Source organism: Blautia wexlerae DSM 19850 (assembly GCF_025148125.1).
GTDB classification, from domain to species: Bacteria; Bacillota; Clostridia; order Lachnospirales; family Lachnospiraceae; genus Blautia_A; species Blautia_A wexlerae.
In genome coordinates this window covers 2,003,492-2,234,177 of sequence record NZ_CP102267.1, presented here as the reverse complement: position 1 = coordinate 2,234,177, position 230,686 = coordinate 2,003,492, and the positions used below count along the sequence as shown (strand labels likewise).

Below are 230,686 nucleotides of genomic sequence, written 5' to 3'. Positions count from 1 at the left end.
GATTGAGATTATTGATGACAATTTTAATCTGGTCCGCAGAGAGGTTGTGAATGTTCCCATCATAGGAACTGTGGCAGCCGGACAGCCACTTCTGGCAGTTGAGAATATTGAAGGCTATTTCCCTATCCCTGCAGAGTTTATGCCTAATTCACAGAGCTTTCTGTTGAAAGTAAAAGGGGAAAGTATGATAAACGCCGGAATTTTTGACGGAGATCAGGTTCTGGTTAAACAGCAGTCCACAGCAGAGGATGGAGATATTGTTGTTGCGCTGATCGATGACGGTGCTACAGTTAAGACTTTCCATAAAGAAAAAGGATACTATCGTCTCCAGCCGGAAAATGATACAATGGAGCCAATCCTTGTACATGAAGGTCTTCAGATTCTTGGCAAAGTATTTGGTGTGTTCCGTTTGTATGAATAATAATGCAACTGATATGCAAATCAGAAAAATAACAGAGGAAATCAGGTATCGCTTAATGATGATATCTGATTTCCTCTGTATTCTATTTTACAAATTTTCTAGTTATTTTTCAAGAAATTCATTAACGTCAAGAACCTTACCATCTCTCCAGATTCTTTCGAGGTCATAGAAAAGACGATTCTCTTCGTCAAATACGTGGACAATCATATCGCCGTAATCCATAAGAACCCAGCTGGAGTTTCTGGTTCCCTCAATCTGTTTTGCTTCAAATCCGGCTCTGCCAAGTGTTTCATCTACATTGTCAACCATAGCCTGAACCTGATTCTGGTTGGAAGCACTTGCAATTACAAAATAATCGGCAATTACAGATACTTCATGGATATCTATTACCTTAATATCTTTTCCTTTTTTCTCATCAAGTGCGCGGCAGGCAAGTTTTGCCATTTCAAGTTCTCTGTTCATGGAAACAACCTCTCTTTCTATCTGCTTTTGTAACTGTTCAATATCTTCATGATCAACAGACTATTGAATAGCTACATATATCTTCTCTAAATAAATATTTATATCCGTAATCTGTTCTCCCTGTTGTGCTGTCCCCTATATGTAAAACTCTGCCAGTCGAGACAATTTATACTCAGGACTGTCTTTTCATGTGTAAATCCCTGTAATACAAGAAAGCATCTTTCGTAGCATTATCAATATCTTTCGGATTTTCCTCCAGATAAGCCAGTGTATCACCCAAAATCTTATACATACATTCGTCAAGATCCTGAAAAGCCAGTTTACGTACAATTGCAAGATTAGGAGCTTTATCACGTTTTGGTTCAATATAATCGGCAATATAGACGATTTTTTCCAACAGTGTCATCTCCGGCTTTCCGGTAGTATGCCAGGTGATGGCAGAAAGAATATTTTCATCTGTAACATCATACTTAGCCTTAGCTACGTAAGCTCCAAGCTTGGCATGAAGTAAAAAAGGATGCTCCTGTTCGAATTCAGATACCGAAATATGATGCTGGCTGCACATTTTCAGCTTCTTTTTGTTCGGAATACATTTTGCACAGTCATGGAGCAGTCCGGCAGTCTGGGCTGTGATCAGATCACAGTCATGAACCATGGCAAGTGCTGCACATGTAAACATAACTCCCAACGTATGTTCATAACGATCCTCATCCAGATATTTTGCTAATTTTTTCTGCATTTTTATAAAATCATACTCTGCCATCGGAAGATCATCCTTTCTTTTCGGCCAGACTGTAAATCTGGTTTTCTCTGATATACTCAATCACCGGATCAGGAATATAGTAACGCACACTTTTATCTTCGCTGATCCAGTTTCTGAGCATTTCGCTGGATACATCAAGGTTTGTGGTATTCAGTGTCAGAAATGTGCCATTATATTTAAGCGAAAGACGGTTCATTTCTGCTTCGAGCTCTGCGATTGTGGAATGATTTCTTACAGCAGTTACCAGAATGCAGTTTCTGCAGATTCTTTCCGGTTCACGCCATGTATCAAAGTCATACAGGGAGTCTGCGCCGATTATAAAATAATAATCAGTATCCGGATTCTTCTCTTTTAACATTTCCAGTGTATGATAAGTGTAAGTATAACCATTTTCATGCATTTCAGTCAGCGACAGTTCAAAGTGAGGATTTCCGGTAATCGCCCTGCGGACCATTTCAACTCTTTCTTCATCTGTGGCACGTCCCTGACGGTTTCTCTTGTGAGGCGGATTTCCGGAAGGCATGAACAGTACCTTTTCCAGTCGGAACTGTTCGTATGCTTTCTCTCCCAGAATCAGATGCCCCATGTGGATGGGATCAAAAGTACCGCCCATAATACCAATTCTGTGTTTGATGTCAGCCATAAAAAACTCCGTATTATTTTCTGGGTAATTCAATTTTTTTCTTTTCGTTTTTGCCTTCACGGTATAAAACAATTTTCTTGCCGATAACCTGTACGATCTGGGAACGTGTACGTTCTGCCAGAACCTCAGCCATCTGGCGCGGATCCTCCAGGCAGTTCTGAAGAACACTGATCTTGATCAGTTCTCTGGCTGCAAGCGCCTCATCTACTGCGGCTGTGTTCTCAGGAGTAAGACCACCCTTTCCAAGCTGAAGGATTGGATCCATGGTCATTGCAAGACCTTTTAAATAAGCTCTCTGTTTACTTGTCATTTTTATTTTCCTCTGTTATTCTCTGCAAACGGACAAAATCATCCGTCTTACCACATCTGTTTCATTATTGAATCTATTTATACTATTTATAGTAATCAAAATCAAATCCGTACATACGCACAGTATCGCCTTCCTGAATGCCTGCCTTCTCAAGTTCTTCCAGGATGCCTCCCTCTTTCAGGAATTTCTGGAAGAATGCGAAACCTTTTTCAGAATCAAGATTTGTGTAGCCAAGCATCTTTTCAATCTTCGGTCCCTCGACAACAAAAATTGTCGGATCTTCAGGACTCTGCTCTACTGTATATGGAAGGTTTTCTCCGATCAACATATCTTCAGGGAAGAATTCCTGTTCAAATACTACAGGTTCCTGTGGGCAGCTGTCAAGAAGTTCTTTCACATGGAATAAAAGTTCTCTGACACCCTGACCGCTGACAGCGGAAATCGGATATACCTGGATTCCTTTTGGCTCAAATTCTGCCTTAAGTTTGTCAATCGGGCTCTCTTCGCCGTCTTCTGTATAGATACAGTCGATTTTATTTGCTGCGATTACCTGTGGTCTTGCAGCAATTTCCGGATTATAAGCTTCCAGTTCTTTATTAATCTTGTAAATATCATCGATTGGGTCACGTCCCTCTGTAGATGCTGCATCTACAATGTGGATAATGACTCTGGTACGTTCAATGTGGCGGAGGAACTCATGTCCAAGTCCCACACCTTCGGAAGCACCTTCGATCAGACCGGGAATATCAGCGATCACAAAACCACCGTTTTCAGTATCTACAACACCAAGATTTGGGCTCAGGGTTGTAAAGTGATAATTGGCAATTTTCGGCTGTGCGTTGGTAACACGGGAAAGGAATGTGGACTTTCCGACATTCGGGAATCCAACCAGACCTACGTCTGCGATTACTTTCAGCTCCAGAAGAACTTCCAGTTCCTGCGCAGGCTGTCCTGGCTGTGCATATTTCGGAACCTGCATGGTTGCAGTCGCATAATGCTGGTTTCCTTTGCCACCTCTTCCGCCTCTTAATACGATCTGGCGTTTATTTTCACCGGACATATCAGCAATTACTTTACCGGATTCTGCATCCATGATAACAGTTCCTTCCGGAACTTTTAATACAACATCTTTTCCATCGGCACCATGGCAGCGTTTTTTGCCGCCTTCCTGTCCGTCTTCTGCTTTATATTTTCTTCTGTGTCGGTAGTCGCCAAGGGTGTTCTGGCCTTCATCTACCTCAAATATCACGTCTCCTCCACGACCGCCGTCGCCGCCGTCAGGACCGCCATTCGGAACATATAATTCTCTGCGGAAACTTACATGGCCGTCGCCGCCTTTACCGGAGCGGATATAGATTTTCGCTCTGTCTGCAAACATATGACACACCTCTGTCCTTTACTAATGATTATTTCGTAATAGTAATCTTCTTAAATTAATGCATTTGAGACCGTTCAGCAGGATTTCGCGCTCTGATGAGTCGGATCAATATGCATTATTTACAAGGATTGCTATGGTTTCTTTTATATCATATAACTCTTTTAATCTATAGCAATTCTACTATAAAAGAAAGGCTCCAAACCCATATTAGATTTGAAGCCTTCGCTTAACCAGATTATTCTGCTTCTACTGGAACGATAGAAACCTGTTTCTTATCGCGTCCTTTTCTGGTAAATCTTACGACACCATCTTTAAGTGCGAATAAAGTATAATCTTTACCGCAGCCTACGTTCTCACCAGCATGGATCTTAGTTCCGCGCTGTCTGTAAAGAATATTTCCAGCTTTAACAAACTGTCCGTCTGCTCTCTTCGCACCTAATCTCTTGGATTCGGAATCACGACCGTTCTTTGTAGAACCAACTCCTTTTTTATGTGCGAATAACTGAAGGTTCATTTTCATCATGTTGTTACACCTCCTTGACTTTTACTGTCAAATATCGATTGTTATAACTATGTTCAATTTCTGTTAATCCGAGAATCAGCGAATCCATGAGAAGGGTTCCCCTCTCAGTAACCGGAGCCGTAAAATGAAAAGATACATAGCCGTCATCTTCCTGCACTTCGAACTGATCATCTGTAAATGTCTCAAGAGAATTTACAGTATTGATCACTAGTACAGAGACAGCAGCACAGACAATATCCTGTCCTTCCTCTGCATATCCGGCGTGACCTTTCGAAACAAATTCCAGATAATTTCCATTTCTCTTCTTAACTGTAATTGTAATCATAATGACACCAGATTAACCGTTAATCTTTTCGATTTTTACTTTAGTGTACTGCTGTCTGTGACCGTTTTTCTTGTGATATCCAGTTTTTCTCTTGTATTTGTAAACGATAACTTTTTTTGCTTTACCGTTCTCAACTACAGTAGCGGTAACACTGGCATCTTTCACATCTTCACCAGCTTTTAATCCGTCATTGCTTACTGCAATAACATTATCAAAAGTAACAGTTTCACCAGCTTCAACACCGAGTTTCTCAACTCTGATTACGTCGCCTTCAGCAACTTTGTACTGTTTACCACCTGTTGCAATAATTGCGTACATCTGTGGCACCTCCTATAATCTTTACTCGCCAGATATGGTGACCTTTCGGTGCTTGTACCTCTCTGTGCGGCATCTCATTTATAATAGCGGACAAAATTCGATTTGTCAATAAGTTTTTTTCAATTTCTTTGGGATTTTTTTGAATTTTATTTTACAGGTACAATTTCAATCCAGTATCCGTCAGGATCTGTGATAAAATACAAACTTCGGGGCAGTTATTCAGTTACGGATAAATATCGTAGAGAATTGCAAACGTCAATTTATAGCAATCCTCTTAAATGCATTATTTGCGAGGATTGCTATGATTTACATAATTATATTATGACAAACTATAATTCTCTGATTTCCTCAATCACCGGTTTTCGTACTTTCTTTCTGGTAAGTTCCAGGATGTGTAGTGGAGTGATGTCTACTGCTTTTGCCTTCACCGGATCTTTGCGCAGATATTTTTGCAGGACATGAAACAGTTCATCCTGATGATCCGGATTTTCCATGTTAATAAAATCAATCAGGATAATTCCGGACAGGTTTCTGAGACGCAGCTGTCTGGCAATTTCCTTTGCTGCCTCCAAATTGATTTTTCGGTAAGTTTCCTGCATTTTCTTTTTGCCTGTAAACTTTCCGCTGTTTACATCAATGGATACGAAGGCTTCTGTCTGCTGGATCACCAGAAATCCACCACTGTTCAGCCAGACTTTCTCATGCTGGATTTCTTCTAAGACAGTTTCCAGGCGATAAAGTTTGTAAAGAGGGAGAAGTTTATCATCATAAAACCGCAGCTTCTCTTTTTCCTCCGGGCTGTTACTGTTAAGATAGTCAGAAATCTGTCGGGATATCTCAGGGATATCTGTTATGATCTCTTCCAGGTTCCGGCTGTTGGCGTCGCGGACCGCAGAGATATAAAAAGGCTCTGTTCTATATACGCAGCTGAAACAGGTACGGGATCTTCCGTCTACAGCAGCCTTATGATACAGGCCCTTCAGGTATTCCAGTTCTTTCAGTATTTCTTCTTTTGATGCATCTGCTGCATTTGTACGAACGATGATACCAAACTCTTTATCCGGACGGTTAACTTCTGCTTCCATCCACTTACTGATACGGCTTCTGTCATCATTGGAAAGTTTGGAAGACAGACCAAATTTCTTATCGCCGGTTGTAAGAACCAGATATTTGCCTGTAAAATTCAGATTCGTGGTTACAGCCGGTAGTTTTCCCTTCATTGCTTCCCGGCTGATTTGCACAAGGATTTCATCTCCTGCCTTTAATGGGCGGTCACCTTTTTTTACAGAAGCATAAATCGCATTTGGAGCATCGGAAAGCTGCAGGTAGCATTTTTCCCCGGCAGAAATCTGTACGAATGCAGCACCGATATTGGCAGCTATATTCTCTATCTGTCCAACATAAATATTTCCAAGAGAAGATTTCTCCCCAACAGGTTCGAAGCGCAGTTCCATTACTTTACCGTCTTCTTCATACGCACATACATAGCATGGAATCTGGCGGATATTCATTTGGGTAATAATCAGTTTACTCAACTTCTTCACCCAGTGCTTCCAGAGTTACAAATTTATGTTCTTCCTCTGTTCCTTTATCTGCGTATACTTCCAGACGTTTGATGGAATAAGCAAATTCCGGAAGTTCTATGCCAAGCCATGAAAAGAATGTATCTGTTACCAGTTCCGGTTTTGTGTAATTGGCACTTGCGGAAGCAAGCATCATAAAGATCTTGTCTCCCTGAAGTTCCATCTTATAGATAAACGGACGAATATCAATTTCCTTTTCGCTTCGTTTGGTCTTTTTCATTACTGTGATCTCCGGCTGCGCCAGGAAATCACTGATTTTATCTTTCCAGGAAATTTCAGGCTCTTTTCCCGGACGAAATTCTACATAATAATCGGCTGCTGCCACCAGTGACATTGCCTTACCCGCCTTTCCGTCCTCAACCTGACGGGTACTGATTACATGTACCCCTTCTACCATCACTGCATCCAGACGTCTTGTGATCTCTGAAGTAGGAACTGTCTCTGCCAGCTCCAGATCGAAGTACTCTCCCAGACTTTCCGTACCAACTCCTAATGGTGCGGCAAAAGACATGATCATATGCGGACTGTATCCACCGGAAAAAGCAACCGGAAGATTGGCTCTGCGGATAGCCTTCTGAAAATAACGCATGGTATCCAGATGTCCCACAAATTTCACAGGACCCTCTTTGCTGAATTTAATTCTTACCTTCATAACATACACCTCCGCCATAACGCATAGCACCACAGCCGGAACATTTCTGACGGCAGTTTGGTGTTACGGTTTCTTTCTTTGCCTGTTCCCATTCGTGAATCAGGAACTTCTTGGTCACTCCTGCATCAATGAAATCCCATGGAAGGATCTCATCTGTGGAACGTTCTCTGAGAGTATAGAAATCAATATCTGTGTTGGTTTCCACAAAAGATTCTTTCCATATATTATAGTCAAAACTCTCTGACCATGCATCGTAGATCGCACCTTTTTCATATGCTCTGAGGATAACTTTTGAACAACGGCGGTCACCTCTTGCAAGGAAACCTTCAAGAATCGTTACATCCGGCTCATGCCAGCTGTAGCGGATACTTCTCTGGTTTAACTGTGCGCGGATCTCGCTTTTTACGACCTTTGCTTTCTCCACGAAATCTTCCTCTCTGTACATACCTGCCCACTGGAATGGGGTAAATGGTTTCGGTACAAAGAAAGAGGTACTTACATTGACCTGAACCTTGCCATTACGTTTTTCTTTCGGCACTTCTTCATAATAAGTTTCTGCAATTTTCTGAGCAAGATGAGCAATACCTTTCATATCATCTTCTGTTTCAGTTGGAAGTCCGAGCATGAAGTAAAGCTTTACCTGATTCCATCCACCTTTGAATGCTTCACCTGCACCATGAAGAATATTCTCTTCTGTCAGACCTTTGTTGATAACATTACGCAGACGCTGGGAGCCTGCTTCCGGTGCAAAAGTAAGGCTGCTCTTCTTTACATCCTGTACCTTGCTCATAACATCCAGGGCAAAAGCATCGATACGCAGGGATGGCAGAGATATATTGACAGCATTGCCATGAAATTCTTCGATCAGGAAGTTTACCAGTTCCTTCAGCTCAGAATAATCACTGGAGCTTAGAGAACTTAAGGAAATCTCCTCATGTCCTGTATTCTGAAGCATTTCTCTGGCACTTGCCTTTAAATCCTCCACATTGCGCTCTCTGGTAGGACGGTAGATCATACCTGCCTGACAGAAACGACATCCGCGGATACAGCCACGCTGGATTTCCAGAGTAACACGATCCTGAGTAGCTTTAATAAATGGAACTACAGGAGCTTTGATCACGCGGTAGTCTTTAGTGACATCGGTGATCAGCTGTTTACAGACTTTCTCAGGTACACCCTCTTTTGCAGGTGTAAAGGAAGCAATGGTGCCGTCTTCTTTGTAGGTTACATTGTATAAAGAGGGAACATAAATTCCGGGAATCTGGGAAGCTGCAAACAGGAAGTCTGCTCTGGAGCCGCCTGCTGCCTTGTTTGCCTTATATGCATCAAACAAAGCATCATAGACAGTCTCACCCTCGCCAATATAAAACATATCAAAAAATTCTGCGATCGGTTCCGGATTATATGCACATGCACCGCCGCCGATGACGATAGGGTCATCTTCCTTACGATCCTTTGCCAGAAGTGAAACATGGCTCAGGTCAAGTACCTGAAGCACATTGGTATAGCACATCTCATATCCAAGGGTAATACCAAGGAAATCAAACTCCTTTACAGGCTCCTGGGATTCCAGGGCAAAGAGAGGAATATGTTCCTCACGCATAATTTTATCCAGATCCATCCACGGAGAAAAGACACGCTCACACCAGACATCCTCACGTTCATTGAACATGTTGTAGAGGATCATCATGCCCAGATTGGACATACCGATTTCATAAACATCCGGGAAGCACATGGCAAAGCGGATATCTACGTCATTCTTATCTTTCATTACAGAGTTGACTTCACCACCGATGTAACGGGCAGCCTTGTCAACTTTCATTAAAATTTCATCGCTTAAAGCTAGAGTTCTCATAGTATTCCTTTCAGAGGTTATTGTATCAACATTGTGTTAAGCAGGGAAAATCCCCCACAATATTCCTATTATATACGGAATGGTGGGGGATTTCAAGGGAGAGTCGGATAGTTTGCAGTTTTTATCTGACAGTATCAGGCTGTAAAAGCGTGAGTAATGTTTCGTATACATATGTATTTTCTCTGACAATTATAGAAAGTTCCTCTTTGGCCTGATTCAGCTGGTGAAATAAATTACGGACATCAGACCTGCCTTCTTTGAAATGTTTTGAACGCAGATATCTGTTCTGATCATAGTAATATCGTTCGTCCAATATGATAACAAGACGTTTTATGTCTCTCACGGCAGTAATCTCATATTCATAACCCTGATGTATATAATCTTCCAGTAAGGCAGCAGTCTCCTCTTCATTATTTGCATATACAACAGAAACATGCGGATAGGGTTTGGAGGTTTTTCTGTCTGTAAGGTGTAGCATATTCTGGATAAATGAGGAAAGTTCCGCATTGGTACGGATGCGGTTGGTTAAGTGAAACATCTGGATTTCCGGCAGGTTTTCTATAAGTTTTAATGTATTTACCCCTAACTCTTCAGGACATATGGCATCTTCGGAATCACTGGAAAATATTACGGGAAACTCCCCCTCCGATTGCGTTAACAGAATCTGCAGTTTTTCTGAAGAAAGTAAATGTGCTTCGTCTACCAGAACTGCACTGTAATGTTTCAACTCTGTATTTTCGGTCAGCTGATTGTCCGAAAGAAAAGCAATACGCTGTAAACGTTTATGCAGTATTTTCCATTCTTTTCCGGCATTACCGCAGTGAATCATGCATATCTGCTGACGCCTGGACAGTTTCATGGCGATATCATAGAGAAGCAATGTTTTTCCCTATCCTGTCAAGTAATATCCAAAAAAAATTGTCGATTTTTGCAATTAAAGAAAATCATTCTTATCGCTTCTTCTGTACTGGAAAAGGATTTTTCCTCTCCAATTCCTGTCCTTGAATTTCCATCTTTTTTATAAAGATGTGTTGCTGACTGTCAGCTTCATATTGAATTGCTACACCAAGATCTTTCTTCATAAATGCGGCAACTCCCATATCTGCAATAACCTCCTGCCCTTCTCTCTCCTGAAAGCTGATTTTAGGGAAAGCCCCTGATAATTTTTCTGTAATATACAGTTCCATTTTTTCCAAACTCTCAAATGGCATAGCCTGTACTCTTTGTAATATCTCCTGCAAACGATCCTCCCTCATAACACATCTACAATGATCTACACCAAATACCATAGCAAGGCTGTGTCCGCAATCCCAGGATACATGAATCTGTCCGGCATCATCTACAAACTGTACAGTTCCTAAATCACCGGGACTCAGTTTTACATACGGATCAGCCTCCATATCTTCCAACTCTACCCGACACCCTGGTGGGTACATATTTCTTAACACAATTCTTTCCGCATTACTTATCACTGTTTTCTTCCTTTCTCCAATCCGGCTACCGCCCCAAAGACTTCTCTGGAACAGTCCCTTCCAACAAATGCTCTCTTTCCTTATTCCATTCCAGCACCTTTTCCATAGCAGCTTCCAACTGGTCTTCTGTCGGTTCTCTTGTATAGGTTCTATATTCCTGAAAATATTCTTCCAAAGTGTTCTGCTGTATCTCCAGTTCCTCTTTATCATAACAATCCGGCTCTTCCAGATCCTTCAACTCCTGCAAGATTTCCCAGCATTCCAAAACACTGTCTATCTCCCGCATTTCAAGCAGATAAGATAAAAATGTTTCCTCTGGCATAATACTGAAATAGCACCGGTCAAACCATTGCTCAATATACATGCGTTCATCAGAACCATTGGTATGTGTACCACAAATCAAATCTGCAACAAAGTTTTCAAACAGTTCACCGATTGACAGCCCAACTTTTCCAGACTTCCTACAGAGTTCTTCTACTTCGTCTTGATATAACCTGATAGAAATGGTCCGCTGCAGGCTTTTTTCATAGGGCTCTATATCCTCCCCTGCCTCACAAAAATGCAGATGGGTATCCATATAAATGTCTTCCATATCGCAAAATCTCCGGCTCATTGCTACATAGTCTTTATTTTTCAAATCCCACTCCAGCCGGTAATGATGTTCTCTTGCGTGTTCTTCTAAGTCTTTTCTTATGATGTTTCTGGTCGCTTCCGGCAGTTCTGCAATAAAAATGCTTGTATCCGGAACCGCCAATACTCTTTCTTTTACCACATTTGTCCTCCCTGTTTGTAAGCATTCCTTGCCACTGGCTGATTCCCCAGTACATCCATATAGAGGATAATTCCCTGCGGGTCCAGATGTACGGTAATAAATTTCTGTATTTCCTGTAACAGATCATGATCAGAAAACCCAGCCTGACAGCCTATAAAATTCCTGATTTTTTCTACAATATCCTGTTTCCGGAACTCTTGCAATACCAGAATCGGAATCGTGTGCTGACCTCCCATAGCATCATAGGGCAACGCTTTCCGTAATTCGTCTAAGAGATGTCGGTAATAATCAACTACCACCTGGTCTGTTTTCCACGCTTTTTCCTCACAGTCCCGGAGTAAAAAATCATACTCTTTTTTTGCCTGTTCCATTTCTTTCAGGATTTCTACTGCCTCCACAGAGCAATACCCTTTCTCTTCTATCAGCTCCATCAGTTCTTCCATAGAATATGTTTCAAGATACATGGCTCCTCCCCCATCTTCTTTGCCTAATTTTCTCCTAATACAAAGAAGAGGAATACACCGCAGCGTTTTCCTCCTCTTTTATGAAATCTTTTTCTCTACCGGAATCCAGGACAATAAGCTCTCCCGGTTCTTTCTTATCCTACTGCTTCCAGAAATTCGTCCCTGTATTTCCATACAATTTCAATATGTTCCGGATCATAAAAATTTATGACTTCAATCAGCTCATGCAGAACTCCATAAGATAGCTCTTCCAATCCCTTATATTTTACAAAAAGTTGCAGTCCCTCTGATTTCTCCTTTTGTTTTTCCTCCTCCCCCTTTAAAATTTTTGCTTCTATCTCCTGTATCTTTTGCTGATAAGCTGCTGTCTTCTCCATACAAGTTTGTTTTCGTGCCAAGTAATCCTTCAGGGAAATCTGTTCTTCTGCATATTGTTCATACAATTCCATTTTCTCCTGTTTACAAAGCGCCAACTTCTTTTCATATTGCTTTTTCCGATATCGGAGTTTCGGAATATTCAAAGTCTGATTGGCTTTCTTTAACTGCTTTATGGTATCCTCTGCAAGGGCTGCCTGCTGTCTTATCATAATTAGCACCAGTTCTTCCAACTCTTTCTGCTTATATTTCTTTGGATAACAGGAAGCATTGGGGGCTGTCGTAACACTTTTACAATAAATCGGCTTTTCTTTGTATTCTGTCCGTATCCGCATTTTCCGACCACAATGCCCGCAGCGGATCAAGCCTGCAAAAATATTCTCCGAAGACGGTGTAGACCCATGATATTTTTTGCCCTTCTGTACCATGTCCTGGACCTTCTGAAGCTCCTGCTCCGTTACAATCGCTTCGTGTCCTCCTTTTACGCAAATCCAATCCTCTCTTGAAATATATCGGTACTCTCTTTTTGACGGAACCCTGGTTTCTGTTTTTCCTCTTACCGTCAGTCCTGCATAAACCGGATTAAACAAAATCAGCTTTACTAAATTTCCGTCCCAGAATTTCACAGATTTCTTTGCTTCCGGCGCCCAGCCTTTCCTTTGAAGATATACGGTAGGTGTTTCAACTTCTTTTTTATTCAGGTCCCTGGCAATGTCTGCATAGGTCTTTCCTTCCAACCTTTGGTCGAAAATCCCCCTTACAACGGAAGCTGCCTCCGTATCCAGATGAAGTTTTGTATGAACACCGTCATGGAAGCAATATCCGTATGTTGGGATTGAACCATGATATTGTCCCATTTCAGCCTGTTTCCTCATAACTTTTTTGATATTGTCGGAACAAATCTGGGGATAAATCCCATTGATCAGGTTCTTAAATTTAATCTCCGTATCCTTTCTTTCGGAAGGTTTCTGGCTGCTGTCATAAAAATCATTGATTGAAATGAAACGCACCCCAAGGAACGGAAATATTTTTTCGATATAGTTTTGTGTTTCTATGGTATCCCTTCCCAGGCGGCTCAAATCTTTGACAATGATACAGATCCGTTTTCTCCTGGTAATCAGCCCCATCATGCGCTTAAATTCCGGGCGGTCAAACGTTGTACCGCTGTAACCGTCATCTACAAAGAAGAAAAGCTTTGCCCCTGCAAACTCCGGCTGGTTTTCTACAAAGTGCTGAATTAAAAGCCTTTGATTTTTAATGCTGTTGCTTTCCTCCATTTTTTCTTTATCATCTCTGGAAAGACGCAGATAAGCAAAAACAAAATCACACTGCATACGGAAGACCTCCTTCCATATTGTCCAGTTCTTTTTCCAGCTCCTTTTCAAATAAATCCCCAAACCAGAACACGATTTCCACATAGTCTTTGGAATATACCGTAATCTTTTCAATAAAGCGGTCCGCAATTCCTTTCTCTATCTTCTGAAATCTTTGGTACTTTAGAAGTTCCTCTGTCCAATCCATTCTTGCCTTCACCTGATCTAACAGGTGCTGTCCACGAAGCTGTATCTGCTTCATATTCTGCCTGGCTGCTTGCTGTTCTTCCTGATAGATTGATTTAATCTCCTGATATTCCTTGCAGTCCAACAGCCCGGTAGCATAATGCTCAAACAAGGTTTCCAGTTTTCTTCCATACTTCTCATACTTCTGTCTGGCATTTTTTATTTTTTCTGCTACCTCCTGCTCCAGCTTTTGATAAAACTCTGCACCATAGGTTTTCTTACTTTCTACAGCAAGCTGGATCTGGTAGCGAAGTGCTGCCTTGACTGCCTGATTGATGTAGATTTCATTCACCGTCCGGAAACATTCCGTATGATCTGTAAGGGAAAAAGAAGGACATTTATAAACCATATATTTATGTTTCTCATTGCCTCCGCTCCTGCTCCTTCCAAGGCGTTTTCCGCAATGTCCACAGAAAATCCTTCCCTTAAAAGGACCATCTGCCCCCTGTTTTTCTTTTGGGTTTGCAGCCCAGTTATCCAACGTATCTTTCCAGCGTTCCTTTGCAATTTCCTGTGCTTTCTCATAAATTGCCCGTTCCACAACTGCTTCCCAGGCATTTTCACACACTTCCCACTGCTCTTTTGGTATCATCTGAAGGGGAATATTCTGTGCAAGCATCTGTTTTGTTTTCCCATAAACAGCAGCACCTATATAAACGGGGTTCTGTAAAATCTTCCGGATACCGTCTGATCTCCATAACCGCCTTTTTTCCGGCTCCTTTCCCTGTTTCCTTTTCTGGTAGCTGTCTTCCGGTCCTAATACCTTTCTGCCATTCAGTTCCCTTGCTATATCATAGCTTGACATTTCTTCAAACACATACCAGTAAAAAATCTGCCGGATTATTTCTGCTTCCTCTGGTTCCGGCACCAGCTTCTTACTGTTTTCCTCTGCTCGTTGGTATCCATAAGGAGGTCTGGATCCCCAGAACTCTCCCCGTTCCCTGGACAGCCGGTGCGCCTGTACCAGTTTCTCTGAAACTTCCCTGGCATAATAATCATTCATAAAGTGTTTCAAAATATTGGTGGTCCGGTCTTCTACACAAGCCGGGTTTGCACTGTCATATTCGTCCATAACGGAAACAAACCGGATATTTAAGGTTGGGAAAATCACATCAATCAAATCTACAGCATCTAAGGCGTCCCGTCCAAACCGGGCAAAATCCTTTACAATGATGCAGTCAACCTTTTTATTTGCCACATCTTCCATCAACTCTTCAAATGCGTCCCTTTGGAACGTTGTACCTGTCACACCATTATCTGCATAGACTTTTACCACCAGCATTTCAGGGTGTTTCTTTGCGTAGTCTTCACAGATCTGTTTTTGGATATAAATGGAATCCCTTCTGCCATGCCCTCCGTCCCTTTCGGAAAGCCTTACATAAATATAGGTTCTCAGATACTTCATTTCCGGCTTGCTGCTTTGTCTTTTCTGTCCTCTTTTGCTTATCTTAGGCACTTGCTTCCGCCCCCTTTCCTTTCAGGAAGGCTTCCACTTTCCGGTCCGGCTTTGCTCTGTTTACAGTTTCCAGTAGTCCCAATACCTTTTCAAATTCATCTTCAAACCAAAAATGAATGATAATGCGCTTCTGCTCATATACCTCAATCCGTTTGACCAGATTTACCAGCATTAAGCGATCCACTTCCGTCCGGTCTCGGTATTCCAGAAAATATTCCAGCCACTCCTGCTGTTTTTCAAGGGTTTCCTGCAAATTTCGGATTTCCTTTTGCTGGCACTCCATTGCCTGCCGGATTTCCTCTAAAGACTGGTCATACTTTGCTTTGAAGGTTTCAAATTCTGTCCGGTCCAAGATTTCTTCTGCAAAACTGTCATACAGTTTTACTTTAATGTTTAAAATCCTCTGGCTCTCCTTTTCCAGCATCTCCAGTTTTTTGTCTTCTTCCAAAAGCCGCTGTCTTGGGATTGAGGCAGTTTTTACATACGCCAGTATCTCTTTCAGCTCCATCAGAACAGAAATATAATGCAGGATTGCCTCTGTCACAGCTCCTACCAGTTTTTTCTCACTGATACTATGGGAACTGCACTGCTTTTCATAAAGGGAAGTCGAACATACATAATAGTGGTGAACTTTATCTGGGCTTTTCAGTACCATGCTTTCTTTACAGTCCCCACATTTTACCAGGCCTGAAAGAAGCGCTAGCCCCTTTGCACCTCTCATGGTATCCATTTTCATCAGGTTACCTACCACTTCATATTGGTGTCTGTTGATAACCGGCTCAAAGGCATTTTCGTACCGTATCCACTCAGCTTCCTCTTTGTGGATCACAACCTTTACTTTATGGTTTGGCGTTGTTGTTTTTCCCTGTATCAGCACTCCGGTATAGCGTTCATCAAGAAGGATACGACGTACCATAGTTGGCATCCAGACCGGTTTTTCCGTCAAGCGGAACCCTGTCTTTAATTTCTGTTTTAAATACACCTGCTTATACCGAAGAGGTGTCAAGACCCCACGCCGGTTCAATTCTTCGGATATATCTGTCAGGCTGTAGCCCTGCATTTTCATGTGGTAAATATCCCGTACAACAGAAGCTGCCACTTCATCCATAACCAGCTTATGTTTATCCTCTTCGGATTTCAGATAACCATAAAAAGCAAAAGGCGCTACACACTGCCCGGCTGTCATTTTGACATACAAATGGGAACGCACACTTTTGGAAGTATCCGCAGGATAAAGGTCATTGATTAAACTTTTAAATCTCAGGGTAAGGAAATCACGATTTGGCGTGAGGCTGTCATAATTGTCATTGACAAGGATCAGGCGCACACCCATTTTCGGCAGGATACGTTCCACATACTGTAAAACACCGGAAAAGTCCCTTCCATAGCGAGAAAGGTCTTTGACAATAATACAGTCTGCTTCCCCCTCTTCCAGCATACGCAGCATTTCCTGAAAACCAGGGCGGTTAAAGTTTGTGCCGGTATATCCATCATCCACACATTCTTTTACCACCTGAATTTCAGGGTGGCTCTTCAGGAAGCTATGAATCAGTATCCTCTGGTTTGATATGCTGTCGCTTTCCCTGTTATCACCGTCTTCATCAGAAAGGCGCAGGTAAACAACCGCACGATAGATTTTTTTAAGTATTTGATTTTTCATTGTATTCGCTCCTATCATTTAGATTCGTCAGCCGATTCCCTAAATGATAGAGGCTACTGGGTCCTTGCCATCATCCTACCATAGTCCAGAAGGTTTGTCCACCCTGTAATCTGCCAACAATCCGCATTCTTCCCTATCCCTGTCGTGGCTTTACCATTTCATCTGCACAAGGCTTTCTATGGCTTCCTCTATGGTACGGTTGGTAGAAGCAAACCCAATCTTTATGGTGATCCCCTTATATTTCAGAAAATAAGGATTCTTTCCGGACTCCAGGATTTCCCGGATCTTCTCCGGTTTGCTCTTTTTTACATCAATATTCAGTTTCTCTACATCTTGTATCTCTTTCGGGTCAATGTCTTCAAACGTCATTTCCCGCATCTTCAGCAGTTCTGCCCGCGAGAGCATTATATCCTTTCCCTAGTACAGCAACTGCACAGATACGCATCTAACTCCTGCTCAAACTGTTCCTGTTTCTCCCAGGTGTGCATTAAATACTGTTTCAGTCTGGCATAGTCTAAAATTCCATAACCGATACAATCTATCTGTACCTGAAAAGACTGGAGCATTTCCATTGTCTGTAAAATTTCTTCCGGACAATAGGATAACCTACTGAGTCCGGATACCACAATCACATCAATCATGCCTTTTCGTGCAAGCACTGCCAGCCTCTGCCAGTTTTCTTTTTCTATGGAATAATCACACCCTACACCTTCCAACAAAGTAACCACCTGGTATGTCTGCTGTTCACAGTAATGCAGGCTTTTTTCTTTTTCATAATACAAAAGCCCGGCACAGGGAATGGGAATATCCAGATACACTGCCGCACGCTGGGGAATATTCCTATTTTCTATCTCTTCTTTTCCTTTGCAGATCCATGTAGGAAACAGCATTCCTCCCTGAAAGATCTCTTTATCTTCTGAAAACAGTTTCTGTAACCTCTCTCTCTTCATTGCTCTGCCTCCTCTTTCTTTTGCTCCTGTTTTCATTCCAGGGCTATGAGGAAACCTGTTGTTTCCCCATAGCCCTAAAATGAACCTGTTTCACACACCATACCGGCAGGGCTTTCCCTGCCAGCATGATTTTTTCATTTTCTCACCCCGGTGTGAACGGGAGCATGTAGGACCGGCCCGGCTGGCCGCCTGACACCCTGCAGCCCCCTTTCTCGCTGCAGCATGTCCCAGACGCTACCCTGGTTGCAGTGTTTTTATGCAAAGGTATCATTATCATTCGGCTTTCAGGCTGCCTGCCACCAACAGCCTATGTCTGGGCGCTGCTCACACTTTTCCTTCATCTTCTACGATTCCTTGTTTGATCCGCTTCTTTTCTGCCTTACTTGCTGCCACTGCGGACAAATGTATCTTCGCACAGCTCTTGACCCTGCATCATACAAAATAGAATGTGCCGAAATGTTTTGTGTCCTTTAAGATATTTCTATATTTTAGCGTCAGAAATGACACGTTTGTTTCAAAAAAATATCACCATACCGATATTCAGTTTTCAAGGTTCTCTCCGGCTGAAAACATCAGCCTGCCAAAAGACACCATAACCCTGATGTGTTTTGGCAGACTGTTTTCTGTCTGCATTTCTCTTTATTTCTTTAACCGGATAATCATATCTGCCCAGAATTCTGTGTATGCCTGCCGCATTAACTCCAGAAGCCGGGCTTCGGTAATTCCTGTAATTACGTTTTCTTCTTTCTTTTCCGGTTTTGGTTCCTGTACTTCCAGTGCTTCTTCCCGTATCTTCATTGTAAGCATGGATAAGGAAGGAGAATTGGCACAGTTAATAAAACCGATATAATGGTTCACCACATCATAATCACCTCTGCAGCTTCGGACAATATCAAACGCATGACGGATTGCCCGTTCTACCCTCTGTCCTGTCGTGCCATGTTGCTGGGCCACCTTAAAATACAGATATGTCGTTTTAATCTTGCTGTCTTCTTCCAGAAGCAAAACACTGTCTACAATATAGCCAAATCCTTTCACATTGGCCGGCATTCCCATTTTAAATAATACTGCTTCCACCTTTTCTTTTGATAACATTTCCCTTTTCCTCCCCGTCTGTATTCTCACTTCCTGCTGTCTTGCTGATATTCCTTTAACCCTTTTTTAATTCCTTCTATCGAATAAATCAAAAGGCTGGTTTCCCATTCATTACAATCCTGTACCAGATACCAGATCTTTTCCTTCAGCATCATATCTTTTTTCGCTGTACCCATGTGCATGAAGTGTTCTTTTATGGGAATATCCATAGCTTCCAACAGCCGGATATAAGTTTTCATGCCCATGGCCCTGGCATGTGTTTCGATTTTTGCCAGATGGGATACGGAAATATCTGCTTTTTCCGCAAGCTGCTCCTGGGTCAGCCCCCTGGCTTCCCGCAAGGCTTTTATTGCATCTGCTACAATACAAAGTTCATTCTGCATTCTTTTATCTCCTCGTTGATTACAGGCTCTATTATAATTACAAATCCTTTCCCTGGTAATGGACTATGGAGGCAAGATTTTTCTGTTTCATTACCATTTCTTTCCTTTTTTGGTTTTAGAGATTTATTATATCTGAACGAGTTGAAAACGATTTTTGCACCATTTACGAAAAAGCACTGCATTATCTCTTCATTTAGGCATAAAAAAGGAGAGAACGTCACATATCGACTCCTCTCCAATAGCTTCTATTCATCTAAGATATTTGCCAATACATAGGCTTATTTGTTTTTTCTTTCCAGGAACCTCCGTATATCTTCCACACTATCTAATATGGGAATGGACGGGGCAGACGGGCTACATACTGGTTCTTGACTGGACATTTCCAGTGCGTTAATAAATGCTTCTGCCTTTTTGGGGTCTTCAATCACAAGCTCTGTAAGGATACTTGATGTAGCCATATAGAAAGCACCTCTTTTCTCTCATATCTTAAAAATTCTTTCGCAAAAAGATCCTGCAGTATTTTCTATACGCCAAGACCTGTACGCTCCATTTTTATTTATGTAATAAAGTTTGATCCAGCATGTTCTTAATTTCATCTGGAAGACCGTCTATCGTTGCATTTTCATCTAAAAACAGTAAATTTGTATATTTTTTCGCATCATTCGGTGCTGAAAAAATATGAGTTACTGTATATGCTGTTCTACTTTTAGAGAAGCAATCTTCATCTCGCAGCGATTCTACTACAAAGCAATCGCCCTTTTGCTGCCCCTTATCATCATACTCTTTATTTAAGCATAGAGTAAAATTAAGATCTGTTGTGCCAAACTTATAATTTCTCGTATCTGTAACAATCTCTTCCAGCATAAATCCTTCTGAGCCAGCCAGCATTGCAATCTGTCCGATATGCTTAATCTTACGCTTACACAATGAAAAAGGGTGCTGCGGTGTAAAAAATATCTGCGAAGCCTGAAGCATCTTTTTTGCTGCATAACTATAAAACTTTTTTGCTGAAAGGTTCGTGGCCACACCTGTCAAGTGCCTAAAATTGGCAGCTTTATAAAGCACCTCAATATATCTGCCTTCAAATACATATAGAAATCTTTTACCTACTAAATGCTTCCTATACAGATCAGCAGCCACTTTAATCTCCTGTACAATTTTCTCTCTATCCTGTTGTTTTCCCATCTATCTTTTCCCAATCATCACTATAGTATAAAAAAACAGCACTGGACAACTTTTTTGTTATCCAGCGCCCATAATCTTAAAAAGCGGTTTTATGCTGGCTGTCAGCCGCGACATCCTTCCGAATGTCTAAAATGTCGCCGGTATCATTGAGTCCCCGGCGCGGACTCACCGTATCTCCCTGGTGTGGGCGTAATACCCTTCCGAGTATCAAATAGTCCCAGTAATTACCCTGCCCGGGCACAGTACAGCTTTTACGTGCCGCTACACGAAACCTTTTGGCTTAATTATATTATATGCGATACCCTAAGAAATATCAATAGTTTCCACAAAAAATTGATTGGTTGTATCTTATTATAACCCGTTACTTACCGTTTCAATAAACGCTCCCTAGAATCTGTATCCAATACTATTTTATGAAAATCCAGCATTGCGTGCTCTTGCATCAGTTTCTCTCCAAGTTTCACAAGAGGATTGGTTTCCCATTCCGAATCAATTCCTGTTTGATGATAGTATCTTGCATAAGCAAATCCTTCAGCTACCGCATCTGAATTTTCAAATACTCCCACTATTGCATCTGTAAACTGTACAATGATTGAGTTCCCAAAAATACCCTGCAATTCTTCCGCATTCGCATCATCATATTTCTCTAAATCAAAAGATAAAGAGAAATCATACGTATTATTTTCTCCGCCTTCTGTTTCATAAGAAATTGTTCCAAAAATATCTCCCTTGCCAGACGGAAGTTCGATTGACTCTGAAAGCTCTAATTCATATTCAATGTTATTGAACACTGTCGTTGCTTCAAACATTTGTGATATACAGGTACCTTCTTTTTCATAAATATCTTTCTGTAAAAAGGAAATAGGATTATACTCCATATTTTCCCATATCTGTTTTCCCTCCACTGTCCGTTTACACAAGGAATCTAAAAGCAACATCATTGTTTCCTGATCTATTTCTTCATATACGTTCATAGTCAGCCTCCTTTTCTTTGGATTATCCACAAAAGCTCTGTAAGGGTTTATCTCAATTTCTAGTTACAACGTGATATTTAGTCAAATGACGTATGTACGCACCTTCTTATAGTTGCCAATATTATATGGCGTATCTCCCAAAAATTCAATCAGAATATACAAACTTTTACTCACACTATCTCGCCTTTACATCTTTTTTAGTCTATATCCTACATTGATCAATGTTTCTATAATATCATACCCCATCTTTTTTCGTATCTTCCATACTACATGTTCCACTGTTTTGTACGGAATCTGATCATCATAATAATTACTCCCCCAGACCGAACAATAGATATTCTTCTTTGGAATAACCCAATTTGGCCTTTGGGCTAAAAGATACAGAACTTCAAATTCCCTGGGAGCTAAGCTGATTTCTTTTCCTTCATAAATAACAGTATATGACATGGGATCAAGTTGAAATTTACCATTTCCTAATACAATTTCAGATTTATATTCTGGAAAAACATTTCTCATTTTTCTTCCTCTATTACACTATTGTTTTCTATAATAACTTCAATTAACTTTCAACAAAGTTTTCATATCTCCCACAGCTTGAATATTTAGCACTTCTACGCCAGGGTCAATTTTTCTAATCAAATTTGTCAATGTTGATCCCGGACCTACTTCAATAAACAAATCTACCCCCTGTCTTATCATTTCTTTTATACTCTGTTGCCATTTCACAGAAGAAACAATTTGCTCAGAAAGTAATGATTTAATATCACAACTATAATTAATATATTTTGCATTAACATTTGATACATAGGGAATGATAAAATTATTAATTTGTACATCTTTCAAACTAATTTCAAGTTTCTTTTTAGCCGTTTCTAATAATGGCGAATGAAATGGTCCACTAACATTTAACGGTAAAACCATCTTTGCTCCTTTTTTTTGAAATATTTCATACGATGCTTCCACTACAGCCTTTTCCCCTGTTACGACTATTTGTCCGGGACAATTATAATTAGCAATATATATATTACCATTCATCTGATTACAAATTGCCACCACCTCTCTTTCAGAAAGGCCAATAACCGCAGCCATTGCACCGCCTGTCGGGAAAGCCTCTTGCATATATTTTCCTCTTTTTTTGACTAATAAAAATAAGTCTTTTATATCAATCACATTTGATGCTGCCAATGCAGTATACTCACCTAAGCTTAACCCAGCATTAACAGTTGAAGTGACACCCATTTCATGTACACATTCTAAAATTGCTAATGACGTAGTAAAAATTGCAATTTGTGTATATTTTGTTTCATGAATTCTACTGTCAGAACTATCAAAACAGATTTTTTTTACATCTATATTACAAATTTCAGATGCATAATCATAAATTTGTTTTGCTTTTTCATATTGATTATAAAAATCATTTCCCATACCAGAATATTGTGCACCTTGTCCCGGAAAAACAAATGCAATATTTTTTGCCATAACGAACCTCCTATACTCTTATGTATAAAAACTCTCGTATTGCTTCATCTACAATACAAGAGTTTTTATTATTCCATATTTACCAATACCTCTTATCAATAGTACTTATTGCAAAATATGTTCCAAATTAAAATAATCTGTGATCTTTTGTAAAATGGGATTTACTTTTTTTGAAATGTCAGAATAAATTTTTTCTACTTCATTTTGATAATTATCACATACGTCAAATTCTTCAATATATGTAAATTTTGTTCCCTGATTATCTTTTTCTAAAACATAGATAACAACTAAATATTTAAATGGTCCCATCGGTTCTTTACGCTGTGTAATAATTACATTTTTTTCTGGTATAAATACCCTTTCAGATTCCCAATACCCAATATTCTTTACTTCTATACCATATCTGATGATTCTTGGTTTTTTAAAAATAATTTTTGTACATACATTTGCAGACGAATTCATTTCTTGAATAAAGCTATACTCAGACATTCTTTTAAATATCTCTTTTGTTGTACCTTTTAAAATTATCTCCTTTTTTATTACAGGCACTCTCCATAACCTCTTTTCTATAACATGCCAATTTCTATACTATTCTTTAAATTCACGAAGGAGCATAGCACTATTAATTCCCCCTCTCCCCCTTGCAATTTGTAATACTGTATTGATATTTCTATGCAAAGCTTTATTAGGTGTATAATTCAAATCACAATTTGAATCCTGATCCTCATAATTTATTGTGGGAGGTACTGTGTTATTTTTGATTGCCAAACAATTAATAATTGCATCTAATGCTCCAGCAGCCCCAAAAGTGTTTCCAAACATTGATTTAGGACAGCTTAAAGATACTGTACCAATTTCTTTTCCCCAAATTTCCTTTAATACATTTGTTTCAATGACATCATCTTCCCATAGAGCAGCACCATCTAAATTAATATAATCAATTTCATCATACGATATATTTGCTTTTCTAATGCAAGATTCTATTACCTCTTTATATTTTTTTCCATTTTTATTTTTTTCTTTATGATGAACCCCATCACAATTATTACTAAAGGAAAGAATTTCACCGTATATTGGCGCATTGCGCTTTAATGCGTGTTCTAATTCCTCAATTACTAAGGTACCTGCCCCCTCCCCAAGAATCATTCCATTTCTTTTTAAATCATATGGACAATAACAAGCATCTCGTTTTTTTGATAAAACATCACTACTTGAAAACAGTGACATTCCGTATGGAAATACTCCAGCCTCTGTGCCGCAAACCAAACAAGTATCTAAACGATTCAACATAATCGATTGATATGCATACCCCAGTGCAACATCAGAACTTATTCTATCTGCTACAAAAGTTTTACTATAACCTTTTAATTTGTAAAAAATTGAGATTTGTCCTTGTGGTGCAGTATAGAACCATGAAATAGACTGATAGGGACTTACACACTGCCAACCTTCTCTATATAAATTATACAATTCTTTCTCACCAAACCCAACTCCTCCAAGACAATTGCCTGCAAAAACCCCCATTCTGGTTCTATCAACCATTTCAAGATTTATCATAGAATCGTCTAAAGCCATCTTTGTTGCAGCCATAGCATAATGTGTAAATTCATCTAATTGCCTAGTAAGCATAAATGGAAATCCGTATTTCTTAATGTCAAAATTTTTTACTTCCCCAGCAATTTTTACATCAAAATCGCTTGTATCAAATTTCGTAATTGGGCCTATACTTGATTTACCTTGTTTTAACGATTCCCAAAATGTTTCCACATCATTTCCTGATGGTGAAATCACTCCCAATCCTGTTATGACAACTCTTCGTCTATTCATCTGTATACTCCTTTTTATTCAATAACAACTATTATCAATTAGTCTATATATTTCTTTAGAATCATGGCTGCATGAAGTCCACCGAATCCACTGGCATTTGTTAAAACAACATTTAAATTTTTTTCTCTTCCACAATTGGGTATATAATCCAAATCACATAGTGCATCTTTCTTGTTATAATTAATTGTAGGTGGCATAAAATTATTTTCCAATGCCAGACAACAAACAATTGCTTCTACTGCACTAGCCGCACCAAGAGGGTGACCTGTCATTGATTTTGTACTACTCATCGGTATTTTATAGGCCAGCTCACCAAATACTTTTTTATAGGCGCCTGTTTCATTTATATCATTTTGTTTGGTTCCACTACCATGAGCATTGATATAATCAATCTCAAATGGTGTGATATTAGCTTCCTCTATTGCAATTTTTATTGCTCTTGATAAATCCTCACCATCTGGCTTCAAACCTGTCATATGCATGGCATTATTTACTGAACCATATCCCCCAATTTCTCCGTAGATATGTGCACCTCTATTTAAAGCATGTCCAAGTTCTTCTAAAACTAATATCCCTGCTGCTTCCGCTAAAACAAATCCATTTCTCGTATCATCAAAAGGTCTGGAGGCCTTTTCTGGCGGATTATTATTTGTAGAAAGTGTTCCTATTGCTTCAAAGGCAGCAATAGTTATAGGTGTTATTGGAGCCTCAGCCGCTCCGCATATCATTACGTCCAATTCCCCACACCGTATTTGATCATACGCAAATCCTATAGAATCAATTCCTGTTGTACATCCTGTTGCCATTGTACAACAGGTTCCATTAAAACCATAACGATATGATACTTCATTTGAAGTTGTATTAGGCATAGAGCGTGCATATGCATAAGGTGATATATCTTCCGGATTTACCACCTCTTTTCCATTATTGGTTAAAACTGAAAATTCTTCATCCATGAATTTTGTGCCTGCTACTGCATTTGCAATATTAACGCCTACTCTATTTTTGTCTATTTTAGATAAATCTATTTTTGAATCTTTAACAGCTTGATCTGTACATAAAACTCCAAATTGAGTAATCCTATCCATTCTTCTAATTTCACGTAATGTTAATCCTAATTGCTCTGGCTTAAAATTTTTCACATAACCGTAAGCCTTAGATTCAAAACCGAATTTTTCCAGTTCTGGCATATCGCATATACCACTTTTTCCGTCTTTATTATTTTTCCAGAATTCTTCTTTTCCTATGCCTATAGGCGTAATTAGTCCTATCCCCGTTACGACAACTCTTCTCATCTGAATCTCCTTATAATATATCTTTATTTACAGAATAATAAAATGGCATAAAAGATTTTCAAAAAATTCCAAGCACAATTCACAAATCTTTCCTTGCCATTTTATTGATATTTTATTATAATTCTGTCTTGCTGCTAACTATGCCACTCTCAATTTTTTCCTTAAAAATTTGAAGTTCTTTCTTACTACCTTTATTAATCATTTCTTCAACAGCCTCTTCAGTAAATCCTGAATTTTTATCCATACTAAAGTCCTGTATCCAGGTCATTTTTGTTCCTTCTTTTTCTACTGATAAAACAACATCAAGTATCCAATGTCTAAATGGGTACATAGGCTCTAGTCTTACCCCTCGTGCACACATATTAGTAACATCTATAATTCTCTGAGATGTCCAAATTTCAACCGGTTCCTCTTCTTTATTCCCCGTAACTTGAAAAACAATCTTTCTCCTTCCATCTAGCAATTTCTTTTTTTCAAGTATTTTTACATCTTGATAGTTATGTAATTCCGGCCAATTTCTAACATCATTAATAATCTCGAACAGTTCGTTTATCTCTTTTTTTATTATGATAGAATTAACTGTATATCCCATAAAAAACCTCCTTATGCATTGTTATCTTTACTAGTTGCAGCAAGTGTTGACAGAATAGATTTAACTGTCGTCCATTTTATTGCTTGATTATGAGTAACTTTAACGCCAGTTTCCTTTGATAAGACACTTGCTAACTCTACTAATGAAATAGACTCAAATCCCAATTGATTAACTAAATCTGTATCTGAGTTAATTGTGTCTTCAATACCAAACCTCTCTTTTAAAATTTCGTAAATTTTTTGTTCCATTTTTATACCTCCATTTTTATATATTTTAACTGAAGAATCAGTTAAATCTCACTATTCAATAATAGCTACCGCTCTAACCCATGCAGCTCCCATTTCTTTTAATTTAATAGGGAAACAACAAAACTTAAACCCATAATTCATTGGGATCTTATCTAAGTTTGTAAGCCTTTCAATATGGCAATATTCTTTTTCTCGTCCATAAAAATGAGCTGGCCATAAGCATTTTTTGTCATTCGTTCTATAATACTGCTTTACCATAGCCATAAATGGTTTATCTAATGAATAACAATCTATACCTATTATTTTCACACCACTTTCAACTAAAAATTTTGTTGCTTCTCTTGACATGCCAGGAGCTTCATAAAAATAATTTGGCTTACCCCACTTTTTATCCGTATCTGTTCTTATCAGAACAATATCGTTTTCTTGAAGGCAATATTCAATTCTTTCTAACTCCTTTTTTACATCTTCAACACTAATCTCTTCACATGGACCTTTATTGCAAAAATTCAATACAACTCCATTTCCATAACACCATTCCAATGGTATTTCATCTATTGTTTTAGGTCTTTTTCCTTCACATCTTGTTCCAAAATGTGAAGGAGCATCTAAATGTGTTCCTGTATGAACAGACAATGAAATCCTTTGTTCGTTGATAAACTCTTGATCAGGAAAGCTTTTTTTAGTTATACGTTCTTTCCCTGACATATAATGAATCACTGCCATTGCCTTATCTTTCAAACTACGTTTTCCCATAAATACTATTTTTCTTCCAAATTTAGAGCCCCCTGAATGTGGTCTTGTTTTTATTTTGATTGACATAGGTTCAGAAAGATTTGGCTCAACATTAAAACTAAGATCTATTATTTTCATACTGCTATTCCCCCTTATACAAAATACTAGAAATATATTCATATTTTTGTTTTTTAATCTCATTCAGATTGTTTGAAATATAAAAACTGAGATCTGTCAAATCTCTATGAATAAACCCTGTATATTGTCTGCGCAAAGATTTTAGTGCTAATGTTTCTTTCTCGAATTCTTTCAAATCATCAGACAAAATATAATATATTGCCCAATAAAATCGAAGTATAATTTCCATAACTTTAGGTTTATTAATGGAGTTTGCCTTTTCCAGATACCTTAAAGATTCTTCTATATCATTTGATATAAATGCTAATTCTGCTGCATTTATATAATAGTTATAATTATAAGGATTCTCGCAAAACAACTGCTCATAATAGGAATACGCTTTTTCTTTTCCTTTTAATTCTTTAAGAAAATATGCGTAACGTTTTGATAGCCAACTGTTATTTTTATCTTTGTTTAGCGCTATTTTATAATAATACTCTGACCGACTATATTCTTTTATTTTTTGAAGAAAAAATGCGTAATGACTTATATACCATGCATTATCTGGCTCTATATCAATAGCAATTTTATAATAAAAATCTGCCATTTCGTTTTTTCCCACTTGTCCTAACAAATATGCATAATAGCCAATCTGAATATTATAATTTTTATTTATTTTCAAGATTTTATTATAATACTCAAGCGCATCAGGATATTTTCCAATTTTTCCTAAGCAAATGCACATGTTTAAAAATATATCTATATCTACTCTTTTTTTATCCAAAATTTTTCTTGCTATTTCAATGCTCTCAAAATATCTCATATTCTTTTGCAGAGAAATTGCGTATTCTTTTAGCTCACTTATTGAAAGCTGCTCTCCTTTATGAAACAATATATCATATACTTTTAAACAATTTTTATAATCCTGTTCCCTGTAGTATTCATGCGCCATTGTAAGATCTTCTGAGGATTTTTGCATACGTAACACCTTACCTTATTTATTCTATACTATGTAAAATTTTAAATTTACTTATCTCCATTAATGCCTTTTTATATCCTCCTGCATCTTTAAAAGAAATAGAAATTTTTTCTACCGCTTCTCTATATTTTCTTTCCGTAATTACTCTTTTCATGGAGTCCGATAGTAATTGGGGCGATATATTATCTTTATTTAAACAAATAGTAGCTCCTAGCTCTGAAACTCTACTAGCAATATATCTTTGATCAGCGCCTATGGGAATTGTCACAAATGGTACATTATTATATATTAAATCACTTGTGCTATTCATTCCTCCATGAGTTATTGCCCCCTCCACATATTTAAGTATTTCTGACTGTGGCACATAATTTTGTACAATAAAGTTCTCTGGTATATGAAATTTTGATATATCCATTTTAAATGCACTCATTACGACTATCCCATCATAGTCAGAAAATGCTTTAAAAAACGTTTCATACAGTTTGGTGTCAATACTATTAAATACTGTTCCTAAAGAAATATATATTACTTTTCTACCGTTTATTTTTTCAAATGGAAATTCAATTTTCTCTTTTCTATTATAAACCGGTGGACCAATAAAAAGAAAACTATCATCATATTCTTCTTTTATGTTAGAAACAAATAATTCAGATGTATATGCAATATTTAATTCCCCTTTGTTAAAAAACAGATCTAACATGGGGGGCATCTGTATCCCATATAAAGTTTCTAATTTCATATAGAGTTTCTGGTATGTGTCCGTAGCTTTATGATTTTTTATAAACTCTTCATTTCCTTTTTCCATAAAAACTTTTGGTTTCGCAAATACGGCAAAAGAAGAGATAGCCGGGATGTTTAATATCTGAGATATTACATTTCCATATGGAAACATTGAGCCATAGATAATATAGTCAAATTTCATTCCTTGAATTTGTTTTAAAATATATTCGATAATATCAGCTCTATTCAGGACCTCATCTATTCTATTCAGCAAATCATCAAGAATTGATTTTCCTGGTTTCTTATTTTTAGGAACAAAAAAATCAGATTTCGAGCCATAGCTTATAAATGTTGCACCCATACTTTCTACTTTCTTTCTGAACTCTTCTGTCGTAAAATATAAAACCTCGTCTCCCTGTTTCACTAATCCTTCCACCAAACCTAATGTTGGGTTTATATGCCCATGTGAAGGAATATTCAAAAATAATACTTTAGACATTTTTTTACCTCTTCCCATATATTTCTCTGAATAGTTTTCTTTGAACAATACTATATGTCCACTAAAAAATATCACTATTTTTTTATATATAGGTAAAAATGTCCTAATCTGCAATATATTGTCCTTTTCATGAAAAAACTTATTGTGTCTATAAAACACTTTGCATTGTCACTCTTTTATTGAATATTTGATGACTCGAAATCATAGATCCGGAAATTTATAATCAAAATTCTAATACTCAAAAATTGCCTTTTTGTACTTAATCATTAATACATTTATATGAGATGAATATCCATGTCTTATCATATCTGCACTATATAGCAACCTTAAGCCATTTCTTCATGAAAATTTAGAACGCAAAAAATGATCCTCAAACATGATTTTTATATCACCAGACTGGTGTTGAAAAATCATTCAGGATACTCATTTATTCTCGTAGCAAAAATTAATGAAATTTTTTAAAGAGAAAGTATTTTACTCTATTTTGTATATGGCATATTTATTATTTGTACAAAAAATTAGCAGGATATAACTATGGAAAATTATATCCTGCTAATTTTTATTAATTCTCAATTTTTTAATAATAAGGCATAGTCTATCATTATTCTTTATTTTTAATATATGAAAGTCTTTCCTTTTCCAAACTTTTGTGTAAATTTATGGCCATAAACACTGTGATAATTGCAGAAATAAGATCTGCAATTGGCTGTGCATATAAGATACCACTTATTCCTACCAAACTCGGCAATAACAAGATAATTGGTACAAAACAAATCCCTTGTCTACAAGCTCCCAAAATAAATCCTTCTAAACCTTTACCTAAGGCAAGAAATAGAGAAGAATACACCGTATAAAATCCAAAAAGCATAATAGAAAATCCATTTGCTCTGAGTGAAGCCTGCCCTATTCTAACAAGTTCCATATCTCCTGCTGTAAATTTAGAAATAATTGTTGCAGGGAATAAAATTAATATCAATCCAAAAAGCGCACAAAACACTGTTGACCACAAAATAGATGTTTTAATTGATTCATTTAGACGTTTAAAATTTTTCGCTCCATAACTGTATCCTGCAATCGGTTGAAAACCTTTAATAAATCCAAATACCATTAAACTTCCCATAGAAACTATTCTTGTTACAGCTCCCATTCCGGCAATTACTGAATCTACATATTCTTTTGTATGTGTTACACTCAAAGCATTGGCCTGATTATTAATTAAAATTATTGATAAACTTGTCAATAACTGGAATACCAATGTTGGTACTCCTATCTTCAAAATTTCCTTCATATTTTCCTTAGAATAACAACAATCTTTAATCTTAAATGTAAAAATACTTTTTTTCATAAGAATATATGAAAGAAAAACAACTGTTGAAAGAGCCTGTCCAATAGCTGAAGCAATAGCAGCTCCTGTAACGCCCATATTTAATACGTTTATAAAAATAGGATCTAAAATCATATTTAATAATGCGCCTGACAACATTGCAAACATAGATATTTTAGCCGCACCTTCACTTGTTATAATATTATTCATCATCACATTGAAAATATTAAAAATAGATGCAGCAATAAAAATTCTTGCATATTTAATCGCATATGGCATGATACTTTCTGTTGTACCAAGAAACTTCAGAATTGGCTCAAGAAAAGCTAACGTGCCAATTATGAAAATAATTCCAAGTAAAAGACCACTGTATAAGGCTGTACTCGCAACTTTTTTAGCATCATCATTATTCCCACGTCCTAGCAGCCTAGAAATATATGAGCCTGCGCCATTACCAAACAATAGTCCTAACCCAACAATCACCTGACTTAAAGGATACGTTACTGAAATCGCACCCATTTGGCTCGTTCCCAAGCCTCCAACAAAATAGGCATCTACCAAATTGTAAATTGCGCTGATCATCATTCCTATCATAGTTGGAATTCCCATTGCCAATAACGCTTTTGGAATCGGTGCACTCCCTAATAATTCCATTTTTTTGTTATGTCCTTTCATTTTTTCACTCCTTTTCTAATACTATAAATTATAGCGACATCTATTATAATACTATAATTTATAGTAGTAGTCAAGAAATTTTCTAATTTCTTGAAGAGTTTTTTAGAGTTCTAGTTTTAAAATATTAGGAAATTTTTTAGAATTTTCATCTAAATACAGCACTGCATATCCAATTCCTGCCAATCCCATCATGAATCCTGGATTACCATTTTCTAAATTTGTCCACAGATTTTTTTCTATAAAATAATTTAATTTACTCAGAGTGCTTGTCCAAGGTACACACGGAATTTTTCCTGTTAATTGTTGTATAATCATAATATTTCCTAAAATCCCATGACATAAGCATAAACTATCCAGTTCTATATTAAAATTATTTTCTATCATGCTAATTTTTGTCTGATAATCTTCAAAAATATGCTGATATGAACCATCTTCAATATATTTTAATATTTCTTGCTGCGCCAATACTATTCCTGCTGCCCCATGACACCAATATATCTTTCTACTTCTTTGATTCTCTTTTTTATTTTTTATAATATCATACTTTAATAGCTCCAATGCAATGTTTAGATATTTCCTCTTCTTTGTCTTTCCAAATAATCTTGTAAAACAAATACTATATCCGCTACCTCCATGTGCAATCCCCCTATCCAGCCGAGAAATTTTATTACCTTCAATATTATTAAATATGCTATACGTTTCTTTCAAATTTTTCAAAATATAATTCGCCGCAATCTCAGCACGCAAAATATATTTTTTATCCATTGTTAATTCATACATATTTAAATATATTATGACAGCACCGGCATTACCATATAGCAAATCTCCCATCCTATCTTTTTCCAAACTAGCAAACAACTTATTTTCATGTATTTTTGCATATTTTATATATTTTTCTTCGTTGCTTATCTTATATAATACCAAATATGTATAAATAATAGATGCCTCACCACAAAATGCACCTGAATACGCCTTTGAAGAAGAATTATTCATTGTATATTCTAGCAACTTATTCAATAAAATATTCTGTACTTCAAAATATGCTCTTGTTGGTGCTACTTCATTTAATGCTGCAAAAAAAACTATCATGCCAGCAATTCCTTCATATAAAAACATATCTGATATATGTATGGTACCAGTCAAGGAAATAATCCAATTAATATCTGTTTTTAAACTATTCTTTATCCCTATTTTCATAAGATAATCAGCAATCTGTTTGCATATTTTAATAACGGAAAAATTTGTATCATGCATATAATCCATTCGATTTTCCAAATGAACTGTTGATCCTTTTATAGCGTTATTTAATAAATATTGTTGAATATATAAATCCTGGCTAGATAATGATTTAATCCGCATTTTAATATACTGCTCTGGTGTAATGGTAAAATATTCTTTGATCATTTGATGATTATCCATATACAATTCTTTTTTATTCGATAAAAAACTAAAGTAAGGAATATCTCCTTTAAGCATAGCATATAGCTCTGATTCAAATAAATCTTTTCCATTTTTTGGATTAATTTGTATATGGAAGAAGAAATTTTTTGAAAGGATTAGCTGTCTTTCTCCTCCATCTGTCATAAACATAGGGTGATATGATAATTGAATAAGTTTAGAATAGTTTTGAGTATGATTATACAACATTCTGGAACTAAAGTTTTGAAATCGTCCCTCAAAAATCTTATTATTTTTCCAGATATATTCATAGCTTTTCCTAAATCCCAGACAAATCTCATCTACAAATCCATTATATCTATATTCTTTATGATTTATCTGTGGACTATTATATCCTTTCTTCGTTTTTGCATCTTTGTATACAAATTTCATATCTGAAGTTTTGGAATTTATCAGGAGCAATCTTTTTCTCCCAGTTTTCATTCCGCCTTTTCCGCTTAAAGCACAAAATATATCCATCTCCTTATTTCCCCTTGGTAAAATCCCACTTCCTAATACTGAATTTTCTACAAATAATTTTGCTTTCTCGTTAGCGGTCAATGGAATATAATTTTTTGTGATATGTCCACAGAGCACTTCAATATCTATAAACACAGGATATTCCCCATGAGAAATCAAGTTTTCATAATGGAAATCCTGAATATCTAATATGTAACTCAGTGCAATATGACACCCCATTCTAATATAATAATTTTTTACTTCATCTTTATTTTTACATTTTTGATATTTTATTTCTTCTTCCCAACCATACTCTCCAAAATCTGCTATTCTATATTTAAAACATGACAATCCTACATATTCATATAATATATTTAAGCATTCATAATAAATTTTTGATATCCTCAAATTTCTTGGTTTATAAAATACAGCATTTCCGTTTTTCAAAAAAATTTTCACCGTATGCTTTCCATTTCTGTGATTATCCCCTACTTTCTTAATTTTTGTAATCTCGGTATTATCTATATTTATACATTTTTTTATTTCTATTACATTTTTTTCCCATCTACTGATCAATTGATGATAAAACTCTACGACACTACAAATTTTCTCTAAAATGCATCTTAATAACAGAGGGTAAAACTGAAAAAGCTCCTCTATATATTCATCATTACTTAAATACATTTTAACATATGTAGAATATTTTTCATTTGCGTTCTTTCCTACCAATTTGTTTTCAAGAAACTGTATTTCATTAACTAAAACCCTGGTTGCCACGCAAGCTAAGGCCAAATATAACTCCTCATAAATTCCTTTAGAAAAATATTTTTCTAAAATATCTCCATATTTTTTTCTTGAATAATATCGGGCTAGTTTAAAAAATGGTATATAAAATGTAAAAAACAATTTATCTTTCATTGTATTTTCTATAATGATTTCGCTTTTATAACTCCCTGCTAAATACATTTCTAAAATTTCCATATACTCAACATTTGAGGGAGCTTCCTGTTCATAATATTGAGTATTTTCAGAAAAAAAAGAAGAAATCTCTTTATACTCTTTGCAAAGTATCTTAACTGTATCTTCTCCTATTAATTTTTCCCATTTAGAAGGAATTTTTAACTCATTATCTTTTCTTATATATTTTCTTTCAAATAAATAGCGTTCTCTCATTTATATTCACCCAATAAATCATTTGTTATTTTCTATTTGTATTGACACCGTAAAATTATAGTAGTATAATTTATAACCAAATCAACAACTATACTACTATAATATATAGTATATGTCAAGGATAGGAGGTCAGCATGGCAACCATTGATTTAATTGTATTAGGTATGTTAAAGACATCAGCTTTAAGCGCTTATGATATTCAAAAACTTGTAGAATATCGTAATATATCCAAATGGGTAAAAATTAGTACCCCTTCTATATATAAAAAAGTTCTTCAATTAGAGGAAAAAGGCCTTATAAAAGGAACTACGATTAAAGAAGGAAAAATGCCAGAAAAGGCTATTTATACTTTAACAGATACAGGGGAGAAAGAATTTGAGAAGTTAATGCTTGATATTTCTTCTAAACCAATTCATATCTTTCTGGATTTTAATGCAGTAATAGTAAATATAAATAATCTTTCTCCTGATAAGCAAAAAAAATGCCTTTCTGATATAAAAAATAACATTGAAATACTGAAAGCATATTTAGAAGATAATATTAATTCCAAAGAGCAAAAACCTGAAATTCCAACTGCAGGTATGGCCGTTCTACAACAGCAACTTATATTAGTCCAAGCAATTGAAAATTGGATTGCCACTTTACCAAACGTCTTTTAAAAACAAATATTCCAGGAAGAAACCACAAACCTTCCCCCATTTGTCACTTACTTAATTTTAAGAATAATCCTCAACCTTACCATATGTTCTTACTGTCCCGGATCCATTTTATTGAATAACCTTCACAGAAACAAGATGGGCAATTTTTCGTATATCTTAAAACTTTTAAAATTCTATAGAAACAAAAGAAGAAGAGCTATCACTATGTGATAGGCTCTTCTTCTTTTTAATCAAAGGATTTGGTCTGATTTTCCGTCAAAGGCTTTAAGAGCGGCTTCCAACGGATCAATAATGGTCAATCCGACAGCCGGTAATCCCACCAGTATTGCACTCTTTACCTCATCACGACTTGCGCCTAACTTTTTAGCAGATTGTACATGATAAAGCAAACCACCCATAATTCCTGTAGCTGCAAGCACTGCAATATACGCTAATTCACGTGTTTTATTATCCAATGCACTTGCCTTTTCCTGCTGCAAAATCATGTCAATATATGCCTTACCTACTTCGCTACTTTCTTCCATAAAACAATTAAAACCGGTAAATTCATTTTCCATATTAATATCTCCTTTTATTTGAAAATATTTTAGCAGCAAACTATTGTAAGAAATGAAGATGTATCTGTAGTAAAAATAACATCTCCTGCTTCTACATTCTTTCCATCAAGTTCCTTTATTTCGTCTTCCAAACTTTCTGATAATTGTAAACTATTTATCCGCTGCTCATTTCTTTCTGAACATGTTTTCATTTTTTCTCCTCCTTTGATTATTAAAATAATACCATATTTTTAGATTTTGTCAGTATTATGTCTTAACTTACAATTTTTTGACCTTCAGAAAAGGGTTATGCTAACTTCAAATATATTTTGCTTATTATCATATTCTAACTGTCCTTCATATTTTTCAACAATTTTCTTCACACTCTTCATACCAATTCCATGAAAATGTTTATCTGTTTTTATAGTTAAAAGTTCTCCATTTTCGTATTTAGGCTCGATTTCGTAGCTGTTTTGTATACAAAGCATAAACATATTATTAATAAGCCTTAATGATAAATAAATCCATTTTTCTCTTGTGTAGATATTTTCACAAGCTTCTATAGCATTATCGAACAAGTTGTATAAAATAACAAATATATCACTTTCTTCAAAATGGTAGTTGCCAAAATCGATTGGCATAATATCATATTCTATTTTAATATTCTTTTCTTTTAGTTCTGATAATTTATAATTCATTACCAGATCAATAACTGCATTTCCTGTATAAATTTTCTTTTCCAATTCCGCAAGTGGTTTATTAATACTATTGAGATATAAACAGGCTTTATCTATTTGATTTTCTTCCAAATATTTTTGCAGCAAAGTAATATGGGCTCTATAATCATGAAATAAAGTTCGAGAATCATTATAATATACTTTAAGATCTTCATAATTACGTTCCAACATTCGATTTCTCAATTTAATAATTTTACTTTCTTCCAACGCACTTCGATAAATCGAATATATAGCAAAAAACATTATCGCTAAAATAATGATAACGAAATACATATAATATCCTTTTGCTAAATCAGGAATAGAATCGCCTGCATACACTGATTGAAAATATATAACTCCGATAATTTCCGATAACAAAATCAACACGAGTGATCCTATGCGGTTTTTATCTATAAGTTCTTTATACCTCACTATGGCTAAGGAAATTAGAAACATTAAAGCTCTTCCCAAAAACAATGCCAATATTCTGGATATACTGTTTTGTCTTCCTATAATAATCCCCAAATCCTCTTTATGTAACACTATTCCCATTGTGAATATGATAAATAGATCTAATAATTCTAAACTCAAACAATACAATGAGGTATGAAGCAATGTATATCGTAATTTGATTTTATAAATCAATGAGAACGTTATACTTATTACGATTATAACAACAGCAATTAATAAAATAGAATATAATCGAAAGCTACGATTAATAGCTTCTATTACTGCCAAACTTATACAAATCAATATTTCAAAACATTGTTTTATCTTTGTATTTTCCTTTTTATAAACTTTTCGGAGTATCTCAAAACACATATAAATCTCAAAATATCCTAGTAAATATTGGAGTACATTAAGTATGTATATCTCTTCCATTTGTTGTGTGTTCCTTCCAATAAGTGTGAATTCTCTTTTTTACCTCTTCAGTATATGTTCTACTAATTTTAAGATTTTTACTATTACGCAAGTAAATAGTATTTTTATATAAACTCATAATGTGTACGACATTAACAATGTATCCTCTATCTATAAAAATAAATTCTTTTTGTTCTAAATCTTTATAAATGTTCTTCAAGGTTTCTCGTATAGGTATATTTCCGTTTTGGGTAACAAAAATCGCATATTTTTCATCTTTATACACATAATAGATATCCTTATATAAAATTTTCTCATATCTATGATTAGTACATATTTGATAAAACTTTTCTCCTTCAATATCCAGCCTTTTTTGTAATGATTCTAATGTCGATATCAACTTCTTTTTCAAATTATTTTTAGGGATAAACTGATATGCAAAATAATCATATCCATTTATTAAAAATTTTAAATGTGACGTGATAAACACAATATATCCTGCATCATCCATAGAACGTATTTTTTCAGCTAAAGATAGTCCGTTTATCCCAGGCATTTCAATATCTAATAGATAAATATCAAAATACAATTTTTCTTCCATTTCGTATAGTAACAACTGTGCATTTGAAAAAGTATTCACAACGTATGGAATTCCATTTTTAAAATAAAACTTCTCTATTAAATTACAAATTTCTTCTAAATACTCTTCCTGATCATCTACAATTGCTATTCTTGGCATATTTATCACCTCTGCCTTATTTTTTTCTTTCTGTGAACATGATTTTAGCGATTCTACCAAATAGTTTACATATCTTATTAGTGCAATCCGATTAAATAATATATATTCCATGTGCTTTATTTCATACACTCTCTAAACATCTTAAAACTATCATTATTTAGTCTATATGCACATATAGGTTATTAAGAAATATTTTGATTGCACATACAATACACATATAATCATGGAGGTGCAATTATGAAAGATAACAATTTTGTAAACCTAGGTAAACGTATTCGTGAAAAACGCCTATCCCAGAATCTTACCCAAGAAGCTTTAGCAGAAAAAGCAGATGTTGGAACAACACACATTTCGCATATTGAAACAGGCTGTACCAAACTAAGTTTAACAACCTTTATTTCTATTGCAAATGCTCTTGATGTATCTGCCGATGAATTATTATGTGACTGCATTAATCAAGCATCAAATGTATATGAAACAGAAATTTCTCTACTTTTAAAAAACTGTTCAACTAAAGAAATATGCTTTATACATGACCTAGTAAAAAATACACTTATCTCTTTACATAATCGCAACTTAAAATAATCAATAAAGACTGAAGTTTTTTTCGCTTCAGTCTTTATCAACTCTATCTAAAAACTTCTAAATCTTGTTTCTCTTGAAGCCACTATTTCATCTTCATTTTTAAGGGACATATTATATATAAAATCAAGAATTTGAACTTGTAGAAAATCTGTAATTACTTTGAACTCTGATGCTCCATTCCCTTCTGGTAATATTTTCTCAATCACTCCTAAATCTAATAAATCTTTTGCCGTCATTTTCATAAGGTTTGCTGCCTCTTTTGCACGTTTTTCATTTTTCCATAAAATAGAAGCGAAACCTTCTGGAGAAAGTATTGAATATGTAGAATTTTCCATAGCCCAAACCTCATTTGCAACAGCTAAACCTAAAGCTCCTCCACTCCCACCTTCGCCTATAAGTATACTCAAAATCGGCACTTTTAAATTGAACATTTCATATATACATTTTGCTATTGCAGATGCTTCTCCTCTTTTTTCAGCCTCAACTCCACATGCTGCACCAGGTGTATCTATAAATGTTATAATTGGTCTTCTAAATTTCTCCGCTTCTTTCATAAGACGAATTGCTTTTCTATATCCTTCAGGGTGTGCCATTCCGAAATTTCTAATAATTCTTTCTTCTGTCGTTTTTCCCTTTTGATGTCCTATAACTGTAACTGGAATATTATCTAAAAAGGCTATACCTCCAATTATTGCTTGATCCTCTCCGGTTTCACCGTCTCCATGAAATTCTATAAATCTTTCAAATACATGGGTGATATAGTCTACTGTCGTCGGTCTATCTATTTTTCTTGATAATTGTACTTTTTTCCAACTGTCCTTATAATCACAAAAAGTGCACACAGAAATTGTTTTACGTTTTCTTTCTATAACCTTTGGCTTTTGGTGAGCTTTAAGAATTTCATAGATACGTTCCTTTAATTCTCTTCTTATAACAATCATATCAAGGAATCCATGTTCATATAAAAATTCTGAGGTTTGAAATCCTACAGGCAACTTCTGTTTTGTAGTTTGTTCAATTACTCGTGGACCCGCAAACCCAATTAATGAATTTGGTTCAGCCAATATCACATCACCTAACATAGCAAAACTAGCTGCCACCCCACCGGTTGTCGGATCTGTCAAAACTGATATATACAATAACCCCGCATCTGAATGTTGTTTTACCGAATCTACTGTCTTTGCCATTTGCATCAAGGATATGATGCCTTCTTGCATACGTGCGCCTCCTGAACAATTAATCATAATAACTGGTAGCTGGGCTTTGGTTGCATTTTCGAATAATTTTGTTATTTTCTCGCCTACAATATACCCCATACTTCCCATCAGATATCTTGTATCACATACACCAAGCATAACCTCTATATGCCCTATTGACGCTTTTCCTGTAATAACAGCTTCCTTTAAATTAGTTTCCTTTTTAATTATCTCTTTTTTTTCACTATATCCTGGAAAATCAATTGGATTTTTATCCAATACATCTGTAAACAGTTCAACAAATGATCCTTCATCTATAATATCCAAAATTCTATTTTCCGAAGGCATTCTAAAATATTTTCCACATTTCATACAAATAAATTTATTTTTTTCTAACTCTTTTCTATAAATCAATTTTCCACATTTCGTACACTTAATCCACATTCCAGGTGGTACTGCTGGTATATTTTCTTTATTTCTATCTGTTCGATTATCTTTGTCATTCATAATGTCATTCCTCTTATTTCTTTATTATCAGCTAAACTTATCTACAATAAAGTCCGTTGTAAAATTCCCTTCTTCAAAATCGCGGTGATTTAGAATAGCATTTTGAAATTCTAAATTAGTTATAATTCCGTCTATTTTTATTTTTTTTAAAACATTTTTCATTTTTCTAATAGCCTTTTTTCGTTCTGAATCATACACTATAATTTTTGCAAGCATAGAATCATAAAAAGGTGAAACACTACAACCATTAAATAATGCAGTATCAATGCGAACACCATTACCACTTGGAAAATAAACATTATTAATTTTTCCAGGACATGGGACAAAACCCATCTTCGGATTTTCCGCATTAATTCTACATTCGATAGCATGACCCTGCAATAAGATATTTTCTTGCTTAAACTCAAGCGAATAGCCTGCTGCAATTTTTATCTGTTCCTTAACAATGTCAACATTAGATATCATCTCTGTAATTCCATGTTCTACTTGAATACGTGTATTCATTTCAATAAAATAATACTTTCCGAACTTATCAAGCAAGAATTCTACTGTACCTGCACCTTCGTAGTTTACAATTTTTGCAACTTTGATCGCTATATTTCCCATTTCTTTTCTTAATTTTACCGATAGTTTTGGGCTAGGAGCTTCTTCAATAATTTTCTGATGATGCCTTTGAATAGAACAATCTCTTTCTCCCAACTGTATAACATTTCCATATTTATCTGCAAGTATTTGAAATTCTATATGATTTGGCGCTTCTATATACCTTTCTAAATACATCGTTCCATCTCTAAATGAACTATTAGCTTCCATCTGGGCTGTTACAAAGTTTTCATTAAAATCATCTTCTGTATTGGATATCCTCATACCTTTTCCGCCACCACCTGCTGCTGCCTTTATCATAATTGGAAATCCAAGCTCTAATGCCACTTTTTTTGCTTCACACACATCAAAAACGGGAGTCCTGCTTCCTGATATAATCGGAACTCCCGCATTTCTCATCATATTACGTGCTTCAACTTTATTTCCCATTTTACAAATCACTTCTGGTGTTGGACCAATGAATGTAATATTACATACTTTGCACTTTTCCGCAAAAAGACTATTTTCTGATAAAAATCCAAAACCTGGGTGAATTGCCTGAGCTCCTGTTCCTACAGCTGCACTAATAATATTTTCCATATTGAGATAACTATCTCCTGACGGTGCAGGTCCTATACATATCGCCTCATCTGCCATTTTTGTATGTAAAGCGTCTTTATCTGCCTCTGAATATATAGCTACAGACTTAATTCCCATCTCTTTACATACTTTTATAATTCGTACAGCTATTTCTCCTCTATTAGCAATAAGTATTTTTTCAAACATAAAAACTCCTTTCAAACTAAAACAAATAAGGGCTGTCCATACTCCACCAGTTCTTCATTTTTTACTAATATGCTTTTAATAGTTCCGCTATATTCACTCTTAATTTCATTCATTAATTTCATTGCTTCGATAATAGCAAGTGTTTGCCCCTCTTCTACTTTATCTCCCACTTTAACATAATTATCACTTCCGACAGCAGGGGCTGCATAAAAACGCCCCACCAAGGGTGATTTTATAATATTTTCTTCATCAATTCTATTTTTACTTTCACCCTCTATTCTTTCAGTTACAGTTTCCACAGTATCAACTGCCCTTTCATCAATGCCATTTTTGATGATAATCTTCTCATCTCCACTTTTTATACTAAGCTCTGATATATTATATTTGTATACATTTTCTAATAAGTGTACAACTTCTTCTGTTTTCATTCCTTGCCTCCATATTACATGATGTTATAAAAATAAGATTATTAGATAGAATATTCCCTTTTCTTACGCTATCTTTTATACTTTTTTTAACATAGCATATTTTATATTCTTATAGACGATTTTGGATTTACTTGCATATTTTTGTCTTTATTACACAGAAATATCCTTATAAGATGCTCATTTTGCATTATCCTTATAAGATGCTCATTTTGCATTTGAAATTTTTCTGTTCCTATGGTAAACTACTCATTATTATACTTAGGGAGGATTTACTCGTGCTAGTGCTGTATTTATCAACTATTTCACTCGAATGGAAAAATATAGATTCTGATTTAATGCAATTTGTTTCCAAAGAACGAAGAAAGAAAATAAACCAATATTTTCATGTACTTGACAAAAAACTTTCTCTTTATTCTGCTCTTATTACTCGTATCGGATTAAGCACTATATCTGGTTTGAAGCATACCGAATTATACTTTTCATATTCTCAAAATCACAAGCCGCTATTTTTATCTAAGCCTAAATATGACTTCAGTATTTCTCATTCAAATGGTTCTATAATCAGTTGTATATCAGCTAATTCTCCAGTTGGAGCCGATGTAGAAAAAATATCTTATCCACCATTTGATATTATGGATCTCATTTTCAGTCAACCGGAAATTCAATACATTAACAATGCCTCAGATGTTGAACGAATTTTTAGATTTTACAAAATATGGACGCAAAAAGAAGCCTATTATAAAATGCTTAGAATCGGTCTTACTGGTACTGCAACCCAATGCAACTCTTTAAATCCTGATTTATCTAAATTATTTTATACCTGGCAAGAAGACCATTATATGTATTGTATTTGTGGGAAAAATGTATCTGAACGCTCCTTAATAAAATTGTCAGAAACGGAAGTCCAAAATTATTTTATACCGATATAAAAACAGATTTACAGGATATGTAAAGATTCTATTTCCTGTAAATCTGTCTAACCTTTATTATGAACTTTTTTAAATTCTGTATCTTCAATTAGTCCCTATAGTAAAAGCAGCTATGTCCTCCTCATATCTGCTCTATTTTTCCTCTATGTGATACATCTCATCGCCAAACTCCAGTTCCCTTTTATTACACATACCTGTTCTATGGCATTGTGAAGATGCTGGGAAACGTGATACAATTTTTTAATCAATTTTATTTTCTCTTACAACCTTTTTACAATTTTAGAAGTTTTTACAAGTGCTTCTATTAAAGTTAAACCTGTCAAAATTACAGCAACCCCCATCATAAATAATGTCCATGCTTTGCCCTTATCAAATGTTACCAAAATAGCTATCATTGCTACAGGCATATTTATATACCCTAAACTTGTTGCCCATTGAATAAAAAAATTCGGCCAAAACTTTTTCTCTTCTTCCACTTCATTCACTGTTTTCACTTTTTTAGCGAAATAAAACATACAGACTATAGATACAGCTATCAGTATTATCTTCCATACGCAATTAGCTTTCGTTTCCTCTGGTGGAAAAAAGGTATCTATCATGATAACTGCTATTCCAATGATAAACGCTATTTCACTATACAATCCTGAATAAGCGGAATCTTTCATGTCATTTACTTTTTTCTTTAAAGCAGTAATCATAAATTGGTGGTACCGTTTCGCACTTTTCTTATTTTCATTCATATCATATATCCTCCATTCGTAATAACATACCGTTTCATCTCAATTATATCTCCAGGAAACTACAGCTTTTTCAACCGATACCCCACATTGACCAATGTTTCGATAATATCATGTCCCATCTTTTTTCTTATCTTCCATATCACATATTCTACTGTTCTATATGGTATCTGATCGTCATGATAATAAATCCCCCATACAGAATGATAAATATTTGTCTTTGGCATTACCCAGTTTGGCTTTAAAGCCAGTAGGTATAAAACTTCAAATTCCCTGGGTGTCAGGTCTATCTCCTTTCCTTCGTAGATAACCTGATAGGACATTGGATTTAACTGTAATTTCCCATTGCCCAACACTACATTCTCTTTATATTCTGGAAAAACATACTTCATGTGTATGCCTCCTCTTGATTTGTAAATTCAACTTTTCTCATTCCAGAAAGAAATACTGGACGAAAACTTCCCGCCCAGCACTTCTTCAATTATCAGTTATTTTAATGTACTCTCTATATCCTCCGCTGCCTTTTCTATAATTTGAAGATACTCCTGGAGCTTTTCAGATTGGATATTTCCCTTTTCTGCAAGTGAATTGATTAGAAAACAACTTGCTTTTATGCAGCTTAGCGGATTTCGGATATTGCTCTGCAATTGTGCCCGCATAGTGCGATAATCATTGTCTATATTCAGTGTCCTTGTCGCTGCCTTTTCGCAAAGGTCCAGTAATGGATTGATGTACTCTGCTAATTCCTGCACTAGACTATTCAAATATCCACAACTAACTCTCTGCTCCAAACACTGTTCTAAAAGAATACTGTTCAAGTCATTTAACAGCAGTCTACATTCTTTTTTACATTCCATTTCAACAGCTCCATTCATACACGATAATCAATAATAGAAAATTTCTTTTCTCAGGTCACTATTTGTATATAAAATCATAGGCACCATAATTTGCATCTAAATCTTCGCTTATGTACAGAGTAGATATTCCCAAACTTTTTACCGCATGATAGATAAGTGTAGTAAGCTAAAACAGTAAAGATATAGTTTTACATTTAAATCTGAAGAATCAAAATTAAACATCGTTCGTAAAAAATAGGGAGATCCTTAAAAGTTTCTCCCTAAAAAATCATCTCATAAAATTGTTGTTTTATATAATTCTCCCATCAACAATTTGTATGATCTCATCGGCATTCTGAGCCAGATTCATATCGTGTGTAATCATAATAATTGTTTTTCCATATTTTTTGTTCAAATTACGAAAATATTCCATAATTTCATACGAAGTATTTTGATCCAAATTTCCTGTAGGTTCATCGGCAAGTAATACCTCTGCTTTCGTAGCCAGTGCCCGCCCGATACTTACCCTTTGCTGCTGCCCGCCTGACAATTCTCCTGGCAAATGCTTTTCTCTCTGTCTCAGCCCAAGAAACTGTATCAATTCATCAATATATTCATCATCTACGGTTTCACCCCCAAGAGTAAGAGGCAGAACTATATTCTCTCTTACATTCAGCATAGGAAGCAAATTAAATTTTTGGAAAACAAAGCCAATTTTTTTTCGATGAAATTCTGACATTTCGTTTTCTGAAAACTTCATAATATCTAATCCATCTACTTTTATACTTCCTTCTGTAGCCATATCCAAACCACCAATCAAATGCAGCAAAGTGCTTTTACCGCTTCCGCTTGGCCCTACAATTGCAACAAATCTTCCTTTTTCTATATTTAAGTTCACATGCCTTAAAGCCATAACTTCAACATTCCTACTGTTTGAATATTTCTTACTTAAGTTCCTTATTTCGATAACGTTCATACTCTTTCACCTCCGAAAAAAATACTAATTAATAACTATATAATCACAAAAGTTATAATATTAATCTCCAATTATTCAATATAGTTCATGTCCTCAATGATATTTTTACTAGAGGATTTTTTTACTATCCAATAAGATATAAATGCACAAACTGCCAATGTAGACAGGCATACTAATAAGTAAATCGCTACATCAAATTTATACACATATCCAAAGTTTTTCAAATCAGATTGACTATACAAATATCTGCTGATAATTTGTGAAGCTCCATACCCCCCAATAAACGACACAAAACAGATGTTAGCAATTTCTAAGATAACAATTTCTTCAACCGCCTTGTATTTTAATCCGATTGCTCTTAAAATGGAGTTTTCACGCTTTCTAGTTTGCACCCGAAACTTCATATTATTTGCAATATTAGTTAATGCTAATATCAAAAATACCAGAGCAATTCCCACAATGTTAATAATCTCTTTTTGGTACAACATATCCGCCTTGTCTCTTTCAGTAATCAAGCTTCTTGTTGAAACCTGGGAGTTTTTTGTGCCTATATTGATCAGCTGATTTTCTAATTGTATTTTTTCTTCATCGCTCAAGTTCTCTTTTCCATTTATATACATACTTTGTATTTTTGAGTCCCCAATCAACCCTTCTATATAGGCATCCTTTGTAATGAAAATCGGATATTGAGAATATTTCACGTCAGAAATATATGGGAATGAAACAACAGCCACTATTTTGTATTTCTTAGTTGTGTAATCTGATACATTATCCAAAAATCTTTCATAATCCTGCGTACCTGTTTTCATGTCTTCCCTATATTTTATACTGATCTGCTCTCCGACTTTATATTGAAATAACGGTTCGCCATCTTTATACCACCCTACTTTTTGGATTCCGGTTTTGTCATCACTTTCTCGCATTTCACAAAGAATCACCTCATTTTCTTTGATTTCTTCGGGAATAAACTTCCCATCAATAACATATTTTTGCAATTTTGCAAGTGCATTATCATTATATCCATACAGTACCGACTTATAGACTTGATCTTCTCCATCAAATCCATCATCTGAATACCCATAAATTTCTTTTTTCTTCGCATTTGAAGCATTAAAATATTCATTATTTTTTTCCACATCCCCATTATCTACAACACGAATTGGAAGCCCTGTAGCTGTTTCTATCTCTTTGACCTTATCTAAAGAGAGAATTTCTTTAATTGACTCTCTTGAGATTCCATAATCTGCCGTTTGGAATGTCAATACGTTCATAGCATATTCTCCATTAAAAAAGTACATTTCTTTTGTTTCATAATGAATATCATGTGCTATTTGTGCTTTATAAAACAACCCATAAAATAAACTTACTCCCATACATATTGTCAACATCATAAAAATGCTAGTTTTGAAATCACGGAGTACATATTTTAAAGACAAAATCCAAAAAGTGCGAAGTTTGCTGCTGCTTTTATCAATACGAAGGAATTTACTACTTCTATGGACATTAGGATCAACTTCATTAGAAATCACTTCTATAATTGATTTTTTATAAATGCTGTGACAAGCAACCAAACCTACGCAGGAAATCGCTACAGCTAGCAGAAGCAATCCAATTATAATCTGTATAACTGGAACAATCACTCCAAAGCGTACCCTTTCTCCATACAAATAAATAATCTGTTTTTCGTCTCCAGATAGTTTCATCACGCCCCGAGCAATTCCATTGCCTATACCTACACCCAATGGTACTGCTACTACATATATAATTCCTAACTCTAATAAGATATTTTGCTTAAAAATATTTTTTTTAATCCCTATTGCTCTTAAAACACCATATTGCTCTTGTCTCGCAATCAGCTGTATACGGTAAATTCCCGAAAAAATAATACAGAAGAACAAAAGAATTGCAGTAATGACAACTATATCTATACATAATAATTCCTCCATGTTCTCTCTTCCCGGGCTAGTTTGTATATTTTTCACTGGAATATCTAGCTTTGCAGCGGTTTTCTCTTTTTGATGTTCAATGTTCCAATTATTCTTATAATTTATATAGCTGATGTAGGGACCATTATATTCTTTTTCCAAACAGGAATACATCGTCAATAATCCAACTTGTTTATTTCTCAATACATCCGATAATATTCCAACAATTGTAAATTCTTGAACGACCCCTGTGTTCTCATTTTCCAAAGTGATTTCCTGATTTATGTCCGGTTCTTTTCCAAGGTTCAGTAGCACCCACTTTTCCATAACCACTTCCGTTTCATTTTCTGGCATTCTTCCTTTTTCAAGTCTGCCTGTAAGCGTGATTCCTAAATCATCCCCACATTGAAAGTAAATCCTGTTCTCATCGCAAAGTACGTATTCTGGTTTCTCAAAGATAGCCATTTTAGAAATATCGCTGTCATTTCTTAATATTTCCACCTGATTTTCATTTAGGCTTGTAATTCTAACGTCTGCAGGAGTGTGTGTTAGCATATTCTGCAACGCTTCTACTCTATGGTTGGTATGCATTAAAATAAGAAGGCCGCTTATTAACACTACAGTTAACAGAAAGCATAGAAATACTGTTACAGTATTCTTTTTATATTCTTTCATATATCGTAAATATAATTTCATAACTATACACTCCTTTCTTCTACAAGCTGATAATAATATTGTTTTTTTTGCATTAATGATTCATGATTTCCAATCTCTACTATTTTTCCCTGATTCAAAACTACTATCTCGTCTGCTTTCCTTATTGTTGAAAGTCTATGCGCTATCATTATAACAATCCTATTTTCATAATACTGTCGAAGATTGTCTAAAATATATTCCTGCGTTATATTATCTAATGCAGAGGTTGCTTCATCAAAAATAAGAATATCCTTAGACTGTAAAATCATACGTGCGATTGCAATTCGCTGACGCTGTCCTCCAGAGAGTTTCACGCCATTTTCTCCCACCTGAGTCTGATATCCATCCGGTAATTTTGATATAAATTCATCAATACCAATCCGTTTACAAGTTTCAATATAGTCCTCCTTTTTTATTCTATTATTATTAAGCGTTAAATTATTTTCTATGGTATCATCAAACAAAAAAGTGTTCTGTGAAACAATCGCGATATTTTTCCTCAAAGAGTATAAATTATATTCTTTTATATTCTTATCGTTAATAGTAATTTCTCCTGATTCCACGTCCCAGAGTCTATACAGAAGATTTATGATTGTTGATTTTCCGCATCCTGTTGCCCCAACAAGAGCATAAACTTTACCTGGTCTAAATTTGTAATTTATATTTTTTAAAATCTTATTATTAGAATAACTAAAGTTCACATTCTTCATATTAATTTGTGTAACATGATCCGGAATTTTCAGTCCCTTATTGTTTTGAACAATCGTACTAGAGGATTCCAGAAATCCATAAATTCTATCCAAAGATACCCACACACGCTGAATACTTTCGTTTATTTTAAGCAAGCCCATACACGGACCGATGAACATTGCAGTGTACTGTTGAAACGCAATTAACTCACCAAATTGAATACTTCCATTAATAATTTCCATTCCGCCAATAATGTAAACTAAAATAGTAGTCAAACTAGATAAAAATGTAGCTGACTGGCTACTTGCAGAAAATAATACATCTAACCGAATTCCTTTCCTTGCAAACTCTCCTTCATTTTTAAGATAGTGAATCAAAAAATAACGCCGAGCTTTAAGAATGACAATTTCTAATATGTTGCTGATATACTGTTCGATGATGTTATATACTTTCCCTGATTGTTCTCGAACTTCAGCAGTTTTGTTTGCAAGCACTCTGCTAAACTTACTCTGTACTACAATGGTAATAATCTGAATACCAATAATGATGCATAAAATAGTACTTTGAATATGGACTAACATAGATAAAGCAAAAAGAGAGGTAATAACATTTCTTACAAAATCAAAAACAAGATCGATTCCATAATTTTCAACCATGTCGGTATCATTATCTATAATATTTAAAACTTCTCCCGACTTCTGCTCTGAATAATATGCACCGGAAAAAGTGCTCAATTTTTTTAGAAGAAGATATTTATACCGAATTGTCATTTTTGTCTTCAGATATGAAAGATTATACTGCTGAAGCATATTTAATATGGCAATAGCTATCATAACGGCCATATATACCCCACCGTATACAAATAAAGCACTGGCATTTTTACCTCCAATGGCTACATCTATAATCCGCTGTAGAATAATCGGCAAAAATACACTCAATAATGTAAGCACAAACATTATCAGACAGCAAATTATACTTTTTATCTTGCTTTGCCTAAACGACTCCCTTAGAAATTTTCCAATCAGTTTGTATCTTTTTTTCATATTTTCACCATACGCTTTCTTTCATTGTAACTCCCATCTTCAAAGTGACTTTATGTATTTCACTAAAGTTCCAACCGTAAGTAAATGATACCTATTTACTTTTAAATAGTCTATTTTTATATCCATAGTTTTCTTCACATATTCCAAAAACGGAATAACCATTTCCATTTTTAGTGGTCCGGTTCTGGTCAGCAGTTCAATATCGCAAATCTGCTTGTCAGAAAATCTTTTTTCAAAATATTGACCTATAACCTGATACATTTCATTTAATATAGAATCGTTATTTTCCACAAACCAATCATTCTTTTCTGGAACTCGAAATCTAGTGGAAAGCTCACTCTCTCCCCATTCATTTCGCAAAGCTTTATCATATAACCAGTCACATACCGTTTCATAACTGATTTTATTAGTTTTTTTCTCCCAAAACATTTTACTCACAATGCCAGTTAATCTAGCAGCCGCAATACTATTGCAGGATGGTATCATAATATACTTATTTGAGGGAACAGCAACAACAGGCGTCACACAGTCCATAATGCATTGTACCGATTCACTTTTAGAGAACCAAAACCCACATTCTTTTTCAAGTATGCCGGCCCGTACTCCAATTACATTATCATAAGCAGCTGGATAACTGACATTCCCTTCATTTGACATTGATGCAATGATAGTAACATTTTGTTCCGATAGCTTTTTCAGGATTCTATATAATTTCTGATCAACTAATATATTGAAAGCCAAACTCATATTAATTATAGATACATCACTATTTATAAGGGATTCCAATGCAAATTCCAATGCAGCGAGATTTGATTTTCCATTTCCATCCAGTATTCCAATACTCACAATATCTACATATGGGCATTCGCTAACAATCATGGAAGCACAAGCGGTGCCATGACCACTTGTGTCATAAATATCCTCATTCTTTTCCAAACAGCATCCCCTTTTTATAATCCTAGTTCCGCTGACATGGCTATTTTTAAATGCTTCGTGGTATAATTCGATTCCACTATCAATAACGGCTACTTTCACTTTCATATACTATTTTCGTTACATACTCTCCATACATATTCTGTACTTCATTCTTTCTACTCCGCAGGCTAATGGTGATGGTTTCAAATAATCATTGTTAGCAACTTTATTAATAATCCTACACCTTGTTTCACTACAGTATTTATACAAATCACACCCTTCGCATTCTGGAATAGTACAGTCTGAATAAGCAAGTATATGATCCCTCTTCTTCGTATCAATTCCGTGATATATATCTCCAATTAGAAATTCTGGATTACCAACTGCTAACATACATGGATATATATCCCCTTTGGGATCTATATGCATACTCGTAATCCCGCCAGAACAAATTCCAAGTTTATGTATCTTCCAATTATTCAATAAATCTTCGTTATTTTTATATGTCTCACATATTTTTCTAATCTCACAATTCAAGACTTTCAAATCCTCATCTGTAAAATTCCGATCGTAGAAATCATGCACAGGCACAATCAAATGGACACCTAAATCCACAAAATACTTTACATTTTCAAATAAGTTTTTAACTGTTTTATGGTTATATGTCATCCGTATTCTTACATCCGGCTTAATCTGTAAAACTTTCCTTATATTTTTATCGACAATTTCAAAAGATGGGGTCCCATCTACAAATGGTCTTGAATAATTTTGTGTACTCTCCTTTCCATCCATGCTTATTGTAAAGTCATCAATCTCTTCTGTTACAAATGAAATTATTTCATCATTTAATAGCGTTCCATTTGATGTCGTAGAAAAGCTGATAGAAATCCCACTCGCTGCTGCAAGAGCCTTTGCATTTGCTACAAGATATTGCATTTCACGGAAAGCCATAAAGGGTTCGCCTCCATGTAAAACAATCCATAAATACTTATCATTTATTGTATTCATATGTGTGATTACCAGCTTAAGAGCCTGATCAATTACCTGCTTATTCATTTTTTCTTTCTTCTTATTTTCACCTTCATAGCAGTAAACACATTTCATATTGCAAGAAGATGTCAGCCAAAATGATGCCTGCATATTTTATTCCTCCCATATAACATGAAACAAATTATCATGTACAGTATTGCAATGCTCTCTCATGCTTCCATTTTTGGTATATTCCATAATCTCTACCGGGCACTTCCAACAAAACGGCATTACCTTACACCGGCGACATTTATGATTGAATTTTAATAAATCTTCAATCATGAGCATTAAATTATTATTTGTAATTTTATCGAACTCTGAAATCTGATCAATATGACCTAAACTATATTTTCTGTCTTCAATTGTCTGGCAGGCATATACATATCCGTCATATCTTATATGATACTTTGAAACCAAATTCTGGCAATTCCCATATGTACACATACATTTTTCATCTTTTTTGATTTCTGCACCATGTTCATAAAGAACCCCACTAGAGGTAAGTTGTTTTTGATTTTCTAATGCCCTGCCAATCCATGAAATTCTTCTGAGAACAGGAAATGTGCCCAGTTTCCGATTCAAATCCAGAAATTGCTCTTCCAACTTCTCGTTATCCTCTGTTAATACCATTGACAACGAAATTGAATCAAATCCATTCAGTTTTAACAGCTCAACACTTTTTAAAACTTTTGCAAATACACCCCTTCCTCTAATTTTTCTGCTGCTTTCCTCATCGACTCCATCTACACTAATATCTATCCGATCAATATACTGAATAATATCAGATACATTTCCTTTGTGAATTAAGGTACCATTTGTTGCTAATATGATAATTCCCTCAAAAGCTTCCCGTAAAAACTTTAGATGTTCCAATAAATCATTACGCAACAGTGGTTCTCCACCTGTTATCGTTATTTTATCTGGTTGCCATTTGATAATCTTTTGTAAAATTTCTGTAACTCTTTGTGTTGTCATCTCTTCGCCCTGCTTACCAGCGCTAAAACAACAGTGCATGCAAGTTAGATTACAACGATTTGTAATCTCAAATGCAACACTTTTTTGGAAAAAAAATTCCGCATCTCCAAGAATACCGATTTCTTCCATTTTGTCTAGCAGTTTTCCTATATATATTTGATCTTCCTCTCTCATAAAAGAGCGAACAAAATCCTTTCTTTCATAATTTAATTCCAATGCTTTAATAAAGTAATTATAGATTTCTTTTGTAATTCTCAGCCACATTCCAGTTAGTTTATTTGCCAGAATCACCTTGTTTTTATATTCTATACATGCGACATTACTATTTAGTTTCATCATACCAACACATCCTCATCCCAAATTTTTTTATACAAAAACTTCTTTTGGAATTTACATATTTTTTCAAAATTATCTGTCTGATTTAAATCCGAATAAAGATACAATTCCCCTGGACACGGCCAACAAAAAATATTTACCGGACATGTGCTACATTTTTCATAATTCTGTGGAAAATAATTCCACACTGCAGCCATATTCATATTTATTTCAAAAGGGAAATCCTGATTTTCTAAAATATTTCCCATGCAAAATTCATCCTGTACGAAATACTGACACGGATAAATATTCCCCCTGTAATTAATAAGAAGTTTTTCTTCTCCCGCTTTACAGGAACATGCCTGAATGACAGGCTTATTTATTGCAGGAATTGGACTATAATATTGATCATGCTCCAAAAATCCTCCTGATTCTTTTCCTCTTCCCACAGGTGCAAATGAACGCACAATCGGAGTTGTTCCTAGTTCTTCATTCATTCGATAGAATTCTTCTTCCATTTTTCTATGAAATTTATCTGAAATCATTGACAGTGTTATTTCATAAAATCCTTTTTCATGAAGCAAATGAACTGTCTGAATAATCTGCTCAAATACGCCCCGACCTCTGATTCTGCTACATGTTGCTTCATCTACGCCATCTATGCTGATATCAATTTGATCTAAATATCGAATCAAAACACCCACATTTTCCTCATTAATCAGAGTACCATTTGTGGATAATGTCACTCTGCCATTAAATTTTTTGTTAAGGTATTTCAAAATATCAAATATGTCTTTTCTCACCAATGGTTCACCACCAGTAAGCGATATCTGTTTCGGTTTCCAGTTAATAATTCTATTTAAAGCCATTACAAGATTATCAAATGACATTTCGTAATCTGTTTCTCTTTCTGCGTTTACGCAACAATGCCGGCAATGCAAATTGCATCTCCTTGTGATTTCAAAAAGTACTGTACGATTACCTCTTACTTCGCCTTCTGTTTTTTCAACTATGCCAATTTCTATCATTTTATTATAAACGGACTTCATATATTCTCTATCTTCTTCATCATATAAAGATTCTAGCAACTGATTAAATGAAAGTCCTTCTTTTTCTACAAGAACAAAAAGATTATAAACCTTTTGAGAAACTCTAATCCATAACCCATTAGAAGTATTTAGTAATATTCTTTTTTCTTTATACCTTAGAATTCGTGTATCAACAGAAAACATACGCCTTCTACCTCCCTACCAAACTTCTTTTTCTTAAATATGGGAAGTGCCAAAAGTATATACTGGAAATGCGTATTTAAAATTTTCCGCATCTTTGTATAATACTTTTGGCACCATGTGGTCACATTACATTAATAGTATGCTGATGTTGCCGCATTTGCTGCCCATTTTCCACACTTTTTACACTTCTTTGTCGGTTTACAATCACTGTGGCATGGATCAATCTGTCCATAAGGATGTGCCTGTGTAGAACAATTGTTTGCAGAATAAATACTCGTTCCAGAGCCACACTGTGATAAAACTTCGACTTTTTCCTTTTCCTGGATTTTTTCAATTTTTAATTCAGCTGATGTTAGAATATAAATAGTACAAAATAAACATGACCATTTTCAATAAATATTATATGATAGTCATAGATCAAGAGAGGAGAATGGTTATGGCAAGAGGTACAAGGTATTCACAAGAGTTTAAGGAAGATGCAGTAAGATATCGGTTGGAGCATCCTGAGATTGCGCTTCGTAAGTGTGCTGAAAATCTTGGAATTAGTGAATCAGCACTAAAGACTTGGATGAAATCAGCAAAGGAACATGAAGGAACTGTTCCTACTCGTGGTTCAGGCAATTACGCAAGTGATGAAGCAAAAGAAATCGCACGTCTGCAACGAGAATTACGCGATACAAAGGATGCACTTGAAGTGTTAAAAAAAGCAATCGGTATTCTGGGAAAATGACAAAAACTCTTTACGCTGCTACATCTAAATATGTAGAAGAAATTAACAACCTGCCTGTGAAACGTCAAGTTTCTGTCAGCGGGATACTGAAAAAATTGGACGTTTCACGATCTGGTTATAATGCATGGAAGAAGCGGGTTCCTTCGGACACGTCTATTCGTCGAACTGTTTTAAAAGAAAAAATCCAAAAGATTTATGATGATTCACATCAAAACTATGGTGCTCCTAAAATTGCAGCTGAATTGCGGAAATCCGGAGAAACTATTACTGAAAAAACAGTGGGAAATTATATGCGTCAAATGGGAATAAAAGCGCAATGGATCAAACCGTATACTCAAACAACCATTGATTCTGATCTAAGCCAGAAACTAAAAAATATTTTGAACGAAAAATTTAATCCAGAACATCCAGATGCTGTATGGTGCTCAGATATCACTTATATTTGGACATATGAAGGATTTGTATATCTTACCAGTATTATGGATCTATATTCCAGAAAAATCATTTCCTGGGTACTAAGTGAGACGCTGGAGGCATCTCATGTAGTAAAATGTATTGAAAAGGCAAAACAGTCCAGACATATTGAAAATCCGCTTATTTTTCATTGTGACAGAGGATGTCAATATGTATCAGAAGCATTTCACAAGGCAACGGAAGGAATGATTCACAGCTATTCCAAGAAGGCTTATCCTTGGGACAATGCTTGCATAGAATCGTTCCATGCCCTTTTAAAACGAGAGTGGATTAATCGTTTCAAAATTTTCAATTATACTCATGCATATAAATTGATTTTTGAATATATCGAGACGTTCTACAACACCGTCCGTATTCATAGTCATTGTGGATATTTATCTCCAAATGAATATGAGGAACAATATCTAAAAAATCTGGAAACGACTGTAACAAGCTTAGCAAGTTAACAATTACATAAAAAGAGAAAATTGGTTGTATTTAATTTGTACTTTTTCTTGACATAAGACCAAGCCATTGTTTTCCTCCTCTAAGGTATTATTTATAAAAAGCTACTCGACGTCATAATAGCTTTTTACCATAAGAAACAATTAAATATTTTTTCTATAAAATCAGAAAAAATGTCCTTTGCTGATAAATAAACGTTTCTAGTAAAATATTTATAGGTCAGCAAATTAATTATGTATCTTTTCTAAAAACTACACGTGTATTTTGTTTGTCCCCTTTTATTTCATCCGGAATTTTAGGATCAAACATACCTGGAATCATACATTTTCCAACTGCATGTTTTCCTAAGTTAATTGCCAAGTTACCAATAGTACTTTTTACATTTTTCTTCATGTTATTGTCCCCTTTCATCTCAAATCTCTATTTGATATCTAAAGTATACCCTATGTTTTTAGCAAATTCATATTTTAGGAATAAAATGTATTTTCAATAGAAAAAGTGTGCTATATTCTCCAAAAACAAACGATTTTTCAGTAATAACTGTTGATTTCAAAAAATCCAAGTAATATAATAAAACTAATCAAAATAATCCAAATTGAAAGGTAATAATAAGATGCACGTAATTCAAATACTTCCATATATATTAAGTGTTTTTTCCTATTTAATTCCTATTTGTTGTTTTTTGCCATTCAAACTAAAATTCAAACAAAAGGCACTCCTTTTTTTTATTTTACTAATAAATATTCTCATGATTGGATTTGTTCTCGGCAATATTGGTGTAATTGTATTAATTTTAAGTACATGCATTTTTATTTACTGGATTGCTCCTGAGCCATTAATAAACGCCTGTATATTTATTGCGACCTATCTCTTTTGCGTTTTGTGGGATAATCTATATTCTTTACTATGGGATACCTATGTATATCCTATTACAGACCTACAATCCCACACAATCTACTATATTATTTATATAATTTCATATATTGGACTTTTAGCCTGTGTCTGCCCCATAATAAGCCATCTTTTTCATCTAGTTCTACGTAGAATACACGTGAAGCTTTCCAAACAACTTTTATTGTTGATTACGGCAAATCTGGCTACTTGTTTATTTATTTTTTTGTTCAATATAATAATCGGAGAATCAATTGGATACAACCGTAAAATCATAATGTTTAATTGTATATTATTTGCATGCTATTTCATCATCAGTACTATTTTAATCATAACTATTGTAAAAACTCATGTTGAAAAAATACACCTTAACATGAAACAGGATTCTTACAATAGACTTCAAGAATATACTAATCAAATAGAAAGCATGTATTCTTCATTACGCTCCTTTAAGCACGATTATTCAAATATTATGCTTTCTATGTCTGAATATTTTGAAGCAAATGATATGGAAGGATTACGTTCCTATTTTAATAAAGAAATTCTTCCACTGAGTAGGAAAATCACCAAAAATACTGCACATATTAATCAACTTATGAATATTAAAATCACTGAACTTAAAAGCATCCTATCATCTAAGTTGTTATATGCAATAGAATTAAACATTGATGTCAGTATAGAAGTTACTGATGAAGTAATTTCACTCCCTATGAATACATTAGATTTATGTCGCATCGCTGGGATTTTTCTTGATAACGCAATTGAAGCTACATTAGAAACAGCTTATCCTTCTATCCGCTTTGCATTAATAAATCTGGATGCTGAATACATTTTTATTATTTCCAATACTTTTTTGGACAAAGGAATTCCGTATGCTACATTAGCAAAACCAAATGTATCTACAAAAGGGCATAATCGCGGAATTGGACTCTATAATGCTCATGAAATCATTTCAAAATATAATCACGTATTTTTAGATACTGAAATACAAGATAAATATTTTGTGCAGCGCCTTCAAGTGTCTAAAAAAAATATATAAAAAGCAGGATCAAACAATCCTGCTTTTTATATGCAAAGGAAGAAGAGATAACGTTTCAAATACTACGGCAATAAATGGTATATATAATATAATATCCATGCTGACCGCTATGATAATAGTTCCTAACATATATATTAACACCAAAAATATAGTTCTTTTTTTCAATTTCTCATATAACAAAGGAGAAATCGGATTATTTTCAGTGCCTTGCGGTCCAATTATAGCTAAGACACCAAGACAAATCAGGTAAATAATAATAATACAAGATAATGGTGTATTTAACTGTTTTGATATAAACACACCACCTTCTACAAATATACCAGTTCCTATTAGGCAAAAAGAGCTTCGTTTAAAATGTATTCCACCAGCACACATTTTTAGTGTTCCATATAAAAACAGAAGGAACATTGCCTCCCATAATATTCCTGAGATATGAGCTATCAAAAGTATTGTTCCAATCATAATAATATTATGCATTAGTACTTGAATCCCTAGATTCATACGCATCCGATCAAGATCATCCCAGGAGGTTCGATCGTCATCTAAATATTTTATAATTTGGTTTGCTATTTTTTCCATTCTTATTATCCACCTTCCTCGCTTTATAAATTTAATTATAGTCTTATAATAAGAAACTATTATGTTTTTATAATAACCGTTCATATCAACAGAATAACTGTTAATTCACCTACGGTTTTTCTATAATAGATAACGCATAATCTTTTTCTTTAATAATGATAGCGTTTATTGTATAATTTAATAAAACACATAAAAAAGGAGTAAAATGGATATGATTGATATTTTCATCTGTGAAGATAATAAGAAACATTTAAATATTTTGCGGAGCTGCATATCTAATTTTATCCTCATGGAAGGATTTGATATGCAAATTATTCAAGCTACACCTGATCCGCACACGATATTAAAAGAACTTACGAACGCAGAAAACACAGGGCTTTTTTTTCTTGATATTGACTTAAAATCCGATATGAATGGCTTAATGCTCGCACAAAAAATCCGCCAAATCCAACCGCGTTGTTTCATTGTATTTATTACATCTCATTCCGAAATGAGTTTCCTGACTTTTCAATATAAAGCAGAAGCTCTTGATTTTATTATAAAAGACACTACAGAACATATAAAAGCTAAAATTCACGAATGTCTTTTAGATGTAAATAGCAAATATACATCATTAAACAATGATATAACCCGAACCTTTACAATTACTCAGAACGATAAACATATTGTGATTGACTATAGTGACATCATTTTTTTTGAAACATCTCCTAATATTCACAAAATTGTTCTTCATGCAAAAAAACGAGTCATTGAATTCACTGGCCAATTAAAAGACATTGAACAGCAATTAGATTATCGTTTCTATAGATGTCACACATCCTATATTATCAATAAAGACAATATTACAGACATAGATTTTAAGGAGCTAATTGTTCATATGAATAACGGTGAAACCTGTCCCGTTTCTGTAAGGAAAAAGAAAGGTCTAAAGAAGTTAATGGCATAATACTCCCTCTTTGACATAAAAGAAGAGTATTCTGTCATTGTTTCTGTCAAAGAGCAGCCGCTTTATATCTTATACTCATTAAGTGACTGTTCCATTGATGTTTTGTCTTGTAATAAACATTTCCGTCATTTTGCCCAAATATCTATTTCCTCAACAAGCTGTTTTTTCTTTTCAAAATACAAATAATCTCCTCTCTTAAGCAATACTACTTCCGAAATATCCAAATTCCTAAAAGGGCATTGAAAAAATGAGTGATTTGTCACCTATTTTCAATGCCCCTTCAGTTAAATATAAAACTTTTACTCTACAAATCCATTCACAAAAGAAACAATCCGTTCCTTCTGCTCAAAATGCAGATAATGTCCCCCTTTTAACATTACCAATTTCTTTTCCTGATTGTCTCCCATCACGCTTCTATGCAACTTTTCCCATTCTGGAAAAATTTCACAATTATCTTCCGAAACAAAATTCAGCACTGGTACTTCTTCTGGGAATTTCATATCCCGTACTATCTTCAGATTTTTTCTACCTGCTTTAATTCATTCATTACAGTCTTATTATAAGTGGTATCAAGGGAAAGTATCCGAAAAACTTCTAAGTCTTCCTGTAAATAAGAATAATTCTGATCAGCATAGATAGCTTTTTCCGGATTTCCAACTGAAAGCAGTCAGCTGATTCCCAACGCATTCTTTGCTTTGCTTAAATAAGCCATCAAGAAATTTAATTTTGTTGTATTAAAAGGTTCATTCTCATTTTGCTTTGGTACAGAAGAATCTATTCCTATAAAACCATGAATCTTCTCTGGATAAGTATTGGCATAATACAGGGAATACAATCCACTGATAGAATGTGCCATCAGATAATATTGGTGAACACCAATCTCTTCCAGACAGGTATATAATTCCTCTATGATATTCTCTATGCTTCTTTCTGTATCTACTTGGTCAGATAGTCCATAACCAAAAGGCTCCACGGTAATCACTTTATATCAACTATTTCTGCAATTTTTAAATTTACGGTCATTTCACTATTCATTTTAAATTATGTTTAATATGCTTTTGTAGGACTTCTTGTTTTCTCTAAAATCATTGATTTATGTCTTCACCTCCTGCGTTATTCCTAATCCATATGTATTAGATGTTTTGATGTATAGCACTCAATGCAGATAATAGTTACTTTTGTCCACCAACTACTGATTTAATGACCATAAAAAATGCCGCTACAGGTTTTTATCATCACCCGTAACGGCATTTTCTCTTATCTTATTCAGCCTTTTCTTCATTACCAGATTTTAAATACTTCATTACCTCTTCCACAGTTTTTCCGGAAGCAATCAATGCGCTAAATATCTCATCTTTCTGTTTATCTTCGATTTTCTTCCTGAGGTCTTTTGCTTTCAGACGCAGTTCTTTTAATTCTGCCTCTGTTGTTTTGATCTTCTGTTCTACAGTTACAAGCTGTTCCTCCAGAGATATATTCTCCATTTTTTTGCGTCTTGGCATATCTGCTCCTCCTAATATGATATTTTCTTTATTGTATCACTCTTTATCAGAAAACACCACATATTTTTCTGTACGTTTCTTACCTTCCGTTTCTTTGCTGCTGTTTCTGGCTTTTTGCATATTCCAGCTTTTTATTGTATTCGTCCATGATTGTACTTTCCAGCTCTGCCTTAAATTCTGCATTGACTGCATGGGCAATGTCCTCCCGCTCCCCTTTTGCAGAATTTTTCTGGGGCATACCTACAAAGGTTTTTCCGTTCCACGCCTGGATCACATGAAGCTGTTGGATTGCAAGCACATCCTGCAGACGAATGGCTACATCTGCCTTAAATGTATCACTTCCCTGTACCGGGTTTACACTCAGATTGTAATACAGCTCTTCCTCTCCCCAACTACCCTTACAGTCCATTTTGGTTTCTGTCATATTTTCATAGGCTTCCCTTACCGTATCCAGAACTTCCTTCTGAAATTCTTTATCGGTAAACCGGTAAAAAGGAACATACTCCCCTGTTTCATAATCCCTGTATCGGGGCATATCGAGATACAGATTTCCCTTAGAGGACTCTTTAATTGCAATGCTTTTTACACAAAAGGCATCGTCAAAGGTAATAGTAGCAAATCCTTTTAGGTTATTGATCTTCCCTTCTTCCTGTTTCAATTCCGGTTTATATACTCTGATATTATATTCCATATTGTGATCTTCCTTTCTCTATTCTACTTTTCGTTATCGGACCGCTTTCTGGCATGGAAGATTTGGGGTTTCCTCCTGTACTTCCACACACTCCTCCTGGTCCTTGATTTCCAATTCTGCATCTATCTCCATCTGCCTGGTAATATTTTCTTTTAAAAGTTCTTCATACGGGAAGGGCTTTTCGTATTCCTGCTTTGCATTTTTTATTTCATTTTCACAGATTTTAATTTTTCTTTGGACTTCTTCTATTGTTTTGTCGAGGGCATTCAACCGGTTTTCCAAGCGGACCATATTGCCAGAATCACTCTCTTTTAATTCTACCATATAGTCCGATTCTCCCCGGATATACAGAATCTGTTCCGTCATATTTTTTTCAACAAATAGTGGAAAGCCTTTGTAAGTGCCAACCTCATGTTCTGTAAAAGCGGTAACACTATCTACGATTGCACGCAGAATTTCCCCAGCTTCTTTATGCTTCTCATAAACATTTCCCTGTAGGGTGATTGCAAACCCTGGCTGTACTTCCATAGCCTGGTTCCTACATTCCAGATCCTTTTGAAGGGCTTGCAGCTCTTTCTTCAGGCTTTGTATCCTTTTTGGATACTGGAAAGTAACGGCATCTTGTAAGGCAAACCTTTTCCCTTCATGTGCTGTTTTCAGGATTCTCAGACGTGCCACTTCGTTATCTACTTGTATTTTTTCCATAATCAAAGGATTTTCAGAAGCTACCGCCTTAATCTCTGCAAAATTTAATACGGTTTCATCTATATCCTCACAGATCCTTGCCAGCTCCCGACTGGTAAATACCTGGCTGATAAATCGTTGTTTGGTTTCAACAATGCCCCATAAATATGCATCAAAAGAACCTTTTGTTACATAGCGGTAAATATTCACTTCTTCATTTTCATTCCCCTGTCGGATAATACGTCCTTCCCTTTGTAGGCTAAGTACCCAGCGCCTTGCCATATTGCTATGGTAGGTTTCCAAATACTCGCCCCCGAACCGTACTTACAACTCTCACTGTATACGGCTCTCCATTTATAAACTCAATTTAACTGTCCACAGTGTAATTTCTTATGACATTCTCTACACAAAGCTATTGTTTTGCGATTTCTCGCTATCATAAGAGCTTCCCAAAAAGTTTTACCTTGTAAATCTTTAAGCCGATGAACATGATGAATTTCTATGGGAGTATTAGTTTTTCCGCATAGCTCACATTCTCTGGCTTTTATTCTGTCGATTAGCTTTGTACTGCTGAAATATTTGATTGTATTTGGAACTAAGTCTGCATTAGATTGGAATGCTTTTTTCTGCCGTTTAAAACCCTCGTTATAAAACACTCGCATTTTCTCAACTCCTTTGGAATTACGGAACTTTACAGCAAAATCTTTTCCTGCTCTGAATTTTCCGATTACTTTTGAAATTGATGTTCTGTATTTTGTGCCGTAGGTTTTGTACATACTGTATTCCATAATATACTTGTAGCTGTTGATGATTGAGCTGTTATTGGCTATACAGTAATAATTGTAAAAACCTCGTATCATACTGTTGTAGTAGTCGAGTATTTCCAGATCATCACAGTTTTTCAATCTGTATATTGCCTTGGGTTTCCAAATTTCTTTTCCATTATGGTAGATTAACTTCATAGCACCTGTATCAATCAAGTGTTTCCTGATTGTATCACTTGAAACTTCCAGTACAATTCTGCCCGTGTAATTACGAACGAGCTTGCCTGTTTTATCTCTCTTGGTTAGATTGCTATGCCGTACTCTGATTTCATAACTGAGAAATTTCGCACTTTTTTGGGCATTGGTAATCAGCGTTTTCTCTTCTGATAGCTCCAACTGTAATTGTTCTTTGAGAAAATTCTTAAAATCTTCTTTTATTTTCTTACAATCCTCTTTCGAACCGATAACTCCGCACAGCCAATCATCAGCATATCTGACATAGACCAGCCTTGCATAATTGTTATCCATAGGGTCACTTGGGGGAATATTCACCCGTTCTTTTTCCAACTGCCTTATGCGTGCAATCGCATTTTCTCTTTCACAGTCGTCGTTTGCATTTTTCAATGCGATTCTGGCTTTGCTTAATTCGACTTCGTTCCTGCGGTACTCTTTTGTACGCATACGCTTTTTACCTTTTTTAAATTTTCGGACATACTCATTTACATACTTATCAAATTTATCCAAATAAATGTTTGCAAGAATAGGACTGATAATGCCACCCTGCGGTGTTCCCGAATAGGTGTTATGAAAAGTCCAATTCTCAATATAGCCTGCATTCAGAAATTTTCTTACCAGTCGAAGAAATCTCTCGTCATTGATACGTTCTCGTAAAATTCCAATCAACGTAGCATGGTTGATGTTATCAAAAAAACCTTTAATGTCTCCTTCGATAAACCATTTCACACCCGTGAAAGTTTTTTGAATTTCATTGAGTGCCGTATGACAGCTTCTATTAGGTCTGAACCCATGAGAAGTATTTTCAAAATGCCCCTCATAGATAGCTTCTAAAATCATTCTGATAACCTCTTGAAGCAATTTATCCTCAAAGGACGGTATTCCGAGTGGACGCATTTTTCCGTTCTTCTTTGGAATATAGGTTCTTCTTGCAGGTTTTGGCTGATAGCTTTCATCTTTGAGCGAAACTATGATTTTCCGTATTCTTTCGATACTCATACCGTCAACCGTTTGCTTGTCAGTACCTTTTGTCATACTTCCGTCATTGGAATAAATGTTTTGATAAGCGGTTAAGTACAGTTCCTCATTGTAGAGCAAACGGTATAAACGCTCGTACTTGTAATCTTTTTGGTTACTGTGTTTCGTTAAGCTGATTAACACATTTTCAGGATTTCTCATAATGTATCACACATTATCCTTTCTATATTGTTAATGTTATAAACTGCCTTCCTTCGCCATGTAAGTGCCATTAACACTCTCGGACTACTATGAAGGCTCCGTTACCATATCGAATATTCATAAGCCTACACTTAATAGCTTATTTTTAAGCGTTTCGACTTAGGTAATCCCCGTTTAGCATCATACTAACGATTTGGCTTGTTAGGTTGTCGGATACGACTTCCATCCTTTTATGCTTATTGCATATACGTCTCAGCCTATCTTTGCTTACGCTCCTGAACAGCGGAACATAAGTGCTGAGATATGGCGAATAATAATTACCTTACGCCATAGTCCCGACATTGACCGTTTGGACTATCGTTCAACCAGTATGGGCTTTATCCTCATACCTAACTTTTCATCTCCCCATTCAGTCGCAGCTTGGTAATTAGCTGACTTATGGCTTTACCGACGTGCTATTTTCCCTGATATTTAGTTTCCCTCACAGGTAAATCGGTTGATGATAGGACTGTAAGATACTATCCTAATACCTTGCCAAAGGTATATTTATTATGATGCCTTTACGGGCGCACGTTCAATATCAGAGGGTTTCCAGGGGCAGTCGATATGATGGGCCGCCACCATTCTTGTCTGGATATTGGTTCCTACCCCCAGTTTTTCGGTACTTCCTATAATGATACGCTTTCTGCCAGCCCTGACATCTGAAAACATGCGGTCTCTCTGTTCATCTGTTTTTGCATCATGGATAAAGCAGATTTCTTCCTCTGGAATACCTTTAGCAATCAGTTCGTGTTTCAGATAATCATAGACGGTAAACGGTTTTCCTGGTCCTGGTGTCCCGATATCCGAAAAAACAATCTGCGTTCCTTTCTGTTCCTGGGACTGTACATATTCCTGATAAATGTTTTCTACTGCTTTATTCAGTTTTGAATCCGTATCCACTGGCGCATGACTATCCAAAAGCCGGGGATCTGTGCCCAAAAGTCTTGCTTCCCCGGTAATGCGGAGCATATTGTCGTCTTTGGGGTCTACTGCACCTCTATGGATTGCTTCAGCCCTTTTCACCATTTCCTGCATACGTTCTTTCACATAATCAGAGGCTTCCGATACTACGATCTTATATTTTCCGTCCTTTAATTCTGGCCGCTTAATATCCAGCATGTCAGGCAGGATTATGTCTGCCACTTCTTTAAATAGATGAATCAGCTCCGGCAGGTTGATAAACTTATTAAACCTGGTCCGCATCCGGTAACCGGTACCTTCTGGTGCCAGTTCCAGGGAGCTGGTAACTTCCCCAAACACAGAAGCCCATGCGTCAAAGTGGTAAATCCCCTTTTCGTGAAGCCGCCTTTCCTGTAGATATAACTGCATCACATAGAGTTCCACCATAGAATTTGACAGAGGGGTTCCTGTTGCCATAATGACACCCCTTCCCTGATTTTTTTCGTTGATATACTGGATCTTCATACGCATATCCATAGCCCTCTGGGAACCGCTGGAACCCAGACCCGCAACATTGTTCATTTTTGTAAAAACTTCCAATAGTGATAGGTAAGGCTTTGAAGTTATCTCCACCTTTTCCCCCACCCCACACCGGGCGTGCAACTTTCATCGCACCCGGCGTACCATCAAACTAACTTACTACCCTCCATCGGGGTTCAACACTTTATGCCCTCACAGTACATATCGTGCTTACAAATTTCACTTTTGTTTATACTTTTGAATCTTCTTTAATACCTTTTCATCTATGTTTGGCGGTATCGGACCGTTGTTGACCATTCGATAACAGTCATTGCATAGCCATACAAGATTTTGCACTTTGTTTACTTTTCCTAACGGAAGTTCCCCTTTGACGTGATAACAATACTTTTTGTTATCTAAAAACAGCGGTTTCTTACAGCACTTACACTTGCCTTTATCTCTGTTGTACGCATATTCCCTGTTCATGAAGTATTCAAAATTATATACGGTCTTTGCATAGACCGAAAGCTGTATATCCCTTGCGGTATTCACTGACGGTCTATCACATGGAAGAGGCTTGCTTCTGCTACGGAAATAACTGTAAATTCGTCTGCCCTCCTCCGTATAAGGTGTCATGCGTTGGTCGAATGGCTTGCTTTCATACTTACTATGGGTAATAAACGCCATAGTAATTCCAAACCATTCTCCCTCAATCGGAACAGCAAATGTTTTACTTTTGTATCCCTCATGCCTATGCGGTAGGTTACAGAGCTTTTCCATTGGTATTTGATACTTATTGTAGTGTCTGGGAAATCTCTTTTTCCATACTGCCAATGCTGTGTTATTGATTCTTCTGTCTATGACATGAAGAGCATGAGAGCATATTGAGGGTTGTAAATACTGTGCCAGCCCCACTATCATGGAGTTCACACGCTGTATCTGTGCCGCCTGTACGTTCCTTTCTGTGGATTCTCCAATCACTCGGACTTCGTCAGCAATCTTCTGTATTTTATCTTTCAATCGCTCCATGTCTGGTAATGGTTTACCCACCAGATTTTCCGTCCACGTTTGGGGGTCAGGGGTTTTCCTCTTTTTCTCCGCTTTGACCACAAAACCGAGGAAATGGATTCCCTCCGTTCTAAGGTCTGTTACAAACGTCTTTTCCTGTGATAATTCCAGTTTCATTTTATTTCTAAAATATTTTGTCATCACACGTTTTAATCGGTATGCTTCCTGTTCTGTTGATGTTAAGATAACCCAATCATCTGCAAAACGAAAATTGTACTTTGGAGTTACTCCCAACCATTTCAATCGTCGTGTATCATTACACTTATGTTTGCATTTCCTGTGGGGTTCCATATACATTCTTCCTACATACCAGTCAAAATCATTCAGATATACATTTGACAGCAATGGAGATAAAATTCCGCCCTGCATTGTGCCGAGTTTTGTATCATTCCTAGCACCGCTTTCTAAATATCCAGCCTTTAACATCTGTTGTATGATTTTAATCACTCTTTTATCGTGGATTCCAATACGCCATATCTTCTGTAACAGGATTCTGTGGTCGATATTGTCAAAACACCCTTTAATATCTCCTTCAACCGCCCATACAGGCTGGTCTTTTGAATAAGTAGAAGCATTGATGACATTGATAATATCTCTGACAGCGTGTTTCTGTGCCCTGTAAGGTCGAAATCCATAACTGTGCGGATAAAATCTTGCTTCACATATAGGCTCAATAATAATTCTCACACATTCCTGTATAATTCTGTCCAAAACTGTTGGAATACCCAGTGGGCGTTTCTTTCCATTCTTTTTCGGGATATATACTCTTTTTGCTGGCTTCGGTCTGTAATTACTGAAATTATCTCTTATTAGTGCAATTAGTTCCTCTTTTGGCATTTGCAGATATTTGTCCATTTTCATCTGGTCTATGCCAGCCGTTTTACTGCCTTTATTAGACTTAATGTTATGAATTGCGGTAACAATAGTAACTTCATTTACCATTGCTTCAATAAGACCTGTGAAAGAGATTCCTTCTTTCGATTTTACATAAAGAAAATCTAAGGTCTGTTTTAATTCCGCTTCTGTTGAAAATCTGACGTTCAAATGCACAAGGCTATCACCTCGCAGTTCGTCACCCATATTTCAGGGAGTTTTTCTTTTCTTATTTTGTGAAATTTGTAAATTAGTTTGACTAGTCCCCTTCGCCATGAGTATTTCAACTCTTGTGACTGGCTTTCCCAATCTCAGACTACTATGGGACTGCTGACTTCTTGTGTTTTCATCACTCTGTACAGCTCCCACACAAGCTCTCAAACGTTCCTAAATCTCTATCCTTTTGTAGATTTAACTACTTGAAGACCTTAGGTTGCTACCTTACACCGTAGGGACAAATACACTTTGAAACATAGTTGTTGTGTACTCTGTATGATATTTCATTCATACAGGAATGTATTGAAAAACCAGCAATACACTCTTCCCTAATCTTTCGTCCTTTCGGACGCCTACTACTCTTACGATGCTGCATAGCTTCTTCTACGTGTAACCATAGTCTTCGGAAGACCGCACTATATATTCCATATCCCGCAGGACTTAGGACTTCAAGTTACGACTTCTTCACGCTTTATACGTGGGTGGATACAGCCACCTCGCATAGTGAAGTATTATCTCGCACACCACCTATAGCTTTGATATGCTATCATCAGTGTTGTTTCTGTGTGGCAAGGGTAATTCTCCCTTGATTTCGAGATTTAAGTTCTAACAGTTCATTCTTATTTCTAAGTGATTTCTGTCGGTCGATTTCGGTAAGTTTATCAGACTTACCTTGTGCGACAACGTTTCGCACAGTTTTTGAACAGGTGTGCTTCGTCTACAAATAAGGCATCTACGCCGGTTTCTTCAAAGTACATCACGTCATCTTTGATTTCTTCATTGTTCAGTTCTTCGATTTTCTGCAACAGTTTTTTCTTCCTGCTTTCCATCTGCTTTATAGACCAGTTCTTTCCATCTTCTTCCCTTGCCCGGCTAATAGCTTCTACCAGTTGCTCTGCCTGTTCTTCGATCATAGCTCTTTGCCGGTCAGGGGAAATGGCAATTCTCTGGAACTGGGTATGGCCGATAATAATACAGTCATAATCCCCAGTTGCCATTCTGGCAATCATGCGTCTGCGGTTTTCCTTCTGAAAATCTTCTTTTCTGGTAATCAGGATTTTCGCATCTGGATAAGCCCGCAAAAATTCCGCCCCCATCTGGAACGTCAGGTGGTTAGGAACGGTAAGAAGGGGTTTCGTTGCCAGCCCCAGTCTCCTCATTTCCATACAGATACAGATCATTTCCAGAGATTTACCGGCACCTACTGTATGGGCAAGCAGGGTATTTCCTCCACACAGCAATGCCCTTGCTACAGCATTTTTCTGATAAGGACGCAGCTTTAACAGGGGGTTCAGTCCCGGCAGTTTTAAATAAGAGCCATCATAGCTTCGTTGTCTGTCGCAGTTAAAGGTTTCATTATAAAAATCCACATATTTTTTTCTGCGCTTTGGTTCCTTAAAAATCCAGTCCCGGAAGGCTTCTTTTATCTGCTCCGCCTTATCCCTGGCAAGCATGGTTTCCTTCCGATTAATTACATAACGTACTTTTTCCCCTTCCTGCACCCGGTCCCTGATAGTCACAATCCGGCTGTTTAACAATTCCTCGATAATGCTGATCGCATCCATAAATCTTGTACCATAGGTTTCCCTGGTACGAATGGTTCCTCCAAAAAAGTTTCCCCTGTCAATATGGTACGACATATCTGCATCTAAGCGCTCAACCTTGAGGGCGTGGCCAATATGAGTGCAATAGTTTCTTTGATTATTCTCCGGTATTTCCAAAAGCTCATATATAAACTGTTCGTAATCCTCATTTTCAATCCAAGTTGTTCCCAGTTTTACACTGATCTCAGGCGCTGTCAGGTCTTTGGGCTGCACCTTTTCCAATGCTTCCACATTATCTGCAAACAAAGGATTGTTCTGTGCATAGATTCTGGCAATACGGAGCTTCTGCCGCACATTGCCACTTAAATACTCATCTGCGGTTTCCCACCCTGCATTTGGGTCGTCTTCCTTGGCCAGTACCGGGTTCTGGTAGATTAACCCCTTTAATTCCCGGATCAGTTCCTTCCTGTTTCCCGGATAAAGGGAGAGCATATAGGGAATATCCACCCGATTATATTCTGACAGACTGATATGCAGTGCTTCCTGAGCATTTTCCACTTTGTCTATCACATCTCTGGGGCGTATGGTCCTTTTATAAAAGATATCGGCTTTTGTTACATTTTTGTCCTCATCAACCACTTCCAGGGAAGAAAGCAGTGGATAATCGTTGTCCTGCCGGAAAGCCATTTTATTTGTCCGGTCACAGAAATATCCATGCGTTTTCACAAAGGCATCATATAAACGGTTTAACTGTTCCTGTGCCTTTTTCAATTCCTGATCGGAACAATTTTCCTGCTGTATCTGTAAAATTTCACGCACCAGAAGGCGGATTTTATGCATGGCACGTATCCGACGCTTCACACTTTCCTTTGCCTGGCTCCGGTATAAAGACTCCCCTTCCCTGTAATATACTTCGTCCTGTATCACTGTAAATGTATAATTGGGTATCTTAGGGGAAGCAGCTAAGACATCCTGTGCTTCTTCCTTTTTTTCTGCTATGCTTTCTTCATAACAGTTTTGGGGAAGTTCTCCAACTGCGTCCAAAATTCCTTTTTCCAGGTCAAAGTCTTCTGCATTATTGACCAAGGCTGTATATTTGGAATCTTTCCCGAAAAACTGTTCAAACCAGACCATTTTCCCAAGCATCATTTCCGGGTGTTCCAGATAATACTCATTCACCGGTACCATATCTTCCGTAAGCCCTGTATAAGTCCAGATTGGTTCCCCCATTAAAGGCTCTGCTTTTTTCTGAAAAAATAAAAGGTCACTTGTAACTGCTGTATTGGCACTCTTTCCAAAAGAATCTGCTGGAAGCCGGACTGCCCCTAAAAGATCTGCCTGTTCTGCCAGATTTTTTCTCACAGTGCTGTCATTTTTATCCAACGTCCCTTTTGAAGTTACCACTGCCAAAATACCTCCTGGCCGAAGGAGATCCATGCTTTTCCGGATAAAGTAATCATGGACTTTTAACTTCATCTTTTTATATCTGGGATCGTACAAACGGAAATCCCCAAAAGGCACGTTTCCTACAACCACATCAAAGCTGTTATCCTCAAATTCCGTTTTTTCAAATCCTTTGATCTGGATATTTGCTGAAGGGTGGAGCTTTTGTGCAATCCTTCCGCTTATGGAATCGATCTCTACGCCATAAAGCTGTGATTTCCGCATACTTTCCGGAAGACCATGAAAAAAGTTTCCAATCCCCATAGCCGGTTCCAGAATTTTTCCCTTCTGGAATCCAAACTGCTCCAGGGCTTTATAAACACCCCGCACCACTTCCGGCGGCGTATAAAAAGAACTGTTGACACTAGCCCTTGCCTGGGCATATTCTTCTGCGGTCAACAGTTCCTTTAATTCCTGATATTCTTTTTTCCATTCCGGGCGTTTGCTGTTAAACGCATTTGGCAGCCCACCCCACCCTACATATCCGGCAAGGATTTCCTGCTCTTCCTTTGTGGCATTTCTCTCTTCCTGCTCCAGGATTTTTAAAATACGAATAGACCGGATATTTTTCTGATACCGGCTTTTATCCCCTCCGGTAAACTGTAGCCACCCTTCCGGATAATAATAATCTCCTGCTTCTTCCCTGCTGTCCGTCTGGACAAGATTTTTTTCTTCCCAAAAGGAATCTTCCTTTTGGAGGATCGCAGTATATTCTTCCCATAACGCTGGAAACCAAGGAAGCAGGCGGTACATATTCTCCTGCTGCTCTAAGGTTTCTGCATCTTCTGTATAAGCAATCTGGTCGTCCTCTGCCAGATGTGCAGTAAGCCCGCCAAACTGATCCCAGGATAGTTCCTGTAGAAAATCCTGGCTTTCCGGCAGAGTAATCCTGATCCCGCTTTCTTGGATACAAAGCTCATAATTTCCATGTTCGGTTCGAACCAGATAATAAGGCTGGCCTTCCGGTACTTCCCGAAGCAAAAGCATCTTCAAAAAATGGTTTTTTTCTTCCGGTAGCTGATTGGTCGTATAGACCAGACAGAGCATTTTCTTTAAAATATCTGCCTGGATATTCTGTTTATAAAAGGCTATTCCAATCTCTTCTAATGGGAATGGTTTCTTTTCCTCAAACACTTCCTGCGTATTCTCTGGCTGTAAGGTTTCTTCTATATCTTCCCCGTTTTCTAAGGCTTGCTCCGATACGGATAACAGGGGAAGATACGTTCCTCTTTCAATCCGTTTCCCTATCTCAAAAGAAACCTCGTCCCAGTACCAGAACGCCTCCTTCATGGAAGTTTCCTTACTCCAAAGGATATAAAAACCGCTGGGACAGCTTTCGGCGGTCAGGATACCGTCTTTTGTATGGGCTTCTCTTTTTACATCTCCATACACTTCATAAAGATAGGCTTCCCGGTCTGTTTCTTCCGGATTATTCCGGTAAAACTCATAAATTTTATATGGTATCTCCCGCTCTGTCATCTCCAGAAGAATTTTCTCTTTCTGCCAGTTTTCCGGTTGTACAGGTTCTATCTCCCCAGACGGAAAAGGAACCGCCGAAGCAGTTCCTTTCTCTGTATCCTCTTCTGTTTTTTTCTGTTTTATCCGATCCTGGGGTGAATGATCTCCTCCATAACCTGTTTCTGTGCTTCCATATCCGCCTGTATCCGAAGACTGGTCATTTCCAACGTGTTGTAAGGGTCGGTCCTGTCCTCTCTGGTCCAGGTCTTCAGAAGACTTTCTGCCAGTTTCTCGTGGTATTCCTCCGCTTCTGTCTGGATTTTCATAAGTTTCTCCATCAATTTCCCGGACAGGAGCATCATTTCGTATTGGGCCTGGTCCGTTCTCTTCATTTCCTGTGCTGCGATCCTGCCGTAACGGTTCAGGGACGCCAGCATCTTCTCCTCGCTCATCACGCCCTCTAAAACTGGTATCTGTACGCCATTCATTTCCCTGTACTGGATTCCTGCGATTCCTTCCATAATACTGTCTCCTTTCAAGGTCTATGTTCTTCATGGTCCTTGCAATCTGTAACACAATCCGCCCAGATAAATGAGATACCAACCGTCCTGTTCGGTACAGAATCTCCTCATTCTCTGAAAAACCGCAGATAAAAGAAAAATCCAGGGTGTCATCTCGGATACCGCAGCGGCTTTCCACCGCATAACAGACACTGTTTACAAGAAACTCTGTAATCTGGTTTTCTTTTACCTCCTGTCCCTCTCCGGTAAGGACAGCCAACTTCTGCAAGGATTTTAAAATTTCATCTTCCTCTTCTATCATAAGCCAAACATTTGTTCTTGTAAAGGCGTCTAAAGAATTTTTAAACTTTTTTTCCTGTTCGTAGATTTCCGGGAACAGCTCCCTTGCCAGCAGCCTGCGGTTTGTCCCATTCACCTGCCAATTCCAGGGCCGGATTCCCTGTCCCTTTACATCTTGAATATCATAAACATGAGTCACTCCTTCCCCGAAAATTTTGGAAGGAAATACTGCAATTCCTTTACTCCCTCTGGCAACCGGCAAATCCATTTCATGCCAGGCATCATATCCTGCAAGAACAGAAGCATCTGGACGCTGGGCATATACCATACAGGTATTTAAGAAGTCCAACTGATACAAGCGCCCCATGCAGGAAAGGAAATTTTTCCAGGAATCCTCCGACTTTGAAATCCAGTGTATGGTTTCTTCATACAGTTCCCGTACTTTTGTGATATGCTTCATCTTCTGTTCCTTCTTTCTTTTACAGGTACCAGTTCTTTTGCAGAAATATCACGATAGGAAAAATCATCTGCTCCCAGCACGATTTTTTCTGCATAATAATCTGCTTCTGCTTTTGCAGTTGCCTCTAATTCATTCCCGCCCCGGTATCTTACTTTTTTCTCCAGGACTTCTGTTATGGTCACTTCATATTCTTTTTCGTCCATGCTTCTCCTTTCTTACTGCAAGCGGCTGGGTCTTCCATACAGCCCAATGTTCGACGGATTGAACGGGTCATTGACCACTCCACGTCTGCTGTTGGCTGCATGTACCATTCTGCCATTACCAACATAAATTGCCACATGGGAAATATTGCGGAACTGCCCATTCTGCTCATAAGAATAAAAAATCAGATCTCCCGGCTCCAGTTCGCCTTCTGTAACTTCCAGCCCATGTGTTACCATAAATTCTCCCTGGGTAGAGGCAATCGCCGGAAGGGAAATGCCTACCTCCTGATACAACCGCTGTACCAGGGAACTGCAATCATAATATCCTTCCTCATACCGGTGTTCCTGACTGTATTTACAGCCTACCTTCGTCAGTGCCAGATTTGCAACGTCACTTCCTACACCAAAGGAAGGGATCTCATTTCGGAATTCCTCACTCATGACTTCCCTTAAAAGTTCTTCTTCTTTTTCTGTCAGCTTTCCAAGTGCAATATAGTCCTCATAATTCAAGTTCTTGACATAATAGCCCTTCTTTGTTACCGTAATCTCATTTTCGTCCCCATCTGCCAGAAACGCTTCAAAAGTCTGATGTCCCCAGGCAGACGCAGATGCATGGTCCGCACAGAAAACATCAAATTGTACCCCATACCGGTCAAATGCCCCGGTATCTTCTACGGTATATTCAATCCCATTCATAATGATCCTGGTTCCCATAGGGACAAAGGGGTTCTGTGCATCTACTGCAAGGGTATGGTCCGGTTTTGGCATGACACCGGAAGCTGTCGGTCCTCCTGCCCACTGCCCACAACAGATACTACACTGGCAATAGCCGCTGGTAACAACATTTCCCAGACTTTCCCCTGCCTTTATGGTGGTGGTTATGGTCGTGTTTTCAAAACTGTTCATTTCATCAAAGATTTCCTTCAGCTTGTCCTTATGACGCTGATCCATATCCACACCTATATCCCCAGTTCCATACTTCACCATATAAACCATTAAAGTATCATAGTAATTACTCACATAATTCCCGTTTTTCTCATGGAGATAGGTGACAGCCCCATCTTCCCCATTTTGTCCAAGTTTTGTATTAAAGTCCATGTAGTAACCGCTTAAAACTTCTCGGACGGTAGGGTTCTCCTCAGACGGATTTGGCATGAACGCACCAAGGGGCGAACAGTATAAGAGGAAAAAGATAATCACTACAGGGATTGCCACCACAAGAAGAATACTGAACAGCGGAGCTAAAAGCGCCCCGGCAAACTGGATCACCTTCAGCATAAACACAGAGGCTTTCATCTTTACAATATCTTTTGCCACCTGTGCCAAACTATCCTGCTGCCCATTTCCGGTGAGCTTATTGATCATATACTGGATTTTTCTCTGCCGGACTGCCTGTTTTTTCTGTTTCTCCATCTGTTTCTTTTTCACTGCTTTTGTTTCTCTGTAAAACTGCTTATTGGTGATCTTCCCATCTGCCTGTTTTACCTTTAATTCCTGCTCTGCCTTTCTATAATTCCGATCCTTCCACAGCTTTTCTGCCGGTGTTGTTGCTGTCCCCATGACATAAAGAGAATCATTGACTTCCTCCCCGCCCTCTAACTGGGTCAATATAGCAGCCTCTCCCCGGCGTACCCCTTTTATGGCAGTCTGCTTCGCCAGGGAAGATTTTTTTGTTTCCGCCAGCTTTGCAGCCTGTTCTCTCCGGTACTGTTCCTTCGCCCGAAAACCAGCAGAGGGCTGGCTGTTTGGTGCTGTCCCCTGTTTCATCTGATCCATCTGTAAGGTTCCCGGTACAGATACCGTACTTTTGGTCTTTCCATTTTGTTTTCTATCTTCTGCTACTCCACGGATTACTGCCTCTTTCCCGGCTTGCTTTTTCTTTTCCTTTTGTTTTTCAAACAGCGCTTCTCTGCCTTGCTCCGGCTGTTTCCCTTTTTCTGCCCCTTCTTTTTTCTTTCTCTGCCCTAAAAGATCGGCCACCGGCTTAGAGGTAAAAGCAGCTTTCTTTTCCTTTGCAGATAAAATCGGATTTTTCTTATGCACCGTCACCTGGGCTTCTTTTTTTAATTTCAGCTCCGGCTCTTTTTCTTTTTTTACCTTAATCTCCAAAACAGTCCCCCTCTCCGGGGTTTAATTCTTCTGCCTGATACCAGAGCGCCTGAAACAGATACCCCTGTTCCTTTTCTCTGGGTGGTGGTCCGTACTCCTTTTCCAATTCCTGAAAGGCTTCCATAAGGTTTCCGGAAAATTCCTGGTAATCATCTTCTGTCAGGATATATTTTTCACTGAACAGTACCTGCTCCAATTCCCCCACTTCTACCAAATGGTCTATGTCTTCCGGGGAAAGCGGCGGTCCCAGTCTGTCATAAGTCTTTTCTTTCAGGTAGGAAAACTGATAAAGTTCCGTCTGCTGCGGTAAAATCTTCTCCTTACTGCCATCAAAGAGCAAAAAAATAGCTTCCGCTTTTAAGAAAACGGAAACCTCAGCCTGCTCACCATATTTTAGTGCCTGCTCCTTAGAAGGAAACTCCAGCCAGTCCGGAATACGGATTTCCAGCATCCAGGCTTCATACTGCAGTCCAAAAGATAATTGATATTTTGCGATAATTCCTCCTCCCTTCCACTACAAATAGTCATAATAAATCTCATGGTATCTTCATGAAAGGACAATTCATACTGTCCGGGGATACCAGGATCTTCCATCCACCAACGGAAAAAAGCATCTACATCTGACCATAAGCGGGAATTGCACTGCCTTCCTGCAGCTTTCCTTAACTCCAGCATTTTAGCAAAAGCCCGCCGGTATGCCCTCTCATAGGTCGGGAAGATGCGGAACTCCCGGTATCTTTGTTTTCCTGCCATAGGACAGCCTACACAGCCAACCCGGTGAAATCCCATTTCGTAAAGAGGGTTCATGGGTATTTTCTCTGCCTGGATATACTCCCAGACCTGCTGGTCACTCCAGTCAACAATGGGATTGCATACGTGTTTGCCCCTTGACAGGCATGATTCAAAGAGCCGCCTGGTATCATCATTATCATTATTTAAAATAATGGCACGTTTTTTTCCATTTGGGACAAAGTTTTCATAAATCCCCCTGTTTTTCCTCCGCTTTCGACTTTCTGCCCACCGGACACCTGTGGTGATAAAACGCCCAGCCCCACCATTTTCTTTTAGAACCTCACAACAATACCGGATAGTCCTGGTAGGAGGGATCATTTTCATGGGGATCAGGCTCCACATAGTTATCCGCTGCCCTTTATAGTAAGGTTTATTGATACTACAAGTTATACCGGCCTGTTCTGCCTTCTGAAACTGTTCCCTCACATAATAAATAGTCTGTGGGGCATCTGCAGTAGTCAGGTTGTGCATCAGTTCAAATGGCACGCCGGAACGCCGTACCAGTTCCCTGCATACGGCACTGTCTTTTCCTCCACTGTCCGTCACTACCAAAGGAAGCCCATAATGTTGCAGGGACATCTGGCTGGCAGTGCGGATACGTTCTATTGCTGTTTTTTCTAAATCCAATTTTTTTCAGGAGGGAAGATATCTTTTACATGGCCAAAACTCCGCCTCCTTTCCTACTTTTATCTGCCGCCCCTTTTTGGCGGCTCATATCCATTTGCTGCATACGCTTCTACGGTCATACCGTATGACTCTGCTTCCTGTCGTATTTCTTCCATAACCTGTTCTTTGTATGATTTATCCGGACAGGCAGTTGCAAAATCCCGGATATCCGGCATACGGGGCAACTCCTCCCCTGTATTTAGTGCAATCCTGCTTTCCCGGACATACGCAAGCATGGCTTCCTGGTATGCCTTTCGTGATGCGTCCCCCTGTGTCAGTAAAGGGACTTTCTTTTCTATTTCCTGTTCTTCCAAAACCGCTGTTTCCAGTTTTTCCAGGTTGCAGAAATACTGAAGGGCAGGAAGCATCTCCTCCAATACCCATTTCATTTCCCGCTGTTCATCTTCCCATTCTGCGTTTGTCTTTGCGGTCTGTTTCATAAGCTGCTGCCCTTCTTCTGTATGGAGATAATAATCTGCAAATGCTTTTACATGATCCAGCAGATTTCCTTCCCCGTCACCAAAGTCCTGCCGCCCAGTATAAGATATAATTTCACCTTCTGAGAGAAAACAGATTTCAAAGTGTGTTTTATAATAACCTGCCATCTCTTTCTCTTCCACAGCCTGCCGGTCCAACTTTCCGAACAATTCTACCGCTTTATTTAATGGCATGGCTTCCTCAGAAGGAATGTCCAGGTGTTCACTGATCCGTACATACACAAAAGGCTTCAAGTCCACAGGCGGAATGAGCTTTACCTGTCCCAATGTTGTCTTTAGTTTGTCTGCCTGTTCTTTCAGCTCTGGTTTCTGCTCAAATATCTTGCTTCCCAGCCACCTGCTGTATTCCTCTTTTCCATCTTGACATAAGGCTTTCCATATAATAGCTTCCTTATGTTCTGCTTCTTTCGGATAAAAGGTATGGTAAAAATCAGGGTCAAGATTTTTTTCCAGTTTTATCATTTCATCTGCAAAAACAGTAGCCTCCAAGGTTTTCTCTTTTAAAAGCCCTTTGGTATCAATGACTTTTGTTTCCGGAAGATAAGCACTCAGTTCCCTGGCAGCTATAAAAACCTCTGGGTATTGGTTTGGATCATAGATATCTCTCAAAAGATCCACATCCAACTCTCCGTTATAAACCAGGGAAAATTCCAATGGAATACCATCTTCTTCCTCCACATGAAGCCCAATTCCTTTTCCTGCATTCAACCTTTCAGAAGGAATACTCTGATAGATCTTTACTGCCTCTTCTGCACTGTGGATATCCTCCCTGTATTCTCCATAGCGGTTAAATTCCATACATTCTGCCACATAATACGTTGCCAAACGTCCGGTGGCATTCTCGCCCATCTCACCTTTTTCCACGTAGCAATACCTCCTTTTTATGCACAAAAAAAGCACTACCGTTTTTAGCGATAATGCTCTTCGTGTTACTTCCTATTTTCTTTTTTAATTGTTGTTTATCTGTAAGAAAGATACTCTGAAATGCAATAGTTTCCCATAATATCCCGTTCTATCACACCCATCTGCTCCAAGCAGTCAATGTATTTCTTTATTTCATCCTCAGTAAAACGGGTTGCTTTGTCATCTGACCACTGTTTAAATTCAGATACGATCTGGCTGGCATCTATTCTTGAAAAAGTCTGGACTAAATAAGTTACTGTTGCAAGTCCTTCCAGTTCATGGTCGCTCTCTATCCCATTTACATAAGCAACAGCCTTTTCAATTGCAGGAGAAAGGCGGTTCAATAGCTTTGTTGTTTTTTCACTGCATATCACCTGATAAGCTAACTGATACGTCGATTCTGTATCATTTAATCCATAAAAACTCTGATACTCTCCGATATTTCTGCCAACAATATCAATGGAATGGGCATATGGACCATATTTATACTTTTGAAAGGAAAAATAAGGTTCTTCCAGATATAAATTCATAAAATACGCCGCTTTTTGAAGACGAAGTTTTGTACAACGTTTCAGTCCCATTTTGAGTTTCATCAAGACTAAACTGGCTGCTGTAAGTTTAGGTGCAGTAGCTGCTTTCTGCACATAATTTCTCTGTGGCTCATAAATCAAAACCGTAAAATCATCAGCAATTGGTTTTAATTTCTTTTGTATCAGTTCTTTTACTGTCTGCCAATCCAAACCACCATTACCACATCCCAGCGGGGGAATCGCTACGGACTTTACATTCAGTTTCGGAAGCCTTTCTACCAGAACATCCAGTGCTGTTTCTATATAACTTATTTTAGAGTTTTCACGCCACTTATCTTTCGTCGGAAAGTTTACAATTGTAATGCCATTCTCTACAAAAGTATGGATTGTTCCGACATGAAGTGTTTTGTCTTTACATGCTTTTATATAGGCTTTATTGTTTTCCGGAAATTTCAGTTTAAATTGATACGCAATTCCCTTTCCCATATAGCCTTCACAGTTGACTGTATTAACTAAACACTCTGCACCAGACTGAAACATATCTCCAGTTGTGTATTTAATCAACACAACCACCTCCTCTCGTTATTCAAACCATTGGGACATCACCGTAATAAATGGCGGTGGAAAGATAACGCCTTTCTGTTTCAGTAAATTTGTTACTCTGTTTTTAGTTTCTTCAGATGAAACATAGATGCACTGGAATGCATCAACAGGAATAACCAATGGGCTCAGGCATTCCGCCATCTTTATATTTCTGGCTTCCACGTCATTTTGCCCCACACTGGTAAGAATATCCCAGTTGATCATTTCAAAACCTTCATCATAATCATATAACTGGCATCCTTCCAATGCCAATGGGTGCTTAGGTAAAATGCTGAAATTATTGCGCCTTGCCAAATTTCTGGTAATACAGATATAGATCATTTCCTCTCCCGCATGAGTTTTCTTTACAGCCACATCAAAAGCTGAATATGGATGAAAATGAAATGGAATGTATCCGTCCAATCCCAGACTTTCCCTCTTGCGTATAATTTCTGGATCTGCTACATCTCCAAATGTTACCGTATTCTCCCTTAGAATCTTTCTCGGCACAAGGCCAAAATCAATAATAGATTCCAGATTCTTTAATTCTGTTAAATGATATAGAAGTTTTCCTTCTTTCGCATCTTTTAATCCCATCGTTCTCCTCCTAGTATAACACACTTTAAACGCTAATCACAGAATTTTTACATTCTCCATCAACGTGTTTGTTTCTATAAACAAATTTTCCATTGTACTCATTATATGGTTCCCGTATTAATCCGTCAATCCCATTAACGTACCTTCTCTCTTTCACTCTTTGCATACGGAAAGGATTGCTCCGCAGCTATCCCATCCATCTGGAAATATTCCGGCAATAGCTTTTCCTCCCGGAAGCTAAAATACCGGTCATCTGATACAATCACATGATCCAGCACTTCAATCCCCAGAAGCCGCCCAGCTTCTGCCAATCTTTTTGTCATGTCCATGTCCTGCCTGCTAGGTTCCGGATTTCCCGAAGGATGGTTATGTGCCAGGATGATATTGCTGGCATTAGACAGGATTGCAGATTTAAACACTTCCCTCGGGTGTATCAATACACTGTTCAGAGTCCCGACACCCACTACATTGAGATTGATTACCTGTCCTTTTGTCCGAAGGTTTAAAATACAGAACATTTCCCGGTCACAATCTTTTAAAAAATCCTGAAAGAGTTCTGCCACATCACAGGGATTTTTTAATTCTTTGCTACTGTATAGAGGAGGTTCTTCCTCCAGGCGTATACTTACCACATCTATTTTATGTGTCTTCTCCATGTTCTTCCTTTCCAAAGCAAATCTCCAGCATAATTCCCTCCGGCAGATTTTTTAAAAGTCTTTCCAACTGCTCTAAATTCATTTCTATTTGATATGTTTCAGCCATTCTGCCACCTTTCCCATGATATACAAAAAGAGTGCCTGATAAAAGAACTGCACTCTTTTTGTCCTATCCTTTTTCTACTTTACCGACTTATAATTTTTGCTGTTGCCTAATTTTTTTCTCGTCTGTCATACCTTTTCCTTTACAGATAAAAGAAAAAGTTCCTTTCAGATTACATTACTCCTGCTTTGTCTGCAACGCCTTTTCGTGAAGGTTGGTATTGAAAAGCGCATACAGCGGATTGGCTTCTTTTTCCATACGGTTATCAAATGGAATACAGGTATTTCCATACTTAATGATCCCCGTACCGGAAGGAGAATTATCTACATATTTTAATTGTGCTTCTGGAATTCCTGCTGCAGTGGATAATTCCTGACTGTCTACATTGGACTGCTTTAACAGGGCAATAAACTCACTGTTTCCAAGCATGGTCATGGCTGTATAGTTTTGCAGCATATCAACCAAATTTTGGGTGATTCCTGTGCATAGTCCCCCTTGCTTCCTCACTTTTTTCCAGAGGCTGAACAAAAATTTCGCACTATACTCCCGGTCAAGAACAGTATGGAACTCATCTATATAAAGCCAGGTTGCCCTTCCTTTCTTTGCGTTTTCTGCAATCCTGGCACTGATATTTTCCAGCATGACCAGAGTGGAAATGGCTCCCAGCTCTTTCCCCAGGTCCCTGGTACCATAGACAATGAACCTTGCCTGTACATTCACATTGGTATGGTTATTGAAAATATTTAAAGAGCCATTTACAAACAGCTCCAACGATAAAGCAATGTCCTTTGCCTCTTCTTCTGGCTGCTCCAACAATAACTCATAAAATTCTGACATGGTAGGGATATGCTTTTCCCTTGCCTTTGCAATGTCGATATACAACTTTCGTACACAACGGTCTATAATGGATTTATGGCGACTGTTTAGATTATCCCCGTAACACTGTTCACACAGCCCCAGCATAAATTCCCCTTTATCCCGGATATATCCCTGAGAATCGTTTAAATCCAGCGCCCAAACGTCCATCTCCAAAGGATTGATGTAATTCTTTGTATAGGTAGACAGGTTAATGATTGCTGCCTGGTTTCCCAGGGCTTCTGCAATATCAAAATATTCCAGTGTCGGGTCGATACAGATAATATCATCATCTGTTCCTAAGAACACCTGCAGCATTTCCGACTTACTGAAATAGGATTTTCCGGAGCCGGGAACACCGAATACCATTCCATTTCCATTTGCCAGTTTTTTCCGGTTTCCAATGCAAAGGTTATGAGAAACCTGGTTAATGCCATAGCAGACGCCGGACTTTTCGTTTAATTCCTGTACATTAAAGGGAAGAAGGGCTGCAATATCCCTGGTGAGCATGGTCCGCATTGTGCTGATCTGCCGGTTTCCCACTGGAAGTATGGTATTCATAGCTTCCCTCTGCTGATAATAGTGGGTTTCAATCTGGCACATGCGTCCATTGCCGATATTTTTAATAGTTTCGGTTACACTGTCTAACTCCTTCTTGTCCTCTGCCATGATCAGGAAATTCACCCCTGTATAAAACAGGTTCTGGTCATTTTCCCGCACGTCGTCCATAAGATTTACAATCTTCTCCTTCTGGACTTTCTTGATATGAGAAATGTCACTGGAAAAGTCGTTATTTTTATTACGGACTCTCTGCTGCTTTAAAATATCATTTTCAATGCCCAGATATTTCTTCTGAAGAACCTTATTTGCCAGTTCTTTTGGTACTGGTACAATACAGATTGTAGTAATACTATGAACCGGAAGGCTGGTAATCTCATTTAAAAAGGTATCCGATAAAGAAGAAGGATATTTTTTAATGAATAATGCCCTGCATTTTTTCCGTTCCGTTTCAAAATAACCTGGGTAAAACTGCATATACCCTGGTGAAATATCATTTTTAGGATCACCGCCCTTTTTTAATGCCTGTCTGAAATCAAAGGAAAATTGTTCCTCTTCCCCTATACGGTAAAAATTGAAAAGTACCCGCAGCCGTTCTTCTGCATTTAATTCTTCAATGCAGGAGCCAAGTTCTCCAAAGTTCTGTTTTAAGGTCGCTTCAAAAGTGGCAAAAAATGCTTTTGCCTGTTCGTAGGATTTCCGTTCTACACATACAGTCAGCAGTTTTTCCTGTTCAATCCCCTGCCTTCCATCTACAATGCGCTTTTCAATAATCTGGTTATAACTTCCACGCAGCCAGTTAAAACCATCTCCTTTTTCCTGGAAAAGTACATGCTCCCGGAAATCCTGCATGTTTTTGTTCCGATTAAAAATGGTAATAAGAAAATATACATCAATGGCATTTACCGTCTTACAATACTGCTTTAAGATTCGCATCTGTTCTTCTGCACCTGCGGTTACATAATTAATGTCCAAAAAACGGTATGTCCTGGAATATACCCCCTTCCCTACTTCAAAAATGCCATTTTCTGCAATTCTCCCAATCCCCATGACTTCCTGAAGATATTTCGGGGATTTTACTGCTTTATCTGCTTTTTTTAACTGGTCAAACTTATCTGAAAAAATTGACAATCTCTAATTTCCTCCTTTCAGGCAGATGGGGCCACAAACACAGCAGCTTCCATCTGCCGCTACATGTCTGTGTATCCCTCTCCTGAAATGGAGAGCAGGCGCTATTTCACGCCTTGATTGAATATTCTGTTCAACGGTACATCTTATACCACACCGCTGCTGCCGCACCAAGTACAATCATCACTACCGTTACGATCCCCATACGGATTGCCTTCTTTTTCACCACGTTTACATCACCACCTTTCTTCTCTTTTTTCTGTTCCTTTTTCCTTTGCTGTACTTCCCGTTCTTCTTCCTGACAGGTTTCCATATAAATCTGTTTCAATTCCTGCACCGATTCCGTAGAGCCATACACCAAAGGGCGGTTAAAAAAGGAAAAATAAATCATCTTCCCTGCAAATTGCCAGAATGTCAGCCCATGATAGTTATAAAACCCAGTCAGTGCCAGAGGTACAACAAAAGGGGTTGCCACATAACAGCTCAAAGTAATCCCGATTTTTTCATACAAAAGCAGGACAATCCCAGTTCCTACGCCCAATGCCAACGCCGAAAACAAAAACTGTTTTGCTGTAAGCCCTAGAACCAGGGATTCTTTATAATGCTGCAGGTCCTCACTTAATTCAATCTCCATACATAACCTCCTGTCTCTGTTTTTTATCTACTCTGTCTTCGCTCTTCCTGCATGGTTTTCTGTAATCCATGCTGATTGCAAAAGGCGGCAACCCCAGCCTGGTCAAACTTACGCAGTTCCTCCAGATGAAATTTCACCACCGCATACTGCCCCATACCGGATTGTGCTTTCCAGGGAAGCAGTGTTCCCAATCCATGCTCCTGAATAAACTGGATATTTTCCTTACTAAAATCACCGCTGATACAGGCAGTTCCAGGCTCCAGGCAATATCCGGGAAGGTTTACGGTCAAATCTGAAAACGGTTCCCACATCCCATCTTCCCGGCTATACAGCTCCACATAAAGGTTTTGGTTCATTGCATAATAATCTACCCGCAATGCCAGTTCTTCGGTTCCATACGCCCATTGAAAATCCGCTGTTTTGATTTCCTTTTGAAATTCTGGATTCTTTACTTCTCCCCGTTCCTGGTATGCCTGCTCATAGGCTGCATATCCCTCCGGGTCCAATTTCTTTAAAGTTTCTTCCTGAAATTCAAACAGTGGATATTCCATACAGCCAGAACAGCAGATTTCTTCTTTTAACTGTCCAATCGCGTTTTTTTTGATAAATTCTACTATCTGCTCCAGATCATAGCCTGAGAGCAAAAAGGTCTGGTTCTTTTCCAGCGGAATTCCCATATCTGTGGTCAATTCAAAAAGTTTCCATATCTCTTCCTCTTTTTCCGTAAACACACAAACTTTGATGTTTTTATCAGCCGGATAAGTTGCAACTTCCAGCCAGACCTCATAGATCTCCCCATTGCCAAAATCCAGGCTGAGTTTTTCTTCCTGTTCCATTTACATATCCTCCTTTCCTACCGACTCCTGCTCTTTGCAGACAGAAGCCTTTCTTTTCCCTTTTCAAAATATTCTTCATTAATTTCAATGCAGATTGCATTCCGTTCACTGGAAAGTGCTGCTTCCCCCAGGGAAAACGAACCTGCAAACTGATCCAGTACCCACTCCTTTTCTTCTGTTACAAATCCAAGGATCTGCTGCAAAAGTTGCACTGGTTTTTCTGCCTGATGAATACGGGAGTTTTTCCCTGGCGGTTCAATGTCAAAGACCGTTGGAAGCATTCCCCTGGCGCCTGACATATAGTGGGATATTCCTGGCTCCGCCTTATCCTTTTTCGCATCTGGGCGTAAATTCCTGGCTTTTCCTTTCGTAAAAAATGCAATCTCTTCCGTATTTTTAGATTTTCTTCCCGTATTGGCAACGAAATCTCCTTTTTTCCAGGCGACTTTTGCATAATATTCAAGCCCTGCTTCTTTCGCCATTTTTTTCATCTGATAAAGGTATTCATAATTTTCCCCATTTTCTTCCGGCATGAACTCTACCAGAAAACACCCTTTTTTCAACACCCGGTATTTTTCATCAAAGTCTTCCTGCGTATATTGAAAACATTCATAGGCCGCAAAATCCCGATTTCCCCCTTTCAGGCTTTTTTTCAGGTCATAAGCATGATCTGTAATAATGGCATCTATACTGTTATCTTTTAAAAAGCTCAAATCCCTGCCATTTCCCTGAACCAGCATACAAGTTACCTCTTCTCCGTCCTGTTCTTTGGTAACCGTATAGACTCCTTTGGCTATCCTGGAAAAAAGCCCCTTTTCTATTCCCTCATAAATTCTTGCCCGGATACTGGGTTCTTTTACCTCTTTTACCTGTTCTACACAAGCCACTGCTTCTTTAAGGCTAAAGCATTCTGCGTCCTGAAAATATTCAAATAGTGTCATCTGTATCCCTTTTTCCTGCACAATCCTTTCCTCCTACAATCCCAGTGCCCTGGAAGTCAGGTTCTGCGCCCCTTTTACAGTGCCTACCGTCAGCGCAACCGTAAAGGTCATTTCCCCCAAATAAATCAGGGTTTTGGCCCAGTCCTCATAATCTCCGGTAAAGGTCGGAAGTCCGGAGGAAATAAACTGGTTACACAAAAGGATTGCCAGTGCCATTGTGACTGCCTCAAAAACGACACTGATAAAATATTTCATATAGGCTACAAAGGTATTACTAAGCCCCCGGTTTCCAGCCAGGGTACTGCTGGCAATCGCCCCAAAAGGTACAATTACCATGATTTTCAAAAAGCGGAAATAAACATTGTACAGCAGGAAGAACCCACAGATAATAACGATTAAAGATAGGAAAACAGCAAGTATCAGGAACACGATACTGGTTCCAAATCCTAAATCTTTGATCACTTCTGCCTGCGCCGGGTCAATGGATAACTCCACACTCTGGTTTTGTCCCAAATGCCCCACCAGGTTTCCACAGGAAGTAAACAGGGCTTTCATAATGGTAATGTTATAAGATACCAGCCACTGTGCAATGGCAACCCGGATAAACATACGGAGGATTGCTTCAAACCGGATTTCTTCCCGGATATCTACCGACTCTGCACAAAACCCAATGACGAAAAAAAGGACTACCAGGGCAGAGCCTATCCCAACAAAAAGGGGTTCAATCCCTTCAATGATCCCCCAGGGCCCGCCCCCTTTGAACCCGGTAGGGGACTGTCCTAAAAGTTCAAATACGAGGCTGACCTGATTATTCCAAAATCCAAACACGATTTCCAAAAGTGCAAGGATCGCCTCTCCTAAATTAAACATCACTTCACCTCTCTTCTTATCTGTTTATCTCAAAAAGAAGAACGGTTTTAGCTGATTCCCAGGAAAGTAAGAACGGAGGAAATAGCTGCCATAATAAGCCCTGCAACAATTCCTTTAATGGCACTGTTCATAGAAGAACTGTCCTGCTGCTGGTAAGCCTGTGCAAATTCCATCACGTTTTTTGCCAGGATAATCACACCCACCGCACCGATAATACTGATCACCAGTGTCTTTAAATTCATAAGCGGCTGTGTTACGTCACTTACCCCGGAAGCCATGACAGTCTGGGGGAACAGGGAAACAGTGGCAGCGCTTACTGCCAGGACTCCCAGTAGAGATTTTTTCAAGCGGTTCTGTTTCTTTCTGATAACCTCTTTGATTTTCATATCTTTTTACTCCTTTTCATGTGATTGATACCGCATTACGCAAAAAGACAGATTTTTAAAAACCTGCCCTGCGTAATGCAAAAACTACAGGTTTCCAAAAATCTGCCTTCTTTAATCCGAGGCTGTTTCTTTTGTAAATTTTTTACGGATTTCCTTCATCTTTTCAGCACTGTTTTTTGTATCTGCCATTTGAAGGATTTTATCATACGAAATTCCAGCACCAATGGCAAGCATGATTTCTCCCAACTGTTCCTCATTATAAACATGGCTTTCCAATAATTCAGAAAGTTTTTCTTCCTCTGTCTGTACCGGTTTTTCCGTTTTCTTCGGCGGCCTCACCTCCTCTACCGTTCTCTTCTTCTGGTTCTCTTTCAGCTCTTCCTCCGAAAAAATCTTCTTAGGAATAGGCTCATAAGAAAAAATTTCATCAAAAGACAGTTCCACAATCTGAACATCTTCTCCCTGTTCCTTTTTCTTCTTATAATAATCCAGGGATTCTTCACTTAAAATCTGTACCGCCTGTTTTTGGGCAGCCATTCTGTCATGGATATAAGGCGCACCCCCGCCATCTTCTGTTTCCGAAAATCTGGAGTGTGCAAAAGTATTGTATTTCTTATCAATAATAGGATCACAACCCCTGATTAACAAAATACACTCTGAGTTATCCAGCTTTCGGGTTTCGTCCGGTGTCAAAAGCTCACGCCCCAGCACATCATAATTCCGGGAACTGCTCCCTTGCCGGCCTTTGGTTTCCCCACTGCTTTTTTTATCAATGGTTCCTTTTCCCAGGGACTCACTGATATACTTATGCGTGGACTGTTCATTCCCACCAAGATATACCAGGGAATCACAATTACCCGGTATGGTTTCCCAGGTTTTCTCAAACAAAGCCTTGATCTGGGCAAGGTTTTGGATAAAAATGGTACAGGAAATATTTCTGGAACGCATGGTACTAAGTAGGCTGCAGTAGTCATCTGGCAATGGCACGTTGGCAAATTCGTCCAGCATAAAATTCACGTTAATGGGAAGTTTTCCATTGTAATGGAAGTCTGCCTGGTAATACAATTCCTGGAAAATCTGGGAATAAAGCATACCAATTAAAAAGGCATAACTCTTATCCGAATCCGGCGTCACACAAAAAAGTGCGGTCTTCCGGTTTCTGTCCCCATCAACACCAATCCCAATCTCCTCAATCTCCATTTCATCATGATCCAGAATCCGCAAAATTTGTGGGTTCTGTAACAATCCCAGCCTTGCATTTGCGGAAATGATGATACTCCTTACCGTATCTCCTGCACCCCGTACCACTTTATTATACTGGATTAAAGCAGGGTGGTTGCTTCCCTTTTTTCTCTCCAGTCTGCGGAAACGCCGGTCTAAATCAGAAGGGGAACCGTCTGCATGGACTTCCGCCTCATTCAAAAGCTGCAAAACCATACGGAAATTCCTTTTCTCCATTTCACACTCCTGCCACACATAAAGAAAAATAGCCTGCAAGTACAAAGACTCGGCTTTCTCCCAGAATGGATCACTGGGCTGTGCGTTTTTCGGTGTGGTATTATTGATCAAGTTAGTAACCAGTTTTACAATATCTGTTTCAGAGCGGATATAGCGGAATGGATTATATCCGTTAGACTGCTCCATTTCCACCAGGTTCAGCACCCGTATCCGGTATCCATGCGCTTTCAGCATACCTCCGCAGCATCTTAAAATCTCCCCTTTGGGATCTGTAATGATCTGGGAAGCCCTGCTTAACTGAAGGAGATTGGGTTTCACCATGAACAAGGTTTTTCCAGCGCCGCTTCCTCCGATTACCAGGACATTTAGGTTTCTCCTAGTCTTTCTGGTATTCATGGACAGCCTGACATTCTGGGATAAGATCAGGTTATTGTGTTCATCTTTATCCGCAAACTGCTTTGCCACCTTTTTCGGATCTGCAAAAACAGCGGTACCAAATTCCTGACCCGGCATATAGTTTTTCCGGCTGGTGACATACATGACCATACCGATCACATATACAAAAATCCCCAGAATGATTGCTTTTAAGGAAGTTTCGTTCCAATAATTGGCAAACGGGGCTGCCATCACCTGATCCAGACGGTTTAAAAAATAGTTGATATCCTTTCCAGGCTGATAACACACGTTCAAGAGATAACCTCCATAGCCGGAAGCTACGCCTCCAATGAAATACATACCCCAGGACTGTTTCTTCTTTTTCTGAATTGCTCCGGTTCTCTACCTCCTTTGCCCCTGTATGCTTCTTCTCCCTGCTTCCAGGTTCTGTTGTGTCTTCCTGTAATTATGTTCCCTTCTTCTGCGTATCTTTTCCTGCTCCTGTCTGGCACGTTCCCTGCGTACCGGATCATAGCTTTCCCTATATAAATCTTCCCCCGAAGTTTTTCTAAGAAAACGGTCCTCCAGGTCTAAAATTGCATACTCCTTCTTCTTTTCCAATCCTGCAAAAATAGTCTTATGGTCATTAATCCAGCTAATTTCCGATTTGTCCAGCCAGATAAATTCATTCTTACGGTACGGAATCCTGGTTTTGATATGATGCTCTGTTTCTTCATATACCAGCTTCTGGTCTATGGTAATGGCATTCACACCTGGATTGTTCCGCTTTTCCTTTTGGATACGCTGAATGACCTGCATCTTTTCTTCTGTTTCCTGGCTGTTTCCAGTGCTGCGTCTTTGGGCTTCCTCTTCCCCAAACAACTGTTTCCACTGCTGGGAATCTACCAATTCTTCGATCTGTTCCGGTGTCCTGGTCAGTGTCACCGTACCTTCCTTCCCTTTCTCCAAAATCCCCTGTTCTTCCATGTAGCAGATAATCGGCCAGATCTGAAGCCAGGTCATATTCAGACGGGAACGGACATCACTGATCTTCTCCACCTGGTTTTTCGCCAGTTCCCGCGCAACCAGTTCACACTCCTTCGGCTCCGGCAGGACAGGCTTTTTTACTTCTTCTACCAACTGCTCTACCTTATCCGGCTCTGCATTTTCATAGTATTCATCTAACGTCCCAATATTGGAATGTTCAATTTTTGCCATCATGGACTGAATACGGGGCGCTGCCTGGGAATGGAACAAAATTTCACTCATACCGTCCTTCTCATTCAAATCCGGCAAAATGGAATATAAAATCCCATACTTATTTGCCAGGGCTTTTACCCGTTCCAGGTCTTTTGTTTCAAAACGGAAAACCTGCAAATCGCCTCCCATTTTCAGGAGCTTTTGTACAGAAGTTTTCCCTGACAATTTTTCCTGGTCCAGAACTTTTTTAAATACCGCACAAATATCTTTTACAAACTGCCAGCCTGTATTTCCCATTTTCAGAATGATTTCTGCGCCTTCAAAGGAAACTTTAATGATTTGCGCCGCATCTTGTATTTCACTCATGCTCTCCCTCCTATCCCATTGCCCTGTCTTTTTTTGCTAAAACAGCCGCCTTTGTTTTTCCTTCTGCAAGCATGGCTTCCAGGTCATACTGGATATTTTCCTGTTTTAAGAGAGCCTCCAGCATGTGGTTTGCTTTTTCCTTTTCATAGGTCATATACTGAAGCTGAAAAATATAATTCTCAATCTGCAAAATATTTTCCGGAACCTGAGAAAACGGTTCAAGGTAATGATAAAGAATACGCTCTTTTTCTTCCTTTCCTGCATGAGGCGCCTGTAACTGCAAAATAATTTTTTCTACCTCTTCCATAGACTCCTTATGAAAAGCAATACGGTACAAATCCTGTTTCTGCTCCCTAGTAAGAAAGGGCTGTTCCTTTTCGGCAGCTTCCAAAAGGGAAAATATTTTTACCACATGTTCAAGTTCTGCCATTTACACACCCGCCTTCCGTTTCCGCATCAAAAGGATAATTTCCCGCATTTTTTTCATTCTCTCCGGTGAAGGACTGTTCTCCATCACCTGAAGAATTTCTGCATCTGCCAGCCCACTTTCTACACACTGGCGAATTTCTTCCAACTGTTCTGCGGACAAGTTATATTCCAGAATTTTCTCCACAACACTTTTGGGTACTTTTTTTCCAAGCATGGCAATCCCAAGCAGCCGGCGCTTACTTTTTTGCAGCCCTTCCGCTGTTTGTATGCTTTTTTCTTCCAATACCACTTTTGTTTCCCTGGAAGCAGCTTCTGTTTTTTCCCTGTATTTTTCTGCTTCTTTTTTCAGCTCCTGAATTTCCTGCTCTTTCTTTGCCAGCTTTTCTTTTAATTCCTGTATGTTTTTATCTTTATATTGCAGGTTCTCATACAGGTCTTTAATCTCCTGGTTTTTCTCTTCAACAACATGCTCCTTTACCAGAGAGGACAAGGCTGTAAAACGGTCATTGCTTTCCCGGAACTGCTGAATGGATTGTTCCATGATCCCCATAAGATTTTTCATATAAGAACGCATTTCTTCATCTTTCGGAACTTCTTTTTTTGCCTTTGACTCTTCCAGTTGTATCCGCATGGTCCGCATACGGCTGGCCGGCAGTTCATTTCCGGCATAGGTTTTCACCTCTTCCAGATCCAGCCCGTTTTTTAAGCCCTCTACGATTTCCCGTACCTGGAACTGGTTATAATTTCCTTCGCATAAAAAGTCGATTTCCCCAATCCCTTCCATAAGCCCTATGATGATTGCTTTCATCACCGGGGCTTCCTGGTTGCTCTTAACTACTTTCTGAATATCTGAAACAGGAAGACCAAAATCCAGCCCCATAGAAACTGCGTCCATCTGTTCTTCTTTTAAAACTTTCCGGCATTCTTCCAGATACCGTTGTCCTTCTACTGTCATTTACCCTCCTTTTCCTCTGCCCCTCGCAGACGGTTTCCTATTCTTTTCCTTCTGCTGTGCTTCCAACTTTTCTTTTTCTTCTGCTTTTTCACGCAGACGCTCTGCAATCCTTTTTTCTTTTAAGATTTTTTTCCGTTCGATCCGCAAACGCTCCTCTTTCTCAAAGAAATAAGCGTCTGTCTGTTCTGCATCAGACAAGGAATATCCCATTTCTTTTAACTGCCCAAGAAGGTTTTGGTATGTCTGGTGGTCTTGAAAAAATTCCTGATACCCTTCCTGATAAAGTTCTGCTTCCATCTGTTTTTCCTGCAGCTTATTGAGAAGCAGAAGCATTTCCTCATAAGGAACCATTTCTTTTCGTAGCTGCTTTCTTGCCCTGCTGTTTTCCCAAAGCTGTTCCTTTGTTGCATCAGAAATGGCTTTCAACTGCGCCTTATCCTGTATGCGATAAGCTGCCAGAAAATCAAATTCCTCCTGCAATTTTTTCAATTCATGGATTGCTGCCCTGTATTTCCAGGTTTTAGAGTTTGCCATTGGTTTCCCCTGCCGATACCTGCGAAGAAAACATTCCTTCTGGTATCTGGTCAAATGCCGCTCCCGGTATGGGATAAACACATACGTCCATTCTACCGGTATCTCCTCTCCGGTCATTTCCGGGATTGGAAGGCGTCCAAAACGCTGCCGAAGCTTTTCCTCTGTATATTCTTCCCCTAGCTGGTCAAGCCGCCTTGCCCTTCCTGCTCCGGGTTCCCGAACAGAAAGGCGCTTTCTTCCCCGCAACTCATATCCCATGCTGGAAAGATTTTCAAGAAATTCCTCATAAGAACCTGCGTCCTGTAATGCCTGGTCCACATCTCTTCTGATCCGCCTGTCCCGTTCAGAAAGAGATTTTTCTTCCTGTCCTTTTTGTTTGCGTTTTTCCTTGGCTTCTTCCAGATCCAGCACAGATAAACCATGCTCCCTGCATATCCGGTTGGTCAGAGGCTGGATAATGTTTTCCCAATCCCCATTTCTATAATCGTATTTATATCCCGTAGTACAGCGTACTGAATTAAAAATAATGTGCCCATGAATATGGTCCGTATCATTATGGACTGCATAAACCGCTTCAAAATCCTTCCCAAGAAATTCTGTCACAAACTCTCCTACCATTTGGAAGGCTTCTTCTTCCGAAACCTCATCTTCCTCAAATGAAAGAATGAAATGGTAGCCCTGCCTTTTATCCAGCTTTCCAAAATGACGTTTGGTATCTACCATCTGGGATAATGCCTGTTCAGGAATACAGTTATGTCCACAGACATAGCGGCCATGTTCTGTTTTCTCCGGGTTCATAATATAGCGAAGACCATTTGCCAGATGTTTTGCCGGATAACCCGTTTTTGCCTGTTTCATGTGCAGGCACTTTGTAATTGCCATAACCTACAGCCTTTCCTGCACCTGGCTTACCAGTGTTTTTATCTGCTTCAAAAACACATACAGACGGTGTTTATCTTCCCTGGAATAAAGGGCGCTGTTATTGTTATGGGTAATCTGGTTGATGTTTACACCAATCCGGTTGATTTCCTGGTTCATGCGTTCCAGTTCCTGACGGATTTCCGGGTAATCCCTGGGACGGTTGGTAATCAGCATACGAAGGTACTGGGAATCGGAAAGCCCCATCTTTTCTGCCTGTTTTTGTAACTCTTCCAACTCCCATGAGTACAGCCGGATTTCTTTTCTGCATTTCATTGTTTCTTTTTTCATGCTCCCCCTTTCCTTATCTTTATCACATATTTCATCTACCGATTTCTACTCCAACGCTATCTGCAGTCAACTCCTAAGACCTGCTATCGGTCACCGTATAACTTCCCGGCGTCCGGACTGGCTATGCCAGTCCTCTGCAAGATACGGATTTTACCGTACAAAATCCCATCTTGTTAGGGGGCACCCCCTAATACCCCGGATAACATAGATAGCAAAACGCAGATACTGATAGCAGACCTGCGTTCCATATAGGGAAAAACCGATAGCAGTTCCAAACATCTGCTATCGGTTTTTCCACTTCCTACTTCTATTTCTGCTAACAAAACCCCAGTTCTGTTAGCAAATCTGCCAGCCTCCTGTGTCTGATGTGGCAGCAGTTCTTCCATTCTGCTATCAACGCTTTTGCACAGACTCCCTGCTGGCTGCTTCTTCTTCCGCAATTTCTCTCTTTCCAACAAGTATGGGAAGACTCTCTATGGACCATTTGCCGCTTTGGGTTTCTCTTATGAAATTATTGGTTTACCTGTTCTTCCAAACGCTCCAATGCCTTTTCAAAAGCTCCAATCCCACTGAAAAAGGAAGAAAGCCGAATATCCTCAAACAGATATGGCATGGCTTTGTATAGTTCCAGAAAAATATAGTACAGCACATCAACAACAATGGAATTTCCTGCCTGTTTGTAAAGCTGGCTGTTGCTTATGCCTGCTTCTTTTGCTTTCCAAAAATCCGCATCGGAAAAGCCCATAAGCCGGAAGCATTCTAAAGGTGTCAGCCTCCGGATACGGATCAAAGACTCTAAACGGTGTATCCCATTTGATGTCGTAAGCGTAGGGCAGAGTTCCCCATGCTCCTGTACCCTTCCCCGTTTTTCCACAGACGGATAACTAAGATTTACAACACCATTTTCCAAACATTCCTCATAACCTTTCTGTGTCTTTTGACGTACCAGAATGATATTATCTTTTTGTACAGAAGTAAGGGTATGGCAGACTTCTTTTTCTCCCAGTTCCAAAGTCTGCACAATCCGGCCTTCCGGGTCATACCTGCCCCGGATTGCTCCTGGACATTTTTCTACAATCTTTGGCTGGTCATGCCCTGCTAAAACCGCACCGCTGCTTCCTAAAGGGGAATAAATAACCCCGCTTGAACCATAGCCGGTATGAATATCTCCCACTTGAAGAATTTTGGGCTGATGTCCGCCACCACCACAGGCAGTTACCGTAGGGCAGCACCCGTCTGGCAGATAAACCCGTCCAGTCTGTTCAAACACCCCTTTGATATTTCCGGCCCGTTTTACCCGGTTTTCCCGAAAAGCCTTCAGGCTTTTTTCGTCCGGCTCAAACAAAAGCGCTTTTCTCTCTTCCATATCTTCAATCAAGCGGCGTACTTTTTCCTGGGATAAGTAGTATCTTTCCTCTACCGTATCCTCCAGAATATCCATAAGGCACTGGAAGGACTCCAGCGGTTCTGGAAACTGGAATGTTCCATTATCCATTTCCTTCTGTATCAAAATCAGATATACCCGTTCCCTGTTCTGGGGTATTCCGTAATGCTTTGCATTAAGAACACTCCAATAGGTGTGGTATCCGTATTCATGCAGTTCTTCTTCAAACAACCGGAATGTGGTATCCCGGAATTTTTTTCCTACAATATTTTTTACATTTTCATAAATTCCCCATATTGGTTTGACACCCCGTATCATACGGAGCCACTCCACCAGAAGGGAAGAACGTGTTTTATCAATATCATGGGAACCACACATGCCGCAGGCGTCCCTTTTGGAATAATGTACCTGCAGAGGGTTATACTCATACCCGCAGCTTCGGCATTTCCAAACTGCGCCTGCCTGCTTGCCTGCCAGGGAAAAATCCTGACAGGGGCTTCCGCCACAAATCATGTTAAACGGTTCAATCTCCCTTTCGTCCACTTTTGTAATATCTCCCAGATTCAATGTTTCACTTGTACCATGAATCGCACAATAACTCTTTGCTGCATATTTATCAAACTCACAAAAATTCACCAAACTATATTTCATTCCTCATATTTCATGAGGTGTAGCTACACATTTTACCTAGGATTACTCACTTATTTCCTCCTGTCTCCTAAATTTTTTATAGTCTTCATGAGAAATCCACAGCTACAAACGAAATATCCATCTGGCATTACCTTACAATCATAGAATCACCCCTTCCCGTATCCAGAGTTTATCCTTCTGTCAAAAATTCTGTTGGTCTGCACCACCTCCTTTCCTAACACCCCCACTTTCGGATTGGTTATTTCTTTCTCACCGCTCTTCTTTCCTGATGTTTGCCAGCACCCTGGACACATACGCCTGCTTGGGTATCCCCATGCGGTATCCCTGCCGCTCATAGCTCTCTTCGATAAACGCAACCCGTACACGTCCATGCAGTTTCCTCTTTCCTATCCACTGCACTACTTTTTCCATCTCCGCTTCGCATTCGTCGATCTCCCATTTTTTGAAACATTCCTCATCATAGCTATTTTCCAAAAGAATACCCTCCTATCTTGCCTGTGCTATCTGGTATGGTACTATGTTCCTGTGTCCTACCATTTTTTCTATCTTTTGTATGTTTGTCCCTTTTGTTTCAGTAAGAAGCGGCCTTTCCTTTTCTACCAGGCTGGAAAGCTCTTGGTTTTCCTTTTTATACTGCAAAAAAGCATTATAGTCTTTTCCCATAGGTGGAAGACGTACAAAAACCTCATACTCCATAAGGGTATATTTTCTTGCCAATTTTTTTGCCGCTTGTCTTCCCGGCAGGTCATTATCCAAACAGAACTGTATCTTCCTGATATGAGGATAATCTTTTAAGAACTTTTCCAAAGGACCATCGGAAAGCATTCCAAGTACCAGGATATTGTTCTGATAGTCTTCCCGCAGTTCCATATCGGACATGGCATCAATGGCCGCCTCATATACATAGAGCGTATCACTGTTTTGGTCTACCAGATTAACCCCATAAGTTTTGTCATTCCCCGTAACATCTCCTTTAAAGGGTTTTCCATATTTATCCAGGGTTCCCCTCTGGCTGGCAAAACGTGGGATACCTTCCGTATCTTTTCCCACAAAAACCAGGTTATGGTACGTTCCGCTCTCATACAAAATCCCCTTTTTTACCCAAAAATCAATCATCTGCTTTGACAGCTTCCGCTGTTTTATCAGATAGCCATATAACCGGCGGCTGGTTTCTGATTTTGAAGGAAGTACAAAAGGTTCTTTCGGTATGTCTTTTCTCTGTTTTGTTTCTTCTATTTTTTCAGTCTGTCTTTCCGGTTGAAATTTTTGCATGGTTTCAGTACGGATATATCCGGCAAACTCCAGCAGATATTTGACTGCCTCCACAAAATCCATGTTTCTGAAATATTCCAGAAAGTCAATGGTGCTGCCACCTACCCCTTGGCTAAACCGGCACCAGGAAGACCGGTTGAAGATCATCACAGAGTCCATACCCACTGCCTGATAGAACCTGCCTTTCCTTTTCAATGGAATCCCTATCTGCTCCGCCAAATCCACTAAATCCACTGCCTTTGCAATCTGAATTTCTTCAGCCGTAAATTTTCCCATACTGCACCTCTTCATATTTCATATCCAGATAATGTGCCATTTCCGGGTGCAGAGCTTCAAAAGCAGTCAGGTAGCGGAAACAGGAACTATACTCTCCCTGTCCGGTACAAAATTCCCGTAGGCTCTTTTTCGAATACTGGGCCGGCTGGTTACACCAACGACTTAGGTTGATATACATTCCCTTATAAACCTCCGGTGCCTGTTCCCATGCTGCATAGCGCATCAGATAAGCCAGGCACTTATACCGCATCAAAATCTCAATCCGTATGAAAACGTCCCGAATATCCTTTGCCCAAAAATCTGCTTTCCAGGTCCCTTCCCAGTCATAACCGCACAGTACATACAGCTTAATTTTCTGGTAAGAAACTGGGATCACTTCCCGCAAAAGTTCCAATTTTCTTACAATAAGTTCCTGATCTTTGATATGGTCAAAGGCAAAAATCATACCATTATCCAATTTTCCAGATGCCAGAAGTTCCATCTGCCTTTTCTGCATAATCCTCAGATCCAGCCCCTGCCGGAATTGAAACCGCCTGCCTGTTTCCAGGACACTGGAAAAGATTTTTTCCCACCCTGCACAGGCAAAAAAGTTATCGTCCAAAAAGCATAACTTCTTTCTGGACGGGTCATAAAATTCTTCCAATGGGCTTGCTGGTGCTGCACCGGTGCTGTTTTTGTTTACACAGAAACTGCACTTCCGAAAACACCCCCTGGTGAGGAAACCAATGGAATACTCCGTATAAAATTGGAACTCTTTCTTCTTTTTCTCTCCTTCGCTATGTTCTTTTACCATCTGGTCATACAAATGATAGTCCGGTGTATGGTGTTCAATCGCTTCTGGAAGTACCGGTGCTTTATCGTAAAAAAATCCAGTCCCTCCATAAACGGTTGTTTCCCTCGTCAAAATATGTTCCGGCACAAAGGTATCCGTAAACACTTTTGATACATAGAGCCGGTCATATTCCCCTGCCTGGCTGTAATCCAAAAGAAGCTCTGTTTCAAATCCCTGCTCCTTCCAATAAGCGGAAAGTTTCATACATGCCAAGTTAGGAAACCGGTGTCTTTTCCGGTATAAAAGATCTGCATCTATAATCCCTATCCTCAACGCCTGCTCCTTTCCATACGGATAGTTCCGGTTTTCTTCTCCCCTTTGACTGCCTCTTTTCTTTCTTCCTTTTCCTTGCATTCTGCCGGGCAATATGATTTTCCATTTGCTTCCATGATTTCTGCAAATTCACAAATATGGAACACCCTTGCCCCTACCTGTGTGTGGTATTCATCAATATAGGTACAAACCCGTTCTTCCCTTTTTCCATCTGGATATACAATCTCTATGGAGTCCCCGTCTGCTATGCTGAACAGGGTATGATAATGGCTGTCAATAAACCGTATTCTTTTTTTCTCTTCCATGCTTCTCACCTCATATTGCCAAAGAAAGGACAGCCGCAGCCGCCCTTTCCCAAGTTTAAAAACTGATTTTTATTTTCTATGCCTTTTTATGTCTTTTTCTGTAATAAAGTAGGCCTGCTACCATACCTGCACTTACACCAAGAGCCAGCAAAGGCAGGAACCAGTTTGTATCATCACCCGTTTTTGGTCCTGGTTTTACGGTACCTGGTGTTTCTGGTATTTTTTTATTCTGGATCTCTTTTACCACTTCAATGACTGGTGTTTTATCATTCTGATAGGTAAATACGATTTCCCACTCTTCTTCCGTCTTCTCATATCCCTTTAAGGTGGCAGTTTCTTTCAGCACATAGGTGATCGGTTCTTTGAAAACACCATTTTCATAAGTTCCAATTGGAAGTAGTTCTGAAACTGCTTTTCCATCTTTTCCAGTCTTCAAACGTCCTACTTCTTTTCCGGTTTCCTTTTCCAGCAGAACAAATTCTACTCCTTCCAGAGCCGCTTTGCTGTCTGCATCCGTTTTTACGATAACCAGTTGTCCCATAGCACGCTCATCTTCCATCTTTACTTTCTGGATTTCTCCCGTTTCTTCTACTGTAAACTCCACGTCATTGGCCACAATATATCCGTCAACTGCCGCTTCTTCATGCAGAGTATAAGTACCTATCGGAAGGTACTCAATCAGGTGTTCCTCTCCTGTGGTCCAGGACTCTACCACTTCCCCGTCCTGATCCAGAATCTGCAGCTTCGCTCCCTCAATTTCTTTTCCATCTGTAATATCTGTTTTGGAAATTGAAACTTTGGTATGGTCGTCCTCCATTTTCACTTTTTGTATGTCCCCTGTTTCTTCCACAACAAATTTCACATCTTCTGCCCGGACATATCCCTGTTCCGTAGGCGCTTGCTCTTCATGCAGTACATATTCTCCTGGTTCCAGTGCATAGACTACATGGGGTTCTTTCTTAGATACCCACTCTTCTACCACCTTTCCGTCCTGATCTAAAATCTGCATTTTTGCACCTTCAATTTCCTGTCCACCGGTTAAATCTACTTTTGTAAATTCCGTAATGGTAGGCTGATTAGAAATTTCTTCTGAAAAAGCGAGCAGTTCAAGGGTCTGGTCTGTATAAGACGCATCAAAGGAATACACCTCATCATTTGGCAGGTATCCCGGCTTATGCTCTACTTCCTGAATATAGTATTTTCCATGAGGAAGATCTGCCTGAAATACCAGCTTGCCCTCTTCATCTGTTGTTCCCAGTTCAATCAGGGCATCTTTTTCTACAACTACTTCCCCGGCAGCATTTTTGATATCCTCCTGCGCATACAGCCCGAATACCACTCCTTCCAGCGGTTTTCCGGTTTCTGCGTCTTTCTTCAGAAGACTCAGGGAAACTTTCTGTCGCTGATTGGTAAGTTCCATTGTTACATAATCCACTGCTACTTCCTGTCCCTTATATGCAATTTCAAATTCTTTTGCTTCCGAGTCAAGCACGCAGTTCTGACCTGCTTTTTCTTCCACTACATAGTATTTTCCGATAGGAAGATTATTCAGGACTGCCTTTCCTTCTTTATCTGTCACCATACGAGCTACCAGGGCATCTTTTTCATATTTTACAATGCGGTTTCCTGCTTCGTCTTTCTGTCCGTCCGGGGTATAAATGGTTTCCTTTGCATGAATGGCAAATTCTGCACCTTCCATATTTCCCTCTTCATAGTCAAATTCATAACCTTTCTCTTTTTCCATGACCTCTTCCCCAGTGAAGAAACTGCTTACCTGATTTACGAAACCTGCTACACCGTTTTTCATCTTTGTCAGGAACTTTTCTTCTACTTTAGAAGCACCAGAAAGTTTTTCTCCTTTTTTATGGATTGTAAGACTTCCTACTGCTTCATCATTATACTGTTCAATGACAACAATAAATTTACCAGTTTCCTCCTCTACCTGGTGTACGGTATCAGAATCTACGGTAATGGTGATCGGCGCTTTCTTTGCCTCCTGGTAAGCTCCCCCGTCTGCAACTTCATTCAGCGGAACTTCCTTCCCGTCTTTTAAGAGGACATTTTCAAATCCTACCTGTACATAATTTTCCGGTGCTTCCACTTCTTCAATCCGGTAAGTGCCACATTTTAACTGCTCCGGTGTAATCAGGTATCCCTCTTCGTTGGTCCTGAACACAGATACCACTTCTTTTTTTGGATATCTTACGATCATTTCCACATATTTTTCTGCTTCCACATCATAAATCTTATAAGCTGCACTGTTATCCAGCACCGGCTTCTGCGTCTGGGCATCTTTTTTCACAATCTTGAAGTAATACTGCAAAGGACGGTCATCAAACACACGCCATACCTGGGGTTCCCGGCTGTCTTCCGAAATCTGTACAATAAATGGACGAATCCCTTTTAAATTTTCCGGAACCGTAGACTCAAACACCACATAGGTTCCATAAGGAAGTTCTGGACTCTTTAAATATCCTTTCTTATCCGTAAACAGCTCTGGTACCGTAATCTTTTTACCATTCTCCCAATAAGAAGCTGTTTCGTCTTTGCTGTAATCATAGGTGATAAAATCTTCCGGGGTATAATAAGAACCATTTCCCGGCTTCAAACTTCCGTCTTTTACACCAGACAGCTCACTGATGAGGAATACCTTAAATCCAGCTCCTTCTACCAGTTCTGTTTCTGTCTGCTCCCCGTCTTCTGAGATCTTGATAAGCTGAAAGGCCTGTTTCTTTACAGTTTCCTTTACAGTCACCTCCCGGTGTACAATCTGTACTTCCTGTCCCTCATACGAAACCTCTACGGGATACTCTGTTTCATCTAACAGATACCCTTCTGCCGGCTCTATTTCTTTTACGAAATAATTTCCAAGATACAGGTTTTTGAAATCTACGGTTCCTTCACTGGAAATCGTACCCTGCGCTACAAGTTCCCCTTTTTTATGGACAATCCCATCTTTCTTATTTGGGTGTTCAATATCTTGTGCAGCATATAATCCGTATTTTGCCCCTACTAAGGTTGCGTCACCCTGGGAAATAAATCCCTGGGAATCCTGGTCAATCTTACTTACATGAACTTCTCCCCGTACTTCCTCATTTTTAAAATCATGGGAAAAAGTATATGTGTAGGTGCTGTCGTCTTTATATTCATAGAAGAAACGATACACCTCATCTGTCATATAGTACTTATCCGGTGCCTGGATTTCCTTTACACTGTAATGGAAATTCAAAGGAATATCTGCATGGAACACAGCCATTCCTTCCCTGTCGGAAACAGCACGTTCCACCAGGCTTCCTTTTTCTACAAGGACCTTTCCGTCTGCTGCTGTCAGGTCTTCTTCTACATACAAGCCAAACGTCGCACCTTCCAGGGTAACATCATCATGTTTCGATTTTTTCACTACATTTACGGAAATCTCCGGTCTTGCATTGGTAAAAACGGTTTCCCCCTGGGATAGCTCTACATTCTGTCCTGCATAGGACAAGGTTACAAACTGGGTACGTTCCTGTTCTGTTTTCCCAATCACCAGATTTTCCGGTGCTTTCTGTTCTACAACCTTATATTTTCCAAGATACAATTCTTTGGAAACAGCGCTTCCATCTTCCCCTGTTGTCAGACTTTCTACCAAATCCCCTGCTTTATGCACCTTCGTCACTTTATCCTGGCTGTAAATATCCTCTGCCGCATAAATGTTATATTCTGCCCCTGCAAAGTCCGCATTTCCATATACAAAAGTCAGGTTTCCCTCTTCTCCGGTTACTCCGGTCAGAACCTCACCTTTTTTACGGATTGTGATTTTTCCTTTCTGTTCCTCATTCGTCACTGCAACAGAAGTTGTTTTTCCTGTTTCCAGCTTCACGTTAAAAGACTCTGTATTCAGCTTATATCCTTCTGGAACAGAAATTTCTTTTAAATATACCGTATCCTGGGTTTTCGGAAGTTCCACCTCAGAAGTACCATTGCTGTCTGTGGCCGGCATCTGTACAAGAAGGTTTTTACATGCACTGTCTGAATAAATACCAAAAACAGCGCCGGACAGATTTACTTTACTGTTCTTATCTTTTTTTGTTACCTTTACCCTTGCCAGGTCTAGCCACTTCACCGTAAATTCCACAGAAGCACTTTCTTCTTCAAAAAATGCCCCATACCCAATATCCTGAGAACCAGAACCCGTAGACAATACTAAGGTCTTCCACTGAGTTCCCATTTGTCCTTTCAGCTTACCACTGTTCCATGTACCAGTTACAGTTTTGGGAGCACTGAAATAGAATGTGGTATTTCCATTGATCTTTACGGTTCCTGTCTGTTTTGTACTTCCACTGTGATAAGTCACATTCTCTGGCATTTTTAAAGTAATATAGTTTCTATGGTCACCTTTTAAAGTAAATTCTCCGGTACGCTGTTCCTTTCCACTTTCATAACCCTTTGCTTCCTTTGGGGACAACGTGATTGCTGCTGTCGGAGGTGCTTCCAGGCTGTAAATATGCTGGATATATCCCCACACACCGCTTGCCTTAATATCTTCAAAGGTACAGCCATAAAAACCGTCCATGCCACAATAAGAATAAGCGGCAGCTAAATGCGTAAAAATATACTTTGTCTTCCAGTCAAAAGAGGGCATATACTCCCCAGTAATGTCCCCGGGACCGCCATATCCATAATAAAGGACTTTCTGTAATTCCGGGTTGCTTTCAAATTCATTGGCTACATAATCCGAGGTCGGCGGGGAAGCCTTCATAGACTCCAGACAATATGCCACATGGCCATTTACGGTGAAATAGGAAGTAGAATAGTTCCCCACGTTAGAAGGGTATGGGATTTTCTCTCCCTGTACCAGATGTACATTGCTTCCTTTTTGCTGCTCCATTGCTGCCGGAACAACCGATAAGAACATTCCCTTATCCTCTTTTGGTGTCAGATCAATCAACTCTGCCCCTGCATCTGGCATTTCCGGTTCTTCCGTCAGTACCTCCGGTATCTCCGGGTCAGGGTCCGCCTCACCGTCCTCACCGGAGCCATCTTCGGTATGCTGGCTTACTTCTCCCTGGGGTTCCTGTGTACTGTTTTCCCTTGCTTCTACCACAATTCTTCTCATAATCTGATAGGAAGGGTTTCCGCTTAACGGATCAACACGATAAAATGCCTGGTAAGAACCTGGGGTATTGAAATCAAAAGAATTGCCGGAGTCCCCTTCTGCTTTCAGAAACGTTACCTTTACTTTTTCATCATTTTTCTGAAAACCCCTGTAATCTGTTTCCAGGTCAAAGGACTCTCCTGCTTTTATGGTAAGATCCTCTGCATACACCAGTTCTTCTTCTGTTAGTTGCTCCTTTACCTCTTCCAACTCCGGTAATGTTTCTGAAGCAGCCTCCTCCTGTTTTACTTCCTGTATCTGTGCATGTTCCTCAGACTGTTCAGAAGCCAGTGCGGTGATCCCTGTATTGAGTAACGTAGAACAACTAAGAAGAAGTGCCAGCGTCCCAGCCAGCAGCCTTTTCTTTTTTCCTTTCATCATAGCTTTGCTCCTTTTCATTTTTTCGTCAAAAAAAGCAGGCCACACAAGCCTGCTTTCCATTTTCTATCTTCTTTTTTCTATCTTTTGTATACGGTCTGTCCCGTATCCAATGCACCCGTCAATCCCCTTTCTATTCCCTGCTTCCTGCATGGAACACTGCCAAAACAAGCTGCAGAACCAGCAGAAACAAACATATCACCAGTTTCCCTGTCAGATACAGCAGTTTCCCCACTGCAATGAAAATCCCTTTTACAACTTCCCATACACTTCTTCCTACTGCCATATCTTTTTCCTCCTTATTCTTCAAATGCCCCATAAAATTCCGCAAACCGTAAATCTTTTTCCATACAGGCTTCTTCCTTTTCCCTGTTCTCTGCTATCGTTCCACCGTCAGAAAGTTCTCCCTGAACGGTCTTTTCCAGCACACCCCGCTTCTCAAAGGCTTCTTCCTGTGCCTTTGAAACCGCTTCTTTTACGATTTTACAAAATTGTTCTTTCTGGTTCTCCAGAAGGGTATTTAATAGTTTCATCTGCTGTACATCTTCTTCCTGCTGCAGGTATTTTGCAAAATAAACGATTGCTTCTGCTATGAAATCGTCTTTCGTCTTGAAAATATCTTTGTTATACTCCTTCAGATATCGGTATGCCTGATGATGTACCGGCCTGTTTTTATACAGCCGCAGTGAAGTAGTATATACTTTTTCCGTATCCATAAGCATTCACTTCCTATCATGCCGTCCGCATTTTCCTCTGTTTTGCCCGGATAATACTTTTCACTGCTTCTTCACAGCCCCTTGCATTGGCATGTATATCCGTCACAAACTGTACATCTTTTCCCTCATTAGCTCCAAAATGCTCCACAATGGAAGAACCACCTCCCATGAATACCATTTTGGTCAGGTCCAGATTATAATGATTTGCCTGTATGATACCATAAATTTCCTCTGCATAGGATTTCAAACAGTTTATAATCACTTCCTGATACTGCTTCGGGCAGTCATAGCTTCCTGTCCTCATAAATGCTTCTGTAATGTATGCCGGTACCCCTGCCCCTGTTTTTGCAATGGCTTCCTCATTGACTTTTCCGATACAATACAAAGCTGCCTTATCCGAAATCGAATACTTCCCGTCCGGCATTCCGTCAACAAACTCTACCAGGTCGGTAGTCCCTCCACCAATATCTACTAAAAGGCAATAACCGGGAACCGCTTCTAAAAGCGTATGGATCACCACATGCCCCTGCATAAAAACAAACACATTTTCCAAAGACACATGATAATGTACTCCTTCATAGCGGAAATGCAGTTCCTTTGTCTTTAACAGATATTTCTTAAAATTTTCTTTCTGCTGCTGAAATCTTCTGGGTGGCAGGGCAGCTCCCATTTTTACGGAAGCGTCTGTCAGTCCCCGGCAGCGCATTTCCTGCGCCAGTGCTGCAAGGGTAAGAAGATAATAGTTTTCATTCTCTGTCTTATCTACGCATTCCTTTTCCGGTACTTTCCCACCCACATAATAAAACTGGTTCTGGTATTCCAGAATGTGTTCCAGGCTGTCCGGCCTTGCCTGCAAAGGCTGGATTGCTGCTGAAAATACAGTATTTGCAGTTTTCATGTTACGGTTTCCATGATCAATTCCAATAATCATTTTAGTTTCCACGTTCTTATCCTCCTGAAAGTTATAGTTTGTATTTTATCTTGTTCTCTTTGGTTCTTGACCTGCTTCTTTCTTTTCTTTGTTTATCACAGGAAGTTTGTCAAACAGTTCCCCCATCACCGCTTCCATTTCCTGAAACTTCATTTCATCTGGCATACACAGAAAAACAATCACTGCATCCGTCTGACGTTCCCCGTTCTCTCTCCGGTAAAGTTCTGTATAGGAACCCCAACAACCGTCCTCACCTGCACAAAACTTTTTTGTCTTCTCATTTACTTTTATGAGATATTCTTCGGTATCAACAAAGATTTTCCGAATGGATACTTTTTGTAAGTCGTATTTCATGCTGTCCATATAAACCGGCATGTGTTCCTCTGGGGCAAAATAGACATACATTGTGCAATAGGTCTCTCCTTCCGTCCCCATCTCCTGTAAAACAATCCCGGCTTCAAATATTTCCGGTGGAGCATAATCTACTACAAAATCCGAATCCTTTTCCTGTGAAGATTTTTCAAAATGCTCTGAATCTCCAACCAGAAAATGTTTGGGGCACTGAATACGAAACCTTTCTTCCCTCATTCTGTATATTCCTCCATAATCTCACTAATATCTTTTTGAAATAGCCGCTGAAGCAGGACAACTACATAGACATTTGGCTTTTGCTGTCCGTATTCAATCCTCTGATACGTCCGAAGACTGATACCCAAGACAGCCGCAAGTTCTCTCTGTGTATATCCATGAGCTGTCCTGAATTTTCTTAATTTTGTTACTTTCTATCACGCTCCTTACGTCTGAGGGATAGCTTCCTGATAAGCAAACAGATTGGATATATAGCTGTTTGCTGTCAATGTGGCATTGTATAAAGCGGTAAGCAGCACTGCCCGGATATTATTAGCTTTCCTTGTACACTGCTTAATTGAGTCTATCACATACTCTACGGTAAACTTATCCAGCTTTTTATACATTCCCTGTACAATGCCAAGAGGTCGTTCTTCCTGATTTACCCTTATGGTCTTTGCATTGGACGTCAAAACATCTACTGCAAGCCCTACAATCTCATTGAGCAGTTTTCTGTCAAAAGGTCTGTCTATCCATATCGCATCATAATCAATCTGATCTTTGAACTGTTCTTCTGCTGCCTGATAGGATAAGATAGGATTATCTCTATACCCATTCACTATTTCTGTTGTATTCTTTTGGGTACTTTCTGCTGTAGTCTTTGTAGTAATCTCTGTATTTGTATGCCCGCTATCAGTCTGAGGTCCCTCTTTGGGTATCCAGAGCTCTGTTTCCCTGTCAAGGTATGCTCCCTCTTTGAATGGTGATACCCTCTCCCTTTGGAAAGGGACAGCCCTCTCTTCTACAAAATGTATCTCTTCCTCTATGGCTGTATGGGAACTGATTTTCTCTGCTTTGGATTTCCCTTTGCCTTTTTCAAAAGAAACCGGATCTGCTCCTGTTTCTTCTGGATAAGTCAATTCTTTTAACCGGTCTACGATCAATTCCAGATACAGAACATTATTTACAACAATCCCATTCATGGAAATGGTTCTAAATACCCGTTTTACCACACCCAGCTTCTCTAAAAATACCACTGCATTTGTCGCTTCTTTTTTAGAAATCCCAAACTGTTCGCTGATCTGCTGGTAACTTCTCTGAAGAAGGTCTGACTTAAATTTCTTTCTTACCCCAATAACCTGTCCGGTTCCTTCATCTCTGATTTCTGTAGGCTTATACCAGTACACAATATCTGCCAGTATAATAATAGCTGTTAGATTTGGCTTTCCACTTTCTCTGATGATTGTCCGATACCACACCTGCGGAATGATATTTCCAGATATATTCAGTTTTGCATTTTCATCTACGATTTCATTTCCAGTGCTATAGATACCTCCATTCATTCGTTTATTCCTCACTTCCCTGCTTCTTTTCTTTTTCAAACAAAGCACTTATTTCTTCATCTGCTCTTTTGCCTGCCACCAGGCACGCATACCAGGAACTAAGGAAAATAGCTGTTACAACAATCATAATCACTTTTATCATCGCTCCGTCCTCCCAAGAAAAAAGGACCAAGCCAGCTAACAGAATCTTTTAACTAACCTAGTCCTTAACATATTTTTTTACAATGTATTGCAACCGAATGGTTTTTCACAAACTTGACCGCCTGTGAGAATGGATATAATTTTGACAGGACCAGTAGCAATAGGTTTCTATCTTTAAGAGCCCCTGCCTTCTCATTTCTACTATGAGAAATTCATTCCCGGTCTATGAATTTTCTACCCTTTATGGTATAATAGAAAAAAGACTAAATTGGCGTGAGCCCTTATTTTATAAGGAATCTGCTAACTTAGTCTTATTTTAACATGACCACCAGAACCCGAAGTTCCTACCACTGCTACAAATTCTCCCTGCTCAACAGAAAAATTTACACCATCTAAAGCACGAGTTATATTAGGTTCTGTGCCATAATATTTTTTTAAATCCTTTGTCTGTAAAATTGTCATAATCACTACTTCCTTTCTTTGTTTGATGAGTATATGGTAAAGGTCAAATGTTGCAGAAATGTCCTAAAATTCTTTTTTTCTAAAATATTTTTCAAAAAAGGCAGTCTGAGTAAACAGACCGCCGCTTCATTATCTTTGAGGAAGAAATATAGAGAAAGTTGAGCCTTTTCTCACCTCTGATTCAACTGTAATATAGCCACCTTGCATAGTGATAATCTCACGTGCAAGGTATAATCCTATTCCAATCCCATCCACATCATGTACAGCTTCTTCCCGATAAAATCGTTTGAAAATTGTTGCCTGGACACTTTCCGGAATGCCTCTTCCCGTATCCGTTACGGCAATTTCCAAATACATCTCCCAGTCCTGTACTGTTACGTGAATGTCACCGCCTTCCGGAGTATATTTTACTGCATTGTCTAAAAGATTAAACAATGCTTCTGAGGTCCAGCGGCTGTCATGTGCAACCGTTAAATTTTCAGGACAATTTACGGATAAATGAAGATGCTTTCTTTCCATAGGAGCAAGAACCCCATTTATCGCATCTACAAGTGTATCCGCAATGGCTGTTTCTTTCTTTTCCAAGGTAATCACACCAGTTTCCAATCGTGATGTTTTCACCATTCCCTGAATCAAAAAGTCCAATTTATCTAACTGACTGGCAGTAGCATGTAAAAATTCCTTACGTGTCTCATCAGTAATTCTTCTGGTCAACATCGTGTCATTGAGCATTTTTAGATTTGCTATCGGTGTTTTGGTCTGATGCGAAATATCAGATACCAAAGACTGTAATTCTGCTTTTTCTTCTTCTACTTTATGCCGGGTTTCCTGCATTACATGATACAATCTTTCCAGACGATGGCTGATGCGTGCTAACAGTGTTTCTGCTTCATAATTTATTTGCGGACGAACGGTACTGTCCATCATTTCATCTAATGTTCGGCATAGTCCATCTGTAAATACCGATAGTTTCTTCTGGAAATAATGCAAAAAGACTGCACCCCATAGAAACAGAAGGATCATCACGCTGAAACCACCAAGTATCATCCTTATATCTTTTGTGAAGGCATAAAGGATGAACAACAAAAGAATCGATGTCATCGAAGCACCTCCAACGATCAGCCGCAGAAAAGCTCTAGTGGATAAATTCTGTAATTTCATCGTGATTCACCGCCTATCCATTGATACCCCATTCCATAAGCAGTTTTAATATATTTTCGCTCATCTGTTTCAATCTTTTTGCGAATCCGGCTGATGATGGTAGTAAGCGTATGCTCATCTACAAAATCCCCATCAATATCCCACAGTTTCTCAATCAGTTGCCGCTTTGTTAATATAATGTGCGGATTTTTTACAAATAAAAATAAGGTACGGTATTCTTTTGGTGTAAAATCTATCACTTTTCCTTCCAAAACCGCACTCTGCTCGGAAAAGTCAATTTTCAAAACTTCATCCTCAAATACATCATGCTTTGGTGTCCGCAATTCCATATTTGCAAAAACAGCTGCTACCTTTTTGCAGAGAACCATCACCGAAAATGGTTTTGTAATATAATCTGTGCATCCGGCTTCATAGCCTTTCAGCATATCGCCTTCTTTATCATTTGCTGTGATAAACATAATATAGGTATGCTGCCCTCTTCCTCTGATTTCATCACATAAATGCAGACCGTTCCCATCCGGCAGATTAATATCCAACAGAGCGATATCAAATTCACTCTCTTTCAATCGTTCTACTGCATCCAGAAAACTGTATGCAGAAGTTACTTCATAACCATCCGCAGTAAGATTATAAGCCAGTGTTTTATTTAGTACTTTATCATCTTCTACAATTAAAATTTTCCTCAATCCAGATTCTTCCTTTCCCATCTTCTAAACTTATCGCTATTTTAAACCTCAAATGTTGCAGAAATGTCCTAAATACAGTTTTTCTGATAATATCATTTCAAAACATAGATTGATTATATCCTATTTTCTTTCAGGAAAAAATGTTTTCCATAAAAAAATGCTTTTGCCAAAATGTTCCACACTTTTCAGCAAAAGCATTTTTCTCTTATTCCATTGCCCGCATTTGTTCAATCAGGGATTGTTTTTTCTGCCTGCGGATTGTCCAAACAGACAAAATGAACTCTACTGTCACAAGTACTACTACATATACTCCCATCTGCAACCATGGAAATTCGTAAGGAAGGATTTGTCCAGCGTAAGCACTGATACTAAATTTTCTCCATACCAGAAGAGTAATTGGTAGCCCAATGGCAAGCATAAGCAAAATACTGCTAACTACATACCCCATTCCTTCCCATACAGCCATTTGTGTCAATTGTTTTGGAGCTAACCCAACCGAACGCAGCACGCTATTTTCTTGTCTCCGCGAATATTGATTGGAAAGTGTTGTATTGATAAGGTTAATCACACCAAACAAAAAGATGAACCATGAAATCACCTGCATTATGCCATATGCTACATTCATATACCCATAACTATCTACCTTATCCTCAAAGGTATCTAAACCAATATCGGTATGTGAAACAACAAGATTCTCCAAAGCCTTTCCCACTTTTTCCGATTTATCCGGATCACAGACAATATCCCAAGAGTAATCAAAATTAGTTACATCTGGTATTAACTCCTGAAACAGTTTTTCCGGCAAAAACATCATTGGTCCATCCACTCCGATTGGACCATGTCCACTGGCAAAGATAGTTTTTTTTCCATCAAAAAAACCTGATATGGTTACAGGAATCGTTTTCTCTCCCAATGAAAGTTCTATGGTTTCCCCCACTTTTTCTTTTCCATCAAAATCACGATAATTGTCTTTCAATAAAATACCATTGTCGCCAGGCATACTCCCTTCTAAAACAGTTTGTACCAGAAGTTCCCTATTTTCTCTAGTGATCATGTCGCAAGTACCATGAGCAGTAATTCCATGGAAAGTGGCTTCAAAACCTGCTGATTTCCTTGTGACCAGAATCTCTTCCACTCCATCAATATCCTGGATTTCCTGTTTCAATTCTTCATTCAATGGATTTCCCTGTTTGAGAAGATCAATATGTTCCTTATCCGAATCCATATAAATCTTATAATCCCCATTTTTAAAGTGCTGTCTTGCCAGTTTTTCCGGCGATTGCAGAATCAGCAAAGAACTAACAGCTAAAAGCAGAATCCCGCCCAAACTTAGAGAAAACACAATACTGACTGTTTTTTTCCAATCCCTACGAAAGTTCAGCATTCCGAGAGAACAAGGACTAATCTTTTTTCTCTTTGTTCGGTTCTTTATCTTCTTCTGAGGCGAAGTAAAACGAACTGCTTCAACCGGTGAAATATTTGCGGCTAATTTCACTGGCTTTCGGATAGACAGACAAATCATTGTCTAGCAGATCAATACTGTACATCCAATCACTAAAAGATAGCCTAAAAGAGAAAAACCTCTAGGAAACAACAAGAGTGTTACTCCTAAACCAAGCAAAATCCCGATAGACAACCCCTTCCACCCCAGAGAATGTCCTTCTTTTTTTACAATACGCATAATTTGCTTTTTGGTAGCACCAATAGTCCGAAGCTGTCCATAACTTTTTATTTTATCAATAATGGAGATGCGGAAAATACTTTGGATTACAACACATCCGCCTACCAAAACAATACCGGCAAAAGCCATAAGCAGCAAAACATTCTCCATGGAAATGTCTCCGTCAATATAACGGAAATAAGCATCCTGAAATCCGACTCCAGGTATCTGTAACTCCTCTTTGATCTTCTGAACATAAGATTTAATAAGTTCTCCGTCTAACTGATCTACATTTTTCAGATGTACATAGGCAAAGAATCCGTCAGGTTCATACTTCTTACACTGTTCCAGCATTTCTTTTGAGATAAGAAAAGAGTACATATTTTGTTTTTCTTGCCCTGTTGTATCTAAAATGCCTGAAATAGTATACTCCCCTGAAAAACTTTCCGTATCCAAGGTAACAGAATCACCTATATGGCAGTCTGGGGAGAATTTAGAAAGCCATTCTTTACTTACTACAATTTCATTTTTCTCTATCGGTAAATCTCCATCTGCCAATTTCATCTGGGAACGTGCCATATACAGGGTTTCTTTATCAGCATAAGCAAAGAAGCCATTAAATCCCTGTGTAGAAGATTCCTTCCCGTACATATAGTATTCTCCCACACGTGCAAAATTCGGTACCTGTTTTAACTCTTCTATATGTGCTTCATCAACCTGTACATAAGTGCCTCGTAAGTATCTATCACTTTCTTCTTTTCTGTTTGCATCAGTGAGACTCCAACCAAACCAGAAAGACTGATTAAAAAAGCGGCTAAAACTACTGATATGATTACCATGATATTTCTTCGTTTTTCGCTTTTTAAATTTCTCTTCGCCAGATTCTTGACAATTCCATTTGTATTATTTTCAAAAGGCCAAGTCATAGCCTGCCACCTCCTTACTCCACAATCTTTCCGTCCTCAATGCGGACAATCCGGTCTGCAAGCCGGGCGATCTCATTGTTATGTGTAATCATTACCACCGTCTGGTGAAACTCATAACTGGTCCGTTTGATCAATCCCATAACATCTGCACTGGTTTTCGAGTCGAGGTTCCCTGTAGGTTCATCGGCAAGCACGATTGCAGGTTTTGCAACTAATGCCCTTGCAATCGCAACTCTCTGCTGCTGTCCTCCTGAGAGGTTATTCGGCATATTCTTTAGTTTATCTTCCAGCGCCAGCATATGAACCACCTCATCCATAAATCCCTGATTTACCGTATCTCCATCCAGTTCTACCGGAAGGACAATATTCTCATAAACATTCAAAATCGGAACCAGATTATAATTTTGGAAAATGAAACCAATATTTCTTCTCCTGAAAATCGTCAGCTCCTCATCGTTTTTCTTTGCCAGTTCTTCTCCCCGTACAATAACTCTTCCGCTGGTAGGCGTGTCCAGACCTCCCATCATATGAAGCATCGTGGATTTTCCGGAACCCGAAGTGCCTACTACCGCTACAAATTCGCCTTCTTCCACTGAAAAATTCACACCATCCAGTGCCTTTGTAATATTCGGTTCCGTACCATAATATTTTCTTAAATCGATTGTCTGTAAAATACTCATATTCTATAAGCTCCTTTCTGCCTTTCTTTGTGATGACTCTATTATAAAATACAAATGTCACAGAAATGTCCGAGAAAAGAACAAAATTCAAGGAATTTCAGCCTGAATTGTTACAAATCTCGGACATTTCACTTTTGGCTATTTATTTTTTGCAAGAACTCTTCGATATAGGATTCCGGGAGTTACCAGACTGACTGCCAATAACAACAGCAACATTCCTGCCATTTCTTGCATAGGATAATAGAATACAAAATAAGAAATCTTTGTTTTCATGTACCATCCAATCCCACCTATCAACAGCGTTCCCGTTGTTACCAGAAGAACACTCAGCAACAGCCAGGTAAACATTCCTTCCGCAAGGAACATCCGCTGCAACTGCTTTCTGGTCATTCCCACACAATTCATAATGGCACATTCTTTTTTCCGAAGTAACATATCCGTTACCCTTACATTTAAAAAATTCATAATCCCAATAAAGATCAGGCATCCACTAATTACCAGAAGCAACAGCCTGCTGGTCTGAATATACTCCTGTTCTTTTAATAAAAGGTCTGACCGACTCTCCATCTGGAATAAATTTAATTGCTCCGCATATCCGTTTTCAGACTGAAATTCCATATTTTCTGTTTGGATCATTCCCTTTAACCTGTTTTTGCAGCCGGATTCCTGTTCCTTTTCTACCGAAAAGCTCATTTCAAAGGTCTGTGGGGTCAGATTCTCTGACAGGTTTTCAAAGGTTTCTTCTGTTACAAGAAGAAGATTGGTATTTCTGCCATCCCAGCACAACTCTAATTCCGGAAATCCTTCCTTTGTAATATCCAGATACCCGCAATTTACCAGTGTCTCTGGAAGCAGGTCGGACATATCCGTTCCCACCGGAACCAGGTCATACACTTCTATCGGGGTTCCAAGCTGCTCCAATACCTGCTCTTCTGCATATTCTGATACTCTGTGGTCATGGAGAAGAATTGTTCCGTTTTCGTGTGCAAATGTTTCCCACTCTGCTGTTATCTCCTGCTCTTTCAAAAATTCCTGCAGTTTTTCTTTTTCAGAAGAAGAAATTTTTTGGATCACTGTCGGAACAGTTTCCCCGTCATTTAATAACTTGATGCTATCCCGACCTTGTTTCCCGATAATAGGGTAAAATCCCTGGATCTTTGTTTCATCCTGCAGGCTGTTTCCGGCAGTCTGCTTTATGTTCTCCAAGAATTCTTTCGGGAAAAAGACCATATTTTCTGTATCCGGGGAGGTTTCCATCAGTGTTCTGCAGGCTTCCTGTGTGATGCGGATTTGAAAATCAGGTTCTTTTATAAACTGGTTTTGCAGATCTACTCCCTTTACAATCACCGAAGATCCAAGTGCTAATCCACATCCTATAGTCAGAGAAATCATAGTGATAAAAAAAGCCTTTTTATTGTAAAACAGATATCTCCTGGCCAGATAAACTTCCGGCTTGTTTCCAAAGCTTTGGAAAACCGCTTTCTTTTTCTTTGTTTGTTTCTTCTCTGCAACATTCCCAGTTCCATAGTTCATACACTCCAGAGGACTCAGAACTTTGATTTTTTGCTTTACCAGAAGTATCACAACACCCAAAGTCATTGCCACTGGCAGGATGGCTATCAGAAAGAACACAGGCTGATAGAAAGAAATCCCCTCCAGTTCTTCTGCCTGTCCAAGATACAGTTTTTCAATGACAGAGGGCAGGATTCCAAGTACCACCAGACTGCCTATGGCAACGCCTGCAAGACTTCCCTTTAAGACAACTTCCAGTATCTGCCGGAACATCACTTGTATAATCTGATGCTGTTGTACCCCAATCACTTCCATCAGACCATATTGCTGTAAATCTTTTCCTAATGATAAATTCAAAATATTATAGATGAACAAAAACATACACAGCAGAATCAGAAAAGAAAATAGAGCTGCAAATCCATAGCTTCCCAGCATTCCTTCCACTGCCCGGTATGCAGCCGAATCCATGCTGACGATCCGCTGTCCTTCTTTCAACCGGATATCTTCCTGCAACTGTTGTTCCATCTGTATGCCACTGACAGAATCCTTTTCCGGTTTCAGCAGTATCCTGCAGGGATTCCATCCAGCTCCGCTTTCTTTCAGTTTCTTCTCAGACAAAAATGCAATGGAAGAACTTGCCCCCTGATTCTGATATTCTGTAAAATATCCGGAAAGCTGAAACGTCTGCTGTCCGGTTCCTTTTGTTTGGAAAAGGTCATTCCAATAAAAATCCAGCTTTAATTCCATTCCCACCTTTGGTTCTGAAATTCCCAGATACGCCAAGGTTTTGGTGGAAAGCATGATTTCATTTTCCTGTTTGGGATACGTTCCCACGATCTGTGTATAGGCCGGACAGAGCATAGTTTCAAATGCTGTTTCATCTGCCACAACACAGTCACAATATTTTATCATTTGATCGAATAGTTTTCCGGCAAATTTTTCTTTTCCCGTTTCTGCTATGTAGGAAAGCGTATGCAGCTGTCCTGCCATTTCTTCTGTACCATTTTCAAGATACGTTGACACTGTCATTCCATCTGTCCGGATATGTTTCTGGATGTCCACCTGGATCTTCCCATAGGCAAAACTTATCATACAGAAAATCGCTCCAACGGTAAGTGCAACTGCCAGAAACAAAAGGCGGTTTTTGTTCCGGTTCTGCTTTCGATAAGAATCCAAAAGCACTTTTTCTGCCGGACGGTGATAATCATAGTCTTTCATCTTCCACCACCCTTCCGTCTTTCATGCGGATGATCCGATCTGCCATGGCAGCGATTTTTTCATCATGGGTAACCACAAGCATGGTCTGCTGATATTGCCTGCTGATCTTTTTTAACAGTTCCATAACAGAGACGCTGGTTCTGGAATCCAGATTTCCCGTCAACTCATCCCCCAACAGAATGGTAGGATGGGCGTAGACAGCTCTGGCAATGGCAGCTCTTTGTTGTTGTCCTCCCGATAACTCATCCGGCATCTGAAAGAGCTTCTCTTCGATCCCCAGAGTTTTTGCCAAATGGAAAACCTCTTTTTCATCTACTGTCCTCTCCAGTAATTTTGCCGGAAGCACGATATTCTCAAACACATTCATAGCAGGAATCAGATTATATTTTTGAAAAACAACACCAATGTGCCATCTACGAAAAGATATCTGTTCTTCTAAAGATAATTGCGTCAAATTTACATCATGCACATAAACACATCCATGGGTTGGCTTTTCCAATCCGCTGATCAAATTTATCAGGGTTGACTTTCCGCTTCCGGAAGCACCAATGACTGCAATAAACTCTCCCTCTTTTATGGAAAAGGATACATCATCAACGGCTCTTATATAATTTTCTCCATTTTGATATTCTTTTGTAAGTGAAACTAATTTTACAGCTGCCATAGTATCCTCCATATATTTCTTTATCTCGGCAGAAAAATAGAAAATGCTGACCCCTTTCCAACCTGTGATTCCACCGTAACGTAGCCGCCCTGCTGTGTCACAATTTCCCTGGTCAGATAAAGACCGATCCCAACACCCGGCTGATTATGAATCTCTTCTTCCCGGTAAAACCTCTTGAAAATAGATGCCTGATTGCTCTCTGAAATTCCTTTTCCGGTATCGGATACTTTTATCTCCACATACATTTCCCATTGCGCTACAGACACATGGATGCTTCCTCCTGTCGGGGTATATTTTACCGCATTGTCCAACAGATTAAAAATCGCTTCTTCTGTCCACTTACTGTCATGGGACACACTCACATCCTCCGGACATTCCACTGATACATGGATCTTTTTTTGTTCTGCAGAATATAAGATTCCACTCATAGCTTGCGCTAAAGTATCATATATGAAATGATCTTCTTTTTCTAATTGAATCACCCCGGTTTCCAAACGGGAGGTTTTGACTAATGCCTGTATTAAAAAATCCAGCTTATTGATCTGGCCTCTTACACTTTTAAGAAACTCATTCCGCTCCTGTTCTTCCAGGGATTTTGTCAAAAGTGTATCTACAATCATTTTCATGTTGCTTACCGGAGTCCTGACCTGATGGGAAATATCTGACACCAAGGACTGTAATTCCTGCCTTTCTGCTTCTACCTTCCGGTTACTTTCCTGCAGGATATTATACAGACGCACCAGACGATGATGGATACGGGCAAAAATCGTCTCCCTGTCTGATACATTTTCAGGCTCTTGACTACGGTTCATCATGTCGTCAAGGATCTGGCACAATTCAGAAGTAAAATTTGACAATCTCATCCCCAACAGTTGTACCATAAAAAGCATCCACAGTGTTGCACAGACTATTAATGCCAGACCAACCCATAACACTACGATATGTTTTGTCAGAAAGAATGAGACCAATATGATTGCTGTCATTGAAAGTGCCATTCCAGAAGTCAGCCAAAAAAACATCTTTTTTACAGAGATTTTCTTTCCTATCATGCTGGTTCACCTCCGGTCCATTTGTATCCCATGCCATACACCGTTTTGATATATACTGTTCCATTTGTTTCAATCTTTCCCCGGATGCGGCTTAACGTTGTCGTCAACGTATGCTCGTCCACATAATTCTCTGTGCAGTCCCATATTTTTTCCAACAACTGCTTTCTTGTTAATACACGATTGCGGTTCTGGCAGAACAGGTTCAGCATCCGAAATTCCAAGGTAGATAAGGTTAATGGTTTCCCGTTTAGCATAGCCGTCTGCTCTGCAAAATTTAAAAACAGCCTGCCATCATCAAAGACATCCTGTATAGATACATGATGCCGCATCATACGCAGTACATTTTCTACTTTTCTCTGTAGAAAATTGATTGAAAAAGGTTTTGTAATATAATCTACTGCTCCAAGTTCATATCCCCGGATCTCATCACTTTCCCTATCATTAGCAGTCAGAAAAATTACAATGGTATCACAATATTTTTCCCGGATTGTTTTTGCAATCGCATATCCATTTCCATCCGGAAGGTTAATATCCAATAGGACCAAATCAAACTGCTGGCTTTTTAGTACTTCCATGGCTTCTTTTACCGTTTCCACAGAAACAATCCCATAGGATTCTGACTGTAAGTTGTAAACTAACATTTTATTCAAAAGTTCATCATCTTCTACAATTAAAATTTGTTTCATTCTTTTCATCCTTTACGACAATTTTGCTATAGTTTTAATTCTTATTTTACAACAGAAATGTCCTAGAAATGTTACATATCGAAAAAATTATGATTTTCTTTTTGAAATCTTAAAATCTTTTGTAACGCAAAAAAGAAGATGCATGTCACCACACACCTTCTCATCACTTACTAAGATCACTTTATACCGCTTGCTTAAAATTTAGAACCAATTAATTTTTTCTTCTCTAAATTGAGGCATATCACTCCTTTGGTACGGATTATAGTTATGAAGATTACAACCAAATTCCTTCAAGGATTGGATTTTATTCTCTAACGTCCATTCAATTAAAGAGATTCCATCAAATTCTTCTATATCTCCATTATCCATCACATTTTTAAAATACCATTCTACTACTGTCTGATTTTCTTTGTGAAAAAACTGTTTAATATCCCATGCAATCACGCTTCCTCTCGTATTCCATTCCTGAAACCAATGTTTTACTATTTCACGATTGCGATAACATGGTCCCCAACTTTCTGTATAAATCACGTTTTCTGCAAAAATATCATCAATTCCCAAATCCTTCTTTTCCAGCCACATGGAAAACCATAATCGGATCATTTTTTCTCTCTCATCCATATATAGAATACCTCCAACGTCAAATTCATTACTGAACCTCTACATTCTTATCCGCCTGTTTCAATTTAACATCATTCACATCTATAAAAATTACTGAGAATCTTTCTTAATTCAACCGGATTATCTTTATTTATTTCATGACCGGCGTGAGGAATAATCTTTAATTCTGCATGATTGATCTGCTGTTTCAATTCTATGGTAGCAGACATATTTACCTTATCCTTTTCGCCACATAACACAAGTACCCTGCAATTTATTTTTTCTAAATCTTTTTGAAAATCTAAATCCATCATGGATTTGGATAGACTGATAAAATCTTTTTTTCCAAATCCCATTTTGCGAAAACTCCTGTTTGGCATAAGGTGAAATATCATATTCTGAAATTTCAATAACCGCTTCGGCATGATATATTGCGTACCAATTAATACCAGAGAGGCTACTTTCTCTGCATGTTCCAATGCATAATGTAAAGTAAGGATTCCCCCCAATGAAAGACCGCATAAATGCAGAGGTCCTTCTTGCTGTTCACAATAACTCTCCAGTGCATGATATAAATTCAAATAGCTAGCTTCTTTTCCTGAAAGCCAATCAGATAAATTAGGACAGTCAACATCCACCCCCAAATCTAATCTCTTAATTGTAGTTTCCCAATCTGAAGGCACTTGTCCAAGTCCATGCAAAAATATGTATTTCATTTAATTTTTCCTCTTTCAATTTTAATCTTGTAAGATTTAGAAAATGGACTGTCCATGCCGCAGCACTAAACATTCCCTTCTCATGGTTGCTTTTTCCGTTGTCTGCCAACCTCCCGCACCTACGTCTGGAAAATAACAGGTTTTTCCGTTGCCTGACAACCTCCGACACCTTCGTTCGGAAAACGTATCAGATTTTAGGTGGCACCCTACCGCTGATGCATAGCCTTTCTAATTACATTCTATGCAAAAAATGTGAGAAATGCAATAACCCTTTTATATGATGTTACGCTTCTACATTTTTTACATCATTCTGTCTACACTTCACCCATCGCATCACTTATACTATATTTTCCTGTCTATCAAATAAAATTAAGAATTACTATACATGGAAAATCGGATTTCAATAAGCAAAATATTTTCTTTGTAACAGACATTTTCAATTTTACCATTGATTTTTTTCAGTAATTCTTTTACAATATACAATCCCAAACCGGAACCACCTTTGGTGCGTGACTTATCAGCGGTATAAAACTTGCTGAATAATAAATTTATATCCATCTCATCAAGGGATTGCGTTGAATTTTTAATCATGAACACGCCTTCCTGGTTAATGGATACTTCAATATAGTTATCAGCATAACGGATTGCATTTGTAATTAAATTTTCGATAATACGTTTACAGACAAGATTATTGCCATATATCCACACCGGAGATTTTTCTGTTTGAATAATCGGCTGGATTTCCCCAAATTCATAATACTTTTCAATTAAGCAATCTGTAACAATTCTATTTATATCAACCTTCTCACATTCAACATCAAACTGCTCATTTTCTACCACAGATAAATCATAAAATTCTTGCACCAGATCTGTGAGATAATCTGTTTTTGCTTTAATGATTTCAATATATTGGTCTTGCTCCTGTTTATCTTCACATTCTTGTAAAAGTGTAAGATAACCCTGTATAGATGTTAATGGGGTTCTTAGATCATGGCTTATATTAGATATAGATTGCTTTAACTGTTCTTCTTCTTGCCTAATTTGAACTTGCAGTTTCTTATGCAGGGTATCTTTTTGATTGATCGCATAAGCTAACTCCTCAATATCTCTATTTGATAAAGATACTCTTATTTTTCGTTTTTCCTTTATCTGCTTATTTATATTGCGAATTGTTCTAGTAATAGAAAAAAGGGAACATGCTAATATGAATATAAAACAAATCAATAAAAAATAGAGCATATCCGCATTTCCCCTTTCTGTTGTATTTAGCGTATTTCTTGTTTTCTCAATATCAATGCTGACACCAGGAATGTAATAATTACAGTTCCTACAAAATAAAGTAAGATATTGATTTCTAAATGATTTATCATATTATAAGAACACGTATTCATCCAATAATACATCGGATTGATTTTTAAGTACGTTAGAACTCTCCACGATTGAGCAGACATATTATCCCATGTCATCATATAAATAAGAGGTCCGCTAAAAGTAAATAACGACATAGTTCCTACCACAATAGCTGTATGCTTAAATATCACACACAGCATGAGTGTAATACCGATAAAGGCTCCCATAACCATGCAATTTAGCCCTGCAATTTTCAACATTGGAAGTAATTGTATCGGAACATTGTATTTTGTACATTCAATTATAAAGGCAACCATAATAAATGAAAAATATAAAATGATGCTAGTAACCGTAATCACGATATACTTTGCAATAAAGAATTTTAGTCGGCTTTGTCCACTTGCAATCGCAATTTTAATCGTTGAATCTGTATATTCTCTGGAAAAGAAAACAACAGAAAATATAAGAACAATCAGCCAGAAAAATACCGTATAAGACGTGGCAGTCCTTATAATTTCTTCAATCATTGGATGTACCTGATCACTATATGCACGAGCAAGAAATCCTACGGTTTCTCCTATCTTCCATGTTTCATCTACGCTGGAACTAGATGCTACAAATTGTTGCTGACCTCCTATGGAAAAGATCCCAAAAACAGCTAAAATCAATGCAAATGTTAGATATAGCGCCTTTGTATGAAATAATTTATAAAATTCTGCCCGTATTTGATTATACATTTTTTCTACCCCCTATTAGATTTTCAAAGTATGTTTCCAAATCTTCTCCCTGAACAGAGATTTCATCAATGATGATTTCATTGTCGGTTAGTAATTTGGAAATCATTCTTACATTATCTAAACAATCATAAATCCGAATAGAATTGTCTGGATAAACGGAATAGTTTTTAATATTAGCTTTTTGCTCTAATATGAGAGTGGTTTTCTGTATATTATCTGTTTTCAAACAAATATGCCGTTTACATTCTTCATTCAATTTTTGAGCAGAAATTTGTTTCAAAAGCTCTCCCTTATGAAGAAAGCCATAACAAGTGGCGAGCTGATGCAATTCGCTTAATATATGGCTGGATATTAAAATGGTGGTTTCTCGTTCTTTCACTAATTTTTTAAGAAGTCCCCTTAATTCGATAATTCCCGTAGGATCAAGTCCGTTGACAGGTTCATCCAATATTAAAAATTCTGGCTCACCTAATAATGCAACGCCCAGTGCAAGCCGTTGTTTCATCCCTAATGAAAAATTCGCTACTCTTTTTTTACCTGCGTTCGATAAGCCAATCAATTCTAAAGTATCAGCAATGCAGTTTTTATTCGGAATACCTCTCTGTATTCTTTGCACTTCCAAATTTTGTGAAGCAGTCATATCTTTATATAGTGCCGGCATTTCAATCGTACACCCGATTTTTGATCGTTCATATTGAAGATTATCATTATGCCCAAATAGAATAATTTCTCCTTCACTTTTAAAATTAAGACCTGTCAATAATCTGATTAGCGTTGTTTTTCCTGCTCCATTTTCACCCACAAGTCCATATATTTCGCCTTTTGGAATAGTTAAGTTTACATTTTTTAAAGCATAGAAATCTTTATATTTTTTGCTCAGGTTTTTTGTTTCGCATATAAATTTTGTCATCCTAAACAACTCCTTTCCATGCCACTATATATGATAACTCTAAAGAAAATCTAAAGATTATTTCATTTTATATCCAATCCCCCAAATAGTTTGTATATAATCTTCATTTGTAATTGATTTAATTTTCTTACGAATATGACTAATATGGGTATTGATTGTATCGTCATCATAAGCATAAGGTTCATTCCAAATAGATTCATATAAATTTTGTTTTGAAAATATTTTCTGAGGATATTGCAGTAGCAATTTTAAAATGCTCAATTCTGTTGATGTAAATGGTACTAATACTCCGTTTATATAAACCAAAGAGTTATTGATCTTTATATCTTTGTATACCAAAGTATTATTATTTTGATAAGGATTATCGACAGTCCGTTTTAAATTTGCCTCAATACGTGCAAGAAGCTCATACAAATCGAACGGTTTTGTCATATAGTCATCTGCACCCATTTTTAATAATTCTATTTTTGTCTGAACCATTGTTTTTGCTGATACAACAATAACAGGAGCGTTTGTGAATTTTCGCAATTTCTGTAATACATCATCCCCATTCAGCCCTGGCAACATAATGTCAAGTATTATCAAGTCCGGAACAAAAGATTTGCATAAATGTATTCCTTCTATACCATTTAAAGCATATTGAACACTATATTTGTTATTTTCCAAGAATTTTTTAATCATATTGCAAATGGCTATATCATCTTCAATAATAATGATTTTATTCATACTGTTTCATCTCCTAATGAGCATTGTTGCTTGGATGAGGCACAAGAGTTCTGTATATCTAAGCTCTCCAAATACCCCTCTCCCCAACTGCACATTGCTTCCAATACAGGAATGATACTTTTTCCAAAAGATGTTAAAGAATAGATTGTTTTAGGCGGTTTTTCAGGAATAACTTCTCTTAATACCATCCCATCGTTTTCCAAATCACGAAGCTGCTGTGAAAGCATTTTAGCCGTTGCTTTTGGAATAAGTCGTTGCAATTCCATATAATGAAGCGGGGTATCCATTAAATGCCAAAGAATAAGCGGTTTATATTTCCCACCTATCAAAGATAATGTCGCTTCTACAGGACAATTAAATGGTTCTTGTGGCCGCTGCATAATAGTTCTCTCCTTTCAGATCCAGGCACTTTCCTTTTGGGAACTATCTTCCCGGAAAGTACATTCTTGTAGATTATACTGGTGGTGTTACAATATAGTCAATGGTTGATTTGATAATCTCCCAAATATATAAAGAAAGAGGAATTTAAAATTATGGAATTACTTGAAACTGCAAAGAAACGATTCTCTGTCCGTAGCTATACGGATCAGAAAGTAGAGCCGGAAAAATTAAATAAAATTCTGGAGGCTGCCCATGTTGCTCCGACAGCAGCCAACCTTCAACCGATTCATCTAATTGTAGCCCAAAGCGATGAAGCACTCGCAAAAATAAGCATGGCAGCAAATATCTATAATGCTCCGTTAGCAATCATTGTCTGTGCAGATCACAACAAAGCGTGGGTACGTCCTTTTGACCGGAAACAAACTGGAGATATTGATGCATCCATTTTAACAGACCATATGATGCTTCAGGCAACAGAGTTAGGGTTGGGAACCGTATGGGTATGCTTTTTTAAACCAGATGTAATCAAAAAAGAATTTCAACTGCCAGATAATTTGGAACCAGTCAATATATTAGTCATCGGGTATGGAAAAGAATCCCCGGCAGACTCAGAACGTCACGTTACTACCCGTATTTCTATGAAAGAATTGGTTTCCTACGACTATCTGTAAAAAACTTGCAATTTTAATTTTTCAGAAAGTGTATGTAAAGTATCGGGAAAATGATCATAAAAAACGCTAGGATAAAGACAACTTTTCAAGTCTTTGTCCTGGCTAAATAATTTTTGCATATACACTAATTTCGTGTAATGCTATAATTGAGTAAATTTGAATCGAGGTGTACTTATGCTTTATTATAGAACTCTGGAATTAAATCAAATTGATGATTTTTGGGAGTTATTGAACAATTTGGACGCTGAAACGGATTATATGATGTATGAACCAAATGAGAGAATGCAGATTACAAATGTTCAAGAATTAAAAAATGATATTGAAAATAATGTGATTTTGGGAAATGATTTTTTACAAGTGGCAATAGACAATCAAAAAATTGTTGGATATATTCGGGCAGAACGAGGAAAGTTTAATCGGATTCGTCATACAGCATATATTGTAGTAGGCATTTTGAAAGATTATAGAGGTAAAGGAATCGGCACATCTTTTTTTGAAAAGCTGAATTGTTGGGCAACGGAAAATGGGATTAAGAGACTGGAACTTACTGTTGAATGTCACAATGAAACAGCAAGACACTTGTATGAAAAAAGTGGCTTTAAGATTGAGGGAACAAGAAAGAAATCAATGTTCGTCAACGGCTCCTTTGTTAATGAATTTTATATGGCAAAAATTTTATAAAAAAGAAAAGCCGGACGCAGAGGCTTCCAAAGCTCCTACGCCCGGTTTTACTCAGCCTATTAGTTCCTCCACATAGGTAAGTAAAGGGTGCAGTTGTTTCAGACAAAACATTTCAAATAACTTATCTGGACTTACCCATTGAACATCTACAACTTCTGTTTCCTGTAAGTGCATTTCTTCAATCTTAATATCCTTATGAAATAGCCAAACATCGTAAAAATCCTGTACATTTTCTCGTCTGATCTGATAAATCAATTTTTCATTTCCGGGAGTAAGCGATATTCCTAACTCTTCTTTTACCTCCCGGACGGCTCCCTGTAAACTGTTTTCCCCGAAAAGTACAGAACCACCCGTACATTCCCAGCAAAGAGGATATTGCTTTTTCGGATGTCGCTGTGATAAAAGATACTGCCCCTGCTGATTGACAATCCATGCACTCACAGATAAATGATACAGCCCTTTGGGTATGGTTTCTCCACGACACACTACTATTCCTGCCTTTTCACGTTTTGCATTATATAAATCCCATTTTTCCATTTTCACACCTTTTTTTGCGGGATAGGTGCTTGCCGAAAATCAAATAAGTAAATATCAGCAATCTGTTCTATCTCTGAACGCTGATCTGCGGAATACTTATCATAAATTCCACCTGCTAACATATGAGCTTCCTTTGCACTTTTGATTGCCGGAAGTACATCATCAAACACAATGCAGTGTTCAGGTGAGACCCCTAATTTTTTTGCAGCCAATTCAAAGACATCCGAATATTCTTTTCCCCGCTGCACCTCATCTGTTGAACATAGGGCGTCAAATAATTCTAAAATCGAATTGTTCTTTAAGCATGGCATATAGAGCTTTTCCGGCAACCCCGTAGCAACTGCAAGTTTTATTCCATGTTCTTTTAAGCGCAGAAGATAATCAAGGGCATGGGGCAGCAGACCGACATGGTTGCTGTATTCCTCGACCGCCATATTATTCCATTCCTCAATAATTCCCTCTACCGTTTCCTGCAATCCAAAAAGATCAATGGTATATTGTGCGGCTTCCTCAAAACTCCTTGCACATATTTCAGTTACATAATTTTCCGGGACGGGAAGATTTCTCTTTTTCAAAAACTGAATATCTATATGCTCCCATACATCCATTGAATCCAGAATTGTTCCATCTAAATCAAAGATTGCCGCATTAAAATCCATTTTTCTTTTCCTTTCCGCAAAATAAATCTTTCAGTTCCGCAGCAGCAGCTTTTATATCAGACTGCGCTATGATGGCAGATACAACAGCCAGCCCGTCAATTCCCATGGGCTTGAAACGCCCTGCATTTCCCTTATTGATACCGCCAATAACAACTATCGGCAAAGAAACGGCTGCGCGGATTATCTGTAATTCTTCCATTGATACAGAATCAGCGTCGGTTTTAGTTCCAGTAGGGAACATTGCGCCAACTCCCAAATAATCTGCACCATCCTGTTGTGCCTGTATTGCTTCTGCAATGGAAGATGCGGATACTCCCAACAGCATATTTTCCCCAATTACTTTGCGGACGGCAGCCGAAGGTAAATCATGCTGTCCAATATGTACCCCCGTAGCCTGCACAGCCATTGCAATATCTATCCGGTCGTTTATGATAAGGGGAATATGGTATTTATCCGTAACCAGTTTCACGGCAACAGCCTGATTGTAAAATTCTAATGAGGACAATTCTTTTTCTCGGAGTTGTATCATTGTGCAGCCTCCTAAAATTGCCTGTTCCACCGCTTCTGTCAGGCTATCGCAGCTCATTAGTTGACGATCAGTAACAAGATAAAGTGTATAATCAAAGTTCATTTTGCACCTGCCTATTCTTTAGATAAACCATGCTGATACAATTCGTAGAAATGGTGCGTCGGGCCACAGCCTTTCCCAATCGCAAGAGAGTGTTCGATTGCCATTGTGACATAAGCCTTTGCCGATTCGACTGCAAGCGGAACACTTTTTCCCTTTGCAAGCTGGGAAGCGATTGCAGAAGAAAAGGTACAGCCTGTCCCATGAGTATTTTTCGTATCAATGCGGGATGTTTCAAAATGGTAGAAATTTTCTCCATCAAATAGGACATCAACAGCATTTCCTATATGATGTCCACCCTTGACAACAATCGCCTTACAACCCATGGCATATATTTTTCTTGCGGCAGCCTCCATATCTGAAACTGTGGAAATCTGCATATCCGCTATTTTCCCTGCCTCTGGAATATTCGGAGTAAGTACATCGGCAAGTGGAATTATTGTGTCTATCAAGGTGGAAACCGCCGTAGGATTCATCAATGGGCAGCCATTTTTGGCATACATAACCGGGTCGATTACAACATTTTGGGGCTTATATTGTAATAGTTTCTTTGCCACCGCTTTCATACATTCTGGTGTAGAAAGCATACCGATTTTTACTGCGTCCACTTCAATATCTTCAAATACGGCGTCAATCTGTTTTTCAATCATATCCGGGGTAATATCTTGGATGTCGATAACGCGGCTGGTGTTCTCTGCAACAACAGAAACAATAACACTCATTCCAAATACGCCGTGAGCAGAAAAAGTTTTCAAATCAGCCTGAATACCTGCACCTCCGCTGCAATCTGATCCGGCAATGGACAATACTTTTTTCATTTTGCATTTTCCTCCATTCTCTCGTTCCGATAGGCCATCTTCCAAAAAGCAAGCTCTAACAAACTTGCTTTTTCAAAAATATCAGCCAGATACTTTTTATTTGCTTCTGATAACCCAGCACATTTATGCTCTGCAAAAGCAGACCATTCTTTGCAACTTTCTGCATATTGTTCATCGGCATAATCTTTGATAAAGTCCCAATATCTTGATTCTCTGCTTATGGGGACAGACGCCAGTTTGCGGAATATATAGCTGTAACTCAACATACAGGGAAGAACCGCCATTAAAATTTCTTCATTCTTTCCATGTGACGCAATCTCAAACATGAAATCAATGTAATTTTGATTTTCAGGCAAAGGGGCGATCAGTTCAATATCATCATCTGTTATGCAAAATTGCTTTAGATAATCCAGCCGCACTTCCGATTCCGTATCATTTACAAAGTTCAGCATGGAGTAGTAAAGCTGAATTTCTCTTAATGTAGCAGCATGAAAAATTGCCTTTCCGTATATGCGGGCATAGTTTTTCAGATAGATACTATCCTGAATCATATATCTCTTGAATTTTTCAAGAGGTAGCTTTCCGGTTTGCACTTCCTGCACAAATGGGGTAGCTGCACATTCTTCCCAAATGGGGATGTTGTGGGTTAAGATGTCTTTCATAAATGCCATGTTTGTTCCTCCTAAAATAAAAAATAGAGCCTCTAAAACAATTAGAAGCTCTTTCAGACGCAATACGAGCGTAAGAAATTGCTTCCCTACGCCGGTATTAGCCGACAGGTCCAGAGGTCAGGTCTTACCTTTTTCAACTTGTTCAGTTCCCTCGCAAACACATATCATATCTTATTCAATTAAAAAGGACATTCCCAAAACAGAGAATGTCCAAAAAATACGAATCTGTATTCTTTAGCTCCCTGCGTTGGTATTAGCCAACAGGTTCAAAGGGTCAGGTTTTAACCTTCTCAACTACAAGGTAGTCCCCCTGCTAAAAAATATTCTACTAAAAGTTATTACAAAAGTCAACCATACAATCTACTTTGAATAGACTTTCAATTTGCTTTGTCGCAATGTATTCACATATACTTTTATAATATAGTCACAGAATTGTGACCAGCATGATTGCGGCTCTTTTGTTATCCGTTTACTTTCAAAACTGTAAGTGTAATTGAATCCTTCTCTTGTTATAATTTAAGTGTATTCCAAAACTAATACATGTGACAGGCAGAAAGGAGCGATTTCAATGGAACACATTTTAAATTTAGAACAGGTAAAAAAATACTATGGGAGTAATACCGGAAACATCACAAAAGCGGTAGACGGCATTTCTATGTATGTAGATAAAGGTGAATTTGTAGCGATCATGGGCGCAAGCGGATCTGGAAAAACAACTCTTCTAAACTGTATCTCAACAATTGATACCGTAACCAGCGGGCACATTACAGTTAATAATCAGGATATTACAAAAATCAAGAATAAGGATTTTGCTGATTTCAGGCGTGAAAATCTGGGATTTATTTTTCAGGATTTCAACCTTTTAGATACCTTGACGATTGAAGAAAACATATCTTTGTCATTGATTATTAACAAACAGGATCCTGCTGGTATTAGGAAAAGAGTTCATGCCATTGCGGACAAATTGGGGATTCGAGAGATTTTATCAAAATTCCCGTATGAAGTTTCCGGTGGGCAAAAACAGCGTTGTGCTTGTGCAAGGGCTTTGATCAATAAACCAAAACTAATTTTAGCCGATGAACCAACGGGAGCTCTGGATTCAAAATCTTCCAGATTGTTATTGGAAACTATGTCTGACATCAATAAGAAAATGCAGGCAACGATTTTAATGGTTACCCATGACCCGTTTAGTGCGTCTTTTTGTAATCGTATTTTGTTTTTGAAAGATGGCAAAATATTCAATGAGATTTTCAGAGGAGAAAAAAGCAGAAAAGATTTCTTCAATGAAATACTGGATATATTAACCTTGCTCGGAGGTGAAGTGGGAAATGTTAGGTAAATTAGCGGTTAGAAATACAAAAAGAAATGTGAAAGATTATTTTATTTATCTGATAACCATCACTATTTCATTCTCACTGATACTTGCATATAATTTGGTGGCAGGTTCTGACGAAGTTGTAAAGCTATCGTCCAGTATGGGCACTTTTAAAAACGTTTTGACGTTTGTGAACATTATCATTATATTTGTTGTATGCTTTTTAATCAACTATACGACAAAATTCATGTTTGAAAAGCGCAGCAAGGAGTTTGGAACATATATGCTCCTTGGAATCAAGAAGAAGAAAGTAGCCCGGTTGCTTGTAATAGAAAACATACTAATAGGTTTTGTGGCGCTTGCCCTATCTATCCCTATCGGCTTTTTGTTTAGTCAGTTTGTATCCTTGATAATTGTGAAACTGTTAGACATTCCAAAAGTGCTTTTTATCTCTTTGGATCCTGTTTCTATAGGGCTACTGGCAATTTACTTCTTAGTGATTTATCTTTTGGTTTTACTTAATCTTTTAAGAAAAATAAACAAAATGACAGTACACGATTTTCTTTATTTTGATAAGCAGAATGAAAAGAAAATGTTCCGTAGCAATAAAAAACGAAATATTATCTTTGTTTTAAGTGTTATTCTAGGTATTGCTTCTCTTCTTCTTTGGCACTCACGTTGTAATGTAGATACATTCGGTCAACAGGAAACGCTTACCTATTTAATAACTGCTGTTGCTATGCTTATCATCAGTATCTATGGGATTTCAGCAACTTTTGCAGACATCATGTTAGCCATTTTACTAAAAAGTAAAAAAGTAAAATATAAAAAAGATAATCTCTTTGTCATAAGAACCTTTGCATCTAAGGCAAGAACAATGAGTTTTACATTTGGAACGCTTTCGATGTTAATATTACTTTCTTTACTGTGTTTGAATTTTTCCAGTATCAATAAAGGCGTCTATCGATCAAGCATTGAAGAAAATGCTCCTTATGATGTAGACGTAGTTGATTTTGAACAACCTTTTGAAGATTTCAATGAATATATCCAAGTTGTTGATGAAGATTATACAATCAAGGAAACCATTGAATATCCTATCTATAAAGAACCTCAGCATCAGATACAGGATTATTATAATCCAGAATTCTATGAACATGATCCGGTAATGAAATTGAGTGATTACAATAAATTGCTGAAATTACGCAATATGGATACCATGGAATTAAAGGATGATGAATATTGTATTGTAACGCGCAATCAATTGGTTCATAAGATTGAAGGTAATGAGGCGATACAAACCATTCAATTTGCTGGAAAAGACTTACATTTAAAAGGATTCGAAACACAATCTTTCTGGTCTACAATGACTACAATGGGAAGATTCGTTGTAATCGTTCCCGATGAATATGTTCAAAATTTAGAGATATCTGAACAGCATTTAATCATTGACACGAAAGAAGAAACGACACCACAGTTAGAGAAAAAAATAGAAAAAAAATTAGCACATTTACTGGGAAATATAACGGAAGATGGTGAAGAAAATGTTGAATATTATAGAGTGAAAGTAAGAGGTACTGTAATAGAAGAGCAAAACGCTATGACTGCAATGATGGCTAGTATCTGCTTATATATTGCTTTTATTCTGGTATCCGCGGTTGGTACAATTCTTGCCATTCAATCATTGAGTGATGCTACAAAATATAAATATCGTTATCAAACGTTGCAGAAATTAGGTGTAAATGATACGTCATTATTTAAAACAATCAGAAAACAATTATTCGTATTATTTGGCATCCCGGTAGTTTTCTCTGTTATTTCCAGCTTCGTTATGTTAGCTTCAATGAATAATATCTTTCAAGCTCTTTTAGAAAGCAATTTCATGTATTTGTTCTATTTCGTAGCTAATTTAGCAGTTTTCTTCCTGATCTATGGAATTTACTGGATTGCAACTTATATAGGCTTCAAGAGAAATATTAGTGAGGAGAGTTAGATTTTTCTGGCTCTCCCAACGTATTTTCATTATAATAATAAGTCTAGGGGGTGTTAAAATGCGAATCGCAATTATTGAAGATGATGAAATCACTCGTCTGGAGCTTTCTAAATTATTGCACACACAAGGATATGAAACAGTCTTATTAACTGACTTTGAAAATCTGACTGAGGAATTAAAGCAGTATTCTGCCCAATTGGTTCTGCTTGATATTAACCTACCCTATGAAAATGGATATGAAGTATGCAAAAAGATCAAGCAGATTATGCCCATACCAATTATTTTTGTAACAAGCAGAGATACAAATGCTGACGAATTAAAAAGTATCCAGGCAGGTGGAATTGATTTTATCACAAAGCCGTATGATACACTAATTCTTCTGGAGAAGATCAAGCGAGCATTACAATTATCAAATCCAAATAATTTTCGTGAGCTTGTAAAAAAGGATTGTACCCTTGATTTACATTTATCCATCTTAAAATATCAAGAGAAAAGTATAGAACTGACAAGAAATGAATTTCGTATTTTATACTACTTCTTTATGAACGAAGATAAAATCATTAGTAAAGAGGAATTATTGGACAAACTGTGGAACGATAAATATTATTTGGATGAAAATATATTATTGGTTAATATGACACGTCTAAAAAAGAAAATGAAAGAAATCGGTATTGTTCACCTATTGGAAAATATCCGGGGAAAGGGTTGGAAACTGTGAACTTTTTTACATTTATATTCGAAGAAAAAATAACAGAGATATTGTTTCAGCTTTTCTTTCTTGCTTTTGTCGTGCTTCTTTTACTCTTCTATGATGTAGATATTAGATTTGTTGTGATGCTTGCAATTCTTTTCATCAGCATGCAAGGACTCTTTCAATGGTACTTGTACCGAAAGAACCGCAAGGCTTCACAACATATTATAAACTTAACTGACGGACTAGAAGAAACATATTATATTGCAGATGTTTTACCCAAACCAAAAGGATTTCAAAATAAAGCTTATTATTATGCACTGAAAAAAGCATGTAAATCCATGAATGATGAAATCAGTAAAATTACAGAAGAAAAACAAGAATATCAAGAATATGTAGAATGTTTCGCCCATGAAATCAAGATTCCTATAGGAGCTTTATCACTGACCTTTGACAACACGAAAAATTATACACTCAAAAAGGAAACTGACAAGATCTTTCAATTAGTGGAACAAATGCTCTATTATGCGCGAAGCGGAAATACAGAAAAAGATTTTTTTATCAAACAGCTGCATTTAGAAGACGTAATACATTATGTAATTTTGAAATTCCGTCGTTCCCTTATGGAAAATAAGGCGATCATCAGTATCCATGATATAGACCATATTATTTATACGGATGAAAAATGGCTGATGTTCATTCTGTCTCAAATCGTGCAAAATTCAATTAAGTATTTTGACAAGCAAGAAAACAGACTAACCATCTACAGTCAGGATAACGGTACAAATATACTGCTTGTGATTGAAGATAACGGCTGTGGAATAAAGGAATCTGACCTATCCAGAGTATTTGAAAAAGGCTTTACCGGTTCAAACAGAACCAAAACAAATGCAACGGGTATGGGACTCTATCTATCAAAAAAGCTATGTAACCGCTTAGGATTAAAACTAAATATTGCGTCAGAAGAAAAGGAATATACAAAACTAACACTTACTTTTCCAAAAGGAACAGTCCATAATTTTTCAAACTAATTTTTCAAATTACCCTCTTCTTCTAACGAATTAGAAAACTTTTGGGTGTTACATTTGAGAAGTATCCTCATCACTTCTCAGATGTAGCACCCTTGTTACTTTAACCGTATCACCAACATTGATCTTAGAAATGTTATCTTTATTCTCAACATCGGAAGAAACACTACACTTTTCACTCTTTTGATAGGGGTGCAGACGTGGACTGGTATGTTAAGGCAGAGGATATTGTGTTGAAGAATAAAGGCAACCAGAACGCAGGCAATCCACAGAACCCTACACCGCAGAGACAGGCGAAAAAATAGGTTTACTGACTAAATTTTCATTGTAGTGGATATATGGTAATGATATAATTCGAATACAAGGCACAAATATCTTCAAAAAAAGCTTTTGCAACCATTAGTTGACAAATTACCATGTGCAATATGTAGAATTGCAACTATACTGTTTGGTAGAATATAGCTAAATAAAAGAAAGGGGCAATTTACATGAATATATCAGAGAAAATACTATTACAAAGAAAAAAGAAAGGAATTTCTCAAGAAACTTTAGCTAATGCCTTAAATGTATCTCGTCAATCTGTTTCTAAATGGGAAAGTTCTCAGAGTGTTCCAGACATGGATAAGATAATTGCATTGAGTAATTACTTTAATGTTACAACAGATTATTTATTGAAAGATCAAATTGAAACGATAGATAATGTAGATAGTTATTCAAGTAAAAATATCGATATGCAAATGTTAAATAAAGAATTATCAGAGAATGGATTTCAAAATATACAATATGAAGCTGAAAAGAAAAAACATATTTCATATTGGTTGTTGATAATTGCTCCATTTATTATGATACTTGTTATATTCATATTTTATTATGGTTTCTATTGTTAGTATTTCTTTTTTAAAGTAGTTAGTCTTAGGATTGACTGCTTTTTTCATACCCAGAAAAGAGTGATTGATTTATGAGAATGATTTGGAACAAAGGACACCGTATTAGAGCCACTATCATTTGATAAACAGCACCCCTCTCTTCCGTATTTTTTATTAAATCTTTGCAAAAACACTTGCTTGTGACGTAGCGTAATAAGATATACTATAAAGCAGGAGGTGTTATATGAATAAACATAAAGCTATACCACAAGGTTATATGACTGTTGGCGAAGTCGCAAAAAAAATGAACACTACTGTACGAACATTACAACATTACGATAGAGAGGGCTTGCTTTCCCCATCTTCCGTAAGTGAAGGGGGACGTAGGTTATATACAGATAAAGACATAGTAAAGCTTCATCAGATTTTATCCCTCAAACATTTAGGATTTTCTTTGGGCGACATAAAAAACCGACTGATTCCACTTGATACGCCAGATGAAATTGCTGATGTCCTAATGGAACAAGCAGCTGCTGTCAAGCAAAAAATAGAAAGTCTGTCTGAATCGTTAAGGGAATTGGAATTGTTGCGGGAAGAAGTCCTTCAAATGCAATCAGTTGATTTCAAAAAATATGCGGATATTATTGTTAATTTGCAGATGAAAAATGATTTCTATTGGTTGATTAAACATTTTGACGACCAAACGCTTGACCATATTCGCAGCCGTTTTGATAAAGATAGCGGACTGGTTTTTATGAACACTTTCATGCAGCTTCAAGACGAAGCAATAAGGCTTCAAAATGCAGGTGTTCCCGCAGACAGTGATGAGGGACAAACTTTTGCAAAAGCCTATTGGGATATGATAACAGATTTTACGGGTGGAGATATGAGTATGCTTCCCAAACTTATTGAATTAGGGCAATTTCAAAATACAGACCATGAATGGAAAGAAAAGCAGGAATTTGCCAACATATATATTGGGCAGGCATTGGATTTCTATTTTTCACATTTAGGCGTTGACCCATTTCAGGAGGAAACAGAATGAATGAAGCTATAAAAATCAGCAATTTATCCAAGAGTTATGGAACTCACGTTGTGCTGAATGGTTTAGATTTCTGCGTACAACAAGGAGAAATTTTTGCTCTGCTCGGCGTAAATGGCGCAGGAAAAACCACATCGCTTGAATGTATTGAGGGTTTACGAAAATATGACAGCGGAAGCATTACAATAAATGGAATCATGGGTATTCAATTACAGTCAGCTTCTTTACCGGAACATATTAAACCACTGGAGGCTGTCAAGCTGTTTGCTAAATGGAATAAGACATCTCTTGATAAAGAAACACTTGAGGCTCTCGGTATTTATGAATTTGCAAAAAAACAATATTATCAATTATCAACAGGACAAAAACGGCGGCTTCATTTAGCACTTGCTTTAACACGAAATCCAGATATTCTGTTTCTTGATGAGCCAACCGCAGGACTTGATGTTGAAGGGCGCTTATCCTTACATGAGCAAATCCGCCAGTTAAAAGCAATCGGAAAAACAATTATATTAGCAAGCCACGACATGACGGAAGTGGAAAATTTATGTGACCGGATTGCTATTCTTTCTGGCGGCAAAATTGCCTTTATTGGGACTGTCGAACAGTTAGGTAAAACAATCGGAAAACATTATAATATCACCATCCAAACTGAAAACGGAATGAAAAAATATGAATCTGAAAATATCGGGGATTCTTTACTTGCATTGCTTATGCAGTATAAAGAAAAAGGAGAAACCATAGTAGATATTCAGATAGACCGCGGTTCACTGGAACAACACTTTATAAAAATTGCAAAGGGGGCGTAACAATGGGAACATTTCTATATGGAATTTCCTTACAATGGAAATTAGATATACGGAGCAAAACATTACTGATAACCTGCTATATCGTTCCGCTTCTATTCTTTGCAATCATGGGCGGCATATTTACGTCAGTTATGCCAGAAGCGAGATATACGCTTATTCAGTCAATGACTGTATTTGGTGTAACAATGGGATCATTGGTTGGTCTGCCCCCATCTCTTGTTGAAATTTATAGCAGTGATATAAAAAAGGTCTATAAAGCAAATGGTGTTCCATTATATCTCGGTCTTGCCCTAACCAACATTTCAGCGTATATTCATTTGTTCATTATGAGCATTATTTTATATATTGCTGCGCCACTGGTCTTCAATGCTGAAATACCAGAAAATCCGAGTATGTACTTCATCAGTCTTGCTATTTTTATTGCAGTATCACTTAGTATTGCCAGTATAATCGGTCTGGCAGTAAAAGACCAAGCAAAAACCTCTATGTTTTCTATTATTGTTTTTTTACCGTCAATCATGCTTTCTGGAATTATGTTTCCGATGGAACTGCTTCCGAAAGCGTTTGAAACAATAGGAAAACTATTTCCAGCTACATGGGGATATAAACTAATGACAGAAAATGTTTTTAAGTTTGAAAGCCTTTTGCCACTGCTCTTGATTTTTGTTTTAGCTACTGTTATGTGTAGTATTCTGTTACGAAGAATTGATAAATAGCAAACCCAGCCGAGCCAGTCAACGGTAAGCAAAGTATGTCCACCGTTGACTGGCTCTTTGGCTTTACTGGTGAATAATCAAGGAACGACAGTAAAAAAGTGATGTCCCCTTTCTGCAGACCTTGCCCTGATACTGTAACAGGCGTAAGGAAGAAAATTCTATTATGAAAATGAAAAGTATTTGCTCTTATTTGGGATTATAACATTTGAACATTGAAAGATATTCTCTTTAAACATAGCCTTATCTAAAAAGCTATTCCTATTTTATATTCGTTAAATGCTGTATCTTTGTTACTTTGCATCTTAAAATCAATCTCATATCTGAAGAAGAACTACAGGTAGACAATATGATTTCCTCTGGCCAGTCGCAAGACACATCGTCTTCCAAAGCATATATATCATCCCGCATGGACACTTTTTCACACGCTGTTATCTCCAAATGCAAGGTTTTTTCAGGTAGATACAGATATGCAGAATCTGAGTTCTTCCGGAACACAGAATCCTGATACTGCTTCAGATTACTGAACATGCTGCCGTCTTTCATATTATGACCGTATAAGATCACGCGCCGATCTGTAAAATCATCATGGTTTCTATAATCCAGAAAGATACTTCCTGCCTTATTGTTTTCTTTTTGAAAAGTGTGATACAGGTAATACTCGTTATCTTCTCCCTGTACCACAGGATAATCCACCCCAATCCCTGGAATCTGTATCCAGGCAACTAGATCCTCATTGATTTTACGAAGTCCTTCAAAATCAATTTCCTTCCCTGTTTCCTTTTCCGGTTCATCTCCTGTCATTTTTTCCGGCTGACATACAGGAACTTCTTTTATGTACGCCTTCAGTTCTTTATATTCTTTCTGTCCATCATAATATTCTTTCCCTATATCTATCAGTTTTACAGCTGCAATTCCAAAGACTGCAATACAGAGCAGTAAAATCATCTTTTCTCCTATATGACGCATCTCTTTTCCTCCAATAAAAAAAAGAGATTGCCACCCACAATTTTAAAGTGACAATCTCCATCGTTACATGTTACATTTTTTCAGCATTATCGTTTATCTTCTCCTTCTGCGGATACGGATTACTATAACCACAATGCCAAGTATCGCTGCTGCCATAATAATCACCGGAATCCATATCTTTGTATGATCACCGGTTTTTGGCGCATCCGGCGGAGGTGTTCCAGGCTTTCTGGTATTTTCAATTTCTTTTGTCACCTCAATGAGTTTTGTCTCATCATCCTGATAATCGAATACCACTTCCACCTCCTCTGTGTTTGCTTCATAGCCTTCTAACGGTTTCGTTTCCACAAGAACATATACAATCGGTTCTACATATTTGCCCTCTTCATAAACTGCAATCGGCAGTTCTTCACTCTTTGCAGTTCCATCCTCGCCGGTCACCAGTGTTCCAACTACTTCACCAGTAGCTTTATTGCGAAGTTCAAATTCTACACTTGCAAGCGGAGCCTTATTTTCCGCATCTGTCTTCTGAACCAGGAGCTGACCGGATGGACGTTCATCTTTCATCTCTACTTTCTGGATTTCTCCTGTTTCTTCTACAACAAAAGGAACATCTGATACAACAAGATATCCTTCCGGGGCTGCCTCTTCATGCAGGATGTATTCGCCCGGTTCTAACGCATACACTTTATGCGGTTCTTTTGTGGAAACCCATTCTTCCACTATGTCCCCGTCCTTATTAAGGATTTGAAGTTTTGCCCCTTCCACTTCCTTTTCATCTGTGATGTCAGTTTTCGTAATTTCTACTACTGTCGGCTGATTTTCAATCTCTTTTGTAAGCGTGATAACCTCCAGTTCTGGATTCTGATAGGTTGCATCAAAGGACCATGTATCTTCTGTTTTCAGATATCCCGGGGCTGCCGCCAGTTCTTTTACCAGATATTTTCCATGTGGAAGGTCAACGTCAAAGCGGATGCTTCCGTCTTCTGCGGACTCTGTTTTTGCAATCAGAGTACCCGATTCTATAAGTACATTATCTGCAAGATCAACAATATCTTCCTCCGCATACAGTCCAAATACTGCTCCCTGTACAGGCTCTTTTGTTTCTTTGGATAATTTCGTAAGAACAAGCTCTATCTTCTGGCGCTTATTTTCAAGTTCCATAGAAACATAATCTACCGCTACTTCCTGTCCCTGATACTTAATTTCAAATTCTTTTGCTTCAGGATCCAGAACAAAATGATGATTTCCAACATCTGTTTCCTTCAGATAATAGGAACCAACCGGCAGATTGTGAAGTGATACAGTTCCCTCTTTTCCGGTCACAAGTTTTGCAACAAGTCCATCTTTTTCATACAACACTTTACGGTTACCTGCTTCATCTTTCTGTCCATCTGGTGTATAAATCGTTTCTTTTGCATAAACTTCAAAGGTTATACCTTCTGCTCCCTTCTTCTCATATTGGAACATATAACCGCTGTCTTCTTCTATGACTTCCTCTTTGCCGAAAAATTCACTGATAGAATTTATTGTGCCTGCTATGCCATTTTTCATTTTTGTAAGAAGGGAATCTTCCACATTCTTAGCACCCACAAGATCTTCCCCTGTTTTCTTGATTGTCAGACTTCCTACCGCTTCATCGTTTTGCTGGCGTACTACGACAATATATTTTCCGGTTTCTTCCTCTACTTCATAAGCTGTTTCGGAATTCACAGTGATCGTAATGAAATCGCGTTTTGCATCTTCATAAGCGCCTGTCTGTGACAACTGGTTTAATGGAATATTGCTCTCTCCGTCTTTCAACGCCATTTCATACCCTGGCTGTACATATAAATCAGGAGCTTTTACTTCTTCTATGCGGTAAGTTCCCATCTTTAACTGCTCTGGTGTCATAAGATAACCTTCGTCATTCGTTTCAAATACATCCAGTTCCTTTTCTTCCGGATAGCGCACCTTCATTGTCACATATTCTTTCTTTTTCACATCATAGATTTTATATTGTGCGTGATTATTTAATACTAGAAGATGTGTCTGTGCATCTTCCTTGATAATCTTAAGGAAAAACTGGATCGGTCTATCATCAAACACACGCCATGGCTGCGGTTCCCTGCTATCTTCGGTAATGGTTACAAGGAATGGATTGATGGTCTGGAGATTTTTTGGAGTTGTAGATTCAAAAACCACATATTTTCCATATGGAAGTTCTGGAGAACGTACAAATCCTTTCTTGTCTGTAAACAGTTCTTCCACCGAAACTTTCTTACCATTCTCGTAATAATGTGCCGTTTCATCTTCTGAATAGTCATAGCCGATAAAATCCTCTGCTTTGAAAGCATTTCCTTCCGATGGTTTCAGACTTCCATCTTTTACACCTTTCAGATTCTGGATCAGAAATACTTTAAATCCAGCACCTTTCAAAAGCTCTGTTTCTGTCTGGTTTCCATCCTCTGAAATCTTGATCAGTTCAAATGCCTGTTTTTTTACCGTTTCTTTCACTGTCACATTCCGATGCACGATTGCAACATCCTGTCCTTCATAACCAACTTCCACTGGATAGGCAGTTTCATCCAAAAGATAGCCCTCTCCAGGTGAGATTTCTTTTACATAATAATTTCCCAGATACAGATTCGTAAAATCAACTTTTCCATCTTTGATCACGCCCTGCGCAACCAGATCATCTTTTTTATGGACGTCTTCTGACTTCCCATTCGGATGTTTGATATCCTCTGCTGCATAGAGCCCGTAAACTGCACCATCTAAGTCTGCATCTCCCTGGCTGATATATTCTTCCGCATCTTTATCAATCTTAAACACATGGATTTCCCCTCGAACCTCTTTATTGGAAAACGTATGCGAAAATTCATATGTATAAGTTTTATCATTCTCATACTCAAACAGGAAGTCATACCGGTCAGAACTCATATAATAAGATTCCGGTGCCTGAATCTCTTTCAAATAATAGCGGAAATTGATAGGAATATCTGAATGAAAAGCCGCAGCTCCCTCTTTATCAGAAGTGACCTTCTCAATCAGGGTATCCTTTTTTACCACTACTTTTCCTTCTGCATTGATAATGTCTTCACCTGCATACAGACCGAATACAGCACCCTCTAAAGTCTCTTTGTCATTTTCCGATTTCTTTACTGCCTGGACCTTTACCTTTGGTCTGTCATTGATATAAGTTGTCTCCTCCTGTACCAATTCCACCGTCTGCCCGGCATAAGAAAGAGTCACATACTGTGTGCGTTCTGCCTCTGTCTTTCCGATAGTTAGGTCTGCCGGCGCCTTCTGCTCCACAATCTTATACTTTCCTAAATGCAGTTCTTTACTGGTAATGCTTCCGTCTGCTTTTGTTGTCAACTGATCTATCAATTCACCGGATTCATAAATAGGTGTCTTCTGATCCTGACTTACAATTTTTTCTGCCGCATAAATAGAATAACTTGCCTCTCCAAACGGAACCGACTGATATTCAAATTTAAGATTTCCTTCCTGTCCGGATACAGAAGAAAGAACCTCTCCGCTTTTTCGAATTGTGATTTTCCCCTTCTGTTCCTCATTTGAGATAGTCAGGCTCTGTGTTTTCCCTGCCTGCAGCTTCACATTGAAAGCCTCCGTATTCAGCTTATATCCATTGGGAACGGATATTTCTTTGAGATATACCGTTTCCTGTGTCTTAGGAATTTCTACCTGCGTTTCTCCTTTTTCATTTGTTGCCGGCATTTCAGTAATCAGCTTGGTGCATTCTTTGTCGCTGTAAATTCCAAAAACTGCACCTGCAAGATTTACATTTGTCACATTATCCTTTTTCATAACCTTGACTTTTGCATAATCCATCCATTTTACTTCAAAACTCACCGAATCGCTTTCTTCTTCAAAGAATGTGCCATATCCAATATCCTGAGTAGAACCGCCTGTAGAGACCACAAGAGTTTTCCATTGGGTTCCCATTTTTCCTGCTAAGGAACCGGAGTTCCATGTTCCGGTCACAGTCATCGGTGCACTGAAATAGAAATTTGTACCGCCGGGAATTTTTACATTTCCATTTTTCGTGCTGCCACCACTATGATACGTTACATTTTCCGGCAGATTCAATGTAATATAATTCCGATGATCTCCCTGCAGCCGAAATTCTTCTGTTCGCTGCACTCCATTGCTTTCGTATGCTTTTGTCGAAGTTGGGGTAAGATCAATGGCTGCTTTAGGTGGTGCTTCCAAACCATTTAGATACTGAATGTAATCCCATAATCCTGAAGCCTTGACGCTTTCAAAAGTACACCCGTAAAATCCATCTGTACCGCAATACGCATAAGAAGCTGCAATATGTGTAAAGATATATTTCAATTTCCAGTCAAAACTCGGCATATAACTGCCAGTAATATCTCCAGGTCCTCCGTATCCATAATAAAGAACTTTCTGCAAAGCCAGGTTACTTTCAAAGATATTTGCCACATAATCACTGGACGGTGGCGAAGATTTTGCAGACTCCAGACAATATGCCACATGCCCATTCACCGTAAAATAAGTGGTGGAATAGTTTCCTAAATTAGATGGATACGGAAGTCTTTCTCCTACGACCAGATTCACATTGACAGATCGGTTTTCTGTCATGGTTTCTGGTACTACCGATAAAAAAGAGGCATTCTCCGCAGATACATCCAGCTTTAAGTTCTCCGCATTCTCCGGCACTTCCGGCGCTTCTGTCAGTACAGGTTCCGGGTCAGGGTCACTTTCCTCTGTATCCCCTTTTGAACTTTTCTGATTACGGTCTGCTCTTTTATTCTCTGGTTCACGAGGTCTGACTACAATTTTTCTTGTCAGTTCATAACACGCTCCTTTTTCCGGTGTAACCAGATAAGTTGCAAGGTATGTACCAGGGCGGTCTGCAAAAAATCCCTGTCCATCTTCGCTGACAACATCCATGAATACAGCTTTTTCACCTTTTTTCAAGGCAAGCCCCGTAAAATCTTTTTCGATTTCAAATGATTCCCCCTGCTCAATCGTCAAAGTTTCGGCGGTGGTCTGTTTCTCATTCTCATCGCCTTTTTCCTCCTTTATTACATTTGTCTCCGATTCTGCTACTCTGCCTTTTGATGCCGCAAATACGGCATTCCCAGACGGAATAAGTGCAGAACAGGATAAAAGAAAAGCCAGCGTTCCCGCCAGCCATCTGTGTTTTCTATGTTTCAATTGCAACGCTCCTTTCCTGTTGATTTTTGAGTGTGATTGTGTTTTCTTATTTTCCCGAATCTTATGTAGGGCGTTCCCGTATGTGCATATGCTTCATCTCCTTTCCTCTGGCTCATAAATCAGGCCATAAAAAAACGGAACTGCACTCTTACAGTTCCGCTTTTTTATCACCTGATTGTTTTGGGGACGTATCATGAATCTGCCAGTTTTACTTTGCATCGTTTCATATAACACGCAATCCCATATTTTAAAATTTTATCCACTCCGTTCTCCCGGAGTTCTTCATCATATTTCTTTTCCTCTATCTGCTGTAGTGCCCGTTCACAAGCCTGATCAAGATTTCCGTCATTGGCGTACTTGACTTCGATAAGGATAACCGTTTCACTGTTTTCGGTTTCAACGAGGATATCGCTGTATCCTTCGCCGCTTTCCTGATTGGACGATACGTACCATTCTTCCTTCACGCCCAGGATTCCAAGCAGTATCCCATGATAAAAGTTCTCCTTGCTTGCTTTTCTCACAAACGTATCCCGGATACTGATGGTCTTTTTCAGGTAGCTTTCAAAAATTTCTCCTACCTTCGTTTCCTCACCGTTTTTCAGGGCATCACAGAATCGGTTTAATGTATCGCCGTCCTTTGCAACGCTCTCTTTAAAGTATTCCATGATCTGTGTTTCAAAAATATCCCGGATTTCCAGATTCGGTATCGCAAGTTTATACCGTTTTGCATCAACTCTTCCACGCTGTGTCAAATATCCCGTCATAAACAACAGGCTCCAGACGTTCTCTACCGACTGATACATTTCCGGATAGACAAGCTCCTGATGAATCTCTTTTATAATTTCCTCTCCGGCGAGCAAAGTTTCAATCTCACGCTTGGTTTTAAAATTACCGGACATTTGAATGAATTTCTTGACGGCATCATTACTGCTGGTGTTGATCCAATAATTTTCCGGAAAAGAATCCGCATGGTCTTTTAATTTATCACAGTAATTCAATACATCCCAGGGGCAGTACACTTCTACGCCGCCAAACTGATACCCGTCATACCAGTTCTTTACTTCTTCATAATGATCCTCGATTTCATAATACTTCAGCATTTCTCTTACTTCCGTATCTGTAAAACCGAAATATTCATCATACCGTTCATCTGTAATGGACAATACTTTCAGGTTATTAAGTCCCGTAAAGATACTTTCTTTTGAAATACGCATGCATCCTGTCATCACTGCAAATTTCAGGCTGTCATTCGTTTTCAATGCCTGTTCCAATAAACTACGGATTAAAAAGATCATCTGATCATAATACCCGTTTTCAAATGCTTTTGCTAATGGAACATCATACTCATCAATCAAAAGAACTACTTTTGTTCCGTAATGTTTCTCCAATAATTCCGATAATATTTTCAATCCACCACAAAATGCAGCCTCACTCATATTATTATTCAAAAGTTCCTTATATTCTAACTTGTCATAATCACTTAAGGCGTCACTCCCCAAAAGAAACTGAACATTACGGGCTACTTTTTTCATGATTCGAACCGCAAAATCAAATGCATCCTCATAAGTGGCTGCATTGATTCCTTTCAGGGAAATTGAAATAACCGGATATTTCCCCATATACTCTTCACACAGTTTTGTATCTTTTGAAATTTCCAATCCATCATAGATACTCTGGTCTCTCTCTATGGAAAAAAAGTGTTCCAGCATACTCATATTTAAGGTTTTCCCGAAACGTCTTGGTCTGGTAAAAAGATTTACCATTCCACCGTTACGGATCAGTTCTGAAATCAGCCCCGTCTTATCCACATAATAATAGTTATCGTTAATAATCTGCTCAAAATTTTCCAATCCCACCGGAAGGCGTTTTTTTTCTTCACCCATGTTATTCACACTCCTTCTCTGTTGGTTATATTATAACAAAGATCCGCACAAAAGCCTATACCTAACTTTACTCATAATTCCCGTAATTCCCAGTCATCAATGCCTTTGTAATTTTCCTGCCAGTAACCTTCGTCATCCGTATCCCAAACCGCACGCTTACAGATTAAATCCAGCTTTTCACAAATCTCATAGAGTTTCAGGCAGCCCTTCCGAATATGATTTCGTTTTTCCCTCTTTTTCGGACATTCTCCATTACTGCCTTTACATTTTTCACAAATTTCTTTGTAAGCATGGTCACAGTCTAACCGCATACATTTATCCATATCATTTGCTTCAATGACCACTTTTACTCCTTGTTCTTTTAATCGGTTCAGTGACAATTCCAGTTCCTTGTAATTGGATACGCCTGGATTTCCAAGATATGGCTGCCCGGTTCTCTGAGAAGCTGCTTCGGCTTTTAAAACACCCTCTGTCACATAAACTACAGGAGATTTCAAAGTACCGGAAAGGCTTACCGGACTTCCGGGGGAACAACCTTTTTCCATCTTAGCGCTGCTGAGCCATACATATTTCCGTTTCTGAAAGGGATTATCCAAACGAATCTGAAATGCAACAAGTAATCCTTCATCGGTCCACACCGGACAAAGGTACCCTTGATTCTTTTCATAAAATGCAATTTCCCAATCTCCTTGATAATTCACGAAGAACCCCGGTACTCCTTCCAGTCTACATCCCCGTTTGATCAGTTTTCTCGCTATCGCAACAGATTCTTCAGGACTGGTGCTTTTATAACCCGCATTTTCCATATTTGCAATTTCCTGTTGGGTAAGTCCCCTCTTCAATAAATCCTGCTTATGTCGTGGCAGCAATCGCAACAAAGTTATAAGTTCCCGATACGTACGATCTCGCCTCTCATAATCTGCAGGTTTTGCCAGGGATTCTTTCTGCTTCTTTTTCTGACGATGGATTTCCAGTTTCTTTGCAATCTGTTCTCGTACACCAAAATGCAGTGTCCTTTGGATCTCATGGTATGCTTCTTTATAACGTTCTGTCCCATATAATCCAGTCAAATCCGCATATAACGTCAGCATATTTCCCGCCGCATCACAATGAAAACAATGATAGATATTCGCCATTTCACCTTCTTTATATACGACAAAATTGCATTTTCCCCTTCTGTCTCCGCAAAACGGACAGACCACATTATACGAAGCCTCATCACCACCAGGAAGTCTCTCAATTCCTAAAATCGTTCCTACATCTGTAATTGTAAATGGTGTCATATTCTTTTCCCCAAAAGAACATGGTCCCTACAAAGGAACCATGTTCATGCAACTGTTATGCAGCCCTAAGCTCTTCCGATTCACTTTGATAATCCAGAAGTGTTTTTGCCGCTTTTACTAACTCTTTATTCGGACCCTTATACTTATTTACGATCCATTTCATGGTTTCTGTGCCTTTCACTCCGGATTCCAGAACCTGTTCCATCGTTTTTCCTTTGAACACGCCAAAGTCACACACGAATTTCTTCGCTGCTTCTACTTCCGAATCCGATGCGTCATCTTCCAGTTCCTCCTGAAGTTCTTCCATAAAATCAGCATCTTCTTCAAATGGAACTTCTTCTGCATTTACCGGGATGAATCCATCCGTATTTTCCGCTTTTTCTACCGATGATGCTTCTTCTGATTCCGGTTTTTCTTCCATTTTCGGTTTGATCGTTTCATCTTTTCCATCAAAACTCGGTTTATTTTCCGAATACTTTTCTGCTTTTTCCTGTGGGCATGATTCTGCATCTGATTTCAATTCCAACTGTTCGTAGTCTTTGACAATCGGTGTATTACCTAACAGCGGTTTCAGTTTCTGACCTTTTTTAGAAGAAACAACTGACTTTTTCCCTTCTCCGCTGGAAGTTTGCTTACCTTCTGCCCGCTTAGTACTCTTCTCTACTGCTTTTTCTTTTCCATGTACCTGCCTTGTCGGATTATTTTTCGTGTTGGAACTCTGCTTTCCATCATGCTCAGCATAATCCGGATCTTCCTGCTCACTTCCCACCTGACGGATACAGAATTTATTGCGGAAATAATATTTCAGGCCATAAGTCAATGCCGTTCCATGCGCCTTATCTGGGATCTCATTTGTTCCGGTGATATGGATCGTCACATGCCTGCATTCTTCCGGCCGGTCTGCATTTGTCCAGCAAAGTTCTACATCTGCCTCATATCTCCAGTAATCATCTTTATCCAGTACCAGATAGGTCTGATGCCCTGACTCATCATACTGTGTCGGGATTTCCCGCACAATATCGAAATTAACTCCATATTTATTTAATGCCGGTGTCATGGCTTCATAAATATCATCCAGCGTAGCAAAATCATAATCAGCCTCATCATTGTAAAATCTTTTTAAAAGAGTCGGCATTTTTCGTCTGATTCTTAACATTTTCTGTTCCAGATTCAAGTATTGATAATTTTTCATTGATTCGTTTCCTCCTATTTCTATTGTTTATGCCGCATTCCTGCTTGCGACGTTTTCATAAAGAACTATTCCACCATATGACACACTCTGTATGTCTTCAATCCGAAACTCAGCCGTTTTCCCAAACATTCGCTCCAATGTCGCTCTATCCTTTTGGGAACACCCTCGGATGGAATAATACCCTTTAGGGTTACAAAGCTCCTCTACCGACATATTCACTTGAATAACTTTCTTTTTACGGCAAAGAATTACCTGTACTGCCTTGTGACGGGTTTCATTCAGCGCTTGTATCAAATGTTTGATTTTATGAATCCGGTCATTTGGCGTGTCCAAGATTTCCCGGAATTCGTCCCGCACACAACCATACAAAATTCTCTGCTGTGAAATATACGGTATATTTCGCTTGATCCACTGCCTTGCAATCTTCTCTGCTGCCTGTTCTCCATATTCTAAAAACAATAAATATATAGCATCCGAAAAGGAAGCCTCCAGAGAAATTTGTGGTATGAAGTGAATGTCCGCAAGACTTCCATTCTGTAGGTAATAACGCTCTGCGCGTTCTCTGATTTCACTGCGCCTTACCATTGGAAGCAGGCTCTTTGTATCACATCCAGATTGGTACAGAAAGTCCTGCCAGGATGCACTTAACATTTCCTCCGCTTTTTGACTGATACATCTTTCTGCGTCCTTTCTGATATCGGCTCTATTCGGAAACCCCATTTCTTCTGGCAGTCCGAGCATTGCTGTCAATTTCTCATCCACGTCATACAGACTGCTATTCTTTTTGGAAAACAACCCTGCAAAATTCAGGTCATTCCCAGGTATAAGGTTTTTTCCTGTTCTTTTTTGAAGATACAGGTAGAAAAAGTTTCCCTGCTCTACTTTTACTACAGTATAGTCTAGATTCTCCCATGTACTTTTTGTCTCAGTTCCCTCAAGCCATGCCCAAAAGCTCCCGGTACAAGAACCCGATACTACCCAGGTAGGCAGCATTTTTGATTTGTTCCTGTTCATTACGAAAGTTCCCCTGGCATATCACAGTCATGCTAGAGCGTGTCTGAAAAACATTTTAAATTGTTTATTTTAACCAAATTAATATTGAGGCGATACAAATAAATCCCAAGTAGGTTGCAGCTAATTTGTCATAACGTGTAGCGATTCGTCGGAATGCTTTTAATTTCAGAAAATACTTTTCTACTAAATGGCGTTCTTTGTATAACCACCAATCACAATGACGTTCAAATTTAGCTCCCTTTCGGGATGGAATGGTTGGCTCTCCACCGCGTGCGTACACATAATCAAGCAATTTATTACTGTCATATCCTCGGTCAGCTAACACATTGCTTCCGTTTATTTCAATTTGATCGAGCAAAGGGATTGCATAATTGATATCATTACGCTGTCCCTCACTGATCATTAAATAAACTGGATATCCATAGGCATCTACTACCGCATGGATTTTGGTGCTGGCTCCTCCACGACTATGCCCGATTTCATTTGAAGGCCCCCTTTTTTTGCACCGGCACTATGCTGGTGCGCCTGGATAATAGAAGCATCAATGGATAATTCTTCCAATTCTGCTTCAAGACTTAAAATACGGAAAATATTATCAAGGATACCATCATCGATCCATTTTCGGAATCGGCTATAGACAGTTTTCCATGAACCATAACGTTCAGGAAGATCGCGCCAAGGTGCCCCACTACGTGCAAGCCATACAATTCCATTCATAATGATACGATTGTCTTTCCTTGGACGTCCTTGTTTTCCAGTATTTTCAGGAGGTAATAAAGGTTCAATGCGAAGCCATTCTTCATCAGTCAACTCATATCGTCTCAACATAGTGAACACCCCTTTTTCTTTATTTTATCATGAAAAAGGGAAATAAAACATGCGTTTTGTGCAATTTTTATTTTTCAGACACGCTCTAGCGTACATTCATACATCGTGCAATTTTCTCTTCCATCTTTACGAGACTGGAAGGACTGCTCCCATTTTTTCTGGCAAAAAAGAGGGCTTCACAAAGCCCACAATAAATCTCGTATGCGCTGCATGGCTGTTCTCCAAAATTCACCTTAAACCGTTCCACAGTCTCAGCAATCAGTTTCTTTCCAAAACTCTGTTTCTTCATGACTTCTGACAGGGTATTTACCGGGTACCGGATACGAATATCACACAGTTTTCCGATATCTTTGAGTTTCTGTTTGTAATACTGGAAAATAGATTCCATATTTTCAGTAAATTCCTCCAATCCCTGTTTGTGACGATGCTTTGTGCGCAAGGCTTCTCCCAAAACAATGGTATAATCTCCATCTAAAATAGAATAAAAGATATTTGCTCCCGACGCCCCTACATCAGAACTCACAATACGGATAAACGTCTGAAACTTTCCAAACGGCGTTTTCCCATGTTCTGCCATCAAATCTGCATAAGCTTTTGTCATCTTCTCGTCGATAATCTTCCATGTGATCTGCGCCATATTGTGATCTGCATAAGCGTAAGAGAATTCCGCATTGTGATCGCCACTAATGTACGCTGATGCAATCATAAAAAGTTTCGGCATAGAAATAATTGCATAATCTGCCTCGTCACCAGAGAGTACTCCCCTTACCTTTCCTTCTGAAATGCGAAGAAGCGCCTCCCCTTTTGAAACCTGCAGACACTCATTGAGAATATCCGCCAGTACTGTTTTTTTTACATCCATAAGCGCCGTTCCCTTGATTCTTGCCCGGTCTTTCAGGGTGCTGACCGCCGTTTTTCCAAGCGGATACATCCCTTCCGGGAATTGTAGCAGCAATCCGGAATGTTTCTTGGTATCAGCTAACAGGTCTTTCATGTCAACATTCTCTATATCCGGCATCAGTACTTCATGTCCGGAAACAGTCAATACGCTTAAACTTCTTGACGGTACACGAATCCATTTGGCACGCTCATCAATTTCTTCCAGATACTCGTGGAAACTCAATTCATCTTCAAATTCCTTTCCGAATTCATCATAATAATACATACTGCTCCTTTCTTAGATGTCTCTTATTTCGAAGTTCCTGTCAACATCAGGATTTTTTGAATCCTTCCATCATCAATCTCAAAAAGATAACCGTCCTCACTCATTTCTGTTAACGTTCTAATATCCAGTTCGTTGATGCCTTCCCACATTACTTTTATGATCTGCATATTCTTCCTCCTTTGTTCTTCCTATACACTCCTTCTGTGGCATCGTTTCCTGTCAGGTGGAATTTCTTTTTCGTGTGATTGAAAAATTCTCCTTGTTGCTTTCATTCATGCTCCTCCTTTCTGAATGTCACAAACCAGATCTTACTGGTTCGTTTTGCATGACGGGCAATAAAAAAAGACACAAAAAGGTTCTTACACTTTTTGTATCTTTCTTATAGACTATGCCCTTTTCCAAGCGCCTTCGCACTTCAAATTTAACTTCCGGTCTTGCCGGAACAAAAATTAAAAACTCTGCCTGTTCTTACCTTGAACCTGCATAAATTTTAATTCAATTCAAGATTAGCACAATATATAGTTGTTGTCAACTTATTATATCTATATATTGTGCCGCTCTTTTTGATTTTAAGAATTCAGATACAAAATATGCTTCTTATACCAGTTCTTCTTTTGGCCCTGTCTCTTTTTCTGGATCTGCCGGATAAACTTCTTTAGCAAGCAGTCTTCCCTGTTCATCTTCCTCTGTTTGAAATGTAACTGCCTGTCCGGTTTTCAATTTTCGGAATCCCTCTGTCTGAATTTCTGAAAAGTGGACGAAAAAATCATTTCCTTTTTCATCTGTAATAAAACCGTAACCTCTTCTTGCGCTGAACCACTTCACGATTCCTGTTTTCTGTGCCATAATCATCTCTCCTTTTCTGCTTTTAATTCTCGTGTTGGCGCCACACGAAACCGGGCGGCATGGAATCGAACCATGCCCATGATCTCCTTGCCCTACTCAATTTCTTCTGCTCCGTAATAAGATCCTACATTTAAAGCAGCATCTAATTTCTGAATTCCAAAAAGAACTCCCTGTGTTTTTTTATTAAAATAGAAACGGTACTTCTTACCAATTTCAAACCGCTGCTTCTTATCCATCATCAATATCGTCTGTTTTCCATCAGAAAGGCAGACTACCACTTTATATACCCGTCCGGGAATACGTTTCCCTTTAATCTCACAGACCGTTCCTTCTATTGTCTCATAATCTTTTTTCTCCCCACATCGAAGCAGATGATACGAATATCCGATTCCAAACATCCATAGGATGATAGACCAGATAATAAAATTCAAAGAATCATTCTGCCTTCCTATATAACTTCCAAGAAAAAGGATAAGAAAAGACAGGGCACCTATTTTCAATGCCCTGTCTGCAAGTACGCCTGGAACAGACGAAATGCCTTCCATGCGCTGACGGATGTATGTGATGATCCTCTCACATCTATTTGTTTTTTTCTTATGCTTCAATCATTTCCTCCTTTACCGAACGGATGAATAATATTTTCTTTTGATATAAAAGATGTATAATCTCCAGTATTTCATCCGGCTGCTCTGCTTTCTCCAAATACTGTCTCACCTCTCCACAGTGTTGTATCTCAAGGAGAAATTCCTGATATGTCCGTTCCAGGGGTTCTTTTCGGAACACTCTGATTGCTTTTAAAAATGGGGTACCGCATGAAAAACTCTCACAAAACATCAAAAACCGTTCTCCGCCATTTCTCATAACTCTTACGACTATTGCATTTTTTAACAGATGTTCTGCCGCTTCTTTCAGCGTATCACAATCACGAAACGCAATGAGCCCACGTCCGGACAGCCACCGAAAGCAGAAATCAAATTCATCTTTTCCTGTTTTCTCATCTACATTTTTCCCAGGAAAAACTGCTTTTAACAACTGTACCATCCTTTCATAAATTTGTGTTTCTTCCACAAATGACCAAAGTAATGCATTCCAAATATAAATTTCCATACCGGATAAAATTTTTTTCTCCGCCCCAACCTGAACGCAGAATGAGCCTCCCGGCTGGTCCATCTTTACGCCCACTGCTGTATACCATCTCATTTTGTCGCCCTCCTTACAAAATTCCAAAAATAAAACCGGCTTTTAAAAGTAAATATACAGCTCCCGAACAGCCTAAAAACAACCATCCTTTATGCGATGCTTTCATATCCCATACGGTCTGATATTTTGTACCGATTATTTGCACTTTACCTGGAACCTCCCATCGGAGTTTCCGGTAGAACGCTTTGAATTCCTCATGCTGGTATCCCAACGATCTGACTTGAAAAATCTTCCGCATCTGTTCTTCCTCATTCAGCAAAATAAAACTTTTCCGTTCTTCATCGTCTTTTAATACCACATAAAACTCCGGTATTCCTTTTCTGCTTCCCTCTACGATTTTTTCAATTTCCTGATAGAAAATGCGGCAGGCTTCATATTGCCCGTTTTCCTCCGGCTGGTATACTGCCAGAGAATCTTCATCCAATTCCATATAACACCACTTAGCTTCTACAATCCGCTTACTGATTTTCCATATATGGTACAGTAAAAGACTGATTCCTACCAAAAGGACTACCAGAAAATACAGGATTTCCCAACTCACATATCCCTGTAAGGTAAAGAAAAGTAGAAGGATGCCTACAATTCCACAGCCACCTGCTGCAGCCAGATACCAATCTCTTTGATCCATTAGTTTATAAATGTCATCTTCTTTTGCCTTTAAACGCATGTCATTCCCCCTTCCTTTTCTGATGCCATTCAATCAATTCATTACATACCCGAATTGTTTCCTCACAGTAATACAGGGAGAACTTTGCAATATGCATATCCTTTTTCTGAAGGCACAATTTGTTTTGCAGCCAGATATATGCACTTTTTCGTGTCATCCCGCCCTCCTTCAAGAGTGTGTTTAATGCTCGATGCGCTAAAATTCGCTTATTGCGAAGCTGACCATCTGCCAGTTCCCCTTTCGGCAAAAGTGATTTTTTATGTGCTCCCACATACGCATCACAATCATCGGGATACCCGTCGCACACATAGAGATAACTTTCTGAATCCAGATTGTTACTGCCATATACATAAGATGCCGGATGTAGCCGCGCCATCCTGCCGCAATACTGACACCGTACACGTATTTGCCCCGGTTTCTGTTTTTTCTTTTTCATCAGCAACGCCTCCTGTCAAATGTCTCTTTTGTTTTGCAGGTATTGTAAACAATCTGATTTCTGTGAGTCAACAGTACCCTTTTTCTTTTTTATACAGCACGCTTAATCATACGGGTGATGATTCCTTCTGCCACCTCAAATTTATCGTTAATTCTGGTAACTACAAATCCAACTTCGTCACGTTTAGAAGGAAGACTTGTCATATTACAGGAATGTGCAACTGCATTCACACCAATATTGAGCCGGATAAAATACGTTCCTTTGTAAATATCTGTAATGATTCCTACATATTTGCCTTGACGTACGCATCGCTTAAGGTTATCTTTGTTCGTGTTTGCAGTTGCACCTTTTGCATCTACGGAAATATCTATTTCCTCTAGCGACCGGATATTGATCTTATTTACCATTACAAGAGTAAGATCGCCTACCTGGAATTTTTCGCCGGCATCTACCATCCACTCCCAGGCCATATCTCTTGCCCGCACAGAAACTTCCACCCCAAATACTTCTAAACGGACAACCTTCGGCGCAACAGCTATCACGCGTGCTTCCACAACCCTTCCCGGATACAGCATTGGTTTTTCCTCTTCATTTTCATTCAGATAAAACATCTGCCGTTTTTTCAACATGGCATCTTTTCTTGACGCAACCACGCTTCTGCTCTGTTCATCCAGATCGCGGATAATAAAATCAATATCGCTGCCGAGCATATTATTGGCAATTCTTGTCTGTCGGTTTAAAGTATCGGAATTTTCTCTTCCATCTCCCATAAGATTGATCATCATTTCATCCATAGGGATCAAAATACGGAATCCATTGTAATAGGTAATTGCAACTACCCATCCACTATCCAACCGTTCTATTCCTCCCAATTGCCCGGTCAGGATTTTCTTTGTTCTGTGTGCGTTTAAAAGTTGATGCCATCTGGCATCCTCCTGTTCTTCCATAGTTTCTACATGGGAATCTACATCAATCGTTAAAACACCTTCTGACAATGCTGCCCTTGGAATTCCCTGATCTTCCATCTTGTTGCCTGCTCTCTTTAATTCTGCCATCGTAAACCTCCATTCAGTTGAAAAAAGGGCACAAAAAAACAGCCGTCTGGCTGCTTCTTATGCCCTGTCATTATTTTACAGATACTATTTTAAACGGACTATAATCGGATGTCAATTTCAGCACCGTTGCAATACAGTCGCATTTTAGGTGCAATTTTATTTCACTAACTCTTTTAGTCCGTCATCATACCGGATTCTGGAAAAATACCACATTTTCCCCTGTATTTCAACCAATATCCTGTGTTGCAAAAGATATTCCAGATTTGCCGATTCCGGATTATCACGTTTCCATCCTGTTGCTTTATAGAATTCTTCCACGCTGTCATAAATCTCAATACACTTCTCTGCAAGTTCTATTTTTTCTGTTTCCTGCTCTTTCAAATATATTCCAAACTCCAGTTCCAATATTTTTAAAAATCCATATTTCACAAGGGAGTTCTCCAACCTAGCCCTCCTTTCCATCAGATGTTTCAAATGCAAACAGTTCTTCCACTTTCATGATTCTCTTTTCTTCCTGTTGTTCGCTCGTTTTTGCGTTAGCTTGTTTTTCAGTCTTTTTTATCTCCGTATCTAACGTAAGTGGATTCCCTGCTTCTGTTCCGCCTTCTTTTTTATCCGGTAAATCAGGTTCCTTCTCGGCATAGATTTTGAAATTCTGTTTCTCCTGCTTCCAGTCTTTAAACCATTCCGGAATATGTTCCTCTACCTTTTCCAGTTTCATATATTGTGAATCCGGATGCTCCAAATAATCCATTTTCCGAAAACGGCATACTTTTTGTCCGCGGATAATCAAAAGCCCCTGATCAAGTGGAAAACGCAAAATTTCATCTGGAAGAAGAAGCATTCTCTTTCCAAGTGATGTAGATTCCGTATACTCCGGCACATAATCCGTTGCACGTATGGTATAATAACTTTTTCGTATGGAAGATACCGACACAGTGATTTCTCCTGTTCTATCACTGTAATAGGATGCTGTTGTCATATCATTGCAGCCTAAAAAGATAGAAAAATCACAGCCTCCTAAAATTTCTTCCCACTGATTATCTGGATACCGGTTCTGTAGCTGCGGAATATTTTGAAACAGAATACTCATACCGATTCCCCTGCTTCTGGCAGTTGCCAGTTTCTTTTTAAAATCCGGTACAACACCCAGATTCGGAAATTCATCCAAAATAAACTGTACTGGCACAGGTAGACGGCGTTCTTTTGTACGGTCAGCATAACGCACTAATTTAATACTTAAAAATGATGTAAACAATGTGGCTAACATATCAAAGGTACTGTCCTGATCGGATGTAATACAAAAATATGCACATTTTTCTCTTCCCGGCAATGACAAATCAATTTCATCATGACTGGTAATCTGCTGCACTAATTTGTTCTGCATAATCTGTAATCTTGTTCCAAGTCCTAAAACTGCATTTCCCTTTACCTTCTCGGCTTTGGCAAACAATTGATATGGACCTCGTGCGGGATGATGAGTCGGTAATCTATCAAAAATGGCATCCAGCATATCTACGCTCTTGTTGATTAACAATTTATATGCTTCAGGAAAAGTTCTCTTTTCTGGTGGATACTCATGAAACACATAAAGACACAAAGCTTTTAACAAATCCATCTCTGTATTATCATAAAAATGATCGAATTTGTCTGTTGTATTACGAATCACCACATCACAAAAAACATCAATCAAACTGCCGTCGTCAATTTCTCCCAAACAATTCCATGCATCAGAATGCTCTAACTGAATGAGATTTAACTGTTTCACTGTATAACCGGATTCCCGGAAGTAGAACGATAAATCTTCGTATAATTCTGACTTGGGATCTGTCAGATATACGCTCTCTCCCCTGCGGATACATTGCAATGCCATTACTCGTGCAAAAGCTCGCGATTTCATACTTCCCTGTGACCCACAGACTGCAAAATTCCTATTTAGTCTGGACTCCACCGGAAGACTTATAATTTTTTCATCTTGTAGATTTCTTCCAAATATCACTCCGTCTACTTTTTCAAAACTTTTCTCGGATTGTAAAACCTGTGCACGTTCCTCTTCATCCATAAATCCTGCGGTGCCGTAAGTTCCTTTGCTGGAAACTTCAAAATTACGTTCATCGTAAGCTTCTTTTCCCGATCCTCTCCAGACAATCAGTCCTGCAACTGCCCCAAATAAGATAAAAGCGACTATGGAACACTGAATCCCTGCCACTGAAGAAATTCCATGACGGATAGTATCAATCGGTGCTAAACGTACTGCTGATTCCATAAATAACTGTTCCATGAATCCACCCACGTACAATGCAAGAATCACAAATGCGCCTGCCAATGCTATGATTTTTAAAACTGTAACACCTTTCCGGTTTATTCTTCCACCTCCTTTGCTGTATAAATATCTGTTGCCATATGATATTGTACAAGATTCCCATAATACGTCGAGATAGTATGTATGGAGTTATAAAGGGCAGTCACGAGAAGTGCACGAATATTACGAGCCTTTGTATGACTCTCATCCATACTGTGTAATACAAACTCTATATGATTTTTTGTAATTTTCTGAAACTGTTCCTTTACCACCTGCGCTGGTTTTTCCTCCCTGTTTACGCGGATAGTCTTAGAACTGGAAGTCAGTACCTCCACCATAATCCCAAGCAGTTCATCGATTCTTTCATCGTATGGATTATCATTTTTCAATGCCTCATAATCAATCTGCGCCTTTACCATATCTTCCACATACTGATAAGACTGATAGAAATCTTTTGTACGGTAATCTTTTGCTGTACTCTCTGTATATGTTTCACTGGTTTTCGTGCCACCTCCCACAAATTCCGGGGATACCCTCTCACTTATTTCGGTGACACCCCTCCCCGATTTCGGTGAGACGGTATCCGGCGGACACCTGCCTCTTGCCTCTGGTGTCCCCGTTTCAGCTTCTTTCGGATACGTCAGATGCTCTAAAACTGTTACGTTCAAATCCAAAAATAATACATTGGACACAGTTTGTCCTTTAACATCAAGTGTTCGGAATACCCTGCGCACAACACCCAGCTTTTCAAGTTCTACAACTGCATTCGTAGCATCACGCTTGGTAATCCCAAATTGATCCGCAAGCTGCTGATAACTGCGCTGCAACAGATCTGCGTGGAATTTTTTCCTTAGTCCGATTAACTGCCCGGTCATTTCATCTCGGATTTCCACCGCCCGGTACCAGTACACAATATCTGCCAATATGATAATCGCATTCAAATTAGGTTTCCCTGTGGGTTTCCGAATCGTCTTATACCAACTGACGGGAATCACATTTCCGGATATTTGAAGCCGACTCATCTGATCCACCGTAAGACTGCCTGTTTCAAACGGACTGTTCATGCCCGCACCTCCTTCACTATATGAAGGACAGTGTTACAATCCTCCTAAATAATCCAAAACTTTTTCTGTCAAAATTTCACGATATGCAACCTCCTTTCCAAAATAAGTTTCTAATACGTTTTTTTGATAAGATAAGCAGAGAATCGTACCTTGCTTTTTCCATCCTAGTTCCTGTTTCACACGTAACAAATGACGCATTTCCAGTTCATAGCAAAAATAAACCGGATTCCCTGCCTGATCGACACCTGCACTCACCTGATATTCCTGATTTCTCTGTTCTTCCAGTATCCCACATAAAAACTGATACAGTCTGATTTGTTTTTCCCGGTCTGCTAAAAGTAATACCTGTATTTTAGCCGGCTCGATTGTTGGAACATAATAATAATTCTCATAAATATCATCTACTTGAAACAGGTTCCCCTTTAAACCTCCGTCGCTGTTCAAAAGTTCTAGAAGAAATTCCAATGTATCTCCCATGATCACTGCATCTATTCGTTTCAATACGCCCGTTCTCATGCTTTCTCTTTCTACAAAGCTGCGCATGGTACGTTCCATTTTTTTCGCCCAGCGCATTCGCTGTTCCAGCGTATGGTAAACAATGTAACCGGACTCCCCGGACAGCATAATTCCACAAGCTCTTGACCCCTTAATGGCATCAGTCAGTCCCTTAAACTCCAAACTTCCGTAATATGCTGTTTGCCCCCTCCCAAATTCAGAAGCAGAACAAAACAGTTCCGGTTTTTGACTTCTGAAAATGGGAATACCCGTCTTCCAAAAAAAGACCCATACCTTGCTCATCCGGTATAAACGAAGACGTTTTTCAATCTCCGTTTTTACATGATTTGTTTCCACTGAACCCTGTAAAAAGAACGCCGTATCTTCACCATATTGTGAAAGAACATATCGCTTACCTTTTGCCCGCAGTACATATCCTTTCCATCCGGCTTTATTTCTCACAGAGATATAACCCTCTTGTTTTAATCTGGTAATGACAGACGCTGTATAAGATACAGAGCCGATAATCTGTTCCGCAAGGTCTGCCGGCATCTCTCCGCTAACAGCAATCAGCAAAAGTAACATATCCTGTTTGCGCATATAACTTTCTCCTTCCACCGTTTCTCTTTTCCCAAAACAATACCCTATCTGATTAACACTTAGGTACAGTTTTACTTTCTGACTCCCGAAAAAACGATTGTTTTACTACCTTTTCTGACATTTTCCTGTTATCGAAAAAGGCACTTTCAAACCAGATACGTTTTTCGATACTATATTTTAAATACTTTGAAGCCACCGGGGGAATTTGTCCGTATCCATAATATAAACTTCTGTCCCATCTTTATCTGCCATTCGTGTAATATGATACGTGTCTACATGCAAGCCGCTGTCTGACACAAGAAAGAAATTTGAAATCACATCAAGGACATGCTTTTCTTCAAAATTATCGTGATCCCTGATCCGTCCAAGCGGCAAATCCCGATTATACAAATGCACAAAACAAACCGTACATTTTTCATATTCCGGTATCTTTTTTTGCTCCTGATTCTGCTCGATACACCATTGCTTGAATGCAATATACAAAGGCTTATACAAATAATCGGTATATTGTTCTTTCCGATGCGGAATTAAAACCGGCATTATAATCCCCAAAATTTCATCACAATAGCCAATTTTAATTCCATGTACAGCCACAAGTTCTGACTGATACTTCTCATATTTCACCTGATCCAACACAACTTCCAGAGATAAACGCCTTAATTTTTCCGTCAGTTGTTCTCCTTTTTTCGATGCTTCCAGTATCATATCCGTAAAATTTTCATATCCGTTTTCCGTTTTACATCTTGCATAAGAGGTCAGTATATTTCTTGCTTCTGCCATCAGTTCTCCCACCTCTGCGGTTACTTTCTGTGCATCATCTAACTGCCTCTTTACCTTTTGAAATGTATCCCGGCTACCGGCTTTCTTTTCGATAGTATTCGACTTCACCATCCTCCTTTACTGTGCAATATCCAATCACATCGGAAACCTGAATCTTTGGGATGCTTTCCGCTTCCTCCACTACTACAACATGCCCGCATCCATCGATTTTTCTCCGTACAAACAGTTGATTTGTCAATTCAATATCTTCTGGTGCAACATACAGAATATCAAAGATTTCCCCGTCTCCCACAAATACGATCCGTATGGGATATTCTTCTTTGGATGCAAGAAAATGCTGTTCAATCTTCTTTTGATCCATCAAATCAAGTAGCACCCACAAACAGGTACTTGTCCCACGTTCCCAGGTTTCATATGCCGACTCACTGGACGCTATCTGTTTGGTTTCGTTGTTTGTATAGATCATGCGGTCCTTTTCCAGGGTTTTCAATGCCCGCCCCACAAACCTTTCTCTTCCATCCTTTTCAAAATAGGCGTATATCTGCCCCTTCTCCAGCACATTATATTTCTGTACCAACTCTTTTAATTCCCGTTCCACACCTCTCTGTTTGTTCTGATTTTCCATAATGCCCGTATCCTTTCCTAATAATAATAGTTATCTTAATGACATATAAAAAGCGTATTGTATGACAGATTGTTATAGTTCTTGTTTATAAACAATCTTACGACGCATACAATGACGCTTTTAATACGCATTATTATAAATCTACTTGCTTATATAGCCTGCTTTCCATATGCCTGTCTTCCATATTTCTGCAAACGTTCTTTTAGTTCCTGCAAATCTTTTCTGTCCGTTGTAATCAAGTCTTTTTCCAACTGGCTCGCCTTAAAATCTACAATCAGATTATTACTGTTGGTGGAAATCAGACCGGTTCCTCTTTCAAATCTTGCAATGGACATTGCTTCTGCCTCTGATAAATCAAGTTCCTTCCTTATATTCTCCGCTTCGCTAGGTTCCATATTGAGAATGATTTTCGTCTTTGAGTTATTCAGAATACCTCTGCCAAGCTTGCCGCCCTTTAGAGCAAAGAAATCTACAAGGTCCTGTGTTGCACAGATTGCAGAACCGCCGTAAGCACGAATTACTTTGAAAATCTCCAGCAGATATTCTCCTGCCAATTCGTTTGACACCAGCAATTTCCAAGCCTCATCCACAAAGATTGCTTTTTCTACAGTTCTGTCTTCTTTTGCCTTTGCCCATACAAAATCCAGTGCAACAAACATTCCCAACAACAGATCCCCGGATAACTCTGAAATATCCAGAACAACATACTTATTTGATAAATCCACATTTGTTTTTTGATTGAATGTTGCTGCCGAACCATGTACCAAACGATTGAGAATGTTTGCCATCCTCCGACATTCTCTCTTTCTTAATAAGACTTCATGTAAATCACCTAAAATCGGCATATCTTTGTATTGTCCCGGATTATCAGAATCTTCTAAACTCTGATTATCATGGGTAATTCCCTTTTCTGCATAGGTAATCACTAATGCTTCATCTAAAAGCTGTTTTTCTTCATGGCTCAAATCTGGGATCAGCAGACTGAAGAAAATATGTAAACTTTGGATTTTCATTGCCAGTTCAGAACGCTCTACTGTATATCCATCCAAAATTTCACTTGCAGTCCTATCTGTCGGACGTATTTCCATAACGTTGATACAGTTTGGGGAAGCTGGAGAAATCTGTATAAAAGCCCCACCGATATTATTACAGGCTCTTGCAAATTCATGCCCTTTGTCTGGTGCAATAATAAAGACCTGCACATTTTTCCTTCTCAGTCTTAATGCCATTAGCTGCATGGTAAAAGTCTTGCCAGCGCCTGATGTTCCCAGAATGGCAATGTTGGCATTCTTATATATTTTCGTATTGAAAATATCCACGATTACGAGAGAATTATTCGCCTTATTAACCCCCATCATAATCCCATCTTTATCCGACATTTCATAGGAAGTAAACGGATAGCAGCTTGCCACTCCGGAAGTCAGTACATTCCGTTTGGATCTCTCGTACAGTTTTTTATCCAGACATAGCAACGGCAAAGAAGACAGAAATGCCTCTTCTTCCCGAAACATACAGCTTGTCACACCAATATCCTGCGAATTTAATAATTTTGTCATTTCTTTTACACGCCATTCCACCTCTTTCGTACTGTATCCGGTAATGGTAATCAATGTACTCATATAGTAGAAGTCTTCACTTCCACTTAATCCGCGTTTCAGATAATATCCTGCATGGATGGATTCACTTAAATCATCAAAATCAGTATTCGTATCATAGGTATCTTTAATCTTCGACCGGTTCAGACGAATACTTCTTCCTATGCGTTCCATAGATTTGCTTTTATCCTGCCGGAAAAAGAAAACATCTACATCAATTCCTTCACCTGCATTGATTAAAAGTGACAGCCATCCTGCCGGCACTCTCGATCTGTATTTATGGGAAGGTATCAAAAGATAGCTGTAGTACATCCCATCAATAACAAGATGACTTCGGTGACGCATATCCATCGTCTCTGGTGCAATCAATTCCGTAACCGGAATATGACGAATACTGTCCTCACCGTTCTCTTTCCGGTAATATGCTACTACCTTTTGGGTACGCTCTTCTAAAGACTCATAAACACTTGTCCTTCGATTTAAAATCTGATACAAAACATCTACAAGAAACCGCGTATCGTTTTCATGCTCCAAAACAACATTCCCACATTGAGAAAGATATTTTTTAGCAGTCTGTACTACTGATTTCATGTACGGAAGAATATCATGTTCCCTCGGATTTTTATTATTGTTATAGGATTGATACTCAAAAACCATAAAAAAACGTCTTGTAATTGCTTCTTTCCTTCCAAGTTTCTCAATAAGTTTTGCATAATCCTCCTGAAGCATTTTTACCCTTGTGTCACATTCCCTTTCCGCCTCCTTTTGTATTTTTTCAATATACTCCGAAATATCTGCTTTCTTAGACACAACCTTAAACTGTATTCTGACTGGAGCAATTTTTAAATAAGACATAAAGGACATGATAATATTCCGTTGCTCAGAAGGCGAACGCAGCAAAAAGTTAATCGGCAGAATTTCTATCAGTTTCACATAACGATGATCCGTTGTGTAGATAATTCCATTTTTTATCTGTCGTATTGGAAGATAAGATGATACCCAGGTTACCGGCAGTAAATCCAAATCCGGTTCACGTTCTGTGTCCTTTTTTCTTCTAGTATCCATTCGGACAACATGTTTCTCTTTCGCTGGTTCAGTTTTGTCGAGTTCTTTTTTTAACTCACGTTCCTCCTGCATCTGAACTTTCCGCATCCGTTCCTCTTCCCGAAAACGCTGCCGTTCCAATTTTTGCTGCTCTTTACGCTCTTTTTTCTCTTCTTTCAGATTCTGTTTTTCTGCCTGTTTTGCTTCTTTGAGCTGACGCTTCAACTCTTTTACTTCGTTTCCTATGACGCTCGCCTCCTTTTCCCCTCCGGCTTCTGTATTGCTGTTTCCTCAATCTGCGATTCCGCTTCAAACGGTATTTACCATCCGGAACTGTAAGTATTCTCCGACCACACAGATATTTCAAAAACTGAAATAAAAAAGAAGTCAAACTTTCTCCCTGCACACCTAATACCGCAAAGATTACAATCGGTATCATCACAATTACCCCGGCATAAATCTTACCCTTTACTCCAAGATCCGTCGCCAAAAGTGCCTGCAATAAAAGAAGAGCCAGAAGGCCTGCTTCAAATGCATTCCTAAGTCTGACTCTTCCTGAAAAAATAGTTCCCTCCTGTGCAAAATTCGGCGGAATCGTATATACATCTACCCGTTCTCTCTGTGCGATTTTAACCACCTCCTGTTAATCATACTTGTTTCTTTTCTTACGAACCAAAAGCCCTATAACCAAAGCAGTTCCTGACAAAATTCCAATCCCCAAAAGATACTTTACGCTCCCTTGATCTTCCTCCAAAAGAGTTTTGATGATATTTTCTTCATCCACTGTTTCTTTTATCTCTGTATGCAGAGAATTTTCCGACTTTTCTTTTTGTATTTCTGCCACTGTTCCAATCTCTTCTTCCATAACCATAATTTTCAAAAGAAGTAACTGATCTGGTTTTACCTTTAGTTCCTCTTGGGAATATTCCGTTTTATAGACACATTCTTCATCTGCCGCTTCCACTGATTTCACCATATAGATTCCTGTATTTACCGGAATATTCTGTTCATACAGGTTATCCTCTGATAATTCATACTGTCTGCTTGCACCATTTTCCTTTTGTATTGTGACAGAAATTTTTCCTGTAAATCCCGTAAAACACTCTGTCCGTAAAGCAAGTGTCGCAGACGGTTGTTCGGTATCTGTGAAATTCTCTGCATACGATTCTCGTTCTTTCCATTGGACAGTTTCCGGATCTTCCTGATTTTTATCTGTCTTCGCAAATACATCTATGGAAAAAAGACTGAAAAATAGACTACATGCGGTAATCAAACAACAAACTTTGCTTTTCAACTGCATCTACCACGCCTCCTATTTCTTTCCAATAATCCAAAATGCTCCCGCACTTAAATCACGTCCGTATGATTTAATCGTATCAACACTATAGACCTTTGTGCTTCGCTCTCTGCTCGCACAATCTGCAATCGTGATGTAACCGTCTCTTGTCACTCCGGTAAGTACGATAAAATGTCCGCTGCCACTTCCTGTTATGGTATATGCTTCACATATTTCGACAACCATTTTCCCTTCCTTCAGCGATTGTACAACATAGTCCATACGGTCTTTTCCCACGCGCTCACATGTCAATCCCCAGTTACTTGCAGCATTTCCGATGAAAGAATGTGCCGTCCCCACTCCTGACACATATTCTCCATTCTGAATCGAAAATGCACAGGTCGTCTGCGGATTTACCGTTTGCCCAGTAAGAGTAGATATGACAATTGACATTGAAGTTGGTCCACACCCTGCTGCCCCAATAGTACTTGTTCCATAAGGCATACTGCCCCATGGTTCTTCGGTCTGATTAAAATAGACCACTTTTTTTACTCCTTTTCCGACTGTATCGTATGTAAAGATATCTCCCGATACATCAAGATTACTGACATAGGTATCATCTCCTCCGCCGGTCACAAAATCTCTCCATGAAAACAATGAGAAAAAGGCGTCTTTTAAGGCTGATACACCATCCTCCATTACTTTTAATACTTTTAGTACCAATTCAAAAGTACTCTGGCTCGTAACATATTTATATTCATACCCACTTCCAGCTTCTGGTTGTGAATTAAGAAGGAGTGCAAGTGTATACTCAACCGTTTTTTTCGTCACAGGAACCGTTTCTATCACTACGTTTTCTCCGTCTTTTTTCATCTTTTCATAGGTGTCCTTATCTATTCCGATCTTCCCCGTTTCTGAAATCTGATAGTATCTGCTTTCCGTAGCCGCTTGTTCCTTCTCATCTGTTACAGACCATGAAAAAAAGCTGTCAACATGTTCTGTGACAGCATTCTTTAACAGTTGATACGGTTCACTTAAATCCTCATCTGATTCTGTATCAGCACCGCTTTCCGTCTTTCCTTCTGCAATCGTCAAATATCCCAAGACCTTTTTCACATAGTTTTGTGTCTCTTTATACGGCGGAATCTGATAACCGTATTTTATGACTGCCCCCGGTCCCGCATTATAAGCAGCAATGGCAAGCTCCAAGCCGTTAGAATAATCTTTAAATCGCTCCAGATTGCCTGCAATATATTTTGCCCCGCCCATAATATTTTGACGTGCATCATAGGGATCTACTCCCAGCGAGGCTGCCGTTGCCGGCATAAGTTGCATAATACCGATTGCACCGGCTCCAGAAACTGCACCCTGGTTAAAATTTGATTCAGTTTTTCCCATTGCTTTAAGCAGAGCCACAGGAACGCCGTAAGTTTGTGCCGCCTCTTCAAAATAAGAATCATATTGACTTGTCAGATCTGTTGACATATCTCCCCATTCACTGGAATATCCTAAAAATTTATTCCTTGTACTGTTATCCCAAATATCCAGCAAAAAGATGGAAAGATAATAACTTGCATTCCTCTTGAACTTGGTTTCATATTCGTCTATCACAGATAACTGGTAATCGCTATAGTTTTTCTCCTTATCTGCATCAATTTCTTCAATCTTCAAATCTCTGTTTTGCTCAATAATCGCTAGAATTTCACGCTCATACTCCTCTTGATCAAAAATCTGCTCGATCCGGATTTTCAAGTTAGAGAGTTCTTCTGACTGAGCTTCATTTGCAAAAGCGTCCGCATCAGCAAATCCCAGATAAGTCAAAATAATGCCTATAAGGTTCGCAATAATAAACACAAATAGAAAAATTGCTCCAAAAATGCCGCCAATCACCTTCCAGAAGGTCTTACTGGTTACAATCACACCGACCACTGCTCCCAATGGACCTGCAAGGGCTGTTCCTGTTGTTGCACCAGCCGCTGCTGCACCGCCTTGCGCAGAAGCAGTCGCGGCATAGGCTGCCTGTGATGTATGAGCTGCTTTTTGTGCTGCTTTTGCTCCCTGTTTTGCCTGATTGACCGCTTTTTTTACTTGCCCTGCTGTTTGTGCCGCTTGACTTGCAGTGCCAGCCGCCTGATCTAAAGGAGAGGATTCTGACCTGTCATCTCTCATACATACACCCCTCCTTATCTCAGAAAATGATCTTCACTGTGACTGTGGTTTCTCTGGTTCTTCTTACGAAATTCTTCTCTTGTTTTAGGAACTTCACGAATTTCTCCTGATTCCGAACCAATTCCCTGCTCCCTTTTTTTCAATTCCTCTGCATGAATGCCTTGATTTGACCCCATATTAGTAGAAGTATTTTGATACATCGGTCCGTCAAAATCATGATAACCTTCTGATTCATATTTGCCCTCCTCACGAGCTGAACTGAAATCCGTATGAGGCGATCTTCCTTCTGATGTATAACCTTGTCCGCCTGCTGTATAAGAAGATTCCCATTCATTAGACGCATATACTCCACCAGAAGTTTCAGAAGAATCCGATAGTTTCATACCGGCGCTACCACTTATTTCACTAATGATTCCACCGGATTGTACGGATGCCTGCTCTCCGGATGAGGGATTTCCGCCTGAAAGAGCTGTTTCCCCGCCTGACGTATCCATTCCACTTCCAATTCCGATATCGTCGCCTCCAGCACTGCCGATTGCATTTCCTTCTAATTCCATATCCGGTTCTGAAGATTCTTCCATTCCAGCTTCCTCTTCTTCTACTGGATAATCGCCAAGATCATTAACTGCACTTCCTTCTCCCGTAAACGCACCATTTATATCGGAATTGTCCATACCATCTACAAAAGCGTCCGCATCATTTTGTGATGTTGTACCAGAATCAAAATCTGTGGCATCCTGCATACCACTCATATCCATCATGCCATCCTCTGTTTCAGCAAATGAATCTGGCGGCATCATACCCATTTCCTCCAGAACGCTGCCCGGTTCGTCATCCATTGTATCAAAATCTCCATTTGCCAGTTCCATATCTGCTGTTTCATCTGTCGTAGCGCCACTAAACTCATTTTCTCCATCCATACGCATAGCATCGCTATCACCTGGAAATCCCATTGGAATTGGTCCCGGAGCTGCATCTGTCATTCCTGCTCCATCTGTAGCTGCAGTCTGGCTTTCCGTACCCGTAGGACTACTGCTGCCCGATGATTCTCCGCTACCTCTGCCAACATGTGACAAAACTCTACCGGCAGCCATCATCAATCCAAGCGCTCCGATTCCAGTTGTTGGTCGTCCAAGATTAACGCCTAGTGATGATAAATAAGAATCCAGTTTAAATGTAACTTTACAAAATCCTACCAAACATAACGTCGCTACAAAGAATTTTGTAAATCCGTATGCACTCGCATTCAGATTTCCATATCCAGATAAAAACATTTTCAAGCACCAGGAATTCAGAAGAATCAAGATAATCTGTCCTCCAAACATTTTCGCCCATGATGCAAGAATATTATTTGTCGCTTTCGATCCGCCTGTACCAAATGCCAAAGGTGCTGTATAAGAGAATACTCCTAAAAGTACATAGCGTTCGGCAATTACAAAGAGCATTTTGAAATAATTCCATGCAACTACAAACTGCATAATCAACATTAAAATCGCTATGTTTAAACTGTCAATTCCCAGTCCGCCTGTCAGTCCTTCCAGCACCGATACATACTCTGAAAAACTGCTTACTTCAACATCTGTGCCTGTGATCCATTGATATGGTGTTCCTGCTACCGCCAGAATGTAATCCACCAGCGGTTTCGCTGCTACAATAAAAAACAGACTAATTCCAGTCCGGCATACTAATTCTATTGGATCTTCACTGGCAACCCCCGCTTTCCCGAACATACTTTTAAATAATTGCCAGACACATATCAAAAGAAGCAGAGCAATTCCCATCGGCAACACTACATTTTTATACAAGTCCCCTACTACGGAAAATAGTTCCTCAAACAAGCTAAGGTCACAGGACAGAAGTTCGGTAAACATATCTGTTACAAGTGTCATCATATCAATGACAAACTGAGATAACATCTCTCTGATTCCTTCGACCAATAATTCTAATAACCAACCCATGTATGTGTTTTACCTTTTCAGGTAACCCCCTTTCTGCCGGGAGAGCACCGGCTTTTTCTTTGTTTTCATTAACCGCCGAAGATACTCTGTGGAATAATACTTTCGAAATAAGTTACAATAGCTCCCATCGTCATGAGCGCTGCCCAACAAATAATGATTCTTTTTAACCAGGATCTTGATTCATCTACAGTACGTCCCGATTTAGAAAAATTCATTAAAAACAAACAGACCGCCGCACATACAACCGCTGCTACTGTAGCAATTCCTGCCACATCCTTATACACTGTCTGCATTGCATTTTTAGCTGTTTCAAAAATCCCAGCTGCGAACGCAGGGGATGCGGAAACTGCAATCAATACGACTGCCAAAAATGTGACAAACGCAAAACAGGGAACCAGTTCCATGTACTGATTCCCTGCTTTATGACTAGCTGTATTCTGTTTTCTGATATTTCCCGTCAATAACTTCCCTCCCTTCTAATAAAAATCTGTATGTTCCCGTCAGATTCCCGTCTGCACAAATACGACAGACACCTAATCTGCACACAAAAAAAGACAGCCCTTCTGCGGCTGCCCGTTCATTGTAATGTTTTGCGGCTCTCCATGAAAGTCTCATCCATGCACAAAACTTTACTTTATCATTGTATATTTGCGGAAGTCATCTGTCAATATCAATAGGTTCGCAATATAGTCGCATAATCATAGCAATTTTATCTCTTATCTTATTTTTGGAAAGGCTATCCATATTTGACAGCCTTTCCTCTCCCTTCTATGCAGCTATCGGCATTGCATTATCTTCTACCATCCCAAAATCAATACAGTAACGAATCCGGTCTGTTTCAAATTTAATGTATGCATCCGTTACCTCAATCACACGCCTCACTCTTGCTGTTTCTTTCCATGTTCCATTGCTGAAATATCTTACAGTCATTCCTCTGATTATCGGCAATACAACTTTACCGTAAATCTGTACAAATTTTTTGGGTTTCATTCGTATTCCTCCTTTCCCATTCTTCTTTCGTCCTGCTATCCTGTCCTCCTCTCCGATACTTTCTACTTTCAGACATACAAAAAAAGACACTGATTATCCTAAAACAATCAATGCCTTTCTTCCGAATTTACTCGCAGATATCTGCCTAAATTTTAGTTTCAACCTACGCTGAAACAAAAACAATGTCTTCCAGAATCTGTTGTCTGAAAAAAATTTGTATCACTCTTATCATAGTTCAATATATCGTATTTGTCAATCATTCAAGCACTATATATAGTGTTTATTCTCTCTTTATTCCCATTTTGTAGGGATATATGGAAATTTTAAAATACATAAAAGCATCGTATAAACCAATTCCTGATACAGATCTTCGTCGAATTTTTCATTTATAATCGCCTGACTGATCAGCAAAGGGCGATACATTTCAATAATATCCATCATTGCCTTTTTATCATACGTTCTTGCATACTGTAAAAGTTCTTCAAATTCCATATTTATCACCCCTTAGTAATTTCCGCATCTTTTTCAAAGCGTTATAATATGTATTCTCCGCCTTTTTTTCAGACATCTCCAGAATCCTTCCAATTTCCCGGAATGTTTTTTCGTAAAATATACGGAGCAAAATTACCTTTTTCTGTTCTTCCGTCAAGGTAATAATCGCATGAAATAGCTGTGCATCCTCTATTTGTTCCAACAGTATTCTGATCTCCGTAATTCCATTAAATATTTTTCCAGACAACAATTCTATTTCTCGCAGTAAATCTTCTGTATTCTGTCCTGGAACAATCAACCCATCTGCATAGCTTGTCTCTATACATTCAATCCTGCATTTTTTCTTCAGGTAGTGTCCTTTTGCATTCAAAACTGACTGTTTCACATACGCACTAAACTGTGTTTTTAAATCGCTATCATATTTATTCATTTCTGCCTCCTGAAAGTTTTTTCTGTTTCGCTGAAACCTCCAGGCGGCGCTCTTATCTTGCATCTTTTCTGTTTTCGTACACACTTCCACAGAAAGCTGCCATTTCTGATAAAAAAACAGACTGTCAGGAATAGTTCCCAACAGTCTGATAAATCTATTTGTTTTCTCTTTTTTATGTATCTTTTCTTAATAGGCTTACCTTATGTCCCAAGAAAATACTTGCAAAAGAACATCCGTCATCATACTTCTACCTGAGATTATACCTTTCTTTTTTGCTTTATCTTGTCAAAGCGATTTTTCCGGTATAATCTTAACAGTAGCAATATATAGGAATTCTTACATTTTACCAGTATTTTCCTGCTTAACGGTCAATATTTCCTCGGTATCCTCTCTCCCATCCAAAAACTCCTGAATATCACCGTCAAATAAAGTAAATGTATCTACTGCTACTTCCTCAATCTTTTCAAAATCACAATCAATCCGATCCTCACTGTATGCTTCCTCTTCATCACGCCTATGCTCAATCATATCTGTTAATTCCTCTTCTCTTACGGATGGTCCGTACTGATATCCGCATTCCGGACAGATACGTGTTTTTTTCGGTATTTTCATCTTACATTTCGGACAAATCTTAAATTTACGCTGTTCGATATCCAACTTTACCGCATATAAAATGATTCCTGCGCTACATATAAAAATAATAAAATTTCCAGCCATCCTATTGATTACCTGAACCCCAAGTCCTATAAGCTGTAACGCACACAATCCGTAAATCCTATTCGTTCTCATATCCTGCCTCCTAAAATAACTTTTTAATCAAAATTCCCCGGATTGCACTTCTTCCAACACATCCAAAAGAACGTGAATCCAAGGAATCTGCTATGTTGTCTCCTATTAAAAAATACTCATTTGCGGACACTCGAAAATCTATATTATTCTGCCCATTCTTGACAGACTCTGCTGCCCATTTCCCATTGACATATACCCCGCTTTCATCAATGTTGACAGTATCACCCTCTGCTGCCAGTATTCTTTTTACTACTGTATAATCCAATTCATCTATATATGCAGTAACAATATCTCCTTTTTGTGGAACACCCCACTTTTTTAATAATAATGCATTTCCATTTTGGAGTGTTGGCTCCATAGACTCTCCACTCAAATAAACGATAGAAAAAAAGTTCTGGAACACCAGCAATATCAACACCGCAACGATGAACGCCTGTGTTATTCGCCTTGCATTTCTTTTGGTTTTCGTATTTTCAGCTCCTTTCTTACTCTATATCTTCAAATACTGCATAATTCTGACGCATTAAATCAGCTTCCTCCTGATCTAATCCGTTATTGTTCTCAGCTTTCACTTGAATCAGCCGATCACCTCGATCCGGTTCATCTTTCTGAATAACTGTCTCTTTTAGTGAAATGTGTGTTTTCGCTGACCGTTCTACAATCGGCGTTTTTCCGCTTTGCAATTCCCAGTAAGCAAGTACTGCCTTCACAATATATCTTGCCTTTTTCCTGCCACATTTGTTCAAAAACTCGCTTACCCGTCTATGATCTTCATCAGCTTCGTCAAACTTCAAATTAAAACGGTATTCATCCTGTTTTGTCATAAGGACTCCCTCCTTTACTGCATCCCTATATCAAACAGATATTTTTTCCGATACCCCCGTACATTGACCTTGGAATCATTTACAACATAGTATTCTCCGTCATAGTGCTTCCACACATCTTCAATAATCTTGGATAGAAGAATCGAACCTCCGCCCACGAAAATTGTCATCGACGAACGTAAATCAATGCCACACTCCCGGAACATTCCCAACATTTCTTCTACGTGCTCGGTAACGATTTCTTCTACACGCTTTCGGATTGGTTCACCATACATACAGTTTTCGCCCTTCAAAATGGAATCAATATCGTTTTCCTTCAAATCCAAATCAAACTTTTCACGAATTCCTTTATTCACCCTCTGATACATGGATATCACACCTTTTCCGGTTGAATCTGTATAATTCCACAAAATCATGCCTTTTTCCAGCAACATATAATCCATCGTAAATCCACCAATATCAATCATCAACACTTTCGGATAAGTGGATAATTTTAATTCTTTTGCCATATACAAGTATGCGGCATACGTCTGCATATGAACAAATACGTTTGAAAAAGTCACTCGGTATGATTTTCCCATATATACAAAGTGAACGATTTTCCCATCCCGGTAAAAGTATTCTCGGAACTTCTTGTATTGTCCTCGATAATACAAGGGTGGAAGTCCTACAACAAGGTCCATGCTTATTAGTTCTCCCGGTATAAATGATTTTGAATGGCTCATTTCTTCCAACTCTTTTGCAATCGCAAAAAGCGTCAGCAGATAATAGCGATCATCCATCGTCTTATCCGGCAGATATACATTTCTCTCATGGCTCAATCGGTAATATCTGCCCTGATACATTAAAGCTTCTTCATTTTCTCCTGGAACGTCCGCCAGCATTGTGATCCCTGAATTAAATTCAAAATTCTCTGTCTTGATTGCTTTGTTTCCTGTGTCAATCGGCATCATAAACATATTCTCTGTCTCCTTTCCGGTACAAACCATAAAAAACTTATTGCGTAATTTATGCGCATTCATTACTTGCACCTACTATAAATTTTTCGCATTTGCTACGTCAACAGAATCGCTATTCCTCTTCAAAATTATTTTTGAAAGACTCAATTAGCTTTCTGCTCTCATCCTCATACCCCCATAAAATGCTGCTGACAGCCTGAAATGCCTGCTCACGCCATCGAAAATAAGTTGCCCGGTGTATTCTGGTAATTTTCGGGAAATGTGGTTCCAAATGGTCTAATATTTCCTCTATATTTTCCGCTTTCCTTGCTGACATATAGCTGTAATATAAAACCCAGTAATAACGTTCGCCCTGCGGATGAAACTTCCGCATCAATTCTACTGCTTCATCTATCAGCTTTAAAAACTTATTGGCTTGATTGATTGCCTCAACCCGCTGCTTCATGTCGTCTAAATCCTGATTGATATCCATGCCGGCTTGATAAATATGATCCAAAAATTCATCCAGATTTGTACCATACTCTTCTTGTACCCTGTGCTTTACTTGATTCACCTTAATCTGCATTCTCCAATTTACAGAACGGTATATTTTAAACAGACGGATCACATCATGGTAAGCAGTATTGTCTTCTCCTTTAAAATCTTGATTTATTACACCCGATTTTCCCATATATTCGCCCCCAATTCTTTCATGGTATCTTTCCTGTGTTGTTTCATCCAGCAAACTCCTAATATCAACATATAATCCCTCCAAATTGTTTTATCCTGCATTCATCCCGTCTGAACGATTCAGCTCATTACCGTATTCAGTTGTCAACGAATCATGAAAGCTTATCTCAGCCTATAATGAAAATAGGATACTGACTCCACTACTTTTTTCACTTCTCTTTTTGCCTTACAATAGTCTTAGGCAGGATTAAGTTTGATTGCACCTTGGAGGATTTGCACCCCGTTTGTCAACGTAAATGATTTGCCCTTGAGCACAGCATATTGTCGCACCTTTTATGAATAGCACGAGTAGCAAAGTCCGTATTATCTCGGGCAAATCTCCTGCCAATTCTATAGTAAAGGAGTTGTTCTGTATGAAAGACCTTCTGGAAATTTCCTGTGGACTGGATGTCCACAAAGAAAAAATTGTTGCATGTATCCTGACTGGTCCTCTGGGCAAGCCAACCCGTTCTGAAATCCGTGAGTTTTCTACATTGATTCCGGATATGATAGCATTACGGAATTGGATCGTTTCTAAAAACTGCCATCATGTAGCTATGGAAAGCACCGGTATCTATTGGATGCCGATTTATGAAATACTGGAGGATGCTTTCTCTGGTGACATTACCCTGCTTGTTGTAAATGCACGCCATATGAAAAATGTTCCTGGCAAAAAGACCGATATGCGGGATTCCGAATGGATTTCCACCTTGCTTCGCGCCGGACTTTTGAACGGAAGTTTTATTCCCGAAAAAAGGATTCGGGAATTCCGCGATCTAAATCGTTACCGTAAGAGTGTCATCCGCGATATTACGTCACAGAAGAACAGGATTGAGAAATTTTTACAAAGTTCCGGCTTCCGTCTATCATCCTTTATTTCTGATATTTTTGGCGCTTCGGGTAGAAACATCATTCTGCATTTAGTTGAACATGGGCAGATTGATAAAACTGCTTTAGATTCTTGTCTCAAAACCAAGACCAGAAACCGTATTGATGAAATTCTCATGTCCGTGAACGGAACACTGTCAGAACACCAAAAGGCATTTTTAAGGATTCTCATGACTCATTATGATTCTTTAAAGAAACATCTTGCTGAAATTGAAACGAGTCTCGAGGAAGATATGGCTCCATTTGCCCTGCAGGTTGAGCAGTTGAATAGCATCTATGGAATAAGCACAACTGCTTCCTGTGCAATTATTGCTGAAATCGGTATTGATATGAAGCCGTTTAAAACTGCGGAACACATCTGCTCATGGGCCGGTTTGTGCCCAGGTAATAACGAAAGTGCTGGAAAACGAAAAAGCACCTCTGTCACAAAAGGCAATCCTTACATAAAAAGTATGCTCTGCGAAATTGCCTGGGTGATTGCAGGGAAACGCAACACTTATCTTTCGGCATGGTACTGGAGAATCAAACAGAAAAAAGGAGCCAAAAAAGCGATTGTCGCACTTGCCCGAAAACTTCTTGTCATCATCTACACAATGTTAAAACAAGGAACTCTATTTGACGAATCCTGTTTTGAAACAAGACGTAAGCACTGTGAACAAAAACAGCTTTCTCGTTATATACGGGAATTGGAAAAACATGGTTATCATGTGGAAGCTCAAAGCTAGCCTTTCTTAAATACGATCAATCTCTCACTACAGGCAGCCAATACTGTGACTGCTTTATAGTGATGCTTTCATAATTGTTGAAAACATTTGTTGTCAAGGTTCAGTTTTTGGCTACGAGTTTTATTTTCGTAGCAATGTACCAAACTTCAGTAAATAAGAAGTCCGTACACAAGGCTTTTCTGTAAATTTCATGAATTTTTTCGGAAAGATTAAAAAAATTTTTCAGGCAAATAAAAAAACACGAAAGCAAAAATCTACTCAGATTCTTACTCTCGTGTTTTAATACTTGTTAAAACAGCTTTATTCAATTTCTAAATTATTGAAATAACTCACCGTATTTTTATGACATTTGCATCCACTCTAGTTCCTATGTCCACAGAATCAGACGGCTTCATAAAGCTTCACACCTTCCTTCTGAACATTTTCGTAAAAAGGACAGGCTTTTACCCAATGATTAAAATGATCCTGATTTCTCACCACAGGCATCATCCAAATATCATGTGCAACATTATACTCAAATCCTACCTCGGCAAGTTCATCCGCATATTGATCAATCTCATCATCTGGTAGATCTACTAGAATCATAATATCCACATCTGACTCCGGCGTATAATCGCCTCTGGCATAAGACCCGTACAGAATGACGCTTTTCAAGTGCAAACCATATATTTTCTGAATTTCAGCCAGATAATCTGTAAGTAATGTTTGAATCGTCATTAGCATAAAGCAGTCCTCCTTTCCGATTATCTCTAAATTATAGTATAATCTCATTTCTGAAAGATTATATTGGATACATATTTTGCATTTTGTTCAATAATATAGTTGCATCAATTGTTTTTATAATTCTGCACTGAATTTTGAACGTAAGATTAAATAATAACAGATTATCTATCTCCATATTATTTTCTTTTATGTTACTCTTTGAAAAAACATTTTTAAAAATTCAAAGGATTTTCATTTATCTCTAGTTTATTCCAGAAATCTGACCATCCATTAATATGTTCTTCTGCACCAACTTTATATATGTTTTCTATTTCTAAAGTATCTGTACCATTTAGCCACATACAGTGCATTTTTAAAATCTCTTGTAACCCCCAAATATTATCTTCTGTATCATAACGTGAAAATAATGCAAATGTAAAATTCTCCAAGTCTGTCATCAATCCATAGTCAGCAGATGACCATCCTTTTTCTATGCGATGATAATATACAGTAAGTATATCCTGCAATATTTTTTCTACTTCATCTTCTGTCAGATACGGAAATAATACATTGTACAGCCTATTTACTCCGTCATAATCTAATTGCTCTGACTTTCTTTTCTTTAGCATATTCATAATTTGTTTCTTATGCCTAATGATACTATACGAATCCACTCTCTGTGCTGTCTGAATAAAATATTCTATGTAGTCCCATGAAAAATCACTTTGTTCAAATTTTTCTTCTATATATTCAAACATTTCATCACAATCCATTTCAATCACACTTTCAAGAAACGACTTCACATTATCATAATATCCTGACTCATACCATCGCTTTGGAATAATATGATTATGCTCTGATCTTCCTAATCTTTTTTGAGTATACTCACAAGGCGCTATTTGTTCCATCCTTTTCTCTAGTTCAGAATACCCTAATCTATAAATACACAAAGAAAGTGCCTTATGAACATCAGCACAGTAAATTTTATGCTTAGTATTATGGACGTCATAGAAATTTGCCTGCTCATCTATTGGGAAATAGTTAACTGTTTTTTCCCATATCTGTACAAGTTCTTCTTCAGAAAAAAAGCAGTTTTCCAATGCAGATATAATCCCATCAAACACAACTTCTATCCAATTGTCTTTAATAAATTTAATCATTTGGGAAAATTGAAAAAAACTATCTAAGCTCATATTTGCTGCCGCAGTAGACACTGCATTATCTATTTGGACAAAAGCTCTATTATCTCCAATTCTTGATGCATATTCAGAAATATTCATTAAAAGGCTTCCTTGCTCCTTCCAAATTTCTTTTTTTTCTTTGGAAGTTCTCTCAAACCACTGCAACGGATTAAAAAGACTATAATCCTTACGCCCAACATAACCAATACTTCTTGCATTTATTAATGCAGTAGCTTTTTTTATTCTTTCTTCCCACCCCATCTCCTTTGCTATTTTTAATAATACATTGGAAATATAATCTCGCTCAGACAACTCTTCTTTCCATATCTTACCATCAGAATTCATCCAAGCATCGAAAAATAACTCTATATAGGCTCCTTTTCCCTTTGCTACTAGATATCGCCAATATACTTCCAAAAGTGCAATTTCTGAATATGTTTCTGCCTTTATGCACAAACTTTTTTCTAAAGATTCTTGAAACACATGAGGAAGATTATCTATTATTCGAATAATACTTTCTAACACTTTTTTTCTATAAGAAGTTGTATCAATGCTAAAACAACCATTGTAATATCTATCATCTAAAATGATATCCAGCAATGCTTCAAAATCTTCCACTTTTATTTTTTGCATACATTCAAACAAAATACATTGTTCCATATATGCAATTTGATTTACCGACACTAGTAAATTTTCAGCAACAATGCTATCACTTCTATCATTTTTAAATTCACTCTTCTCTAAAGCCTTGTTCTTCAACGCAATAAATGAGTCTTTAGATACATATGTAAGAATATACATAATATCAGTAATTATTTTGAATCTTTCTTTTTTCTTTCCTATTTCCGTATATTTTTGATGATACCATTTTTTAGAAATATATTCAAATTGTTTATCATCTATTTCGGACAGCCACTCTTCACATAAATCAATCCTACAGTTTCTTACAGCCCAAACACATACAGAAACTCTATTTCTTTCAGAAAGGAAATTTCTTATTTGTTCATCTAATATGAACTCCATTTCTTCCGTCTTTCCTCTCTTTATAACTTGCTGCAGAAAATCTTCAATATCTGGTTTAAAATAGTAGCTTATATTTTCCAAAGTATATTTTAATTGATTTTTTCCTAAATAATTAACTGCCTCTTTAAGCCAACCTCTATAAAAATAAGCTGCTGCATTTTTTTCTGATTTATCTTCATAACATTCTTCCACTGGCGCTATTCTAAATTTTCTAGCATATGTTCCCCAAATTTCCAACAACTCGTTTATTGTATTTTCTTCATTATTTTGTGCCATGTCTTTAAACACCTTACCAGGTATTTTTTTATCCATACAGCGTACAAAAATTTGTTTAGCTCTGATAAATTCATTCTTTAAAACTAGAATTTCTATATCATTAAATATTTCATATAAATCTTCTATCGAAAAAAGAGTTTCTGCAATAAACTTTTTCTCACTGTTCAATGCAAAAGGCAATTCGACATCACTTTGATATTCTCTTTCCAACCAACGCAATGACTCTCCATGTTGTTGCATACTAGTAACGGCACAACTAAATTTCACAATTTTTCTTTTGTCTTCAATTCTAGGTAATATTGCCAATGTATCAAGCATCTGTTGCCGAATCTCCCCTAAATCTCTTTTTAAGAAATAGGCTTTCATTACATACTCGCAAGTAAAAACATCTATATATTTTTCTTCTTGTCCCGACTCCTTTAACAATTTGAATATCACTTCATGTTTAACCTTTTCATCGAAGTCCTTGTTTATTAAATAGTTTGCAATTTTCCCACTTATAGTTGGAAGCAATTGTTTAGCTTTTTTATAATGAGAAGATAAAAACAATCTAACATCATTATGAAATACACTATATCCTAAAGTATCATATGTAACGATTGGAAATAAATTTTGCAGAATATCTTCCCATTGCCACACTGGTATTTCGTTTCCATAAATATCTGCCATTGTTTGAGCCGAAATTCTTCTATTAATAACAGAAAAAGTTGCAGCCAAATACATATCTATAGTATACCTAATTTCTCCTACCTGTTGAGTAGCAGTCTTCCAAATATATTCATAATATGACTGGATACCAGAATTTAATCTTTTGACATTACTATTCTTCTCAAAATCGATAAAATTGCTATATTTAGTAGCTTCTTGCATTGCAAACACTCCAGAAAGTGTACTCCCCTTTGCAATTTTCGTAATATAATTTATAACCAATACTTTTTCATATTCAGTATATTTCATTAAAGAACTGCTTCTTTCATATAATAGTTCCAAATCACCCCTATCAATATTCGGAACATGTACCTCTTCTATCCTATCTGGATCTGATAAAAAATCAGGATATTCAGAAAACTGATGTGTTGGCTGTCCTGCAAGTATAAATCGAATATTTTCAGGAATAGTTTCCGGTACTGGCAATGTTCTTAAAAAGGTATTTGTATTTCCACTACGAGCTGCATGATCAATTCCATCAACGGCAATAACTGTTGGTCTCCCTGTGATATCCGCCCAGGCAGACGCCAACCGTAATACTTCGTTTCTTATTGTATCTACGGAGTCTATCAATTCTATTGATATTGGTACACTATACTCATAAAGTCTTCCTTTAAACAATTTTCTGAGCATAATCAACAAATTCCCCCAGAAATCTATTGGAGTGCTAATTCCAAGATCCCCGGAAACATATAAATCTCCTGGAACAATCGGCTTAAATGCATGAAATCGTAAGGTAACAATACTCTCTGGCTTACACGCCAAAAAACTAACTATGTTAGTTTTTCCACATCCTGGATCACCAGTTAAAAATGTTACTCTTGATTTTCCTTTTAAAATTCTATTTTCTAAATCTGTTACAAATTTAATCCGCGATTGAAAAAAGGGCTCACAAATAGGAAAAAAATGCTCTCCTTTTATGCTGTCACCGCATAATGAAAGTGCTTCCATTACATCTTCTTTATCTATTTCTTTTTTATTTCCATTTGATGTTGCCCACCACATCAATTGGTAACATAATTTTTGATGTAAATTTACTGCCTTTTCATGTGTTGTTTTAAATTTTTTCTGTAATTCATCTGCAATAGAAAAAATAATTCCGTTTAAATCTTCTTGATCAGATACCAATTCAAAGTTTTGCAAAAAAAGCAATTGTTCTTTTGCATCTAAATCACTCATGCAATCTTTCCAAGTATCCCATGCAGTCTTCCATTCTTTTTTCACAACAACCTTACTAATATCTGCTTCCTTATCAGATGACTCTCCTAAAGATTTTACTTGATCTTTAATTGTTTTCCAAAACAGTGTCAAAGGCGGTCTTTCCCATTCATCTTCCAACGTATGTTTTCGCTTTCCCATCTTTCGATTTGTAAAAAATACTACCTTGTTTTTTCCTTGATTCTTCCTTTCCATAATTTTCCATTCGGAAGAGTACTTATACAAATATGATTTCTTAGATCCTCCTTCAATCATATCTGAATATGTAATGCTATCGTCTTTCCTAGTATGCTTTACTTGAATATATTCAATCATTCCATCTTCATAAGTTACTACAACATCATCTAAGCTTTGACTGTCCTCCGATTGCAAAACTACATTTTTAATTCCGCTATCAGAATTTATCATCTTTACCATGTATAATAATCCAACTGACCATTCATACCAATATGGATCTCCTGTTCCAGCTGTTAAATTATTCATTTTCTATCTCTCCTATCTCAAATACTCCTTTTTCTCTTTTAATCAGAACTTTGCTCAAATAGAATTCAAAACGTCTTTATTGGATGTCTGCTCTGTTACATAGTTTTTTATTACTAATATATGTTCTTATCGTTTTCACTTACCATCCCCCACTCCCATTATATCCACTCTAATCCTCAAACACAAGCTGACCTTTTCTCTAAATTCCTTAAGAAAAAAGTACCTCACAATGCTGCAAGGTACTTTTTAATCCATATATATTCTTTCATAAATACTCGATAAAGTGCTTTGAGGTATTTAAGCCATTTTATTCATATTTTTGTTTACTGGTTGTATAAAATTCTTAACTGTTTTTTGCTAAAAGTGGTCATATTTTGGTCATGGTCATAATAGTATCTAGTGTTGAAGAGTGTTTTTTAATGTCATTCTGTATCTATATCTTGTACTATTCATCATTAGTCAACACTATATATACTAAATAATACTATCTGGACATCTACCCCCGCAGACATCCGGGAAGCACATGGCAAAGCGGATATCTACGTCATTCTTATCTTTCATTACAGAGTTGACTTCACCACCGATGTAACGGGCAGCCTTGTCAACTTTCATTAAAATTTCATCGCTTAAAGCTAGAGTTCTCATAGTATTCCTTTCAGAGGTTATTGTATCAACATTGTGTTAAGCAGGGAAAATCCCCCACAATATTCCTATTATATACGGAATGGTGGGGGATTTCAAGGGAGAGTCGGATAGTTTGCAGTTTTTATCTGACAGTATCAGGCTGTAAAAGCGTGAGTAATGTTTCGTATACATATGTATTTTCTCTGACAATTATAGAAAGTTCCTCTTTGGCCTGATTCAGTCGGTGAAATAAATTACGGACATCAGACCTGCCTTCTTTGAAATGTTTTGAACGCAGATATCTGTTCTGATCATAGTAATATCGTTCGTCCAATATGATAACAAGACGTTTTATGTCTCTCACGGCAGTAATCTCATATTCATAACCCTGATGTATATAATCTTCCAGTAAGGCAGCAGTCTCCTCTTCATTATTTGCATATACAACAGAAACATGCGGATAGGGTTTTGAGGTTTTTCTGTCTGTAAGGTGTAGCATATTCTGGATAAATGAGGAAAGTTCCGCATTGGTACGGATGCGGTTGGTTAAGTGAAACATCTGGATTTCCGGCAGATTTTCTATGAGTTTTAATGTATTTACCCCTAATTCTTCAGGACATATGGCATCTTCGGAATCGCTGGAAAATATTACAGGAAACTCCCCCTCCGATTGCGTTAACAGAATCTGCAGTTTTTCTGAAGAAAGCAAATGTGCTTCGTCTACCAGAACTGCACTGTAATGTTTCAGCTCTGTATTTTCGGTCAGCTGATTGTCCGAAAGAAAAGCAATACGCTGTAAACGTTTATGCAGTATTTTCCATTCTTTTCCGGCATTACCGCAGTGAATCATGCATATCTGCTGACGCCTGGACAGTTTCATGGCGATATCATAGAGAAGCAATGTTTTTCCTGTTCCGGGAAGTCCGGTAAAACAGAAATATCCGAACCGGCTGATACGGAGTTTCTTTAAGATCTGGCGCTGGATATCCCGCTGCTGGGAAGTCAGGAAGTATTCTTTTTTCAGGAAACGGGCCGGTTCTGTGATGGGGGAAATCAGATATAGTTCGGCCTGAAACAGATTGTCAATATTCCCTTGATAATCACTGCTCTCCTTTTGCAGTGATCTGCACAGCTCTATCCAGTCGGCTTCTGCAATATGATCATGATTGGTAAGCCTGACAAGGCGATTCTGACTGCTGATATACGTATAAGACTGTATGGAGCGTCCGAGAACGGAAAGGTAATAACGGTTCTGCATAAGCTGTTTACGAATTGCCTCCTCAGATACAGCCCCGCTTTTCAGTTCAATATTTATAATCTGGTCGTCTTTAATCTGGAGAAGATCAAATTCTTTCCCGAGTTTTGGAATCTGGTAGGAATAGAAAAAGCGCAGGGAACAGACTTTAGTCATATGCGATTCTAACTGGCGTACCAGTGCTTTCATACTCTGAAGTTCCCATTCCCGTATTTTGAGGAAATATTCCCGACCGGATAACTGACGTTCCAGTTTTGACAGAGAATCTTTATTCTGATTTCTCGTAAGTGCATATATGGATATTGATCTCATAACTTTTACCTTTCATTTTGCCGGAATTCTTTTATACTATTATAGCAAATATCAGCAATTGCAGGTAGCCTGAAAACAAAAAACAGCCAGGTGGATTTTTTCCTGGCTGTTTTCCCCATCTGAATCAGATTCAGAAATTGTTTTGAAATATCTATTATATTGTGGTTTGGCTGAATTACTCAGCTACAGCGATAGCTTCCACTTCGCAGAGTACGTTCTTCGGAAGCTGTTTTACAGCAACGCAGGAGCGGGCCGGTTTGCTTGTGAAGTATTTCTCATACACAGCGTTGAATGCAGCGAAATCTGCCATATCAGCAAGGAAGCATGTAGTCTTGATAACATTGTCAAATGTAAGTCCGGCTTCTTCAAGAATTGCTCCTACGTTCTTGCAGGACTGCTCTGCCTGTGTTTCGATTTTATCGCCTGCAACTTCACCTGTAGCCGGGTCTACCGGAATCTGACCGGATGCAAATAAGAAGTTTCCTGTCATTTTTGCCTGAGAATATGGTCCGATTGCTGCTGGTGCTTTTTTTGTTTCAAGTGTTTTCATGAGTGAATTCCTCCCGTACGATTTAGTGTGATTGATTGTCTGTATCTGTATCCATATCTTACCACCAAAAAAATATTTAGTCAACGGCAAAAAAATTGTCACATGGAAAATTTCTCTTTTATTAATGAAAGAAAAGATGAAAAATACTGACGATAATCTGATTAGTGGAAGCTCTTGAGCCAGTTTACCAGAGAATCATGCCAGATATTATCATATACTGTTTTCTTCATCTGGTCTGTAACAAGGCCGTTACCTGCCATTTTGGCAAGGATTGCCTGCTGTAATTCATCTACAGTCATGTCTTCCGGGGATTTATTCATATCTACAATTACTGTCTTTTCCTTTTCAGCAGCGGCTTCCGTATTTTCCGGAAAACTGTTTTCTGCTGATATGGCTGAAGTATCGGCAGTTTTTTCAGGCTGAATATCTTCTGCTTTTGCTGCTGCGGTTTCTTCTGCTGCGGTTATTGTTTTCTGTGCAGGAGACTCAGTCTGTGGGGAAGTTGTTTCTTCTGTATCTTCCTGTACTTTTTTGACATCTGCAGTTTCTACTTTTACTGGTATATATTCTGGCATTTCACCTGCTGGAACCCAGATTTCACCGCTGTTTGCGGCTACTGTTACATTGATATGTCCACCCTGAACAGGTACTTTACGGCCTGTGAGGGTTCCGATATATTCTGCACAGTTTCCTGCCGGAAGGCTCATGTCTGCTGCATTATCATCGTTATTTACGGTAACGATCACACGGATTTTGTCAAGGTCACGGGCAAATGCAAACTGGCGGTTGGTAAGCTGAAGTTCAGCGTAGCTTCCGTAGCTTAATGCAGGTGTATGCTGTCGTATCTTTCCAAGAGCTGCGATCAGAGCTGTACATGGATTCTTCTGTACTGCATTTGCATAGTCTTTGATATCCAGAGCCGGTCTGAGGCTGTCATCGGAGAATTTCTCTTTCTTTCCTTCAATACCGAACTCAGAACCGTAATAGATACTTGGTACACCTGGAAGTGTATAGAGTAAGACATGAACAGGTGCAAAATGTGCTTTATTTGAAAGCTTGGTATAAATACGTTCTACATCATGGTTGTCCACAAAGTTATAGAGATCAAGATTTCCCATATTCTGGAGATATTTTACAGTATGTGCGATCTCGAAATAGTTATGATCGTTATGTCCGCTGTAGAGTGCTTTATGCAGGGCATAGTTTGTTACACTGTGGAGCGTTTCTCCATTTACCCATCTGCTGTAATCACCATGGATCACTTCGCCCATAAGCCAGAAATCTTCCTTTACTTCTGCTGCTGTACGGCGCAGGGCACGCATGAAATCAAAATCAAGGACATCTGCCGCATCCAGACGGATTCCATCTACATCAAATTCTGATACCCAGAAACGGATCACATCACAGATGTAATTCTGTACTTCCGGGTTTCTTTGGTTTAATTTTACCAGAAGGTTGTATCCACCCCAGTTTTCGTAGGAGAAGCCGTCATTGTATTCCGTATTCCCTCCGAAGTTCACATTGCAGTACCAGTTGAGATATCTGGAATGTTCGCGGTTTTGCTGAATATCTTTAAATGCAAAGAAATCACGGCCTGTGTGATTGAATACACCATCGAAAATAACTTTGATCTCTTTTTCATGACAGGCTGCCACGAAGTTTTTAAGGTCTTCGTTGGTTCCGAGACGGGAATCTAGCTTTTTGTAATCTGTGGTTTCATAGCCATGTCCTACACTCTCGAATAAAGGTCCGATGTATAATGCTGTACATCCGATTTCTCTGATGTGGTCGATCCATGGAAGTAATGTGTTCAGACGGGAAACAGGAGCACTGTAGTCATTGTGCTTCGGCGCACCGGTTAAACCCAGTGGATAGATGTGATAGAAAATTGCCTCATTATACCAGCTCATAAATGACACCTCTGTTTTTAAATTTATAATTTCAATTTTATGGGGATTTTTTTACCCTGATATCATACAGGAAAGAAAATAATTAGATAAACTGTATTATAGTTGAAATTATATTCATACGATTCTTATAATAACAGATTTTTCAGACAGAATCCAGTTTTTTTTCAATTTTGGCTTGTATATCTCAGGATAGTGATGTATGAACAGTAACTTAAAATTTACTCTACAAAAAAATCTACTTAAGGTATATAATATTGCTGTAAATAATCTGGATATGCATAGAAATAGAAAGAAACAAACATAGATAAGCAAGGAGAATATAAACTATGAGACATATAGATGAAATTCAGATTGCCGGAACTGCAATCCTGCTTTGTGGCGCGATGTTTGCGGTTTCTGCTGTGGCACCTACCGGTAATACAGTGTCAAAAGCTGTTACAAACTTTACGGAAGCTCCGGAAACTGCTGCTGAGGCTCAGGCACAGGCAGAAGCTCAGGCTGAGGAGGATGGATTTACCATTTATACTCAGGAAAGTAACTATGATTCTGATTATGGCAACAGTTATAATGATACTTCTTACAATGACTCTTCTTACAATACTGATACGACGCAGGACGGTTCTCTGGATGATACAGGGCAGGAGAATGATAATACAGATACAGAAGATGGATCTTCTGATGATGGAAGCAGTGATCAGACATCGTCTGACGATACAGGGGATGATTCTTCCGATCAGATTGATTATCCCAGCGATGACAATTCCGGTGACAGCACAGATGGTTCTCTGGATAACTCTGATACATGGGAAGACAATGGAGAGGAAGTTCAGCAGATAGAGTATTAATCAATCTGACGCAGGACTTCACGCTAAAGCATTTTTCAAACCCGCTCCAAGATAGACTGGATTATTTGTATTATTTTACGAAATTACTATAATTATGTTTTTGTTTCTCAATAAATGGTATAATCAAACTGTTATTAACATTCAGGAGGCTTTTTATGAAGAAACAAAACAGGTTACTATCACTAATTCTATCTCTGTTCCTTCTGCTGTTTACCTTAGTTCCGCAATCAGCACTGACGGTAAAAGCTGAAGGCAACAGTGAGATGGCAGTTCATTTTATTGACGTTGGACAGGGAAATGCCATCTTAGTACAGTCCGGAGGACAAAATCTTTTGTACGATGGCGGGGATCAGAGCCATGCTGATCTGATCATCTCCTACTTACAGGAACAGAATGTGGAAAACATTGACTATATGATCGCTTCTCACTATGATGAAGATCATATCGGCGGTCTTGTTCCATGTATAGACAATTTCTCTGTAAGTAATATATTCGGACCAGACTATGTACATACTTCAAATTTATTCAATAATTTTATGAATACTGCCACTGCAAATGCAATTATCGTACAGTATCCTTCTGTAGGTGAAACATTTGATTTTGGCACCGGAAGTTTCACTGTTCTTGCACCGAATGGTATCAGCCAGAACAGTAATGATAACTCTCTTGTAATCAAACTTGAAAATGGTTCAAATAGCTTTATTTTTACCGGAGATGCAGAGGAAACCAGTGAACAGGATATGATCAGTACAGGTATGAACCTTGACTGTGATGTTCTTTCTGTTGGTCATCATGGGTCTGCAAGTTCAACTACCTGGGATTTCCTTGAGGCAACTTCTCCATCTTGCGCAGTCATAAGCTGCGGAATCAATAATCAGTATAATCATCCGTCAGCAGATACAATGGGACGTTTATCAGATATGGGAATCCCTGTATTCCGAACAGATAAACAGGGTACGATCATTGCAGTCTCCGATGGAACAAATATTTCCTGGTCACAGGAGCCATGTAATGATTATTCTTCCGGAGACTCCTCTGTAAATGCTTCTGCAGGTGGCACTGGTGGAAACTCCTGGCAAGAAGAAACTACCACTTCTGATCCGGTACCTGAACAGGAAGAATCCAACAATGCAGATCTAGGAACAATGGTATGGATCCCTGCAACCGGCGAAAAATATCACAGCATTCCCAACTGTGGAAGAATGAACCCGGATACAGCCAGACAGGTATCCAGATCAGAAGCCGAAGCTATGGGATACGGACCTTGCAGTAAATGTTACTGATAAACAAAAACAGCCGCATTTGCGGCTGTTTTGTTAAAATCCTTCCTGTCTGCGTACTTTCCAGAGTTTTGCACGTTTCTGTGCAGCTTCATTCTCTATCTGCTGAGTAACTCCCTCAATGATAAGTCCCGGTACTTCCACAGGATGCTGATGTTCATCTGTTCCAACCATAATAAAATATGCGCGGTTGATCATGGTTCTGGTTCCATCAAGGGCTTCACAGTAAGTATCAATACGTACTTCCATGGAAGAACGTCCCACATGTGTAAGCCGTCCGATGAGAACGATGGTATCGTTCACTCTGGCTCCGGCTTTGAAATACATATTGTCTACTGCAACAGTTACCACATTCATTTCCGCATGACGCTTGGCAACAATACCTGCTGTTTCATCAATCCATGCAAGCAGCTGTCCGCCAAACAGATAACCTGCGGCATTCAGACACTTTGGCATTAATAAATGAGACTGCTCTGTTAAGGAATCCTCAACTCGTTTCATTTTTCTTTCTGACATTTCTTTTCTCACTTCCCCTTTATCATGCTTTCTGTTGGCTATTATAGCACGTTCCATGATTTTGTGTTATATTTTTCATAATTTTCCTTCTGTATAATTTTAAAGCGTTATCACTTTAATATGAATGTATGAAAAAAAATACAATCTTTGTCTTGCCTTTCCCATCACTTTACTGTACAATGTTTAAATAGGTACAAATACAAATGTTCGCCATAGTAAAACACTGATCGCAAGGATGCATCTGCAATTCACTGTATCAGTGTTTTTTAATAAAATTCACTATAATATGCATTATTTACGAGTATTGCTATAAGTGAATTTGCGAATATTGCTGTAGATAAATAACGGGGAAATGAGGAATGATATTATGGAAAAACATGAAATGATGAGTCTGGAAGATTCCGGACAGCTTCGTGACAAAATAAGATTCTTTGAACAGGAACTGCTCAAGAATCATCATATCGATCCAAATCTGTATGTAGAATATAATGTAAAAAGAGGTCTTCGTGACTCCGCAGGTAAAGGTGTCCTGACAGGTCTTACAGAGATTTCTGATGTTAATGGTTATAATCTGATCAACGGCAGACAGATTCCGGCTGATGGACGTTTATACTATCAGGGAATCAATGTACAGGATATCATCAGTGGTCTGAACGGAAGACGTTTTGGATTTGAAGAAACAATTTATCTTCTGATCTTCGGTAAGCTCCCTGATAAGGAAGAACTTTCCAGATTTCTGGATATGATGTCTGATATGGAGGAGCTTGGCGGTCGTTTTGTCCGCGATGTTGTTATGAAGGGAACCAATGCCAATATTATGAATGCCATGCAGCGTTGTGTTCTGGCTCTCTATACATATGATGACAATCCGGAAGATATTTCTCCTGAAAATGTACTTCGTCAGTCTCTGGAACTGATTGCAAAGCTTCCTGAAATTGCCGTATATTCTTACCATGCATATCGCCATTTCAGAAAGGATGATACCTTATTTATCCGTAATCCGCAGAAGGGGCTTTCTCTTGCCGAGAACATTCTTCTTATGCTTCGCCCGGATGGAAAATACACAGAACTGGAAGCAAAAGTTCTGGATATTGCACTGATCCTGCATGCTGAGCATGGTGGCGGTAATAACTCCACTTTCACCACTCATGTGGTAACTTCTTCAGGGACAGATACCTACTCTTCTACTGCTGCATCCATCGGATCTCTGAAGGGACCTCGTCATGGTGGAGCAAACCTGAAAGTTCAGAATATGTTTGCTGATCTGAAGTCTCATGTAGATCAAGATCACTGGGATAACGAAGATGAAATCATAACTTACCTCAAGAAGGTTCTGAATAAAGAAGCATTTGACCATGCAGGGCTGATCTATGGTATGGGGCATGCAGTCTATACACTTTCCGATCCTCGAGAAGTGATCCTGAAACGCTTTGCCCAGGCACTTGCTGAGGAAAAGGGAATGACAGAGGAATTCGAGCTTTATAACAGAGTAGAAAATATTGCCGGCAAACTGATTATGGAACATAGAAAACTGTTTAAGAATGTCTGCGCAAATGTGGACTTCTACAGTGGATTTGTATACAGCATGCTTGGTATTCCGGAAGAATTATTTACTCCGATCTTTGCTATTGCACGTATGCCGGGCTGGAGTGCTCACCGTCTGGAAGAACTGATCAATGCAAATAAGATCATTCGTCCTGCTTACAAATATGTAGGACATCATACAGATTTTGTTGCTTTTGACGAAAGGTAAACAGATGAAACTTATTACTGGCTGCGGTTCATTCCGCAGCCGTTTTATTATGTCACTAAAGTGAGCTTCCCGCAGAAAGAGAATCCTGCGCTACTGTCCACTGGTAATATCCTTTTTCGTAAAAATATAATTTGCATTTGTTGTATGAGGTCTGTATAATCAAAATAAATCCGAAAAAGGAGGTATTCTCTATGGCAAAAGAACAGATTGCGGTTGCAGAACTGGTTTTAAATATGATCCTTGGAAAGACAGGCGGTACACGGGTAGATTATTTCCCACAGAAACCGGATTTTCCGTTTGATGCAGTTTATGAGCAGGCATTTGCACGTGCCACACCGGAGAGTCAAGGAATCTCCTCTGATCTGTTTGCTGCCCTTCTTCGGGAACTAGATGCTTCCAAAGATACGGAAATGCATCATTTTATGGCACTGCGTCATGGCAAGGTAATCTGTGAATGTAATTTTGCACCATACCCTAAAGGAATGTGGCATATTACACATTCCATGTGCAAGAGCATCACAGGTATGGCAATCGGCATGTTGATCGAAGAGGAAAAATTAAAACTCGATGAAAATATTTATGACATTTTTCCGGATCATATAAATGCCTTTTCAAAGATTTTCCGCCCTGCGATCACAGTAGAGAATCTGCTGACCATGACAAGCGGCGTAACTTTTAATGAATCAGGTATCGTGTCCGGAAATGACTGGCTTGGAAGTTTTCTGAATGCATCTGTCAATGGAAAACCCGGAACAGAGTTTCAATATAACAGTCTGAATACTTATGTTCTTTCTGCAATCGTGACGAAACGTACAGGAGAAACCCTGACCGAATATCTGACTCCGAGACTGTTTGGTCCTCTTGGTATCACGAAATATTACTGGGAAACCTGTCCGAAAGGAATTACAAAAGGCGGCTGGGGACTGTTTCTCTGTGCAGAAGACATGGCAAAACTTGGCCAGCTGTATCTTCAGAGGGGAAAATGGAATGGTCAGCAGCTGGTGTCTGAATATTGGATAGAAATATCTACGGCACGACATCTGAAAACTCAGAATGACACCTATGGATATGGATATCAGCTATGGATGGAACAGCGCCCGGGAAGCTTTGAATATAACGGAATGTTGGGACAGAATGTTATTATTTATCCGGATATGGATATGGTTCTTGTCACAAATGCTGGAAATAAAGAAATGTTTCAGGACTGTATCATGCTGAATATCATTCGGAAATATTTTCCTGTTAATTATCATCCCGCCGATGTTCTACCTGAGAATCCGCTCTCCTATAGTCTTCTGAAACGGTTGTGCGGAGAACTGGAAAATGGAGAAAATAATAACAGAAGTACTTCTCTGCGCGGGGGATGGAAAAGAAATGTAGTTTCCAGAAGGAAGCATTCAGATAAAAAATACAGCTACCGTATTTCAGCAGCCGTTGATTGCCCATCTGATCATCACAGTTTTATGCGGGCTGTAAGCGGCAGAACTTATGTTATGGAACAGCAGAATATTGGAATTGCGCCGTTGTTTGTGCAGGTATTCCACAATAATATGACAGATGGTATTTCTGAAATTTCTTTTACTTATGATGCGGGAAACTTTTGCGTTTCTTTTACCGAAGGTGAGGTAATCCATAAACTTCCTGTTGGATTTGGAAGGGCTGCGGATGGATGTGTTGATCTTCATGGAGAACATTACCTTGTAGCTACACTGGGAGAATTTGCAAGAGATGAAAACGATATCCCTGTATTAAAGTTGGAGATTACTTTTATCGAAGAATGTGTGAAACGAAAGGCGCACATTTTCTTTCATGAAGATGATGAAATTGAGATCAGATGGAACGAAACACCCGGTAAAAAAATGATCCTGGCAGGACTGAGTTCTATTACTGAAGAACTGTCAGGAAACTTCCTGTATAATTCGCTTCTGGGAGATCATAATATTACGACAGAACTGCTGCACCGGCTTATGGAACAGACGATTGAGCCTGTTGTAAGGGGATATCTGAAGAGACCGGAAGAAACAGACAGTATTGATACAGATGAGTGAATATAATAAAGTCTCATATACAAAAATGCATTTCTCACTAAACGATTCAGATGAGAAATGCATTTTACATTTTACAGGTTTATTTTATTTATGGCATGCATTATTTACGCGGATTGCCATAGTTCTGTTTAGTCCTGTTTTACATTAAAGGCTTTCATTCCCGGATATACTGCGCTTGCGCCGAGCTCTTCTTCGATACGGAGAAGCTGGTTGTATTTTGCAACACGTTCAGATCTGCTTGGAGCGCCGGTCTTAATCTGGCAGGTATTCAGTGCTACTGCAAGATCTGCGATTGTTGTATCTGCTGTCTCGCCGGAACGATGAGAAGAAATTGCGGTGTAGCCTGCTTTGTGGGCCATTTTGATTGCTTCCAGTGTTTCGGATACGGAACCGATCTGGTTTAATTTGATCAAGATCGCATTACCTGCGCCAAGGCTGATACCTTTTGCAAGTCTTTCTGTATTTGTAACAAACAGGTCATCACCGACAAGCTGTACTTTGTCGCCAAGTCTAGCTGTAAGTTTCTGCCATCCTTCCCAGTCTTCTTCATCCAGACCGTCTTCGATAGAGATGATCGGATATTTTTCGCATAATTTAGCCCAGTGCTCAATGAGTTCTTCGGATGTATACTCTGTGCCGGCTTTTGGAAGTTTGTAATATCCTTTGCCTTTTTCACTCTTCCATTCAGAGGAAGCAGCATCCATGGCAATCCTGAAGTCTTTGCCTGGTTCATATCCGGCTTTCTTAACTGCTTCAAGGATTGTCTCGATCGCTTCTTCATCGGATTTCAGTGCAGGTGCGAAACCACCCTCATCACCTACAGATGTGGCAAGTCCGCGCTCTTTCAAAATGGCAGCAAGTGCGTGGAACACTTCCGCACACCATCTTAAGCATTCTTTGAAGGAAGGTGCCCCAACTGGCATGATCATGAATTCCTGTACATCCAGCCCGGATGATAATGCATGGCATCCGCCGTTTACGATGTTCATCATTGGTATAGGGAGGCGATTTCCGGATACTCCGCCAAGGAAACGATACAACGGAATTTCAAGAGAAGCTGCCGCTGCTCTGCAGCATGCGATAGATACTGCAAGGATTGCATTTGCTCCAAGTTTAGATTTGTCTTTTGTTCCGTCTGCTGCGATCATTGCTGCGTCTACTGCATAGATGTCACTTGCATCGAGACCTTCGATTGCTTCGTTGATTGTTGTGTTGATGTTCTCTACTGCTTTCTGCACACCTTTTCCAAGGTAACGAGCTTTATCTCCATCTCTTAATTCCAGAGCTTCGAATTCTCCTGTAGATGCACCGCTTGGAGCAGTTCCTCTTGCAACAGTGCCATCCATCAGATATACTTCTGCTTCTACTGTCGGGTTTCCTCTGGAATCCAGAATTTCTCTTCCAATTACTTTCTCAATTTCTAAGTACATGATAAATCCCCTTTCTGGTTTTGCATTTGGACTCCTGGTACACCGCAACTGAGATGTACCGGGTGGATTATATCTGCAGTACGGCCTTCAGCATAGCCGTGAGTTCAGCAAGCACAGATGCAATCCATTGTTCCGAAGGTTTCAGCAGGTCTTCGGATGGAGTTCAAATGATTAATTCACGCTAGAGTTTGTGGCATCTAACTCTATTGGTTAGTATATTCTAACTTTAATAAAAATGCAAGAGGATAATTGGGAGGATATTGAGAAAGTATTTCAGAAAGCGAGAGTTAATGATACATTAACAAAGCCTAAACACTATTAAGCTTAACCTATAAATAAGGAAATTTAAAATATTGCACATATATCTCTAATTACAAAGATATGCTTTACTTGATTGGTTTAAATATATTTAAACCACAAATAAGAAGCCCATATTTTTGTGTATTTTTCCGTATTTGCTTATTTATAGCTTAATATTGTTTAGGCTTTACCCTTGTTTTATTATAGAATAATTAATGAGGACATTTAGCATAAGTGATAGTATTTTGATATACTGCATTTGCACGATATCCACATTTTTTGCATTTTTGGCAGGTATATAATTTGACAGTGCATCCACCTGATGAGTTTTTAGCATGAGTATAAAAAGTTCCATTTACCATAGCATGTGTACATAATGCATAAGTAGATGAAGACTCGTCGCAAACTATTGGATTATCATTTGTATCAATAAAAATACTGTCATGTTCTGAAAAATCAAGAGTATCTATGATATTTACATTCACCATATTTGCTTTTATGCAATCATCTCCAAAATCATCTAAAGAATCAACCAAAACAACACTACTAAAACTTTCGTCAGATGACGGCATTGCCTCATACGCCAACACCGTCCCGGCTCCAGCCACAATTGTCAGTGCTGACACTGCCACCATAATCCCTCTCTGCAACAATCCTTTTCTCTTTTCTTTCATCATGTAGTTAATCCTCCTTTTTATTGTTTTAAAATCTTTTCCTTCTTTATCTTTTTTATGTCCGGAAAAATTATTTTTCCATACAACCGGACGTATGTCCGAAGTTGAGGCTTCTAACACCAGCAGTTTGGCGTAGTCTTTGCGTTTTTCTTTTGGACAGCCTTCTACTGCCACGCTGTCACTGACTATTTCTGCTGTATCGATGTAAAGGAGAAGTAAAAGATATGCCACAGGGTTCATCCAGTGTACACACAGGACAAGGAGACATAACAGTTTTACTAAATTGTCGTGATTCTTTAGATGGGCACCTTCATGTTTATATACCATGACAAAATCAGGATGCAGAGGGAAACTCTCCGGAATCACAATCTTCTGACGAAAAAAGCCTATGGTACATGGTCCATAAGTATCATCCGGAATCAGATAATAGGTAAGATTATTTTCCGGATCTTCTTCTTTTTCAAAAATGAAATTATTGATAGAATGTGCACTTCTCCAGTATTTGATGATTTCATAAACCGCAAAGATAACAATTCCACTAAGCCAGAGCTTAGCCATAATATCAAACCATTGCGGCATCCATATGTATTCTCCCTTTCGCTCAGTCCAGAAAGATAAGGAGTTGGATAAGTACAGTTGAGCTTCTTCGTTAAAAAGAGCCTCTGGATAGACTTCTTCAGGTATCAGATATTTTATCAACTGTATCGGCACAAGATAAAAGAATACGCCTGTCAGTAGTAATCTTCTTCCAAGAATGTAATTATAATTTTCACACTGAATCACATATAAAAGCAAACAGATCACAACAGGAATGCTTCCTGAAATGGACATACAGACTAATAGTTCCATTTAAAACATCACATCATTTCTTCTTAATGTATTCTAATAAGAATTCTTTCTCTTCCTCTGTAAGTTTCTTATCAGAGATTAGAGCGCTGACAAGGGTTTTCATATCAGAGACTGTATATCCTGATACGGATGGTTTTGAAATCTGTGTAAATTTGACAGTTTCCGTCTCGCCCTTTTCTTTAGCAAATTTGTTTAATTTATCATACAGATAACTGTTTCTCAGTCCAAGGATAAACATGGTTCCCGGATAAAGTAAAGATACTGTTGCAGCACCGATCATATATAAGGTAAATTTATGTGTATCGTCTACAGGAGGTTTGCTCATAAAATTGATAAAGAAGCAAATACCAGAACATAAGGTAAATAAAATCCAGCAGACAAGTTCTATTTTTCTTTTCATTCTTTCATCTCCTGATTAATCAGGCTGATAGAGTCATTTGTCTCACCTGATTCGGTTAAGTAATTGTAAATTTCTGTCACTTCTTAACTACAAATAGTCTACCATGTTTTGTACAAATTAAGCAACTGATTTTGGGGAATTTTTCAGACTTTTTAACGCCATTATTCGAGATTTGTCGAGAAATCAATTTGTTGGCACAGAGAAAGCCAGGCAAAAACTGCAGTATAATCTGCAAAGTTTCTGCCTGGTTTTTTAATAGGTTTATGATTTAATGATATTTACTGAACATGCTCATTATTTATGAAGAAATGAAAACAGACCTTTCTTTTTTTCATAAGGTTCTGAACTGATACCTTTTACTTCATATCCTGTTGCGCTGATGGCTGTTTTTAGCTTTGCTTCGTCTACAGATTTCTCTGAAATGATCACAGTTTCCCCTTTGCTGTGGGAAGAAGTAACTTTATCTACCTGAAAGACTTTTCTCACTGCATCGTTTACGTGAGATTCGCACATTCCGCACATCATACCGTCTACTTTTACAGTTGTTTTAATCATATTGTTGTCCTCCATTTTTACGTTATAAGTTAGAAATAGCCAGAGCATATGATTTTTTCTCTTACAATAATTTTATGCCAATGCCTGGGCAAGTGCTTTCTGAATTGCTCCAAGGATTCCTTCTGAGGAATAAGTGGCACCGCTTGCAGCATCAATTCCGTCTGCTGACTGATTTCCCATAATCTGAGGATAAATAGTTTCCCATGCATAATCAAAGTACTCAGGTGAATCACTGTTACTCTGTTCAATAGATGCAATCTGACCGCCCTGAATCGTTACGGTCACATTTACTCTTCCACTGTATCCGTAGCTTGAGCCTGTATAAGTTCCGTCAATATATGGTCCTGTAGGTTCCGGCGTAGGCTCCGGAGTCTCTTCCGGTGTTGGTGTGGGAGCTGGTGTTTCCTCTGGTGTTGGAGTAACTTCTGGAGTCGGAGTTTCTTCCGGTGTCGGGGTTGGGGTTGCTTCAGGAGTTGGCGTAACTGTTACTTCTGGTGTTGGAGTTGGTGTCACTTTTGTGGTGCCTTTTTCTGCCTGTTTCAGAATATCTTTCATTGCGTTTATGATACCCTTTGAAGAGTAGGTCGCACCACTGACAGTATCAATGCCATCGACAGACTGATTCTGAATGATCTCATTTTCCAGGATATCCCATGCTTTCTTAAAGAACATAGGCGTATCTGTATGCTCTGCTTCCAGAGACTTGATCATACCTTTTTTTATCTTAGCTGTCAACGTAATTGTCCCACTGTATCCTTTACCGGTTCCTGTATAGGTTCCGTCTTTGTAAATCTGTTCGTCTCCCGGCTTCGGTATTGGAGAAGGTTTCTTTGTCGGTTTCGGTGATGGAGTGGGAGTTGGCGTAACAACTGCCTGATTTCCTGATGGAATTGCCTGTGACAATGCATTCTGAACCGCAGTAATAATTCCGTTTGAAGAATAAGTGGCACCACTGACTGCATCTACGTTAGGAGACTGGCTTGCAAGAATTTTGCTGATCACACCCTGTGCATTTGCAAAATAAGAGGCTGTTTCATTTGATGCATCTACAATATTGATAGCTGCAATTTTATGGTCAGTGACAGTTACCTGAACAGTGATCGTTCCTCCGAAACCGGTTCCGGAGCCTGTATAGGTACCGTCTGCATATCCACCGGCAGGAACTTCTGTAGTTGGTGTGACTGTGCTTCCTGCACCACCCCCTGCTGTACCTCCATTTGCAGAGGAACCTGTAGATGAATTTTTCTTTGTTCCTGTTTTAATCTTACTTGTTTTTTTTGTCTTTTTTGATGTTTTTGAAATTGAGGTTCCATTGGTTTCAGAAGAGTCTTCTGAATCAAAATCCTTACCTGCAGTTCCTTGTGAAATCAATTCTTTAATCTCATCAGTAGACATAACATTATTATCGGAAACTGATGTAGTCTCCACAGGACTTTTATCTGCCTGATAACAGGTTACACAGACTGCTGCAAAAACTGCTGCCGCAGGAATAAGCTTTAACCATGGACGGAAACTGTCCTGTTTGGGTTTCATTTCCGGAGTCTTATTATTTTTCTGCTCATTATTTTTGTCCATAAATTCCTCCTTCTTCAATAGTTTCAGAAAATCATATTCTGGTGATTACCGTAATAACTGTATAAAGTTTTACAGTTGAAAAGAAATCCTGCCCTTTCTGGTGGGATACAGGATTTCTTTTCTCAGCTCAGATTATTTTACAGTTACTTTAACTGTTTTGGTTACACCATTGCATGTTACTGTGATTTTGGCAGTACCCTTTTTAATACCCTTAATTGTACCATTGGATGATACTGTAGCAATTTTCTTGTTGCCGGATTTGTATGTAACTTTTCCTGATGGAGCTGCTTTTGCTGTAATCTTAGTTGTTTTGCCGACTTTTACAGATACAGATGTTTTGCTCAGTGTAAGAGTTGGATTTTTAACTGTTACTTTGCAGGTTACCTTTACATCTCCGCATTTAGCTGTGATGACTGCGGTACCTTTTGCCTTTGCAGTAACCTTACCGGTTGTTTTGTTTACGGCTGCAACTTTTGGGTTGCTGGAAGTAAATGTAACTTTTGGTGCATCTGCTCCTGTTACAGTTGCCTTCAGTGTAGTTGTTTTTCCTTTGTAAACAGTGGCTGTTTTCTTGTTGAGAGTTACTGTTACCTTCGTATCTGCTTTAACAAGAGCCTCTACTGCTGCGTTCAGATGAGTTGTAGCTTCATCAACCTCTGCCTGAGTTGGCTTTTCTTTTGCAAGAAGATCCTTTGCTTCCTGAAGCTCTAACTGCATTGCCTTCCAGGAATCTGCTGTGTAATCTGCTTCTTTTAAGGCTTCTGCTTTTTCTACTGCTGCTTTTAATACTGTTGTATCTGCTTCTCCTGCTTCCGGTTTTACGATGTTTGCATCTGTTGCATTAACTTCAAATACAGTATCTGCATATCCCATTGCATATACGGCGATTTTCCATTTGCCGGTTCCATCTGTTCCTTTTGGAAGCTGGCAGCGGTAGGAATCTGTCAGACCAAGCTGGATTCCCATTGCCTTGTGCATCCAATTATCTGCTGCAAATTTTGTTCCGTAAGATGCCAGAACTTTATCACCATTTCCGTAGTAATCCCATTTTACAGCATACATTTTAGCACCAAGAGCTCCATATCCGTCACCTGTAATATCTACTCTTAAGAATTCGCCGTAACTTCCACTTGCTTCTTTTACTGTTGCGGTAACATTGGATGCTGTCTGGAGTGCCTGATCTTTAAGTCCGGAACCTGTACCGTTTGTTCTGGCCTTGAATGTGAATGTTCCATCGGAACCTTTTACAGCTTCTTTTAAGCCGTTTGTTTCAGCGGTAACATCCGCAACTGCACTATAGGACTGCAAATTGTTTTCTCCAAATCCTCCGGCAACTGTGCTTCCGTCTTCCACAACCTTGAACTGGGATTTGAAGGCTTCATAATCTTCTGCTTTTACTGCGACAGGTATATATTTCAGGCCTACTACGTTATAATGGTCGAATTCTACAACACTTCCATCAGCTTTTGTAATCTGTCCTCTTTCAGGCTGATTCAGCTTTACAGTTGTTCCGTCTGTAAGAACTGCATCATTAGCTGAGGTCCAGTAGGAAATCTCATAAGAACCGCCGTTTTTGTCATACATGATTGCTTCACACTGGTAGCTTCCTCTGTGCAGGCCATGGTTTACAGTAGCTCTGGTTACTGTGTCGAAACCGCCTTTGTCAAGTTCATCATGGCTGTCTTTTGTTCCATTGGAAGCTGTGTTTGCAGCATTATAAACTCCCTCAGATGCCCAGTACTGTGCCCATGTCAGACCTGCATAGACATATTTGTAGCCTGTTTCTGCTGTTGCAGCGAATTCATCTTCTGCTGCTGCCTGATCGTCAACAAAAGGTGTTTCCTCATCGCCTGCAAAAGCATCAGCGGTGTCATCTGCTGCATCAAACTCATCTGTCTGTGCCTCAATCTCCACAGCAGTATCAGATGTAAAATCCGCAGCCATAACCGGTAATCCTGAAACCATCATTGCTGCACTTAAAATTGCAGGAGCTGCCATTTTGATTAAATTTCCCTTGCGCATACCTTTAAATCCTCCTGAATATGAGTTAATAAATAGTTACTGTTCACACACCACTATCCCGCGAGGTGTTTTGGCATGAATATGCCAAAATCCCGAGACATACAAGCCAAAATTCCATTGCCGCAGGCAATCTGGAATGAATTTTGGCTATGTTACTGTGAACGGAGTGAACAGTAACAATAAATATATTTCCAAACTGTCCGGAAAACTGAAATTTTTGACAGTTCAGAGATCTTTATATAAGATAAACCTATTCACCGATGGAATAAGTATCTTTCAGTAATTGAAATCTTTCTTTCATGCCTTCCGTCATCCAGACATGATCAGAATCATCTACGAACAGACCGTCTGCATTGTATTTCTTCAAAAGTTCTTCTGCCTTTTCTTTTCCCAGTACAAAGCATGCAGTGGAAAGTCCGTCTGCGTTCAGGCCGTCATCACACACAACCGTCACAGATGTGAGACCGCTTCTTGCAGGATATCCTGTAGCAGGATCCAGTATATGATGATATCGAACACCATCTTCTATAAAGTATTTTTCGTAATCTCCGGAAGTAGATAAAAATTCAGTACCATTCAGAGTAACTACTCCCAGGTAATCACCTTCTGTATCCCGCGGATCAGTGACAGCTACCTGCCAGGCAGAGCCGTCGGGTTTGCTTCCATAGCTCATAACACTGCTGCCGCCCAGATTCAGGATCATGCCTGATACATTTTTATCTGCATCAAGAACTTTCTTTGCTGCATCACAGCCAATTCCCTTACCTGCAGCCCCCAGATCAAGAGTTACTCCCTCCGGCATGGTAACTTTATTTCCATCCAGAGTCACCTTGTCATATCCTACATTTTCAAGCATGGAATTTAATTCATCATCTGAAGGAATGTGCGGGTCCTCTCCGTCAATGTCCCACAGGCGGATCACTCTTCCCATAGTAGGATCCATGGCTCCGCCAGAAGCTTTCGACAAATCCAGTACCTGTTTTAAACAGGTGGCAGTTTCATCAGATACCGTTGTTGTATTCCCGGCATTTTGATTGATCTGGTATATCTGAGAACTTTCTTTTGTCCAGGAGATCCAGTTCTCTTCTACATCTTTTAATGCAGAAATTACGTCTGCTGTGATATCTTCACCTGTTGTGTAAAGAGTCTCTGATACTACAGTGTCCATAGCAAAATCTGTTTTGGTGTATGTGTTTATTTCAGAGTTTCCCCATACAGTCCGGGATGTGCATAAAAGGGAGGCTGTAATAAAAAGTCCCAGTACAAAAGAGTGTCTGTTTGTCATATATTTTCTGATTCCTTATCCTCTTATTGTTGTTTCCAACTAACTCTATAGACTATATCACTGTATGGATAGTATGTCTACCAATATAGTTAGTTCTTACTAATCAAATTTTCTCAATAAGTTAGCAGTTACTATTTTTTATCAATAACAGTGCCTGTATGAATATTTTTCCTTGGGCAGACTGCAGTGCAGGCGTGACAGCAGATGCATTCCCCTGAATGTGCAGTATCGCCGTCAATATCCAGATGTGCCGGACATCTCTTCTTACAGAGAGTACACTTTGATGCACAGTTTGGACGATTTCGTTTGAAAAGTGCTCCCGGGATGATCGGCATGATTGCAAATACTGCTCCCATGGGACAGAGAAACTGGCAAAAGAAACGCTCCTGTGTACACATTCCGGCCATGATCAGGATCAGCAGAACTGTTCCCACAATGTAGGTAGATTTCGGCAGTCTGCCTGTTGTAAGCATGGAGAATACATCCCATGAACTCATTCCCTGTAATTTGGAATAGAATCCTGTTATGCAGGAAAGAAGCAGAAATGCAAGAATCACATATTTTACTTTCTGTAATCTGTGCACCCATTCTTCAGGATATCCATGTTTTTTCTTTTTTCCAAAGCATTTCGCGCGGATAAACGCGGTAAGCTCATACAGAGCATCTCCCAACGAGCCAAACGCACAGGCATAACCGCAGAAATGGCGTCCGAACAGAATGGTAATGATCAACAGTAATGCCGTGATATCCAGAAAAGAGTTCCAAGTTACACTCTGCTGTCCTCCGATTGCAAGAAAGATGGATTTGATTCCTGCAAATGCCGTAGAAAAAAGGGAGGGCGCTGCTATAAAAAATATAAGCTGTATGGCTGCACGGATCAGCCGTACCTTTCGTTGTTTCTTTTTCATGCGTTTTCCGCCTTTGATAATGCATCATTTACTGCTTCTAAGATACCCGTAGAACTGAAAGTTGCTCCGGAAATGGTGTCAACATCTGTGCTCTGCTCGCTGATGATGCTGTTTATGACATTCTCGCCCTGTGACAGATAAGCACTGTCCTCACCCGGCGCACTGACTACACTGACTGCTGTAATAGTATCGTCTTCCAGTGTTACCTGGACTGTGATGGTTCCACCGTATCCGGTTCCGGAACCTTCGAAGGTGCCATTTTTATATACATTGTCAGAATCATCAGATTCTTCAGAATCTGCCTGCTCTGTATTTTCTTTATCCTCTGTGGAATCCTTTTCAGATTTATTATCAGCTTCTGAAGATACATCAGAAGAAGCATTACTTTCTGCTGCTGTTTTCTGTTCCTCATAAGTTTCCTTTAATGCTGTAAGTATCTGGTCCTGCTGTTTCTCCAGGCTCTCTGTTTTTGCAGTCAGGTCTGCAATATCCTGAGCCTGTTCTTTATCTTTTACTGTTCCGTTATAGAAAAATACCGCCATGATGATCAGCAAAAGTGCGATCAGACGCAGATAAAAGTTTTGATTATTCACGTTGTCTCCTCCTTTATTTTTTTATTTTGCCGGATATGATATCTGTTTTTGGATGAAGCAAAACTTAATCATAACTAACTTTAAAAGTGTATCATTTTAGTATATAAAAATCTATATATAACAGATTCTGCTAATGTTGTTTTTTTCTCATTAAGATGACCCCGGAGCAAAATCCGAGGTCATTTATTGTGCGAATTATTTACCTGTTATCGTTTATTTTACTTTTACTGTAAATACCTTCTTAACACCATTGCAGGTTACTGTGATTTTGGCAGTACCTTTTTTCTTTCCTTTTACAACGCCTTTGGAGCTTACTGTTGCAATCTTGCTGTTGCTTGACTTGTAAGTAACCTTTCCTGATGGAGTTGCCTTTGCAGAAATGTTTGTTGTTTTTCCAACTTTTACAGTTGCTGAAGATTTGCTAAGTTTCAGGGATGGATTTTTAACTGTTATCTTGCAGGTTACTTGGTATTCTCCGCAGGATGCTGTGATCACTGCTGTTCCTTTTGCCTTAGCAGTTACAACACCTTTGCTGTTTACAGAAGCCACTTTTGTATTGCTGGATTTCCATGTGATTTTATCTGTAAGGTTTGTTGTAACTTTGAGAGTAGTTTTTGTGCTGCCTTTTGTATAAAGAGTCTTGGAAGAAGTATTTAATTCAAATGTATTTTCTGCTTCTTTGTAAGTAAAAGTAAGATTATTCTTATATCCTACAGCAGTTATTTCAAATACAGTTGCATCTGTTACCTGAAGATCTGTGAGATCAAGAGTTCCATCTTCTTTTACAATGACCTTGCTTCCTCTTCCGGTTGCGGCATATTCTGTATCATCAACTTTTACTTTGCTGATGCTCTTAATGTATGCAGAGAACTCTTCTGCTGTAATGCCTTTTGCTGCAACCAGTTTTGTCTCGTTACTGTCATAAGAAGCCGGCATTTTGTCTGTATTTACTGTAAATTCAGTTACAATGGCTGCATATTTTCCGCTGGCATCTGCAATTTCAACCTTATGTGTTCCCAATGCAAGAGCTCCAACTGCAAGTTTTCCGTCTGTGCAGGAAACCACTGTTTTGTCTACAGTATACTGTGCCTTGAAGTCTGCCGGCAGAGCCTGGTCAAAGGTAACTGCTGCAGATGAGTCTGTATTCATAATATCTGTCACTGTTGCCTTGATTCCTGTAGTTGTCTGCACCTTTACATCCGGAACATCAAAAGTGATCATGCCTTTATCTGTGTAATAAGTAACGCTGTCAATTGTTTTTCCCATGATTGATTTATAATGCGCAGAAGAAACAGGGCATCCGTGAACTTCTGTTGTATATCCTGTACCCCAGGCAAGCATACTTCCACGCCAGATATTCTCCAGATGACGCAGGCCATAGTTGGTTCCGTCTGTAGTATTTACGGTTACACCATAAATCTTATCTGTAGTCGTATCGATCAGTGATGAAAAAGTCTCATTATTCAGATCCAGCTCATAGTCCCCGTAAGTTGTCTCTGTTTTTAATATAGCATCAATTGCAACGGTCTGTGTCTGAGCACCTTTCATTGCTGAGAAAGAATAGCTGCCATCTGCATTTACAGTAAGTTCTTTGTAATAAGACGGTGTTTCACTTAAAATATAATAAGAGTAAGAGGCATTTTCAATCAGGGAATCTTTTCCTGTATAGGTGTTGCTGCTTGTCTGTCCTCTGTTTGTCACTGTGATCGTTACAGAGTCAGAATCTGTTACCTGCTTCTGGTCTTTCAGAAGGGAAAGATCACTGACCTTTACAGGGAAAGTAACACCTGTTACATCGGTTCCATTGGGGTCTACGTGATAAGCGGAATTTCCGTTCATCATACCTGCTGTTCTTGATTTATTAAGAGTTGCAGATGTGAAAGCATCAACTTTTACATCATTATTTTTCAGTTCTGCCTTGTAGAAATCATCGTATGGAATATTCATAAGCACATAAGCTTCGCCCTGCTGTGCTTCTGCAGCAAAAGCATCCTGGACATCTTCGGTGGTAAATTCTTCCTGCGCATCCTCGGCGGCAAACTCTTCGGAAACAGAGAAATCTGTGCTGTCTGTAAGTACCTCACTGTCTGTGAAATCAGATGCCAGAACTGCATATGGCATGCTGGTCATAGCAACTGCGGCACTCATTACAACAGGTGCTATTTTTTTCATAAGTTTTTTGTTTGTCATGGTTTTCTCCTCTTCTAAAATTTTTTTGCGGAATCACTCTTACCAGAGGGTTAATCAACTTATTAACCAAAGGGATTTTACTTTTACCAAAAGGGAGTGACTTCTGCCAAAGATATTCATATAGGATTGCTATAGGTAGGCTGTCAGCAGTAATCATGTGAATTAGTCACTGCTAACTTATGAAATAGTAACATGTCTGTCTGAAAAAATCCACACTTTTTTACCGGGGATATTCGTCATTTTTTCTCAATAAATGCTTTCAGTAAAAATCAGTATTAGTTACATCTAACTTGTGGTTGCGGGAATATTTTTTCTGTGTTAAAATGTCTGAAGAATTCTGATAATTCAATTTTGGATTTTTTGAGAGGAGAAAATAGATTTATGAAGCAAAAAACAGCCTGCCTTGGGCTTTTTTCAGCTGTGGCGATCATTCTGGGATATGTGGAATCACTGATTCCGGTTTTTGCGGGGATTCCGGGGATTAAACTTGGACTTGCCAATCTGGGAGTACTTTTTATTTTGAAGAAATATTCATTTAGGGAGGCTGCCCTGGTTTCTGTTGTCCGCATTCTGGTGATCGGATTTATGTTCGGAAATCTGTTCAGTATCCTGTACAGTCTGGCAGGCGCCGCGCTTAGTATGACAGTTATGACACTTATGCTGAAAAACACCTCCTTCAGTCTGATCGGTGTCAGCGTTGCAGGAGGTGTTTCCCATAATATCGGTCAGTTGATCATTGCCATGCTGATCGTACAAAATGCAAGTGTGTTTGTATACGCACCGGCACTTCTGGTGGCAGGTGTTGCTGCCGGGGTGGTAATCGGCGGACTTACTAACGAGATTTTGAAAAGAGTTCATCTATAACTTTAAAAGCATCAGTTATCTGAATTTATAATCTTTCAGATAACTGATGCTTTTTTCAATCTTCTTCTATATGTTCCCGTCCCTGGTTGATGATCGTGCGGACATGATCATCTGCCAGAGAATAGAAAATAGATTTTCCCTCTCTGCGGCTCTTTACCAGTTTATTCTGTTTCAGAATACGAAGCTGATGAGAAATCGCAGACTGAGTCATATTCAATGCTTTAGCGAGATCGCAGACGCATACCTCTGCCTCAAACAAAACAAACAAAATGCGTATTCTGGTAGAGTCTCCGAAAACCTTGAATAATTCGGCCAGATCATAAAGCTCTGTTTCTTCCGGCAGGGTTTCATCTACAATTTTAAGCAGATCTTCATGTATTTCATTACTCTCACATAATTCTTCTTTGCATACTTCCATTTTCTTACCTGTTACCTTTCCGGCTTATCACAAAAGGTTTCTGCTGATTTGCCTGTTTCTTATAAATTCTTTACAAATAATGTACGGACCGCGTTTAATACTGCCAGGATCATAACACCTACATCTGCAAAAATGGCCACCCACATGTTTGCAATACCTAAAGCTCCAAGGATCAGGCAGAGAATTTTAATGCCGATTGCAAAATAAATATTTTCATATACAATACGGATACATTTACGTGCAATTTTGATCGCTTTGGAAATCTTCAGAGGATCATCATCCATCAGAACGATATCAGCTGCTTCGATTGCTGCATCTGAACCAAGCGCTCCCATCGCAATACCAATATCGGCTCTGGATAATACAGGGGCATCATTGATACCGTCACCTACAAACGCAAGTTTAGCCTTTTCAGACTTCTGATTAAGAAGTTCTTCTACCCTGGAAACTTTGTCAGCAGGTAAAAGTTCGCTGTATACTTCCTGAATTCCCAGTTCCCCGGCAACCTGATCTGCAACACGTTTTGAGTCGCCTGTCAGCATAACGGTCTTGCTGATTCCGGCTTTCTTCAGTTCAGCGATTGCCTCTTTTGCATGAGGTTTGATGATATCGGATATCAGGATATGTCCTGCATATTTGCCGTCAATGGCCATATGCACAACAGTTCCTACATGATGGCAATCCTGATAAGCAATGCCAAGTCTGTTCATTAATTTGGTATTACCGGCAGCTACAGATATGCCGTCAACTTTGGCAATCACACCATTACCACTGATTTCTTCAATATCAGTAACACGATTTCTGTCGATTGGTTTTCCGTATGCTTTCTGCAGGCTCTTGCTGATCGGATGGGAGGAAGAACACTCGGCAAGTGCTGCATATTCTAACAATTTCTCATCAGGCATTTCATTGTGATGAATACCACTTACTTCGAAGACACCCTGAGTCACAGTACCTGTTTTGTCAAATACAACATATTTTGTCTGAGCCAGTGTTTCCAGATAGTTGGAACCCTTGACCAGAATGCCCTGATTGCTGGCTCCACCGATTCCTGCGAAGAAACTTAACGGGATGCTGATGACCAGCGCACATGGACAGCTGATTACAAGGAAGGTAAGGGCTCTGTAGATCCAGTCTCCCCACATGGCAGGTTTTCCCATAATAAGAAGTACGATCGGCGGGATAAATGCAAGAGCAAGGGCTCCGTAACATACTGCAGGTGTATAGTATTTCGCAAATTTGGAAATAAAGTTTTCAGATTTTGACTTTCTGGAGCTGGAATTCTCTACCAGTTCAAGAATCTTGGATACTGTAGATTCACCGAATTCCTTAGTTGTACGGATCTTCAGCAGACCTGTCATATTGATACAGCCACTGATCACTTCATCGCCTGCTTTTGCATCACGCGGAAGACTCTCACCTGTCAGTGCACTTGTATTTAATGTAGAAGTTCCCTCGGTGATCACTCCATCGATCGGTACTTTTTCACCCGGCTGAACAACAATAATGGTTCCGATCTCAACTTCATCAGGATCAACCTGTTCCAGTGTTCCGTCTTTCTCTATGTTCGCATAATCAGGACGGATATCCATCAGTTCACTGATGTTTCGTCTGCTCTTTCCCACTGCATAGCTCTGGAAAAGTTCTCCAATCTGGTAGAAAAGCATAACTGCAACACCCTCGGAATAGTCGCCAAGGAGAATTGCACCTACTGTGGCTACAGCCATCAGAAAGTTCTCGTCAAACACCTGTTTATTTAAAATACCCTTAAATGCTTTCTTCAGGATATCATAGCCGATGACCAGATATGGGATCATAAAAAGAACAACTCTCAGGTATCCCTCTGCCGGCAGTAAGGAAAAGACCACGATCAGCACTGCTGCTATGATAATTCTGATCAGCATTTTCTTTTGCTTCTTGTTCATATCAATACCTCTCTCTTCTTATAAAAGCAGGACTGCTGCAAAAAACTTTCCGGCGAAAAGCTCAGTGCCGGGATACGTTTTATGCAACAGTCCATTCTCCGGATAACTCAGAATTAAAGATAGATCTCACAGTCGTCTTCTACCTTCTTGCAGTTCTTTAATACGTCTTTCATAACTGCTTTTGAATCCTGTCCGTCTTCGAATTCAACGATCATCTTCAGCATCATGAAGTTAACTGTTGCATCTTTAACACCGGCTGTATTCTTGGCAGCTTCCTCCATTTTATTAGCACAGTTTGCACAGTCTACATCGATTTTATAAGTTTTCTTCATAATATTTTCCCTTTCCGCTCATCTCTTTTATATCAACATATGAGCACTTGTTCATTTGTTTGATTTTATTATAGCATTATTTTCTCTTCTGTCAATAGTTTTGAGGAGATTTCTTTACGGAAATCAAAAGTTATGTTATAATCCATGTTATTATAGTTTAACGTGTTGCTTTAATGTTTTAAAAAACAGGATATTATTATCTGGCAGGTATCAAAATCATAAAAAGAAATAGGATACTCTTTGACAGAACATAACTGTCTGTACTGTTTGCGTACAGCAGTTCACAACAGCAATATCGGAAAGAAAAAAGGAGGGTATCAATATGGCGATACATGAATCAGGAGAAGATTATCTCGAAGCGATCCTTATGATCAAAAAAAGAAACGGTAATGTCCGCTCTATCGACATTGCGCATGAACTGTCTTTTTCAAAACCGAGTGTCAGTGTTGCAATGAAGAATTTGAAAGCCAGTAATTACATTACGATTGATGAAAATGGATTTATCAATCTGACGGAAACCGGGCAGGAAATTGCAGATAAGATTTATGAAAGACATACCTTTCTGACCGGATGGCTGACTTCTATCGGAGTTGACCCGAAGGTTGCAGCCGAGGATGCCTGTAAGATGGAGCATGCGATCAGCGCAGAGAGTTTTTCTGCCATTAAGAAGTCTATTGCAGGCACGCATGAAAATTATAGCAATCCTCGTAAATAATGCATTTAAGACAGTTCAGCAGCGTGCGAAAGACAAGGAAGATATCTGCAGGTGTGCTGACGCACGGCAAAGATATCTGACGCAGGATTTCACACTCTGATGGGCTGGATTAAGATGCATTATTTTAGAGGATTGCTATAAATAAAAACATAATAAAAACCATATCCCGGATTTTCAGAGACTAAGCATCTGTTGCTTTATCATGAAATCCCGGATATGGTTTTTTATGGTTATCTTTATGCTTCCTCTTCTTTTGGAAGAAGATTTCTCATACTTCTTAAACTGATAGTCAGTGTTGACATGTTATGAAGCAGTGCGGATGTTGTAGGCATAATGATACCTGTAACTCCAAGTGCGATCAGACCGCCGTTTATACCGATAATAGTTCTGTAATTATTATGGATACGCTTCATCAGCGCTGTGCTCAGTCTCTTTAACGTAACAATCTCATGGAGATTATCTGCAGAAATTGTAACATCTGCGATCTCACGTGCAATAGCTGCGCCATCACTGATAGCAATTCCCACACTTGCAGAAGAAAGTGCCAGTGAATCATTGATCCCATCACCGATCATAATAACTTTATGCCCCAGTTCTTTTTCTTTCTCTACAAAAGATGCCTTATCTTCGGGCAGGACTTCGGAGTAATATTCATCTACTCCTACACGTTTCGCAATAGCTGCTGCTGTACGTTCACTGTCACCGGTCATCATTACGACTTTTGTAATGCCGGCTTCTTTTAATTCACGTACTGCATCTGCAGCCTCTTCACGAAGCGGATCCTCTACACAGATAACTGCTGCAAGTTTTCCTTCGATTGCAAGATACAGGTGAGAACATTCTAATGGCAGGTGTTCAAATCTGTCTTCCATTCCTTCCGGAATTACACACTTTTCATCTTCCATTACGAAATGCCAGCTTCCGATCACTGCCTTTTTGCCTTCAATAGTTGTAGAAATACCATGAGCTACGATATATTCTACTTTTGAATGCATTTCCTCATGAACAAGATGTTTCTCTTTGGCTGCATTGACAACTGCTCTTGCCATGGAATGAGGGAAATGTTCCTCCATACATGCTGCAATACGCAGAAGCTCATCTGAACTCAGCTCTTCACTGAAAGATACCACATCTGAAACTACAGGCTTTGCTTTTGTAAGTGTACCCGTCTTGTCAAATACAATAGTCGTGGCATCAGCCATTGCTTCCATATATTTACCGCCCTTTACAGTAATACTGTGAGTACTTGCCTCACGTATAGCGGATAATACGGAAACAGGCATGGCAAGCTTCAGTGCGCAGGAGAAATCTACCATAAGTACCGCAAGGGTTTTCGTCATGTTTCTAGTAAGCAGATAAGTTATCCCTGTACCTGCAAGAGTGTATGGCACAAGTCTGTCTGCAAGATGTTCTGCATTACTTTCCACAGAGGATTTCAGCTTCTCAGAATCCTCGATCATGTTGACAATCTTCTCATAGCGGCTGGAACCTGCTGCTTCTTTAACCTTAACAGTGAGTTCGCCCTCTTCCAGAACAGTTCCTGCATAGGCAAAGCTGCCTTCTGCTTTACGTACAGGCGCAGATTCACCTGTCAGAGAAGTCTGGTTGACCATTGCTTCTCCTGCTGCAACATCTCCGTCAAACGGAATCACATTACCCATATGTACGCGTATCAGATCACCTGCTTTAACAGAAGAAGCAGATATAAGAACCTCCTGTCCGTCTTCATTTACAAACCATACTTTCTCTGCATTGATAGACATGCTTCTTGCAAGGTCATTGACGGATTTCTTATGTGTCCATTCCTCAAGGATCTCACCGATTCCAAGCAGGAACATGGTGGAACCTGCAGTATTGAAGTCACCGCGGAGCATAGATACACCGATTGCTGCTGCATCCAGAACAGGTACCTCCAGTTTTCCCTTCATCAAAGTACGTACACCATGATAAATGTATTTCACTGATTTCACTGTAGTGATCGCTACACGTACCGGGTATGGCAGAAACATTTTATTTAATGTACGCATTACCACAGAGTTGATCAGTTTTTCTTTATAGGTTTCGTTTAATTCACGTCCGGAATTCTCAAGTGCTGATTCAGATACCTGAGCAGTTTCATAGGAAAATCTGCTCAGTAAACGAATCAGCCCATCTCTGCTGCCGGTATAGACAACAGCGACATCCTGAGTTCTTACATAAACCGATGCCTTGCTGATATTTGCCTCTTTCTCCAGATAACACTGCAGAATATCCGCCTGTCTGTAGGTCATGTGTTTCTGCGCAAGGTGGATACGAATTCGTCCTTTTATTTCATGCTTAATAGCAAATTTCATTATTCCTCGCTGCCTTCTTCTGTTTCTTCTGTCTCTTCTTTGAAATCTGTTGTCTCTTCTGTTTCTTCTGCTGCTTCGTCAGCTGTATCTTCTACCACTTCCTCAGCTGCTGCTCTGTCTTCGTTGATCTGCTGTGCTTCTGCATAAATATCCTCAGCATTCTCCTGAATTGCGGAAGCTGTTTTCATTACACATGCCTTTGCACGTAAAACGGCTGCTGTGCAGTTTGTGTATAATTTCTTTGCATCTTTACTTGTAAGAATCTTGATACCTGCTGTACCGAAAGCTACTCCTGCTGCAAAGATTCCTGTTTTTTTACCGTCAAATTTGATCATTGATGTATCCTCCTGTTGTGATTTTTAATTTATTGTAACCACTCAGCACCCTTTCGGTGCTGAACAGTTATGAACTGTTTTCAGATAAATATGATGGGCAAACGCATTATTGCGACATCAGCTTATTTATATTCCATGTATTATACAACCAAAATTTCTGGATTTCTACTTTTTTCTTCTTGTTGAGAAATATTCTCATTTCAGACATGTTAAGAAAGTTACCGGAAACCGTATTGCCAAAAGAGAGTAAAAAACTGAAGAAATATAAGAAAGCCACCGGAAATTATACTCTTCAGCATTTCCCGGCGGTCATCAGTTCGTTCTCTATTTAAATTTTTACTTGTTTTCAATGTTTAAAATCACAGGAATTTACGAACATCCGCTCAATTTCCTGTTTGTCAATGTATCCACAGGCCTTCAGTCCTGTCAGAACTACATTGTTAAAACTGTCTTTTGATAATTTCTGGACTGTATTGTCATCCAGCTCAATGGTGCATACACTTTCATCTTTACAATCCGGATTTCTCACGATTTTATACATATTTCTTCTGCTGATCGCACCAATTTCTTCCAAAAGATTTACCATACGGTAAACCGTAGCTGATCCGATGCCCGGATCCAGGCGGGATGCATTGTAATAGATTTCTTTACAGCAGGAACACTCATTTTCAAGAATGACTTCCAACAGCATTCTTCTCTGTTTGGTAATCCTGCATCCTCGCTTCTTTAATTCCTGGATTACAACATCTTTCTGCATTCGGGTTCTCTGGTAATTGGGCTCTTTACAATTTTCCTGTCTCTGTAATGCTGCTGCTCCCAAAATCACATCATCCTTCCGCTTGTTAATTTCTGTTTCCTGACATATGGCTGCTGTTTGGCATCAGGTTTCAGTAATATGCCTGATTCTCAATGGCACCCTTTGCAGTGGCTGCAGTCTCCGCCACATGATGACTTGCCGCTTTTTTTGTCTCTGACGATTCCTCTTATGATCAGTCCGACAATTAAAATCAAAATTGCTCCTACAATCAATGTTCCCATAAATGACACCTCCTGCTTTATATCATTATCATACACATATAATCACTATACTGCAATCTGATAATCAGCAGTCCACTAACTGTGAAGATACGTTACTGTTCACTTCGTTCTCAGTAACACGCTCCGCGATGAAAAAGGTATGAAACAGTTGCAATTCTGTTTATCAGAACCCGCACCACCAGATGGGACGCAGGCTCTGATCTTATTACTGTTTTATCTGGCTTTTGCCATACCCTTTACCTTTACATTAAGGCTGCCGCTTTCCTTATAAGGTCTGAACAGCAGATATAAAAATCCGATGATAATTGCGAATGCAACCACTGTCCAGATACCGAAACCGCCGCCTGTAACCAGTGTACCGATCTGATAGATACACAGAGACACAAGATATGCAAGTCCACACTGATATCCGATTGCAAATAAAAACCATTTTGTATTGTTCATCTCTCTCTTGATCGCACCCATAGCTGCGAAGCAAGGAGCACAAAGAAGGTTGAATACCAGGAAGCCGTAAGCTGCGATCGGTGTCATAGCTGCTGCCAGGTTACCCCAGATCTCAGCACCGTCTTCTGCAACTTCTGCGAATCCATAAAGCATACCAAATGTAGCTACTACATTCTCTTTTGCAATCAGACCTGTAACAGCTGCAACTGCCATCTTCCATCCTTCGCCGGCTTTTGTCCAACCGAGAGGTGCAAAGATCCATGCGATTGCTGTACCGATCTTAGAAAGGATACTCTCGTTAAGTTCTTCAACCATACCGAAGCTTCCGCCTTCCCATCCGAAGCTCATTAAGAACCACAGAATGATTGTTGAAAGAAGGATGATTGTTCCGGCTTTCTTAATGAAGGACCAGCCTCTTTCCCACATACTTCTTAAGATATTGCTGACTGTTGGCCAGTGGTATGCAGGAAGCTCCATAACGAACGGAGCCGGATCACCGGCAAACATTTTTGTTTTCTTTAAGATGATACCGGAGCAGATAATTGCTACGATACCGACAAAGTAACAACTTGTTGCAACCCATCCGCTGTTTCCGAAGAATGCACCTGCGATCATGGCAATGATCGGAAGTTTAGCTCCGCAGGGAACGAATGTAGTTGTCATGATTGTCATCTTTCTGTCACGGTCATTCTCGATCGTACGGGAAGCCATAACACCTGGAACACCGCATCCACTGCCGATAAGCATTGGAATGAAGGATTTACCTGAAAGACCGAATTTACGGAAAATTCTGTCCATGATGAATGCTACACGAGCCATGTAACCACAGGACTCAAGGAATGCAAGGAATGCAAACAGTACAAGCATCTGAGGTACGAAACCGAGAACAGCTCCCACACCGGCTACAATACCGTCAAGGATCAGTCCCTGTAACCATGCTGCACAGCCAATCGCATTCAGCCCTGATTCAATTGCCGGAGGAATGATCTCACCAAACAGAACATCGTTTGTCCAGTCAGTTACGAAAGCACCAACTGTAGTTACAGATACATAATATACGATAAACATTACAACTGCAAAGATTGGCAGTGCCAGCCATCTGTTGGTAACAATACGGTCGATCTTATCAGATGTGGAAAGCTTATCTTTTCTTGCCTTAGTCACACACTGACCAATGATAGAAGAAATATAAACATATCTCTCATTTGTGATAATACTTTCTGTATCGTCGTCAAACTCATTTTCCATTTCTTTGATCTCGGCAGATACATTTACGGATGTATTCATCTGCTCAATGATCTTGTCATCTCTTTCAAGAAGCTTGATTGCGAAGAATCTCTTCTGTTCTTCCGGTACCACACCGGTCAGTTTATTCTCAACTGCTCCGATGATCTCTTCTGCTTTATCGCAGAATTCATGGACAGGTGTTACTTTCCGGTGGCTCTGGGCAATGGAAACTGCCTTGTTTGCAGCTTCTGTGATTCCAGTTCCTTTCAGCGCGGAAATAGTAACAACTTCACAGCCAAGTTTCTTTTTCAGTTTATCAATATGTATTGTATCGCCGTTTTTCTCAACGATATCCATCATGTTGACTGCCATGATGACCGGAATCCCAAGTTCCAGAATCTGTGTTGTAAGATACAGGTTACGTTCAATATTGGTACCATCAACGATATTGATGATCGCATCCGGTTTTTCCTGAAGAATGTAATTTCTTGCAACTACCTCTTCAAGTGTATATGGTGATAAAGAATAAATACCAGGTAAGTCAGTGAGAATAACATCTTTGTGTCCTTTCAGCTTACCCTCTTTTTTCTCGACAGTTACACCTGGCCAGTTACCTACAAACTGATTTGATCCGGTCAGTGCATTGAACAATGTCGTTTTACCGCAGTTCGGATTACCTGCGAGTGCAATTTTTACTGACATAATCTCTCTCCTCTGATTTCTTGATCTTTCTCATTTTGATCACTTTACCCAATCTTTCTGCTGTCGATATCATTCTCAACAGTTATTAGTCATCACTAATACTTAGTTTTTGTTAACTATTAGATAACGCTAATTGTTAGAAAGACCTAACACGATGTCAAGAAAATTATTCTACGACAATCATTTCGGCATCTGCTTTACGTAAGGATAATTCATATCCTCTTACAGTTACTTCAACAGGATCTCCCAGAGGTGCAACTTTTCTTACATAAATATCCACGCCTTTAGTGATTCCCATGTCCATGATTCTTCTCTTTACCGGACCTTCACCGGTAAGTTTCTGAACCCGGACTGTCTCTCCAACACGTACTTCCTTTAATGTCTTCAAGCCTATTTCCCTTCTTTCCCTAGAATTTTAATGCTTTTCTCACAGGAAGAATTATGGTTCAGACCATAATCTTACTTGCCATATCTTTTCCAATGGCAACCCTGGATTCTTTAACATTTACGATCAGGCTTCCGTTAATCTCAGAAACAACTGTGACAACTCCTCCTACTACGAAGCCGAGCTCCTCAAGATGTCTCTTCACTTCTTCTTTGCCTCCGATCCTTTTGATTGTAAAAGGTTCACCTGCATTTACCATTGATAACGGCATTTCTTCATCCCTTCCTTTGCATTTAATTAATGATAAACATTATCTTTATCATGTGGTTAGTGTATTCTAATTTTGGTTAGATGTCAATAACTTTATTGAAATTTTTAATGATAAAGTTTTTCAGTTTAAAACATTAATATTTTTTTTCATTAATTTATCACTATATTATGCAATATATACAAGAAAAGTATTTATCAGCAACGTGCTTCGAGAATACCGTTGAGTGCATTTCCACTGCTGGTATGGCAGCGCACAATATCTGTAGAAGCGCCAACCTCGTCCAGTGCGCATTTTACCATCTTGTGGGATACGGTATTTGTAAAAAGTACCAGAAGATCCGGACATCCTATCTTTTTTCCGAAGTCGGCTTCCATCTGTGTGAAGACTTTGCATTTACATTTATAAGATTTACAGATTTTTTTGTACTGCCCTACCATTCTGTCATGTCCGCCTACGATTACAATACTCATGTATTATCCTCCTTTTGTTCTTTTAGATATATTAATGTGGGGATTGGAAAGTATTTATCCCTTGCCTGATAATCGGGCATTGATAATACTTTGGGTATGGTTAACTTTCTCTAACTGTAAGTTAGTATAAACTAACATAGGTTGCTTGTCAATATCTTCATGAAAATTTTGCGAAATTCATCCAAATTGTGAAGCAATTATTTATAAAAAAGAATCCTGCTTGCAGGATTAGCAGGATTAATTTCCTGTAATATAATAAAACTGCCATACAGTAATCTAACTGTACAGCAGTCTTTATGTATTTGTTAATATCTGTTATTTTTCGGGATTGGAATCATCATTCCGGCAATGCCACATGATCCAGTATTCCGGTAAGATGTGCAATGGTTATCCCGTAATTGGTCACAGGTACCTGTTGCTTCTTTGCCCTGTCGATGCGGTACATCACATATTTCCGGTTAAACATACATGCTCCGCACTGGATGATCAGATCATATCCGGTAAGGTCATCCGGAAAATCGGTTCCGCTTACCAGCTCTACCTGCAGGTTTTCTCCAAATCGTTTTTTCAGCATCCGGGGAATTTTCACTCTGCCAATATCTTCTTTCAGAGGTGCATGTGTGCAGCATTCGGCAATCAGTACATGAGAAGTTTCTTTCAGACTGTCAATTGCTTTTGCTCCCTCTATGTAGTAAGAAAGATCTCCCTTGTATGCCGCAAACAGTACAGAAAAGGAAGTAAGCATGCTCTCTTTTGGTTTGTTCTCATAGATGTATGGGAACACCTGAGAATCTGTGATGATCAGCTTCGGTGGTCTGGAAAGAGTCTGCAATGCAGCCGGATACCGGTCAGTAGTTACACTCATTATGAGACATCTTTTATCCAGCAGTTCTCGTAGAGTCTGTACCTGGGGCAGGATCAGCCGTCCCTTTGGTGCCTGGATATCCTGTGGCATTACAAGGAGTACCAGATCATCTTTGGAAACCAGATTCCCGGTGATCATTCTGTTACCGTAGCCTTCCGGGATTTTTTCTGCCAGAAGTTCTTTTAATTTCCGGATTCCCTCTCCCGTTTCAGAACTGACAGGACAGACCGTTTCTCCTGTATTTTTCTGAATCATCTGAATCAGATATTCTTTTTGTTCCTGTGTATATAGATCAGCTTTACCAAGCACCGGAATTACCGGTGTCTGCCGTTTCTTAAAATAGTTATACCATTTTAATTCCTGTACCATTTCATCCTCACAGAAAAGGATGATCGCCAGTTCAGTTTTCTGTGCAGCCAGACTGGTTTTTTCTATTCGTAATGCACCCAGTTCTCCTTCATCATCAAATCCTGCCGTATCGATGAGGATACAGGGACCAAGAGGATAGATTTCCATTGGTTTATATACAGGATCTGTGGTAGTTCCGGCAACATCCGCAACAATCGATACTTTCTGTCCGGAAAAAGTATTGATAAATGAGGATTTTCCACTGTTGGTTTTGCCAAAGATTCCTATATGCAGACGGTTTCCGGAAGGTGTTTCGTTCAATGTCACTGCCATATTAATCCCTTCTTTCAGGTGTTGTATTGATCGTTAAAAGTGCAGAGAATGTCAGAATCGGAAATCTCTCTGTCCGTTTACAATATCTGCAAGATGTTCCTCTGTGAGTTTCCTTATCTTTTCGCCCGGGATATTTTCCAGTTCTTTTTGAACCAGCTCCAGTCCGACTTTTTTCGTCTCAGGGCTTGCATAATCCTGGAGATATTCCATCAATGTCATCAGCGCATTGGGATGGCAGCAGTTGGAAATCTGTTTACTTTTGCACAAAGACATAAAACGGTCACCTGTTCTTCCTGCTCTGTAACAGGCAGTACAGAAGCTCGGGATATCTCCCATACCCATCAGCCAGTTTACGATTTCATCCAGAGATCTCTGGTCACTGACGTCAAATTGTGCAGATGTCACTTCATCTTCTGTTTCAGGAACGTCATACCCGCCAACGCTTGTCCTGGAGGCACCGCTGATCTGAGAAACTCCCAGAGGAAGTACTTTTTCACGAACTGCTTTACTTTCTCTTGTGGAAATGATCATTCCCGTATATGGCACAGCAATCCGGATCAGTGCACAGATTTTGGCAAAAATTTCATCACTGATACTGTTATCAAAAGCAGAAGGATCAATATCATCCGCATGTTTGATACGAGGCACACTGATAGTATGAGGACCTACTCCATGAACTGCCTCAAGATGTTCCGCATGCATCAGAAGCCCGGCAAACTCATACCTGTAAAGTTCAAGACCAAATAATACACCCAGTCCTACATCATCAATGCCGCCTTCCATTGCGCGGTCCATTGCTTCTGTATGATAGGCATAATTATGTTTCGGACCTGTTGGATGAAGTGTTTCGTAACTTTCTTTATGATAAGTCTCCTGAAAAAGAATGTAGGTACCGATTCCTGCATCTTTTAATTTCCTGTAATTTTCCACAGTTGTGGCCGCAATATTTACATTGACACGTCGGATGGCACCGTTCTTATGTTTAATGCTGTAGATTGTCTGGATGCATTCCAGAATGTACTCAATGGGATTATTAATCGGATCCTCTCCGGCTTCAATAGCAAGACGTTTATGTCCCATATCCTGAAGAGCAGTTACTTCTTTTACAATTTCTTCCTGAGTAAGTTTTTTGCGGGCAATATGCTGATTTTTCTTATGATACGGACAGTACACACAGCCGTTTACGCAATAGTTGGAAAGATACAGAGGGGCAAACAGAACGATTCTGTTTCCGTAGAATTCTTTCTTGATCTCCGCTGCCAGATCATACATCTCCTGAAGCTTCTCAGGAATGGGACAGGCAAGAAGGACAGAAGCTTCTCTGTGGGTAAGTCCTTTACATTCTTTTGCCTTCGCAAGGATCTGGTCGATCAGCTCCATATTTTCTTTGTTTGCATCTGCATATGCAAGGGTTTCTCTGATCTCTTCGTCGGAAATAAATTCCTCTGCTTTTAATGATTTTGGATTATACATAGATTTGTTTCCTTTCTTTTCGGTCAGGGGCTTCCTTATCTGCCGCTTTCCGATTAGTTTTTTTTCTATATTCAGTTTTATGTTCCGCTTATTGCGGGTGCTTAAGTTATTCAGGAGTGAACTGCAGTCATGCTTTATAATCGCCTCTGTCTGTCACTACTTCATAACCAATGCTCTTCATACGTGCTGCCATACAGGCTTTGCATTCAGCAGCTTCATCACCTGTACAGATCTTATTATCATAAAGGGTATACTTATCCCGGACATTGACCGGTGATAAGTTTGGCATTACTACATTGGCCCCTGCCAAAATTCCCTTCTCTCTGCCCTTGGGATCTATGGTTCCAAGGGCTGTTGTTGCCGGAAGAAGCGCATGTGGGTGGATCAGGCGGATAATTGACAATAATCGCAGAGTCTGCTCCAGCGTTCCGGGTGATTCTTTAGCAAACGGGGTGTCTTTGTGAGGAATAAACGGTCCGATTCCTATCATTTCAGGCTTTAATTCCTTAATAAATAAAAGATCGCTGTAAAGTGTATCTGCAGTTTGTCCCGGAGATCCTACCATGAATCCACATCCGGTTTGATATCCTATTTTCTTCAGGGTTTTCAGACAGTTTTTTCTGAAAACCAGGGACATCTGTTCCGGGTGAAGTTTTCTGTAATGTTCTTCATCTGCTGTCTCATGACGCAAGAGATATCTGTCAGCACCTGCATCAAAATACGCCTGATAGCTTTCTTCACTCTTTTCTCCGATAGAAAGAGTCACTGCACAGTCAGGGTATATTTCTTTAATCGTGCGGACAATCTGACAAATATGTTCATCTGTGAAATGCGGATCTTCTCCGCCCTGCAGAACAAAAGTCCGAAAACCAAGATTCCATCCTGTTTCACAGCAGGACAGAATCTGTTCCAAAGAAAGCCGGTATCTGTCTGCATCCGTATTTGAACAGCGTATACCACAATAATAACAATTGTTCTTGCAGTAATTTGTAAATTCGATCAGACCGCGGACATAAATTTTATTTTCATAAATTGCTTTTGCGGTCTGTTGTGCTCTTCTTCGTAGTTCTTCCGTTACCAGTGGATTCTGTGTATGTAAAATCATTTCCAGTTCTTCTCTGGTAATATTCTGTGTCTCCTGAATGTGTTCAGGTATCTGCAACTCTGCTGATGCCATATATTTTCATTTCCTCTAAGCTTTCGAATAGACTGTTTTTGCTGAAACCCCTGCCAGCCGGCCAATTTTTCCAGTCAGTGCATTGATTATATCCAGAGGTGCATCTATTGCCACACTGATAATGCTTATCCCTCTCTGCCTGTAAGGAATCCCCATTCTGCCGATGATATAAATGCCATATTCATGAAGAATCCTGTTCAGACATTCTACAGAATCTGAATTCTCTACTATAATACTGATCACTGCAATTCTGCTTTCCATAGAAACACCTCTCATATAATTAATCAACTTATCTGCACATCAGAATTTACAAAAGTTAACAACTCTCTGAATCTGGTGACTGATCGGATAGGAATCATAACCATAAACCCCTTTCATCCAGCCGGCATACTGTGCTTCCGGATCATAATAAAGACCATTGATCTTTACCCAGCAATGACGGGTAAATCCATCTGCCGCTCCATCTCTGCTTCCCGGTACCCGGCCACAGATCATATACGGTGTATATCCTATTTCTCTTGCAAGAGCAGCAAAAATACAGGAAAATCCATAACAGTTGCCATATCCTGTACGAAACATCCTCAATGCCTCACTGCGCGCCCAGCCACTCTGGTAAATGTTAGGATCCGGACCACCATAGTAAAATCCTCCGTAAACAACATATTTCCAACATGCATAAAGCTTCTGGCTCTGACTCATACCTGAATTTGTGATTGACGATACAATCTGCATCACACGCATTTTCAGCAGAGCATTATAATCTTTTCTTGCAGCACCGGAATTGGTAAAATAAAGCTGGCCGTTCTGTCTGGATTTCTTCTGATACAGCCTTCCTTTTGGATCCGCATAATACAGATTATTCTTATAGATAAAATATCCAATGCTGGCACGGCCGTGTTCTGTCCTTATATGATAAATATTGGATCCGGATTTTACAATTTTATTCTGTTTATTCTCAAATAAACGTCCTTTCTCATCAAAAACATAAACTACATTGTTGATACGCTGTCCTCCTCGCACAGCATTTCCATTTGCGCCAAAATAATACTTATAGCCATTATATCTCTTCCATTTGTTCTTAACCATTTTTCCCTTATAATAATAGTAAATCTTGTTTCCCTTTGTAACCAGTTCTCTTATGGGAACCGGAGATGACGTCGGGGATACCCCGGACTGCTCTGTAACAGGAATATCATTTTCCGCAGCCTGTACACCAAATACCGGCACTGCCAAAACAGCAACTGCCATTATGATATAAAGTAATTTTTTCAGTGTTTTCATAACCCTTTTTCTCCTTACATATTCTCGTGAATCCAGAAACAAAAAATATAACCATATACCATGATTACGATCCTGTCTCTTCCATTCCCTTCTTCACTTTAGTGTAACAAAAAATTTATCTGATTTCCACACTTTTGTGGCATTTTAGCAAAAAATACTGCTGTCCGAACTTTTATCAATGTTTTGAACAGCAGTATCTGCTATATCTCTGAATTATTATAATTTCTTACCTGTAAGCATTTCATAACCCTGAAGATATTTTCCGATTGTCTTATCTACAATATCCTGCGGAAGTGTCCAGTCATTGTCCGGATTTGCTTTCAGCCAGTCACGTGCAAACTGTTTGTCAAAGGATGGCTGACCATGTCCCGGTTCATATCCTTCAGCAGGCCAGAAACGGGAGCTGTCCGGTGTGAGCATCTCATCACCGATCACCATGTTTCCGTCTTTATCCAGGCCAAATTCAAATTTGGTATCTGCGATAATGATTCCCTTGCTTAATGCGTATTCTGCACATTTCTTATAAAGTGCAATTGTATTATCACGAAGTTTTGCAGCTAATTCCTCTCCTCTTCCCGGGAAATATTTCTCAAGGTGAGCGATACTCTGCTCATAGGAGATATTTTCGTCATGATCGCCAATCTCAGCCTTTGTGGACGGAGTATAGATCGGCTCAGGAAGCTTGTCAGATTCCTTCAGTCCTTCCGGTAATTCAATGCCGCAGACTTTACCTGTCTTCTTGTAGCTTTCCCAGCCGCTTCCTGTAATATATCCACGCACAATACACTCGATAGGCAGCATTTCAAGCTTACGGCACATCATGCTGTTTCCATCAAATTTCTCCTGCTGGAAAAATTCAGGCATATCTTTTACATCTACAGAAATCATGTGGTTCGGCAGAATGTCTTCTGTCATGTCAAACCAGAACTTGGACATCTGAGTCAGTACAGTTCCCTTCTTGGTTACCTGATTGTTCAGGATAACATCAAAGCAGCTGATGCGGTCTGTCGCAACCATGATCAGGCTGTCACCGTTGTCATAAATCTCACGTACTTTACCTTCTTTGATTGGTTTCATTTCCTGCATTTTTTCGCACCTCAATATTCGTTATGTAATTTGTAAAACTCCAAAATCATCGGCCTTTGCCGAAATTACTGTATTACCGTACCACTATCTCTGTAAGATTGTCAATACACTGAATTTTATTTAGCTTTGCTGATAAAATGTAAGCAACTGTTAATTCTCACTTCATATCCCGAAACGGCTTTATTCGTCCTTCGCCCATCCGTAAGAATATTTCACAGCCTTATTCCATCCTTTGATCTTTTGCTCTCTTGTTTCTTCAGTGATAGACGGGTAGAATTTCTGGTCAATGGACCAATTGTGGCGCACTTCTTCTTTACTGCTCCAGTAGCCTACTGCCAGACCTGCCAGATAAGCAGCCCCCATTGCAGTTGTCTCAACACAGCATGGACGGTTGACCGGTGCATTGATAATATCTGCCTGTGTCTGCATCAGGAAATTGTTGGCACTGGCTCCACCATCAACTTTTAATGCCGCCAGATTAATGCCTGAATCTGCTTTCATGGCATTTAGTACGTCATTTACCTGATAGGCAATAGATTCCAGCGTTGCGCGGATAATATGATATTTGTTCACACCGCGGGTAATTCCTACGATCGTACCTCTCGCATACTGATCCCAGTGGGGAGCTCCCAGTCCTGTAAAGGCCGGCACAACATAACATCCATGTGTATCTGATACTTTATTTGCCATATACTCGGAATCTTCAGAGGAATCAATTACCTTTAATTCATCTCGCAGCCACTGGATAGCTGCACCTGCAACAAAAATTGATCCTTCCAGTGCATAGGTTACCTTTCCGTCCAATCCCCACGCAATCGTAGTAACCAGTCCGTTCTTTGAAAAGACAGGTTTCTCTCCTGTATTCATCAGAAGAAAACATCCTGTGCCATAAGTATTTTTTGCTTCTCCGGCATTAAAGCAGGTCTGGCCAAACAAAGCAGCCTGCTGATCACCTGCTGCACCTGCAATAGGGATAGCACCGCCAAGGACTGCCGGATCTGCTTTTCCATAAATACAGCTGGATGGCATTGGTTTGGGAAGCATGGACTTTGGAATGTCAAGTTCATTCAAAATTTCCTGATCCCACTGTAAAGTATTGATATTAAAAAGCATGGTTCTGGATGCATTGGAATAATCTGTAACATGGACTCTGCCCTTTGTCAGTTTCCAGATCAGCCAGGTTTCCACAGTTCCAAACAAAAGCTGCCCTTTCTGCGCTTTCTCTCTGGCTCCTTCTACATTGTCCAGAATCCACTTTATTTTTGTTGCAGAGAAATAAGCATCGATCACAAGCCCTGTTTTCTCCCTGAATTTCTCAGTCAGTCCTCTGGCTTTCAGCGAGTCGCAGTATTCCGATGTTCTGCGGCACTGCCATACGATCGCATGATAGACAGGTACGCCGGTATTTTTATCCCATACGATTGCAGTTTCTCTCTGGTTTGTGATTCCGATCGCAGCGATCTTTGAAGCATCTGCTCCAATCTTGGTCATTGCCTCTACTGCCACACCCAGCATACTGGCCCATATCTCATCTGCATCATGTTCTACCCAGCCCGGTTTCGGGAAATACTGGGTAAATTCTCTCTGTGCAACACTTAAACGTTCTCCCTTTTCATTAAACAGGATACAGCGGTTGCTGGTCGTCCCGGCATCCAGTGCCATAATATATTTTCCCATAAAAGATTTCCTCCGTTCTCTTTCATTATTATAACCATACCACAAACATCTGAAGGTTGCTATTCTTTTTTATTCATGTTATGATGCAGACAAAACGAAACGTTACTGCTATTATAGAAAGATGGAGTACAATATTTTGAAGAAAAAAGAATTTATTTTTATAGGTGGTATTCTTATTCTTGCACTGGCGATGTGGGGAGGAATGTCTCTTATAAATAAGGGCAGTCATGGTTCCATCCGTATTACTGTAGACGGAAAAGAATATGGAACTTATTCTCTGGAAAAGGATCAGACGATTAAAATCAACGATACAAATGTCTGTGAGATCAAAAACGGTCAGGCACGTATGATCTCTGCACAATGCCCCGATCATCTGTGTATGAAACAGAAGGCAATCGACGAAAAAGGAGGCACCATCGTATGCCTCCCTAATAAAGTCGTTATTGAAGGGGAAAAAAGTACTGACAGTAAAAAAACTGACGAACCGGTAATTGATGCAGTAACCTGAGCTCTCCGTTGCCTGTAACTGAATAACTGTTTCACAGTTCGGCTAAAAGCAAAATTTAAAGGCATCATATTATACGGCAGCTATATGATGATACACACCAGCCCGCCCTTACTGTCATTGACAATTTTCTGCATGGTATCCTGAAGCTTTACCTGGCTTTCTTCGCTGATAGCTGCAATCTTGCTTCGGATGCCATCCTGCACCAGCTGCTCAATGGATTTGCCGAAAATATTAGTCTCCCAGATACTCTCCCCCCTCTGGCTGCCTTCGTCAATATACTGGATCAGATCTTTTGCCTGCTGTTCTGTTCCTACTATGGGAGCAATTTCAGTTTCTATATTTGCCTTTATCATATGGATAGACGGACTCTTTGATTTTATCTTTACTCCATATTTATTCCCCTGTCGGATCACTTCAGGCTGTGCGATCTCAATCTCATCCAGATTCGGGACAACCACACCATAACCGGTTCCACGCACTGCTTCCAGTGCAGTCTGCACTTTTACATATTCCTCTTTCATATGTACCAGTTCCTGCATTGTATGGATCAGTTCATATTCACTCTCCATTTCGATTCCACTCATCTGACTGAGCATCCTGTAATAATATTCTTCCTTTATGCGTATTCTTACCTTTACTGTTCCATCGGATAAGCCTACATCTTCCAGAAGGGAATCCTGTACATAAGGTCCGGATAATTTTACAGATTCCTTTGTGATATCACGTATATGCTGCATACTTTTCATTTTATCCCTGATCTGTGAAAGGATCTGCTGTTTTAACTCATGCTCCAGGGGAAGCATTTCTACCCAGCGCGGAATAAAAAACTGAATCTGACTGACAGGAAATTCATATAAAACCTTCTCCAGAATCCTGGCAATATCTTCTTTTCTCAATTGGTCACAGTTTACTGTCAGAGCAGTTACCTTATATTTCTGTTGGATTTCTTCCGCTGTTTTCAGAGCCGCATCTTTATATGGCATCTGCGAATTTACCAGCACAATAAATGGTTTCTGCTGTTTTTTCAGTTCCTGAATAGTCTTCTCTTCTGCCTCCGGAAAATTGTCTCTGGGAAGTTCACCGAAACTTCCGTCAGTTGTGACCACAATACCTATTGTGGAATGCTCCTGAATTACTTTCTGTGTTCCGATGCGTGCGGCCTCGCGAAATGGGATTGCCTGCTCAAACCAGGGAGTTTTTACCATTCGTTCTTTACCGTCCTCCGTCTGCCCGGATGCACCCTTTACCAGAAAACCCACACTGTCTATCAGGCGGATCTTTACCTGCTGATCTTCTCCGAGAGTGATGGGAACTGCTTCTTTGGGAATAAATTTTGTTTCTGCTGTGGTGATGATTTTGCCTGATCCGCTTAAAGGAAGCTGATCTCTGATCTCTGCCTGCTTTGTATCTGACATCTGCGGCAATGCAACAAGTTCCATGAATCTGCGGATAAATGTAGATTTTCCTGTGCGGACAGGTCCTACGACCCCTATGTATATATCTCCCCCTGTACGGGCCTGGATATCACGATACACCTGAAAATTTTCCATAAAAATAGCCCCCTTGCATATTTACACATAACCTTCATGTATTGTTATAAAATATGCAAGGAAGCTTTAAAATATTCTATTTATCATTTGGACATATTGTTACTGTCAGGTATCACAGATGTTTCTTAATAGGAATCATTGTGAAGCAGATGATGCTCTTTGCCTTTCAGAAGTCCGTTGTAAAGTTCCAGAACTAACGGGTTTTCATCGGATTTCTTAATGATAGTTGTATTATCTGCATTATACAGGCCCTTAGCTCTCAGAGCTTTGGTTCTGTCGCCGGATCTTGTCGGCTGTCCGCCACCCATGATACATCCGCGGCGGCATGCCATGATCTCGATCAGATGATATTCTTTCTCACCATTCTTAACCTGTTCCATAACGGTTCTTGCATTTGCAAGGCCGCTGGCAACACAGATATTAAGGTTCATTCCTTCATAAGGAACTGTAAATTCCTTGATTCCCTCATCTCCACGAACACCGCATTCTGCGATCTCATGCATGGTTTCTTTGCTGTGATCCGGAGTCAGACGGCGGAGAACTGCTTCTGTAACACCTCCTGTAACACCGAAGATAACACCACCACCGGAGCCGAAGCCAAACGGCATATCACAGGCTTCCGGTTCAAGAGTTGCAAAGTCAAGACCAAAGTTATCGATCATGCGGAGCAGCTCTGTAGTTGTAATAACGATATCTGTATCCTGTTCACCGTCTGTGAAGCTGTTCGGACGAACTGCTTCTGCCTTCTTGGCTGTACATGGCATAATAGAGATCATAACTGTTTTCTTGCCGCCGGCATGCTTCGGATCGCGGAAGTACTCTTTGATTACTGCGGAGAGCATTCCCTGTGGAGAACGGCAGGTAGAAAGATTCGGAATATAATCCTTGTACTGGTCTGTGATAAACTTCACCCATGCAGGACAGCAGGAAGTAAGAAGCGGAAGTTTCTCACCCTTCTTAATTCTGTCAAGGAACTCGGCACTCTCTTCCATAATAGTAAGGTCAGCACTGAATGAAGTATCATAAACTTCATCGAATCCCATTCTGTGGAGAGCATTGACAATCTTACCCATAACACTCTTGCCTTTGGTCAGTCCATAATGATCACCTACTGCGACACGTACTGCGGGAGCAATCTGAGCAACTACACGTATATTCGGATCAGCAAGTGCTTCCCATGCCTCGTTCATATGTGTCTTGATCGCAATAGCACCTGTTGGGCAATATACACGACACTGACCGCAGTTTACACATTCTGTCTCTGCGATTTTTTTGTTAAATGCAGGCATTACCATGGCCTCAGTTCCCCGGAATGCAAAGCCTAAAGCTCCGATTCCCTGAAGTTCTTCGCAGGCACGTACGCAGTCACCACACAGAATACATTTGTTTGGATCACGAACCAGAGAAGGAGAACTTGTATCCAACTCATGATATTCCCTGGTATTTTTGAAACGGATTGTCTGTACGCCCAACCTGTGTGCCAGTTCCTGAAGGACACACTCACCACTCTTGATACAGGTTGTACAGTCACGACAATGTGCTGCAAGCAATAATTCTACAATTAGTTTTCTGTATTTCTTGACTCTTCCGGAATTGGTATAGATCACCATTCCATCTCTTGGCTGTTCAGAACATGAGGCAAATGTTTTTCCCCTCTCGTCTTCAACTGTACATAAACGACAGGCACCAAAAGTGGATACCTCTGAGTGGTAGCACAGTGTCGGAATATTGATCCCTGCCTTGCGGATGACAGACAGGACATTTTTTTCATCGGTAAATTCTACCTTTCTACCGTCAATTATCATATGGCCCATAGTGTATCCTCCCTTCTATGCTTCCACATATACTGCATCAAAGTTACAGTTGTCCTTACATGCACCGCATTTGATACAGATGTCGTTATCAATGTGATATGGATGTTTAATCTTACCTGAGATTGCACCTGCCGGACAGTTCTTTGCACATTTACCGCAGCCGATACAGAACTCAGGGTTGATGTGGAACTGACGAAGAGCAGTACATACTTTTGCACGGCATTTCTTATCGCGGATATGTTCCTCATATTCATCGCGGAAGCGTTTGAGAGTACTAATAACAGGAAGAGGTGCACTCTTGCCAAGTCCGCACAGAGCCATGTTCTGAACCATATTTGCAAGCTCTTCCAGCTCATCCAGATCGGACATCTCACCCTTGCCATCTACGATCCTCTCCAGGATCTCCAGCATACGTTTGGTACCCTCACGGCATGGAACACATTTGCCACAGCTCTCACGCTGGGTGAAGTTCATAAAGAATCTGGCAACCTCAACCATACAGGTATTCTCGTCCATAACTACCAGACCACCGGATCCCATGATCGCATCTAATTTTTTGACAGAATCAAAGTCAAGAGGTGCATCCAACTGATCCAGGATCAGACATCCGCCGGACGGACCGCCGATCTGGACGCCCTTAAATGCGGCGCCACTCTTCAATCCACCGCCGATATCATAGATAATGTGGCGGAGTGTGGTTCCCATAGGAACCTCGATCAGACCGGTATTCTCGATAGAACCGGTCAGTGAGAAGGTTTTTGTTCCGGGGCTTCCCTCTGTACCGATGGTGCGGAACCAGTCTGCTCCCTGAAGAATAATCTTCGGTACATTAGCATAGGTTTCTACATTATTAAGAACTGTAGGCTTACCCCACAGACCTT

General features: G+C 38.9%; 220 protein-coding genes, 3 pseudogenes and 1 riboswitch (2 of these 224 cut by a window edge). Of the genes and pseudogenes, 28 read left to right on the top strand and 195 right to left on the bottom strand.

Translation table 11 applies throughout. The features are described from left to right. Positions 1-421: the 3' portion of a transcriptional repressor LexA gene (lexA, locus tag NQ550_RS10425; RefSeq protein ID WP_008703132.1), read on the top strand. It extends 200 nt beyond the left edge of the window; the window shows 421 of its 621 coding nt (coding positions 201-621); the start codon falls outside the window, past its left edge; it ends in the stop codon at positions 419-421. A gap of 102 nt (positions 422-523) precedes the next feature. Here lexA and rsfS read toward each other — a convergent pair whose 3' ends face one another. From rsfS to lanM, 37 genes are all read right to left on the bottom strand, one after another. Beyond that, positions 524-883, bottom strand: a complete 360-nt coding sequence (gene rsfS, locus NQ550_RS10420) for a ribosome silencing factor (RefSeq protein ID WP_008703130.1) — start codon at positions 881-883, stop codon at positions 524-526. Between the two features lie 172 nt (positions 884-1,055). After that, positions 1,056-1,646: a bis(5'-nucleosyl)-tetraphosphatase (symmetrical) YqeK gene (yqeK, locus tag NQ550_RS10415; RefSeq protein WP_020993903.1), complete on the bottom strand. Its 591-nt coding sequence runs from the start codon at positions 1,644-1,646 to the stop codon at positions 1,056-1,058. A 7-nt stretch (positions 1,647-1,653) separates the two neighbouring features. After that, a complete protein-coding gene (nadD, locus tag NQ550_RS10410) occupies positions 1,654-2,289 on the bottom strand; it encodes a nicotinate-nucleotide adenylyltransferase (protein ID WP_025578441.1) in 636 nt (211 codons plus the stop codon). 13 nt (positions 2,290-2,302) lie between these two features. Further along, positions 2,303-2,599: a ribosome assembly RNA-binding protein YhbY gene (gene yhbY, locus NQ550_RS10405; RefSeq protein ID WP_008703127.1), complete on the bottom strand. Its 297-nt coding sequence runs from the start codon at positions 2,597-2,599 to the stop codon at positions 2,303-2,305. A gap of 82 nt (positions 2,600-2,681) precedes the next feature. After that, positions 2,682-3,977, bottom strand: a complete 1,296-nt coding sequence (obgE, locus tag NQ550_RS10400; RefSeq protein ID WP_020993902.1) for a GTPase ObgE — start codon at positions 3,975-3,977, stop codon at positions 2,682-2,684. Positions 3,978-4,212: 235 nt separating this feature from the next. Beyond that, on the bottom strand, positions 4,213-4,500 hold the full coding sequence (rpmA, locus tag NQ550_RS10395; RefSeq protein WP_008703124.1) for a 50S ribosomal protein L27: 288 nt from the start codon (positions 4,498-4,500) through the stop codon (positions 4,213-4,215). A 4-nt stretch (positions 4,501-4,504) separates the two neighbouring features. Beyond that, positions 4,505-4,825 carry a ribosomal-processing cysteine protease Prp gene (locus tag NQ550_RS10390; protein ID WP_008703122.1) on the bottom strand — a complete coding sequence of 107 codons (321 nt, stop codon included), beginning with the start codon at positions 4,823-4,825 and terminating at the stop codon, positions 4,505-4,507. A gap of 12 nt (positions 4,826-4,837) precedes the next feature. Beyond that, entirely contained in the window at positions 4,838-5,143 is a 306-nt protein-coding gene (gene rplU, locus NQ550_RS10385) for a 50S ribosomal protein L21 (RefSeq protein WP_020993901.1), read from the bottom strand. A gap of 329 nt (positions 5,144-5,472) precedes the next feature. Continuing rightward, positions 5,473-6,687, bottom strand: a complete 1,215-nt coding sequence (locus NQ550_RS10380; protein WP_025578443.1) for a ribonuclease E/G — start codon at positions 6,685-6,687, stop codon at positions 5,473-5,475. Then, positions 6,671-7,378 (bottom strand): TIGR03936 family radical SAM-associated protein, encoded by a 708-nt coding sequence (locus NQ550_RS10375; RefSeq protein ID WP_025578444.1) that lies wholly within the window; start codon positions 7,376-7,378, stop codon positions 6,671-6,673. The genes NQ550_RS10380 and NQ550_RS10375 overlap by 17 nt, the downstream gene beginning before the upstream one ends. Next, positions 7,362-9,233 (bottom strand): TIGR03960 family B12-binding radical SAM protein, encoded by a 1,872-nt coding sequence (locus NQ550_RS10370; protein ID WP_025578446.1) that lies wholly within the window; start codon positions 9,231-9,233, stop codon positions 7,362-7,364. The genes NQ550_RS10375 and NQ550_RS10370 overlap by 17 nt, the downstream gene beginning before the upstream one ends. 121 nt (positions 9,234-9,354) lie before the next feature. Continuing rightward, entirely contained in the window at positions 9,355-10,092 is a 738-nt protein-coding gene (locus tag NQ550_RS10365) for a hypothetical protein (protein ID WP_259840064.1), read from the bottom strand. A 91-nt stretch (positions 10,093-10,183) separates the two neighbouring features. After that, positions 10,184-10,669, bottom strand: coding sequence for a DUF4314 domain-containing protein (locus tag NQ550_RS22840; RefSeq protein WP_195548977.1), 486 nt, complete (start codon positions 10,667-10,669; stop codon positions 10,184-10,186). A gap of 61 nt (positions 10,670-10,730) precedes the next feature. Beyond that, on the bottom strand, positions 10,731-11,477 hold the full coding sequence (locus NQ550_RS10355) for a hypothetical protein (protein WP_242833582.1): 747 nt from the start codon (positions 11,475-11,477) through the stop codon (positions 10,731-10,733). Continuing rightward, positions 11,471-11,941: a hypothetical protein gene (locus NQ550_RS10350; RefSeq protein WP_025578828.1), complete on the bottom strand. Its 471-nt coding sequence runs from the start codon at positions 11,939-11,941 to the stop codon at positions 11,471-11,473. Before NQ550_RS10350 ends, NQ550_RS10355 begins: the two co-directional genes overlap by 7 nt. A gap of 134 nt (positions 11,942-12,075) precedes the next feature. Next, positions 12,076-13,650: a recombinase family protein gene (locus NQ550_RS10345; protein WP_025578827.1), complete on the bottom strand. Its 1,575-nt coding sequence runs from the start codon at positions 13,648-13,650 to the stop codon at positions 12,076-12,078. Beyond that, positions 13,640-15,331 (bottom strand): recombinase family protein, encoded by a 1,692-nt coding sequence (locus NQ550_RS10340; RefSeq protein WP_025578826.1) that lies wholly within the window; start codon positions 15,329-15,331, stop codon positions 13,640-13,642. Before NQ550_RS10340 ends, NQ550_RS10345 begins: the two co-directional genes overlap by 11 nt. Continuing rightward, positions 15,324-16,991, bottom strand: coding sequence for a recombinase family protein (locus NQ550_RS10335; RefSeq protein ID WP_025578825.1), 1,668 nt, complete (start codon positions 16,989-16,991; stop codon positions 15,324-15,326). The genes NQ550_RS10340 and NQ550_RS10335 overlap by 8 nt, the downstream gene beginning before the upstream one ends. Before the next feature lie 150 nt (positions 16,992-17,141). Beyond that, the gene (locus tag NQ550_RS10330) at positions 17,142-17,360 is read right to left on the bottom strand and encodes a DUF6870 family protein (protein WP_147419244.1); all 219 of its coding nucleotides are present in this window, start codon (positions 17,358-17,360) and stop codon (positions 17,142-17,144) included. A 35-nt stretch (positions 17,361-17,395) separates the two neighbouring features. After that, positions 17,396-17,941, bottom strand: coding sequence for a recombinase family protein (locus tag NQ550_RS10325; RefSeq protein WP_025578821.1), 546 nt, complete (start codon positions 17,939-17,941; stop codon positions 17,396-17,398). A gap of 639 nt (positions 17,942-18,580) precedes the next feature. Then, positions 18,581-19,036: a sporulation initiation factor Spo0A C-terminal domain-containing protein gene (locus tag NQ550_RS10320; RefSeq protein ID WP_025578820.1), complete on the bottom strand. Its 456-nt coding sequence runs from the start codon at positions 19,034-19,036 to the stop codon at positions 18,581-18,583. A gap of 26 nt (positions 19,037-19,062) precedes the next feature. Continuing rightward, positions 19,063-19,419, bottom strand: a complete 357-nt coding sequence (locus tag NQ550_RS10315; RefSeq protein ID WP_025578817.1) for a helix-turn-helix domain-containing protein — start codon at positions 19,417-19,419, stop codon at positions 19,063-19,065. A 278-nt stretch (positions 19,420-19,697) separates the two neighbouring features. Continuing rightward, positions 19,698-19,877 carry a hypothetical protein gene (locus NQ550_RS10310; RefSeq protein ID WP_025578814.1) on the bottom strand — a complete coding sequence of 60 codons (180 nt, stop codon included), beginning with the start codon at positions 19,875-19,877 and terminating at the stop codon, positions 19,698-19,700. Positions 19,878-19,971: 94 nt separating this feature from the next. Continuing rightward, on the bottom strand, positions 19,972-20,604 hold the full coding sequence (locus NQ550_RS10305; RefSeq protein ID WP_025578812.1) for a PBECR4 domain-containing protein: 633 nt from the start codon (positions 20,602-20,604) through the stop codon (positions 19,972-19,974). A 365-nt stretch (positions 20,605-20,969) separates the two neighbouring features. After that, positions 20,970-21,578: a hypothetical protein gene (locus NQ550_RS10300; protein ID WP_025578810.1), complete on the bottom strand. Its 609-nt coding sequence runs from the start codon at positions 21,576-21,578 to the stop codon at positions 20,970-20,972. A gap of 186 nt (positions 21,579-21,764) precedes the next feature. Then, positions 21,765-22,094 (bottom strand): winged helix-turn-helix domain-containing protein, encoded by a 330-nt coding sequence (locus tag NQ550_RS10295; protein ID WP_025578809.1) that lies wholly within the window; start codon positions 22,092-22,094, stop codon positions 21,765-21,767. 39 nt (positions 22,095-22,133) lie between these two features. Beyond that, positions 22,134-23,057, bottom strand: coding sequence for an ACP S-malonyltransferase (gene fabD, locus NQ550_RS10290; protein ID WP_025578808.1), 924 nt, complete (start codon positions 23,055-23,057; stop codon positions 22,134-22,136). A 105-nt stretch (positions 23,058-23,162) separates the two neighbouring features. Continuing rightward, complete coding sequence (locus tag NQ550_RS10285; protein ID WP_025578806.1) at positions 23,163-23,606, bottom strand: SRPBCC family protein; 444 nt, start codon at positions 23,604-23,606, stop codon at positions 23,163-23,165. Positions 23,607-23,645: 39 nt separating this feature from the next. Next, on the bottom strand, positions 23,646-24,884 hold the full coding sequence (locus NQ550_RS10280) for a beta-ketoacyl-[acyl-carrier-protein] synthase family protein (RefSeq protein ID WP_025578805.1): 1,239 nt from the start codon (positions 24,882-24,884) through the stop codon (positions 23,646-23,648). 38 nt (positions 24,885-24,922) lie between these two features. Beyond that, on the bottom strand, positions 24,923-26,179 hold the full coding sequence (locus NQ550_RS10275; protein WP_025578803.1) for a beta-ketoacyl-[acyl-carrier-protein] synthase family protein: 1,257 nt from the start codon (positions 26,177-26,179) through the stop codon (positions 24,923-24,925). Positions 26,180-26,294: 115 nt separating this feature from the next. Then, a complete protein-coding gene (locus NQ550_RS10270; protein WP_025578801.1) occupies positions 26,295-26,771 on the bottom strand; it encodes an SRPBCC family protein in 477 nt (158 codons plus the stop codon). An 11-nt stretch (positions 26,772-26,782) separates the two neighbouring features. Then, complete coding sequence (locus tag NQ550_RS10265) at positions 26,783-27,019, bottom strand: acyl carrier protein (RefSeq protein WP_025578800.1); 237 nt, start codon at positions 27,017-27,019, stop codon at positions 26,783-26,785. A gap of 51 nt (positions 27,020-27,070) precedes the next feature. Further along, a complete protein-coding gene (locus NQ550_RS10260) occupies positions 27,071-27,892 on the bottom strand; it encodes a cyclase family protein (protein ID WP_025578799.1) in 822 nt (273 codons plus the stop codon). A 4-nt stretch (positions 27,893-27,896) separates the two neighbouring features. Then, the gene (locus NQ550_RS10255; RefSeq protein WP_025578797.1) at positions 27,897-28,823 is read right to left on the bottom strand and encodes a tetratricopeptide repeat protein; all 927 of its coding nucleotides are present in this window, start codon (positions 28,821-28,823) and stop codon (positions 27,897-27,899) included. A 46-nt stretch (positions 28,824-28,869) separates the two neighbouring features. Further along, positions 28,870-30,069 (bottom strand): macrolide family glycosyltransferase, encoded by a 1,200-nt coding sequence (locus tag NQ550_RS10250; protein ID WP_025578796.1) that lies wholly within the window; start codon positions 30,067-30,069, stop codon positions 28,870-28,872. Between the two features lie 601 nt (positions 30,070-30,670). Further along, entirely contained in the window at positions 30,671-32,068 is a 1,398-nt protein-coding gene (locus NQ550_RS10245) for an MATE family efflux transporter (protein ID WP_025578795.1), read from the bottom strand. A gap of 102 nt (positions 32,069-32,170) precedes the next feature. Next, a complete protein-coding gene (gene lanM / locus NQ550_RS10240; RefSeq protein WP_025578793.1) occupies positions 32,171-35,137 on the bottom strand; it encodes a type 2 lanthipeptide synthetase LanM in 2,967 nt (988 codons plus the stop codon). 134 nt (positions 35,138-35,271) lie between these two features. Between lanM and NQ550_RS10235 the strand changes: the two genes are divergently transcribed. Further along, on the top strand, positions 35,272-35,796 hold the full coding sequence (locus tag NQ550_RS10235) for a PadR family transcriptional regulator (RefSeq protein WP_016289315.1): 525 nt from the start codon (positions 35,272-35,274) through the stop codon (positions 35,794-35,796). Positions 35,797-36,026: 230 nt separating this feature from the next. Here the strand turns inward: NQ550_RS10235 and NQ550_RS10230 are convergent, their stop codons facing one another. From NQ550_RS10230 to NQ550_RS10215, 4 genes are all read right to left on the bottom strand, one after another. Then, positions 36,027-36,353 carry a carboxymuconolactone decarboxylase family protein gene (locus NQ550_RS10230; protein ID WP_025578791.1) on the bottom strand — a complete coding sequence of 109 codons (327 nt, stop codon included), beginning with the start codon at positions 36,351-36,353 and terminating at the stop codon, positions 36,027-36,029. A gap of 29 nt (positions 36,354-36,382) precedes the next feature. Beyond that, positions 36,383-36,544, bottom strand: coding sequence for a hypothetical protein (locus NQ550_RS10225; protein ID WP_159430639.1), 162 nt, complete (start codon positions 36,542-36,544; stop codon positions 36,383-36,385). A gap of 84 nt (positions 36,545-36,628) precedes the next feature. Continuing rightward, a complete protein-coding gene (locus NQ550_RS10220; protein WP_161283284.1) occupies positions 36,629-37,600 on the bottom strand; it encodes a sensor histidine kinase in 972 nt (323 codons plus the stop codon). Between the two features lie 307 nt (positions 37,601-37,907). Next, entirely contained in the window at positions 37,908-38,648 is a 741-nt protein-coding gene (locus NQ550_RS10215; protein WP_161234113.1) for a LytR/AlgR family response regulator transcription factor, read from the bottom strand. Positions 38,649-38,885: 237 nt separating this feature from the next. Here NQ550_RS10215 and NQ550_RS10210 point away from each other — a divergent pair, with 237 nt between their 5' ends. Further along, the gene (locus tag NQ550_RS10210; protein ID WP_025578786.1) at positions 38,886-39,233 is read left to right on the top strand and encodes a helix-turn-helix domain-containing protein; all 348 of its coding nucleotides are present in this window, start codon (positions 38,886-38,888) and stop codon (positions 39,231-39,233) included. 47 nt (positions 39,234-39,280) lie between these two features. Here NQ550_RS10210 and NQ550_RS10205 read toward each other — a convergent pair whose 3' ends face one another. Genes NQ550_RS10205 through NQ550_RS10195 form a run of 3 tightly spaced genes read right to left on the bottom strand, consistent with a single transcriptional unit; the run spans position 39,281 to position 42,732 of the window. Next, on the bottom strand, positions 39,281-40,936 hold the full coding sequence (locus tag NQ550_RS10205; protein WP_025578785.1) for an acetyl-CoA carboxylase carboxyl transferase subunit: 1,656 nt from the start codon (positions 40,934-40,936) through the stop codon (positions 39,281-39,283). A 27-nt stretch (positions 40,937-40,963) separates the two neighbouring features. Beyond that, a complete protein-coding gene (gene accC, locus NQ550_RS10200) occupies positions 40,964-42,304 on the bottom strand; it encodes an acetyl-CoA carboxylase biotin carboxylase subunit (protein ID WP_025578784.1) in 1,341 nt (446 codons plus the stop codon). A gap of 11 nt (positions 42,305-42,315) precedes the next feature. Further along, the gene (locus tag NQ550_RS10195; RefSeq protein WP_025578783.1) at positions 42,316-42,732 is read right to left on the bottom strand and encodes an acetyl-CoA carboxylase biotin carboxyl carrier protein; all 417 of its coding nucleotides are present in this window, start codon (positions 42,730-42,732) and stop codon (positions 42,316-42,318) included. 275 nt (positions 42,733-43,007) lie between these two features. Between NQ550_RS10195 and NQ550_RS10190 the strand changes: the two genes are divergently transcribed. Continuing rightward, positions 43,008-43,661 (top strand): 4'-phosphopantetheinyl transferase family protein, encoded by a 654-nt coding sequence (locus tag NQ550_RS10190; RefSeq protein WP_025578781.1) that lies wholly within the window; start codon positions 43,008-43,010, stop codon positions 43,659-43,661. 260 nt (positions 43,662-43,921) lie between these two features. On the opposite strand, the gene NQ550_RS10185 is transcribed toward NQ550_RS10190, so the two are convergent. The 10 genes from NQ550_RS10185 to NQ550_RS10140 form a co-directional block, all read right to left on the bottom strand. Further along, positions 43,922-44,401 (bottom strand): hypothetical protein, encoded by a 480-nt coding sequence (locus NQ550_RS10185; RefSeq protein ID WP_025578779.1) that lies wholly within the window; start codon positions 44,399-44,401, stop codon positions 43,922-43,924. 59 nt (positions 44,402-44,460) lie between these two features. Beyond that, positions 44,461-44,790 carry a winged helix-turn-helix domain-containing protein gene (locus NQ550_RS10180; RefSeq protein ID WP_025578777.1) on the bottom strand — a complete coding sequence of 110 codons (330 nt, stop codon included), beginning with the start codon at positions 44,788-44,790 and terminating at the stop codon, positions 44,461-44,463. Between the two features lie 96 nt (positions 44,791-44,886). Further along, positions 44,887-45,273, bottom strand: a complete 387-nt coding sequence (locus NQ550_RS10175) for a hypothetical protein (protein ID WP_161283285.1) — start codon at positions 45,271-45,273, stop codon at positions 44,887-44,889. A 271-nt stretch (positions 45,274-45,544) separates the two neighbouring features. Then, entirely contained in the window at positions 45,545-46,210 is a 666-nt protein-coding gene (locus NQ550_RS10170) for an ABC transporter ATP-binding protein (protein ID WP_025578774.1), read from the bottom strand. A gap of 71 nt (positions 46,211-46,281) precedes the next feature. Further along, positions 46,282-48,831: an ABC transporter permease gene (locus NQ550_RS10165; RefSeq protein ID WP_025578772.1), complete on the bottom strand. Its 2,550-nt coding sequence runs from the start codon at positions 48,829-48,831 to the stop codon at positions 46,282-46,284. A 2-nt stretch (positions 48,832-48,833) separates the two neighbouring features. After that, the gene (locus NQ550_RS10160) at positions 48,834-50,477 is read right to left on the bottom strand and encodes an ABC transporter ATP-binding protein (RefSeq protein WP_243153725.1); all 1,644 of its coding nucleotides are present in this window, start codon (positions 50,475-50,477) and stop codon (positions 48,834-48,836) included. A gap of 126 nt (positions 50,478-50,603) precedes the next feature. Further along, positions 50,604-51,605, bottom strand: coding sequence for a S8 family serine peptidase (locus NQ550_RS10155; RefSeq protein ID WP_025578770.1), 1,002 nt, complete (start codon positions 51,603-51,605; stop codon positions 50,604-50,606). A gap of 12 nt (positions 51,606-51,617) precedes the next feature. Then, positions 51,618-52,619: a radical SAM/SPASM domain-containing protein gene (locus NQ550_RS10150; RefSeq protein WP_025578768.1), complete on the bottom strand. Its 1,002-nt coding sequence runs from the start codon at positions 52,617-52,619 to the stop codon at positions 51,618-51,620. A gap of 3 nt (positions 52,620-52,622) precedes the next feature. After that, complete coding sequence (locus NQ550_RS10145; protein ID WP_025578766.1) at positions 52,623-53,822, bottom strand: radical SAM/SPASM domain-containing protein; 1,200 nt, start codon at positions 53,820-53,822, stop codon at positions 52,623-52,625. Then, a complete protein-coding gene (locus tag NQ550_RS10140) occupies positions 53,819-55,030 on the bottom strand; it encodes a radical SAM/SPASM domain-containing protein (protein ID WP_025578764.1) in 1,212 nt (403 codons plus the stop codon). The genes NQ550_RS10145 and NQ550_RS10140 overlap by 4 nt, the downstream gene beginning before the upstream one ends. Positions 55,031-55,466: 436 nt before the next feature. Between NQ550_RS10140 and NQ550_RS10135 the strand changes: the two genes are divergently transcribed. Further along, positions 55,467-55,760: a transposase gene (locus NQ550_RS10135; RefSeq protein ID WP_025581345.1), complete on the top strand. Its 294-nt coding sequence runs from the start codon at positions 55,467-55,469 to the stop codon at positions 55,758-55,760. Positions 55,761-55,816: 56 nt separating this feature from the next. After that, on the top strand, positions 55,817-56,680 hold the full coding sequence (locus NQ550_RS10130; RefSeq protein WP_259838605.1) for an IS3 family transposase: 864 nt from the start codon (positions 55,817-55,819) through the stop codon (positions 56,678-56,680). Positions 56,681-56,909: 229 nt separating this feature from the next. Here the strand turns inward: NQ550_RS10130 and NQ550_RS10125 are convergent, their stop codons facing one another. Further along, positions 56,910-57,071: a hypothetical protein gene (locus NQ550_RS10125; RefSeq protein WP_161234116.1), complete on the bottom strand. Its 162-nt coding sequence runs from the start codon at positions 57,069-57,071 to the stop codon at positions 56,910-56,912. Positions 57,072-57,942: 871 nt separating this feature from the next. Here NQ550_RS10125 and NQ550_RS10120 point away from each other — a divergent pair. Next, a complete protein-coding gene (locus tag NQ550_RS10120; protein ID WP_227198751.1) occupies positions 57,943-58,608 on the top strand; it encodes a sensor histidine kinase in 666 nt (221 codons plus the stop codon). Positions 58,609-58,617: 9 nt separating this feature from the next. Here NQ550_RS10120 and NQ550_RS10115 read toward each other — a convergent pair whose 3' ends face one another. Continuing rightward, on the bottom strand, positions 58,618-59,187 hold the full coding sequence (locus NQ550_RS10115) for an accessory gene regulator ArgB-like protein (protein WP_025577500.1): 570 nt from the start codon (positions 59,185-59,187) through the stop codon (positions 58,618-58,620). 205 nt (positions 59,188-59,392) lie between these two features. Between NQ550_RS10115 and NQ550_RS10110 the strand changes: the two genes are divergently transcribed. After that, positions 59,393-60,133: a LytR/AlgR family response regulator transcription factor gene (locus NQ550_RS10110; RefSeq protein WP_227198750.1), complete on the top strand. Its 741-nt coding sequence runs from the start codon at positions 59,393-59,395 to the stop codon at positions 60,131-60,133. A 299-nt stretch (positions 60,134-60,432) separates the two neighbouring features. On the opposite strand, the gene NQ550_RS10105 is transcribed toward NQ550_RS10110, so the two are convergent. From NQ550_RS10105 to NQ550_RS09805, 61 genes and pseudogenes are all read right to left on the bottom strand, one after another. Beyond that, the gene (locus NQ550_RS10105) at positions 60,433-60,633 is read right to left on the bottom strand and encodes a hypothetical protein (protein ID WP_025577496.1); all 201 of its coding nucleotides are present in this window, start codon (positions 60,631-60,633) and stop codon (positions 60,433-60,435) included. 167 nt (positions 60,634-60,800) lie between these two features. After that, positions 60,801-61,106 (bottom strand): alpha/beta fold hydrolase, encoded by a 306-nt coding sequence (locus NQ550_RS10100; protein ID WP_025577494.1) that lies wholly within the window; start codon positions 61,104-61,106, stop codon positions 60,801-60,803. 289 nt (positions 61,107-61,395) lie between these two features. Further along, positions 61,396-61,635: a hypothetical protein gene (locus NQ550_RS10095; RefSeq protein WP_025577492.1), complete on the bottom strand. Its 240-nt coding sequence runs from the start codon at positions 61,633-61,635 to the stop codon at positions 61,396-61,398. A 79-nt stretch (positions 61,636-61,714) separates the two neighbouring features. Then, on the bottom strand, positions 61,715-62,326 hold the full coding sequence (locus NQ550_RS10090) for a septation protein SpoVG family protein (RefSeq protein ID WP_025577491.1): 612 nt from the start codon (positions 62,324-62,326) through the stop codon (positions 61,715-61,717). A 33-nt stretch (positions 62,327-62,359) separates the two neighbouring features. Continuing rightward, positions 62,360-63,313, bottom strand: a complete 954-nt coding sequence (locus NQ550_RS10085) for a hypothetical protein (RefSeq protein WP_161233436.1) — start codon at positions 63,311-63,313, stop codon at positions 62,360-62,362. Between the two features lie 59 nt (positions 63,314-63,372). Continuing rightward, on the bottom strand, positions 63,373-65,187 hold the full coding sequence (locus NQ550_RS10080; protein ID WP_005344207.1) for a reverse transcriptase domain-containing protein: 1,815 nt from the start codon (positions 65,185-65,187) through the stop codon (positions 63,373-63,375). A 549-nt stretch (positions 65,188-65,736) separates the two neighbouring features. After that, entirely contained in the window at positions 65,737-66,711 is a 975-nt protein-coding gene (locus NQ550_RS10075) for a hypothetical protein (protein WP_025577487.1), read from the bottom strand. Between the two features lie 177 nt (positions 66,712-66,888). After that, positions 66,889-68,796 (bottom strand): group II intron reverse transcriptase/maturase, encoded by a 1,908-nt coding sequence (gene ltrA / locus NQ550_RS10070; protein ID WP_192927171.1) that lies wholly within the window; start codon positions 68,794-68,796, stop codon positions 66,889-66,891. Between the two features lie 677 nt (positions 68,797-69,473). Continuing rightward, on the bottom strand, positions 69,474-74,510 hold the full coding sequence (locus tag NQ550_RS23075; RefSeq protein ID WP_025577483.1) for an N-6 DNA methylase: 5,037 nt from the start codon (positions 74,508-74,510) through the stop codon (positions 69,474-69,476). Continuing rightward, positions 74,507-74,713 carry a DpnD/PcfM family protein gene (locus NQ550_RS10060; protein WP_025577481.1) on the bottom strand — a complete coding sequence of 69 codons (207 nt, stop codon included), beginning with the start codon at positions 74,711-74,713 and terminating at the stop codon, positions 74,507-74,509. The genes NQ550_RS23075 and NQ550_RS10060 overlap by 4 nt, the downstream gene beginning before the upstream one ends. Before the next feature lie 12 nt (positions 74,714-74,725). Then, positions 74,726-76,822, bottom strand: coding sequence for a C40 family peptidase (locus tag NQ550_RS10055; RefSeq protein ID WP_025577480.1), 2,097 nt, complete (start codon positions 76,820-76,822; stop codon positions 74,726-74,728). Then, positions 76,812-77,273 carry a hypothetical protein gene (locus tag NQ550_RS10050; protein ID WP_025577477.1) on the bottom strand — a complete coding sequence of 154 codons (462 nt, stop codon included), beginning with the start codon at positions 77,271-77,273 and terminating at the stop codon, positions 76,812-76,814. Before NQ550_RS10050 ends, NQ550_RS10055 begins: the two co-directional genes overlap by 11 nt. Further along, complete coding sequence (locus NQ550_RS10045) at positions 77,216-78,241, bottom strand: phosphoadenosine phosphosulfate reductase family protein (RefSeq protein WP_025577475.1); 1,026 nt, start codon at positions 78,239-78,241, stop codon at positions 77,216-77,218. The genes NQ550_RS10050 and NQ550_RS10045 overlap by 58 nt, the downstream gene beginning before the upstream one ends. Positions 78,242-78,300: 59 nt before the next feature. Further along, a complete protein-coding gene (locus NQ550_RS10040; RefSeq protein ID WP_025577473.1) occupies positions 78,301-79,641 on the bottom strand; it encodes an LPD25 domain-containing protein in 1,341 nt (446 codons plus the stop codon). A 95-nt stretch (positions 79,642-79,736) separates the two neighbouring features. Continuing rightward, a complete protein-coding gene (gene darG, locus NQ550_RS10035; protein ID WP_025577471.1) occupies positions 79,737-80,774 on the bottom strand; it encodes a type II toxin-antitoxin system antitoxin DNA ADP-ribosyl glycohydrolase DarG in 1,038 nt (345 codons plus the stop codon). An 18-nt stretch (positions 80,775-80,792) separates the two neighbouring features. Beyond that, positions 80,793-81,389: a DarT ssDNA thymidine ADP-ribosyltransferase family protein gene (locus NQ550_RS10030; RefSeq protein WP_025577469.1), complete on the bottom strand. Its 597-nt coding sequence runs from the start codon at positions 81,387-81,389 to the stop codon at positions 80,793-80,795. 134 nt (positions 81,390-81,523) lie between these two features. Further along, positions 81,524-82,045, bottom strand: coding sequence for a JAB domain-containing protein (locus tag NQ550_RS10025; protein WP_025577468.1), 522 nt, complete (start codon positions 82,043-82,045; stop codon positions 81,524-81,526). Further along, positions 82,029-82,151, bottom strand: coding sequence for a hypothetical protein (locus NQ550_RS10020; protein ID WP_255610470.1), 123 nt, complete (start codon positions 82,149-82,151; stop codon positions 82,029-82,031). The genes NQ550_RS10025 and NQ550_RS10020 overlap by 17 nt, the downstream gene beginning before the upstream one ends. Before the next feature lie 174 nt (positions 82,152-82,325). Continuing rightward, positions 82,326-84,692, bottom strand: a complete 2,367-nt coding sequence (locus NQ550_RS10015; protein ID WP_025577466.1) for a VirB4-like conjugal transfer ATPase, CD1110 family — start codon at positions 84,690-84,692, stop codon at positions 82,326-82,328. A 130-nt stretch (positions 84,693-84,822) separates the two neighbouring features. Next, positions 84,823-85,323: a PrgI family protein gene (locus NQ550_RS10010; protein WP_025577465.1), complete on the bottom strand. Its 501-nt coding sequence runs from the start codon at positions 85,321-85,323 to the stop codon at positions 84,823-84,825. Positions 85,324-85,346: 23 nt separating this feature from the next. Then, positions 85,347-86,159: a DUF4313 domain-containing protein gene (locus tag NQ550_RS10005; RefSeq protein ID WP_025577463.1), complete on the bottom strand. Its 813-nt coding sequence runs from the start codon at positions 86,157-86,159 to the stop codon at positions 85,347-85,349. A gap of 17 nt (positions 86,160-86,176) precedes the next feature. Further along, positions 86,177-87,121: a DNA-methyltransferase gene (locus NQ550_RS10000; RefSeq protein WP_025577461.1), complete on the bottom strand. Its 945-nt coding sequence runs from the start codon at positions 87,119-87,121 to the stop codon at positions 86,177-86,179. A gap of 12 nt (positions 87,122-87,133) precedes the next feature. Beyond that, positions 87,134-87,970 (bottom strand): VirB6/TrbL-like conjugal transfer protein, CD1112 family, encoded by an 837-nt coding sequence (locus tag NQ550_RS09995; protein ID WP_025577460.1) that lies wholly within the window; start codon positions 87,968-87,970, stop codon positions 87,134-87,136. A 47-nt stretch (positions 87,971-88,017) separates the two neighbouring features. Beyond that, positions 88,018-88,356 carry a hypothetical protein gene (locus NQ550_RS09990; protein WP_021651237.1) on the bottom strand — a complete coding sequence of 113 codons (339 nt, stop codon included), beginning with the start codon at positions 88,354-88,356 and terminating at the stop codon, positions 88,018-88,020. A 111-nt stretch (positions 88,357-88,467) separates the two neighbouring features. Further along, positions 88,468-90,549 (bottom strand): VirD4-like conjugal transfer protein, CD1115 family, encoded by a 2,082-nt coding sequence (locus NQ550_RS09985; RefSeq protein ID WP_070100864.1) that lies wholly within the window; start codon positions 90,547-90,549, stop codon positions 88,468-88,470. A 42-nt stretch (positions 90,550-90,591) separates the two neighbouring features. Then, entirely contained in the window at positions 90,592-91,755 is a 1,164-nt protein-coding gene (locus NQ550_RS09980; protein WP_025577455.1) for a PcfB family protein, read from the bottom strand. 10 nt (positions 91,756-91,765) lie between these two features. Next, positions 91,766-92,185, bottom strand: a complete 420-nt coding sequence (locus NQ550_RS09975) for a hypothetical protein (protein ID WP_025577453.1) — start codon at positions 92,183-92,185, stop codon at positions 91,766-91,768. Next, the gene (locus tag NQ550_RS09970) at positions 92,186-93,139 is read right to left on the bottom strand and encodes a hypothetical protein (protein ID WP_025577451.1); all 954 of its coding nucleotides are present in this window, start codon (positions 93,137-93,139) and stop codon (positions 92,186-92,188) included. After that, positions 93,140-94,555, bottom strand: a complete 1,416-nt coding sequence (locus NQ550_RS09965) for a relaxase/mobilization nuclease domain-containing protein (RefSeq protein ID WP_025577449.1) — start codon at positions 94,553-94,555, stop codon at positions 93,140-93,142. 3 nt (positions 94,556-94,558) lie between these two features. Next, a complete protein-coding gene (locus NQ550_RS09960; RefSeq protein WP_025577448.1) occupies positions 94,559-94,882 on the bottom strand; it encodes a plasmid mobilization protein in 324 nt (107 codons plus the stop codon). A gap of 511 nt (positions 94,883-95,393) precedes the next feature. Further along, positions 95,394-96,917 carry a DNA (cytosine-5-)-methyltransferase gene (gene dcm / locus NQ550_RS09955; protein WP_025577444.1) on the bottom strand — a complete coding sequence of 508 codons (1,524 nt, stop codon included), beginning with the start codon at positions 96,915-96,917 and terminating at the stop codon, positions 95,394-95,396. 249 nt (positions 96,918-97,166) lie between these two features. Further along, a complete protein-coding gene (locus tag NQ550_RS09950) occupies positions 97,167-97,391 on the bottom strand; it encodes a hypothetical protein (RefSeq protein ID WP_025577443.1) in 225 nt (74 codons plus the stop codon). A gap of 12 nt (positions 97,392-97,403) precedes the next feature. After that, positions 97,404-98,465, bottom strand: coding sequence for a DUF3991 domain-containing protein (locus NQ550_RS09945; protein WP_025577440.1), 1,062 nt, complete (start codon positions 98,463-98,465; stop codon positions 97,404-97,406). After that, positions 98,446-99,501 (bottom strand): radical SAM protein, encoded by a 1,056-nt coding sequence (locus tag NQ550_RS09940; RefSeq protein ID WP_044996183.1) that lies wholly within the window; start codon positions 99,499-99,501, stop codon positions 98,446-98,448. Before NQ550_RS09940 ends, NQ550_RS09945 begins: the two co-directional genes overlap by 20 nt. Before the next feature lie 65 nt (positions 99,502-99,566). Beyond that, positions 99,567-99,875: a hypothetical protein gene (locus NQ550_RS09935; RefSeq protein ID WP_070098922.1), complete on the bottom strand. Its 309-nt coding sequence runs from the start codon at positions 99,873-99,875 to the stop codon at positions 99,567-99,569. Positions 99,876-99,951: 76 nt separating this feature from the next. After that, positions 99,952-105,390: a SpaA isopeptide-forming pilin-related protein gene (locus NQ550_RS09930; RefSeq protein WP_172677213.1), complete on the bottom strand. Its 5,439-nt coding sequence runs from the start codon at positions 105,388-105,390 to the stop codon at positions 99,952-99,954. Positions 105,391-105,520: 130 nt separating this feature from the next. Then, a complete protein-coding gene (locus NQ550_RS09925; RefSeq protein WP_155512673.1) occupies positions 105,521-105,673 on the bottom strand; it encodes a hypothetical protein in 153 nt (50 codons plus the stop codon). 13 nt (positions 105,674-105,686) lie between these two features. Further along, positions 105,687-106,103: a hypothetical protein gene (locus NQ550_RS09920; protein WP_025577436.1), complete on the bottom strand. Its 417-nt coding sequence runs from the start codon at positions 106,101-106,103 to the stop codon at positions 105,687-105,689. A 16-nt stretch (positions 106,104-106,119) separates the two neighbouring features. Then, on the bottom strand, positions 106,120-107,046 hold the full coding sequence (locus NQ550_RS09915) for a ParM/StbA family protein (protein ID WP_025577434.1): 927 nt from the start codon (positions 107,044-107,046) through the stop codon (positions 106,120-106,122). A gap of 33 nt (positions 107,047-107,079) precedes the next feature. Next, complete coding sequence (locus NQ550_RS09910; RefSeq protein WP_025577432.1) at positions 107,080-107,622, bottom strand: hypothetical protein; 543 nt, start codon at positions 107,620-107,622, stop codon at positions 107,080-107,082. After that, on the bottom strand, positions 107,619-107,750 hold the full coding sequence (locus NQ550_RS22555; RefSeq protein WP_025577431.1) for a helix-turn-helix domain-containing protein: 132 nt from the start codon (positions 107,748-107,750) through the stop codon (positions 107,619-107,621). Before NQ550_RS22555 ends, NQ550_RS09910 begins: the two co-directional genes overlap by 4 nt. Before the next feature lie 78 nt (positions 107,751-107,828). Beyond that, entirely contained in the window at positions 107,829-108,944 is a 1,116-nt protein-coding gene (locus NQ550_RS09900) for a DUF6017 domain-containing protein (RefSeq protein ID WP_025577429.1), read from the bottom strand. A gap of 4 nt (positions 108,945-108,948) precedes the next feature. Next, positions 108,949-109,086 (bottom strand): hypothetical protein, encoded by a 138-nt coding sequence (locus NQ550_RS09895; RefSeq protein WP_161276450.1) that lies wholly within the window; start codon positions 109,084-109,086, stop codon positions 108,949-108,951. Between the two features lie 326 nt (positions 109,087-109,412). Beyond that, positions 109,413-109,547: pseudogene (locus tag NQ550_RS09890) on the bottom strand (ABC transporter ATP-binding protein); the annotation flags it as partial. Positions 109,548-109,676: 129 nt separating this feature from the next. Next, positions 109,677-110,708: a sensor histidine kinase gene (locus tag NQ550_RS09885; RefSeq protein WP_025577427.1), complete on the bottom strand. Its 1,032-nt coding sequence runs from the start codon at positions 110,706-110,708 to the stop codon at positions 109,677-109,679. Then, positions 110,705-111,394, bottom strand: coding sequence for a response regulator transcription factor (locus NQ550_RS09880; RefSeq protein ID WP_025577426.1), 690 nt, complete (start codon positions 111,392-111,394; stop codon positions 110,705-110,707). Before NQ550_RS09880 ends, NQ550_RS09885 begins: the two co-directional genes overlap by 4 nt. 205 nt (positions 111,395-111,599) lie before the next feature. Continuing rightward, positions 111,600-112,889 (bottom strand): ABC transporter permease, encoded by a 1,290-nt coding sequence (locus tag NQ550_RS09875; RefSeq protein WP_242833529.1) that lies wholly within the window; start codon positions 112,887-112,889, stop codon positions 111,600-111,602. Between the two features lie 30 nt (positions 112,890-112,919). Next, complete coding sequence (locus NQ550_RS09870) at positions 112,920-113,705, bottom strand: ABC transporter permease (protein WP_242833527.1); 786 nt, start codon at positions 113,703-113,705, stop codon at positions 112,920-112,922. 47 nt (positions 113,706-113,752) lie between these two features. Further along, on the bottom strand, positions 113,753-113,980 hold the full coding sequence (locus tag NQ550_RS09865; protein WP_242833525.1) for a hypothetical protein: 228 nt from the start codon (positions 113,978-113,980) through the stop codon (positions 113,753-113,755). A gap of 14 nt (positions 113,981-113,994) precedes the next feature. Further along, positions 113,995-114,660, bottom strand: a complete 666-nt coding sequence (locus NQ550_RS09860) for an ABC transporter ATP-binding protein (protein ID WP_025577425.1) — start codon at positions 114,658-114,660, stop codon at positions 113,995-113,997. A gap of 138 nt (positions 114,661-114,798) precedes the next feature. After that, positions 114,799-117,390 carry an FtsX-like permease family protein gene (locus tag NQ550_RS09855; RefSeq protein ID WP_025577423.1) on the bottom strand — a complete coding sequence of 864 codons (2,592 nt, stop codon included), beginning with the start codon at positions 117,388-117,390 and terminating at the stop codon, positions 114,799-114,801. Beyond that, entirely contained in the window at positions 117,377-118,054 is a 678-nt protein-coding gene (locus NQ550_RS09850; protein WP_025577422.1) for an ABC transporter ATP-binding protein, read from the bottom strand. Before NQ550_RS09850 ends, NQ550_RS09855 begins: the two co-directional genes overlap by 14 nt. 20 nt (positions 118,055-118,074) lie before the next feature. Next, positions 118,075-119,103, bottom strand: coding sequence for a sensor histidine kinase (locus NQ550_RS09845; RefSeq protein WP_025577420.1), 1,029 nt, complete (start codon positions 119,101-119,103; stop codon positions 118,075-118,077). After that, positions 119,100-119,789, bottom strand: a complete 690-nt coding sequence (locus NQ550_RS09840; protein WP_025577418.1) for a response regulator transcription factor — start codon at positions 119,787-119,789, stop codon at positions 119,100-119,102. Before NQ550_RS09840 ends, NQ550_RS09845 begins: the two co-directional genes overlap by 4 nt. Positions 119,790-119,990: 201 nt before the next feature. After that, positions 119,991-120,410 carry a nuclear transport factor 2 family protein gene (locus tag NQ550_RS09835; RefSeq protein WP_025577416.1) on the bottom strand — a complete coding sequence of 140 codons (420 nt, stop codon included), beginning with the start codon at positions 120,408-120,410 and terminating at the stop codon, positions 119,991-119,993. Between the two features lie 71 nt (positions 120,411-120,481). Next, the gene (locus tag NQ550_RS09830; RefSeq protein ID WP_025577414.1) at positions 120,482-121,105 is read right to left on the bottom strand and encodes an alpha/beta fold hydrolase; all 624 of its coding nucleotides are present in this window, start codon (positions 121,103-121,105) and stop codon (positions 120,482-120,484) included. Between the two features lie 369 nt (positions 121,106-121,474). Further along, a complete protein-coding gene (locus tag NQ550_RS09825; protein ID WP_025577412.1) occupies positions 121,475-122,344 on the bottom strand; it encodes a sensor histidine kinase in 870 nt (289 codons plus the stop codon). A gap of 26 nt (positions 122,345-122,370) precedes the next feature. Beyond that, the gene (locus NQ550_RS09820; protein ID WP_025577411.1) at positions 122,371-123,192 is read right to left on the bottom strand and encodes an ABC transporter permease; all 822 of its coding nucleotides are present in this window, start codon (positions 123,190-123,192) and stop codon (positions 122,371-122,373) included. Continuing rightward, a complete protein-coding gene (locus tag NQ550_RS09815) occupies positions 123,185-124,102 on the bottom strand; it encodes an ABC transporter ATP-binding protein (protein ID WP_025577409.1) in 918 nt (305 codons plus the stop codon). Before NQ550_RS09815 ends, NQ550_RS09820 begins: the two co-directional genes overlap by 8 nt. A 57-nt stretch (positions 124,103-124,159) precedes the next feature. Beyond that, entirely contained in the window at positions 124,160-124,828 is a 669-nt protein-coding gene (locus NQ550_RS09810; RefSeq protein WP_025577408.1) for a response regulator transcription factor, read from the bottom strand. After that, the gene (locus NQ550_RS09805; protein WP_025577406.1) at positions 124,825-125,208 is read right to left on the bottom strand and encodes a winged helix-turn-helix transcriptional regulator; all 384 of its coding nucleotides are present in this window, start codon (positions 125,206-125,208) and stop codon (positions 124,825-124,827) included. The genes NQ550_RS09810 and NQ550_RS09805 overlap by 4 nt, the downstream gene beginning before the upstream one ends. Before the next feature lie 153 nt (positions 125,209-125,361). Between NQ550_RS09805 and NQ550_RS09800 the strand changes: the two genes are divergently transcribed. After that, positions 125,362-125,880, top strand: coding sequence for a nitroreductase family protein (locus tag NQ550_RS09800; RefSeq protein WP_025577405.1), 519 nt, complete (start codon positions 125,362-125,364; stop codon positions 125,878-125,880). Between the two features lie 174 nt (positions 125,881-126,054). Then, entirely contained in the window at positions 126,055-126,561 is a 507-nt protein-coding gene (locus tag NQ550_RS09795; RefSeq protein WP_025577403.1) for a GNAT family N-acetyltransferase, read from the top strand. A 51-nt stretch (positions 126,562-126,612) separates the two neighbouring features. On the opposite strand, the gene NQ550_RS09790 is transcribed toward NQ550_RS09795, so the two are convergent. The 5 genes from NQ550_RS09790 to NQ550_RS09770 are packed head-to-tail and all read right to left on the bottom strand — an operon-like array spanning position 126,613 to position 129,874. After that, positions 126,613-127,098, bottom strand: a complete 486-nt coding sequence (locus tag NQ550_RS09790; RefSeq protein WP_025577401.1) for an NUDIX hydrolase — start codon at positions 127,096-127,098, stop codon at positions 126,613-126,615. A gap of 2 nt (positions 127,099-127,100) precedes the next feature. Further along, positions 127,101-127,757 (bottom strand): HAD family hydrolase, encoded by a 657-nt coding sequence (locus NQ550_RS09785; protein ID WP_025577400.1) that lies wholly within the window; start codon positions 127,755-127,757, stop codon positions 127,101-127,103. Beyond that, positions 127,747-128,388, bottom strand: coding sequence for a thiamine phosphate synthase (gene thiE, locus NQ550_RS09780; protein ID WP_025577398.1), 642 nt, complete (start codon positions 128,386-128,388; stop codon positions 127,747-127,749). The genes NQ550_RS09785 and thiE overlap by 11 nt, the downstream gene beginning before the upstream one ends. An 11-nt stretch (positions 128,389-128,399) precedes the next feature. Beyond that, positions 128,400-129,203: a bifunctional hydroxymethylpyrimidine kinase/phosphomethylpyrimidine kinase gene (thiD, locus tag NQ550_RS09775; protein WP_025577396.1), complete on the bottom strand. Its 804-nt coding sequence runs from the start codon at positions 129,201-129,203 to the stop codon at positions 128,400-128,402. Continuing rightward, positions 129,200-129,874 (bottom strand): TenA family protein, encoded by a 675-nt coding sequence (locus NQ550_RS09770; protein WP_025577395.1) that lies wholly within the window; start codon positions 129,872-129,874, stop codon positions 129,200-129,202. The genes thiD and NQ550_RS09770 overlap by 4 nt, the downstream gene beginning before the upstream one ends. 222 nt (positions 129,875-130,096) lie before the next feature. After that, positions 130,097-130,196: riboswitch (TPP riboswitch) on the bottom strand. A gap of 246 nt (positions 130,197-130,442) precedes the next feature. Between NQ550_RS09770 and NQ550_RS09765 the strand changes: the two genes are divergently transcribed. The 9 genes and pseudogenes from NQ550_RS09765 to NQ550_RS09730 all read left to right on the top strand — a co-directional run bounded on the left by NQ550_RS09765 (position 130,443) and on the right by NQ550_RS09730 (position 138,331). Further along, a complete protein-coding gene (locus tag NQ550_RS09765; RefSeq protein ID WP_025577393.1) occupies positions 130,443-131,213 on the top strand; it encodes an ABC transporter ATP-binding protein in 771 nt (256 codons plus the stop codon). Further along, the gene (locus NQ550_RS09760; protein WP_025577392.1) at positions 131,203-133,179 is read left to right on the top strand and encodes an ABC transporter permease; all 1,977 of its coding nucleotides are present in this window, start codon (positions 131,203-131,205) and stop codon (positions 133,177-133,179) included. Before NQ550_RS09765 ends, NQ550_RS09760 begins: the two co-directional genes overlap by 11 nt. Positions 133,180-133,237: 58 nt before the next feature. Continuing rightward, a complete protein-coding gene (locus NQ550_RS09755; RefSeq protein ID WP_025577391.1) occupies positions 133,238-133,897 on the top strand; it encodes a response regulator transcription factor in 660 nt (219 codons plus the stop codon). After that, a complete protein-coding gene (locus NQ550_RS09750; protein WP_025577390.1) occupies positions 133,894-134,901 on the top strand; it encodes a sensor histidine kinase in 1,008 nt (335 codons plus the stop codon). The genes NQ550_RS09755 and NQ550_RS09750 overlap by 4 nt, the downstream gene beginning before the upstream one ends. 188 nt (positions 134,902-135,089) lie before the next feature. Then, a pseudogene (locus NQ550_RS23070) lies at positions 135,090-135,203 on the top strand (YdcP family protein); the annotation flags it as partial. Positions 135,204-135,386: 183 nt separating this feature from the next. Further along, complete coding sequence (locus NQ550_RS09745) at positions 135,387-135,785, top strand: helix-turn-helix domain-containing protein (protein WP_025577388.1); 399 nt, start codon at positions 135,387-135,389, stop codon at positions 135,783-135,785. A 223-nt stretch (positions 135,786-136,008) separates the two neighbouring features. Then, complete coding sequence (locus NQ550_RS09740) at positions 136,009-136,809, top strand: MerR family transcriptional regulator (RefSeq protein ID WP_025577386.1); 801 nt, start codon at positions 136,009-136,011, stop codon at positions 136,807-136,809. After that, positions 136,806-137,615, top strand: a complete 810-nt coding sequence (locus NQ550_RS09735; RefSeq protein WP_025577385.1) for an ABC transporter ATP-binding protein — start codon at positions 136,806-136,808, stop codon at positions 137,613-137,615. Before NQ550_RS09740 ends, NQ550_RS09735 begins: the two co-directional genes overlap by 4 nt. Before the next feature lie 2 nt (positions 137,616-137,617). Beyond that, positions 137,618-138,331, top strand: a complete 714-nt coding sequence (locus tag NQ550_RS09730) for an ABC transporter permease (protein ID WP_025577383.1) — start codon at positions 137,618-137,620, stop codon at positions 138,329-138,331. A gap of 258 nt (positions 138,332-138,589) precedes the next feature. Here the strand turns inward: NQ550_RS09730 and srtB are convergent, their stop codons facing one another. The 35 genes and pseudogenes from srtB to NQ550_RS09555 all read right to left on the bottom strand — a co-directional run bounded on the left by srtB (position 138,590) and on the right by NQ550_RS09555 (position 175,118). After that, on the bottom strand, positions 138,590-139,297 hold the full coding sequence (gene srtB, locus NQ550_RS09725; RefSeq protein ID WP_025577381.1) for a class B sortase: 708 nt from the start codon (positions 139,295-139,297) through the stop codon (positions 138,590-138,592). A gap of 93 nt (positions 139,298-139,390) precedes the next feature. Beyond that, positions 139,391-144,487: a SpaA isopeptide-forming pilin-related protein gene (locus NQ550_RS09720; RefSeq protein ID WP_025577379.1), complete on the bottom strand. Its 5,097-nt coding sequence runs from the start codon at positions 144,485-144,487 to the stop codon at positions 139,391-139,393. Positions 144,488-144,678: 191 nt separating this feature from the next. Beyond that, positions 144,679-146,370 (bottom strand): AAA family ATPase, encoded by a 1,692-nt coding sequence (locus tag NQ550_RS09715; RefSeq protein ID WP_025577377.1) that lies wholly within the window; start codon positions 146,368-146,370, stop codon positions 144,679-144,681. 71 nt (positions 146,371-146,441) lie between these two features. Continuing rightward, on the bottom strand, positions 146,442-147,653 hold the full coding sequence (locus NQ550_RS09710; RefSeq protein WP_025577375.1) for a hypothetical protein: 1,212 nt from the start codon (positions 147,651-147,653) through the stop codon (positions 146,442-146,444). A 55-nt stretch (positions 147,654-147,708) separates the two neighbouring features. Beyond that, a complete protein-coding gene (locus tag NQ550_RS09705) occupies positions 147,709-148,845 on the bottom strand; it encodes an ERF family protein (RefSeq protein WP_025577373.1) in 1,137 nt (378 codons plus the stop codon). Between the two features lie 27 nt (positions 148,846-148,872). Then, complete coding sequence (locus NQ550_RS09700; RefSeq protein ID WP_025577371.1) at positions 148,873-149,859, bottom strand: hypothetical protein; 987 nt, start codon at positions 149,857-149,859, stop codon at positions 148,873-148,875. 64 nt (positions 149,860-149,923) lie between these two features. Beyond that, a pseudogene (locus NQ550_RS09695) lies at positions 149,924-150,687 on the bottom strand (IS5 family transposase). A gap of 85 nt (positions 150,688-150,772) precedes the next feature. Continuing rightward, positions 150,773-151,852 carry a hypothetical protein gene (locus NQ550_RS09690; RefSeq protein ID WP_025580060.1) on the bottom strand — a complete coding sequence of 360 codons (1,080 nt, stop codon included), beginning with the start codon at positions 151,850-151,852 and terminating at the stop codon, positions 150,773-150,775. Between the two features lie 23 nt (positions 151,853-151,875). Further along, positions 151,876-152,019 carry a hypothetical protein gene (locus tag NQ550_RS09685; RefSeq protein ID WP_182438807.1) on the bottom strand — a complete coding sequence of 48 codons (144 nt, stop codon included), beginning with the start codon at positions 152,017-152,019 and terminating at the stop codon, positions 151,876-151,878. 430 nt (positions 152,020-152,449) lie between these two features. Beyond that, the gene (locus NQ550_RS09680) at positions 152,450-152,698 is read right to left on the bottom strand and encodes a cold shock domain-containing protein (RefSeq protein WP_025580061.1); all 249 of its coding nucleotides are present in this window, start codon (positions 152,696-152,698) and stop codon (positions 152,450-152,452) included. A 92-nt stretch (positions 152,699-152,790) separates the two neighbouring features. Beyond that, positions 152,791-153,303, bottom strand: coding sequence for a hypothetical protein (locus tag NQ550_RS09675; protein WP_025580062.1), 513 nt, complete (start codon positions 153,301-153,303; stop codon positions 152,791-152,793). Further along, entirely contained in the window at positions 153,293-153,898 is a 606-nt protein-coding gene (locus tag NQ550_RS09670; RefSeq protein ID WP_025580064.1) for a hypothetical protein, read from the bottom strand. The genes NQ550_RS09675 and NQ550_RS09670 overlap by 11 nt, the downstream gene beginning before the upstream one ends. Positions 153,899-153,911: 13 nt before the next feature. After that, positions 153,912-154,565 carry a hypothetical protein gene (locus tag NQ550_RS09665; RefSeq protein WP_025580065.1) on the bottom strand — a complete coding sequence of 218 codons (654 nt, stop codon included), beginning with the start codon at positions 154,563-154,565 and terminating at the stop codon, positions 153,912-153,914. A gap of 1 nt (position 154,566) precedes the next feature. Beyond that, the gene (locus tag NQ550_RS09660) at positions 154,567-155,001 is read right to left on the bottom strand and encodes a zinc-finger-containing protein (RefSeq protein WP_025580067.1); all 435 of its coding nucleotides are present in this window, start codon (positions 154,999-155,001) and stop codon (positions 154,567-154,569) included. An 89-nt stretch (positions 155,002-155,090) separates the two neighbouring features. After that, complete coding sequence (locus tag NQ550_RS09655; RefSeq protein WP_025580069.1) at positions 155,091-156,056, bottom strand: hypothetical protein; 966 nt, start codon at positions 156,054-156,056, stop codon at positions 155,091-155,093. A gap of 156 nt (positions 156,057-156,212) precedes the next feature. Then, the gene (locus NQ550_RS09650; protein ID WP_025580070.1) at positions 156,213-156,500 is read right to left on the bottom strand and encodes a hypothetical protein; all 288 of its coding nucleotides are present in this window, start codon (positions 156,498-156,500) and stop codon (positions 156,213-156,215) included. Position 156,501: 1 nt separating this feature from the next. Next, positions 156,502-158,367 carry a VirD4-like conjugal transfer protein, CD1115 family gene (locus NQ550_RS09645; protein WP_025580071.1) on the bottom strand — a complete coding sequence of 622 codons (1,866 nt, stop codon included), beginning with the start codon at positions 158,365-158,367 and terminating at the stop codon, positions 156,502-156,504. A 50-nt stretch (positions 158,368-158,417) separates the two neighbouring features. Then, positions 158,418-159,422, bottom strand: coding sequence for a DUF6017 domain-containing protein (locus NQ550_RS09640; protein ID WP_025580073.1), 1,005 nt, complete (start codon positions 159,420-159,422; stop codon positions 158,418-158,420). Positions 159,423-159,455: 33 nt separating this feature from the next. Further along, complete coding sequence (locus NQ550_RS09635) at positions 159,456-160,517, bottom strand: hypothetical protein (protein ID WP_025580074.1); 1,062 nt, start codon at positions 160,515-160,517, stop codon at positions 159,456-159,458. 177 nt (positions 160,518-160,694) lie between these two features. Next, positions 160,695-161,408, bottom strand: a complete 714-nt coding sequence (locus NQ550_RS09630; RefSeq protein ID WP_025580075.1) for a DUF6100 family protein — start codon at positions 161,406-161,408, stop codon at positions 160,695-160,697. Continuing rightward, a complete protein-coding gene (locus NQ550_RS09625) occupies positions 161,371-161,922 on the bottom strand; it encodes a DUF5697 family protein (protein ID WP_025580077.1) in 552 nt (183 codons plus the stop codon). The genes NQ550_RS09630 and NQ550_RS09625 overlap by 38 nt, the downstream gene beginning before the upstream one ends. Positions 161,923-162,071: 149 nt before the next feature. Beyond that, entirely contained in the window at positions 162,072-164,669 is a 2,598-nt protein-coding gene (locus tag NQ550_RS09620; RefSeq protein ID WP_044996688.1) for a VirB4 family type IV secretion system protein, read from the bottom strand. A gap of 46 nt (positions 164,670-164,715) precedes the next feature. Further along, the gene (locus tag NQ550_RS09615) at positions 164,716-165,198 is read right to left on the bottom strand and encodes a hypothetical protein (protein WP_025580081.1); all 483 of its coding nucleotides are present in this window, start codon (positions 165,196-165,198) and stop codon (positions 164,716-164,718) included. Positions 165,199-165,204: 6 nt separating this feature from the next. Then, positions 165,205-165,861 carry a hypothetical protein gene (locus NQ550_RS09610; protein ID WP_025580082.1) on the bottom strand — a complete coding sequence of 219 codons (657 nt, stop codon included), beginning with the start codon at positions 165,859-165,861 and terminating at the stop codon, positions 165,205-165,207. A 12-nt stretch (positions 165,862-165,873) separates the two neighbouring features. After that, positions 165,874-168,006, bottom strand: a complete 2,133-nt coding sequence (locus NQ550_RS09605) for a transglycosylase SLT domain-containing protein (protein WP_025580083.1) — start codon at positions 168,004-168,006, stop codon at positions 165,874-165,876. A gap of 14 nt (positions 168,007-168,020) precedes the next feature. Continuing rightward, complete coding sequence (locus tag NQ550_RS09600; protein ID WP_025580084.1) at positions 168,021-169,964, bottom strand: hypothetical protein; 1,944 nt, start codon at positions 169,962-169,964, stop codon at positions 168,021-168,023. A gap of 68 nt (positions 169,965-170,032) precedes the next feature. After that, positions 170,033-170,425, bottom strand: a complete 393-nt coding sequence (locus NQ550_RS09595) for a hypothetical protein (protein WP_025580085.1) — start codon at positions 170,423-170,425, stop codon at positions 170,033-170,035. A gap of 307 nt (positions 170,426-170,732) precedes the next feature. After that, positions 170,733-170,954: a hypothetical protein gene (locus NQ550_RS09590; RefSeq protein ID WP_025580086.1), complete on the bottom strand. Its 222-nt coding sequence runs from the start codon at positions 170,952-170,954 to the stop codon at positions 170,733-170,735. A 291-nt stretch (positions 170,955-171,245) separates the two neighbouring features. After that, a complete protein-coding gene (locus NQ550_RS09585; RefSeq protein WP_025580087.1) occupies positions 171,246-171,446 on the bottom strand; it encodes a helix-turn-helix domain-containing protein in 201 nt (66 codons plus the stop codon). Beyond that, the gene (locus NQ550_RS09580) at positions 171,436-171,876 is read right to left on the bottom strand and encodes a sigma-70 family RNA polymerase sigma factor (RefSeq protein WP_029677115.1); all 441 of its coding nucleotides are present in this window, start codon (positions 171,874-171,876) and stop codon (positions 171,436-171,438) included. Before NQ550_RS09580 ends, NQ550_RS09585 begins: the two co-directional genes overlap by 11 nt. A gap of 336 nt (positions 171,877-172,212) precedes the next feature. Beyond that, positions 172,213-172,665, bottom strand: a complete 453-nt coding sequence (locus NQ550_RS09575; protein ID WP_025580091.1) for a zinc ribbon domain-containing protein — start codon at positions 172,663-172,665, stop codon at positions 172,213-172,215. 10 nt (positions 172,666-172,675) lie between these two features. Next, a complete protein-coding gene (gene lepB, locus NQ550_RS09570; RefSeq protein WP_259840252.1) occupies positions 172,676-173,068 on the bottom strand; it encodes a signal peptidase I in 393 nt (130 codons plus the stop codon). Positions 173,069-173,150: 82 nt separating this feature from the next. Then, positions 173,151-173,489: a hypothetical protein gene (locus NQ550_RS09565; RefSeq protein WP_025580094.1), complete on the bottom strand. Its 339-nt coding sequence runs from the start codon at positions 173,487-173,489 to the stop codon at positions 173,151-173,153. Positions 173,490-173,503: 14 nt separating this feature from the next. After that, a complete protein-coding gene (locus NQ550_RS09560; protein ID WP_025580096.1) occupies positions 173,504-174,448 on the bottom strand; it encodes a ParM/StbA family protein in 945 nt (314 codons plus the stop codon). A 112-nt stretch (positions 174,449-174,560) separates the two neighbouring features. Further along, on the bottom strand, positions 174,561-175,118 hold the full coding sequence (locus NQ550_RS09555) for a hypothetical protein (protein WP_025580097.1): 558 nt from the start codon (positions 175,116-175,118) through the stop codon (positions 174,561-174,563). 412 nt (positions 175,119-175,530) lie between these two features. Between NQ550_RS09555 and NQ550_RS09550 the strand changes: the two genes are divergently transcribed. Next, the gene (locus NQ550_RS09550; protein WP_114091361.1) at positions 175,531-176,769 is read left to right on the top strand and encodes an IS110 family RNA-guided transposase; all 1,239 of its coding nucleotides are present in this window, start codon (positions 175,531-175,533) and stop codon (positions 176,767-176,769) included. A 381-nt stretch (positions 176,770-177,150) separates the two neighbouring features. Here the strand turns inward: NQ550_RS09550 and NQ550_RS09545 are convergent, their stop codons facing one another. From NQ550_RS09545 to NQ550_RS09520, 6 genes are all read right to left on the bottom strand, one after another. Then, positions 177,151-177,492 (bottom strand): nucleotidyltransferase domain-containing protein, encoded by a 342-nt coding sequence (locus NQ550_RS09545; protein WP_025581137.1) that lies wholly within the window; start codon positions 177,490-177,492, stop codon positions 177,151-177,153. Between the two features lie 212 nt (positions 177,493-177,704). Next, positions 177,705-182,360, bottom strand: coding sequence for an ATP-binding protein (locus NQ550_RS09540; protein WP_025581139.1), 4,656 nt, complete (start codon positions 182,358-182,360; stop codon positions 177,705-177,707). A 474-nt stretch (positions 182,361-182,834) separates the two neighbouring features. After that, positions 182,835-182,972, bottom strand: a complete 138-nt coding sequence (locus NQ550_RS09535) for a hypothetical protein (protein ID WP_197724785.1) — start codon at positions 182,970-182,972, stop codon at positions 182,835-182,837. 154 nt (positions 182,973-183,126) lie between these two features. After that, on the bottom strand, positions 183,127-184,551 hold the full coding sequence (locus NQ550_RS09530; protein ID WP_259839977.1) for a DNA/RNA helicase domain-containing protein: 1,425 nt from the start codon (positions 184,549-184,551) through the stop codon (positions 183,127-183,129). Between the two features lie 175 nt (positions 184,552-184,726). Next, on the bottom strand, positions 184,727-185,101 hold the full coding sequence (locus NQ550_RS09525) for a RidA family protein (protein ID WP_008703111.1): 375 nt from the start codon (positions 185,099-185,101) through the stop codon (positions 184,727-184,729). 161 nt (positions 185,102-185,262) lie between these two features. Beyond that, on the bottom strand, positions 185,263-187,011 hold the full coding sequence (locus NQ550_RS09520) for an alpha-amylase family glycosyl hydrolase (protein WP_025577029.1): 1,749 nt from the start codon (positions 187,009-187,011) through the stop codon (positions 185,263-185,265). Positions 187,012-187,337: 326 nt separating this feature from the next. Here NQ550_RS09520 and NQ550_RS09515 point away from each other — a divergent pair, with 326 nt between their 5' ends. Next, the gene (locus NQ550_RS09515) at positions 187,338-187,856 is read left to right on the top strand and encodes a hypothetical protein (RefSeq protein ID WP_025577028.1); all 519 of its coding nucleotides are present in this window, start codon (positions 187,338-187,340) and stop codon (positions 187,854-187,856) included. A gap of 155 nt (positions 187,857-188,011) precedes the next feature. Then, entirely contained in the window at positions 188,012-189,139 is a 1,128-nt protein-coding gene (locus tag NQ550_RS09510; protein ID WP_025577027.1) for a ComEC/Rec2 family competence protein, read from the top strand. 33 nt (positions 189,140-189,172) lie between these two features. On the opposite strand, the gene NQ550_RS09505 is transcribed toward NQ550_RS09510, so the two are convergent. Further along, a complete protein-coding gene (locus NQ550_RS09505) occupies positions 189,173-189,652 on the bottom strand; it encodes an acyl-CoA thioesterase (protein WP_025577026.1) in 480 nt (159 codons plus the stop codon). A 367-nt stretch (positions 189,653-190,019) separates the two neighbouring features. Between NQ550_RS09505 and NQ550_RS09500 the strand changes: the two genes are divergently transcribed. Next, on the top strand, positions 190,020-191,405 hold the full coding sequence (locus NQ550_RS09500) for a citrate/2-methylcitrate synthase (RefSeq protein ID WP_020993894.1): 1,386 nt from the start codon (positions 190,020-190,022) through the stop codon (positions 191,403-191,405). A gap of 191 nt (positions 191,406-191,596) precedes the next feature. After that, the gene (locus NQ550_RS09495) at positions 191,597-193,453 is read left to right on the top strand and encodes a serine hydrolase domain-containing protein (RefSeq protein ID WP_025577025.1); all 1,857 of its coding nucleotides are present in this window, start codon (positions 191,597-191,599) and stop codon (positions 193,451-193,453) included. A 128-nt stretch (positions 193,454-193,581) separates the two neighbouring features. Here NQ550_RS09495 and eno read toward each other — a convergent pair whose 3' ends face one another. The 10 genes from eno to NQ550_RS09445 all read right to left on the bottom strand — a co-directional run bounded on the left by eno (position 193,582) and on the right by NQ550_RS09445 (position 206,234). Beyond that, positions 193,582-194,886: a phosphopyruvate hydratase gene (gene eno / locus NQ550_RS09490; RefSeq protein ID WP_025577024.1), complete on the bottom strand. Its 1,305-nt coding sequence runs from the start codon at positions 194,884-194,886 to the stop codon at positions 193,582-193,584. 509 nt (positions 194,887-195,395) lie between these two features. Beyond that, positions 195,396-196,706, bottom strand: a complete 1,311-nt coding sequence (locus NQ550_RS09485; RefSeq protein ID WP_029676793.1) for a M56 family metallopeptidase — start codon at positions 196,704-196,706, stop codon at positions 195,396-195,398. A 13-nt stretch (positions 196,707-196,719) separates the two neighbouring features. Continuing rightward, positions 196,720-197,106, bottom strand: a complete 387-nt coding sequence (locus tag NQ550_RS09480; protein ID WP_025577022.1) for a hypothetical protein — start codon at positions 197,104-197,106, stop codon at positions 196,720-196,722. Between the two features lie 294 nt (positions 197,107-197,400). Next, positions 197,401-197,661, bottom strand: a complete 261-nt coding sequence (locus tag NQ550_RS09475) for a heavy-metal-associated domain-containing protein (RefSeq protein WP_025577021.1) — start codon at positions 197,659-197,661, stop codon at positions 197,401-197,403. A 72-nt stretch (positions 197,662-197,733) separates the two neighbouring features. After that, on the bottom strand, positions 197,734-199,236 hold the full coding sequence (locus NQ550_RS09470) for an FMN-binding protein (protein ID WP_025577020.1): 1,503 nt from the start codon (positions 199,234-199,236) through the stop codon (positions 197,734-197,736). Between the two features lie 132 nt (positions 199,237-199,368). Then, positions 199,369-201,258, bottom strand: a complete 1,890-nt coding sequence (locus tag NQ550_RS09465; RefSeq protein ID WP_025577019.1) for a penicillin-binding Tp47 domain C-containing protein — start codon at positions 201,256-201,258, stop codon at positions 199,369-199,371. A 250-nt stretch (positions 201,259-201,508) separates the two neighbouring features. Then, positions 201,509-202,543 carry an FAD:protein FMN transferase gene (locus NQ550_RS09460; protein ID WP_025577018.1) on the bottom strand — a complete coding sequence of 345 codons (1,035 nt, stop codon included), beginning with the start codon at positions 202,541-202,543 and terminating at the stop codon, positions 201,509-201,511. 131 nt (positions 202,544-202,674) lie between these two features. After that, positions 202,675-203,451, bottom strand: a complete 777-nt coding sequence (locus tag NQ550_RS09455; RefSeq protein WP_025577017.1) for a 4Fe-4S binding protein — start codon at positions 203,449-203,451, stop codon at positions 202,675-202,677. Next, positions 203,448-204,044: an FMN-binding protein gene (locus NQ550_RS09450; protein WP_025577016.1), complete on the bottom strand. Its 597-nt coding sequence runs from the start codon at positions 204,042-204,044 to the stop codon at positions 203,448-203,450. Before NQ550_RS09450 ends, NQ550_RS09455 begins: the two co-directional genes overlap by 4 nt. 213 nt (positions 204,045-204,257) lie before the next feature. Continuing rightward, the gene (locus NQ550_RS09445) at positions 204,258-206,234 is read right to left on the bottom strand and encodes an Ig-like domain-containing protein (RefSeq protein ID WP_025577015.1); all 1,977 of its coding nucleotides are present in this window, start codon (positions 206,232-206,234) and stop codon (positions 204,258-204,260) included. A 381-nt stretch (positions 206,235-206,615) separates the two neighbouring features. Here NQ550_RS09445 and NQ550_RS09440 point away from each other — a divergent pair, with 381 nt between their 5' ends. Continuing rightward, on the top strand, positions 206,616-207,098 hold the full coding sequence (locus NQ550_RS09440; protein ID WP_025577014.1) for a Gx transporter family protein: 483 nt from the start codon (positions 206,616-206,618) through the stop codon (positions 207,096-207,098). A gap of 55 nt (positions 207,099-207,153) precedes the next feature. Here the strand turns inward: NQ550_RS09440 and NQ550_RS09435 are convergent, their stop codons facing one another. The 3 genes from NQ550_RS09435 to NQ550_RS09425 form a co-directional block, all read right to left on the bottom strand. After that, positions 207,154-207,516, bottom strand: a complete 363-nt coding sequence (locus NQ550_RS09435; RefSeq protein WP_008703071.1) for an ArsR/SmtB family transcription factor — start codon at positions 207,514-207,516, stop codon at positions 207,154-207,156. Between the two features lie 59 nt (positions 207,517-207,575). Beyond that, a complete protein-coding gene (locus NQ550_RS09430; RefSeq protein WP_025577013.1) occupies positions 207,576-209,441 on the bottom strand; it encodes a heavy metal translocating P-type ATPase in 1,866 nt (621 codons plus the stop codon). A 113-nt stretch (positions 209,442-209,554) separates the two neighbouring features. Next, positions 209,555-209,773 (bottom strand): cation transporter, encoded by a 219-nt coding sequence (locus NQ550_RS09425; RefSeq protein WP_025577012.1) that lies wholly within the window; start codon positions 209,771-209,773, stop codon positions 209,555-209,557. A 322-nt stretch (positions 209,774-210,095) separates the two neighbouring features. On the opposite strand from NQ550_RS09425, the gene NQ550_RS09420 reads away from it, so the two are divergent. Next, on the top strand, positions 210,096-210,488 hold the full coding sequence (locus NQ550_RS09420; protein WP_025577011.1) for a metal-dependent transcriptional regulator: 393 nt from the start codon (positions 210,096-210,098) through the stop codon (positions 210,486-210,488). 236 nt (positions 210,489-210,724) lie between these two features. Here NQ550_RS09420 and NQ550_RS09415 read toward each other — a convergent pair whose 3' ends face one another. Together NQ550_RS09415 and NQ550_RS09410 are read right to left on the bottom strand one after the other, a co-directional pair. Further along, complete coding sequence (locus NQ550_RS09415) at positions 210,725-212,821, bottom strand: heavy metal translocating P-type ATPase (protein WP_025577010.1); 2,097 nt, start codon at positions 212,819-212,821, stop codon at positions 210,725-210,727. After that, the gene (locus tag NQ550_RS09410) at positions 212,821-213,156 is read right to left on the bottom strand and encodes a DUF6110 family protein (protein ID WP_008703066.1); all 336 of its coding nucleotides are present in this window, start codon (positions 213,154-213,156) and stop codon (positions 212,821-212,823) included. The genes NQ550_RS09415 and NQ550_RS09410 overlap by 1 nt, the downstream gene beginning before the upstream one ends. A gap of 206 nt (positions 213,157-213,362) precedes the next feature. Between NQ550_RS09410 and NQ550_RS09405 the strand changes: the two genes are divergently transcribed. Next, positions 213,363-213,488 carry a hypothetical protein gene (locus NQ550_RS09405; protein ID WP_259839965.1) on the top strand — a complete coding sequence of 42 codons (126 nt, stop codon included), beginning with the start codon at positions 213,363-213,365 and terminating at the stop codon, positions 213,486-213,488. 14 nt (positions 213,489-213,502) lie between these two features. Here the strand turns inward: NQ550_RS09405 and NQ550_RS09400 are convergent, their stop codons facing one another. From NQ550_RS09400 to glpK, 13 genes are all read right to left on the bottom strand, one after another. After that, entirely contained in the window at positions 213,503-213,913 is a 411-nt protein-coding gene (locus NQ550_RS09400) for a transcriptional repressor (RefSeq protein ID WP_008703065.1), read from the bottom strand. Positions 213,914-214,062: 149 nt separating this feature from the next. Further along, positions 214,063-214,194, bottom strand: coding sequence for a FeoB-associated Cys-rich membrane protein (locus NQ550_RS09395; RefSeq protein ID WP_025577009.1), 132 nt, complete (start codon positions 214,192-214,194; stop codon positions 214,063-214,065). Positions 214,195-214,407: 213 nt separating this feature from the next. Beyond that, positions 214,408-216,567, bottom strand: coding sequence for a ferrous iron transport protein B (gene feoB / locus NQ550_RS09390; protein ID WP_025577008.1), 2,160 nt, complete (start codon positions 216,565-216,567; stop codon positions 214,408-214,410). A gap of 166 nt (positions 216,568-216,733) precedes the next feature. Then, entirely contained in the window at positions 216,734-216,955 is a 222-nt protein-coding gene (locus tag NQ550_RS09385; protein ID WP_025577007.1) for a FeoA family protein, read from the bottom strand. Between the two features lie 58 nt (positions 216,956-217,013). Continuing rightward, the gene (locus NQ550_RS09380) at positions 217,014-217,223 is read right to left on the bottom strand and encodes a FeoA family protein (protein WP_008703058.1); all 210 of its coding nucleotides are present in this window, start codon (positions 217,221-217,223) and stop codon (positions 217,014-217,016) included. 194 nt (positions 217,224-217,417) lie between these two features. Then, entirely contained in the window at positions 217,418-217,693 is a 276-nt protein-coding gene (locus tag NQ550_RS09375; protein WP_008703057.1) for a DUF2325 domain-containing protein, read from the bottom strand. A gap of 337 nt (positions 217,694-218,030) precedes the next feature. Further along, on the bottom strand, positions 218,031-219,239 hold the full coding sequence (gene hydF / locus NQ550_RS09370; RefSeq protein WP_044996076.1) for a [FeFe] hydrogenase H-cluster maturation GTPase HydF: 1,209 nt from the start codon (positions 219,237-219,239) through the stop codon (positions 218,031-218,033). 51 nt (positions 219,240-219,290) lie between these two features. Continuing rightward, complete coding sequence (gene hydG / locus NQ550_RS09365) at positions 219,291-220,712, bottom strand: [FeFe] hydrogenase H-cluster radical SAM maturase HydG (RefSeq protein WP_025577005.1); 1,422 nt, start codon at positions 220,710-220,712, stop codon at positions 219,291-219,293. Between the two features lie 127 nt (positions 220,713-220,839). Beyond that, on the bottom strand, positions 220,840-221,889 hold the full coding sequence (gene hydE, locus NQ550_RS09360) for a [FeFe] hydrogenase H-cluster radical SAM maturase HydE (RefSeq protein WP_025577004.1): 1,050 nt from the start codon (positions 221,887-221,889) through the stop codon (positions 220,840-220,842). 15 nt (positions 221,890-221,904) lie between these two features. Then, entirely contained in the window at positions 221,905-222,150 is a 246-nt protein-coding gene (locus NQ550_RS09355) for a TM1266 family iron-only hydrogenase system putative regulator (protein WP_020993889.1), read from the bottom strand. A 39-nt stretch (positions 222,151-222,189) separates the two neighbouring features. Next, a complete protein-coding gene (locus NQ550_RS09350; protein WP_025577003.1) occupies positions 222,190-223,170 on the bottom strand; it encodes a transglutaminase domain-containing protein in 981 nt (326 codons plus the stop codon). Positions 223,171-223,386: 216 nt separating this feature from the next. Further along, a complete protein-coding gene (locus NQ550_RS09345; RefSeq protein ID WP_020993888.1) occupies positions 223,387-224,256 on the bottom strand; it encodes a phosphoribosylaminoimidazolesuccinocarboxamide synthase in 870 nt (289 codons plus the stop codon). Positions 224,257-224,436: 180 nt separating this feature from the next. Continuing rightward, positions 224,437-225,933: a glycerol kinase GlpK gene (gene glpK / locus NQ550_RS09340; RefSeq protein ID WP_025577002.1), complete on the bottom strand. Its 1,497-nt coding sequence runs from the start codon at positions 225,931-225,933 to the stop codon at positions 224,437-224,439. A gap of 121 nt (positions 225,934-226,054) precedes the next feature. On the opposite strand from glpK, the gene NQ550_RS09335 reads away from it, so the two are divergent. Continuing rightward, positions 226,055-226,441, top strand: coding sequence for a NusG domain II-containing protein (locus NQ550_RS09335; protein ID WP_044996074.1), 387 nt, complete (start codon positions 226,055-226,057; stop codon positions 226,439-226,441). A gap of 80 nt (positions 226,442-226,521) precedes the next feature. Here the strand turns inward: NQ550_RS09335 and spoIVA are convergent, their stop codons facing one another. From spoIVA to NQ550_RS09320, 3 genes are all read right to left on the bottom strand, one after another. Then, positions 226,522-227,991 (bottom strand): stage IV sporulation protein A, encoded by a 1,470-nt coding sequence (gene spoIVA, locus NQ550_RS09330; RefSeq protein ID WP_025577000.1) that lies wholly within the window; start codon positions 227,989-227,991, stop codon positions 226,522-226,524. Positions 227,992-228,116: 125 nt separating this feature from the next. Next, positions 228,117-229,805: a [FeFe] hydrogenase, group A gene (locus NQ550_RS09325; RefSeq protein ID WP_025576999.1), complete on the bottom strand. Its 1,689-nt coding sequence runs from the start codon at positions 229,803-229,805 to the stop codon at positions 228,117-228,119. 15 nt (positions 229,806-229,820) lie between these two features. Next, positions 229,821-230,686 carry the end of an NADH-quinone oxidoreductase subunit NuoF gene (locus tag NQ550_RS09320; protein WP_022380689.1) on the bottom strand. 1,006 nt of this gene lie beyond the right edge of the window, so only the last 866 of its 1,872 coding nucleotides appear in the window; its start codon lies beyond the right edge, outside the window; it ends in the stop codon at positions 229,821-229,823.

Excerpts from the sequence above, each read along its gene's own strand:
- rsfS (WP_008703130.1), bottom strand. The coding sequence starts at position 883 with ATGAACAGAGAACTTGAAATGGCAAAACTTGCCTGCCGCGCACTTGAT.
- yqeK (WP_020993903.1), bottom strand. The coding sequence starts at position 1,646 with ATGGCAGAGTATGATTTTATAAAAATGCAGAAAAAATTAGCAAAATAT.
- nadD (WP_025578441.1), bottom strand. The coding sequence starts at position 2,289 with ATGGCTGACATCAAACACAGAATTGGTATTATGGGCGGTACTTTTGAT.
- yhbY (WP_008703127.1), bottom strand. The coding sequence starts at position 2,599 with ATGACAAGTAAACAGAGAGCTTATTTAAAAGGTCTTGCAATGACCATG.
- obgE (WP_020993902.1), bottom strand. The coding sequence starts at position 3,977 with ATGTTTGCAGACAGAGCGAAAATCTATATCCGCTCCGGTAAAGGCGGC.
- rpmA (WP_008703124.1), bottom strand. The coding sequence starts at position 4,500 with ATGATGAAAATGAACCTTCAGTTATTCGCACATAAAAAAGGAGTTGGT.
- NQ550_RS10390 (WP_008703122.1), bottom strand. The coding sequence starts at position 4,825 with ATGATTACAATTACAGTTAAGAAGAGAAATGGAAATTATCTGGAATTT.
- rplU (WP_020993901.1), bottom strand. The coding sequence starts at position 5,143 with ATGTACGCAATTATTGCAACAGGTGGTAAACAGTACAAAGTTGCTGAA.
- NQ550_RS10375 (WP_025578444.1), bottom strand. The coding sequence starts at position 7,378 with ATGAAGGTAAGAATTAAATTCAGCAAAGAGGGTCCTGTGAAATTTGTG.
- NQ550_RS10370 (WP_025578446.1), bottom strand. The coding sequence starts at position 9,233 with ATGAGAACTCTAGCTTTAAGCGATGAAATTTTAATGAAAGTTGACAAG.
- NQ550_RS10365 (WP_259840064.1), bottom strand. The coding sequence starts at position 10,092 with ATGAAACTGTCCAGGCGTCAGCAGATATGCATGATTCACTGCGGTAAT.
- NQ550_RS22840 (WP_195548977.1), bottom strand. The coding sequence starts at position 10,669 with ATGTACCCACCAGGGTGTCGGGTAGAGTTGGAAGATATGGAGGCTGAT.
- NQ550_RS10350 (WP_025578828.1), bottom strand. The coding sequence starts at position 11,941 with ATGTATCTTGAAACATATTCTATGGAAGAACTGATGGAGCTGATAGAA.
- NQ550_RS10345 (WP_025578827.1), bottom strand. The coding sequence starts at position 13,650 with ATGCAGTGTGATTTTGTTTTTGCTTATCTGCGTCTTTCCAGAGATGAT.
- NQ550_RS10335 (WP_025578825.1), bottom strand. The coding sequence starts at position 16,991 with ATGAAAAATCAAATACTTAAAAAAATCTATCGTGCGGTTGTTTACCTG.
- NQ550_RS10330 (WP_147419244.1), bottom strand. The coding sequence starts at position 17,360 with ATGACGTTTGAAGACATTGACCCGAAAGAGATACAAGATGTAGAGAAA.
- NQ550_RS10325 (WP_025578821.1), bottom strand. The coding sequence starts at position 17,941 with ATGAAGAGAGAGAGGTTACAGAAACTGTTTTCAGAAGATAAAGAGATC.
- NQ550_RS10320 (WP_025578820.1), bottom strand. The coding sequence starts at position 19,036 with ATGTTATCAAAAGAAAAGGTGGAAGCAGTATTATTTAAAATGGGAATG.
- NQ550_RS10315 (WP_025578817.1), bottom strand. The coding sequence starts at position 19,419 with ATGCAGAATGAACTTTGTATTGTAGCAGATGCAATAAAAGCCTTGCGG.
- NQ550_RS10310 (WP_025578814.1), bottom strand. The coding sequence starts at position 19,877 with ATGGCTACATCAAGTATCCTTACAGAGCTTGTGATTGAAGACCCCAAA.
- NQ550_RS10305 (WP_025578812.1), bottom strand. The coding sequence starts at position 20,604 with ATGGGAAAACAACAGGATAGAGAGAAAATTGTACAGGAGATTAAAGTG.
- NQ550_RS10300 (WP_025578810.1), bottom strand. The coding sequence starts at position 21,578 with ATGAACGTATATGAAGAAATAGATCAGGAAACAATGATGTTGCTTTTA.
- NQ550_RS10295 (WP_025578809.1), bottom strand. The coding sequence starts at position 22,094 with ATGAGAAATGTTTTTCCAGAATATAAATCTGAAATTGTATTAGGAAAT.
- fabD (WP_025578808.1), bottom strand. The coding sequence starts at position 23,057 with ATGGCAAAAAATATTGCATTTGTTTTTCCGGGACAAGGTGCACAATAT.
- NQ550_RS10280 (WP_025578805.1), bottom strand. The coding sequence starts at position 24,884 with ATGAATAGACGAAGAGTTGTCATAACAGGATTGGGAGTGATTTCACCA.
- NQ550_RS10275 (WP_025578803.1), bottom strand. The coding sequence starts at position 26,179 with ATGAGAAGAGTTGTCGTAACGGGGATAGGACTAATTACGCCTATAGGC.
- NQ550_RS10270 (WP_025578801.1), bottom strand. The coding sequence starts at position 26,771 with ATGGGATATACAGTTAATTCTATCATAATAAAAAAAGAGATAAACGAA.
- NQ550_RS10265 (WP_025578800.1), bottom strand. The coding sequence starts at position 27,019 with ATGGAACAAAAAATTTACGAAATTTTAAAAGAGAGGTTTGGTATTGAA.
- NQ550_RS10260 (WP_025578799.1), bottom strand. The coding sequence starts at position 27,892 with ATGAAAATAATAGATCTTAGTTTTAATGTTGAGCCAAATCTTTCTGAA.
- NQ550_RS10255 (WP_025578797.1), bottom strand. The coding sequence starts at position 28,823 with ATGGCGCATGAATACTACAGGGAACAGGATTATAAAAATTGTTTAAAA.
- NQ550_RS10250 (WP_025578796.1), bottom strand. The coding sequence starts at position 30,069 with ATGTCTAAAGTATTATTTTTGAATATTCCTTCACATGGGCATATAAAC.
- NQ550_RS10245 (WP_025578795.1), bottom strand. The coding sequence starts at position 32,068 with ATGAAAGGACATAACAAAAAAATGGAATTATTAGGGAGTGCACCGATT.
- lanM (WP_025578793.1), bottom strand. The coding sequence starts at position 35,137 with ATGAGAGAACGCTATTTATTTGAAAGAAAATATATAAGAAAAGATAAT.
- NQ550_RS10235 (WP_016289315.1), top strand. The coding sequence starts at position 35,272 with ATGGCAACCATTGATTTAATTGTATTAGGTATGTTAAAGACATCAGCT.
- NQ550_RS10230 (WP_025578791.1), bottom strand. The coding sequence starts at position 36,353 with ATGGAAAATGAATTTACCGGTTTTAATTGTTTTATGGAAGAAAGTAGC.
- NQ550_RS10225 (WP_159430639.1), bottom strand. The coding sequence starts at position 36,544 with ATGAAAACATGTTCAGAAAGAAATGAGCAGCGGATAAATAGTTTACAA.
- NQ550_RS10220 (WP_161283284.1), bottom strand. The coding sequence starts at position 37,600 with ATGGGAATAGTGTTACATAAAGAGGATTTGGGGATTATTATAGGAAGA.
- NQ550_RS10215 (WP_161234113.1), bottom strand. The coding sequence starts at position 38,648 with ATGCCAAGAATAGCAATTGTAGATGATCAGGAAGAGTATTTAGAAGAA.
- NQ550_RS10210 (WP_025578786.1), top strand. The coding sequence starts at position 38,886 with ATGAAAGATAACAATTTTGTAAACCTAGGTAAACGTATTCGTGAAAAA.
- NQ550_RS10205 (WP_025578785.1), bottom strand. The coding sequence starts at position 40,936 with ATGAATGACAAAGATAATCGAACAGATAGAAATAAAGAAAATATACCA.
- accC (WP_025578784.1), bottom strand. The coding sequence starts at position 42,304 with ATGTTTGAAAAAATACTTATTGCTAATAGAGGAGAAATAGCTGTACGA.
- NQ550_RS10195 (WP_025578783.1), bottom strand. The coding sequence starts at position 42,732 with ATGAAAACAGAAGAAGTTGTACACTTATTAGAAAATGTATACAAATAT.
- NQ550_RS10185 (WP_025578779.1), bottom strand. The coding sequence starts at position 44,401 with ATGAATGAAAATAAGAAAAGTGCGAAACGGTACCACCAATTTATGATT.
- NQ550_RS10180 (WP_025578777.1), bottom strand. The coding sequence starts at position 44,790 with ATGAAGTATGTTTTTCCAGAATATAAAGAGAATGTAGTGTTGGGCAAT.
- NQ550_RS10175 (WP_161283285.1), bottom strand. The coding sequence starts at position 45,273 with ATGAATGGAGCTGTTGAAATGGAATGTAAAAAAGAATGTAGACTGCTG.
- NQ550_RS10170 (WP_025578774.1), bottom strand. The coding sequence starts at position 46,210 with ATGAACGTTATCGAAATAAGGAACTTAAGTAAGAAATATTCAAACAGT.
- NQ550_RS10165 (WP_025578772.1), bottom strand. The coding sequence starts at position 48,831 with ATGAAATTATATTTACGATATATGAAAGAATATAAAAAGAATACTGTA.
- NQ550_RS10160 (WP_243153725.1), bottom strand. The coding sequence starts at position 50,477 with ATGTTTGTGCTTACATTATTGAGTGTATTTTTGCCGATTATTCTACAG.
- NQ550_RS10155 (WP_025578770.1), bottom strand. The coding sequence starts at position 51,605 with ATGAAAGTGAAAGTAGCCGTTATTGATAGTGGAATCGAATTATACCAC.
- NQ550_RS10150 (WP_025578768.1), bottom strand. The coding sequence starts at position 52,619 with ATGCAGGCATCATTTTGGCTGACATCTTCTTGCAATATGAAATGTGTT.
- NQ550_RS10145 (WP_025578766.1), bottom strand. The coding sequence starts at position 53,822 with ATGATGAAACTAAATAGTAATGTCGCATGTATAGAATATAAAAACAAG.
- NQ550_RS10140 (WP_025578764.1), bottom strand. The coding sequence starts at position 55,030 with ATGTTTTCTGTTGATACACGAATTCTAAGGTATAAAGAAAAAAGAATA.
- NQ550_RS10135 (WP_025581345.1), top strand. The coding sequence starts at position 55,467 with ATGGCAAGAGGTACAAGGTATTCACAAGAGTTTAAGGAAGATGCAGTA.
- NQ550_RS10125 (WP_161234116.1), bottom strand. The coding sequence starts at position 57,071 with ATGAAGAAAAATGTAAAAAGTACTATTGGTAACTTGGCAATTAACTTA.
- NQ550_RS10120 (WP_227198751.1), top strand. The coding sequence starts at position 57,943 with ATGAAACAGGATTCTTACAATAGACTTCAAGAATATACTAATCAAATA.
- NQ550_RS10115 (WP_025577500.1), bottom strand. The coding sequence starts at position 59,187 with ATGGAAAAAATAGCAAACCAAATTATAAAATATTTAGATGACGATCGA.
- NQ550_RS10110 (WP_227198750.1), top strand. The coding sequence starts at position 59,393 with ATGGATATGATTGATATTTTCATCTGTGAAGATAATAAGAAACATTTA.
- NQ550_RS10105 (WP_025577496.1), bottom strand. The coding sequence starts at position 60,633 with ATGAAATTCCCAGAAGAAGTACCAGTGCTGAATTTTGTTTCGGAAGAT.
- NQ550_RS10095 (WP_025577492.1), bottom strand. The coding sequence starts at position 61,635 with ATGCCAAGACGCAAAAAAATGGAGAATATATCTCTGGAGGAACAGCTT.
- NQ550_RS10090 (WP_025577491.1), bottom strand. The coding sequence starts at position 62,326 with ATGGAATATAATATCAGAGTATATAAACCGGAATTGAAACAGGAAGAA.
- NQ550_RS10080 (WP_005344207.1), bottom strand. The coding sequence starts at position 65,187 with ATGAGAAATCCTGAAAATGTGTTAATCAGCTTAACGAAACACAGTAAC.
- NQ550_RS10075 (WP_025577487.1), bottom strand. The coding sequence starts at position 66,711 with ATGAACAATGTTGCGGGTCTGGGTTCCAGCGGTTCCCAGAGGGCTATG.
- ltrA (WP_192927171.1), bottom strand. The coding sequence starts at position 68,796 with ATGGGTGACGAACTGCGAGGTGATAGCCTTGTGCATTTGAACGTCAGA.
- NQ550_RS23075 (WP_025577483.1), bottom strand. The coding sequence starts at position 74,510 with ATGAAGCATATCACAAAAGTACGGGAACTGTATGAAGAAACCATACAC.
- NQ550_RS10060 (WP_025577481.1), bottom strand. The coding sequence starts at position 74,713 with ATGGACGAAAAAGAATATGAAGTGACCATAACAGAAGTCCTGGAGAAA.
- NQ550_RS10050 (WP_025577477.1), bottom strand. The coding sequence starts at position 77,273 with ATGCTGGAAATCCGTATTCCGGACTGGCTGGAGTTTCCTTCTAAGGAG.
- NQ550_RS10030 (WP_025577469.1), bottom strand. The coding sequence starts at position 81,389 with ATGGGATTAAAAGATGCGAAAGAAGGAAAACTTCTATATCATTTAACA.
- NQ550_RS10025 (WP_025577468.1), bottom strand. The coding sequence starts at position 82,045 with ATGGAGAAGACACATAAAATAGATGTGGTAAGTATACGCCTGGAGGAA.
- NQ550_RS10020 (WP_255610470.1), bottom strand. The coding sequence starts at position 82,151 with ATGGCTGAAACATATCAAATAGAAATGAATTTAGAGCAGTTGGAAAGA.
- NQ550_RS10010 (WP_025577465.1), bottom strand. The coding sequence starts at position 85,323 with ATGGAGATTGAATTAAGTGAGGACCTGCAGCATTATAAAGAATCCCTG.
- NQ550_RS10005 (WP_025577463.1), bottom strand. The coding sequence starts at position 86,159 with ATGGAACAGGAAGAAAAACTCAGCCTGGATTTTGGCAATGGGGAGATC.
- NQ550_RS09995 (WP_025577460.1), bottom strand. The coding sequence starts at position 87,970 with ATGTTTAATTTAGGAGAGGCGATCCTTGCACTTTTGGAAATCGTGTTT.
- NQ550_RS09990 (WP_021651237.1), bottom strand. The coding sequence starts at position 88,356 with ATGAAAATCAAAGAGGTTATCAGAAAGAAACAGAACCGCTTGAAAAAA.
- NQ550_RS09985 (WP_070100864.1), bottom strand. The coding sequence starts at position 90,549 with ATGTATTTCATTGGAGGCGTAGCTTCCGGCTATGGAGGTTATCTCTTG.
- NQ550_RS09980 (WP_025577455.1), bottom strand. The coding sequence starts at position 91,755 with ATGAGTGAAATACAAGATGCGGCGCAAATCATTAAAGTTTCCTTTGAA.
- NQ550_RS09975 (WP_025577453.1), bottom strand. The coding sequence starts at position 92,185 with ATGGCAGAACTTGAACATGTGGTAAAAATATTTTCCCTTTTGGAAGCT.
- NQ550_RS09970 (WP_025577451.1), bottom strand. The coding sequence starts at position 93,139 with ATGACAGTAGAAGGACAACGGTATCTGGAAGAATGCCGGAAAGTTTTA.
- NQ550_RS09965 (WP_025577449.1), bottom strand. The coding sequence starts at position 94,555 with ATGGCAATTACAAAGTGCCTGCACATGAAACAGGCAAAAACGGGTTAT.
- NQ550_RS09960 (WP_025577448.1), bottom strand. The coding sequence starts at position 94,882 with ATGAAAAAAGAAACAATGAAATGCAGAAAAGAAATCCGGCTGTACTCA.
- dcm (WP_025577444.1), bottom strand. The coding sequence starts at position 96,917 with ATGAAATATAGTTTGGTGAATTTTTGTGAGTTTGATAAATATGCAGCA.
- NQ550_RS09945 (WP_025577440.1), bottom strand. The coding sequence starts at position 98,465 with ATGGGAAAATTTACGGCTGAAGAAATTCAGATTGCAAAGGCAGTGGAT.
- NQ550_RS09940 (WP_044996183.1), bottom strand. The coding sequence starts at position 99,501 with ATGAAACTTTCCGCTTATTGGAAGGAGCAGGGATTTGAAACAGAGCTT.
- NQ550_RS09935 (WP_070098922.1), bottom strand. The coding sequence starts at position 99,875 with ATGGAAGAGAAAAAAAGAATACGGTTTATTGACAGCCATTATCATACC.
- NQ550_RS09930 (WP_172677213.1), bottom strand. The coding sequence starts at position 105,390 with ATGATGAAAGGAAAAAAGAAAAGGCTGCTGGCTGGGACGCTGGCACTT.
- NQ550_RS09925 (WP_155512673.1), bottom strand. The coding sequence starts at position 105,673 with ATGGCAGTAGGAAGAAGTGTATGGGAAGTTGTAAAAGGGATTTTCATT.
- NQ550_RS09920 (WP_025577436.1), bottom strand. The coding sequence starts at position 106,103 with ATGGATACGGAAAAAGTATATACTACTTCACTGCGGCTGTATAAAAAC.
- NQ550_RS09910 (WP_025577432.1), bottom strand. The coding sequence starts at position 107,622 with ATGAGGGAAGAAAGGTTTCGTATTCAGTGCCCCAAACATTTTCTGGTT.
- NQ550_RS09900 (WP_025577429.1), bottom strand. The coding sequence starts at position 108,944 with ATGAATGGAGGTATCTATAGCACTGGAAATGAAATCGTAGATGAAAAT.
- NQ550_RS09895 (WP_161276450.1), bottom strand. The coding sequence starts at position 109,086 with ATGATAAAAGTGATTATGATTGTTGTAACAGCTATTTTCCTTAGTTCC.
- NQ550_RS09885 (WP_025577427.1), bottom strand. The coding sequence starts at position 110,708 with ATGAAATTACAGAATTTATCCACTAGAGCTTTTCTGCGGCTGATCGTT.
- NQ550_RS09870 (WP_242833527.1), bottom strand. The coding sequence starts at position 113,705 with ATGTACGGGAAGGAATCTTCTACACAGGGATTTAATGGCTTCTTTGCT.
- NQ550_RS09865 (WP_242833525.1), bottom strand. The coding sequence starts at position 113,980 with ATGACTTGGCCTTTTGAAAATAATACAAATGGAATTGTCAAGAATCTG.
- NQ550_RS09860 (WP_025577425.1), bottom strand. The coding sequence starts at position 114,660 with ATGAGTATTTTACAGACAATCGATTTAAGAAAATATTATGGTACGGAA.
- NQ550_RS09855 (WP_025577423.1), bottom strand. The coding sequence starts at position 117,390 with ATGAAAGACTATGATTATCACCGTCCGGCAGAAAAAGTGCTTTTGGAT.
- NQ550_RS09850 (WP_025577422.1), bottom strand. The coding sequence starts at position 118,054 with ATGGCAGCTGTAAAATTAGTTTCACTTACAAAAGAATATCAAAATGGA.
- NQ550_RS09845 (WP_025577420.1), bottom strand. The coding sequence starts at position 119,103 with ATGATAGGAAAGAAAATCTCTGTAAAAAAGATGTTTTTTTGGCTGACT.
- NQ550_RS09840 (WP_025577418.1), bottom strand. The coding sequence starts at position 119,789 with ATGAAACAAATTTTAATTGTAGAAGATGATGAACTTTTGAATAAAATG.
- NQ550_RS09835 (WP_025577416.1), bottom strand. The coding sequence starts at position 120,410 with ATGGATGAGAGAGAAAAAATGATCCGATTATGGTTTTCCATGTGGCTG.
- NQ550_RS09830 (WP_025577414.1), bottom strand. The coding sequence starts at position 121,105 with ATGAAATACATATTTTTGCATGGACTTGGACAAGTGCCTTCAGATTGG.
- NQ550_RS09825 (WP_025577412.1), bottom strand. The coding sequence starts at position 122,344 with ATGCTCTATTTTTTATTGATTTGTTTTATATTCATATTAGCATGTTCC.
- NQ550_RS09820 (WP_025577411.1), bottom strand. The coding sequence starts at position 123,192 with ATGTATAATCAAATACGGGCAGAATTTTATAAATTATTTCATACAAAG.
- NQ550_RS09815 (WP_025577409.1), bottom strand. The coding sequence starts at position 124,102 with ATGACAAAATTTATATGCGAAACAAAAAACCTGAGCAAAAAATATAAA.
- NQ550_RS09810 (WP_025577408.1), bottom strand. The coding sequence starts at position 124,828 with ATGAATAAAATCATTATTATTGAAGATGATATAGCCATTTGCAATATG.
- NQ550_RS09805 (WP_025577406.1), bottom strand. The coding sequence starts at position 125,208 with ATGCAGCGGCCACAAGAACCATTTAATTGTCCTGTAGAAGCGACATTA.
- NQ550_RS09800 (WP_025577405.1), top strand. The coding sequence starts at position 125,362 with ATGGAATTACTTGAAACTGCAAAGAAACGATTCTCTGTCCGTAGCTAT.
- NQ550_RS09795 (WP_025577403.1), top strand. The coding sequence starts at position 126,055 with ATGCTTTATTATAGAACTCTGGAATTAAATCAAATTGATGATTTTTGG.
- NQ550_RS09790 (WP_025577401.1), bottom strand. The coding sequence starts at position 127,098 with ATGGAAAAATGGGATTTATATAATGCAAAACGTGAAAAGGCAGGAATA.
- NQ550_RS09785 (WP_025577400.1), bottom strand. The coding sequence starts at position 127,757 with ATGGATTTTAATGCGGCAATCTTTGATTTAGATGGAACAATTCTGGAT.
- thiE (WP_025577398.1), bottom strand. The coding sequence starts at position 128,388 with ATGAACTTTGATTATACACTTTATCTTGTTACTGATCGTCAACTAATG.
- thiD (WP_025577396.1), bottom strand. The coding sequence starts at position 129,203 with ATGAAAAAAGTATTGTCCATTGCCGGATCAGATTGCAGCGGAGGTGCA.
- NQ550_RS09770 (WP_025577395.1), bottom strand. The coding sequence starts at position 129,874 with ATGGCATTTATGAAAGACATCTTAACCCACAACATCCCCATTTGGGAA.
- NQ550_RS09765 (WP_025577393.1), top strand. The coding sequence starts at position 130,443 with ATGGAACACATTTTAAATTTAGAACAGGTAAAAAAATACTATGGGAGT.
- NQ550_RS09760 (WP_025577392.1), top strand. The coding sequence starts at position 131,203 with ATGTTAGGTAAATTAGCGGTTAGAAATACAAAAAGAAATGTGAAAGAT.
- NQ550_RS09755 (WP_025577391.1), top strand. The coding sequence starts at position 133,238 with ATGCGAATCGCAATTATTGAAGATGATGAAATCACTCGTCTGGAGCTT.
- NQ550_RS09745 (WP_025577388.1), top strand. The coding sequence starts at position 135,387 with ATGAATATATCAGAGAAAATACTATTACAAAGAAAAAAGAAAGGAATT.
- NQ550_RS09740 (WP_025577386.1), top strand. The coding sequence starts at position 136,009 with ATGAATAAACATAAAGCTATACCACAAGGTTATATGACTGTTGGCGAA.
- NQ550_RS09735 (WP_025577385.1), top strand. The coding sequence starts at position 136,806 with ATGAATGAAGCTATAAAAATCAGCAATTTATCCAAGAGTTATGGAACT.
- NQ550_RS09730 (WP_025577383.1), top strand. The coding sequence starts at position 137,618 with ATGGGAACATTTCTATATGGAATTTCCTTACAATGGAAATTAGATATA.
- srtB (WP_025577381.1), bottom strand. The coding sequence starts at position 139,297 with ATGCGTCATATAGGAGAAAAGATGATTTTACTGCTCTGTATTGCAGTC.
- NQ550_RS09715 (WP_025577377.1), bottom strand. The coding sequence starts at position 146,370 with ATGGGTGAAGAAAAAAAACGCCTTCCGGTGGGATTGGAAAATTTTGAG.
- NQ550_RS09710 (WP_025577375.1), bottom strand. The coding sequence starts at position 147,653 with ATGACACCATTTACAATTACAGATGTAGGAACGATTTTAGGAATTGAG.
- NQ550_RS09705 (WP_025577373.1), bottom strand. The coding sequence starts at position 148,845 with ATGAAAAATTATCAATACTTGAATCTGGAACAGAAAATGTTAAGAATC.
- NQ550_RS09700 (WP_025577371.1), bottom strand. The coding sequence starts at position 149,859 with ATGAACAGGAACAAATCAAAAATGCTGCCTACCTGGGTAGTATCGGGT.
- NQ550_RS09690 (WP_025580060.1), bottom strand. The coding sequence starts at position 151,852 with ATGTATTATTATGATGAATTCGGAAAGGAATTTGAAGATGAATTGAGT.
- NQ550_RS09685 (WP_182438807.1), bottom strand. The coding sequence starts at position 152,019 with ATGCAGATCATAAAAGTAATGTGGGAAGGCATCAACGAACTGGATATT.
- NQ550_RS09680 (WP_025580061.1), bottom strand. The coding sequence starts at position 152,698 with ATGGCACAGAAAACAGGAATCGTGAAGTGGTTCAGCGCAAGAAGAGGT.
- NQ550_RS09670 (WP_025580064.1), bottom strand. The coding sequence starts at position 153,898 with ATGAGATGGTATACAGCAGTGGGCGTAAAGATGGACCAGCCGGGAGGC.
- NQ550_RS09665 (WP_025580065.1), bottom strand. The coding sequence starts at position 154,565 with ATGCGTTTAAAGGCAAAAGAAGATGACATTTATAAACTAATGGATCAA.
- NQ550_RS09660 (WP_025580067.1), bottom strand. The coding sequence starts at position 155,001 with ATGAAAAAGAAAAAACAGAAACCGGGGCAAATACGTGTACGGTGTCAG.
- NQ550_RS09655 (WP_025580069.1), bottom strand. The coding sequence starts at position 156,056 with ATGGCAGAATTAAAGAGAGCAGGCAACAAGATGGAAGATCAGGGAATT.
- NQ550_RS09640 (WP_025580073.1), bottom strand. The coding sequence starts at position 159,422 with ATGAACAGTCCGTTTGAAACAGGCAGTCTTACGGTGGATCAGATGAGT.
- NQ550_RS09635 (WP_025580074.1), bottom strand. The coding sequence starts at position 160,517 with ATGCGCAAACAGGATATGTTACTTTTGCTGATTGCTGTTAGCGGAGAG.
- NQ550_RS09630 (WP_025580075.1), bottom strand. The coding sequence starts at position 161,408 with ATGGTGAAGTCGAATACTATCGAAAAGAAAGCCGGTAGCCGGGATACA.
- NQ550_RS09625 (WP_025580077.1), bottom strand. The coding sequence starts at position 161,922 with ATGGAAAATCAGAACAAACAGAGAGGTGTGGAACGGGAATTAAAAGAG.
- NQ550_RS09620 (WP_044996688.1), bottom strand. The coding sequence starts at position 164,669 with ATGCGGAAAGTTCAGATGCAGGAGGAACGTGAGTTAAAAAAAGAACTC.
- NQ550_RS09610 (WP_025580082.1), bottom strand. The coding sequence starts at position 165,861 with ATGCAGTTGAAAAGCAAAGTTTGTTGTTTGATTACCGCATGTAGTCTA.
- NQ550_RS09605 (WP_025580083.1), bottom strand. The coding sequence starts at position 168,006 with ATGAGAGATGACAGGTCAGAATCCTCTCCTTTAGATCAGGCGGCTGGC.
- NQ550_RS09600 (WP_025580084.1), bottom strand. The coding sequence starts at position 169,964 with ATGGGTTGGTTATTAGAATTATTGGTCGAAGGAATCAGAGAGATGTTA.
- NQ550_RS09590 (WP_025580086.1), bottom strand. The coding sequence starts at position 170,954 with ATGAAACCCAAAAAATTTGTACAGATTTACGGTAAAGTTGTATTGCCG.
- NQ550_RS09585 (WP_025580087.1), bottom strand. The coding sequence starts at position 171,446 with ATGGAATTTGAAGAACTTTTACAGTATGCAAGAACGTATGATAAAAAG.
- NQ550_RS09580 (WP_029677115.1), bottom strand. The coding sequence starts at position 171,876 with ATGAATAAATATGATAGCGATTTAAAAACACAGTTTAGTGCGTATGTG.
- NQ550_RS09575 (WP_025580091.1), bottom strand. The coding sequence starts at position 172,665 with ATGAGAACGAATAGGATTTACGGATTGTGTGCGTTACAGCTTATAGGA.
- NQ550_RS09565 (WP_025580094.1), bottom strand. The coding sequence starts at position 173,489 with ATGACAAAACAGGATGAATACCGTTTTAATTTGAAGTTTGACGAAGCT.
- NQ550_RS09560 (WP_025580096.1), bottom strand. The coding sequence starts at position 174,448 with ATGTTTATGATGCCGATTGACACAGGAAACAAAGCAATCAAGACAGAG.
- NQ550_RS09555 (WP_025580097.1), bottom strand. The coding sequence starts at position 175,118 with ATGGGAAAATCGGGTGTAATAAATCAAGATTTTAAAGGAGAAGACAAT.
- NQ550_RS09550 (WP_114091361.1), top strand. The coding sequence starts at position 175,531 with ATGAAAGACCTTCTGGAAATTTCCTGTGGACTGGATGTCCACAAAGAA.
- NQ550_RS09545 (WP_025581137.1), bottom strand. The coding sequence starts at position 177,492 with ATGCTAATGACGATTCAAACATTACTTACAGATTATCTGGCTGAAATT.
- NQ550_RS09540 (WP_025581139.1), bottom strand. The coding sequence starts at position 182,360 with ATGAATAATTTAACAGCTGGAACAGGAGATCCATATTGGTATGAATGG.
- NQ550_RS09535 (WP_197724785.1), bottom strand. The coding sequence starts at position 182,972 with ATGAAAGTTGACAAGGCTGCCCGTTACATCGGTGGTGAAGTCAACTCT.
- NQ550_RS09530 (WP_259839977.1), bottom strand. The coding sequence starts at position 184,551 with ATGAGATCAATATCCATATATGCACTTACGAGAAATCAGAATAAAGAT.
- NQ550_RS09525 (WP_008703111.1), bottom strand. The coding sequence starts at position 185,101 with ATGAAAACACTTGAAACAAAAAAAGCACCAGCAGCAATCGGACCATAT.
- NQ550_RS09520 (WP_025577029.1), bottom strand. The coding sequence starts at position 187,011 with ATGAGCTGGTATAATGAGGCAATTTTCTATCACATCTATCCACTGGGT.
- NQ550_RS09515 (WP_025577028.1), top strand. The coding sequence starts at position 187,338 with ATGAGACATATAGATGAAATTCAGATTGCCGGAACTGCAATCCTGCTT.
- NQ550_RS09510 (WP_025577027.1), top strand. The coding sequence starts at position 188,012 with ATGAAGAAACAAAACAGGTTACTATCACTAATTCTATCTCTGTTCCTT.
- NQ550_RS09505 (WP_025577026.1), bottom strand. The coding sequence starts at position 189,652 with ATGTCAGAAAGAAAAATGAAACGAGTTGAGGATTCCTTAACAGAGCAG.
- NQ550_RS09500 (WP_020993894.1), top strand. The coding sequence starts at position 190,020 with ATGGAAAAACATGAAATGATGAGTCTGGAAGATTCCGGACAGCTTCGT.
- NQ550_RS09495 (WP_025577025.1), top strand. The coding sequence starts at position 191,597 with ATGGCAAAAGAACAGATTGCGGTTGCAGAACTGGTTTTAAATATGATC.
- NQ550_RS09485 (WP_029676793.1), bottom strand. The coding sequence starts at position 196,706 with ATGGAACTATTAGTCTGTATGTCCATTTCAGGAAGCATTCCTGTTGTG.
- NQ550_RS09480 (WP_025577022.1), bottom strand. The coding sequence starts at position 197,106 with ATGAAAAGAAAAATAGAACTTGTCTGCTGGATTTTATTTACCTTATGT.
- NQ550_RS09475 (WP_025577021.1), bottom strand. The coding sequence starts at position 197,661 with ATGATTAAAACAACTGTAAAAGTAGACGGTATGATGTGCGGAATGTGC.
- NQ550_RS09470 (WP_025577020.1), bottom strand. The coding sequence starts at position 199,236 with ATGGACAAAAATAATGAGCAGAAAAATAATAAGACTCCGGAAATGAAA.
- NQ550_RS09465 (WP_025577019.1), bottom strand. The coding sequence starts at position 201,258 with ATGCGCAAGGGAAATTTAATCAAAATGGCAGCTCCTGCAATTTTAAGT.
- NQ550_RS09460 (WP_025577018.1), bottom strand. The coding sequence starts at position 202,543 with ATGACAAACAGACACTCTTTTGTACTGGGACTTTTTATTACAGCCTCC.
- NQ550_RS09455 (WP_025577017.1), bottom strand. The coding sequence starts at position 203,451 with ATGAAAAAGAAACAACGAAAGGTACGGCTGATCCGTGCAGCCATACAG.
- NQ550_RS09445 (WP_025577015.1), bottom strand. The coding sequence starts at position 206,234 with ATGACAAACAAAAAACTTATGAAAAAAATAGCACCTGTTGTAATGAGT.
- NQ550_RS09440 (WP_025577014.1), top strand. The coding sequence starts at position 206,616 with ATGAAGCAAAAAACAGCCTGCCTTGGGCTTTTTTCAGCTGTGGCGATC.
- NQ550_RS09435 (WP_008703071.1), bottom strand. The coding sequence starts at position 207,516 with ATGGAAGTATGCAAAGAAGAATTATGTGAGAGTAATGAAATACATGAA.
- NQ550_RS09430 (WP_025577013.1), bottom strand. The coding sequence starts at position 209,441 with ATGAACAAGAAGCAAAAGAAAATGCTGATCAGAATTATCATAGCAGCA.
- NQ550_RS09425 (WP_025577012.1), bottom strand. The coding sequence starts at position 209,773 with ATGAAGAAAACTTATAAAATCGATGTAGACTGTGCAAACTGTGCTAAT.
- NQ550_RS09420 (WP_025577011.1), top strand. The coding sequence starts at position 210,096 with ATGGCGATACATGAATCAGGAGAAGATTATCTCGAAGCGATCCTTATG.
- NQ550_RS09415 (WP_025577010.1), bottom strand. The coding sequence starts at position 212,821 with ATGAAATTTGCTATTAAGCATGAAATAAAAGGACGAATTCGTATCCAC.
- NQ550_RS09410 (WP_008703066.1), bottom strand. The coding sequence starts at position 213,156 with ATGATCAAATTTGACGGTAAAAAAACAGGAATCTTTGCAGCAGGAGTA.
- NQ550_RS09405 (WP_259839965.1), top strand. The coding sequence starts at position 213,363 with ATGTTAAGAAAGTTACCGGAAACCGTATTGCCAAAAGAGAGTAAAAAA.
- NQ550_RS09400 (WP_008703065.1), bottom strand. The coding sequence starts at position 213,913 with ATGCAGAAAGATGTTGTAATCCAGGAATTAAAGAAGCGAGGATGCAGG.
- NQ550_RS09395 (WP_025577009.1), bottom strand. The coding sequence starts at position 214,194 with ATGGGAACATTGATTGTAGGAGCAATTTTGATTTTAATTGTCGGACTG.
- feoB (WP_025577008.1), bottom strand. The coding sequence starts at position 216,567 with ATGTCAGTAAAAATTGCACTCGCAGGTAATCCGAACTGCGGTAAAACG.
- NQ550_RS09380 (WP_008703058.1), bottom strand. The coding sequence starts at position 217,223 with ATGCCGTTATCAATGGTAAATGCAGGTGAACCTTTTACAATCAAAAGG.
- NQ550_RS09375 (WP_008703057.1), bottom strand. The coding sequence starts at position 217,693 with ATGAGTATTGTAATCGTAGGCGGACATGACAGAATGGTAGGGCAGTAC.
- hydF (WP_044996076.1), bottom strand. The coding sequence starts at position 219,239 with ATGGCAGTGACATTGAACGAAACACCTTCCGGAAACCGTCTGCATATA.
- hydG (WP_025577005.1), bottom strand. The coding sequence starts at position 220,712 with ATGTATAATCCAAAATCATTAAAAGCAGAGGAATTTATTTCCGACGAA.
- hydE (WP_025577004.1), bottom strand. The coding sequence starts at position 221,889 with ATGGCATCAGCAGAGTTGCAGATACCTGAACACATTCAGGAGACACAG.
- NQ550_RS09355 (WP_020993889.1), bottom strand. The coding sequence starts at position 222,150 with ATGGAAAGCAGAATTGCAGTGATCAGTATTATAGTAGAGAATTCAGAT.
- NQ550_RS09350 (WP_025577003.1), bottom strand. The coding sequence starts at position 223,170 with ATGAAAACACTGAAAAAATTACTTTATATCATAATGGCAGTTGCTGTT.
- NQ550_RS09345 (WP_020993888.1), bottom strand. The coding sequence starts at position 224,256 with ATGCAGGAAATGAAACCAATCAAAGAAGGTAAAGTACGTGAGATTTAT.
- glpK (WP_025577002.1), bottom strand. The coding sequence starts at position 225,933 with ATGGGAAAATATATTATGGCACTGGATGCCGGGACGACCAGCAACCGC.
- NQ550_RS09335 (WP_044996074.1), top strand. The coding sequence starts at position 226,055 with ATGGAGTACAATATTTTGAAGAAAAAAGAATTTATTTTTATAGGTGGT.
- spoIVA (WP_025577000.1), bottom strand. The coding sequence starts at position 227,991 with ATGGAAAATTTTCAGGTGTATCGTGATATCCAGGCCCGTACAGGGGGA.
- NQ550_RS09325 (WP_025576999.1), bottom strand. The coding sequence starts at position 229,805 with ATGGGCCATATGATAATTGACGGTAGAAAGGTAGAATTTACCGATGAA.